The following is a 230686-nucleotide window of genomic DNA, read 5'->3' on the forward strand; positions in this document are numbered from 1 at the left end:
CCTGAATCGGTCTCTGGTCCATCTTCCGAAAAAATTAAGGAAATGCTGGAGAAACATCAATTTCTATATTACAAACCTACGGCAGGCAGCCTTGGAGTAGGAATCTACCGACTGACCTATCACCCCAAGCGCGGGTATTTCGCCCGCTATCGCAAGGGCAGCCAAAATGTGCTGCTTCGATTCACGCAATTCAGCAGCTTAATGCGGATGCTTCAGGCGAAACATGGCAGCAGCTTGAATCATTATGTCGTTCAGCAAGGCATTCGCTTAGTTGAGATTGACAGCTGCCCGCTCGATTTCCGCTTCCACATGCATAAGAACGGCAGCAACGAGTGGGTTCCTGCTGGAATTGGTGCCAAAAAAGCAGGCCGAGGAAGTGTAACGACACATGTGAAAAATGGCGGCTCGCTCATGACGCCTGAGCAAGCGCTTGGCAAAACATTCGGCACGCAAGCAGATGCCGTTCTTGAGAAGGCAAAGCTGGCTGCCATTAAACTATCAGAAGCGATCGAACGCAACTACCCTCATAGACTTGGTGAGCTGGGACTGGATCTCGGCATTGATAAGGATGGAGAAGTATGGATGTTCGAAGCGAACGCCAAGCCTGGACGATCAATCTTCAAGCATCCAGCGCTTCGCTCTGAGGGCCGCGCTTCGCTATCTTACATCTTAGAGCATTGCTTATATCTCAGTCGCTTCAAAGATGAGGGAGGTACCAGCTGATGGATAGCTTACTTCCCGATGATGCAGACGTTAGAGAGCAGCGTGCCGGCCGAACCGTATTGGCGATTTTGACGATCGATGATGATGTTCAGCTCTTTCGCGGCAATCGAAGCAATTTTGTCGATTTGATTAGAACGGGTCAATCGATGGGTTTCATCGTTTATGTCCTCACCGTAAAAAACCTGCTTCTGACCAGAAGCAGCTTAAAGGGATATGTCTTCAATGAAGCTGAGGACAGCTGGCAGCAAAGATTGCTGCCCTTTCCCGACGTAATTTACAACCGAATTCCGCTGCGCGAAGATGAGATCCAACCGTCTGTAAGGCAAAAGATCAACGCCTGTCGCAAGCATCCGCGAGTCACGTTGTTTAATCCGGCTTTTTTCAACAAATGGGATTTATTCGAATGGCTTCGTTTATCAAAATTGACTAAACCTTATATCCCATTAACACGAAAACTCGTTTCGGTTACGAGTCTGGAACGCATGATGCGAAAACATTCCTATCTTTATTTAAAGCCAGAAAGCGGAAAAGCAGGAAAAGGCATAATGACGATCAAGGTTCACGCTGAGAAGCAGCTCCCATATCGGCTAAGAATACAAGAAAACAAAAAGAGCACGACTTACAACTGCTCCACCCTTCATAAACTTTGGAGTCGTATTCAGAAACAAAGCGGCAATGAGGCCTATATCGCTCAACAAGGCATCAAGCTCGCCTCCTTCCAGGACCGAAGATTTGACCTTCGCGCGCTTGTTCAAAAAAACCAACGAGGGCAATGGGATATTACTGGAATAGGTGCCCGAATTGCAGGCGCATCCAGCATTACGACCCATGTTCCTCGCGGCGGTATGATTGAAGACCCTGAGAAGCTGCTCATTAATTCATTTAATGAAGAGCAGGCGCGTAAACTGCTTATAAAAGCAAAAAATGCAGCCGTTCTTATCGCTAAGCAGATTGAACGCGCCTCAGGCCAGCAGCTCGGCGAAATGTCGTTGGATTTAGGCGTGGACAGCGTAGGGAATATGTGGTTTTTCGAAGCTAATTCTAAGCCTATGAAATTCGACGAGCCTCATATTCGTCAAAAATCGTTAGAGCGCGTATTTCATTATGGAGCTTATTTAGCTAGAACGAAATTAGAAAAAGCAGGAGGCGCATAACGTGGATCTAGAGCTGCTTACACCGGAAGCATGGTTAGCGGAACAAAAAAGACTCATTGGCTTTGCCATTCGCTTCGGAGATAAGCGGCTTGCAGTTTCGACTATTCATGCGCTCCGAAAGCTTGATCCTTCATTGCTACAAGATGGAGTGAGCCGTCCATGCGGCGCGGTTGCTGCTGTTGCTAAGCAGGGCAACCGCGTCGTCGGCTTCGGTTTTGCAGAGGACGGCGGCGAGTCTGCGTGCATGGTCGTCGTTCATCCCGAAGCTCGAAGCCTTGGGATTGGCAGTTCACTCGTTCAAGCCATGATTCAACGTTTAGGGAAACTCACTTGCAATGTGGCAACGGACAATACGGCAAGCATGGCTTTATGTTTTCGTTTAGGCATGACAGCCGTTTCCATGCATAGAGGTCCAACAGGCAAACCGACGCTTCGCTTTGAAAGGGGAACCACGAATGAAACAGCCCGTCCTAGGCATCCTGACTCTATATCTCAATGAAGCCGGACATCTGGAGGAACGTTCCATCTATCAGAAAATGACTTCCGCAGGACGAAAGCTGGGACTAAGCGTCTTCGTGTTTACGCCAAAGGACGTCAATTACATTAACAACAAAATTCACGCGCAGTTCTACAATCTTGACACACAAACATGGTCACGAAGGTGGACCTCGTTTCCAAATATGATTTATGATCGATGCCGAATCCAACGTACCTACCGCTTTGATCAGCTCAAAAAGTTTCGTGAACGCTATGGACATCTTACATTCCTTAATCGCCCGCTTCGCAACAAATGGACCATCCATCGTATTCTCTCGAAAGATTCTCGATATAAAAGCTATCTGCCTGCCACGAAGTATGTCACCGATAATCAAGATATTACCGATATGATCCGAAAACATCAGCTTGTGTATCTCAAACCGATTAACGGAACCGGCGGCAGAGGAATTTTGCGAATCGAACGGCGCAAGGATGGTCAGCTTCACATCCAAGGCCGGGATCAATCAAGGAAAATTATACGACCGCAATATATTTCCACTGCAGGTTTAAACAGCTATTTGACTCCTTGGAATTTAAAAGGCAATCGCTACATCGCCCAGCAGGGCATTCAAATAAAGCTTGCTAGCGGACGTGTGCACGATTATCGGATGCTTGTTCAAAAAAACGGAGAAGGCAATTGGGAAGTTACCGGATGCGCTGGAAGAATCGGGGCATCTGGCAGCATTACCTCTAATTTACACGGCGGCGGCAATGCCGCTACGATGAGCAGCTTGCTCAAGGAATGGCTTCGCGATGATGCGAAGGTCGCGCAGGTTAAGGAAGAGACAGAGAAGCTTGGGGTCGGCATTGCCGCTTACTTAGAGCAAAATTACGGCAGACTTTGTGAGCTTGCTCTCGATTTGGCAATTGATCGAAAAGGCGGGATATGGCTGCTGGAGGTAAATCCGAAGCCAGCTAGGGAAGTATTTGCACAGGCAGGAGAGAAAGAGGTTTATCGCAATGCGATTATTAGACCTCTGGAATATGCCATCTGGCTTTATAATCAGAAGAAGCGAAGGAAAGGTAAAGAGAAGCAGGCTGCTGTATCAGATACTACCCGTGTGGATGAGAGCTTCATTTCTGATAAGGAGCTGTGATGTCTCTGAACACTTAAAATCCATAGCTAAAAAATACACCTGCAAGGAGCGGCCTCATCATAAGGCCTCCCTAACAGGTGTTTTTTGCGCTTCGCACTATATTCAAGCTGCTTATTATTGTTCCAATAAAGGCAGGAGCTCGCGGAAATCGTTAATCAGCACATCCGCTCCCTCAATTTCTGAAGCACGGCCATATGTAGCATACGCACAGCCGATCGTTTGAAGACCGTTGCCATTGCCCGCTTCCACATCCGAAGAGCGGTCTCCTACCATCCAAGCCGATTGGATATTGTGATCCTTAAGCAGGCGAGCAACTAAGTCGACTTTGGTTGAAGTCTCATATTCTCCTGCACTGTATAAGCCGTCAAAGAGAGGCGCAATGCCTTTGAATTCAGCAACGCCCTTCACATATTCCTCAAGCCCATTGCTGGCTACAAACAGCTTAATCCCGCGTGAATGCAGCTCACGCAGCGTTTCCTCGACAAATGGGTACAGCTCGCCTTCGCCTCTTTCCAAGCCTTCGCGCTCGTACTGAAGCAGCAAGACATCAGCCCGCTTCCGAGCAGCCTCAGTACTATCTGGCATAACCTGCCGCCAAATATCCTCCAGCAGCATGCCTAAGCAGCTTAGCAGCCGTTCAACAGGCGGCGTTTCACGCTCGTAAAGCCCCTCTTCCCGAAGCGTCTCAAAAACGCGGTGGTGAACAGGCACCAGCAATTTATCCGTTTCAAACAACGTTCCATCCATATCAAATATAACAGCCTCAGGCTTTCGCAGCTTATGTACGCTCATAGTTGAAACCTCCTTCAAAGTCTGCTCTTATCATAACGGAATATAGGAAATGATCGCAAGGCTTGATGAAGGTTAATCGTTAATCATATGCTTCGTGAACGACAGAGATTCTTTAGTCAATTTCGCCTATGCATAGCGGAAGACTGCATCGCTATTCTTGCCAATGCATAAGGGCCAAGATAAGCGCCGCTTATTAAAAAAACGATATTTTTGAGTACACGATGCACTTCCGTCATAAACACCGTATCATTCATGAGAGTCTGTGCTATGGCATCCGCTGCAGCTACAAAAAATAAAAAGATCGCCGTAACCGCAAGCCCATCCAAAACTCGACTGACTGTGGCGCTCATCCGACTCAACCAGCCCATGAGAACTGCGCCAACGGCTAATGCCGCACCAATTAATATCATCATTTGCCATCACCTCTTGTGATAGGTTCGGTCATTTGCTGTACACTTAAACCTCACATTTTTGGATGGAATGAGTATATAGCGAATAAAAGCGACCAAGCTTGTTTACATATGATAAAGAAGTCCAATAAAAGTAACATTTTGGAGGGATGTTTTATGAAAACTCTTATTCGCTGGTTAAATGCTGCCGGTCTCGCTGCCGTGCTTGCAGTTAATGGACTTGCACAGTGGCTTCCTATCAACGGGAAAACGACTGGAGAAATATCCGCCAAGTACCCTGTGCTTATCACTCCTGCGCCATATGCCTTCTCCATTTGGTCTATTATTTATTTGCTGCTGATTGGTTTCGTCATTTATCAGTTCAAACCACGTGCTGGCAAGAGCAAAACCGTACAGAACATCGGCCCATGGTTCATCATAAGCTGCCTGTTCAACGTCGCTTGGATTCTCCTGTGGCACTATGAGAAACTAACCAGCAGCGTATTCATTATGTTCGCTCTGCTGATCTCGCTAATCGTTATTTATACTGCCATTCGAAAGAATAATCAGCCTCCTGCTCCTATGGAACAATGGCTTGTACGGCTGCCTTTCAGCATTTACTTAGGTTGGATTTGCGTAGCTTCTATTGTAAATGCAGCTGTCGTTTTGTACGCCGCCGAGTGGAATGGCTTTGGTTTGTCTGATGCTGCTTGGACCATTATTTTACTCATTGCAGCCAGTTTACTTGCTGTTGTCATCGGTTTTAGGTTTGGGGACCCGGCCTTTGTTCTTGTGTTTGTTTGGTCGTTTATAGCTATTGCCGTAAAGCAGGACCAGCAGCCCGAGGTTAGTCTCTCCGCCAGCATCGCTGCTGCTATCTTAATGATTGCGGCCATTGTTATTTGGGTTCAGGCAAGGAAAGGAAAGCAGTTGCATATTGAAAAATAGAACCGGATATGTCACACTGTTTGATGTGTGTGAGGACGAATGCCTCCTTGCAGGAAAGGACGTGACGGTTCACGTATGATAAAATGGCTGCTTCGTTCCATGACAGAATTAAGCTCGCGCAAATGGATATCTCGCATAACCGGAAAATTCGCTCAATCGGCTGCCAGCCGTCGATTTATTTCCCGTTTTGCTGCGACATATGGCATTAAAACTGAGGAAGCTGAGAAACCTCTAGCCCAATATAAAACGTTAAACGAGTTTTTTACACGGCGATTAAAACCCGGGCTGCGTGATGTGCATGCAGATGAGGACTCGCTTGTCAGTCCAGTTGATGCTCTCATAACCGGAGCTGGTCCAATAAGCAGCGGAACGATTGTTAACGTAAAGGGGCAGGACTACACGATTGAGGAGCTTCTTAATCGGTCTCCGCGAACTTCCAATTATATGAACGGCTATTATTTCGTTCTTTATTTGAGCCCAACCGATTACCATCGTATACATACGCCAGTCAGCGGTCGTGTTGTAGAGCGTGAGCATATTGAAGGCAAAGTTTATCCGGTTAATGACTTTGGTCTTCGCCATATGCGCAGAGTGCTTAGCCGCAACGAGCGGCTGATTACCTATATGCAGCATCATGCAGGAGAAACGGCCGTTGTCAAAGTTGGCGCAATGAACGTAAGCAGTATTCAGTACGTACAGCCCCTAAAGGAAGAAATGTTCAAGGGTGAAGAGCTCGCCTACTTTGAATTCGGTTCTACTGTAGTGCTGCTGCTTGAAGATGGAACCTTTACTCCGCGTGACAACGACATGCTTGGATCGAAGGTGCGTATGGGTGAGAAGCTCGGATCGCTTCACGAAAACTAACTGAAGCAGACTTAGCTCAAAACGAAAAACCCCGAATTTCTCAGCGATGAGTGAATTCGGGGTTTTTCGTTTGTTAGCCTATCTGATCTCCGAGGGGCTTCGCCCCGTATACTGCTTAAATTGCCTGCTGAAAAAAAAGATATCCCGATAGCCCAGCGCATCCGCTACCTCGGTCACATTCATCCCGGCGTGCATGAGCAAATGCTGCGCCCGTTCAATTCTTGTGCGAATCATGTAGGTTTGCACCGACATGCCGATCAGCTCTTTGAATTTCATTGAAAAATATCGGGGCGACAGCTGCGCCCGCATCGCTAGATCCTCTACACGGTGCGCAATGCTTGGATTTTGCCGAACAAAGTTTGCCACCTCATGAATGGCCTCCGTCAATTGATTGCTTGCCTTCTTCTCAACTGGCAGCTGCTTGTCCTCTCTAAGCAAATGAATCATCAGCTGTTTAAGAACAAGCTGCGCCTCCTCTTCCGCTGCATACGTTTTTACAAGAAACAGCCTTACATAGCGTGAGAGCATATATTCAAAGTCGACCGTGTCATTCAATTGCCTATACCGACTCGGCACAGCATCTATCGTTTCATTAATGGCAAAGTGAATATAGGATAATACGAGCGGACGCTGCGGGTTATGAGTGGAGCTTGTGTAGTCGCCTGGACGAAACAAGAAGCAGCTTCCCGGACCAACCTCATAGTGAGTACCGTTGACTTCGACTTCCCCTTCTCCGCTCCAAACATAAAATAAATCAAAATTGGCCATCGGCTTCTCGCGTCTAGCCCATCTCCAACCCGGCTCGCATACGATTTTGGCAAACGCAGGTAACAGGATGAACGAATTAGGCGAAATGTGCAGCATAAGGAAACCTCCTGTACAAATCTATGCCGTCATCATACAACAGGGAGAAACTATTGCGCAAGCCACATGAAGTTACGAAAAAATTTGCTTTGTGAATGGTTTCCATCTCAAAAAAAATGTTATAATAGCACCCGACAAGAATAAACGGCTAACGCCTAATTATACTAAATTCAAATGAATGATTTCGGAAGGATGGAATAAAGTCCATGAACCCACTTGCTCAGCAATTAAACGAGACGTTACAAGCAGAAAGCCCTAACGTTTATGCGATGTTGTCAGACTTAGGCAAAGCGATTTATTTCCCGAAGGAGGGCATTCTCAGTCAGTCCGCCGAAGCGAAAACGAAAGCAACTAAATTTAATGCTACTATTGGAATTGCAACAGAAGGCGGACAACCGATGCACCTTAAGGTCATCCAAGATACCCTCTCTGCTTACAATCCGAAAGATATATATGAATATGCGCCTCCTGCAGGAAAGCCTGAGCTTCGTGCTGCTTGGCGTACAAAAATGATCAAAGACAACCCTTCCCTTGAATCAAAGGGCTTTGGTACGCCAGTCGTTACAAATGCATTGACCCACGGTCTTAGCATCGTAGCTGACCTATTCGCTAATGCGGGTGACGCTGTAATCATCCCTAATAAAAACTGGGAAAACTACGAATTGACATTCGGTATCCGCCGCGGTGCTGAAATTGTAGAATACCCGCTGTATAACGACCAAACTCGCTTCAACAGCGCTGGCCTTCGCGAAGCCTTGCTGGCTCAGAAGGACAAAGGGAAAGCCATCGTTGTGCTGAACTTTCCGAACAACCCTACTGGCTACACGCCTGGTCCACAGGAAGGCGATGAAATCATCGCTGCCATTCACGACGCAGCGGAAGCTGGCATTAATGTCGTTGTTGTAACAGACGATGCTTATTTTGGTTTATTTTTCGAAGATTCCATGCAAGAATCACTGTTCTCCAAGCTTGCTGATCTGCATCCGCGCGTGCTTGCCGTTAAAGTTGACGGTGCGACCAAAGAAGAGTACGTATGGGGCTTCCGCGTAGGCTTCATTACGTATGGTTCAACTTCTGCGGCTACTCTGAATGCGTTGGAGCAAAAAACAATAGGTATCATTCGTGCCACGATTTCCAGCGGCCCGCATCCATCACAAACATTCGTATTGCGCGCTTTGACTTCACCTGAGTTCGAAGCTCAAAAAGCGGAAAAATACGATATTATGAAACGCCGCGCCAATCGCGTGAAATCGTTGCTCGACAGCGGCCGTTATGGCGATGTATGGGGCTATTACCCATTCAACTCCGGCTACTTTATGTGTCTAACACTAAGCGGCGTTACAGCTGAGTCCGTACGTGCACATCTGTTGAACCAATACGGAATCGGAACGATTGCTCTAGGTGAAACAGATCTTCGCGTTGCTTTCTCTTGCATCGAGGAAGAAAATCTTGAAGAGCTGTTCGATACGATTTTCAAAGCGGTTAACGATTTGATTGCTCAAAAAGTATAATAAACACTCGCACTTCATTCGCGAATAATTGCAAAGAACCCCTGAGTCAGCATTTCTTTACGAATGCTTCTCTCAGGGGTTCTTTTTTGTATTCCGTCTGCCCTTCTTAGTCTTCATCTTCATCTTTCGCAAGCTTCTTGCGCAGACGCGCTGGACGAATGCCGATATACATGACGGCAAGAACAATAGCTATGAGCGAAGGGACGTACACGCCGCCCGCCAAAGCCAGCGGCAAAGCAACAAACAGCCAAAGCAGCAGCGTGCACAGCACCATCGCCAAACGATCGATTTTCAAATATTGCTCGATTCGCTGCTTTTCCGGCAACGGGTACACATGCTTCCAAACCGAATATCGATGGATATGACGCAAGCCGCCTAATTGAACAGCAATGAGTCCCATAAAAATAAAAAATACGAGAACACTGCCATAGCCAGATAGCGATACGGCTTCAGCAAACCAATAGGTGATGAGGCAGCCGAGAACAAGCAGCCTTAGTATAATTCCGCCCATCTCGGTTCTAAGCATAGATGCCGTATAGAGATAAACGAATGTATTGCGATTCGAATACGGTATCGTACGCAGAATCCAGCTTAAATAAGATCTTCTTGCAATACTCGATGGGAGTGTAGGTACATCGATAAACAATCCAAAAAAAACATAATACCGTTTACGTGTCCTTGCTTCCTCATCAATCAGCCTCTCCCAAGGAAAAGGATGTTTTGTTGGAAGACGATAAAGCAGCATAGACAGTATACCGATGAGCAGCGTAAACCCCGCTGCTTGCCAAGCGGTACAAGTAAGCCAAGCAACCAGCGTCAATGCTGTCATTGCCCAGCGCAGCACACGCATGAGACGTCGCATGCCCGCCCAAGTCATTCGGCGCTCTTTCCATGCTCCCCATACATTGCCCGCCTTCAGAGCGGCAGCCACGACTGCAAGAAGCAATGCGCCGTTAATGGCTGGGCCTTGGTTATAGATCGGCAAATAAAGAAGAAACACAATAGCAGCTAGTATCGAACAAGCAATTGAAGTATGACGGAACGATAAGCGCAAATAACCGGCCATCTCTGCCTCACGCGGCATCATAAAGACGACGTCTCCGGCTGCAAGCCACGTACGAAGCGGACTCCAACACAACACCAACGTTAATGCAATCACACCAACAGTCGCAAAGGGAAAGCTCGCTGGCATATGTCGAATTAAATTTATGTATCCAATCGTGGAGGAGATCAAGATTAAAGACATAAAAGCTGGGAAGCCGCTTTGCCCCATATACCGAAAATAAGGCAAGGTTTCCCCGCGGAATGCCTTTGCTCTTTGCTGCCACATCAGCTCCAGCTTACTTATATTGCTCATCAAACATTGCCCCCAGTAACGAGCTTATAGAAGGCATCCTCCAGAGAACCGCTGCGCATGTCCATGCCTGCTGCTTGTCTAATATCATCGAGCGTGCCGATCGCAACGATTTTACCGTGGTGCATGACGATAAAACGATCGCAATACGCTTCCACAGTTGAGAGGATATGCGAGCTCATAAGGATGGCTGCTCCCTTTTGTTTTACTTCAACCAGCCGCTCCAGCAAGGAACGAATGCCAAGCGGGTCAAGCCCTAGAAAAGGCTCATCGATGATGTACAGCGGCGGCTCAGCGAGCAGCGCGTTCATAATCATGACCTTTTGTTTCATGCCTTTGGATAAGTGGGCTGCAAAGGCTTTACGCTTTGGCGTCATTTGGAACTGCTTCAGCAGCTCGTCCTCACGATCACTATACTGCTTGTCCTTTACGCTATAGGCCATCCCCGTTAAGCGCAAATGCTCTTCAACGGTCAGCTCATCAAATAGAACCGGCGTCTCCGGCACATAAGCAAATGCGCTTCTGTACCGCTCGGTTTCTTCCTCCAGCGTAACGCCATCAACCTTTACTTCCCCCGCCTGCGGCTTCATTAAACCTAAAATATGCTTAATGGTCGTGCTTTTTCCAGCGCCATTCAGACCGATTAATCCTACCATCTCGCCCGCTTTTACCTCAAAGGAGATATCATGCAGTACTGGTCTTCGTGGGCTGTAACCGCCGATTAGACCACTCACCTGTAAAATAGAATCCATCCTATCACCTTCAACTATGTAAATTAGTTTATCTAGTAAACAGCATACCGAATTATCGGACTAATATCAAAGAAAGCAATGATTTGTGTACAAAAGCAAGAAGCATGCACAAAAACGAAAAAATGGGCAGCCATTGGCCACCCATTTTTTAAACACTAGCGTTCTTATCGTATTACTTTGAAAGCAGATTATAAAGCACTTGTGCCACTTGAGCTCTCGTAGAAACATCTTTAGGGCTCAGCTTTGAATTGTTCCCCGTAATGATGCCGCCCTCAACTAGCACCTTGAAAGCGTCGCTTGCATAGCTCGCAATTTGAGCGGAATCACTGAAGCTGGACACCGCAACATTTGTCTCTGCTTTAGGCAATTCACCAAACACTTCAAGTGCACGATACAAAAGCGTAAATAGATCTTGACGTGTAATTTTGCTATTAGGGTCAAACGTATTGCCTTCTACACCTTTCGTAATACCCAGGCGCTTAGCAGCTCCCAAGTAATTCGTATAGTAGGTATTCCCTGCATCATCAAAATTAGCTGTCTCTTTCTCATTAGGCTCGATGCCGTATGCTTTCAATAACAAGACGATGAATTGACCTCTCGTCACTGTCGCATTCGGGCTGTAATGGTCCTCGTCTGTACCTGTTGTAATGCTTCTTGCCGCAAGGAATAAAACGGCATCCTTATACCAAGCTGCATCCGATACATCTTTAAAGCTTACTTTATTGTATCCTACAATGTACTGGGAGAAATGTGTCGTAACAAAGTTTACCGTTCCTGTACCCGCGTTGTATTTCCCGCGGATCGTTTCCAAGCTGCCGGCATCCGTTACATAGTAGACCACTACAGCATTTGGATCTTCTCCGGCTTTTAAAGAATAAGGCACACTAACTTGCACATTGCTGCCGCCAAAGCTTGTAAGCTGGGTAGTTCCTGCGAATACGGAGAAATCATAAACCGGTCTGTCACCCAAAGCTTCCTTGCCCTCGTCAGTCAGCTCTACTTTCGTAATAATAATGCTGATGTCACCCGCTTCAGCCGAATTGCTGATGCTTTCAATTGCTTTTGCGTCAAAAACGACAGTGCCAACGCCAAGATTGGCCTTCACACCCGCATTTGTGCTTGAAGCTACTTCATTAAACGACTTTCTAGGAATACTCAGCTCTACAGATTTAGTTTGAGCTGTAGCTTCAACCTTAAGCTCAACGACAGAGGTTTTGCCTGCTGCTTCCGCTTTCTTAGCAAGCTCAACTAGGCTTGTAATAGAAGCTGCGGTTGCTTTCGCTACGGTTGCTCCTGTCGCAGCATCAGTTGTTGCTGTTATCGTTGCTGTTGGTGCTGTACCATCATCGTCTCCACCTGCTGGAGGTGTAGGTGTAGGCGTTGGATTTGGGCCATTGTTTCCACCAGCTGGAGGGGATACATAATTAGGTACAATGACATCTAGCACTGCTCCGGCATTATAGCCTTCCTTAGCCGCAAACCTCACGTTGTAAGTTCCAGATGATAAACCAGTAATAGATGGCGCTGTTGCCGCTTGATAGGACTCAGCTCCTGACAGCTTGTATTCAAGTGCTGTCGTTGTTCCTGTAATTTGTCCATCATCATTAGCTGAAGAGGTTGGAGCTACACCCGACAAGCCTGATGGTTCCGGCTGCTCTTGTAGCGCAAACGCTTTGATAACGATATCAATTGCTGGGCTTGCACTGAATCCAGGTTTAGCTGCAAATCTGATATTATAAGTGCCTGCTGCGAGACCAGTGATCGCTGGTTCTGTTGCCGCTTGGTAAGCATCCGTTCCATCTAATCTGTATTCTAGAGCTGCAGTCGTTCCTGTAATTTGTCCATCGTTATTAGCAATCGTTGTCGGTGATACGCCTGTTAAGCCAGTCGGCGCTTCTTGCGCTTCCTCGCCGTAAGCCGGAATTACAACCTCTACTTTAGGGCTTGGGCGATATCCTTCTTTGGCCGCGTAACGAACATCATAAGTACCGTAAACAAGATCTGTAACAGACGGTTCTGTTGCACGAATATAATCGGATAACGAATTAGACAGCTTGTATTCAAGCGCTGTTGTCGTTCCTGTAATTTTACCGTCATTGTTAGCTGATGTCGTTGGTGCAACGCCTGCCAGCCCTGTTGGTGCAGCTTGATCTTGAATAAAGGATGGCACCACTACGTTTACAGCATCGCCCGCTTTGTACGAAACAGCTGCAGGAATTCCTGCTGTATGAGGACCATTGTATCCAAGCTTGGATGCATATCTAACATTGTAAGTACCTGGCACTAAGTTAGTTATTGCATCACCAGTTACAGCCTTGTAATCCGTTTCACTTTCAAGCTTGTATTCAAGCGCTTTACCTTTCGTTCCTGTTATTTGACCATCATTTTCATCGGATGAGGTTGGTTTAACCGCTGTCAGCCCTGTTGGTGTAGCCTCAACTCTTGCAAATAAGCTTTTCAAAGCATTCGTATAGTTATTGTAATTCACACCAGTAAGCCCGCTGCTTACATAATCAGGTTGAATATTGGTCCAAGAATACATTAATTCAATATGCCCAAGAATTGGAGCTCTGTTGCCATCAGCATCCTTGTTGTCTTTGTTATATTGAAAGAGGTAAGGAACCTGAGCTTTGCTTGCGATTACTTCTACACCGTTCTCATTCGTATACTTTACATTGTTGCTTGCTTTTACATATTGTGTTTTGATATCAGGCAAATATTTGTTAATCAAATCTACATACAGATTGGCATTTGGATGATTCGTATCTCTCGTTTGAAAGAATATGCCGTTATGCGGGTCAGCGTTCGGGTCTTTATTAAGATCCAGGATCGAAATTCCCGAATCCAGCTTGGTGTCCCAGAAATAAACTTTATCAATGTTATTTTTTTTCGCATATTCGTTAATAAACTTAATGGCTGCTTGTGTATTCGGGCACCAAGAGCCGCCAAACAAGATCGTATAATTCCCTTCGCTCTCGAGAATCTTCGTCAATTGGTGATAGGTTACATGCTCAAATACGAGCTCGCCGTCCGATTCGTCAAAAATAACCGTTTCTTTTTTGTTAATGATTGATCCATTTCTATTGAAAGCTGCTTTGATAGAATTCGAACGATTAATCGTATCAAATGAAGTGGTTCCTTCAAATACTTGACTCACTTTTGCTTTGTAAGCATCTACTTTGCTCGCGTCCAAAACGCCATTAGTTATGTAATCACTCCACACATTTGTTGAAGCCAAAGAGGAAACAATTTTCTTTTTGTTATACACAAACAGGAATGGCGCTTCAATTTTTTTCGCTGAGCCTTCTGAAATTACTGCGCCCTTGCTGTCTTTTTTCGTATAGCTAACGATATCTCCTGCAGGAAGTACTTCATCGAGGTTCGTTAAATATTTTTTGACCAGCTCGACATACGCTTCTGCAAAATCAAAAGTGTTGTTGCCGACTTTGATTTCTTTCGTTTGCGTTTCCGCAATTTCTAGTGATTTGCCATCTAACCTTGTATCAAAGTTATAGATGGTTTTTACACCATATTGCTTTGCCACCTGATTAATAAAGCCAATATTCGCTTGTGTTTTATCGCTCCAAGCTCCGCCAAACAACACAACATATGTGCCTTCGCTGTCAAAGAGATTAATAATATCTTCATACGTTACCGTTTGAAGAATATGGTTCTCATCATCCAAATGATCATACACATTATTAAAATAGTTATAATGGCTGGCGCCGCTATTTACTAGAGTTTCCGAAGCTGGATTGGCATTAACGATATTGGCAGCTGGCAAAATTAATAATGCAGCCAATATAAGAGCTAACCATCTTTTGGATGTATTAAATTGTAATTTCATGTTCATTCCTCGTTTTCATCAAATTTTGTCGATGTGCCAAGTGTGAAATATGTATTCTCCACTAGTCGCTTCAAGATTTCGTGCAGGGAGCCGGCCATAAGAGGCTGATCTGCCTCTTATGACCCCCCCATTTCATAACTCATGAATACGTATTTCTTGTTTCTAGCAGATTTCTTCTTCCGTCGTCGATGGTGCTGGCTGTTGACCTTCGGAAGACGAAGAAGATGATGAGGATGAGGATGAAGCAGGAGCCTCTGAGGATGATGGTGCTTTCGGCTGTACCGTATCTTTTTTCACGAATGAGACCGATTTAGATGGTTTCTTTTCTTCTTTCGCTGCTGGCTCCGCTGGTTTTTGTGTTTCTTCTTTCGCAGCAGGTGCCGCTGCTTTGGGCTCTTCTTTTACAACGGATGCAGCTTTAGGCTGGCTTTCTTCTTTCACTGTCGTTGCTGCTTTAGGCTGGACAGCTTCTTTCGGCTGTGTCGCTGTTTTTTCAACCGATGTATTTGCTTTAGCCGCAGGCTCTTCCTTTGCTGCTGCCGCTTTAGCTGCAGGCGCCTCTTCCTTCTTATCAACAGCAAGAGTAACTTTGGATTTATCTTCTTGTTTCGCATCTGCTTTTTCTGCTTCAGGTTTATTTGCCTCTATCGTGTCCGCCGTTTTTGGTTGCGGTTGTTTTTCGCCTTCTGCTGCAGCTGTGTTTACTTCTGATTTTTTCTCTGTGTCAGAAACGGTAATGATTTTGGATTGATTCTCTTCTTTTGCTTCGGTAACAATTGCAGCGTTGTCCTTCACTGCAGGCGCACCTTGTGCCTGTTTGGCAGATACGACAACATAGGTTAGGGCTGAGAAGGCTACTGTTGCAGAAATTAATGTTAGTGTTAGTTTTTTCATGATTGTAAACATCCCTTTCGCTTCGCTCTTTGAGCTTTTTTGTTTTTTTTTGGATAAAAAAAGGAGACCCAACAAGGCGCAGAACTGCGCTCCTATTGAATCTCTGGTGGTCCAGTAGATTATCTTCTTTTGTCATCCTACAAAATGGTTTTTCAACTCACTTTGAATATATTCCTATATTATTCCTCAAAAACGACCCTGTCAACGATTATTTAAATTTTTCCCATCGTTTTTGTCGGAATTAATTACAGTGACACTAAAACGTCTGATTTTTATTTATTATTTTAAATTCCACCTTATGATCATCGGTATGAATAAACTTCACAAGCAATGAAATTTTATGATCTGCGTTTATGCTGCTCCAGTAAAATTGAGCCGTTTCATCCATTGAATCAAATAAAGGAACCTCCAGCGGTTCACCTTCAAAAGATTTCAAAATACCATTTTCTTCACCTTTATAAGTGTGAATGCAATGACCTATCCCATTTGTAAAAGAGTCGTAATGAAAGAAATGACGGATGCAAAATGACGGATCGTTTTGCCTTGTTTTCAAAATGGACAAGCTGTACGCAGCTGATTCAGTATCAATAATACCGGAAATACGAGGTGTATAATGGGGAGCATCCGGTTCAAACTTTCTGCTTTTTAATGCAGCTTCAAACGTTTCTTTTTTGCCATAAGCTTCATAGATGGTTTCCGTCTGATCTCCATTGGAAATGATATGCATCCCATTTATACTCTTTATCGGATCATAAATAATCAATGAAGGGTCCTCCATTTTTGCCGCATCATATGCTACGTTTCTTACAAACTGCTCATTACGCTCAAAGATTCGGTTGCGACTGTTCGCGCTTCTGCCCATTATCCAATACACTTGAACAAATTGTTTTCCTGACGGGCTCATCCCCAAGATTATTGTTCTGCCAGGATACGGATTATTAAATAACTGATCTTCATAGGATTGCAACATGCTCACCTCAACCTTTTTATTTTATCTGAAAATAAAAAAAGCATTTGATCATCGATCAAATACTTTGCCCAGGCGTACGACATATGAAATAGGTGCTCCCTCGTGGTCATCCACGTTTACGCCAGTTGCACCTACCTAAAATTTACATTTATTATAGTTCGATATCGCAAATGAAATCAAGCTCTTTTACAGACTAGCTATGAAAGTTAAACGTATATTTTCTAACGAACTGTATCGTGCTTATTATGCAGAAAACTAAGCGCTGCTGTATTCGCAAGCTATTATTTTAATTGTTGAACAATGAAAAAAGGGCTGTTCCAAAAGTAGAAAAATCTACTTTCAGGACAGCCCTTCTCTTATTTAAACCTTATTTCACTTCAATTGATTTAACTGTGCCATTGTCGCCTTTTACTTGTACATATTGACCAACCTTCAGCTGCGAGGAGTCACCTGTGATGACTACACTTGGGTCAATGCTGAATGTAGTGACAACTGCCTGTGAGTTTTCATATCGAGTAATGAGAGAAACCGTCGTCAATTTCGCCTGATTGTTGAACGTTAATGTATTAATAATTCCGTTCTCCGAGAAAGCTGTACTAACAGGAGCCGACTTCGTTACTTCAATAAATACGATACGATTGAGATAAGTACGAACGAGTACCTCATCACCTGCTCGGAGTGAGCTCACTGGCGATTTTTTATCTTCTCGGAAAATAAACACATTCGAGTCTAATGCTAGTGAAACCTCCGTGTTATCTCCTTTAACAACCGTCAGCTTGCCATCAGCAGGAGCTGCTTTTAGCTTGCCGGTAATGGCTTGTGCGTCATGATTAGGCATTTCCGTATCTGTACGATCGAGAAGCGCTGCCAGCTCTGCACGGGTTACTGGTTGATTAGGACGGAACGTTTTTCCATTCTTATCATTGTAGCCGGTAATAATGCCTTTCTTCAAAGCAAGAGCAACATAACCTACAGATCCAGCAGGGATCTCTTTTGCATCCTTAAAGTCAAGCTTCGTATTGTTGAGCGCCTTCGCTTCGTCTTCCAGTTTAAGCGCTTTTACGAGAAGAATCGTAGACCATAGTCTTGTCGCGTTTGCTTCCGGTTTCACTTCCGATTCAGTCTCAGAGAATAGATCATTCTCCAGCGCTACTGCAACGTAACCAACAGCCCATGGGTATTTTTTTGCGATTTTATCCCCGTCATTAAATTGCAAATCCGTTTTCATTTTATCTGCTGATTCCGCTTGTGAGCGAAGACCCATCAATCTGACAGCAGCAGTCAAGGTTTCAATACGGTTGATTTTCTGATTAGGCTTAAATGTACCATCCTCGTAGCCAGTAAATACGCCCTTCGACGCTAGCCGCATAATGTATTCCATAGCCCACTTCAGATCGTCCTCATCTTGGAATTGCCATGTTACTTTATGTTTATCGTCCTTGTCATACTTGTCATCCTTGTCCTCATGGCGGCCTTTATCATCATTACGATCCCCACCATGCCCTTTGCCTTTACCGCCATCTGCAAAAGCTGACGTCGCACCGCCTGCAAGCATTAGCAGCGCAAGCGAAGAAATTGCTGTCTTTTTCCACATTGTTTGTTTCATCAAGAAAGCCACACTCCTTTTTCGATTGCGGGTTTTGCCGCATTTTTTACCTTCGCCCATACGTTTCGGGAGAGGCAGATCGATTTAAGAGGGTGGCTTTCAAAATAAATTTTTATGATTGTTCCTTATCGGCCTCGCGTTTCGCTTTCAACCACTTAGGAGCACCTTTGTTTTTACCTTCGCGCTTTCGCTCCACTTTCTTAGGAGCAGGCTTCGCTGCCGGCTTTGGTTTCGGCGGAGCAGTTACTGCTTTCGTCTCTACAAGCTTCGTTTGTTTCGGAGCAGCAATTGCACTTTTATTCTCTACAGCTCGCTTCGTTTGCAACGCTTCTGAGCGATCTGCAAGCTTGGCTTCATGACGAGCAGCAAACGGTTTTGTTGCTTCTCGCAGCTCTTCCTCGCTAAGAAGCTTTCCTCTAAACATCGTCCGTTCTGTCAATTCGATGCCCAGCTGCTTACGGAATTTCTCCATAATAAACAGCTCCTGCGGCGTGACAATGGAAACGACTGTACCGGGACGCCCCATACGGCCCGTGCGTCCTGCACGATGCACATAATGATCCGCATCCGATGCAGGATCAAGCTGAATGACGAGCGGCAGACCTTCAATATCAAGGCCTCTAGCCGCAACATCCGTAGCTAGCAGCAGCTGGCAGCGACCCTCGCGAAAACGTGTCAATGTTGCTGCACGGCGCTGTTTATCCGCATCCCCATACAAAGCCTCAACAGTAAAGCCTTCATAACTTAGCTTCGATTCCCAGTTGGAAATGTTGTCGGTATCATTTAGGAAAAGCAGCGCAGAGGCTGGGTTCAGCAATCGAACAAGTCTTCTTGCCGTATCGGTTTTATCACGCTTATCGCTAACGATAAAATAATTATCGATCGTTTGTGATACGGTATGCTCCGGCGTAACCTGAATACGTTCCGGATTTTTCATCCAGCGTCCTTCAAAACGAGCCATTTGATCCGGATATGTCGCGGAGAAAAAAGCAATTTGGTGCTCTTTACCGACACTATGCAAAATGATCTCTACCTCTTTTGTCGAGCCGAGCTGAAATACTTGATCTGCTTCATCAACTACAACATTTTTCACATCATTCAGCTTGAGCTTGCGCAGCTTAAGCAATTCGTGAATTCGCCCTGGTGTTCCAATAACCAGCTGCGGGCGCAGCTTCAATTTCTCTACCTGCCGCTTTAATGCAGCTCCGCCAATCAATTGCTGAACGCGAATGTTCAGCGGCTCCGCGTACACTTCTGCTACACGAACAATTTGCATCGCAAGCTCCTGTGTTGGAGCCAAAATAATCGCTTGAATCGCGCTTGAATGCGAATTCAGCTTCTGAAGAAGCGGCAACAAATACGCAAGCGTTTTACCTGTGCCCGTCTGCGACCTCGCTGAAACGTCGCTTCCTCCAAGCAATATCGGAATCGTATTTGCCTGTACATCCGTTGGTTCAATAATTCCATTTGCTGTGAGCTTATCCGACAGCAGTTCATTAATTCCAATTTCATACCATGTGTGCTTACTCATTTTTAATCCTCTCTCATTTAAACCTTTATTTTCGATTTAACATACCGCCGAATAGCCGATCAATGGTTCGCGGCAGCAATTGATATAGTTTAATACCAAAAGCTGCGGTTTTCGGCAGGTCAAGCTCGGCTTTTCTCCGCTCGATTAAACGAATGATTTTTTTGACTACATATTCTGGCTTCATCATAAACCAATTAACATTTTTCACGTAAGAGCCGGAAGGATCAGCCAGCGAGAAAAAAGGCGTATCAATTGGACCTGGATTAACCGCAGATACCTGAATTCCCTGCTCCCGAAGCTCCATGCGAAGCGCATTAGTAAAGCCAAGCACAGCATGCTTTGTGGCTGTGTAGCTGGTTGATTTGGCAGTGCCTATTTTGCCTGCTAAAGATGCTATGTTTACAATATGTCCGCTTCCTTGCTTCACCATATGAGGAACAACTGCCTTCGTGCAGCGTACGATGCCTAGGTAGTTCGTGTCCATCATTTGCTCAAAGCTTTCCACATTCATGCTCATAAAATTCTCGAATTTGCCGTAGCCAGCGTTGTTCAGCAATACATCTATTTTACCATATTCCGCAATGACAGCTTCTACTGTTCGCTTCACCTGTTCATTATCGGTCACGTCCATCTGATAGAACGAGCTTTTCCCCTTTATGGCAGCGGAAATCTCCTTTAGCTTTGAGATGTTGCGTCCAGTCAAAACGGGGATCGCCCCCCGCTCAGCCAGCATTTTAGCCATTAACGCTCCGATTCCGCTTGATGCACCGGAGATGAAAATCACTTTGCCTCTTAACATCCATCATCACCCATTTACAATTTTACTTGATTGGTATTGCAGACGCAAAAAAAGCTCCCTAAGGAGCCATTTCTATGCTAAGATGCGATTAAAACTTGGATGTCGAGTTCTCCTATGCCTTCCATTATCAGTGGAATCGTCAACGCTTTTTGTGCGGTGAAGCCAGCTGATTGAGCAGACTGGATAACCTTCGGCGGTGTAATATCTACTCTCACCCCTTGATTAAACAGCATCGTACTCGCATTTCCGCTAATCATATTGCCAAGCTCAGAAATAGCACTCTTCACGATTTCGTCGATTTCAGAAATTACGTATCCGCCCATCATCGCAGAAACCATTTTCATAGCTACCTCTTCGCTAAGCCCGAATACAATGTCACCGTTCATCTGTCCGTTGAGCCCAATTTGAATCCAAATATAGTTCTCTACAAACTTGATATCCTTGAGACCTAGTTCTCCAGTCGCTGGACGTATTTGAACGACTTGCTCAATCACGATTTTTGCAGATTCAAGAAACGGGTTAATGTACTCTGCCTTCATAATGAAGATACGCTCCTTTTCGACAAAATTCGCGCTTTGTCTTGTTTAATTTATATTATACTTAATTCACTAGGACAAGTATACTATAAATAAAATATATGTATCTTTAGAACTATATTTTAAAACGAAATCTGTAGAATATTGATAGGAATGGAGGTCCTCTTCTATGCCAAACGTATGGGCTCACTTCATTTTTGGACAACTTGTATTCGAGCGGCTTGGCGAATGCGCATTAATTGAATCAGACGAGAAAAAAAATATATTTAATATGGGATGCCAAGGACCTGACTTTTTGTTCTATCATCGTTTTTTCCCTTGGCAGCGCAGCCTAGCCTTAAATCGTTTAGGAACGGAAATGCATAATCGCAATTGCGGACCGGTACTTGTCGAAATGCTGGATAGTGTCGTCGGCAGACCCGCCTGCCCTAAACGTCCTGATTCTTCTATCCTATACACACTAGGATTCGTATTGCATCACATACTTGATCGTAATCTTCATCCTTATGTATTTAGCAAATCAGGCTTTCGCAAATGGGATCATCAACGTTTTGAAATTATGATGGATACGATAATAGCGCGTGAGCTTTGGGGTATTGAAACGTGGAAAACTCCAGTCTGGAAGCATATCGATACAAAGGGAGCATTTCCAGCAACCGTAGTGGACGCTTTCGAGTCGATTGCTGCCCTTTATTATGGAGAGCTGGCCCCGCTCATTAAACGTGAGGATTGGAACCAAGCGAATCGTGATTTCACTGCCGCGCAGCGTTTATTTCATGATCCGACTGGCATGCGAAAAATATTAACATTTGGGCAAATCGAGCCTTTTACTTATAAAAGAGGGGTTATGCCCTTTGACGTATTAAATGTAGAGGAGCAGCCTTGGCTTGATCCAGTGGACGGCGCCACCTATCACAATGAGAGCGTTTGGCAGCTATGGAATCAAGCTTTAGATGATGCGGCCGAGGTTGTAAGCGCTATCCTCATTTGGCTAAGAGCCTATGAGCAGCCGCTGTTTACAAAAGAGGAGCGTTATCATGTACGTCTACTGCGAGAAGACGCCATCGCCCTTATAGACAATCGTTCCTATGAAACAGGACTTCATTGCGACTTTAATAGTACGATCCGTTTTGCAGACACGGTTTGGACTGACCAAATCGGAATTATGAAGGCTCCTTGAGTAATGAAGGAGCCTTCTCCTGTCTCTCTTTTTCCAAAAAAAACTATACAGCCTTGCTTGTCAGGCTTCTTCTAAAACGCAGCCTTATGAGCCTCAAGCGCTCATAAAGGACATCAACAGGCTTATTCAATTGCGAAGCTTCCAAAGTGCCATATACTTGCTGCAATACCGGCTTCAAATATTTATCGCCGACCAGCGAGAGAGCATCCCATACGAGCTGCTGCTCATCATCTGGCATCTCTACGAGCTCCCGCGTAATCAGTGATTCCATATCGTAACCCTCTTGTTCTAATTGCTCGATTCGATCCATTAATTCGCGCCTTGACAGCTCTAGCTCCACGCCAAGCTGTTCAAGTGATCCACCCTGCTGTACCGCCGTCAAAATATGTTTTTTTGCCTGCTGGCGATCCATCTGAGATTTATATTTTGTTTCCTTTTGTTTATAAAGCCACTGCGTATAGGCGATTGAATCTAATTTGTCACTTACCCATTGCAGCGGAAACTCGGTATCACGGTTAGCCTCACTTGTAATCTCCAGCACTTCTAATCCATAGGATGCATGCTTGGCGCTTCCCCAACCGGGAATTTGTGCTAATTCATCTGCCGTCTTCGGAACGAAGGCGCTGATCATCCACAACATGCGATTAGTAGCGACAAGATAAGCCGAACGCTTCTCAGCAATCGCTTTCGTACGCCGCCACTCACGAAGCTTCTGAAAAAGTTCTTGATTGGCATGAAGCTCACCGTAGCATTGAAGCATAGTTACAAAGCTGCCAGTTGTAGAACGGCGATCGTCCAGCATGCCATCGATAATAGGCGCGTACCCTTCCCCCATGACCCTTGCAATGCCATGACGGAATGCTACAATCATTTCCTCCCATGATGTTCCTTCAAACCAAGTGATCGGATCTTCGCTCTCCTCATTCAGCTCCACCCACAGCACTGCCCAAATGCCTTGATTCTCACAGATAGATAGCTGCGCGCTTTCAATGCGCTGGCCTTCTCCAAGCTTCTCGAACGTGTTCAAAAATACGATTTGCATGTTTCTCATTCCTCCAATAAATAGATGTGGTCGCGAATCGGTTGAAGGCAAGGAAAGCGTCCGAACAATTAGGGAGAATGTCGGAAAACAACAAAAAGCACCTCCTCTGCCTGCGGCAAAGGAGGTGCTTCCTCACGTTTAATGATTCGATTGCTTTCATGCTATCATATTGATTTCTTTATTACAAGCATTTTGTTGCTGCAAAATCATGCTCTCAAACTTCCTAAATAAGACCAAACCTTTAATAATTACAGTACTCTATAAACTTTATAGGGTAGGAACTCTGAACGATAAGAGGTAAAGTTTTGGTGAAGTCAATTTCTCAGTCATTTCCATGCTGTAAAATTTAATATAAAGGGAGTAATACACGATGTCGACGAAGCTGGGAACGGGTGCTTTTTTCACAGGGAACTACCGAAATTTGTTTAAGCTGTACGGTTACAGCCAAGAAGAAATTGAGAGACGCGTCGAGGATACTTGGGACAACCTGTTCGGCGGTAATGAAGATACACGAATCTATTACGAGGCTGGCAGTGATATGGGCTATCTATTAGATACCGGAAATATCGACGTGCGCACCGAAGGCATGTCCTATGGCATGATGATGGCTGTGCAGATGAACCGCAAAGATATCTTTGACCGCATATGGAAATGGACGATGACTTACATGTATATGAGCGAAGGTGAAAATGCCGGATATTTCGCTTGGTCATGCAATACCGATGGGACCAAAAGATCATACGGTCCAGCGCCAGACGGCGAGGAATATTTTGCGCTTGCTCTCTTCTTCGCATCACACCGATGGGGCGATGGCTCTGTACCCTTTAATTACGGAGCGCAAGCTCGGAACCTGCTTCACAGCTGTGTGCATAAGGGTGAAAATAACGACGGTTACCCAATGTGGGAGCCCGCTAATAAATTAATCAAATTTATTCCTAATTGCGACTATTCCGATCCATCCTACCATTTGCCGCACTTTTATGAGCTGTTTGCGCTGTGGGCTAATCCAGAAGACCGCAAGTTCTGGAAAGAAGCTGCAACTGCGAGCAGAGATTATTTGAAGCTGTCATGCCATCCTGTTACTGGACTAGCACCCGAGTACGCCTATTACGACGGAACACCAAACAACGAGCGCGGATATGGCCATTTTTACAGCGACTCGTACCGTGTGGCCGCCAATATCGGTCTTGATACGGAATGGTTCGGCGTCGATCCATGGCAGTATGATGAGGCGAACCGGATTCAAACGTTTTTCTCAGGCATTGATCCATCTGATTATAGACGTTATACGATAGCTGGCGAACCATTTGAGGAAAAATCACTCCATCCCGTCGGGCTGCTTGCCACAAACGCGATGGCTTCGCTTGCCAGTTTCGAAGGACCGCACGCCAAAGCTTGCGTTGATTTATTTTGGAACACGCCGCTTCGCACAGGCGACCGCCGCTATTACGACAACTGCCTCTATCTGTTTGCCATGTTAGCGCTTAGCGGCAGCTTTAAAATTTATATGCCTGCTGTATAGCGTTTTGTCTCATCGTAATTGAAAAAAGAACGGCCACCACTCCTTGATGGAGGGTGGACGTTCTTTTTTCTCCTTACGGATTCTCAGCTTTAAACGTTGCTCGCTTCTCTTCCATTACTTCCTTGCCGCCAATTTTCATATAATCCGCTACTTCCTTATCGTAAACCTTGTCAAAATCCGCTGGCTTCGCAGTTAACACTTTAACAAATATTTCGTCGTCCTTTTCCTTCAGCGTTGTAGCGTACTTGATCTCCGATTGAATCGGCGTCACCACACGAGGTTTAATGATTCCATCCTTCGTTCCAGTCGCGATGCTTTCCACCGTAAAATCCTTGAAATTCGGATCGGACGCATTTGCCGTAATGTTCAGCAGCTCATCGGTTGTACTGACATATTTCCCGTTAAGAATGATACAGTAATCAAAATAGTTATATAACGTCTGCTTTGCTTGATCGTTATCAAGCGTGATCGGCACGCCATCCTTCATCTCATAAGTTACGCCTTCCGTACCGTTCTGAAGGGCAATAATATTGTCCGTTTCAGCCATCCAATTCAAATATTTAATGGCCGCTTCAGCATTTTTACTTGCTTTTGGTACCATGATGTATATGCCGTTAGGCGAATAAATAGGCTTTGGTGTCTTGCCGTCCGCGCTTGTGAACGGATCGATTAACGCCAGCTTTGCATTCGGATCATTCTTTTGCAGCTCAGCATAATAGCCCATATAGACCGGCTCGTTGGTATTTGTTGTTGCCGAACCAATATACCCGTTCAGCAGGTTCTTCTGAAACTGCTGCGTATCCTTGCCCATATGGAGCGGAAAATCCGGATCCATAAGTCCCTCGTTGTACATCTTATTCAAGAAGCGATACGCTTCCTTATTGCCCGGAATGAGCCACTCCGCTGATGCATAAAGATCCTCATCTGCGATTTTGTCCCATTCCCAGAACGAATATTGAATCGGATGCATATGGAAATAGTCGATCTGCCCATACGGAATCGCTTTATCACCGGATTTGCCAGGCTTTTTCTCTTTAAAAGCCTTCATCGTCTCATAGAACTGCTCCGTTGTTTGCGGCAGCGGCAATCCGAGCTCATCCAACCAATCCTGCCGGATAAATGTCGAGCTCTGAGGCTGCAGAACGCGCTTAGCTGGAATTGTATACTGCTTGCCATCGAATACTCCGTAGCTGAGCAGCTCCTCACCCAATACTTCCTTCAACTTTTGGCCATGCGCATCCAGCAGCGGACCAAGATCTGTCAGACCGCCGTTTTTTACGTATTGCTGTACCGTCGGCTGGTCATATGTAAATACGATGTCAGGAGCCTGATTCGCAGCCATAAGCACGTTCAGCTTGTCTACCTCCTCTGAGCGAGGAACCGTAACGAATTCGACAGTAATATTATTCGGTTCACCAAAATTTTTCTGAATGTATTTTGTCATGTCGTTGTCGGTAATTTTCGGAGCGCCTGCCGGTGTATTGTTTCGGTCAAACAGCTCGATTCGGAGCTTAATTGGATCTCCCTTCGGCTTCTCGGTTGCTTCAGAGCCTGAATTGCTCGGTTTATTGCTTGCAGCTTCCTTTTCTTTGACAGGCTCCTTATTTCCGTTTCCGCTGCTGCACGCAGACAACATGGATGTGATCAACAGCACTGCCATAAAGATAATCGTGAATTTACGCCTCGTTCTACTCAATGCATTCAACTCCCTTTTATCATTTTTTTAATCTATAGCAACTCCATGAAACGGGAGCTTTCGGCTCCAGCCTGTCCGGGAGTGACTATCAACCTTTGACGGCACCGATCATCATACCCGAAATAAAGTAACGCTGAAGCGCTGGATATACGAGCAAAATGGGGATGGTTGCGAACATGATCGAAGCAGCTTTAAGACTTTCCGGTATCGGTACCGAGGCATTAAGTCCCTCTGCTATCGCCATATCGTTAACCTGGCTGTTGATAACCATTTCGTACAGCTTTAATTGAAGAGGATAAAGCTCCGATTTGGTAATGTACAACAGGGCATCCATAAATCCGTTCCACCTGCCCACTGCGTAAAACAAGCTAAGTGTGGCCATGACCGGAAGCGATAGCGGCAGGACGACATGCCACAATATTTTAAAATGGTTGGCTCCGTCCATCCGCGCCGACTCTTCCAGCTCTACTGGAATGGAGGAGAAAAAGGTCTTGATGATGAGCAAATAAAAGGCATTAACCATCCCCGGCAAAATGAGCGCCCAGATCGAATCAAGCAAATGCAAATTTTTCACGAGCAAATATTCCGGTATCATGCCTCCGCTGAAAAACATCGTCAGGACGATAAGGAGAAGAAAAAAGTTTCTTCCCTTTAGGTTAGGCTTCGTCAAGGGATAGGCTGCCATAATCGTCATCAGCATCGATATAGCCGTGAACAAAACAACTAGTCCAATAGTAAAAAGCAAGGAATGGATCATCGCTGCATTGCCGAAAACAGCCTTGTAAGCGGAAAAATCGATTTCTACGGGGAGTATCGTAACTTTTCCTGATAGAATCGGCCCGTTGGCGCTTAACGATAAGGCAAAAATATGAAGCAGCGGCAGCAGGCAGAAGAGCCCCGCCGTTATGATTACGACCATGATCATTGCATCTACGATTTTGTCATTTCCATACGCTCTCATATCTGCCCTCCTACCAAATGCCTTGATCGTTAACTTTTCTCGAAATATAATCGGCCGACAGCAGGAAAATAAGACCTACAACCGCTTGGAAAAGACCGATAGCCGTTGCTATTGTATACCGTGCGGACTGAATTCCGATTTTGTATACATACGTGCTGATAACCTCAGACACATCGGTGACGAGAGGATTGCTGAGTACAAACGGTCTATCAAATCCAATGCTGGCCATATGTCCAATATTAATAATGAGTAGAATGATAATTGTCGGCTTGATGCCCGGCAGCGTGATGTGCCAGATTTTACGCATTCGGCTTGCACCATCTACATCTGCAGCTTCGTAAAGATCCTTGTTAATTCCCGTTAAAGCAGCGAGATAAATGATCGTTCCCCACCCAGCACTCTGCCAAATACCTATTCCTAAATATGTCAGCACCCAGTAAACAGGCTCCGTAAGGAAAGGAATGACCTTCATCCCTAACGACTTCAGCAGATTGTTGACAATCCCGTTATTGGTCGCCAGCAGCTGAATAGCCATCCCGCCGATGATGACCCATGATATAAAATGAGGCAAATAAAGAATCGTCTGCGCGCCTTTTTTGAACCATTTTATACGAAGCTCATTTAACAGTATCGCTAGTGCGATTGGAATCGGAAAACTTACGACAAGATCCAAGAAATTGAGTAGAAAGGTGTTGCGGAGCGCATTGTAAAAACCATCCATCTGAAATACTTCCCGGAACGTTTCGAAACCGACCCAGGGGCTTGCTAAAATGCCTTGAAACATGTTGTAGTCCTTAAATGCAATGACGACGCCCAGCATTGGTGTGTACTTAAAAATAATAAAATACGCCAAGGGCAGAAGCAGCAGCAGGTATAACTGCCAATCCTTGTACAGCGCTTTCATACGAACGCGCGGCACGGTTTTGACCTTCCTCTGGCGTTCCGTTGCAATCTGCATGGATGACCTCCTGACTCTTATTGGAAGCAAATATTTCGGCTTGGTTCCAAATGTAACACGCGATTAAGAAATCGGATATTAACAAGAATCAGAGGCTTAACATAATCGGAAATCCCGCTATTCACGCGGACTTTACCATTTTCCGACGATTAACCTTTACGGAAGTAAAAAGAAAATCTGCCGATTAATTCGGCAGATTTGTTGCCATTCATTCGTTTAACCGATAAATGGTTCGATATTCACCTGGCGGTAGATTGAACAATTTTTTGAAAGCGCGGTGGAAGGAAATGACGTGTGTGTAGCCCACCTGTTCTGCAATCCATTGGATAGGCTCATCTGTTTCAAGCAGCATGTTCTTCGCATGTGCGAATCTTACCTTTAGCAAATAATCGATAAAGTTTTCGCCATGCTCCTCTTTAAACAAATGACTAACGCTTCTCGCGCTTAAACCAAACTTCTCGCTGACTTGAACGAGAGACAAGCTCGGATCAGTGTAATGCTGGTCGATGTATTCCTTTGTTTGGATGGCGATCGTATGATTTTTGCCATTCAGCCTTTTCTTATCCCTATCGCCCGCAAGTTCAGTCAAAACAGCCGCAAGCTGAATCTCAAGCTCGTCGATCGTTTCAGCATGCTGGGCGATTTGCCTGAACCTGCTTCGGTATTCGCTGCTCCATATCGTCTCGATATCACTTGGCATGGCTTCCATATCTTTCTCTAGCTGGCGGATTAGATTATGAATGAACGCTTCAATATCCGCGCGCGAGATTAACATGCCTTTTAACTTAAGAAAAATTCGGCTCAGCTTAACCTCCCATTGCCCGTCGTCCATCCGGCAAGAGCGTGACAGCTCCAATATGGATTGAAAACAAAGAAGTGTCTCTCCCGTTTGTTTTGTACATCTTAACCGGTTATCAATTACGCTGTTTGTCCCAAAAACAGCTTTGTAGGATACATTCTCAGCAGCGCTGCGGTAAGCGGCAGCAATATCATGAATCGAATGGACGAAGTCTCCAATTCCGCAAGATACGGTTAACTCCAAATGCTCGTTCATCCACTTGCGGAATTCCTCGCATACTTGTACCAGCCTATCTTGAATAGACTCTGAGCTTTGCTGTAGAAGGACAACAAAAGCCATTCGCTGAGGCTCTGTCCATACATGTTGGATCTGCAATTCCTTCTGCTGCATAAGCTCACGAAAAGCGGATTCAATAAGAAATTTCAGCAGGTTTTGATCACTGGCTTTATATTTGTCAGTAAATGCGGCAAAATGGTCAATTTCAAGAGCAATGACGCCAAGCCATTCATATAAATGCGGCAAGCCAAGTGCCGATGCCTGCTTTTTCCATTCCTGATCGGTCAGCATGGATCGTCCAACAAGCTGCTCCTGAAGGAGATTCCGTTGACGGAGCAGCAAATCCTCTTTATGCAGATGCTCATAATCAATCGATTTCTTTAATAAATGATCAATGGCGGTTTCGATGAATTTGAACTCGTTTCGGGGCATCTTAATGCCAAGCTCTTGGCTTTTGCGAGCCGCATATCCGTCGATTTTACCCATAATGGTCTGGATCGGCTTGTAAGAGACATGCGTAATAAAGGTAAACCATACTAAGGCGAGTATGATGATGATAAATACGATAATAAACCACATGTTGGAAAACAAAGAGAGGGCGGAAAATTCGTTGGCATGCACGCTGTCTGCATAGAATTGCCAACCGGTGTATGGGGAGCTGGCATAAATACCGCCTTCCTTGGCAGAAGGCAGAGTGGACTCAAACGGCTTCTTCTCCCAATCTAGAAGTTGAATCGTGCCGCCGTATCCATTGAATTGATTCATAAAATCGATGATGGAGCTTACGTTAAGATTGACGACCACCGCTCCCTGCTTATCAGACGCGAAAGGGTAAGTCTTTACCAGTGAAACAACCTTGCGAGTGGAATCGTCAAGAATAGATTGACTATACTCTCTTGGGCTCGTCCAGCCCATTGCTGCCGATCTTGATTGATGCGAATCGAAAAAAGGTTTGTCCTTAAACGCCTCGAGCTTGACCATCCCTGCTTCGGATAATACTTTTCCAGTATGATCACTGTAAATATAAATGGAATTAACGAACGGCAAAGATGAGGATATTTCAACTAATTTTTTTTGAATTACGAAGTAATCGTACAGTGACTTGGGCTTTTCATTAAAAAAGGCTTACAACGTTTTGTCCGTCTGCATTTCCCTTACCACATTGCGCTCAATCAGTTGCAAGCTCGCGTCCACATTTTGCATCGTCTGCTCCACGATCGCTTGATTCGTTTCCAAATACTTCTTCTCAGACGAATTATTTAACGTTGAAAAAAATAAAAAGATAACTGATGAAATAACAAAGAAAAATATCGGTGTATACGACAGCATCATCCGGTAATACCAGTTCATCTTCAAATGAACTAACCTCCCGTCCATTTATGAAGCGCTTACAATTAGAAAGATGTTTCTAGTTTCTGCTTCTAGCCAACCTCTTCCTGCAAAGGAAAGAAACCGCGAATACGCGGCCTCCTCCATGCAGTTGTTGATTATGCCTTAGACCATGAAGCTAGCTGCCAGTCATGTTCGGCGTATTCACTGTATCTGTCCTTTACTCCGCCTTTTTCTGTGTTCCCCTCATGAATGTAAATACGGTGCTTCATCGTTATTGCATCTCCACCTGGCAAAAGCTTTCCGCCGCAGAAATGGAAATTCGCAGGTGTGAAAGGGCCATAATCACGGACAAACCATTGCGAAGCAAAAGTTTCATTTTCCGGATGGGAGAAAACCGCAATGCCTGCCTCGGTGTACTGCTTGACCACTTCATCTCCGTCTCGCTGCATGCTGAGAAACAGTTCACCGCTGTAGTCGACCCATTCCGTCACAGAACCAAAAATGTCCGCCTCACCTTTTTTCCCTTCGGCAGACGTGAGGCCACCTCGATGATGTCCGCTAATTTGCTCGTTAACGCGAATAAATGGAAATCCGCCTTCTTTCGTATCTCCGAACCGGACATCGCCGTTCACGGCATACAACTGTGTCGTAAGATCCATATACCTCGATTCTGGAGGCAGATTATAAATGCGGACACTTCGAGCTTCCGTTAGAAGAAGGCGTCCATTCTCGTCCAACCAGTCGATCAATGCCGTCATTTGCCCAAAAACAGGACCGCTTGCAAGCACAACAAATGTCCGGTGCACCTGCCTGCCTTCACCGCGAAACTCGTGATACAGCTTATGACTGTTCACATCATCGTGTCCCCACCATAACCCGTGATGATGAAGATGATCGTCCGGCCCATCATGGATCAGTGTCTTTCCATGCGGCCCAATTATGGGGTAAAAGTAAGGTTTTGCACTCGTAACCGCATAGAGGTACCGAGTAAAAAGTTTACCCTCAATGCTTACAACAACTCTTGCATTATCTTCCTGATGATCGAGATACACTCCAGGCAGCTCGCTCCAAGGATTATGCTTCCGATCTGCTGGAGCAGCAGTTGAAGCAGCTTTTAAATCAAAAAACAAATGGGTCTCCAGCGGCAATGAAACGTCCTGTACCAGTATATAAAGCGCACATTCAGCAATTGCACCTTGCGGTCCTGCTGACATGGCGTACGGGCTTAACTGACATGCAAACGAAAGACCTGCCGAATGATTAACTGCGAATAGGTTACAATTTCCTGACCATTCCAAAAGCCGCTTAAACGTCTTTTCTTCCATTTCTATTCGGACAACGGCTGGGAGCGGAGTGCCTGCATGAATGGAAAGCTGCAGCGATTCGTCGAACGTCATATCGGATCCCCTCCTATTTGCTTTCTCCGCTTACCGTAATTTGATTGCTGCTAAACGCTGCAACGGAGTTTTTCTTCTCATAGAAGTGGGTCGCTGACGCCATAATCCCTTCCCGTGTATAAAAAGGGCTGTCTGGTCGAATTGGCAGCTCAACAGTTGTCCCTGTGCTGGAAGCTTGATAAATAGCAGTAATAAGCTCAAGCGTTTTTCTTCCTTCCACTCCCGTTACGAGTACTTCACCGCTGCCGTTTTCAATCGCGGATATAACATTATCCAGCTGACCTTTGTGCCCTACATAGGTTAAGGAAGCTGTACCATCTGCAACAGCTGCAATTTGCCGCTCCAATTCCGGGTTTTCTATAGGAAAACCGTTTTCCTGTGCAGATGAAGCGGTCACCTGCCATGGCATCGATACACGCGCTTTCTCACCTTGGAAAATAAGCTTTTGCTCTTGTCCGTGATGAACGACGGAGCTTGTAATTTGAGCAATCGCTCGCGGATAGGACAAAATCGCTACCGACAAATCCTCAACTTCCGCATTATCATGGGAAGTATTAGCCATAATGGCCGTCACTTTATCCGGCATTCCCATCATCCATTGGAACATATCGATGTGATGAACGGCATGGTTCAGCGTACAGCCTCCGCCTTCCTTCTCCCAAGTTCCGCGCCACCACAAATCGTAATATGTATACCCTCGCCACCAAAAGGAATCAACCTGCGCATGCACGATTCGTCCTGCAAGCCCAGAATCAAGCACGCTCTTAAGCTTCATGACCGCATCGCCAAATCGATTCTGGCTTATGACGGAAAGAATTTTTCCTGATGCGGCAGCGGCTTCGTTCATTCTATCGCATTCAGCCAGCGAAGAAGCCATTGGCTTCTCGACAATGACATGTTTTCCTGCTTGCAGGAAGTCTACGGAAAGATCAGCGTGTGTATAGGGCGGTGTGCAAATCGAAACCAAATCGATATCATCACGCGACAGCAAATTTTTGTAATCGTTTACAATTTCACAATTCAATTGAAACTTCTTTTTTTTGTCCTGCGCGCTTGCATCATTAATATCGTATAAAGCAACAATACTGCAGCGGTTCCCAAGTGCCAGATAAGCTTCGATATGAGCAGACGATATAGAGCCGGTTCCAATAATCGCAACGCGAATCATATAATTCCATCTCCTTAGTCATTTTTCTTAACTGATAATACTAGTATACAATTAATTCAGACAAGTGCATATGCCTTTTTTATATGAGTATATATTGCAAAATCAAAAAAACAGCCGACATCTCCTATGAGGCTGCCTGCCGTTTCATTGTACATGATTACTTAAAATACGCGGGGTGTTTCTCTTTCAGCTCATCCTTCTCCAGTTGAAAACGATTCAAATGCTCATGCATCACTTTTTCCGCCGCATCTGCGTCCTTGTCCTTAATTGCCGCTACGATTGCACGGTGCTGGCTCAAAATAATATGCCAATCATCGTTTGCAGCAAGGCGCAGCATCCTCACCCTCTGGTAATGGGCGCTAAGCTCTTGAAGCAGCTTCCAAGTGCGGAGCTTCCCACATCCGATGATAATCGTTTTGTGAAACTCATCGTCGAGCTCAAACAATCGCTTATAGTTTTTTTCTTCGATACAGAGCTCTTGCAGGGCAATCAAATTTAGCAGCTGCAGCACTTGTTCAGCCTTAAGCTGCTCGCATGCCAGCCTGACGATCGTACTTTCCAGCGTTTCCCGCACGAAACGCGACTCTTCCACCATATCCAGATCAATAAGAGAAATAAATGAACCTCGCTGTGGTATCGTTTCAATAAGTCCCTCTTGCGAAAGCTTAACGAATGCCTCTCTGATGGGTGTTCTGCTCACCTTCAGCATTTCGATTATATCTTTTTCTGAAATAAAACGGCCCGGCTCCAGTTTCAAATCCAATATATCTGATTTCAGCTTATCGTATACATAGTCACGAATAGATCCTTTTGTATCACGCGACGATTCGGAATTGTAGTTCATATCATTGCATCCCTCCTGATGGCACTGCTATTACTAATGTACCATAGCTTGTATAAACTGCAATAAGCCAAAGCAGAACATAATATTGTATAATGAGTGTATTAATGAATTGGAGGCTATACTTTATGCTGTTGCCTGATTTTGATTTTATGTCCGATTCCACGGAAGAAACGTCTACAAGATACGTCACTTTTATTGGACCTAGCTTGAAGCGATTTGACCTTGCTATTACTTCAACTAGCCGTTTTTACGGCAAAAAACTAATTACTGACCTTCAATTTGGCAAAACAGCGATTATCGGTCCTGATGACCTTGAAGAGGAAGGGTATCTTGAACATACGTTTAAGCTGACAGAAGAAGAAGCGGCTGAGCTCGCTCAATTCTTATACTTTGTTGTTGGAACGGTGCATTTTACCGATTAATCAGGGTACACTGAAATGGTAAACTAATACCATTTGAGAGGAGTCTGCTGATGGATCGATTTGTTCCTGAAAATCGCCAGCCCTATACAGATGTATCAACAGTAGAATCGCAGCGCAACGATCTCATTCCGGAGGAGTTTCCGGATGGACCGTATGGCTCTGATCTGCTGATGGAATCGCTAGGAAAAAGTACGCCTTGGAGAGTGGATCAGCGACCATCCAATCGCTTCGCTTATGAGAATCGAGCGCTTCATGCAGGATTGCCTCGTGACTATCCGGGTGAAGATGAATACGACCATGATTTTCCTGAAGTACATGATGAACCTTAAACCAAGCAAAAACGCCTTCGGCGTCCTTAGACGCTGAAGTAGCTTTGACGGTGAAATATAAGATAAGTATGAGAAAATTATATACTTTCTTATATTTAAACAAAGCCCTTGGATAACACGTCATATCACGTGTTTCCAAGGGCTTTTTTCCAAGCTTATTTATACTTTGGTTTATGCAGGATTAAGCTCTAGGTCATCTTCGTCACCGCGGTTGAATGCTTCACGATCGAATTCGCCTTCGGAATCTGCTACAAGCAATGCAGTAACCGTAGTACCCGTAGCATTAACAGCCGTACGACCCATATCAATTAGAGATTCAACAGCAACAACAAGTGCAATACCTTCTAGCGGTAAGCCAACTGCTGTCAATACAACTGTTGTCGAAATGGAAGCTGGACCTGGTACGCCTGCTACACCGATTGATGAGATTACGCTAACAAGTACGATAAGTACATAATCTGTTGCAGTAAGCGATACACCGTAAACTTGTGAGATGAATACCGCTACAACAGCCGGCCAAACCCCGCCGCAGCCGTTAAAGTTCATTGTAGCGCCAAGCGGTGCTACAAAGCTCGCGATTTTTGGTGAAATGCGAAGGCGCTTCGTAATAACTTCAAGATTGACCGGAAGCGTTGCAAAGCTGCTGCGTGTTGTGAACGCTACCGCAACCGTAGGATATGCTTTTTTGAAAAATTTCAAAGGATTAACCTTAGCGACAAAAGATACAAGGCCGCCAAAGACGAATACAAAATGCAAGAGCAATGCGATATAAGTTACAAGAATTAACATGGCAAGCGGTTCGAGTGTTTCCCAACCATATCTAGCAGCCATAACTGCAATCAAGGCATACACACCATACGGTGTAAAGCGAAGAACGAACTTAACAACCTGGTGCATAATTACGGTTGCCGATTGAATGAACGCTTTGAACGGTTGAACGGAATCTGGATTTTTTGCTCCTACCTTAACGATTGCGATAGCAATGAATAGTGCGAAAATAAGAATTGGCACTACTTTACCCTCTGCAGCATCGTTAATCGGATTCGAAGGCACTTGATCCAATATCACTTTGAAAAAGCTTGGAACTTCACGCGCTTCAAAATTTTCAGGTGTTTTAAGCTCAAAGCCTGCACCCGGATTAATAGCAGATGCTACTAGAAGTCCGATAATTGCCGCTACACCTGTCGTTGCAAGAAACCAACTAATTGTCTTAACGCTAAGCTTGCGTAGAAACTCAAGATTCGTAATCGAGATAATACTGTTAATAACGAGAACAAATACGAGTGGAATAACGATCATCTTAATTAAATTAATGTAGATGGAGCCAATCGTACCTACGCCTTCAGTATCTAGTTTAAAGTTGTTAAAAATGATACCTGCCACAAGGCCAAGGCCAAGTGCGACCAATACCCTCGTTCCGAAGCTTACTCGTTTTTTGGCCATAAAATAAAGACCGCCAAGTATTATTGCTGATACAACTAAACTGATCCAGTTTGTTTCAATTGCTGTCAATAAATTATTTTCCATAATACAACAATCATCCTTTCTGTCTACACATTATGATTAATAGCAAAAATTAACTCTTAAAATCAATTTCGTTTTAATTCCGATAAGAATACTCTACTTTGCAGAAACAAATATATCATCGTTCTCAAACTTATGTCAATATGATTTTTCCACAGCTTCCAGAGAAATATTCGTTTAGCTTTTTGGAGTTTCGATACTATAAATATGTAGAGCTCTTTCAAGTATTACTTCGCACAAAAAAGAGACGTATAACAACCTTTTGCATCCGGTTGTATACGTCTCTTTGTGGCGTAACTTCAGTATAATTAGTTACTCCGTAATTTCAAATTTTGGTTTAACATTGTTGAAATCAAGATTTTCTCCGCTAACCATAAGGCCCATGCCCCAATCAAAATGAGTATTTACAGAAGGCTTGTCGGCTGCATCACGATATTGGAACAAAACGTTTCTTCTCGTTCTGTCACTGCGGTTAACATCCGATCCATGAATCGTCAAATAGTTGAAGAACAGCACATCCCCTGCTTTCGCCGGGCAAAGCGTTCCAGATGAAATTGGATATTCCTTATGGTTGAGATAATGTCTTCCCACATGATTCAGCGGACCTTCCAAATGAGAACCAGGGATAACCGCTAAGCAGCCATTTTCTGAATCGGCATCATCAAGATGAACGCTTGCAGCAAGCATCGAATGGTCGTTATGAGGGAAATATGGATAATCTTGATGCATAGGAAATGCTGCTCCGTTTGCAGGCGGCTTCACAAGCATTTTGGAGTGATGAAGCTGTACATTGGGACCGATGATTCCGTTCAGTACGGATACCATATTCGGATGAATGACTGCCTTAGTAAAGGAAGCATCATGATAATGCACATCATGGAAGCCTTTCAGAACAAGCTTCTTAAGCTGCTCTGGCGGGAGGAAATCTCCTTGCCATGCGTGGTTATGATCTGCCTGAGCGAGCGCCGCTCGTTGAATAACCCGCTCAACAGCTGCTCTCATCTCAACTACCTCATCATTGTTAAACACGCCTCTAACTAGCAAGTAACCATTTTCTTTATAAAATTGCACATCTTCATTAGTGATCATGTTCATTCCCCTTATCGTATAATTAATGTGAATATGGTTTAATTATAGATAGGATATAGTGCAATCGTATTTACCTGTTAACGACATAATTTTGCATTATTACGCCATAGGAGCTGATCGTTCATATGTACGTTTGGTCAAAAAGCGAAGAACGCTTAAATCGATATGCAAGATTGCTGCAAGGTGAGAGCGTGACCATCCATGTTTATTATTGGGGAGCGGTACCAAAGCTAGTTGCAAATGCTGTTCATAAGCATTCTTTTTTTGAGGTTTGTTACGTGGCTGGAGGTACGGGAATTTATGAGGAGGGTGGAACGGCTTATCCTCTGCATGAAGGCGTGCTTTTTTGCTCGCGGCCAAATATCCGTCATCAAATAAGAGATGTAGATCAATTGGATTTATTATATGTTGCCTACGAGCTCGATGAGAAGCTTTCTAAGCCGGATGAATTCGAATATTACAATCAGTCTTTAAACAGCGGCACGATTTGGATTGAAAACCAGCAGCATTCTCCCACAGCTCAAATTTGGAAATCGCTGCTCATTCCAAGCGAAGAAATGTTCGCTGTGCCAATCGCCTTGCTGAATCAGCTGGCACATGCCTTGATCCTAACGTTTCCTACAATTGTAGGCGGGAGGAACAAAAGTACAGAAATCATTTTGCCCGCTTCAAATGCAGCTATCCTCATTAGCCGCGCAAAGCTGTACATACGCGATAATTTAGGCGCTAATTTGAGCTTATCGGAGGTTGCCCGCTACATTAATGTGTCGGAGCGCCATCTATCTAGACTTTTTTCGCAAAGCGTTCATGAATCGTTCTCCATGCTTGTTAGACATGAGCGAGTCCGCGTGGCGGAGCAGCTGCTATCACAAACAGCAACGCCGATTAAAACCATCGCTGAGCGCTGCGGCTTCTCATCCGTACATTATTTCTCCCGAACGTTTGCCGAAGCAAAGGGCATTCCTCCAGCTGCCTTTCGTGAGGCCAGCCGCAGAAATACCGATGATGACTAGTTGCATCTCTGATTCATTGATTATAGGTCATGAATCGTAATCTCGCTTCTGACCATAAACCTTGCGTTAACGCCTGCTTGACCGATGCCTTTGGAAATGTAAAAGGAGCCGTCCTTATTGTGATGAAGGCCTTTGTAGATCCCTTTCACGGACAACGGACCCTTTGGCTTTAATGCAAAAAAGAACGGCACGTTCAGCTGCTTCCCATGCAGATGACCGGCCATTAAATATTGAAAAGGGCGATTAATTTTTAGAACGACATTAGGATCATGCGTCATAATGACGACAGGCTTGCTGTCATCAATACCTCTAAATGAAGGTAAGATTCGGCTATGATGAGAGCTGTCATCGTCAATTCCGACAAGCTGAAAATCATCAAGCATGACATTCTCGTTACGCAACACCTTAATCCCATAAACGCCAAATAGATCGAGCAATTTCTTTAAACGCGGAAGCTCATAATCATGGTTTCCGAGCACTGCATAGACAGGTATTCCGCTGTCTGCTATAGCTTTAAGATAATAGCCTACCCGCGTCAAATAGTGTTCTTTATACGTATAATCGCCGGTCAGAAAAATGTAGTCAGGCTGCACAGAGGCAATGACATGCTGAATTCGCTTTGCGCTTATGCGCAGCCTGTCTACATGCAGATCGCTTATTTGCAATATGCGTTTGTTAATGCCAATGGGATGTGTAATTTTTTCGATTTTCAACCACTGGGTTGGGAGGATAAAGAGCAGGTACAAGAGAAGCACGGTTATTCCGAGCGTTAGTATAATAGCCAAATGTGTCCTCCTAATCATTGAAACTAATTCTGAGTTAATCTATCCCAAGGAGTAAATGCCTGTCCTTGTCATGAACTTCACTACTCTAATTAGTATAGTAAAGTTACGCCTATAAAGCTACTTGCAGCTGGTTGCCTAATAAACGGCTGAACAGTCCTTTTTTATCCTCAGCGAGCATGATGAAATGGCCGGTTTGCACGATTTTCCCATTTTCCAACACGATAACCTGATCTGCATTCCGAATGGTCGATAGGCGATGAGCAACGACGATAACGGTCATTTTTCCCTTAAGCCGCTCTATAGCTTCTTGAATTTTTGTCTCGTTCAAGCTGTCTAGTGCACTTGTAGCCTCATCCAAAATAAGGATAGATGGCTTTCTTAATATGGCTCTAGCCAAAACGAGTCTCTGACGCTCCCCGCCTGATAAACGTATTCCACGATCCCCAATAATCGTATCGATGCCATCCGGAAGCTTGCGAACAAATTCAGCTGCAGAAGAGAACTCCATCGCTTCCCATATTTGATCTTCCGTCGCATTCGGATCGATTAATATCAAGTTATCTCTAATCGTCCCATGGAACAGAAACGGCTCCTGCGGGACATAACTGATTGATCTTCTTAACGACAACAGATCCTCATCTGTAAGCGTCTTGCCGTCAATAAGCACATGACCAAGTTCTGGCTTCATGAGTCCCATCATTAGATCGATTAAAGTGCTTTTCCCCGCACCTGACTGTCCAACAATGGCAGTCATGCCATTAGCAGGGATGCTCAGATTAATAGCTTCCAGCGTGTACTCCGGCTGCTCCTCGTCATAACGAAAATAGACATGGCGGCATTCGAGCTGGTGTTTGAGTCTAAGCGGGCGAATATGTTCTCCACCTAAAAGTTCCTTATCATTAAATTCTCTATTTTTAATACTTTCCTCCTGCAGCTCCATTAAAGCTTTAAAAGCCGGCAACGATGATGCAATTTGTTCCATATTGGCTTGAATACTTGTAAACCGAGGCCACAAACGTGAAAAGATGACCATGATGAGCAATAAATAGCCACCTTGGCTCTGAAAGAGCATAATGGATCCAAAAACAAAAACAGCAATCATTATAGCTGAAAACAGCTTGTAAAAGAGTTGCGAATTGCTCCGCACCTTCGAGTTTTCATATCTTTCTCGAGCAATGTCACTCGACCAATTCAACAACCAGCGATATCGGGATGATTCAAGCAGGTTGCTTTTAATATCTTTCATTCCATTAAAATGATCCGTAATACCAGCTAAGTAGTTTTGCGACAGTTCCATTGTTACACTGCCAATTACTCTTGATTGCTTAATAAATCTTCTAGAGAGAAAAGCAATAACAAGTCCGCAGCATAAAACAAATAAGGTCATCTTTACTGACAAAAACAAGGCTATTCCAATCTGAATAAACGTAAAGGTCATTGAAGCAATTAATTGTAAAGATAAGAAAGCACCATTTGTCACACGAGAAAGTTCACTCGTAAAAGAATTTATGAGATCAGTTTTCCTTTTTCTCATGAAAAAGCCCCAATTTGCTTGCAACAATGCGAGATAAAGCTCTAAACGAATTTGATTAACAAAGCCCGTATGTATTCTTATTTCTCTTAAGCTTAAATTACGTCCAATAATACCCTGTACGGCAACAATTAAAATATAAAACGATAAAATAATAAATAGTGCTCTTTCTTTTGGAAGCTCTTGCAGCGATTCTAGTAAAGATAGACCAGGGAACGATGCCAGTGGGATGTCAACAATCCCGATCACGCTAAGCAGTGGAGCTAACAATAGAATGCTTGCGCCATCAAGCAGTCCCACGAGCATCATACCAAATAGATTCAAATATAGAATCTTACCCCCATATGCATGCAGCTTTTTGGAAAAATATATTAGATGATTCATCGCTTCATCACTTTCCATCTTTAGGAATAGGTTACATTAGCAAACATACCGGTGACCGTAAATCGATGCATTTCCTCTGATCCCGTAATAAAGATGGATCCACTTCGCAGCCAGGCATGAGCAATCAGCTTGCCAGCTTCATCCTTTGTTGTACCCAAATAAAGTGTACTGCTTATATTACGTCTCTCCAGCATTTGCATGCCGGCTATTGCTCGAGCTAAACATTTACTATCCCAAGGCGTATTCCTGCTTGCAACTTGAAGAATATAACGTATTTGAACTAACATTTTTCTGTGTTCATCTGTAGCATGAATTTCAGTCTCTTTCATGTATTCGCCTAGAGTAGGCGCTATCTTGGAAAATGGTTGATTAAAGATTCGAATCCGGGCAGTACCTAGAAACCAGGTTGCTTCTACTAATAGAAAAAGAGTTTTAAAATCTAATGAAAACAATGTTCTCAATTTCATTAACTTTCCCATATCATCACCATATATTTATTCCTTTATATAAATAAGACGTTCTTCTAGTAGATGCGACAAAAAAGAGAGTACTTGCTCCTCACAAACTTCTCTAGCAACTTCAAATTCTTGCAGCAACGCATCAATTACATTTGTGATGGTTACAGGCTCTTTAATCAGAACCCATATTTGGCTGCCCATTAATCCTAAATTGTAATATTTCCCATTGTTAATGCTTAATATAACCTTTTCTCCACCCATATCGCTTACGATGTTGTTAGTATCTTGCACTATCAGTTGTTCTAGCATTAATGCTTGAATGGCAGTCGTTTGACTTTTAATCATCTTCTATTCCCCCATAGATATCGTTTGTAAAATAAGTTCGACAAGCTCAGGAGCTGTAAACCCATTTATTGGTCTTTGAAGCGTATAAATAGGCAACGCCTCACCTATGGAAGCAGATAAGGTAAAATGCCAACGCGTCAAACCTAACTTTTCCACTAAAAATTGTCGGTAAGTATGCTGAAATAAAACATCTAGGCGAGCAAGCTTTTGGACAGGAAGCACTGCCACCTGTTCGGACTCTGTTGTTATAAGCTCGAACACACCTCCGAGCGGCAAAGCCGTTGAACAAAAACTCGATTCGACTGGAAGACAAAATTTGTTCTCTCTACCAAAAATGGAACGAAGCTCTTCGTTGTTTACACCAAATGCGTCCAAACTTTGTTGCCATAGCTTTTGCTGTGGATAGGCTGGTATAACGAGTGTCGCTTGTTCTGGTGATGCTTGTGAAACAGCAATGATATCATCACTCAACAGCGAATAACCTCTTTGGATAAATGCTGACGCTAATGTCGACTTCCCAGCGCCTGAGCGACCAACAAATGCATATGCTTTGCCATCGATAGCTATTGCACTGCCATGCAATGGGTATATGCTGCGTTGCAGCAATAATGCACCTATACAGGTCCCAAGGACGTAGAGCCGAACGAGATCCTCATCAGCTCCAGCATGAGGAGATACGATGATCTTATTCCCATTTTCAATCCGAAAAATCCCTGAATCAGGCATATTTACGGTTACGACTTGTCGATCAACAACAAAATCATATGGCTCCTGTTTAAAGAAATCTGCTAAGGAGTAATCAATTGTGATCTCCATGTCGATTTGCTCGCTGCTTTCTAAAATAGGAGTGAGCTCAGGTAATGAAATCTCACTTTCAATCGTTAGTCCAAATGCTCTATACACCTTTTTAGTTTCCGTTAGCAACAATGTTCTCACTCCGTCAGTTCATTGATAATAATTAGAAAGTCCTTATACACCAACTGTATAAGGACTTTCCTCTCCATAAAATGCATAATTTCTTAGCTTGTAAAGCGTGGTTTTTCATCATGTTTTCCTGGTACATACGCCTCGTCCGTTAGAGGACCGTTGTGAGTAGAAGCCGCTGTCATATGTACTTGAAGAATTTCTAGCTCAGGTCTATTCCATTGTTTCTTCGCTTGCATAATTTGTCACCTCCCTTCAATTCAATTTTTTAAGAAAACGATACACGATTAAGCTCCGCATCAATAATCTATAATTCGGATCGATCGCAAGTTTGGATTGAGCCCCTTCCTCAAATCCTGCTAGCGCTGATCGGACTACCTTACCGTCAACAAATTGCATAAACGCTCGATCCTGACTCATTTGTCTCAGTTCTTCCTTAAATTCTTGCCACTTTGGTCTCATACGATGGACCCAATCCGCTCCTTGAACGCCTCTAGTCCGCTGATTTAACCTCACCTTGTCGGGAAGCAGCGTATCGGTAGCACGCCTGATCAGTGCACGATCCATTCCATTCTGAACGTACTGATCCTCTGGCAGAGACAAACAAAATCGAATGACTCGGACATCGTTGGTTGGGTCTCTCTTCCATAAAGAGTATCTTAACGAAAGTTTCGTCGAAACCGTATTTCCAGCATTCCAATGATAAACTTCGTCAAAATGGCTTTTTCTTTCATCGTACACATTTTTCGCTGCAAACCAGCCTGATTCATCAATTCCATATTTGCCCAGCCGGTTAAATACATCTGTCCTCTTGGCGAATTCAGGAGATATGATCATAGGATAATGATAAGATTCTCCTACTGATCGTAAATGTTCAATAAACGGAAAAGCAGCACGGCTGACATTTGAAAATACATGAGCACGACCAGAGCCAATGTTCAAACTATACTGCCGCATTTCGCGAAGCAGTTTGATCCATCTCATTTTTTTCAACAACGTAGCGTAATATGGAATGGCAGCTCCCCACGAAATTGACAAATTGCCTCTGCCTCCATTAAGCAGCACACCTACACCTTGCTCCTCTGCTTTCTCGAACATCCCTTTTATCCAAAAAGAGTTCTCAAAAAACTTATATGGCATTTCGTTTATATCTAGAAAGCCATCGATTTCAGAGTAAGAGTCACGCCCACGGAAATCCAAGTAGTGCTCCTCAATACCTCCAACATGCTCCACGGTGGATTCAATAAGAGGTCTCTCATTAGTAATCATTGATTTGTGTGTATAATCAACAAAGTCGCTTGTCGGTACGTAGCTGAACGTGTGCAGACTTTTATTTTGCGGTCGCAGTGTCTTTGAAGCAAAGCCAACAATAGAGCCTGAATCCAAACCGCCGCTAAGCTGTGCTCCAACATTACGATGTGTCCGCAGCCTTGAAGTAACTGCTTGTTGAAACACATCCTGAAACGCCTCAACGTATTCATCATTTGATTTAAATCGTACGACTTCATCTGATCTGAGTTGATGATATCTTGCAAGAGTAACTCGCCCTGCAGTTATCGTTATCGTATGAGATGGAGGGATCTGCTCAATATTCCGATAGGCCGTCTTGGATGCATCCGCAACGTCAACCATGCCAGAAATAGCTAGAAACTCAGCAAGCCATTGTTCATTTAACAACCTCTCCTTGCCCAATAACGTAAGTAAGGGTTCAATTGTTGTACAAAAGGCAACACGCTCATTATTTCGATGATAATAGAGCGTACGACCTCCGGAGAAGTCTCTTGCACCAAACAGCTTCTGTCTTCTACAATCCCAGATTAGGAAGGCGTAATCACCAGCTAAATAAATAGGTGTTCTATCCCCCCATTTATCATAAGCTAATAAAATTAGCTCGCTATCGGTCATATTTCTTCTTAATTGCTGCTCTACTTCGAGTCGGTTGAATAATTCTATGCGGTTATCAATAATTGCATCCGCAGTTATAACAAGCCCTCGTTCATCATCCAAAAAAGGATTACGTTCATTGATCGACTCTGGTGTAATCCATTGATTATGACAACCTAAAAATATATTATCGGCATGCCAAGCTTGAGCTGTATTGCATGGAAACTGAGATAATGCCTCCATTAAAGCATCGCCCTGCTGCCATGCCAAACTTTGCTTGCCGGTATGAAACACTCCTGCGATGGCGCTCATCGTGGCCTCCGGGTGGATATAGAATTTGTTTTATTTACGTACTTATTTCAAAAACAAAACCTTTACTTTGCAGTTCTTTATAAAGAACATATTTGAATATTACACCTGAAATAAACCTTTGTCAATGACTTTTCTACGATAAATTGCAAAAAATTCATAGTTTTTGTTCTTTATTAAAAACAAATTGTCGATTACTTTCTTACATTAGTAACTTACATTAAAAACATTTTCTGAAAGTCAATATCGTGGTTTAATAAATAAAAAAATAACCACTCATTATTAAAATAAGTGGTTTTAATGTTTAAATAAAAAAATAAGTGCGTTATAGCTAACAACCTTTCGTAATTAAGAATAATTCGTTATAATAGAAATAGTCTACAACGATGTGATAACGGAGGAATTTGTTATGATTGGAGAACGCATTCAACTGCTGCGCAAGAGAAAGGGCCTATCCCTTACAGAGTTATCCCAACGGGCGGGCGTCGCTAAATCTTATTTAAGCTCCATTGAACGAGGGCTCCAGCAAAATCCTTCGATTCAATTCCTCGAAAAGGTAGGCGCCGTATTGAATGTGACGGTTGAAGATTTTTTGAATACCGATGAAAAAAATGATCGCAAACCCGACAATTTAGACAACGAGTGGGCTGATTTAGTAAGAGAAGCTATGGCTTCTGGTGTGAGCAAAGATCAATTTAAAGAGTTTCTAGAATTTAATAAATGGAAAATTAAGCGCGAATAGCGCTTTTTCCACTTTTATACAGCTGTTACTTGTACATCATTATCCTTACTTTCTTCAAGACAAAGCAATACTTTCCTTACTTCATCCTTGCTGAATCCCAAAGAACGTGCTTTCATGATTAATGTTACCCATTCCATATCCAATTCCTGAATATCTTCTGCTTTAGCTAGTACCATTTTCCCATGTCCCCCATTCATTTCAGGACGGTTGCACCACTGACTCCATGCGTTTAAGGTGCCCAGATACTAAACGCATTTCAACGTCTCCCATGCTTGTCATTCGTTTATAGATGTATTATAAATCACCACAAGTGCGCATACTGTCGCTTCATGTCTCACAAAAATGATAGATAATTACATTTTTTGTCGAATTTATTTAAGTAATGTTAAATGGAGCGATAAATAGGAAAGAGCTACCAACCGATATAGAAAACAGACCTAATTGTGTTTAATTATTTCACAGCTTTAAATTAAGATGTCAATTCTTTAATGGAATCTCTAGTGGTCTCTTCCTCATAACCATTTGGATTTAAATATTGCCAGCGCCATGAGTCTGCACACATCTCCTCTATCCCAAGTGTCGCAACCCAATTCAACTCCGCGTTTGCAAGCATCGTATTAGCATAACAAATGGCAATATCTCCTGGTCTACGATCTGTAAATGAATATGGAATACTTCGTCCCGATACCTTCTCGAATGCAGTAATCATCTCTAATACACTATACCCACGCCCAGTTCCGAGATTAAATATATCCACACCTGATTTGTTCATGATTTTTTCTAGTGCACATAAATGTCCTCTCGCAAGATCCACGACATGAATATAATCCCTTACGCCTGTGCCGTCTATGGTTGGATAATCATCTCCAAAAATATTAACTTTTTTAAGCCTGCCTACAGCTACCTGAGATATGTATGGCATAAGGTTATTTGGAATACCATTAGGATTCTCGCCAATTCTTCCACTTTTATGTGCACCAATTGGGTTAAAGTATCGTAAAATTGAAATCCCCCATTGCTCGTTAGACTCCGCTAAATCCTGCAAAATTTGTTCTAGCATGAGCTTTGTTCTTCCGTAAGGATTCGTTGCTCCAAGCGAAGAACTTTCTTCAATCGGCACATGTTCCGGTCGACCATATACCGTTGCAGAGGAGCTGAATACAAGCTTATGAACACCATACTTCTTCATAACCTCACACAGGATTAAGGTGCTAGTAATATTAGTGTGATAATAAGACAGTGGCAATTGCACAGATTCACCTACCGCCTTCAATCCTGCAAAGTGAATAACTGCATCAATAGTATGTCTGGTGAAAACACCTTCAAGACCGATTTGATCCATTAGATCCATTTGGTAAAATGTAAAGGCTTTGTTTGTAATTTCTGCAACTCTGTTTAATGAGATGTAGCTGCTATTAGACAAATTATCAACAATAACTACCTCATACCCTGCTTCAAGAAGTTCCACACATGTATGACTTCCAATATAACCTGCTCCACCCGTAATTAAGATAGCCATTTCATTGACCCCTCTCAGCCTTCATTATAAAAAACATATTTATTCTTTATTAAGAACATTATATGAAATAAAATCCCTGTATCTTGAAAAACTACAGGGATATATTTTCTTCTTTCACTTACGTTACACAGTACTTCCCAAATCCGAGATATCATCTAGCGAGATATATGGCGCAGTACCTGTCACGGTTACTCCTCTAAATACAGATTTCGTAATAATTGCAGATTTATTTTGTCTCAACCAATTAAAGTTGATTTTGCTATTATCAAAAAACGAATGAGAAATGACTGCTTTTTTGTTATTATCTGCTTTTCCAACTACAGCATTAATAAAAGTAGTTCCTGTTACAAGCGAATTTCCATCCATGACGAGTCCAAGATTTTGAAATAATCCATTTCTTAGTGTATTCTGTCTCATATATTTAGTATCACTTGAACCTAGCTGAATATCAGTACTACCTAAAAGAGGAGTTTTTGCACGAATAAATTCACTATTGCTGATATGGCAACCCTCAAACCTTGCAGAGCCTTCAATAAGAGTTAAGCCCTCTACAACTATTGGACGTCCTGCATAATCTTGTGGAACTAAAATAGATACATCGTAATTTTTCACTGTTACATCCTTGATAACAGCTCCAGCTGCTAGCAAATTAAAGTTCGGAGTTAACGAATTATCAGAACGCCAATCTCGTTCAACGGTTATATTGGATAGATAACATCTGCCATAATTGTATCTCCCCAAGTTAAAACCCGTAACACCGGCATCCTTAATAATTACTGGCACACCACCTAGCGATTCAGATACCTGAAACCCTAGTGATGTAACGTTAACGGTATAATACAGCTTATCAGTACTTATGCCTGTCGGAACCTTACCGGACCATTGCTCAAACGATACTTGTGCTCCGTTACCCATAAGATGCGGTGATTTAAACGTGAATGTGCCTGTAGCAACATCAACAGCAGGTGATCCAAAATAACCATACACGCTTGAACCATAAACTAAGCCGTTTTTTACCTGACAATTTTGAGCGACTGCTCCCCTTACATCCAGCAGTCTTAAATTTCCGTTTCGAATAACAGCTCCGTTAACAAAATTATCTCCCTGTACCCATAATTCACACCCATCAAATGAATTATTAATGTATTTGACATTTGCGAAATTCGGATTTGAGCTAACACCTCCAATATTAACGCCTTCAAAGGTATTTCCCTCTATCAAGAGATTTGTACCATCGGCATTAACTAGATGTCCACGTGCATTATTATAAATATAATTATCTTGTATAAATATGCGATAATTAAGCTCAAACCCATTAGGACGATCTGCTGTTTTATACGGAATATTGGTTTCACTATACATTGATTCGATATCGATTCCGAACATAGGCGGTGTACCGTTTCTAAAATTAGTTGTTACACCATCGTCATCAAAGCCAATATGATGAATCTTATTTCTGTAAATATGAGTATCATTTGAAGCACAGATAGAAATTCCTTGTCTTCTGCAATGATGGATATGACAGTCATGAATAAGAACATTTTGACCCATCTGTTCCTGGGTATATAAGGTAGGATCAAGCTGATATTTCTCATAACCCGTTAAAATTCCATCGCCTGTACAATTTGAAATCTCCATATTGCTTATTTCTATATTATTAGATCCAAACGACCCGATTCCGTACCCGCTTTCATGCGTATAAAATGAATTATCAACCTTAGCCCGAATATCCGCAATTTGACTATCGGTTAGAGGAGCTGTAATGGGGATCGCAAAAATCATTTTATTATTTTTACTTAAATCCTTATCCTCATTAAGAAACCAGCCTCTTCCTCCTGAGCTGGCCGGTGCAAAAACACCATTCGTTCGTGAGCCAGTAAGTGTTATTTTAGATACGGTATCTTTATATTGATAGAATTGATAGCCTGTAGCATTTACACCCGCAATGCTCCATAGTCTAAAGCTTGCAAGAAGTCCGGGGTTTGCATAACGGTCAATCACCTCGCTGCGAATCCAGTTGGGGTCATTGTTTAGCGTTCCGTCAGCGTTTATACCTCCCCTAACAAACTTTACAAAAATCTCATATACGTGGTTTTTCTTATCGCCTACTAGTTTACCACCTGAAATCTTTGCATTATTAATTCCTCTCATTTCGACAATCGTATAACTTGGAGAAGAATTTCCCTCGAGCATTATTACACAGCCTTGCTCAAGCTCTAAATGAATACCGCTCAACATGTTAATAGCTACGAGAGTACTTGGATCCATTCTTACAATATAATTTCCACTTGGTAGAATAACATGTACAAATCCTTGAGATTTAGCCCAACTAATAGCATCATTTATTCCTTTTGTAGTCTCAACTGCATTTATGCCTAAGTTGCTAATAGCAAAACGGTCTAGTTCTATTCGATAAGAGCCTTGTTGACTCATAGAACTCACCTTCCTTTTACACTATCTTATGTAGCTTATTCGTAAAAGGTTACTTATTTCCACCAGCCTCTATACCATGACGTCGCTTTTCTGCCCTTCTGAATATTGCACTTATGTTTGGTAGTTTGATTAATAGATTTTTAAAAATACCGAGTAAATATTTGAATTGCTCTGTTCTATGGAATACGATAATATAAATCCCGTTTACTAGAATGAGGCAGATTATGCCTTTAAGCAGTAACCATAGTACGTTGGATGTCGGAAGAAAATAATTGATTCCACCAACAATGATACATGCAACAATTCCAATAGCAGTGTAGAGCATGTAACTCATAAAATAGTGCGCTACAGGCTGACGAAATACCTTACGATAAACAAGCAATGGTGTATACCAAAAAGGAACCGCTAATCCGCTAACCAATGTCCCAATGAATATACCGGCAATACCCAAATATTGTACAAGAATCAGTGATAAACCAAGATTGACCGCAGCCTGAAATAACGGAGCAAATCGGTCCTCATGAAAAATACCGGCTGTCGTTTTCACTGCGCTTAAAGAGTTCCGCATGCCTCTTTCATAAAATGATAGGACCAATATCAGCAGTACTACATTCGTCATTTTATACTCTTCGCCTATCCAAATGTCGATCAGCGGCTCAATTAATAAATATAAACCAATTGATAAGAGTGAATATAACCAAAAGTTAAGAAGATATGTAACCTTGAATATTCGAAAAACAGCATCGGGACTTTCTTTCGCAACCAAATTACCTAAACTATGATACATATTAGCAAATATCTGATTAAGGAATGTTCGACAAATATCAATAAGCATTTTGTAATTTGAATACAGACCTACCGCTGCGATACTGACAAAAGAAGAGATAAGAATGCTGTCTACTCCAAAAATAAAGTAGTTCCCGACATTTTGGAGAATGATCGCTTTCATATTTTTAATGAAATTGGCTTTCGTTTCGGGATCCAGCTTGCTCTTTACCTTTTCCTTTAAGTATGGATATAATTTATCTACAATTAAGACCAGAATAATGGATGTTATAATGGAAAGAGCGCTCTCTACAGCAAGATATAAAATATAATTCTCCGTGTAGTATAAAATTGCTATTTTCATGCAGGTAGAGATAATCGCCGAAATTGAAAATACAGCTGTTACGATGTAGTTTTTCTGATTTACATTAAGAAAAGAGTGTTTATAAACAAACAAATAGGGAGCAGCTGTATTGATAAGAAAAAGTATATATATCAAATTGAGGTTTTCAACACTCGTTTCTTTGATGAAGAGATCCAAGAAAGGCATAACCCCTAAACCGAGAACTAGTACTACACCTGCTATGACCAGATATGCTTTTTTGTATAACTCCATTAAGGCTAATATTTTGGGCCTATCATTATCGGCAACAGGTTTATAGAGATTATATATAATACTTGAGCCGATTCCAGCCTCTGCCAATGTAAGCATGGCAAGAATGCTGGTAAATAACCCATTAATTCCTAGGTATTCCATACCTAAGCTGTTAATGAAAACCGTCCTGGATATAAAACTCAATACCGTTATAATGAGCTGGTTGCCTAGCCCGACTGAAATATTCAATAATGAACTTTTTACCCTCATGCGAAGCTCCTATCTGACAAATCCCATTGTTACTGTTCTCATTGCTCTTCAGTCTATATTACTCTCTTGTTATAATTTACAATTCGAATACAGAAACCTTGAGTAAAAGGCAAAATATTAAATAACATAGAGTACACGCCAATATCCTTTGTGTCCCCTTGTGAGAAATCAACTGCACCGTTTCTTCTTGTTACCTTCATTAAGTATTGGATTGCTCTCTCTGCTCCTGCTGAGCATTCTTCAGAAAGTTCTTCAATCTGAGATGCCTGAAGCAAAAACCAGCCTAATGTTGCTGTAGTAGATGAATCTGCTCTTGTTTCATTCCGTGTTACCGTCCAGTTCCAATTTCCTTCCGGCCTTTGAAAAACAAGAATGGCCCGCGCGAATTTTTTTACAAACCGTTCTAGCTTCGCCTTTGAATCATGTGCTTCCGGTAATTCACTCCAAGCATCACAAAGACCAATTGCTAGCCACCCTAGCCCGCGTCCCCAGCCAAATAAACCGAGTGGTAATGCATTTCCCATGTGGTATGCATGACTTGGAATAAAATGATCGTCAAGCATACCGTACCTTTCATATTGCTCCAACTGCTTGACTGCTAACTGTACACATTCCTGTTTGTTGTACCTTATTCCATAGGTAACAAGAAACGGACAGATAAAACCTATCGTATCGACATATCGATAATTTTTCATAAATTTCCGATATTGAACCGTTCCATCTTCTCCGATATGTGATTGTATAAGTTCCCAAGTACTGTCAAAAGCCGGCTTGAATTTTTGGGTGTCTATACCTTCTAGCTTCATAACTCCGTAAGCAAGAATGGCAGAGTCGATGTAGGAAGGAGGTTCCCTCCATTGACCATTCTCGTCGAATTTTGTCTTTAGAAATTGTTTGATATTTGTTTCAAGCTCTTTATCTGTACCATTCTTCAAGCACTCGGATAATCCTAATAACAAAGATGCTTCCTGCCAATGCTGAATAACACTCTTAGAATAATTACCTTTCAACATGTCGATTGCTACCAATCTAACATTATCAGTTACTTTAATTTTTGGTGTATGATTAAGCCAATTAACGCCAATATGCGTAATGGATTGATTCCATTCTTGTTTATTTCTATATCTTCCGATATGTATTCTGCTCAACCAATCCCTGCTAATTGGCATAATATCAATAAATATTATAATACCGATTAGCCCCAATAAAATAACAGCTAGAATCTCTAGCATCTTATTCGCTCCTTCACAAACAATTATATCAACGCATATAGCTTTTCAATTTCCAGCTCTGTTCCGAAATTTTCCTTTGAAAGCTGGTTTGAGAAGAATTGTCTTAGACTTTCATTTTCTATCAGCTGCTGAATCCCTTCAGATAGCGCTTCTGAATTCATGTCAACAATTAATCCATTTTGGTTATGTACAATTTGATCTTTTGCTGTACTGAAATTAGTAAGAATAATCGGTTTATGCAAAATCTTTGCTTCGTCAATAGCTATCGATTTCCCCTCAAACCGTGATGGTTGAACATAAATATCTGCCTCTTTGATATAAGGATATGGATTTTCTTTAATCCCTACTAAATGGAAGTGGTCAGTGAGCTGATGCATATTTATCAGTTGCTCCAACTTACCCCGTTCTTCCCCTTCCCCTATTACATACCAGTTTACGTTATACCCTTTAGCCACTAAGATCCTACATGCATCTATTGCCATTTCAAAACCCTTCTGGTAATTCAATCGTCCGATTGAAACTATAGAAATTCCTTTGTTTAGATTTAATTCGGTCATTTCCTCTGACATTTCATGAATCAGTGTAGGCGATACGATGTTATGAACGACTCTAATTTTTTCTATAAACTGTGGAAAGCGTTGTATCAATACTTCTCCACATCCTTCCGAGACCGTGATTAGATGATCTAATTGCTCAAAGTATGGGGCATCTAAAGACGGATCCATCCGCAGCTTGTCGTAATCATTATGAATAAATCCAATTTTTTTTGTTGCGTTTGCTTTCTCAATACTGAAATAAATAGGATCCTTCTCAAGAAAACCTATTGCAGCATCATACCTTTTATGGAGCACCGGCAGCGCTTTAGATAAATATTTCCAAACTCTTTGCTCAAGTTTTGCTGGATTCTTTTCTGTATAAAAAATGTATCCTGCTTTCAATCTTGCTATCGCTAACCCGATTTTTCCGTTCTTCAAACAATCAATGACTGCCAGTTTCATAGACATATCAAAATATCGGTACTGAACAGGCTCTTCTAACAATTTCACAGAGCTTGGAATCTTATTTAAAAATATTCCTTCGTGCTTGAACAAATAGAGATCCACATCAAATCTCGAATAATCGATTGTTTGTAATAACGAGAGAAGCGACTTCTCGGCACCGCCGCAATTTAAATTATTCATTACAAATAGAATTTTAATTTTCAAGGCATATCCACCTATTCGAGAATTTTATACAATTTATGAATTTCATCTTCCGTCCCTAAATGAAGACTCGATAAATATTTTGTCATCCTAGTACGAGTCTCTTGATCCTCTATCAACTTAGAAATCCCAACTGCTATGGCATCGACATCCAAATCAACGATTAATCCCTCAACGCCATCTTTAATTTGGTCCTTAGCTGTACTGAAATTAGTTATGACGATAGGTTTATTCAATATTTTCGCCTCATCGATTGCAATTGCTTTTCCTTCAAACCATGAGGTTTGTACATATATATCCGCCTGTTTAATATAAGGGTATGGGTTTACCTTCAGACCAAGCAGTTTAATATTATTATCCAATCCTTCACTTGTAATAAGGGCGGATAATTTTTCCCTTTCTTCACCTTCGCCGATTATATTCCACTGGAATTTGTAACCCTTGTCCAATAGAATCCTGCAGGCTTTAATCGACAACTCAAATCCTTTCTGAGCATGCAATCGACCAATAGATAAAATAACTAGCTCATCACTCTTACGATCATAAACATCCTTCTCAACCAAATCAGCGAGCTGATTAATGATCTTCGGAGAGACAATATTATGAATAACTTCAATTTTTGAATGTTGATCGGGAAATCTTTGTTTTAAAATATGGCCGCATTCTTCAGAAACGGTTACAATATGATCCATCTTTGCGAAATACCCCTGATCAAAATAAGGATTCATCCCCAGCTTGTCGTAATCATTATGAACCCATCCTATCTTTTTGGCGGCATTAACCTTCTCCGCACAAAAATAAATAGAGGTTTTTTCTAAAAACCCAATAGCTACATCATATTTCTTCTCTACTAAATCAATGGAACGAGCAATATACTTCCATCCTTCTTGCTCGTTAATACTAACGCTTTTAGACATCCTACTTTTGTAACTGAACATGAATCGACTATAGGCCAGCTTTGCATTTCTTCTAACCAAAAACTGGGATACCGAAGGTAAAAGAGGCTTAATAAAACGATAATAACTTTCAGACAAAGGCAGAACCTGAACATTCTCGGGCACTAAATCCATAAATATGCCTTTATGACTAAACAAAAATAAATCGACGTTATATTGATTGAAGTCAATTTGAGTAATTAAATTAATTAAGCTTCGTTCCGCACCACCAGCTGAAAGACTTGGAATGACAAACAATATATTTTTTTTCATACCCACCTCATGTTAGACCACATAAATAATCTACCGCTTTATAAGACATTTTCTGAATGTTTGGAATTACCTGTTTGAGCTTCTGTATCAGCTCTGCCTCTTCTTGGACCATTTCATCGAATTTCTCAATTAATAGAACACTATTTGATAATTCTTCGATACCAAGCACCAGCTTTTCTTCGCCAAAAATATCTCTTGCTATTCCTTTGGACTTCACGCTGTATCCAAGTACCATCGTCGGAACGTAGTTGGAGTAGGCAGCAATGGTAGCGTGTGTACGTGCACCAACAAAAAATCTCATTCTAGCGATATAACCTTTATATTGAATTGCTGTTAAATGATCTGGCAAAAGAATAATTCTACCTGTATGCTTGTAAGTTTCATAATAGCCTTTTAACACCTCATAATCATTGTTCCCATTTATAATAACGTGCGGAGTTAAGGCAATCGTCATATCGGTTTTACTCAATATATGCCGTATCAGCTCGTCGATCGCAGCCTGCGATTGTTTATTCCGTTTCCATACCAACGGACTAAAATTAATTCCAACTGTGTTTCCTTCCTGCCACCCTTTTGGCAAATCCAACTCTTCTTTTTCCATAGTGAATGCAGGATCTGCACACAGCTTTACGTTCTTAAGGCCTTTACCGATTAGCATATTGTAGGTCAATGACTCACGAGATAAAATTAGATCAAAGAGCTTTAAATCCTCCAACTTTCTTTCCGTCATATCTTCTTCTCCGATCGAACATCCCCACAATACAAGTTTTTTCCCTTGTTGTTTTACTCTCCTGTCAATTTCATACCATCCTGGCTGCTCACCATAGCAATAATTGTCTCCACCTATAGACATGCAAACATCCATATTTTCAATATTTTTTATAATATTGTTATGGATTTTCCCGAGCGCATAAGATTCATCCTGATAAAGTTTTACCTTTAGTGAAGATAGGAACCAATCATACGAGTATTTTTTTATTTCAAGTTTAGAACCATCATAAATACCATCCAACTTGGCTATAATTTGATCGGTTTCCGGATTATTAGATGCTAGATACACCTTAGCGTCCTTTATCCTCTCCTTTAAAATAGCTGTTGAAGATCGAACGATCGCTTCACATCCTCGATTAAGACTGCCATCATGAGCAAACATCATTATTTTCATATTGTTATCCCCCTTACTTTTCTATTTCGGTATCTGCTGTACGCCGTTATTAAATAAATGCCTAGCAATGACTTTTGATCAATAAGATACAATAATGCTTTTTGATATTTCCCTAATTCTTCGTTCATTTCTTTGGAATAGATCGGCAAAGCTTCCCTGACATCATGGTGCAATATCATCCTTTTAACATAATGTGTCTTGTCTTTAAATGGCATATTTGCCGAGGGTTCAAGATAAATATGTATGTAAGCCAATACGCTATGGATTAGTTTAATGGCTTTAAATTGTTGAATATTTACTTCACTAATTAAATTCGAATAACATAAAGGAAGCTCAGATTTATATACCTCAATAGCACGTTGAAAATAATCCTTTTTGGATACATTTCTGGTTGCACTCTCTTTTGTCTCACGATAATGGTATCCGGTGTAATCAATATATTTCAGTTTCTTTGCATGACTAAAGAAAAAAATATTAAACATTCCGTCCTCTCCAAGAGCAACGTTGGCAGGGAAAACAATTTCATGCTCCTGAATGAGCAATTTTCGATAAATTTTGTTGCATGCTGTATTTAATTGATCACTCTTCAAGAAGAAGGGTAATATTTGTTTTTGAATCTCGCCCTCGGTTAGGACAACTTCACTAGGGAAAGGATAGCTCGTAATAATATAATGACCATCAAGCTCACTTTCATAGTTTGAAATTACAACATCACAATCCCCTGATACTGCTGCTGCATAAAGAATCTGATACATTTCCGGCTCAACATCATCGTCTGCATCAACAAAACCAACATATTCCCCTACTGCAGCAGCTAGCCCTTCATTTCTAGCAATGCTGACACCCTTATTATCCTGATTAATAAGAATAATCTGTCGATTATGTTTCTGATACTCTTCAATGATTTCCTTGCTATTATCCGTAGAGCCATCATTTACAAAAATAAGCTCATAATCTTGTATAGTCTGGTTTAAAAGAGACTCCATGCAGCGTTTAATATAAGGCTCAGCATTATAGACTGGAATGATCACACTTAGCTTTATACTCACCTCGCGATACTCCTCTCTTTCGGTTGAAACAAGCTATAAAGCTTATCAAGCTCATGACGATTTCCATAGTCGACTTCTGCACATTTCTTTGACAAGCGCTCCCTAAGCTCTTGATCTCGATAAAGTTTTAGTATTCCATTCGCAATCCCATCGACGGATAATTCGGAAATAACTCCATCAACCTCATGGCTTACTTGGCTGTTTGCGGTAGCGTAATTCGTTATGATGATTGGTTTTCCCAATATCTTTGCTTCCGTAACAGTGACTGCTTTCCCTTCGTATCTGGAAGGCTGAACATATATGTCGCAAGCTTCGATAAAAGGGTATGGATTTATTTGCTTACCTAGCAAAATAAACCGATCTTCCAGTTTATATTCCGCTATCAAGTTTTGAATAATCACTTCATCTCCGCCGTAGCCAACAATATACCAGACAATATCATCATATCCTTGGTCGGTAAGAAGCTTGAAGGCTTTAACTGCATTATCAATTCCTTTGGCGTGAGACAATCTGCCTACTGTGAGAAGCTTAAATCGTTTATCCGAAATCATTGGATTACTTGGCAGTTTCTCTAATGCCATGCTTCTGATGAATTCAGGCGACATAATATTCTCGATTACTATCGTTTTATTTTTTAAAGTAGGATACTTCTCTAAAAATGAATCTCTGCAGGCATCGGAAACTGCGATAATGTGGTCAAATTTATTCCACATTTTCAAATCCATATTGCTTATGGTATGGACAGTAGAAAAGTCAGTATGTATCCATGCAAATTTTCTGTTGGCTTTAACTTTTTCTGCTACAAAATAGTGCGGCCATAAATAGCTAATCGCTATATCATATTCAGGTGTCAGCTTAGGAAGAAACGGCAGGGCATACTTCCACATTAGCTGTTGCTGAATATATCCCGATTCGGGTATTCTCTTTATAATTCCAATTATGCGCGCATGAATTTTTGATAGGAGGCGAGCAATTCCTAAATGCAGCTGCTTCGATTTCAATAGGCTCCCAATACCTTTTCGGAAAGAAGCATATTGCGGAATCTCTTCAAGAAGATTTGCTCTATCATTTAGAAGCGACATAAAATCTCCCTTATGCCGATACAGCATCAATTCGACATTAAAATAGTCATATTGAAACTCATCCAGCATACCGGCAAGGCTTCGTTCTACCCCCCCAACCTCCATATCATAGGAAGCAATTAGCACGTTTTTCATCGTTATCCCCTAACTTAAAAAATCACATTTTATACGTTGTAGATTTTTTTTTGGTTTTCCTCCATACCCACAAAAATGGACGAAGAGGAAAGTACAAGAAATGAAGTTTCTTAGGAAGAGGTAACGTTTCGACGTCTTCCGGATAAGGAAATAGAAAACTTGCAATAAACTGTATTTTTTGTGGAATTGTCAGTATGGCAAAAAGATATCGTTCATGATAGCTTCTAATTTCTTCTGGAATCGGCGGGGAATGTAGATTAACCAGCCGATTAATATAAAACATAGCATCCTCCGCGAGCCAATATGCCTTCCTTCCTGCAAGAAGAGGCTTCATTTCATCGCGAAGAGGCGAAGATAATAAACGTGCTGCGAGTAATATTGCCTGCCCACCAATATGGGAATAGTTATGCTTGGAAAGCAGCCGGTTCAACTTTGGCCAATCAAGCTTCTGATTAACTAGCTGTTTAATATCTAGCAGCCAGCGAAGTCTAGACCAACCATGACGAGCACCATGAGAAACAAGAAACATAAAGAGGTCTTCTCTTCCTAAATAATAAATCGGACGGCTAATTAAAGCGCTTTTTCGCTTACGGCTCCATAGATCATTAAAACTTGGCTCCTTAGAAGGAGCTGGGTTCAATCTCCAGTGCAATTCTACCTTTATACCTTTTTCGGGATGCACGAAAGTAGTATGATGATGTCTCCATTTCCAATCATTTAACACCGAAACAATATATTCATCCTTCTCATACCCAAGGAACACCAGAAGTGCTTCTGCCTGATCAAGTTCTTTGAGTGGTATAAGGAGATCGAGGTCACAAGAGGTACGCAGCGATACGTCTCCATATAAATCCGCAGCAATAACCGGCCCCTTTAAAAACAGCGAACGTAGGCCACGTTCAGAAAATTCCTTTGCAAGTTGTTCCATCTCTCCACTGAGCGTAAGCATCTGCAAGGTATTCCGATAATAGTCACGCTGAAACATTTGGGTAACAAACACCGGGATTTCTGCTGATTTCAGATGCTGAAGCTTGCGATTGATAGTTGGAAACACCCGATGATGCCTAACAAGCTCGATAAACCGGTCCCAATCCGCATTTCGCAGCAGCTCCTGATAATCGAAGGACTGATCCGCTTCATCGTCTGACGAAAGAAAAGCGAGCATTAATCGTAATTCGTCAGACAGTTCTTCATTATGGAGAGTAACGTTGTTATTCATGAATATCTCCTTCTAACTGATTAGCCAATAACGAACAATAATTTAAATATTGTTCTATAAAACGAACATAGATACAGATTATCACCTAGCCTAATATCTGTCAATAAACATTCCATACATTCACTAATCTTTTAGAAAATAACGACTTAATCTGCTAGAATGGAAGAGTTAAATGTTTAGACTTAACAAATAGGGAGGTTGAAAGCTAGTGCAAAATATTATCGTGTATGGTGCTGGCGGTCATGCAAAAGCCGTAATCGATACAATTGAGAGAGAAGGTCTGTATCAAATTGTTGGCTTATTGGATGGATTCAAGCCAGTTGGTTCAATTGTTTACGGTTATGAAGTTTTAGGAGATGAAAACTGGCTAGCAGCAAACCTTGATATCATAAGCTATGGTTTCGTTGCTATTGGAGATAGTTGGCGGCGTTCTACTATTGCAAAGAACATCTCACATATTCATCCTCAATTTAAATTTATTAAAGCTATTCACCCGACTGCCTCTATTGCAAGAGGCGTTAAGATCGGAGATGGAACAATCGTTATGGCTGGCTGCGTTGTTAATAGCGATACAACAATAGGCGAACATTGCGTATTATATTCTCAATCGACGGTAGACCATGATTCCACTCTCGGGAACTGCGTGACCTTAGCCCCTAAAGCAGGTACTGGTGGAAATGTAACCATTGGCGATTACTCCGTCATTTCTTTAGGTGCAAATATTGTGCATAGTATTACGATCGGTGAGCATACCGTTATTGGAGCCGGGTCGACCGTATTAACCGATATCCCTTCCTATAAGGTCGCATACGGAACACCTGCCAAATCGATCCGATCAAGAGAAACTGGTGAACGTTATCTTTAATCATTTGTTTAAGCCGATTGAATGCTCTTTTCCTCTGCTCTATCGAAAACATCATTCATACAATCAATTACTCTTACTTGATCAATTAGTGTCATGCTTGAACCGGAGGGCAAACAAATACCACGCATAAATAACTGCTCACAAATAGATTCATCGCCTGCGTGAGCATAAAATCGGCAGTTTTCAAACAGCGGTTGCAAATGCAGAGGTTTCCATAGCGGACGCGCTTCTATATTAGCTGCTGTAAGTGCATACAGAAGCTCAGAAATTGTCGTGTTTGTCTCCATTTCATCCAGTACTAAAGTAGTAAGCCAGCGATTGGATTTGGTATTCATTAATTCAGGCATAAAGCTAATGCCGCTACGGTCCGAGAATGCACCCACGTAGTTCTCGAATACCGTTCTTCTCGCTGCTACTCGATCATCCAGTACCTCTAATTGAGCTCTGCCTACACCTGCTAATAAATTACTCATTCGATAGTTAAAACCCATGCTGCTATGTTGATAATGTGCGGCAGTATCCCTTGCTTGCGTAGCTAAAAAACGAGCCTTTTTTAAAAGCTCCACATCGTCTGATACGAGCATGCCGCCTCCCGATGTCGTTATAATTTTATTTCCATTAAATGAATAGATGCCAAACTTTCCAAAGGAACCGCTTTGCTTGCCTTTATATGTGGAGCCTAGCGATTCCGCAGCGTCCTCAACTAGAGGAACTTCATACTGTTCACATAATGAAATAATCTCATCCATCTTTGATACTTGACCGTATAAGTGAACAACAATAACTGCTTTCGGCAGCTTGCCTTTATGATTCGCATCTTCAAGTGCCTGCTGCAACGCTATTGGTGACATGTTCCATGTATCTGGCTCAGAATCAATGAATACGGGCTCAGCTCCGCAATAGCGAATCGGATTAGCACTTGCGACAAACGTGAAGCTTGAACAAAATACAATGTCTCCTGCACCTACACCAAGCAGTTGTAATGATAGATGTATTGCCGCCGTGCCCGAACTCACTGCTACCGCGTCTGCAGTACCTGCGTAAGCTGCTAACTGCTTCTCAAAAGCATCAATATTGGGGCCAAGCGGAGCAATCCAATTCGACTCAAATGCATCATCGATATAACTTTTCTCCTTCCCGCTCATATGAGGAGGGGATAAATAAATCTTTTTCAATTCATTCGCTGACACGTTGCCACACATCCTTTTTTAGTATTTCAAAATAAAAAACCACCTCTCGAGCGTATAAAGCTTGAGAAATGGTTTTATCCTTCACTATTTGTTGTCGTTCCTTGAAAAACAGGCATGGTTACATAATTACCATTTGATACACCTTCGGATTTAATGACCTTCTTAACTGTAAGCAGCAATATCTTTAAGTCTAATTTAAAACTTTGATTTTCCACATACCACACATCATACTCAAATCTTTCTTCCCACGAGACTGCATTTCTACCATGAATTTGAGCCCAGCCTGTAATTCCAGGCCTAACAAGATGGCGCTTAGCTTGTTTTTCGTTATAAAGAGGCAAGTACTCCATAAGAAGCGGACGCGGACCAATCAAGCTTAAATCTCCTTTGATTACATTGATAAGCTGCAGAAGCTCGTCAAGACTAAATTTGCGCATAAATACCCCAAAAGCCGTCAGCCTTAAATGATCAGGCAACAGCTGGCCTAAACTGTCTTTCTCCGATGTCATTGTTCGAAATTTATATACTAAAAAAGGAACGCCATGCAAACCTGGACGCTGCTGCTTGAATAAAATTGGTGAACCAAGCTTAAATCGTACCAACACCGCAGTAATAGCGATTATAGGTGATAAAGCAATTAATAAAAGACAAGAAATAATAAAATCAAACAATCGTTTTGGCATATGTATGGACTCCTGTATTTCATTCTAAATACTCGTTACCGCGAAGATAGCAGCTGTCTCATTTTTGAAATCATTTTTGGGCCAACAAATCGGCTCACAATTCTTTTAACTTCTCCTCTCATACGAACATGAGCAGGAAGCCATGATTGTGCAAAGTGATGAATGGTATGACTGTCATTTGTTATGTAGTTCCCACCGTTAATATAATCATAAGGGCTAAAGTATGTACGGGGATAAAAGGTAACGCCGTTGCTCAACACCTGATACTCACCATTTAACTTCAAATCATGTTTCCTGCAAATTTCAGAAATGACTGCTGTATTGGTAGTCAAATCTAACGAACCATCTGGAAGCAAAAAGCTTCGACTATCGTAATTTTTCAGCAGCTCACGAATCCAAATATGTCCTTTCTCAGCACCCATCGTACCGGATTGTAGAAATTTCTCATCTTCGAATCCAGAGAAGGCCTCGTGATATAGAAAAGTATTTAAGGGTTTTATAACTTCCACATCCGTATCCAAGTAAATACCGCCGTACTTATGAAGAGCATACAGGCGAACATAGTCACTTACAAAAGCATATTTTTTAGCCTCGTATGCTTCTTTTACATATCGATTAGTAGAAATATCAAAATTGTCTTCATTCCATTCCATTACTTGATAATCACCTAAATGTTTCTGCCAGCTTCTCATGCACTTGACAATCTTCTTTGGCTTCTCTCCTCGCCCGAACCAGCAATAATGGACAATTCGTGGTATCTTAATTATTTCGTTCATTTAATTCCCTCCTAAAGCGGCCATTTCAAATAGTCACTTTTGTAAACCAAATCCAGCGCAATAACGCATTCATAAAAATAAAATAAAAAATAAAAAACTAAAATGACAATATATATAAGCTTTTGATCCTTCTCACGGAAAACTTTAATTAACCAAGGAATTAGAATGAGCTGATATAAATTAAAATAAATCGCCAATCTTGCAAAAAGCCAGTTTTGGGTCGAAATAATCATTAATACAACGCCAACCAGTGAGATATTAACCAAAATATCTGATTTAGGAAATAAGTATTTTAATTTTTCTCTTCCAAAAAAAGCGATAACAAGTGGAATAATCCATACGATTGCTCTAAGTACATTAGCTCCACCTTCTTTGAAACTATCATAATGACCATACTGGGTATCTTTAATCGCCGAAAATAATAGCTCAGAGAAAGCATTAAAGCCTACAACGATAAGAACAGCTACAGATAAAAGCAAGAAGGTTGTTTTTGTCCATGCTTTTCTACGCACAATAAAATACATCGGGATCATTATTAGAGCACTTTGATGAAAGAAAGAGGCGAATATTACAATCGAAATATAAGGTTTCCATTTGCCTTCTAGTAAATATTTAGTTGCAGCAAAAACGATAGCAGCTGCAAAGAACTGCCTTATTCCGTTCATAGAAATTGTAAACGTACCTGTCGTTATATATAGATATACGCTTAACTCAAATAATCTCGTATATTTATACAAGACGATTACTATCAGTACGTTTGTTAGCACTCCGGTCGTTAAAACAAGAATTTGCGGATCATCCGATATTTGCTTTAGCAGCATTTGGAATATATTAAAACCTTTGTCTTGGCTTCGGAGAACAGTGGTCCAACTAAAATCACCTATTGAATAGCTATGCATATAAAGAAATGTATCCCCAATGTTTATCCGCAAACCCGATACCGTAGCAAGTGCAAGTGCTGCTATTATAGCTAAAAATTTATTTGGTTTAATTAAAGCAGGGGCTAGCCCTGCTGGAACCGAAAAATATCTAGCAGTAAGAGCAACTGTGAATACAATAACCAGGGTGAACCACAGTATCGTCATATTATATAATCCCTCCTTTACAATCATTTTCGCACTTGCTAACCGTGACTTTTCTTAATAGTAACCGTTGTTTTACTCGTATTTTGAATATAAATGTAAAGCAGTACCCCTAAAGGAATTGCTAACATTGTGATACCTTTACGAGGCGACTCTTTAAGAAAGTTTTTATTTCGAATAATGATACTGCTGGAAACATAATGAATTGCCTCGCGAATTCTCTCTTTCAAGGATGGAGCATATAACATCGCAACCTTTCGAAAGAATGAGAACCCATGTGGATTTTTCTTATACTGATTAATGATATTTAAGCTAGATCCGTCTTGCATATATTCAACGACACACAGTACCTCATTCATGATTAGTAATTGATAATCCTGATCGATCAAAATGTATTTGTATGATAAGGGACAATATTTCTCACCTACGAATAAAGGGTATGGCGGATATTTTTTCATAATATCAGTACGATATACCAGCTTTTTATCACCTTTTACTGAATGCAAAGCATATAAATCGCTAAGGGTTGATTGTTTCACATGTTCAGGAAGCCTAGTACCAATTATCTCGTTATCCTGAGAGACGTCTAAGCCTACTATACCCGCGTATTGCTTGCTGCCAGATGTCTTCCAAAATTCAGTTATTTTCTCCACAGCATCATCTGCTAAATAATCATCCGAATCTATACAAACATTAAGCTCTGTTTCAATACGTTCATAAGCAGCATTATGAGCGCCGTGCATTCCTTGGTTGTTTTGATAATGATATTGAATCGGTATTTGATTTTCCTGAACCCAACTCTCGATTAGCTCCTTTGTATTATCCGTAGATCCATCATCAACAATGAGCCATATAAAATCTTTGCAGCTTTGACGTTTCAGACTCTCATAGCAAAGATGCAGTGTATATGCCCGGTTATAGGTCGGTGTAAAAACAGTCAATATCGGTTTCAAAATACTTTCCCCCCCTCTTACCTTAAAACAGCCGTGGGCATCTGATTCATATAATAGTCAGATAACCATTTTGCCATTGTAGAAGTATCGTATCCTTTTTCTCTCAAAGAGTCCGATGTGTCCACATGCCCAGGGGAAGTATTAATAATTTGCTCAGCCCAATAATCAGCCGTTTGCTTTAAGCTAATAAATTGAAGCCTACCTGTTACATCTGTCTCCGCAGTAATCGTATCTGAGATAATACTTTGTATTCCTGAAGCTTGTGCTTCTACTAGAACAACGGGCAATCCTTCAAATAAAGAAGGGAACAAAAAGATATCCATTCCCTGCAAGAGATTGGAGACATCCTTTCGTACACCGAGTATCTTCACACAATTTGTTAAACCTAATTTCTCTATTTTTTTCTCAATCGCATTTCTCAAATGACCCTCACCAACTAATACCAACATTGAATTAGGTTTTTTGTCATGAACGGCTTTAAAGACGTCTATCAAAAAATCATGGTTTTTTTGTTCAGTGAACCTTCCAATATGACCAATAACTAATCGATCTCCTGCCGAGAGCTCCGCTCTTATTTCATCACGAATAGTTTGATTAAATGAAAACTGGCTAACATCAACAGCGTTATTTAATACAACTACTTTACCGGAATCAGCTATTTTTTTGCCGAAAAGCCATTTACCTGCTTTTTGTGAGCATGCAAAGTAGCTGCTAGGATTATCCTTCATCGTTAGTCTTGCATACAGACGGAATGGCAGCTTAATATCAATTCCCAGGTCACTTAAGTGACTATGAGTGATTCGGCAAGGAACACCTGCCTTTTTTGCTGCTTTTAGAATAAAACTACTATTCTCATTAATATGAGCATGAACGACCTTATAATAAGGATGATCTATAAAAAATTGATCAAGACTTTTAAAATATTGAGAATAATTCCCAGGCCTAATCTGCGGCATTCGATAAATTTTACCACCTAATGCTAAAATCTCTTGATCGTAATGCCCTTCAGCTTGTCGATGAACGATAAAGTCAAACTGAATTTTGCTTCGATCCATCTGACGGTAATAATTTATTAGCATCGTTTCTAAACCGCCACGATTCATGATCATTACCACTTGTAAGATTCTTACTGGTTGCAACTTTAGCCCTCCCCACATTTTTTATACGCATCCAATTTACAGCCGTCAGCATCAAATAAATACCTAAAGAGAATTTATTTTTTGCACATAAAAAAAACACCCTCCACACTAGAGGGCAATAAACTTCATCAAATTGCATGAAAGAGTTTCTTATCCGATTCCCATTCAACATCATTTGCAAAGCTTTAACCTTTGTGAGCATTGAGGATGATTTTTTATTACTCATGATGTTAAGACCAAGTCCTATTACATTCATACAAATTCGATTGTTAAAAGCTATTTTATATTCATTCTGAAGCTGCTTTTCTTCCATAAAAGACTCAATTGAACAGTAGAGCTTTTCGAACTTCTCTGCGAGCATCGGGTTATAAGTGGATGTAATTGAATTAGTATTTGCCCGCCAATAATGATAAAAAGGACGATTCAGAAACAAAAAAGATTCAGCATTATAAAAGACATGAATGTTGAAGAGTGTATCCTCATTACTGCCTATGATGCTGAGATCTTTAAATTTCACCTTATTGTCTTTCAGCAATGACGTACGATAAAGTTTTGACCATACCGTCCCCCAAGCATCCAGATATTCGGGATTTGCTACCTCTTCCTTTAATGGACCAACAAGTCGCCTTAGCATGGTCGTTTGTACCTCATCCATAAGATACAATTGCTTGTCAGGCGTGTTGAAGCGCTTTTCCTTCGAATGTGTCCCAAACTCCCGAATGTACGTACACATCACAATATCAACGTTTTGTTCCACAGCGCACTCGTACATTTCTTCATACATTTTCAAATTTACCCAATCATCTGGATCAACGAATCCGATGTACTCCCCATTTGCTGCCAGCACACCATCGTTTCGTGCAGCGGACACACCTTCATTTTCTTTATTAATAACAATGATTCGTGAATCCCGTTCCGTATATTCCTGAAGAATGCTTAAGCTGGAATCCGTAGATCCATCGTTTACTGCAATAATTTCTATGTCTGATAAGCTTTGCTCTAGCAAGCTATTCAAGCATCTATCCAAATACAGCTCCATATTAAATATAGGCACGATGATACTGACTTTGGGATTCATTTTGTTCCCCCAACATAAAGGACTTGTATATTTCATTAAGCTCTAGCTTCACCTGAAGCAAACCATATTTCTGTACCATTTGAAGGCTAAACGCCCCCATCCGCTGCCTCATTTCCAGCGATTCACTCAGCTTCCTAAGCCGGTCAGCAAATAATGCCATATCGGTCGGCTCCAGTACGAATCCATTCTCGCCATCTATAACGAGCTCAGAATGCCCTCTATTCCGCGTAGCAACAATGGGCAGCCCGCAGGCCATAGCTTCCATTAAATTGACGGGCAAACCCTCACGCAGACTGGATGCTACTGCGACATCGCACATGGGCAGCAGCCGGTCGATATCTGTCCGATAACCAAGAAAATGGACCATCGATCCAACACCTAAACGCTCTGCCAGAGCCTGACTTTCCTCTAGCAAAGGCCCTTTACCAGCCAGCAGCAGCCGCCCATGCGGTACCGCCTCTTTAATAGCGGCCAACGCGTGAATGAGCAGCTGATGGTTTTTGTTTCGGTTAAATTCAGCAGCATAAAACATAAGGAAGTCGTCTGTGCGATAATCGAGCTCCTGACGCAATCGCCATTTATCAAGCTTTTGCAAAGGCTTAAAATGTGTTGTATTTACGCCAACACCATGAACATGAGCGATCCGCTTTGCTTTAAATTTTTTGGTGACAGCGAGCTGATAATCCTCTGTATTGATTGTGATTAAACAGTCCGTCATGCTGGACAGCCTCTTCTCAATTGGATAATAAAGCATCCAGTTCAGGAGCGAGCCACCTTTGCAGAAATGAAAACCATGCGCGGTATAAATAACTTTTGTTCCTTGTTTTCTTGCCGGCTGTGCCGCGAGTCTTGCAAGCACGCCGCCCATTGGCGTATGGCAATGAATGATATTATAATCCTGCTGCTGAATAATTGCCTTCAGCTCTCGGTATGCTTTGATATTGTTAGAATGGAACGGTGAGCGCTCAATCGAAATATTAAATTTCCGGTCAACAAAAGGGAGCTCCAGCTCGCCCTTTGCGGCGATATGGACCTCCCACCCTTGCTGCTTAAACCATTCGAGAACAGGCATATGAAATGCCTTGAAATGATAATCAACCGTTGCGCAAAATAAAATTTTATTTGGCATGCTTCTACCATCCTATACTAGAATTATTTTCTAGCAGATTCTCTTTCAACCATTTGCGATAAATAGTTTAATAGCTCATAACGCAAATCCTCACGCTGAAGAGCAAATTCAATCGTCGTCTGGATAAAGCCCATTTTCTCACCAACATCATGACGCTTGCCTTCGAATTCATAAGCGTATACGGCTTCCATTAGGTTTAAAGCAGCGATCGCATCGGTCAGTTGTATTTCTCCGCCCGCTCCAGGCGATTGATTGCCGAGAATGTCGAAGATCGCCGGGTTCAAAATATACCTGCCCATAATCGCCATATTCGATGGCGCGAGCTCCTTGGACGGCTTCTCGACCAAATGTCTAACCCGGTGGAAGGATTCTTCCATAAGAGTGCCATCTACAATTCCGTAGCGAGATACAGCTTCGTCCGCCACACGCTGCACGCCGATAATCGATGTATGATACTCATCATATTTTTCGATCATCTGCTTTATACAAGGCTTCTCCGCTGAGATAATATCATCCCCAAGCAGTACGGCAAACGGCTCATCGCCAATAAATTTGCGAGCGCACCATATGGCGTGCCCAAGCCCCTTCGGCTCCTTTTGACGAATATAATGAATGTCCACCATATCCGCTGATTTGCGCACTTCACTTAATAAATCGTATTTATGTTTGGCAGTCAAAATTTGCTCCAGCTCAAGTGAGTTATCAAAATGATCCTCGATTGCCCGTTTTCCTTTACCCGTTACAATAATAATGTCCTCGATGCCTGATTCAATCGCTTCTTCCACAATATATTGAATAGTTGGCTTATCGACGATTGGCAGCATTTCTTTTGGCATCGCTTTTGTTGCTGGGAGAAACCTTGTACCCAGACCAGCAGCTGGTATTATCGCTTTTCTAACCTTCATAACTTTTATGCAACTCCTTCGTTTTTTAACCTGTTACAGATGCAAATCCAGGAAGCTCTACGACATTATTCGCTAGATCCAGCAGCCTTGTACGCAATTCTGCTTTGCTCATTCCCCCGTGCAGGGCAATAATTTCTTCAATATGTTCAAAATAAATCTCGGATGATTTGCCTATGTAGATTTTTGGATAAACCTGCTTTTCATTGATTTCATCATCCTTAAGCATTTCTTCGAATAGCTTCTCGCCTGGTCGAATTCCTGTGTACTCAATGCCGATTTCCTCGACCGAGTAGCCTGACATCCGAATGACATTTTGTGCAAGATCGGTAATATTAACGGGATCACCCATATCGAGGACAAAGATTTCACCGCCTCTGGCAAGTGCACCAGCTTGAATGACTAACCTTGAAGCTTCAGGAATGGTCATAAAATAGCGAACCATGTCCGGATGAGTAACCGTTACGGGTCCCCCCTTCGCTATTTGCTTCTTGAACAGCGGAATAACGCTGCCGCGGCTGCCCAAAACATTGCCGAATCTTACCGCTACAAATTTGGTATTGCTGAACCGGTCCATATGCTGAATGACCATCTCTGCAATCCTTTTTGTCGCGCCCATAACGCTGGTTGGATTAACCGCCTTATCGGTCGATACCATGACAAACGTATCCACGCGAGCTTGGCTGGCTGCTCTTGCCGCATTCAAGGTTCCCATTACGTTATTTTTGAACGCTTCCTCTGGATTTCTCTCCATCAGTGGAACATGCTTATGTGCTGCTGCATGATAAACGACCTGCGGACGATGAGCTTGCATAACGGCCAGCATTTTATTTGCGTCTTGCATATCGGCGATTTCTGTCACAAATTCTATTTTCGTATGTCCGTAAAGCTCTTTCAGCTCCATCTCAATGGAGTAGATGCTGTTCTCTCCATGTCCAAGCAAAATAAGCTTCTCCGGTAAAAACCTCGAAACCTGCCTGCACACCTCAGATCCAATCGAGCCCCCAGCGCCTGTTACCATAACGACTTTTTGGGTAACGTAACCTGAAATACTCTCAATATCGAGCTCTACAGGCTCACGCCCTAATAAATCCTCAACCTGAACATCACGAAATTGACTAACCGACACTCTGCCCGTAGCCAAATCCTCAAGCATAGGAATGATTTGTGTTTTTGCTTTCGTTTTAGCGCATTCGCTAAAAATCGTGTTGAGCTGTTTTTTGCTCAGTGAGGGTATCGCAATAACGATATTGTTAATCTCATAATCAAGCGCCACCTTCGCAATGCTTTCAACTCCGCCCAACACCGGAATGCCCATAATATCTAGATTATGTTTGTTTACATCGTCATCTATGAACGCCGTTGGCAATAGCTCCATATCATTGTTGCTAAGGAGCTGACGGGCAAGCATCGTACCCGCAGAGCCAGCACCAACAATTAACGTGCTTTTACGCAATCCAGCATTTTTCTGGTAGCTGCCACGGAAAATTCTCCAGCATAACCTCGACCCTCCGATTAACAGCATATGAATCATCCACGTCACGGCAAGCAGCCTGAAAAACACATCCTGCATCACAATTTGCTGAATAATCGCTGCTGCAAAGATCGAGAAGGAAACGGCCTTTGTAATAATCAATAGCTCCCCTACACTCGCATATTCCCATGCCTTCTTATACAAATTGTAGTAGAAGGAAAAGAAATGATGGCTTAACAGCAAAGTAATCGAGCTGATTACAATGGGTGCAGTCACCACATCAAGTGAAGCACTTAGCAATAACCTGCTAAAAAAAATGGCGGTAAAAACGATAATGGAGTCGATTAAAATCAATAAAGACAATCTTTGTCGATACGTCAAAGAACATTCACCCTTTCTTCAGATATAGAAAAAACAAACGAAATTATTGGCTTAAGAGAATCAAGCTTCATATCTCTGCTACACTCTTAGAGTGTTTAACTAAAAGGCTTTATTCAAAACCATTTAGTTAAAGACTCTAACATAGAGTCCAGGGGCATCGAACCCCGCCTCACACCACACTCTTGACGACTCGCGTCTAAGGTTTTTTTGCAACCCACAGTATGGCCGAGTGCCTCCATTGATAACGGTGAGGAGACATTACCGAATGAAATTGCCTTTACAAACACTTAATGTGCTTTATAAAGAACAATAGTCCGTAAAAAAAGCGCTATCCGATTGATATCATCAAACGCTCTACTTATTTAGTATGACACCCAATATATTAGCTTTTGCAAACAACAATGCACGTTTCGCTTCCAGTGCATGCTCCTGCTGTGTTTTCCCATGTTTTAAAAGCAAGAGTACGCCGTCACATTTACTTACCAGCGCATTCGTATCCGGAACGCCAAGAACCGGCGGGCAATCCAGCAGGACCATGTCATAATGCTCATCTGCAAATGCCATTACATCTATCATGAGCTGTGAATCGAGCAGTTCTGTCGAATTATAGAGGCGCTGCCCGCTTGGCAAAATATCGAGTCCTTCGACCTCCGTATTATAGATCGCTTCACGAATTTCGAGCTGCTGCCCTAAAACATTCGACAAACCTGGCGAGGTTTGTACATTAAAGATTTTGTTTATGATTGGATTGCGAAAATTTGCGTCGATGATCAGCACTCTATCGCCACGTTGTGCCATACAGACAGCTAAGTTGACTGCCGCTGTCGATTTCCCTTCGCCCTCTGAGGGCGAAGTGACCAGTAAAGAACGCACCTTGCTGCCGCTCGCTGCATAATGAATATTGTTGCGAATGGTTCGATATTGCTCCGAAACGATGCCATGCGGATTAATATAAGCGAGTAAGCTTTTGTTTACATAAGACTTTGATACCTTTTGCCGTTCACGAACCAATCGTCTCACCTCTTACAGAAATGCTTTTTTGTTTTTTCAAACGACTGCTAGCATAATCTTTTCGTTTAATTTTATTAACTTGACCAAGCATCGTTAGGCCGAGCAGCTCTTCCACTTCTCGTTCTGATTTGATAGAATCATCGAGTGAATCTAGCAGGAATACTAATCCTACGCTCAAAATCATGCCAAGCAAAAAGGCAATGTACACGATACGATTGCTTTTTTCATTAATCGGGAAAGGATTTTCTTCTGCCTTCGTCAACAATCTGATGCTCGTAATTCCAAGCACTTCCGATGCTACTTGCCTGTAGGTTTCCACTGCTGTATTCGCGATCTCAGCTGCAAGCCTTGGATCGGTATCCATAACAGAAACTACGGTAACAAGCGAGGCATCTACACTGTCTACTCTAATTTGGCTTCGCAGCGCTGCTGCCGAAAGATTAAGACCGAGCTTTTCAATTACCTGATCCAAAACGATTGGCTCTCTGAACAATACCCTCACTGTGCCCATCATATCCGAGGAAGCAGCCACGATCATCCGCGTGTTTGATACATACATTGGCGTTTCAGGCTTTGAGTTAAAGAAGCCCGCAGCGACTGTAAAGAGAATAGTAATGACCACGACTATCCACAGTCGTTTTTTTACCGTGAGAAATAACGCTTTAAGATTTATTTCTTTAATCTTCACTCTGTCTTGATCATGATGCGATGCTTGTGAATCCTCCAGCCGTTTACCTTCCATTTGCACACCTGCTTACTATGTTTGTTATAAAGAACAATAACACAATATTAGTTCTTTATATAGAACATGTCAATACACTTTCCCGACTTTTTATTCAACGTCAGTTATCGATATGAAGAATAATAATATTTGATGATTTCTTTTTGTCAGCAGAGTAGACGTTCGTCTCCGTTCTGCTTTCCTTCCACATATTTGAACGGATCAAGTCTTTTAGTGCTTGGAAATCACCCTTGCTCATACCTTCATCAACCGCATTTTTAATAATGACTCGCCATTCCTCATCCAACGTTTCATCCATATGAATCTTTGGTAAATGCTCTTCTCCGAGTAAATATTCAATGTTTGAGTCTAATGGAGCTGCTATTTTTGCCATTACCTGAAGAGATGGGTTATTCTGCATATTGCGTTCAATGTAGCTCAAGTAGGACTTGGATACGCCCGCTAGGTCAGCAAGCTTCGTGATCGAGTAGCCCTTTTTTTCCCGTAGACTTTTAATCCGTTCCCCTATCATAATATTCTCCTTCGGCCAGTTTAGATCTAAACGTAAAGCTCAACAAAAACAACACAAACTAACACTTTATAACAGACAATATGTATATTTTAGTTCTTTAATGAGAACAGGTCAATAGCATTCCATTTTTTTATATGCAAAGAAGCAGCAAAGATGTACAATTTTTGCTAACAAAGTGACTCTAATAATTTGCTGAAAGGACAATTATTTATGAAAAATGCGATTAAATCAATGGATATAGAATAAAACGTTTAATTTCGAGCAATTCGTATTTGAAAGAGCTGGGATTGAATGATTACTCCATATAGAAACTCAAATAGAGGTTGAACACAGCTAAGCCATGTCCAACCTTTTTTGTTGTCCATCTTGATTCGCACATAATTCCAACAGCATGTCCATAATGGAATGCCGGCCTATAGGCGTCCAGCTCATTACAAACCAATTTTGAATCAGCCTAGTATTGCCGGTTTTCACAGCAGGAATTTGATCCCATACATTTGTCTCGAGCATCCGCTGAAACATCTTTCCGCTTCCAGCAAGCACATGATGCTTATGTATAAATAAATGCTCCGTTTCGAGGAGCGGCATCGACTCAGGCAGCATCTCTTGTCTCCAAATGTCTCCACATCCCGGAGCACCGGGCTTCAAGGCGAGTTCGCCATAAATCAGTTCATTTAATGGATGACCCGTAGTACCTTGAATGCCTATCGTCCGATGATTGACTTGCATAATTGTAATACGACTCTCACCCAAGGCTTGCTGCAGCGTCTGCTTCACTTCCAGCGTCCGCATTTCCAAACGGGTTAATGTTTGAGCAGCTTCGCTTTCCCGGCCGAGAAGCTCCGCAATTTTCAAAAAGTTCCGTTTCCAGTCCCATACCGACAAATCGTGAAAAACGGGAAATGCAATTTCCTTCAATGACTCACGAAATTCGCTCTGATAATGGTCAGCAATAATAAGATCGGGAGCAGACCGCTTCAATTCCTCCAATTGGCTGTGGAACCGCGCTGCATACTCTTTCTCGCTTAATCCCGGGTAATGAAATAAATCGAGCACACATACTGGCTCAATCCCTAAAGATTGCAAATAGTGCTGATACCCAAGCGAAGAGGCTACCGCTACTCTTACGGTATCCCGCTTCATAAATATCGTTGGGGAAACGCCGACCATACGCTGAAACATTCGACTGAAATAAAATTCGCTGCGAAATCCGACAGCAGCAGCAACCTCCTTGACCCGATTATTTTTTTTGCTCAGAAGCTGCTTTGCTTTATTCATTCGAATTGTACCCAAATACTCAATAGGGGAGAGCTCCGTTATTTTTACAAATAGACGTGAATAAGCGACTGGTGACATCCCTGCCATTTCGGCGAGCTTCCCCATGCTTATTTTATCCGTATAATGCTCCTCCATATAAGAAATGCTTCGATTGATGCGATCATCGTTTTGTTCAGTCGGCTCTGGAACGCTCTTGATTAAAAATTGAATAAATTGTTCCAGCTGCAGCCGAAGCGACAAGCTATCTTTTGCCCGCTCGTCCTTGCTGCTCTTATCCATTTCAACAATTCGTTGCAGGATATGCTGAGGCTGAGAGACTGGTATCCGGCCGGGCAACAGCGAGCCAGACAGCGATATTGAGCTGGATAGTATCATGCCGCCTTTCGTCTTAACTAATGTTTGCGGCTGAAAAAACACGCCATAATATTCAAAGCCCCCGGACTGCTCAGATATTTCTACAACCATGCCCGGCACAAGCAAAAACAGCTCAAACGGACGAATTCTACATAGTGTACCATCCAATAGAATAACGCCTTCGCCTTCTGTAATAAAGCATAATAAATATACTGGAATCCGATAGGTGCGTATTCCTCTCTTGCCTGTGAAGCGTCTCTTGCGCACCGATGAGAATAGATAGAGCGAATGAGTCACTGTGGAATGAGGCATCATTTAGCAACAACCGCCTGCCTTTCGTAAAACATTGGCTAATTCCATTTCTTATAAGCTTCTGCGACGAATCAGCAAATTGATCATATAGGGCGCCCCGATCAGCGCAGTAATTAATCCTACAGGTATTTCAAATGGCGAAAAAAGGACTCTCCCTAGTAAATCCGCCAACATAACGATTAACCCTCCAAGAAGTGCAGCAACCGGCAGTCTTTTTACACTCTGTGTACCTACGAGATTTGAAGCAATATGCGGAGCCATCAGTCCCACAAATGCTATCGTTCCAGCCATCGAGACAGCTGAGCCCGCTAAACCAACGCTAAATAAGAGAAGTAAAAATCTGACGCGTTCCAGTCGTATGCCCATCCCAATTGCTGAACTATCGCTGAGCTGAAGCAAATCAAGGGAGCGTGTATACAGCATTAGCAGCACAAATAAAATGATAATCCACGGGAGCAGCGGCCAGAAATGTTCCCACGTTCGGCCATATAAACTGCCTGCCATCCATACAAATGCTTGAGAAACGCGGAATATTTTGCCTACTGTCAGTAAATACGTTATTAATGCGCCAGCCATTGCAGATATGCCAACTCCAACTAGAAGCATACGCTCGGTAGAGCTGCCTTTTTTCCAAGAGAGCTTATAGATCGTTAATGCGACCAACAGCGCTCCCCCAAATGCAACCAATGGAAGACGGCTCATTGGAAAGGAAGGGACAAGCACCAGAAAAGCAACTACAGCAGCTGCCGCTCCTGCATTTAGTCCAATGACGCCCGGTGAAGCCAGCGGGTTGCGGGTAATCATTTGCAGGATCGTCCCCGATAATGCCAAGCCGCATCCAGCCAAAAATCCAGTCAGTACCCTTGGCAGCCGCACTTGACGAATCGTAAACGCATATTCGTCACTGCCTATTCCAAGCGCCGTCTGGATTGCAGCCATCACAGGTATATTTCTCTCGCCAATAATAATGTTCAGCAGCAATACAAGTACATTCATCAATAACAACAAAATAATAATTCGGTGCCAACGTCCTTTTATAAAAGAAGTTATGTCGCTCCACCCCTTCGCTGAGCCAAATAAATTAAAAATGGCGCCCCGAAGAAGGCCGTTACAACACCTACGGGAATTTCCTGATCAGGCAGTACAAATCGTGCGCCAATGTCCGCAATCAGCAGCAGCAGGGCACCGATTAATGCGGAATAAGGAATGATCCATCGGTAATTAAGTCCTACAATAGATCGAGCAATATGCGGAATTGCAAGTCCGATGAACCCAATGGGACCAGCGATAGCAACCGCACTGCCTGCAAGCAGCACAATAGCGATGATACAGAGTGTCTTGATAAAGAACACATGTTGGCCTAGTCCTTGTGCCGCATCCTCTCCTAGACCGATAACATTCATATGATTGCTTAGACCAAACGCACAAATTAATCCAACTAGCATATAAGGGGACACCTGTATAAACAATTGCAGATCCCTTCCTGTAAGCGAACCAGCTAGCCAAAATCGCATCGTATCCAAAGACTGCTCATTCAAAATAAGTATCCCTTGCGTAAGGGAGGTAAGCAGAAGGTTGATCGTAGCTCCTGCGAGTACAAGCCTGACTGAGGTCAATGTGCCTCTGCCTAATGAACCAAGCAGAAATACAGCTGTTCCTGCAGCTGCTGCACCGAGTAAAGCCGACCAAGAGAACACAGTAAGCGAGGTGGAATTTAATGCTATTGAAGCGATAACTACAGCGAGTGCAGCCCCGTAATTCACCCCAAATAACTCAGGACCTGCTAACGCATTTCGGCTGAGCGCCTGCATCAAGCAGCCCGCTACAGCGAGCGAGCCTCCCACAGCTGCTGCGATCAGTGCTCTTGGTAGCCTGACGGAACGGATAATGATGTGAGCTTCCTGTGAAGCATCATATGACCAAAATGCATTGAGGGCGGCATGGAATGGAATTTGTACAATCCCAAACATAATGCTCGATAATAAAGCAGCGCAAACAAAAATAACAAGTACAGCCAATCCCATTAATCTGGGCTTCACTTCGCCTACCTCCAGCTCGTCATTGTCAAATAAACGAAGAAAGATTGGGGCGCCGCTTGGCGACCCAATCTTTAATTATTTTACAAGAAATGATTGCAGATCATCGACAACCTTGTTTACGGCTTGAATGCCAAGTCCGCTCATCCAATATTCCCAATCAACGGAATGAACACTATTGCTTTTGACTCCGTTTAAGGAAGCCCATAACGCACTTTTCTCAACCTTGGCAAAGGCATCTGGCTCCCGGTTGAACCAAAGGATTATATCTCCATCCAGGCTGCTCATTTGCTCCTCGGTCACATCCTTGGAAAATCCTTCAATGTTCTGTGATTCGGGACGATTGATCCCAGCGTCTGTCATAATGGTTCCAGCGAACGTATCCTTCAAATAAATTTGTATTTTATCGGCACGCGGACGAAATAGTGAGACACTTTTTCCTTTGTCCGCTAATTTAGATTTTAGATCCGTTATTTTCCCATTGTAGGCGTCCAGCAGTTTTTGACCTTCTGCTTGTTTGTTCACTGCTTCAGCATGCAGCTGCAAATTCGCTTTCCATGTAACGCCTAATGTTTCTACGAATACAGTCGGTGCGATTTTCGTAAGCTGGTCATGGATCGCATCATGTGTATCTTTGTTGCCGATAATCAGATCCGGCTTTAAAGCATCTATCGCTTCCAAGTTGGGCTCATTTACAGATCCAATATTCGAAATCCCTTCTGTTCCTTTCAGATAAGCCGGATATGGATCTCCCGCAGCAAGAATTGAAGGTGCTCCAATTGGCGTAATGCCAAGCTCCAACAAATTATCAAGCGCTCCGATATCCAGCACGACAATTTTTGCCGGGTTAGCTGGCACCAACACGTCTCCATATGCATCTTTGACCGTCCGGTCAACCGCTGGCTCTGACGTTGTTTCCGATGGTTTTTCGGTGCTTTTCACTCCATTGTTTTCTGTACTCGATTCAGCACTGCTGCATGCGGAAAGCACCAAAATCATTAACCCAATAAGGGAGAGCAATACCCCTAATTTAAGATGACGAACTTGATTGCGTGAAAACATTCCTTTATTCCTCCTGCGTCTAATTAAGAATGATAACCATTATTAATAAAATAGCGTACATCCTATGACACTGTCCATGCACAAACCTTTTTATTTCATGTACTATTTTTAAATCTGGTAATAATCACCCAAAATTACCCATTTTTAAGCTATGTTACTGCAATATTAGAATTGGCAATCTGTCATCAATACGCTGCCTGACCATTCCATATTTAAATCTAATCGAAAAAAAAAAAAGATCTCCTCACTACGGGATATAACCGTAAGAGGAGATCCTTTTCATTTATCCAATAAGCGATATCAAGCTTTTAAATTCCAGCTCTTCAAATTTGAGCAATACGGTTTCGCGTTCATAGGCCCAGCAGCAACCATTGAGCTCTGCCGATACTGGCACATCACAGCGAATTGTCGCTAAATCACGGGATAGATGAAGCATATCAAGATCCGCTTCAATTTTCACTCGGATTGTTTTGGATACTGCCTCCAAATTAGCGAGCAAGCCCTCGATAGAACCATGTTCTTGAATAAGCTTATGCGCTGTTTTTTCTCCGATACCTTTCACGCCTGGGTAATTGTCCGCTGTATCTCCCATTAACCCTTTGATGTCGATAATTTGAATAGGCGTAAGTTGGCGTTCTTCCATTAGCGTTTCTGGCGTATACACCATGTAGTTCCCGATGCCCTTCTTCATGATCGCAACCGATACCCGGTCGTCCACCAGCTGAAGCATATCATGGTCACCCGTCACAACAAAAATTTGCGCTTGATCCTTAAGTGCAGCAGCAAGTGTTCCAATGCAATCATCCGCCTCATATCCTGCAATCCCAATATTCGGTACACCGAAGCTGGCAACGACTTCTTTCACCAGATCAAACTGAGGAATTAGATCCTCTGGCGCAGACGGACGATTGGATTTGTAACCATCATATTGCTCCGTACGAAATGTCGTACTTCCCATATCCCAGCAGCATACGACATGTGTTGGATTAAACGTATTGATTGCATCCATGAAATACCGAACAAAACCATGTACTGCATTAACAGGTACGCCTGCACTTGTTTTACGAACGCTTCCTCCGAATGAAGTAGCGAAATAAGCCCGAAATAAGATTGCCATCCCATCAACCAAAAGTAAACGTTGTTCACTCATCGTTATAAAACCCCTCTCAAACATATCAAACTATTATTTATATTTATTGCCCACGAATAAATTTTCCAATCCGCCCGGCAGCTTCCTTCAACCGTTCTTCGCTTTCAACCAGTGCTATTCTTACATAACTTTCACCCTCGGAGCCAAAAGCTTCCCCAGGCACTACGACGACGCCCGTTTGACGAAGCATTTCCTGGGAAATTCGCCTGGACGTCCACGGCTCGCTAAGCGACCACTGCATAGGAGGAAGCTGCGCCCAAACGAACATTGTTGCCCGAGGTGCGGCAACATCCCATCCTTCTGCACGAAGCGCTTCAAGGAACGTATTGCGCCGCTGCTCATAAAGCTTTCCTGCCTTTGGCTTCTCTACATTTGCTATCGCTTCCTGAAGTGCAACAATTCCTGCCTCTTGAATAGGATCAAACACGCCGTAGTCAATATTCGCTTTCAGCTCGCGGAGAGCGGCGACTGCTGCCCTATTTCCAGCCAAAAAACCAATTCTGCAGCCAGCCATGTTGAAGCTTTTGGACAATGAATGGAATTCAACCGCATGATCGATTGCACCCGGTACCTCAAGAATGCTTGGCGGCTCACAGCCTTCAAATCCCATCTCGGAGTATGCAAGATCATGAACGACCAACACGTTATGACGCTTTGCTTTATCAATCAATCGCTCAAAAAAGGAAATGTCCGCTATAGCAGAAATCGGGTTGTTCGGGTAATTGAGCAAAATAAACGTTGCCTGGTCCCACTCCGAATCCGGTATTGCCTCCAGATCGGGCATAAAGCCATTCTCCTCGCGCAGCGGCATCAATACAGATTCGACTCCTGCGAGCGCTAATGATGCAGCATAGATTGGATACCCAGGATTAGGCAGCAAAACGATATCGCCAGGATCACAAAGCGCCATGGCAAGATGGGCAAGACCGTCTTGTGAGCCAAGCAGTGTTACGATCTCATCTCCAGCATCCAGCTCCACGTGAAATCGATGCTTCATCCATTTCGCTGCATACTCTCGAAACGGCAAGCCGCTTTTGATTGCTGGATACGAGTACATATCGCTGCGCAATGCCGCTTCGCTAAGCGCCTGTCTAACGGCGGGCGAAGGCGGCTGATCCGGATTTCCGATTCCCAGATCAATAATATCAAGACCGCTTTCCACAGCTGAGCGCTTCCACGCTGCAACTTCTGCAAATATGGATGATCCTAGCTGCGACAGCCTCTTGGAACGCCATTTGGTTTGTGACATACGTCCATTCACCCTTTTCCATTGTTCCAAACTTGTTCGTATTGTTCTTCCTTATATCCAACAGTAACCGTCTTGCCATCCGTCACGATAGGCCGTTTAATCAGCATGCCGTTTGAAGCTAGCAAGTCATATTTCTCATCTTCAGACATGTCAGCCAGCTTGTCCTTCAAACCAAGCTCCCTGTAAACATCTCCAGATGTGTTAAAAAACTTTTTCAGCTCTAGACCGCTGTTTTTTACAATCTCCTTCAGCTCCGCAGCTGTAGGTGTTTGCTCTACAATATTTCTGGATACAACATCGTTGCCCTTATTTTGCAGCGATTTAAGCGCTGAGCGGCATGTACCGCATTTTGGATATTGAATGATAGTTAGTTCCTTTTGTTTCGTCATCCTCTTGTTTCCTCCAGCATTGGGCTGACTAGTCCCATTTTATTTTGATAGACTCCGTTCTAATCGTTCAAGCTCAGGCGGCAAATCCGCACGCCATTCCATCCATTTTTTTGTAATGGGATGGGTAAATCCCAGTATCTCGGCATGGAGTGCTTGACGACCGACTGCATCTTCCCACTCCTCCTCCACACCTTGCTGAGTACCATACATTTTATCTCCGATAAGCGGGCAGCCGATATGCTTCATATGAACGCGAATTTGATGCGTCCGTCCCGTTTCGAGCTTTAAGCGCACAGCCGCTGCGGCAGGCTTGTCCGAACTAGATTCATAATGTGCAATCGTCTCATAATGCGTAATAGACGGATAACCCTCCGGCGTGACGATGCGAACATGCGGCTGGTCTGGGTCACGGTCAATCGGCGCATCCACCGTTCCCGCAGCTGGCTCAGGGCAGCCATAAACATATGCGCGGTACAGCTTTAAAATACCGTTTGCCTGCATTTGCTCCGAAAGCTGTTGATGTACATAGGAGGTTTTGGCGATCGCGACAAGTCCGGATGTTTCTTCATCAAGGCGGTGGACGGGACGGAAACGTACCCTCTCTCCCGTTTCTTGCCAATGGTAGACGATACCATTAGCAAGCGTCCCCGTGTAATGTCCATGGGTCGGATGAACGATCATCCCGGCTGGTTTATTTACGATAAGCAGATCCTCATCCTCGAATACGATTTGTACCGGAATTGGCTGCGGCAAAATATCTTCGGAAATTTCCCGCTCCATGCGTACGCGAATGATATCGCCCGCTGCAACAGGAGCTGTCGTATAGGCACGAATCTCGTTAACAGTCAGTCCATGCTCCGTTTGCTTTACTTGAGAGAGCAGCTTGCGCGATACGCCCAGTTGACGCTCCAGCACCCGCCGGACGGTCATTCCATGCTCTGCCTCGCTAACCGCAGCCACTAGCGGGCGATAATATAATAATTCAAGTCTATCCATCATTTTTTCGGCTTCCGAAATACTTCTGCGCTGCGTACATATTCCGTATCTGATATGCCAAGCTTCGCATTTGCAACTCTAGCAGCGGCGAAGAAAAAATCGGACAGTCGATTCAAATACGTTTGTACATCGGCATTAATCGAATGCTCCGCTGCAAGCGTTACAACGCGGCGCTCTGCCCGGCGGCATACCGTTCGGCATACATGCAGAACTGCAGAAACAGGGCTTCCTCCCGGCAAAATAAACCTCGTGATTTCCGGTGCCTCTGCTGTATATTGGTCAATCCATTCTTCCAGACGTTTAGACGGCTCTGCCGATAATTTTAGAGGCGCGCCTTCAACGGCGTAAGCAAGATCTGAGCCGCAGTCAAACAACTCCTGCTGAATATCAACGAGCCAAGCTGCCATCTCTGCCAGCTCTTCATGTTTGGCAGCTTCCGCCGCTGCCTGCCCTACAAAACAATTCAATTCGTCTATAGTGCCATATGCCTCAACACGAACATCATCCTTGCGCACGCGGCCGCCAATTAAAGATGTCTGACCGCTATCGCCCGTTCTTGTGTATAGTTTCATCGCCTTGCCTCCTTTTTTTCACCCATTACTCTCTATTCATGCAAACAGCAGGCCGGATAAGCTCCTGACCTGCTGTTTATTAAAGGCGTTAGATTAGCCTTCTTGCTTCAAGCGATGTACAAAGCCGCCTATTCGATCAAGCGCTTCGGTCAGATTCGTGACAGAAGTTGCATAGGAGCAGCGAAGATGGCCTTCGCCTCCGAGACCGAACACATCTCCCGGAACAGCTGCAACATTCGCTTCATCGAGCAGACGCTGCGCAAACTCCTCACTTGATAAGCCCGTCGATACGATCGATGGAAATGCATAAAATGCACCCTGCGGCTCATGGCAATCGAGTCCGATTTCCCTGAATCCTTTTACGACAAGACGCCGGCGCTGATTATAAGCCTCCACCATGCGGTCCTTCTCTTCTAAGCCATGTTGAAGTGCTTCAAGCGCTGCATACTGTGCCATAATCGGCGCGCACATAACGGTATACTGGTGAATTTTCAGCATAGCTGCAATAAGATCGGGATGGCCGCAGGCATAACCCATCCGCCAGCCTGTCATCGCGAAAGCTTTCGAGAAGCCGCTCACAAGAATGGTACGATCCTTCATCCCCGGCATTGCAGCAAAGCTTACATGCTTCGAGCCGTAAGTAAGCTCCGCATAAATCTCATCGGAAATAACAATAAGATCATTTTCTTCCACTAGCTTTGCAATAGGCAGCCAGTCCTCATAGGTCATAGTGCCGCCAGTAGGGTTGCTTGGATAACATAAAATAAGTACTTTTGATTTCGGCGTTATAACGGCTTGAAGCGACTCAGCCTTCAGCTTAAATTCATCCTTGGCAAACGTTTCAATACCGACAGGTTTTCCTCCGGTAAGCGCGGTTATTGGTGAATAGGAAATATAACATGGCTCAGGAATCAAAATTTCATCGCCAGGCGCAATAAACGCACGAAGTGCAAGATCGATGGCTTCACTGCCGCCAACGGTTACTAATATTTCGTCCGCAGGGTTGTAAGGCACGGCAAATTGATCGTTTAAGTACTGCCCGATTGCTTCCCGCAGCTCTGGCATTCCCGCATTTGACGTGTATTGCGTTTTCCCCATTTCAAGCGCATATACAGCAGCTTCCCGAACATGCCATGGCGTCACAAAGTCGGGTTCCCCTACTCCTAATGTAATAACATCCTTGCGCGTACTGACCAAATCAAAAAACCGACGGATTCCCGACGGTTTGATGCCCCGAACGAGCGGTGACAAATAATCAGCCATCGATTGACGCTGCAAAGGTGTGGAGGGTTGTTTCTCTTCATCTTTAATCATTGCCATCACCCTTTTTTCACGGCGAAACCATCAACCGATGATCACCTTCATGCTCCTCGAAGATAATGCCGTCTTGTTTGTATTTTTTCAAAATAAAAAATGTTTTTGTCGATAATACCGCGTCAATAGGCGATAGTTTATTCGATACAAAAGAGGCGACCTCTTTCAACGTTTTTCCTTCAACCTCAACGAGCAAATCGTATGCTCCCGACATCAGGTAGACGGATTTTACTTCTGGATATAAATAAATGCGCTCAGCGATTCCTTCGAAACCGCGACCGCGTTCTGGTGTAATTTGTACCTCAATAAGTGCAGTTACCTTCTGGTCGTCAATCTTGCTCCAGTTTACGACTGTCGCATACTTCACGATAATATGGTCTTTCTCTAGCTCGGCGATGGCTTGCTTTACTTCCTCTGTTGTTACGGCTAACATGGTTGCGATCAAATCTGCATCCCTGCGCGCATCCTCCTGGAGCAGTTCAAGCACTTTCAACTGTAATTCGGTCATTGTATAACTCCTTCCAGTACAACTGCAATTATAAAGAATATTTTACAACGTTTTTGTTTCTCGCGCAATCAAAGCATAAAAGGCTGAAGCCTTTATTTTGGCGGCTTCAGCACTTCTCGCGGAGAAATATTAGCATCCTATGTAAAAGCTGCTTCTGCTTCCTAATCCTTATAAAAAGGAAAGACCCCAAAGGGGTCTTTACATGTAATGCGTTTGTGAGCCTTGTTGATATTGGCCGGACTGATGCATTTGCGGCGTATACATCGTTTGGTTCTGCTGTTGCCCTAGGTTTTGCTGTAAAAACTGGCTCGTTTTTTGTTTGGTTTGCTGATATTGCTTTGCTTGCTTGTCCAGCTCCTGACGCAACGCAGGCGAGGATGTATTATACATATTCGCTTGCTGCATCGCCGTGAACAGCTGGCCTTGCAGTGCCAACGTGCTGTCTGTCAATTTCGTAAACAGCTGGCGAATATCAGGACAAGTAGATTCTGTTGCTGCTGTTGCATATTCACGAACAACTCTTTTCAAATCGCTAAGGATCGTGCCTGCCAAATCTTCCTCAGTCAAAATCGATTGCTTTTGTTGTTGCTGCATTATGATTGACCTCCTAATCTTCTTTTAAAATCCTTCTTATTGTTGAGGCTGTGTTGGAGCGATTTGCTGATGGTGCGAGATCGCAGACAGCAAAGAATCATAGTGCTGCTGATGGGTTTGAATCATTTGTGAGCATAAATTTCTAAGCGCTGGTGTAGTACCCGTAGCAACAAGCGTTGCACATTGCTTAATTAATAAATCCTCGTTAGACATAGAGTCTGCAATGTACTCCAGCTCTTTTGCCGTCATTTGCTGCAACATTTGGTTTTCCTCCTCTAGACTTGGTTCAAAATTACGATTTGATCCATTTATTTCGTGCCAAACGTATTATGAGCTAAATTTCCTTTATTTATGTGTCAATATTTAAATCGAAATTACCGGTGTGAATTAATTGGAAATCCACCTCTATGATTAACTGATCGGGCTTTGGCAGCCACTCCTTGCCTTTGCATGCTTGCTGCCAATATGCTTGATGGTAACGGTACAGATGATGCTCCAGTTGAAAGAAGCTAACTTTCTTCTCCAGCCCCTTGCGGAACGTATCCTCCATCTCCTGCTTAATCCGCGCTTTAACTGACGAAACAATTTCATGTTCCTGTATAACGCCATCCATTTCTGCGACATTCCCGTCTACTCGCATCTTTAATGTGAAAATGGGCTTGTCACCTTTAAAACTCACATCCACACTCCCTTTGGATGACACAACAGCGATTGCCGCTTTCCCTTTTTCCCCTTGCGCTTTGAGCAGAAAATGCTTGAATTCAGGATCTGCCCACCTTAGCCCAGTGACTTCTGGCTCCGTAAGATACCCGAGATATTTAAGATCCTTGAATATAAATATCCCTTCTATTAACTGGATTTGAAGCGGCTGTTTCTTTCTTCTCCAGTATTCTTCATTTGCATTCAATGCGGGAAGAGTGGTTACCATCGAGGGTTCATTCAGCGTCTGTACCGCTAGCTGCAAGGAATAAGGACGAATGAAGCTCCTCTGACTGTCGAGAGGGCCTGGCATATACATAATGCTGTTAAGCGGTGATTGATCAAAAAAAGTATCGCTAGTAAAAATCTTATCAATCGGTGCTTTAGTTCCAAATAGCAGCGAGGTGTACCGCGATGCCCGCTGTCGATTCACCCCGTCCATGATGTCAGCGATTTTGCTCATCGCTCTCTCCTGTACGATAACGGTTTTTAAATGCTCCAAGCTCAAAATCGTTTGGCCAGAGCGAGCCAGGTCATTTAGAGCAAGCAGTACGGTATCTCCCGATCCTTTTCCGATCCAAACCGGGTTTGGATCAGGCTGAAGCGATTCTGTTTTTGCAATTAATCCAAATTTAATCGTTTGGGCATAAATATCAAATTGTCCGTCCTTATAATCGATGCCAAATGCGGATATATAGCTCACATCCGCCAAATTAACCTCATCCCAGCAGCCTTGCAGCAGCAACGACATAAACACAATGCCTGCCAGTGCAGCACACTTTCTAAGGTGTGTTGCCTGCTTTTTAATCCATGCAAAGAGCATCATTTATTCCTCCTAGTACTCTTAAGCTTCCATGGCATTTGTATAAGCGCTGGTAGCAGCTCCTTTAAGCGCATGGGTGCAACCGGGTATAAGTAAGAGCGTCCAAATGATTCTAATGTGCACATGTAGATAAGAACGGCAAAGGAGCCGATAAAAAAACCGAAAATACCCAGCACAGAGGAGCAGATAAGGACAAGGTAACGGATGATGCTTACCGAGCCGCTTAATGACTGATTCACGAGAGTAAAGGTTGATACCGCCGTTACCGCGGCCATTACGAGCATCGTTGGCGATGTCATGCCCGCACGGATGGCTGCATCTCCAACAATCAATCCGCCGACAACAGAAACGGTTTGACCTACTGCCCTTGGAAGTCTTACACCAGCTTCCCTGAACAGCTCGAACATGGTCAGCATCAGAAACATCTCCATCGTAGCCGATAGCGGCAATCCGATTCGCGACATCGTAATGGTTGCAAGCAGCGTAAAGGGAATCTGATCCGTGTTGAATGCAGACAGCGCTATCCAGAAACCAGGCAAACAAATAGATAATACGAGTCCAACAAGCCTTAACAAACGTTCTAATGAAACATAATAAAAGGGTAAATGTGCATCCTCTGGCGATTTGATAAGCAGCAATAAGTTTCCAGGTGCTATAAGTGCTGATGGCGACCCATGAAGCAATATCGCTACCTTGCCTTGCAGCAACGATTGAACGACATAATCAGGCCGTCCTACAAATTCAACGAGTGGAAATAAAGAAAAGCGGCGGTCGGATAAAAGCTCCTCCAGTTGACTTCCACCTACTAGAGCCGGAATATCAATATTGTCCAGTCTCCTTCTTGCTTCTATAACAAGCTTAGGATCAGCCTTTCCCTCCATATAAAGCAAAGCGACCTCCGTCAATGACTCGGTGCCGATTTTTCGATACTCTACATGCATATCTGGTGTTTTCAGCCTCATGCGCACTAAAGCAACATTCGTTGAAAGCTGTTCGACGAACCCGTCGCGCGGTCCTCGAATCGATACTTCAAGCACCGACTCCTCTGGCGTCCTTCCTGGCTGATTAGCGATGTCAAATTCAAACAAACCTTCAAATTTAGCAAAGGACAATATGACGCTGCCTGCAAATAGGCGCGCAAATATGTTGCTGCCAAGATCCCCAGATTGAATTTGACTAAATAACATGCTGGGCTTATGTTTTTCACCCGTATCCACGGCTGGAACCGTTCTTAATTGCTCCGCCCATTTCTCTAGTAGCGGAAGTAAGCCGAGCTGCAATTGTTGATTGTCGATTAATCCATCGCAATACAACAAAGTCACTTCCATTGGACCGTCTACGTCGAGTGTCAGCTTATATTCAATAACATCATGACAATCCTTCAATATGTGTTTTAACTGATCCAACGAAATATCGTTGTGATCGATCTCACTATTATGCTCGTCATGAATCATGACTGCTCTGCCTCCTCCGAACCGATAATGGCTGTTCTTTTTTTATCACCTTGTTTTTTTCTAAACACAGACACGATCCAAATCACGATCGTTAAGAACATCACGATAATGCCGGTATATTGAAATGCAGCATGTAATGCGCTCCTTACCTGAACCATATTTTTGATGCCAACGCCCGAAATGACTAAAATGATCACGCCAAGCGCAGTAGGGGAAATCCATTTCTGTTTTAAACGCCGCAACGGCCAAAACTCTGACAAAATGTGAATGGATATCGCTAACCGAATAAGTGCTCCTGACATCCACTGAAAAATCGCAAAAAAATCAACATGCTCAAAATATTTACCGATGGAAACCAGTCTCCATTGCGAAAAAGCAGGGTACCGCATTTTATCAGCTTCAACAGGCCCGAATTCTACAATCGCGCCTATGACCGGACCAAGCGTCAGGAGCGATAAAAATAGAACAAGCACGATAAAATGCCACCTTTTAAATTTCCCATGAATATGATGCTGGATAAACATGAACCCAAAAAACTCGCAAGATGAAGTCAACACATAATAAATGCCTTTCATGACCGGGCTCATCCCATTCTCTAGCATAGGGAGCAAATAGTGATAATCTTTGTGAGGCATGTTCGCAGACATGACAAAATCGCCTAACAATACAACGATTGGCAATAATATGCAGCTAACATAAGCGATGGTCCGCAGCCCTGAGACTGATGCAAACATACAAAGGCCTAAAAAAACAGTACAAACTACCATGGAGGGCGTATTGGGCAAATAGGTTGTCGCAGTCCACGAAGCGGTTATAATTAGCGTTTCAAAAGCAATGCTCAGCTGTACCAGCAGAAATATACTAATAATTATCCACGCCAAAAACCGCGGCATAAGCTGTTTCAGCCATTGATCAAGCGGGGTTCCATCCATCCGCTTTAATATTCCATAAACAGGAAATAAAACCCATGGAAGGACGATAACAAGTCCAAAAATAACAGAAATCCATGCATCGCGCTTAGCGGCATCAAGCAGCAGCGGTACAACCAGAACATGATTTACAAGTCCAACTGATAAAACCATCATTAACATAGAGGGCAAAATCCCAAATGGTTTCACTTTCATAATCTTGTCACTTCCTTCCAAAGATAATGTTTCCAGATCCGCGTATCTAAATGCATCCTGTTAATCTTTTATTAAAAGGGACCAAAAAAAACTATGCTTAAGCCGTTTACTGGCTAAAAGCATAGTCTTCTTTCCTACGGAATATGAACCGTCTTCACATGATCAAAATGTAAAAAAACGGGGTTTCCACTTACAGTCGCAAGTTCAATCATACTTTGATCGACATTTTTCAGAACGCCGATTTTATTTGAATTCTCGCCGAGATCAAGCACGACGAATTCGCCGATTAATTTACGAAGCTGTTGATCAAAAGTTCTTGCAAGGGTTAGCGGGGATGGCTTTAGAGGGAATTGTTCCGGTGTTAACGTGTATGGTGTTACGTTAGGACTATACGGAATTAAATACTTCATATGGTGAAGAGAGATGATCACCGTATGATAAACAGGAGAATAGAAGACGAAAAAATCATTCATAACGGTGGTCAAATAACCATGAATAGACTGATTACCTGTAATATAAATTTCAGAGAACATACCTTTCGCGTTCATCAATATTTTTCGGTACGAGACGGGTTCATTATAAGGCTCGAAAGGCATTTCCGGTACTTCATATATTTCTTCTGCTTCTTCTTTATGAGTTGAAAGACGAAGCTGCTGCAGATGAATAAGCGGGATATACAAAAATTGTGTTCCATTATGCAGCACTAATATATCCTGACCAAACTCGATCAATTTACCTCGTATAGGCGCTACTTTCCCTGAAATCTCCAATTCGACCTGCTTATCCAACAGCGGATGACGGTTTTTCATGCAATTAACCTCCTTTCATCCGGATAGATCGCGTAATCGGGCAAAAGCTCTACCTTTTGCCCGACAGGCCATTATGATTTTTTTATTGAACTGCGAGTTGTTTTTACGGCAGCCGCATTTGCATTACTTTTTCCACCGCTGCGATTGCCTTGTGTTTTGTTTTTATTGTTGTTTTTGCTGTCGCTTTTGTTGTTGTTTTTGCTGTCGCTTTTGTTGTTGTTTTTGCTGTCGCTTTTGTTTTCATTTTTGTTGTTATTGTTGTTTTTGTTATTGTTGTTTCCGCCAGATTTGTTGCTTCCCGCTGCTTTAATTGATTTGATGTGGAAGTTCTGGATTTGCATAGCTTCTTTACCGGAAACGAGCAGGATTGAGTTGCTGCCTGCTTGAGCAATGAAACCTTCAACTTTCTCAGGTCCGCCGGAATTAAGCTGTACAAAGGTTTGATTCATTGCACGAATAACACCATTGAAATTGTTTGCACGAATAACTTCTGTGCTGCGACTTCCGCTTCTGTTGCCAGATCCACTTTTGTTGCCTCCGCTTGAATTGCTGGCACCTCCCTCAGTAACACTCTTAACATGGCTGTCTGCGATATAAACGACACCTTCATTTGTGTTTAAAACAAGATAGTCGCTTTTTACAGAGTGGAGCTTGCCTTGAAGTGAGTCCGGTCCGCCGCGATTAACTTTTACGTTTTTTCCTACCAAGCTTTGAAGAAAGTTATGATCCTTGTTTCCACTCTTGTTGCTTTTGTGGCTATTGTTATTACTAGCAACCGATTGACCAGCTGAATAACCATTGTTATACCATAGACTCATAAAAAAATCCCTCCGATAATTTCATTGTTTGTTGTTCAAAGCCTGTCTTCAAATACGCCCTTACGACCTATTCACTTCCCATTCATTACTCTGCTGCTTTGCATCCTCCTTCTCTCATTCACACCATCTAACATGAGATACGAAATGTAATATATTAATATGTATACCGTATGGAAGTGGTACTAGATTGCTATCTATTTATGAGAGATTGAGCAATTCCCCTATAAATAATAGAGTAGTATAATTATAGATTTTGAACTCTACTGGTTCAGATAGGGAAGCTTTCCACTCTGATCATTAGGATTGAAAACATTGATGACCAAATAATCGTGACCATCTGGGCATTAGCTGAATAGAGTATTAAGATCAAAACGCCTATCGTGCAACGGTAGGCTTTATCTTTTGCTTTTAGGAGATGGTTAGATGGTTGCTGAAGTCTTGCCGACACGTTCCATACGCATGAATTCATCTGATTTCCAAGAGATACAAAGCGATGCTTGGGGGCGTTCCTTCAAACCGGCACAGCTCGAGATGGAGGGACAAACCTATACTGCGGAGTTTGGCCTGCGGGGTGGACATACGCGAAATTATTCCAAAAAATCTTATGAGGTTCGGCTTGAAAATGGCAAAACATTTCATTGGAATGCGGAATATGACGATCCATCCATGATGCGGAACGCACTTTCCTTTTACTTTTTCAATAAAATTGGCGTGCCATCCCCTCAAACCAACCACTTCTGGCTCATAATAAATGACGTGCCTCAAGGCGTTTATTTGGAAATCGAAGCGGTAGATCAACTTTTTTTCAAAAAAAGGGGCATTGGCTGCCGTTCTCTTCTCTATGCCGTCAATGACAGTGCCGACTTCAGCTTAACGGACCCTGTCTCTAAAGGTACGAAAGCTTCGTTATTTGATGGTTATGAATTGAAGCTGGGAAAGACGGGGACAAAAAAGAGGCTCGTATCGTTCGTTCAAAATATCAATCGTTTGTCTGGCAGTAAACTGAATGAACATCATGCCAAACGCCTTGATGTATCACAATATTTATTATGGCTTGCCGGAGCTGTATTGACTGGAAATTACGATGGATTTGATCAAAACTATGCGCTTTATGAGCATAGCAAAAGTGGGAAATATCGAATCATTCCATGGGATTACGAGGGAACCTGGGGGAGAAACTGTTACGGTAAGCCTTGCGGCAGCGATCTCGTCCGTCTTCAGGGCTACAATACGCTGACAGAGAAGCTATTTACATTCCCATCGTGCAGACGAAAATATAGAGCGATCATAAAGAAACTGCTGTTATCCGCATTTACTGCCGAGAAGCTGGAACCCGTCATTTCGCAGATGCATGCACAGTTATCTCCGGCTATTCGCAGCGATTATACGCGAAAGGCGAGCTATGACACCTTTTTAGCAGAACCAGCGTTTATTTATAACTACATTGATGAAAGACGCAATATATTGCAGCAATCATTACGGGAATGGTTATAAACCACTCCCGTATGCTGATCAAAAAATATCCATACTCATATATCGCTCTCCAGTATCTGGAGCAATGCACAGCACTCGCTTCCCAGCACCAAGACGTTTTGCAATTTGCATCGCTGCCCATACCGAAGCACCTGAGGAAGGGCCTAGCAGCAAACCCTCTTGCGTCGCTAACGCTCTCATTGTCGTTAGAGCATGCTCATCTGATACTTGAATGATTTCATCATAAATCGATGTATTAAGAATAGCGGGCACGAAACCAGGACTAGTACCGACAAGCTTATGCGGACCTGGCTTTCCTCCTGACAACACCGGTGATCCTTGCGGCTCTACTACTGCTACATACAAATGAGGGAGTACTTCCTTTAGCGCTTCGCCTGTTCCTGTGATCGTGCCGCCTGTACCTGCGGTAGCTACGAAAGCATCTAGGTTGCCGCCAGTTTGCTCGATAATTTCTATCGCAGTCGTTGTTCGGTGAATCTGCGGATTCGCATGATTCTCGAATTGATTCGGTATGTAGCTGCCCGGGCGCTCAGCCCGAAGCTCCTCCGCTTTTCGAATGGCTCCCGGCATGCGTTCAGCAGCAGGTGTAAGCACAACCTCCGCTCCGTATGCTTGCAGCAGTTTAATCCGCTCAGCAGTCATGTTGTCCGGCATAACTAATATTATGTTGTAACCTCTAGCTGCTGCGTTCATGGCTAGGCCTATGCCTGTATTGCCGCTAGTTGGTTCAATAATGGTATCACCAGGCTTAATCAAACCGCGCTTCTCGGCATCATTAATAAGAGAGAAGGCTGCGCGATCCTTTACACTGCCGCTTGGGTTGAAGCGTTCCAGCTTAACGCATACTTCGGCGCTGCCTTCCTCTGGAAGACGGTTTAACCTTACGACAGGCGTATTGCCAATTAATTGCGTAATGTCTGTAACTACTTTCGGCATTCCTTCACTTCCTTTCTATTTAGGTTTGTGCTTGCTGCTCTGTAAGAAACGGCTTCATGAACCACCAACCAGCAATCGGCACGATGCCTACCGCAAACAAGAGCCAAGTAATGGCGATAGCAGAATGATTCAGCGGCAAAACGATTAAATATGACGATAAGCCGATAATCCTGCCTAAAACCAAACCTGCTTCACGAAGGACGATAAACTCCTCTCGTTCCCGCGCACTTTCCTCGGACTGGCCAATGAGGTCAAATACTCTTGAGGTCATAGGAATAATATAAAGCGGCATAAATAGTGATGTTCCGATTCCGAACATAAGCAGTGTAGCATAAGAGACCTTCCAGAACAGCGGCAATATAACGATTCCAATCATGATAACGCCTATGAGCATCGCCCATTTGCGATTGTTTTTTTTGAGCATTTTGCCAACAATCCAGAAGCTGATTAAAGCAACTAAGGATGTAATGAGTGAATACGTTCCTAGCTTGCTTTCGTTTTGCGTAGCTACGTATACCGTAAGGCCAACAAGAAACATAAATACGCCTTCTCGCACGCCCTGCGCTGCAATAGCTGGAAACATGCGACGCCACGGGTTTCCTTTTTGCATTAGCTGCTGGAAACCATGCTTCCAATTATAGCGGCCTTGACCATGGCGTTTCTTAAGCCAAAAGCTGAGCACTACACTTATAGAAAATATGATTAATGAAAGGGTAAAAATAAGCCTATATCCCTTTTCTCCTTGCATCGACGTGATTAGCAAGCCTGATACCCACGGCGCCACGATACCTGCCGCAGAACCAAGCAGCCCCGACCAGCCATTGAATCGATCCCGATTATCTGGATCTGTCACTTCGAAATAAACTACATTAAATGCGACCCAAAAAAAACCGAGCGCCATCCCATTTAAAACGCCAAGCGGCAAATAATATACCTTCGCTTGTGTGCCCAGCAGCAGTACTGAACAATAAAACACGCCTGACAAAATAATGCCTATGCGCAAACTATTCATTTTGTTATGCTCTTTTACCCATTTCCCAACAACCCAAAAGGTTAATCCACTCATTACATATTGACCCATAGTGAACCAACCGATCAACATATAAGATTGGCTTGCTTTCCATAAGTATACGGGAACAAACGTCCCGGACAGCGCGTTCGCAATCCCGTAAAGCGCCTGCACAATAAGTAAAAGGGCTGCTTGTCCATTTAAGGTTTTTGCCAAAACGATTCCTCCTGCCGCAGGCTAGTTCATGCATTCATATGTCTAGCCCTTTACGTTTCAGAATTACGTTTTGTAAGATTCCCTTATTGGATGCAGCCCATGCCCGTCCATTATTGCCAGTTGTCTGTTACTCTTCCGGTGTTAGACGATTGATCATTTGCTCGCGATCGCCGGAACTCAGCAAGGACGAGGTTTGATAGCAAACGGGACAAACGTACAAGGTCAATTGAAAAGGAGTTTCAAGCACCGCTTTTCCTAAAGATGGAGCGATTCTCGACTCGAATTGCTGCCCGTCAATTGTCTGTACGCCTGCTTCGATCATATACGCCCGACATGCCGGGCATTCAGGTACTTCATCCTGATCATCAAGCACACGCTGAACCGTTTCTTCCACAGCAAATCGTGCACTGTCAGCATTGCGGAAACCATCACCCTGAGCTAGCCAACGTTTATGGTTTGGATCATCGGAATCGTCTTCTTCCGCTTCTTCCTCCAGTTCATCGTCTGACCAATCGTCTTCAGGTTCCTCGCCATTTTGCTTTGCTGCTCTGCGAGCATCATTGATTTTTAGCGCCTGAACTGCTTTTTCATGTTCATCAGCTTCCACTTCATCCTCATCATAACCAAGCTCTATCGTACGATATGCGCTTAATTCATTGTCGCAATGCGGACAATGCGATTCCGGACCAATTTCTTCATCCCATACAATTTCCGTTAAACACCAAGGACATATCAAATGCTCATCCATGCTCATAACTTCCCCTCTAATGATTCATTAAATATACGATACCGAAAACAAAAAACAAAACAGCGACAACCGCTAGTATTCTCCATAAATATTTCATATGGTTCACCCCGTTTATATAATGACAGTTGCACCAATCACGTAAGATAAAGATACAGAAATGATCATTGCAATAAGCCCTACCGCACGGTTATCACGAGCGATTTCGTCATCGATTCGAAAAACAGGCGTTAGAAATTCGAATAAAAAATATGCTGCCATAAGTATGACGAAACCGAACGCACCCCAAATAAGGCTTTGATACACCGAATCGTTGGACTCGATGGAAAACCTGAAAATATTACAAATACCGAATATTTTACCGCTTGTCGCCATAGCAACAGCAACGTTTCCCTTTTTTATCTCCGTCCAGCATTTATATTTGGTTACGAGCTCAAAGCAAGATAAAAAAACGATGAGAGACAGCACCGCAACCGATACATAAACAAGTGAAGCAGCATACGGATTGCTCAGCAACTGATCGACTTCATTACTCATTTACAAGACCCCTCCATCATCTGCCGTATTCGATTGCGCGGCTAGGAGCTATTTAAGCTCCACAACCGTCACGCCAACGCCGCCCTCGCCATAATTACCGAGTCGAAAGCTCTTCGCATGGCTGTGTCTACGCAAATATTGCTGTATTCCTGTACGAAGCACACCAGTGCCTTTACCATGAATAATAGCAACCTGAGCTAAGCCTGATAAAAAGGCCTCATCAAGAAAGCGGTCAACCTCAAGGATTGCTTCTTCCAGATTTTCTCCACGAAGATCGAGCTCCATCTTAATATTTTCTTCTCTGGTGCGCTGCAAGCTGGCTGCTTGCTTTGGCTGTTGTGTCTTACTTGCGGCAGCTCCAGAGCTTCGCAGCTCCAAATCATCCAGCGCAACCTTCATCTTCATAATGCCAAGCTGCACCGTGGCGTCAGAACCGTGAACTTCCACGACCGTGCCCTTCTGATTTAAGCTGTATACAGTTACTTCGTCGCCAGCTTCAATCTTAACCTGCTTCGTTGCTGTCTTGGAAGCTCCCCGCTTCGATTTCTGAAGCTCGGGAGCCGCTTCATCCAGCTTGCGGCGTGCCTCAATGAGCTTATGCTCCTTGACAGAGGCACCTTCTTCCATTGCAAGCTTCCGCAAATCTGCAATAATTTGTTCTGCCTCGCGTTTGGCTTTGAGGACAGTCTCGCGAGCCTCATCTTGCGCCTTCTGCATCAGCTTTTCTTTCTGCTCTTCTAAGCGCAGACTCTCTGCCTCATGGCGCGCGCGCAGCGTCTCCATCTCACGGCGGAGCGACTCTGCCGTTTGACGTTCCGTTTCAGCGCCTAACCGGTTTTCTTCAAGGGAGGCGATCATATTTTCAACCCGTTGATCCTCTTCGCTTACTTCTCCTCTTGCATGCTCAATAATCGAACGAGCAAGTCCTAAACGCTCAGCGATAGCAAATGCATTGCTTCGTCCAGGAACACCAACAAGCAGACGGTATGTAGGACTTAAGGTAGCAACATCAAACTCCATGCTGGCGTTAATGACTCCCTTGCGATTGTAAGCATAAGCTTTCAGCTCGCTGTAGTGCGTAGTTGCTACAATACGGCTTTCCATAGCATGAACATGCTCCAATATGGCAATCGCAAGCGCCGAGCCTTCAGCTGGATCTGTTCCTGCACCAAGCTCATCAAGCAGCACTAAGCTCTTTGATGTCATGGAGCCTAAAATGCGAATGATGTTTTTGAGATGGCTGGAAAACGTACTGAGGCTTTGCTCAATGCTTTGCTCATCCCCGATATCAGCATAGATAGCATCAAATACACATAGCTGGCTGCCATCCTCAGCAGGTACAAACAATCCTGACATGGCCATAAGGCTAAGCAGTCCGATGGTTTTTAAGGAAACGGTTTTACCGCCTGTATTCGGTCCCGTTACAATGATGGAAGTGTATTGATTGCCAAGCTCCACATCGAGTGGAACAACTTGCTCAGGAGCAATAAGCGGATGGCGTCCACGTTTTATTTTCAGAAAACCTCGGTCATTCATCCGCGGCTGTGTAGCCTTCATGAGATGAGCAAGCCGAGCCTTTGCAAAAGCAAAATCGATTTGGCCAAGCAAATCCAAGTTATAAATAAGATCTTCTACATAATCGGATGCCAAAGCAGTTAGCTTTTGCAAAATTTTCTCAATTTCCCGCAGCTCGCCTGCCTTTAGCTCTCGAAGCTTATTGTTCATCGCAACAATGGCTTCCGGTTCGATAAACAATGTTGCGCCAGAACCAGACTGATCGTGCACGATTCCGCCAAAGTGAGAACGGTATTCCTGTTTCACTGGAATGACATATCTATCGTTGCGAAGTGTTACGATGGCGTCCTGCAGCATTTTTTGAACGGACGAGGAACGAACCATTTGATCCATTTTCTCACGAATCCGTGATTCGCCATTTCTAAGCTCGCGCCGGATAGATGCCAGTTCAGCACTAGCGCTGTCCATCACTTCCGCTTGGTCATCGATGCAATCAAAAATCGCATCCTCAAGCGACTTATGCTCACTTATTTGATCTGCAATATGGTGCAGCATTGGAATCGAATTATCTTCATGCAAGACGCTGATATGCCGTTTTACACGTCTACCGCCCCGTGCGGTATTCGCAATATCCAGAAGCTCAGCCGGATTTAGGGTACCGCCTATACGGGCACGGTGAAGCGGCGCCGAGATGTCCACAATTCCCCCAAATGGCGCACTGCCTTTAAGACGATCAGCTGTATAGGCCTCGTCGGTAATTTGCAATATCTGCTTTACCGATTCCAGATCCGAAACCGGCTGCAGCGACTCAGCAATGGTTTTCCCAAGCGATGTTGCTGCATGCTGAGACAATCTATGTATGATTTTAGGATATTCAAGTGTCTTCAAAATTTTAGTGTCCAACAATTAACACTCCTCTCGCCTTCCTATTATAGCCGAATCACGACTTTGATGCACGAACTGAACCGTTGTTTCATACATAAATGATGCTCAATTGGTCACAATATAAACGAACGAGCCGTCTAACGACGCAACTTTAGCAATACTGTACGGAAGGAAATAACAAAGAACTGCGAACGTGGGCGACTATAAGCTACACAAGTACCAAAACAGCTCCAGTTATGTTTTCCATTTGTAAAACTTAAGGAGGGTTATAAAATGTCTTTTTTGGGACATGTCGTCCGGTTTATCGTAGCCGCGCTGGTATTAATGCTTGTTGGGTTTATCGTTCCACAATTTAGCGTAGGCGGATTTTGGAGCGCCTTTTTCTTAGCGCTTGTCATTGCTGCACTAGGCTGGGTAATTGAAGGCATATTCGGCAAGCGGGTTACACCCTTTGGCCGAGGAATCGTCGGCTTCATCGCAAGCGCAGCCGTTATCTGGATTGCTCAGTTTATCGTAGGCGGCGTAACTGTAACCTTGCTTGGCGCCATCTTAGCTGCTCTTGTTATCGGGATCATCGACTTGTTTATACCGGTCAGCACTCCCTATGAAGCAGGCAGACGCGATCGCGATTAATGCAGGCTATATTTGAGACCAGCCCTTGATTGCCTTAATGGCGGTCAAGGGCTGATTGCTGCGTCCAACCCCATTTTCGCGTTTCCCCTAATCATTTCACAAGAAATTCATGAGTTTGTCATCACGCCGTCACTGCAATTGAAAGCTGGTTAAGGTACAATAGATACAATCCAAAACTTACCTATTACATTGGATAATCGAAAGGGGACGCTTTACGAATGAAAAAATGGTTATTATTTGCAAGCGCAATGTGTTTAGTCGTTGTCATTGCTGCATGCGGCACAAACACAGCCAAACCCGAAAATAAAGAAACGAATACAACAGTAGCAGATAGCGGAGCATCTTCATCTGACCTTGTCGTGACAGCAGCTAACTGGAAATTTGACAAAAAGGAATATAAAATCAAAGCCGGCGAGACGGTTAATCTCAAGCTTGATTCCGTTGACGGCATTCATGGCGTTCAGATCCAAAAAACCGACTACAAACTTTCAAATGGCGACACGATCGCTGTAAACATTAGTGAGCCGGGAAGTTATCAAATGATTTGTTCCGTTCCATGCGGAGCAGGGCATAGAGAAATGAAAGCTGTTTTGGTCGTAGAATAAACGATTCTGAAAATAAACAAAACTTAAAAACAGCCGAGCTGGATGGAATGAATCTGCTCTGCTTTTTTTTTGTTGTATCCTGTTCTATTTTACTCGGAGATGAGAGGTTAAAGCAGGAGAAACTTCCGCTATATTCATTTTTTACCTAAGCAGTGAGCATTTTGGGGATCATATCACTTTTTTGATCTATTCACGCAGCCAAACTACATATATTTTTCTTTTATCGCATATATCATTTTTATTTAACAATCGAGTAAGAAAGTTTGATGACCTTCCTCTTTCCCCTCCTTGTCCCCTCTGATAAAATATTAACAATATGCAAAGCGAAAGGAGAAATGGTGATGGGAATTTTACAAAATCGAGTCGCCATTGTTAGTGGAGCTGGTACGGGGCTTGGACGTGCAGCTTCAATCTCGTTTGCAGCAGAAGGCGCAGATGTTGTGCTGCTTGGGAGAAGACTTGCGAAGCTTGAGGAAACAGCTTCGATCGTAAAAGCAAAGACGGGAAAAGATGCAGTAGTGCTGCAGACGGATGTATCCGATGAGCAGCAAGTCCAAGACACCATTTCAGCGGTCGTCCAGCAATTTGGGCATATCGATATTATTTTGAACAATGCTGCTGTTCTTGAATCAGGCAGCGTGCTCGAACTAACCTCAGAAGAATGGCAAAACCAAATTGCGATCAACCTGACAGGACCATTTCTGCTGACTAAGGCTGTTTTACCAACTATGCGCAGAGCAAGATATGGACGAATTATTAATATTACCTCCGGCCTGTCATGGAACGGCGCAGGCGGCTATGCAGCATATAGCGCAGCCAAGGCAGGATTAGAGTCGTTAACACGCACCTTAGCCGATGAGGAGTACGAGCATGGCATTCTTGCAAACCTCTATAATCCCGGCATGCTTCGTACAGAAATGCACGCGACTGGCAAAGATCCTGCAATCGTTACACCGGACTTGATTCGTCTAGCAAGCTTGTCCGCCGGCGGTCCAACTGGCACAATCGTATCTTATGGTTAATCTCTAAAAAGAAACCGCAGAAACAAACGTCGGCAATAGCCTTTGTTTGTTTCTGCGGTTTCTTGGTTCTAGGCGCTGGATCAGCTGTGCTCGATGAGCTCGATCCATTCGTTGTATTCGGTTTGCAGCTTCGAATATTCATTTTTCAGCTTATGATGCTGCTCCTGCAGATCAGCGTGATCCTCAGCTAGCCTCTCTGCAGAACGAGCTGCTTCATCGCGTTCATAGACAAGAGACTCAAGTGCGCTTGCCGCCTCATCACGCTCACTGGCTAATCGCGCAGCCTGACGAGCTGCTTCATCTCTTTCTGCTGCAAGCTTAGACGTATGCTCGCTCAGCTCTTCCTTCAAATCGGATGCGGCAGCTGCTTCCTGCATTGCTCGCTCCAGCCGCTCTCTCAGCTCCTCTTCCGCTGATTCGCGCGACTTCTTCTCAAGCTCATACTGCTTCACCTCAGCAGCCACCTGTTCCGCATATTGCTGCTGTGCCTGCAATCGCTCACTGAGCTCACGTTCACGTGCAGAAGCCGCTTCTAGCTGCTGAGCTGCAATGCGCTCTCGAGCTGCTGTCCATTCCAACTGCTCCGTTAGCTCTTGTTCTCTAATTTGCAGTTGCTCCAAATCAGCCTTATAAACCTGCTCACCGTTTGCCGCAGAAGCCGCAATTTGCTCAATTTTGTCCAGCTGCGCTTGCAGCTTCTGGGTGGCAGTCTCGTAATCGTGCTGCTGAAGCAGCAGCAGCTCCTCTTGATCCGCAGATAACTGCTTCAATTGCTCGTCATGTTCTGCAGCCAATTGCTGCAAGCGAGCTTCCCGTTCATTCTCTAGCTGCTTGCGAACCTCATCCTGCTTGGCAGCAAGCTCATTATATCTCTCTTCATACTGGTCAACGAGCTGCTCCGCAATAGCGGCTTGCTCAACAGCCGCTGCTTTAGACTTGGCTTCAAAATCATTTGTCAGCTGCTTCTGAGCATCTTCAAATTGAATCGCTTGTTCAAGCAGCTTCTCTTCGTATTTCTGAACGAGTTCATTCTGCCTAGCTTCATACTCGGCTGCCTTTTGCTTTGCCTGCTCATTATAATCGTGAGCCAGCTGCTTATTTTGCTCCTCGTACTGCACAGCCTGCTCTAGCAGCTGTTCTTCATGAAGCGAAGCCATTGTTCTATTATTTGCTTCATGCTCAGCTGCTTTTTGCTTGCTCCGCTCCTCGTATTCAAGGACAAGCTGTTTACTTTGCTCCTCATATAGCAGAGCCTGCTCTAGAAGCTGCTCTTCATGTTGATCTGCTTGCTGCTGCAGCTGCTCTTCATATTGTCTAGCAAGCTTCCTATTCAGTTCATCATGGCTTGCTGCGAGCTCCTTGTACCTAGCATCCTTCTCTTCTGCCAACTGCTCGTAGCGCTCATTGCTTTCTGCGGTCATTTGCTTAAACAGCTCGTCATTGTCGGCTTCGACTATTCGCAGCTGCCCTTCATGCTCCTCGCGCAGCGTCCTAGCAAGCTCACGCTTCTCATCCTCAAGCTTTTGCAGTTTCAGCTCATGCTCTTCTTCCAGCAATTCCTTCTGATTTTCAAGCTCAATCCGAAGCAAGTTGTTATGCTCTTCTGTCTGCTTCTGACTCATCAATTCTTGCTCTTCCAGCTCAAGCTGCAGCTTTAATAACTCCTCTTCAAGCTCAAGCTGCTTCTGTTCCTGCTGCTGCTCACGATCTGCTGCTTCTTTCAATCGCGTTTGCAAATCTGTTGCCCGCTTATCCGCAGCGGATACATGACTGCGTTCATGAACAAGCTTCTGTTCCAGCTCTTGAATTTGCGCTAAGGACTGGCTGCTCTGTTCCTGCAGCTCCTCGATCTTGCTGCGTGTTTCATTCAGCTCGCTTTGCAGCAGCTCCCATTCATTTTCTTTTTCACGGAGCTCCTGTTCCAGCTGAGCATATGATGTGCGGAAGGATTCCTCCTGCTCCATTGCCTGAACGAGCTGCTCATCTGCTGAATTTATACGATGTTCAAATAATTCCTTTTCCTTCTTCCAGCCTTCTTGAAGCTCAGCAATCTGGGTTTGCAGCTTGCCTCGCTCCTCCAGCCAGCCGTTTCTACGCCGCTCAAGATCAGCACGAAAAGCTTGTTCCGCTTTAACGGCTTCTGCCTTCCAAGCCTGCTCACGCTCTTCACTCTGGCGGGCAATTTCTAGCTGCGAGGATTCTGCATGAGCTAACCAGCTGAGTTCTCGCTCATCCCATTTACTCTGCCAGCTTCCTTCAAGCTCAGTCAGCTGCGCCTCTTTCTCTGCCTTTAATGCTGTAAGCAGTGCTTCTTGCTCCGAGGCTAAAGCATTTAATTGGGCTTCTTTTTCTTGTCTAAGTGAAGCCAGTTCATCTGCCTTCACTTGTTCAAGCTCCAATCGCAGTTCTTCCTTCTCCAGCTCCATTTCAAGCTGCTGATTGTCCTTGGACAATCGCAATTCAGCCAGTTCTGCTTCCTTTTGTTTTCTCAGCATGGCAAACTCTGCTTGCTCTGCTTCCTTCTGACTTGCAAGCGCTGCAAGTTCTGTTTCCTTCAGACTTGCAAGTTCTGCAAGTTCTGTTTCCTTCAAACTTGCGAGCTCTGCAAGTTCTGTTTCCTTCTGACACGCAAGCTCTGCAAGTTCTGTTTCCTTCTGGCCTGCGAGCTCTGCTAGTTCAGCAGTCTTCTTGCTGCTAAGCTCTTCTATTTTTGTTTCCATCACACGCTTTAACTCATTCAGCTCCGAATCCTTCCGAGCTTGGAGCTGTGCAAATTGCTCATCCTTTTTCGTTCTGAGCGCTGTAATCCGTTCCACATTTTCTTGTGTAAGACGGATAATCGTCTCCTCTTGCACCTTCATTGCCTCGGCTGCTGCTGCTTGCTGAGCCGAAGCTTGCTCTGCGGCAAGCGCCAGCATTTCGTTCAGCTCTGCTTCTGCCGCCGCTTTAGCCTTTTGCAATTGCTCGCTTGCCATACGCTTTGTCTCAGCAAGCTCAGCTTTAAGCGAGACCGCTTGCTCACTCATTTGCTCCAGCTCTCTGATCAGGAGATTAAGCTTCGCTTCTTCCTCCAGAAGTCTTGTATTGTCGCGGCGCAATCGAAATACTTCCTCTGTTATTTGCACAGCAGAGAGGACTGCCAGCTTCGGCATATCAAGACGCGGATACCCTTTCGCCAGCTTCTTCATGCTCTCGTCAATCGCCGCAGCAACCCTTTTCATATATTCAACGTTGGTATGACCCTTTAACTTATATTGAATTCCATATATATCAACCGTAACTACCGTTTGTTCAGCATCCATTAAGGCGAATCCTCCTAATATACAAGTAGAGCTAGCTTAAACGGCTGACATCATCCTTCAGGGGCATACGTTGTTTACGTTCTCAACCGTTGCCGTCCAGAGAGGAACTGCTTTCGTTTCTCTAGCAAATATAAATTCATGATCGTTATGAAAAAGCAATCATTCCTTATATTTACAAGGAAAAAAGCCGCATCAATAGCTCACTAGGAACTATTTCGATGCGGCTTTGAAGGTTTCCTGCCTACTTGCGTAATTCTGCTGCAAAAGATTGTTCTAATTGTAAAACAACCTTGCCATGCAGCTCTGTTACCTCTTCATCCGTCAATGTACGCTCGCCATGACGGTAAACAAGCGATATGGCCACGCTCTTCTTGCCAGCTCCCAGCTTCTCTCCTGTATATACATCAAAAACGCGTACAGATTCAAGCAGCTCGCTAGCAATGTCCCATGCCACGCCAGTTAGCTTGGCAGCAGCAACCTCTTGATCCACAACTACTGCAATATCACGCTGCATAGCCGGGTAGCGAGGCAATACTTTATATTCGATTGCCGCATCTGCTTGCTCATAGATGAGGTCAAGTCCAATTTCCAGCACGTACGTATCAGCTAGATCCTCCTCAAGTTGAAGAGCAGGGTGCAGTTGGCCTACATAACCAATTACTTCATTGCCTTTAGGCGTGTGAAGAAGAACGGCAGCCGTTCTGCCTAGATGGAAATGCTCAGGCTGAGCCGCTTCAAATGATACGCTGGCTGTTAAGCCAAGTACAGCAAATACCGTTTCCAAAATGCCCTTCGCATCATAGAAATCAACTTGAGCCGCTTTTGTATTCCACTCAGCTTCTGAACGATTGCCAGTCAGAAGAGCTGCAAAACGATGCTTCTCATGAGGCAGGCGAGTCAATTGCTCTTCATCGGTATGGAATACGCTGCCGATCTCAAAGATCGCTGCGGATTCATTTTTGCGATTGCGGTTATAAGCCGCAGTCTCCAGAAGCTGTGCGATAAGCGTCGTACGAAGTACACTGCGATCCTCGCTCATAGGCATGGCTAGGCGAATTGGATTCGTATGCTCCGCTAGTGCAGGGAATAACTTCGTCCGCTCAGGTCCTGTGAAGGAATAGCTGACAACCTCATGCAAACCTGCATCTGACAGGCGCTTGCGCAGCTCGCGGCGAATAGCTTGCGGCTTCGTTAGCGAACCTGGCACAACATCGCCGTGAATGAGCGTAGTAGGAATTTCATCATAGCCGTGCAAACGAGCTACTTCTTCGATTAAGTCTACTGCACGCGTAATGTCACCGCGGCGTGTAGGAACAATTACAGTAAATACATTGTCGCCTGACAGCTCATATTCAAAGTGCAAACGACCAAATATCGTCTGAACTTCAAGTCTGGACAGCTCTGTACCCAGATAGCCATTAATTTTATCCAATGAAACGGACACTTTGGCTGGTTTCACTTCACCTGCATGCACTTCTACTATACCCTCAGCAACTAAACCTTCAGCAAGCTCTGCGATAAGGGAAGCTGCACGATCTAGCGCAGGAATAACTCTCGCCGGATCTACTTCTTTCTCAAAGCGAATGCTTGATTCCGAGCGAAGTCCAAGTTGACGTGAAGTTTTACGCACGGTGCCGCCATCGAATTTTGCTGACTCGAGCAAAATGTTGACCGTCTCGCCTGTAACTTCTGTGCTTGCTCCACCCATTACGCCGGCAAGGGCAATTGGCTGCTCGCCATCAGTAATAACGAGCATATGCGGCTCTAGCTTGCGCTCTTGATCATCCAAGGTAACAAGCGTTTCGCCAGCTTTTGCAAGGCGGACATCAATGCGGCCGCCAGGCAAGCGATCTGCATCAAAAGCATGAAGCGGTTGGCCGTATTCAAGCATAACAAAGTTTGTAACGTCAACAACGTTGTTGATTGGACGAACGCCGGCAGCGATCAAACGGTTTTGCAGCCACAATGGGGACTCACCGATTTTTACGCCTTTAATATAACGAGCCGAATAATGCGAGCAATGCTCAGGCGCACTAATGCTGACCGTTGCAAGGCTATCCGCACGTACGTTTGTATGATTTATAACAGCCTTTGGCAGACGAACTTCACGGCCAGTTAAAGCTCCAATCTCATAAGCAACGCCAATCATGCTGAGGCAGTCTGAACGGTTGGGCGTCAAATCAAGCTCGAGCACCTCATCGTTAATGCCAAGCACATCGCCAATTGGCGCACCGATCTTCGTTGTAGCTGGAAGAACAAGAATGCCTTCTTGCTGTTCTTTTGGCAGAAGCTTTTCATTCAAGCCGAGCTCCTTCGCCGAGCAAATCATCCCTTGGGATTCAACGCCGCGAAGCTTCGCACGCTTAATTTTGAAATCGCCAGGCAGTACAGCACCGATTACTGCAACTGGAACAAGCTGGCCTGCATCAACATTTTTGGCTCCGCAAACGATTTGCAGCTCTTCGCCAGTGCCAACGTCAACCTTGCACACGTTCAGCTTATCCGCATCCGGGTGCTTTTCCTTCGATTTCACATAACCAACTACGACGCCGGTCACGCCTTTATTGCGGGATTCCACAACGTCGATTTCAATGCCGCCGAGTGTCATTTTCTCCGCAAGCTCCTGTCCTGTGAAGCCGGACAAATCGATATATTCATTTAACCATTTATAGGATACATTCATCTCTTTTCTTCCCTTCTCTCATTGCTACATTCTTGCGAATTGGCTTAAGAACCTCAGATCGTTCGTATAGAAATGACGAATATCGTCAATGCCGTATTTCAACAACGCGATACGCTCAACGCCCATGCCGAATGCAAAGCCGCTGACCTCTTCCGGATCGTAACCGCCCATTTCAAGAACGCGTGGATGCACCATGCCGCAGCCAAGAATTTCAAGCCAGCCCGTATGCTTGCACATGCGGCAGCCTTTGCCGCCACACTGAACGCAAGTAACGTCAACCTCAGCACTTGGCTCCGTGAATGGGAAGAAGCTTGGACGAAGTCTAATTTGCGCTTGTGAGCCGAACATTTGCTGAACGAATTGCAGCAATGCTCCTTTCAAATCGCTCATCCGAATATTTTTGCCGATGACAAGACCTTCGATTTGATTGAACTGGAATGAATGTGTCGCATCGTCATCATCGCGGCGGTAAACTTTACCCGGACAAATGACCTTAACAGGCGTTTGGCCCTTCATTGCTTTCATTGTACGAACCTGAACCGGGGAAGTCTGCGTACGCATCAAGATATCATCCGTAATATAGAACGAATCCTGCATGTCGCGGGCTGGATGGTTCTTAGGCAAGTTCAATGCCTCGAAGTTGTAATAATCCTCTTCAACCTCTGGACCCTCGGCAATTGTATAACCAAGACCGATAAAAATATCTTCAATTTCTTGGGCTACCTTGTTTAAAGGATGCACTGCGCCGGTAGGCAATTGCTTGCCTGGCAGCGTAACATCCAGCGTCTCTGCAAGGAGTCTATTGTTCGTCTCAGCTTGCTGGAATGCATCCTGCTTCTCATCGATAACCGTTTCAATAGCTGCTCGAACATCATTCGCTACTTGACCAATTACTGGACGTTCTTCAGCGCTTAGTCCACCCATGCCACGCAAAATTTCAGTCAAAGCGCCTTTTTTACCTAAATATTTAACGCGCAAATCATTTAGCTGCTGTGGCGTATCCACATGCTGAAGCTCCTGCAATGCTTCAACGCGCAGTCCTTCCAATCTTTCCTTCATTTTTCTTCGCCTCCATATCATCATCCCTAAATCATGCAAGCGTAACGGCTAAAGCCATCCTTAGAAGGCTTAGCTAACGTTTCGCGGTAAAATATAAGCTCTTTATAAGCTAACAAACTTATAAATGGTTATATTTACACAAAAAAAGGCCCTCTCTCCCTAAAGGGACGAAAGAACCGTGGTACCACCCTAATTCGGATTGAGCATCAGCCTGTACGCATAACCAAGTGTGGCTAACGTCGCCTAGAGGCGCTGAATGACAATCCCTTAGCCCCATAACGGCGGGAACCGGACCTTCCCTACACGCGCCGTATATCATGGCGTTTCAGGTGTCTGCTCAGGAGTGAACTTGGGCAGCCTATTTCACAAAAACGCTCTCAGTCTACGGCGTCTTCTTCCTGTGCGAAAGTACTGCTTACTCTTCTCCATCATCGCTTTACTTCGAATATGAAATAATAATCTATATTATATGCAATCTGAAGTACCGTTGCAACCGCTAAGCTTGCTTTATTGCTACGAATCAATTCGCATCATCATTTCTTCCAGCAATCGGATGCGTGCGAACGATGCTCGGAGCAGCCCGATTCCTATTTCCGGGTACAGACGAATGAGCCTTGACACATTATCGCCGAGCAGCTTCAGCACTCTCACATCGCCAAGCAAGGATTGCGCCGTTACTGTAGATGAGGTGCTGTCGAGCGCTGAAGTTACGCCGCACACATCCCCTGCACCGAGTACGCCGATCGTTCCTTCCCAGCCTGCCGCGGAAATGCTAGTGAGCTCGATATTGCCGTCAACGATGACATACATCGCGGGGTTAGGCTCTCCTCTTTGCAGAAGATTCTCTCCATCCGGGCATACATACTCCTCGGCTATATTAGCGATTAAGCCTAGCTCCTCAAGCGATAAATCAGCGAAATAGGGAACCTGTCTTAAAAAGACTACTTTGTTTAAACGGCTCATCATCTGCTGGTCTTTGGACATTTGTTCCCCCTCCTCCACTAACGCCGCTGCAGCGATCTCCCGCCACCAATCATCATTTCCGTTTAGCGCTGCCTCCAATAGGACAGTCGCTTCCTCATCGGAAGTTACTTCTCTTCCAGCTTCGCCGCGTTCTAGAACGGTCAGCAAAAACTGCGATAATCTGCGCTCACCCATGCCCTCCGCGAGCACTTCCCAAGCATTGCTGCGAATTTCTTCGTCTTCATCAGCAGCTGCCCTTCTGATCGCATCAACTACCTGCTCATCCGCAAGTTTGGTCAGCACCGCCCATACACCTGTAAAAATAAAGTCGCGAACCTCTCGCCAGCGCAGCAAAGCAAGTTCTGCAAGCTCCGTCTTCCCTAGCTGTTTAAGCGACAAGGAATAACCTGACGCTGCCTCAAGCTCACTTAAACGGCTTAACGCTTCATCCGTTAGCTTAGAACGTACTTGCTCATCTGGCAAAAGTGCCGAGAGCGCAATCATCACAGCTGTCCATCGCTTCGGCGGCGCGCCATTCAAGCTATCAATCAGCAGATCGACCGCTCCATCGCCCATCTGAATAAAGCTTTCTGTCGTCGTGCGGAACATTTCTTGGTCCATAAGCGGGAGACGCTCCAACAGAATGGGAATAATGGATGTAACCTTAAGCCTTCCCAAACAAGCGATTGCTGCCACTCTTGCAGCTGGATGCACATCATCAACAAGCTTCTCAACCTTCGGCACAAAAGAATACAGCTCAAGCTCCGCGATAACTCGGCAAATATAAACCGAGGATTCGCCTCCTGCATCAAGAATACGATCAATCACTTCCGCACATGCCTCGAGACTTGCTGCATTGTTAAAGGAGTACATCGCTTTGACTGCCTCTGCAATGACGCTCGGATGCCGATCAAGCAGCTTTTGCCGCAGGAAATAAAACGCCTGATGCTCCATATGCTTCATTCTGCCAATCTGTCTTACTCCTTCGGCACGCATCTCATCGTCTTGATCCTCAAGAAATGCTGCTACCTTCACCATCGCATGCAGGTCTGCACGCTCGAGATTCATCGCTCTAACGGCAGCAACGCGAATGCGTGGATTCGGATCATCAATCAACGCCAGCAAATCGGCAACATCATTCGGATTTTGTTGCCTGCCGATAATTTGCAAGGCAATTTCTTTTGCAGAATCTATCGGCTGTTTCAACATAGCCCTGAGCTCTGCCATCGCAGCTTCGTTGCGACTGAATTCATCGAACTGCTCCGCTAAATCCTGCTCGCCAATGGTCTGTATGCTGCCTACAAGCTCGCGCATATAGAACCTTCTGCCGAACCAAGCAAGCACAAACAGCAGCACGGCGCCTGCAAATCCTACAAACGACAAGGCTGTCCAGGATACCCCAAAGCCTGAATGCAAAAACTGCAAGCCAGCACCGATCAAAATGCCCGCCGTAGCCGCAATTCCTTGCGCTGCATATCTGTAGCTGTCGCGCTGCGCAAGCGGAAGCGTCTTGAAGAACAGCTGATAAGAAGGCTCGGCTGAATAATAAAGCAGCAAATATAACAGCATGTAGCCGATAGATATCATTGGAAGCGCCGCTGGACCGCCAACAAAAAATAAAGCGCCGGCAAATGCGAGAACATACACGCCCGATATGGCCGTAAGCATTTGGCTTGCACCAAGGCGTGCCATCAGCTTGCCTGAGACGGTTTGCAGCAAAAAGGCGAGAACAAACAGCACCATCGTAATCATTCCAAAAAACCGGCTGAAAGCCTGTTCGCTTGGGAATGACATTTTTGTTACATTCAGAAATTCATATTCCATTAGAAAATAAAGAGCTGGCATCAGTGTCATAAGCAAAATAACGGTTAGCAAAAAAGGAGATCGAAGCGCGTGCTTAAACACCGCTCCCGTTGACACCGGCTCCTCCTCCAGAGCATTTGCTTCAATTTTGATCGACAATGGCACCAAATAACGGGTAATCACTTTACGGTAATTCGGCAATGCAGCCAGAAGCAGCAAACCGGAAGCGGCATAAATAACCTCGGGTCCAAAAAATAGGCTTAAAAGCTGTGCAAGCAAACCTGCCGCTACTCCGCCAAGCGTTGCAGAGCCAACGAACACGGGCATGAGACGCTTCGCTTGCTGCGTCGAGCACAAATCAACGGCCAAGCTCCAAAGCAATAGAGTCTGCTGCCTTACGACAAAGCTGGACGCTATGAACAAGACGGGATAATACCCTCTCAGATCTAGATCGAAGCTCTGCAATACTAGCAGCACCAATGCATTTACGGCAACGATGCCTAGCATTATTCCATATAAGACGCGCATCAGCTTCGGCTTTGGCAGCCTAGCAGCAAGCCAGGACAAGAGCCACGCCTCCAGCGGCAAAATGATAGCCTCCGCCGCATATACATAGGGAAGGTATTCACTTCCGAACCGCTGATTGAACAACGTCATAAAGCCATTGTAATTAAGCATTTCAGATATGCCGCAAATAAAAAAAACAGGTGCCATCATAAGCAGCTTTCGCTGATCCTCTGGACGGGCACCGATTGCGCGCAATATGGTATCTTTAGTCATATCTTTTTAAACCAGCTTTCGATGATAGATTAAGCGGTCTTCCCCTTCGTAGTAATAATCTGGGCATCTACCAACCAGTGTAAAGCCGCTGCTCTCAAACAATTGACGAATGCGGTTGTACTCTGGCAGATCGCAAGTATAGGTTACTAGATATCTGGCGTTTACTTCTCCTAAAAAGTCATACATCTGCTCCATCAGCAGCGCCGCCACGCCTACTTTGCGATAATCATGATGAACAACCATGTAGTCCCAATTGAAACCTCCGGTTTTTTGCTCATTTTCGGCGATGCAATTTATGCCTATGACATTTCCATCCTCATCCTCGGCATACCAGAAATAAATTTCATTATTTACCGCGCGAAATGGAAGCTCTCGGAAATGCGTCAGCTCGCCTGGCGTGTAACGAGTATCATCAAATGAAAAGCCTGATAATAAAAATGCGACGACTTTTTCCGCCTCATCTATTGTGGAGATGCGACTAATCCGAAACTGTCCAACAAGCATTCGACCTTCCTCCTAACTTCAATTTTTAAACCGCGAGTGTGCCATTCCAGCCCTCAGTTGATCCCTTCTGGTAATACTCATCACAAAGGTAAAAATATAACTTTGCAGCTTTGTCGAAACGATTTATTTTGATCACTTCTATAAAGGTTTCTCTCGCATCGAAGAAACGCCCCTCTTGGCAAAGCATAATCCCCTTCTCAAACAGCGGCTTTGTACGATCCTTTAAAGCGCGCTCTGTATCTGAATCTCCCTCATATACGTCAATAAGCTCAATCGGATCATCCTTGCCGTCAATTCGCACACGACCAAGCAGACGGAAGCGGAAGCGTTCAGGTGAACGCAGCTGCTCATAGAACGTACGAGTGACAAGTATTGATGCGCCCATCGTATCGGACATCCGCTCTAATGTTGCTGTAATATTCACGTCATCGGAGATCACATTGCCTTCCATCCGCTGCTCTTCACCCACGATCCCAAGCATAAGCGGCCCTTTATGAATGGCCATCCCTAGATCAACCGGAGCAAAGCCGGAAGCCTTCAAGCTTTCATTATAGGAAACGAGCTCTCTGCGTATCGCAACAGCCGCGCGCAGCGCATCTTCATTTCGTGAAGGGAACAGAGCCATAAAACCTGCGCCCAAATATTTGCTTATTAGTCCTTCCTCTGTCCGAACAAATGGACTAAACCGTTTTAGAAAGGTGTTCATAAAATCAAAATTTTGCTTTGGAGTCAACTGCTTCGATAAATGATGGAATGAGCGAATATTCGCGACCATAACCGTCATATTTTGCTGAACCTGATCTCCAAGGTGAATATCGGTAATTCCCTTTTTGCCTAAATATTTAAAAATCTGCTGCGGTACAAAACGATGCGAAGCTTCGCTGAACGAAGTAATGTCCTTTATGTACGTTCGAATATGAAGCGCCATGCGATTGAACTGCTCTCCCAAATCGCCGACCTCATCCTGTGATCGTATGTTGACCTTCACATCCCAGTTGCCATTTGCCATCTCCATTACGCTTTTGCGAAGCTTGCGCAGCGATGAGAGCAAATAATACGTTACAGCGAGTACGAGAACGATTAATACTAAGCTTATAAGCCCAATGTTTCGCATAATGCTTTTGTAAATGGTTTGGTTGGATTGATACAATACATTCAAATCCCGGCCTGTTTCATAAACGCCTACAATTTTGTTAGTAGAATCATAGATAGGTCCAATTGCATATAGCCATTTGCCTGTAGCATCTTCCCATCGGTCCGTTACAACCTCGCCCTTCTCAACCACAAGCCGGTTCAGCTCGTTCTTAGGAAAAGGCTTGTACATATTAACGCCGTCATCATCATCCATAATGATGAAGATTTCACCATTTTCATATCTGTATAATGTGCTGTACAGACCTTTGCGATTTGCAGGATCCTCGCTTTCGAACAAGAAGTTCATTTTGCTCCGAATCGATTCATAATCCTTGCTCATATAATCGTTTGGCGAAGTCAATCGATTCAGCTGGTCGCCGTTAATCATATTTTGACCATTGCGCGCAAGCAAAGACAGCTGCTTCTGCATCTCATCTTCCATTTTGCTGGAGAAACTATCATAAATAAAATTGGATAACATAATCATCGCTATTATCAATATCGGTACAATTGCAAAAACTTGTTTGAAAAACAATGAGATTCTGCGATTAAGCACATGTACATAAAACAGTCTGATTATGATTACTAAAATCACGAGCATTAAGGCAGCGGCCAGCCACGTCATCCAACCCTGTACCGCCGAACCGCGATCATAAGTTAGCTTCGCAAGGACACTCGTGTTGCTGCCAGCCTCATCCATACTGACGATGCTGTCACCTAAAGCAAGCTCCATCTGCCCTGCTGCGTTCATTGTCAAATCCATAATATCAAGGCTTTCCGCATGCGGAGCTATTGTCTTTAACGATGCCTCATCTATGACCGTTCTTAAATTACTGGAATCCTTCGCATTCATACTCGTAACTGCATTTACTAGGCGATCAATAAAATATAACTTTCCATTCTCGTGCAGTAGCAGTCCCTCTGGGAAGTTTTTGCGAGTGCGGTCCATGCCTTCCAGCGGATAGGACAGCTCGCTTTCGCCGCCTGCATTCACTCTGAAAATAGCGCCACGCTTCGTAGAGTAATAGATTTGATCCGGCGCATAACCTACGATTTCTGATAGGTAACGATCTGCAGGCAATTTGAATGTTAGCAGCTCCTCTGCCTTGCCGCCCGCAGCAGATAATCGATTTAATTGTACGTTCGTCTCTTCGTTTATGTAGAAATAAATATCTTCCTTTACAACTTGAAGACCCTTGATCAGCCCTACCCGTTTGTTGGTACCGCTTCCCTCGAACGTAAACAGGACCGTTCCTTTTGTATCGCCGATCGCGTAGCGAACAATCCTTTCTTCGCGTACATAAAGCCCATATCCGTCCAAAATTGTATCAAGAACATAGATTGTGCCGTCAGCCGCCACCGCTATATCTGTAAAATCATGTCTAATGGTAGCATCATCCTGCCGGATGACCTCTTCAATAGATCCTTTGCTGCCGATTCGTATAATCTCTTGACGTGAATCTCCGATAACGATCATGCTTCCATCCGGCCCTGCCGAAGCCTTGGATAAATAAGTGAGGGGTTTCTCTGTTTTATACGGAGGGGTTTGAAAGTGATTTAAGTTTGGATAAAGCCAGAAGCCGAGGCAAATTGCTATTATACTCAGAAGAGTCATACCCATAGTGGACCTTCGCATGTGCACCATCGCTTTCATTTTTCAAAATATTTCTATTTCCATATTACTACATGTTTAGTCATTTAGCATCAGCATTGTTGTAAGTATTCATCGAATGTTAGCTATTTTAGTAGGTTTATGTTGATGGCTTTTAGGGCTTATAGTACTATTAAAATAGTAGAATATAGCAAAAAAACAGGAGAGGCATTAAGTAAGGCCTACTCTCAGGAAGGAATTATATGGGACAACTTATATGCGGAGGGGCTACCATGCAATGCTCTTTTGGAGCAGCTCCCGGCACGTTTAATGTGTTGCCTGCCAATCGCGTTTTGACGGCTATGCCGATCGCGAACATTATGGATAATAAACCGATGGTTAATATATTGCCCTTTGGGGTTTGTAATTCGCTGGCCAATCCGATGGTCGCAGCCGCAACTGCTGCTGCCTTAGGCGTACTTACCCCTCAGCCCTGTATTCCCGTTACAGCCGCTCCATGGGTGCCCGGCTCGCCAACCGTGTTAGTTGCGAACATGCCCGCTTTAAATAATTCGTCCAAATGCATGTGCAACTGGGGAGGCGTCATTCAGTTCGTGAATCCGGGACAAATGACGATACAGGTGCCATGATATGATAGCGCAAATTCTAAATCCCATAATCAAGCCCATTAAGCGAAAAATTATTGCGCCTCTTAAACGGGCGAAAACGCTGCCAAAGCGTATGATTGCCGTGCTCCGCAAATGGCTGGTCACTGCTATTTTTGGCCCGCTTCGATCGCTCAACAATTATTTGCGCATTGGCAGCTACTACATAGCAAAGAAGCTTATCGCTCTTGTTCTCGTCATTACTCTAATCATCGTTTATTTTGGATTTATAAGCCCGCCAGCCTTCATTAACAAATGGTTCGGACGAACGCCTCAGCTGGAAGCTGCTGCTGCTGCGAATGGCAGCTTCACAGGCGCTGCATCCGTCCTTGACGCAGAAGGTAATCTGCTATTTAAAGGGGAACTTGTCGATGGTCAATACAGTGGTCCAGGGAAGCTATATTATCCAAACGGCAAGCTTCGTTACCAAGGAGATTTCGCTAAAGGAATGATGGCGGGCTCAGGCGAGTTGTTTAATGAAGAGGGAGAGCTTCTCTACCGCGGACAGTTTGCTGACGATCAATATGCGGGTGCTGGAACTTTATTTTATCCAGGCGGAAAACCTCAATATGTGGGCGAGTTTGCAGCCGGAGCGTACGATGGAGCTGGTACAGCATATGATGCTGGCGGCGGAATCATCTATGCAGGCGCCTTTCTGAAGGGTTCATACAGCGGCGATGGCAAACTTTACAATGAATCAGGCAAGCTGATCTATGAAGGCCAATTTAATACTGGTGTTTATGAGGGTACAGGCAAGCAGTTTGACAATAATGGCGTTTTATTATTCGAAGGCAGCTTCCTTGCTGGCAAGCTGTCTGGCCCGGGGAAACAATATTACCCATCAGGTTTCGTAAAATATGACGGCGCCTTTCTGCTCGGCAGCTATCACGGGGTTGGCAGCTTATTTAATGAGACAGGCTCTGTTGTTTATACAGGGTCGTTCGCTAGCGGACAGCAGAATGGCAGTGGACAAATGTTTAATGCCTCGGGCGGTATTGTCTATGACGGCAAATTCGTCAATAACAAATATGAAGGCATAGGAGCACTGTACGATATGGACGGCGCGCCTCTCTATAAAGGTTTTTTCAGAGACGGCAGCTTGTACGCTGAAGGCTTCATGAATCTGTCGCTCGTAAAGCTGCAAGAAACGTTGGGTGTTCCTGATGCTCCTGTAACTGTTCCTGAGGAAGAGCTTACTGAAGAAATTATTGTAGACGAACCTACTGAACCTATAACGGCCGACGAAGCTGATGCTTCAGCAGATTCTTCATCACCTGAACCGAAAGCGACAGACCAAGCAGCGATAGCACCTTCGGCGACGCCGGAGGGCAGCAGTAATTCAGCCGCAATGCCAACAGCAACACCGCAAAGCATTCAGACGAAGACAATGGCTGCTGGCAGCTCCACTGCTCTACCTGCTGCACTAGGCAGCACCAAGGAATCGGCGGCGAACACAGAGAAGGATACAACGAAAAGCGAAGACTCTGTATTTGTTGATCCCGACCTAGCACTCGATCCAATACTGCCGCAAACGCTGACGTTCAGCGCAATGCAAATGTCCTTTGTACTGGAAGTCGATGAAGACAATCCAGAAGCTTTTTTTGTAAGTCAACTGACGACATGGAATCCAGTTGTCATGGAACAAACGTACAGCAGATTATTAGCTGCCAAAACGGTATCCACCAAGGAAAAGCTCGACAATGGCCGAGTACGGGTTCTGTTCAAGTCAGGCAGTACGCTTCTCAGTTTTTTATTAAATAAAGATAAGCCTGTACGACTTGAAATGTCCTATATCATTCCTGAGGAATAACAATAACAGTGAACTGCCCCCCGTCAAGTAGAAAAAAACGTTAAACGGCCTTAGTCCTAAACTCCATTGGACTGAGGCCGTTTAGTTTTGCCTGTTACCGTTAGTAATTGTAAAAGTGAATGTAGGCTTCAATGTCCTGCTCAAGCTCATCAAAAGTTCGGTATGCTTGCAAATTATATTTTTCACACTTCAGGGTTCCCCAGAAGAATACTATGGGACTGTTGTAGACAGCGGCCATAGGGTCAGTTTACCACTTTCGATCTCTTTGATAATGGTAAGTTTCTTTAATGAATTTAGACATGAAAATGCTCCACTCATAGCAAAGGTTTTTTTATTACTTCACCTGTCTACTATTTGGGGAGCATATTATAACGGACATACATTCCGCTATTTACTGATTTAAAGCCCATTTCGAATTCTAACGGACATCAGATGCATTATTGATCCAAATTGAAGGATAATCATTGCTCTTGAAGCCAAATAAGAGACTGCATGTCCGCTAGCTCCTTAAAAATGGAGATTCCGAGCAAATAACGGATCTGATGTCCGTTTGCTCCTTAAAAATGGAGATTCCGAAGCAAATAACGGATCTGATGTCCGTTTGCTCTTTATAAATGGAGATTCCAAGCAATAACGGCTCCAATGTCCGTTAGCCCCTTAAAAATGGAGATTCCGAGCAAATAACGGATCTGATGTCCGTTAGACTATAAAAATCGAGTCACCACGCTAATATCGGCTCCGATGTCCGTTAGCTCCACACACCAAAGTTGAAGACTATCATTTTCGTGCATTTCCCATCGCCCGTTCTTTATGGTTATCATTCTCTCACTAGCAATACTGCTGAATAAAAGATAAAATCGGCTCTGGCTGCTCCAAGCTATGCGGGTGATGACCGACTCCCGGCTTCACAATGACTTTAATGGTTCCGCCAAGCTCCCGGTAACGTTTCTCGAATGGCAGCGTGTTCTCTTCAATAGGCAGCGGAATATCAGCATCTCCTGCAACGATCAAAACGGGAATACCACCTGCTGCCAGCTCTTCTACTCTGTCCAGAGGAGAGCAGCCCTTTAGTGACGATTCCGTTTCTTCTAGCTCGCCGTAAACAGCCTGACACTCCTCCCACTCAGCCGCACCACCTGAAGCTGCGCCTTTCCCGCCTGGCCAGCTGCGCATATCGAGTACAGGGGCATCTAAGTACAGCAGCTTCACTTGGTCTGGATACTTAGCTGCATAGTTAAACGCATATAACCCGCCGCGGCTGAAGCCAAAAAGCACCGTTTTCGGAGCGAGCTCATAAGCTCCTGTCACGTAGGTTTGGAACGTTCGCATCCGCTCTACCGCGCCCGGGCATCCATACATGTCGCTTAGTCGATAATAAGCAATTGCCCAGCCCTGCTCGAGCAAAGCCATATCGGCATAGGAGAACGCGTCAAAAAACTCAGCGCGCCATATCCATGGCCTGCCTTCGGCAAATGCTTTAGGAAAAACGATTAGTCCTTCTCTTCCCTCCAGCATAAAATCGATACGCTCATAGCCCTTCCAGCTCGAAGCGCGGCTATTATTTTTGTTCTCTGGCCGATCAGCCAAGGAGAGAATGAGATTTTTAAGTGATTCGCCCTCCTTCAATGCCAGCTCCAGCGGCAGCGCTTCCGCTTTATTCGGGTTCGTATGTCCAACATGCTCCTTCCATGCCGAGCTAAGCAAACGATGGCGCTGCTGTACAGCTGAGAATAGCGATGAAGAGTCTGGTTGGAGCACATATTCGGGCATTTGCTCCAGTGATATATTAAACAACACACGAAGAAGAGCCGCGGCGATCAGCCAGTGCCCCTCAGCATTCGGATGAATACCGTCCCCCGTTATATAATTGTGAGTCTCCTTACGCTTATGCTCCCACATGCGAAGCATTGGATCATGGATAGAAACGAGCGCATCTGCGACATCGTCCAAAGTCAGCACCCAGTCTGCGTATCGCTTCAATACATCCTCATAGTCAGCAAATGGTTGAGAATAGCTGTATGCTGGTTGCCCCGAAGGAAGCAGGCTGCCGCCGGTAAACGATGCAGCATCAAATGGAGGCGGCGTCATAAGAATTACTTTGGCTCCCGCAGCCTTAATCTGAGTAACAGCCCGTAATAGACCCTGTTGATACGCTTGGAATCTATCAGAAGAATAAGGATAATAGATGCCGTCATTCATCCCATAACATACAACGACCCAGTCTGGTTTGCTTTCCGCTAGAGCCTTGCCAAGCCGATCATGCACGCAGGGACGAGGAAAAGGATGCTCCGGTTCGCTTAAGCCAGATGCTGTCTCGCTGCTTACGCCAAGGTTAATGAGTGTCATTTGATTGGCTTGCATATGCTGCAGGAAATAAGCATCCATGAAGGCAATAAACGTGCCCTCATCCGTGATGCTGTCTCCTAGAAAAACGATCTTTTTCTTATCTGGTATAGCAGAATCCTTCCCAAATAACGGCTTCATCAAATGGTCCTCCCTTTGTTATTTCGCACGGAATATTGATGCATCGCATTCGGCAGTCCTCTAAACGCCAAGCAGCCGTCGCTAATTAGCGTCCACAGCCGATATTCAGTGAAACGAAAGTCAATTAGCTGGAAATAGTGGTCCTGTAATTCTCCGATAACAGCTCCTGCCTTTACAAAACCATCCTCGCTTTCGATTGCAAGCTTATCAATAATAGCTATAAGCCTCCTATCAAGCTCCTCTTCAGCAGCAAGCTTAATCTTGCCATCTTCCCATATACGCAGTGTACACTCTTCCAGAGACAGCTCCATCCACTCTGCTTCATAGCGTCGTCTCTCACTATCTATTATTTTCTCTGCTTGCTCATATCCGATTACGATATTTAAGTAAACATCCCTCTCTAGCAGCCCTTGCGCATAGTGAGGCAGGTTAGTCTGCATGCTTGCCGCGTTAAGCCGAAAAAGCTCAGAAACATTCATCATATGTACGCTATTGGTACGATTCTTTAGCAAATGCATGATGAAGCGCAGTCCTACCTGATCGTGCGCGTTATCGGCACACCAGATGATGATAGAGTTATGCTCAGCTATGGCTGTTATTTTCTCGATCATTCTCTGAATCTGATGCTCACGATTCATGTGGTGATTAAACATAAAACCAGACAGCTTTTCCATTTGCCAAAATTCTCGTGACCGCTGTCCTTCTGCACGATCAATATCCTTAATTGGACCTACTGAAAAGCAATCATTAAACGACAATACCTCATTGTCTGCTCGGTTTCCTAAATTGCTTAGGGCTACTTTCAAAGATCCTGCATCCGACATGCTGCATACGAGATGAACCATGCTTTTCCTCTGCTCAGCTTCAACTCGCAAGGAATGTGAGTGCTGCACGCTTTTTTCATACATTTGTACAATGGAGTCAGCCAAAGCCTTCTGTTCCCCATTTCCTTGTTCAGTAAACGGTACAGTCAGATTTAGAAGGTCGTTTAGAAGGCTTCTAGCCTCATCCTCGCTCAGCTCCCTTAAACGCTCATAAAGGTCTTTCAAATCAAAGCCTCCTTCTTGTACACCTACACAATTTTACGCCATATATAAAAAAAGCTGCTCAGCAAGATCATCGTTCTTATCGACCTTCTGAACAGCTTATAATGGCTTACTCCTGCTGCGATGCAGCCGCTTCTGCAAACCCTTGATCTATCTCATCATTTACTTGATCAGCCGCTTTCACCGCGCCTAAACTTTTGAATGCCCACCAGCGAACGGCGATTACAGACGCAGCCGACTCGGTTTCACCTTGAAGCTTCATTCCGATGCGGAATGTGCCCTTCTCCGGATACACAATTGTTCCAAGCGATACATTCGGTATATCAGGCTCAAACTCTGTGCCTTTAAATACGTCGCTTTGTCCATAATATACTTTTTTCATCGTGCTTGTTTGGTCAGCCAAAATCGTCTTATCGATCTCTTCCAAGCCGACTACAACCGATACTTGACCCTCGCCAAGACCATGCTGAATTTCATCAGACACATAGTTTTTTTTGCCGCGCGAGAAGAAGAAGCCGCCTGTCTTTCCGATAGACTCCAGCGCTACTTCCATTGTACCCGTAGAAATCTCATCATACAAATGCTGAGGCCGCGGAATACCAAGCTTGAAATCAAATTCATTGCGTTCGGGATGATACTGTACATCAAGAGATGGCTTCTCATCATATTCCAGATCATGCGTCTCCGCGCTCGCATAAAACTTATGAAGCGATGAGGATTGCGACGTTTGCGTTAAACGCTGCAGCAGTGCGGTGCTCTCGATATATTCATCAAAAGGTACACGATCCACCTTCTCAATCATGTAGGTCGGTCCCATTTGGAGCAAGCTGATTTTGGCTAGGCAGATGCTTTGATCAGCAGAACCCTCTACTGCCTGCTCTAAGCTGCGTTCATGCCAATCCTTCAATATTCGATTCGCTACTGGCTCGTCCAGCACCTCAATGATGTGCTTCGCATTCGTATCCAGTGGAATAGCCGAGTCGCCAATGGTTAACTTCGCAGCATGATTAGGTACAGCAAGCTGTGCTTTGACGCCAGCAGTCTGCGGCGCTTTCAAATGAAAGCTAACGGAGTACTCTGTTTCCTGCGCATCGCCCGGCTCAACAAACATAACGGTATTCCCATCATGGCCAACAGAGGTGAAGCCCATCGCTTCATAATCATATTGGAATGCAATTCGCGGCGTTTGCAGTGTCTTCTCAACCACCAGCTTAACCTCAACAACCTCGCCGACATTCACATACTTTGGCATACGCTGCGTAATCCGTACATTCGCATCTTCATAAATCGTAGCTACATTTTCAAGCAATCTAACGAATTCAAATGAGGACGGTGCAGGCGCTTCTTCATTAATGAATAAACGATAGGATTCAAGCACACGGTTGTATTCGCTCACTTCATCGTTGCGAATTGCTGAATTGCCTACCGAGTGAACGGGCTCCTTGCCTTTCTCATCATAAGCGACGCACAAGTATACGTTTTTCTTATATTCATTGTTTGTAAAGCCCTCGATCATCGACAGCTTTAACGTTACAGGAGAAGGAATTACGAGTTCTCGTCCAATATAATCGATCGCTACGCCCATTTCGACCGAAATTGTTTTGTCATCTACCGCTACAACCTGCATGCCGGACAACACGCCGCTGCCATAGAGCAGACGGTTCAACAGCCTTCTTTTATCGTTAAAATATTTTTGCTCCGACTCGAAATCGCGTACCGTCAACAGCTTCCCGTAAAAATAACGATTTCTCTCAAATGGATACAGCCTCGATTTTTTCACTTGTACCGCTCCTTCGCGTAATTATACTATTCCAGCTCTGAATCCATTTCTAAACGGGTATGGATATCCATGCGCTTCTCCATGCCAACGTCAACGATCAGCGTATCATTTGGCATCGAACGATCAGGGTTCAACTTGAGCAGGGAAGGCTCAGTCAGCACCGTATTTATGCCTAAGTACGTATGTAAATCCAAATACATCCATGGCTGCAGCAGCACCAGCTTCGCTTCCGTATAGGCCGGCTTTTGCTCATCCAGCAGCTGTTCGATAACGACTCGCTGCTTCTCAGTTGGAGCCTGTTCCGGACGCAGCAGCACGGTAAACGTATACGGATCACCGCTATAAAGCTGATCTGTCAGATGCCGCAGCTCTCCGTTGTCGCGCATCGCCTTTGTTTGAAAATATTCCACGATCAGCGGTGCAACACCCGTATAAATCTCGATCGTTTTCATTAAGCCTTGACGCGTGCCGCGGTAACGATAAAGCTCTGGTGCGGCCTGAATGAACGCCTGCACCTGCTCATCCGTCCAATAATCATCCGTTTCTAGGCCAACCCAAGTCGCCAGCCAGCGTAAATGCTCGCCCGTTGCCCGTTCAGGATCGATGTATTCCGATAAATCCTCAATTTCTTCCTCAATCTCGGAAAACAACGTGCCGAATAATGATAAATAACGCTCAAGAAAATCACGGCTTGCCGGGTCCTCTTGATAGACAGCAGGCAAATAATTTAAGTACGTGTCTCTCGGAAAATAAATTCGCATGGACTCCAAGAGCGGCGTATACCGCTCCGAAGCGATCCACTCGATTTTTAGCCACAAGTAACGTCCTTTTGCTCCAAAAAACAATGCGTCACTCGGATTAATAACCGGCGGTGACCAAAATTCGGCTAGTGCATTCAGCTTTTCGCGGTAGGGGATCGTCGCATCTTCTAGCCAATCGTCTACTTTTCGATAGCTTCCGGCGATAATGCAGCTGTCGTCATTTTGACTGAAATAGGATATATGAATCTGTGTGCCATCTGGAATAAAGGAGTTAAGCGCCATCTTGTGCCAGACGGTTTCGGCTTCTGCGCTATCGAACGCCCGTGAAAGCCAGACCCCTTCAGGAACACCCGTTTCCTCCATCAACAGCGTCTGCGGCTGTAAGTTCAAGATCGTAATCGTTCCGTCTTCGCTGTTCAAAATGTACATGCGGTCCTTCTCATCAATCAACAGCTGATCCGCTTTGCCTCGAAAACCTGTAATGCGTCCAGCTGTCTCGCCAGCAGCATTCAACTGGACGATAAAGCGGTCATCCTCGCTCACTTGATCCATTTGCCTCGTGTCGCCAATATAAATCATGCCGCTGCTGTCAGCACATAATCCTGCATAAGGAAGAGCAGGGAGTTCACGTTTCGCACTCAATGTTCCAGTAGGCCCAAATGAAAATAGCTTTGCGTATAACGTATCAAATATATAAAGCTCACCCGATGCCGCGACGGTCATGAAGTACGTTCGGTTCAAATGCCTTAGCTTCGCTCGTACATGCTGTGTAAACTTTGGATCACTCCATACACTGACGAGTGCGCCGCCTAACGTAAACTGGATAATACCCAGCTTAGCGCCTTCTGCTATTGACGGCTCATCGCCTCCCGTATCCAGTTCAAGCGGTGTCAGCACGTATACATACCGGTTATCCGCTGCTATCGCAAGCGGATGCAGCAGAACTCCATCTGCTTCATTGCCTCCGCGCGACCAGAGCGTTTGTCCATTGCCGGTATGGTAAGCAGCGACTGTCCTCTCACCCATGCGATCTGCGGCAATTAAAAGCTCGCCGGAGGCAGCAAGTCTTGCATGGGAGCTAAACAGACCATGCCCTTGTGTAAACAAGCGCTTATGATCAGCATTACGGCGGTCGTAAATCCACAGATCCGCGCGCTCATCCAGCAAAAACATATGCTCATGCTGGGAAACAGCCAGCTCTTGAATGGCAGCTGTACCTGCGAGGTCACCCAGTTGAATCGTTCCCGCTATTCCATATTTGTTATCGCGGCGAACGCCGAAGCCTGCTAAATGAAAATCAAGATTATACCCGGTGCCGCGCAGCCAATCCTGCTCGCGGTTAATCGAGAAAAACTGGTCTTTTCCGTTCATGCTGTACCTCCTTTGCAGCCGATTGCCACGATGCTATAGATGGGTGCGACTAATGAGCTCAATTTCATGCTGCCCTGAGTAAACAAGACCCTGCGGCGGAAGAATGATGTCCCCTCCTGCACTTTTCCTAACATGCGCACCTTCCGCATCAATCCACAAATCCTGCACGTATACTACGCCGCTCGCCTTGCTTAGCGCATTATAAATGTCACCCTTATAGACAGACCGGCCAAATTTCCAGCCTTTGGTTCCATGCTCACCATCAAGCGGTCTTAGCAGCTTTTTCAATTGCTCTACTAAACGTTGTCCTTCATCTACGAATTGAGGCTCGACAACAACAACGGCATTGACGGTTACTTTAATATAAATGGGGGGAATGACATGTACTTCTGTCGTTATTAATCTTCTTGTATCCAATTGACGTTTTACAGTTTGAAGGAAACCAGCGCTTGGCGTTGGTGTATCGCTTAAACCGTATGGTACGACTACAACCGAAACTTGACCATTTGCCTTCTCTCTTGGATAATCATCAAGTCCTGGCTTATAGAGAGGAATTGCATGCACTCTAGCTACGGCAGCGCCTGGTGTTGCTAAAGCCAACGTTTCGTAATCCTCATTGGTGACGGCACGGAATGTATGCTTCAGCTCTGACTGCGCCCGCTGCAGCGTTACCTGCAGCGTTTCCGCTTCCGAGCCTCCAGCTGCAAAACTTGGATTATTCACTTCGATTTGCAATGCTTTATGTGCTTCGTTCACCCACTCAGATATGAGATAAGGCTTAACGTTTCCACGATCACCACCGCCTAATTCGCAACCGGTTAGAACAATATTGGTATCCATACTGACTGGCGGAATAGCACCTTTTTCGCCATTGCCGAAGTAGATGAGTCTTTTGACGGGATCATAAATATAATGACGATCGCCTGGCTTAGAGCGGTCAAACTCATCTACACGCTTCCAATCCTGCCATTTGAAATGGCCATCCGGTTCTTGTTCACCTACCTGCAGCTTTAGTGCCTCGCGTTTCTTGCAGGATAGATTGTACAGCTCAAAGCTTTGGCTCGGCAGCCCATTGCTTCGTCCAATGAATCGGTAAAGATCAAATTTAGGTTCACTAGCAATGATACGAACCGTTTGTCCAGGCGGCGGAACAGCTCCGGTAGAGCCATCGCTAAACTGTACTGTGACATGTTCCATCGAAGCATGTCTTAAAACGCTATAAAACGCAGGCGGGCGATCAGAGTGAGGCAGCTCCTCAAAGGAAGCAATCTCCTGCCAGTAACGCCATGCGCCATCAGCATCTTGCACTTGAACACGTATTTGTCCAAAAACAGCTAAGTAGGTAGCAATATGTATTTCTTCATGGGGCTCCCCTGATACCGTAAAATCAATCACTTCGCTTAATGTATCCTTCTGCTCAGCTTTGACCGTATGCAGCATTAGCTGACGAATGCGAGGCGGCATTTCATAACCAGACTCCTCAACTGTTGCACATATCCAATATCGCGGCTGCTCGCTTGCAGGATGCACAGTTACCGTACGCATCGGCGCCCTTAGGCAAAATGATATTTTGCCGCTAAGCGTCAAATGTAGCGTCTCATCCTCTACCACTTCAACGGGCATCCACCCTGCTGTCCCTGCTGCTTCATCCCAGCAATAAGATTTCCACGAGAGCCTTGCAGATGGAGAAATGGCTTCGCGATTGATTACCAGATGCTGCACCTCGTCATTGCCAACGCCTTTATCCGCTTCCAAAAGATTGATGTTTATCGTGACCTGTTCCTGCGCACTCAGCTCACGATCGAAGGAAAGATAAAGCTTCGAGGCTGTCCTTGCATCCTTCCCAAACGCATAAAAGGCAACATTGGCATGATCATTTGTAGCTGTGACGTCATTGGCTTCCCGTTCCGTTCGCGTAACGATTCTATCCAGCGCAAGCGGCACAAGGGAAATGGAGGCTTCCGTCTCAAACATCTGATCCTCAGCCATCAGCTTTGTTCCGCGAGGTAGCGTCACCGGAGCTTTAATATTTGAGAACTGTACGGTAGCTCTCGCCGAACTTGCGTCTGCAGGCTGAATACCAAGCAGATCAAGAAACCTACGCCTATTCTTGTCCGGGACACGGCCAATGAAATAACGCTGCATCTCTGTCAGCCAAGCGAATAGCTCAATAAACGTAATGCCCGGGTCATGCGCATTCTCATCCGTCCATTCCGGAACCCGCTTTGGGATGAGCCTTCTTGCTTGTTGAACGATTTCCGCATACGTGCGGTCGTCTAGCGGCAGCCTCGGCAGCATTTGATCTCTCCTTCCTTTTCTTTTTTTGATCGTACTACCCTCATTCGGAACTCTTATTTCGGACCAGGGAAAGCCGTTATGCTATGACTGCCATTAACGACGATGCCATGAATAACCTCATTCATCCGGCCAGGATCCCATTCGGTACGATTTCCATTTTCTATTTTGACAATATGTAAATAAAGACGTTCGATATATAAAAGCGAGTGGACAGCATGCAAAAGGGAGTGAAGCACTGACACATGCAGCGTTTCTCCAATATTCCAGCCGTTGCCGTCAACATTTCCAGTTACCGAATGTAAGAACGCATTCAGCTTGGCTGTACAAGCCATCTCTAGTGGAAGCAGATCATCCACGGACTGGGATGCCACCGTTGCATGCACGGACACTTCCAAATAGGCCGGCTCGATAACCCGTATGGCACCGCCCAAGGAAACCAGATTCGATGCTGTCAGCATGAGCTCACGCTCCACCGCTTTGCGCAGCTCTGGAAACTGAGCAGCGCTTTCCAAGCCGCCCGCTGGGAAAGCAACCACAACCATGGAGCCAGGAGAGCGCTCCAGCCTTGCATTTCGATTGCTTAAGCATTTCACCTTAGCGATCTGCGGATATGCCTCTCTAGCAATCCATTCTACGTCGCTTGCGGTAACGGCCCGTCCGCGGTGCTTAAGCCGCTGCGGTCCTCTTACGAGCACTTGCTCAACCCGTTCCGCATCACCGCCGCCAATTGAAGGAGCCGGATTGCTGATGCTGCTGACGAATGCAAATGGAAGCACCATCCCCGTTATTTGCCCGGCATCGACATGCCCGTTTGCGCCCGCGGTAGTTTTAAAGCGAACGCGCACCGTTTCCGCCGTGTCAGAGGAAGGAAGCTTACCGCGTATGCCATCTCCGAATTGCAGCATTCCGCCTGCATGATCCGGTGAATAATGACGGTCAATTGGGCCAGACTCTGCAAGCGAAACGACCGGCTGCCATCTCACCCAGAAGCGTTGGTCATTACCGTCACCGTCTCTTTGCAGCATATAATATTCAGGCGCGGAGTCAGACCATTTCACACGATCCATTGGCGTGAAATGTGCGAGCTCATCTACCCACACCTCTTCTTCAATAAAAGCCGTAGGCGCTAGCTGTACAAAGCCGTCCGCAGGAATCGTAAGCTCCTTCTCCTGACTAACCTGCTGCCTGACCGAAACAGCATTCAGATGCATGCTTGAGGCTACTGGATTGCTTGGAAAGGAATCTCCTAACGAGCCATCACGATTGACTGCGCGTATCCAATAACGCTCATGCCCGAACAAGCGAGCCGGCGCCATCGTAGATGGCCCTACAAATTGCAGCTCTCCGCTTATCGTAAACGCCTCAGTGTTGTCCGCCACCTTCAGCGGCTGCCAAATGTAGCGGCTTGCTTCCAAGCAAAGCGCTTCCCACTCCACCCACGGCGGTTGATTGCTGGCTGTAAACCTGCGTTCCAGTTCAATATGCAGGCGAATGGGACCTTTTAACGGCGCAGCATTAAAGGAAGCATACATCGCTGGATGACTTGCTGGAATTTGCTCAAACAGCTTAAAGGACTGACCGCCATGTTGTGCAGAAGGCGTTCGATCACGATTGTCAATATTGCTTCTTGTATAGACATGCTCCGGCATAAATAAGCTTTGCGAGGCATGAGCATAGGACAGAACAGGTTGTGCGAGCCAAGGGGACATATATTCCACGACAGGCGCGATAATGGGATCAGTCTGCAGCACACGTGCCCGAATCCAATAATCAGACGTACCATTTACGAACGTTTCCGCCATATCGTCTGGACAGTTGAACGTCAAAGTAAAGCTTCGTTCACTCTGCTCCGGCAGCTCGGCAAACAATGCTCCGAATTGCTCGCTGCCGGGCAGCCTGCCCCAATTGCTGCCATCCCAATACTCCCATTGAACACTTCTGATGCATACGCGCGGCGGATCCTTCTCGTCAAAATCAGAGGTCCGCATGACCATTTTCCACTTTACTTCGGGATCCTGCGCCATTCTGAGCCTACTCGGAATCGCTCTCGCAGAGAAGGTCAGCTTGATTTTGCTTTGACGCTTGCTAAACGCCTCTTCACACGATAAATAAAAAACGGAATAAGGAACAAAATGTTCTCCAAACGGGTAAAACCCATCCTTCAAGAGCTCCGTATCATTAAAATATAATGCGCCTGGCTCAATGCCAACATTGTCGCCGGCCGCATCATGCGCCGCACGAAGCCTTATTTTATCCATCTCCAAATGCTTGTTAAGCAGAGGGGAGGCAGCGCCTTGCAGCTGTTTCACGGTACACCTGATCCAGCGGCCAGTTATTCCTTCATGCTCAGTGAGCTCCAGCTTTCCAGCTCGCTGTTTATATAAAACGACCATGCTGCCTGCAGCCGTTGCGGAATCGAATTTCACCCATTCCCCGTTGCATGGATACGTCCATTCCACCCACTCTGATGCGAGCGAGGAAGCAAGCTCCGGCTCAGAGTAACGTTTTTCGGTGTGGTGAACATTTATGTAAAATCGGCTTGGCCGATCTACTAGAAAGATATCGTCATGCCGAATATAAAGCGTATGCTCCTGCTCATTTGGCATAGAGCTGGTATCGAACAAGCTGATTGGCTCAGCTAGGCCGCTCTTCAATCGATCTCCATAGTCCAGTGCTGCAGTAGCGATATGATCCTTTTGTGGATTTACACTAATCCACTCCATCAGCTTCGCCGGTGTAGCGAGCAGCACCTTCTCCGTCTCAAATACGAGCGGCTCGCCGCCGTCAGGATGAGGGGCTGTCAATGCAATGCCTGCCGGCAAATAAACGGGGTCGACCGTTCCTTCACTCAGCTGAAACACAACGGTCGCCCGGGCTGGACGAGGCGGCTGCAGCTTGACCTCGATAAGATCGAGGAAAGCAAGGAAATGATTGAGCGGCGCTTGATTAAGCCGATTAACCGTGTCCTCCAGCATCTCAGCGGTCAAATAGGCGAGTCCCGTCCCCGCATCAGGCTCCTCCTGCGAGAAGCGCCACTCCGGCGTATAATGAGGTGCCATCTCCTTTAACTGAGCCATAAAAGAGGATAAGTTATTATGATTGATTTTTGGCGGACGGTTGTCACCGCCATTTCTTCCCCCGTGCTTCATCACGTTGCTCGCTCCCGTTATTTGCTTCCTTCCTCTAAATAGAAAGGAAACACCTGATTAAAAAGATTGTTTGTGGATCTTACCGCATAGGAGACGCTCATAAGCACACGGCCGTTATTTTGCCGATCAGGCTTTACCTCTACCTCTACGTCCTTTACTCTCGGCTCCCAAATTCGAATGGCTTCCTGCACATCACTGGCAATGAGTCTAAGCGATGTCTCATCCGTTGTGCCAAATACAAAATCCCGCAAGCCGCAGCCAAAATCAGGACGCATTAATCGCTCGCCCTTCGACGTTCGAATAATAATTCGGATAGACTCTTCGATGTCATCCTCGCCTTCCGCCATGCGAATACGGCCGGTTGTTGCGTCTACCTGAACGGGAAATTTCCATCCTTTCCCCAAAAACGATGCCGACATCTGCTGCAGCCTCCCTCAGCCATCAATTGATCTTAACCATCGCGCCCTTCAGCGACAAAATGCCGTTAGCCTTTACCTCAAGCATGCCATTGGATTGAAGCGTGAGCGCTGCATCCGCCTCCACCTTCACCTGAGCGCCTTTTACGGTAACCGATTTTGAGCCCGTCACTTTTACATCGCCTTGCGCGCTCATCTCAATCGTAGACGCTGAACCGCATTGGATGGTGACCTTCTTTCCCATCTCATCCAGCTTGATCGATTGCTGCTTGTCTTGCGTTTCAACCGTAACCGTCTTATCCTTATCGGCAAACGTAATATGATGGCCTTTTGACGTTTTTATCGTAACCGTGCCTGCGCTGCTCGTATCATCAAACGTAATCTCATGCCCGGTTTTCGTCTTGATTTTGCGAATATCGTTTTTGTCGTTCGGCGCAGGCGGCTTCTGTTTCTTGCTCCACAAAGAGCCAATGACGATCGGCTGATCCAGCCGCCCCATTAAGAAGGCGACAAGCACCTCATCATTCACCTCCGGCAAAAAGAGAGAGCCCATGTCGTTCCCGCCCATTAAAGTGGCAACACGCACCCAATCGGTCTGGAGCTCGCCTTCGCGCAGTGGAAACTTTACCTTTACGCGGCCAAGCTTATCCGGGTCCTTGTTGTCGGTAACGATTGCATTCCACACTCCGGACAGCTGCTCGGATTGCATGGAGCGCTGATGCTGGTCAAAAAAACCGGGATACATCGTGCTCATATCGCATTCCCCTCCGTCTCAAAATAAATCATGTAGCCATCCGTTGCGTCGAGTCGATGCGTAACCTTCGTCAATCGCAGCAGTTGATTTAGCTTGTCGCTGCCGAGACCCTCAATCTTGATTAATTCACCTGGCTTCAGCTCTGGAAAACCAATCGAAGTGCCATGTCCGCTCACGAGCTCGCGGGAAATACGATCCAGCATCGCCTTCGCAAGCGATTGCGCCTCGTCCTGCGATGCTGCCTGCGTGTATACGACCTCCATCTTTTGATTAGAGAGCATGCTCGCTACACTTGGGCCGCTTTTGGTGTTCGTACCAATAATCGTAACCGAGCTGGCAACGGATTCTATCGCTTGCATCTTATCGACGTCATAGCCGCGAACTTTGACTTGTGAAGTCTGGCTGGAAGCATCCACCGTCAGTGTGAACTGAACGAGGTTTTTCCCATATTTCAGCGTAATAAGCGGCGCTCCCGATGTTTTCGGTTTTTTGAAAATAAGCTTGGATGCTTCTACATAGAAATGCCTGTCGTTATCCATCGCAAGCGAGCGGACAAAATGATAATCGCTCACCCCGATTTGCTCAATCGTTTTTTTGGTGACGCCCGTATCGTCCAAATCGACAGACAAACCATAATTTCCGGCAATTTGCCGAACAACGTCGCTGTCCTTCATTTGGTTCCACACCTTGGAGTGTGACGTCTTCATCATGAGAAAAGAGCGATCCATCGCCGTTACGACAATGCTTGGGCTGCCGTTTGAAGGATAATCAATGGTATAACCTGTCATGATTCCATCAAATACAAGCGATTTTTTATCTGCGTAACCAAGCTTGATTTGCACCTTCTTGCCTACCGCAATCGTTGTGCCTACCCATTGCATACGGGATTCGCTCCAAATATAGCCATTAGAAATTGAAAACCTGGCGATATCCGCCTGTGCATCCGTCGTTTGCTCGACATCAACCCATTCTACAGCCATGTTTGAAAGCTTGATCAATTGACCCTCTATTAAAATATCAACCTCAGGTGCGCTAAAATCACCATATTTGGATTCCAAATCCTCAAAGGAGTTTGCAGCCACGTTTTCACTCCAATCTCGGAATCGTCAAGCTTCTTCCGGATAACAGCATACGGGGGTTATCAATCCCATTCGCTTCGGCGATATGGCGCCATGCTCCCGGGTCCTCGTATTCCTCAGCCGCTATTGACCACAGCTGATCCCCTTGCTTGACCGTCTTTTGCTTCGTACGATCGGCAGATTGACGCGGTATTTCTTGGTATTGTTCCTTCATCGTTTGCGAGCTCAGCATATCGACCGTTAAGGATGCCCTAACAGGGACGCCGGTTTCCAGAAACATCGTGTATTTCTGCGTAATGCTCGTAATAACTCCTTTAAAATCAAGCGAGCCCCAAATGAATTTACAGGTCGGCGGCGTATGCAAATCCGAGTCAACATCGAGAATGCCCACGATTTTGGAAGTATAGGTACGAACGTCAATGCCCGCTTCATACGTATCAAAAAACAAATTCAGCTTCAATGTTGTCCGCTCACCGCTCGTAAATTGGGAGAGCGGGGTTTGCAGCCCCGCAATCTCCTTCTCCGCATATTGATTTCCGGATTCCATCTCATAATCAGTCGGGTTAAAAAGCACGTCTACCTTCTCGGTTTCTTTCGCTCGAAAGATCCAAAACTGCGCTTTGCTTAATGCCATTCGATGTCCCCTCCAAATCTGTTCATTCTAGAAGCCTCTTCTTCGCTGCTCCAGCTTCATCTTTCGCTCCAACGCCTTATATACTTGATCAGCAATCGCTTCTGGATGCAGCTGCGGCATTTTCATAATCATCTTCTGCAGCTGCACAGGGTCCAGCTCGCGAGGCGCTTCCACCTTCACCTGACGCGGCGGCTCCTGTGCAGCGGGCCCACTTGGTTTATGATGCGAAAGTGTGGGCATCTCGCCTCGTTCACCAAATGAAGCAGCGTTCGTCTCTGCTCCGCTAGGTGCAGCTTGGCCAGCTGTATTTCGATGACGGGCAGCTGCTGTATAACTAAGCCTTACTTGATCGCCTATTGCGCTGCTAGATTGAACGGAACTAGGCTCGAAGCCTGCTTGGACAACCGATGTTAGTCCGCTAAGCATCGGCTTGTTTTCTTTGGATGCTTTTGCAGCAAGATTGGCGAAGCCAGAATGTCTTTGAATCGTTCGGAATGGAGTCACTCCTGCTCTGGATCCGCTATTCAAGAAAGATGACATTACCGTTTGAAGATGCACAGGATTGGTTTGTGCGCTGCGGTTATTTCTCTCGCCAATAGGGAGAGCAGGAGCTGCCAGCTTCATGTCTCCTGATTCTGTCTGCTTGTGCACGCTTAGTGTTGGATACGCGCGCATGGATGCGAAAGCTTTCGCTGATTCCGATGCTTCGGCTGACATTTCAAAGCGGTTAGACAATGGTTGCGATGCTTTACTCGCCACATCATTTAATGATTCAGCGCCATATGTTTTTTCTATTTTATTTACCGAGGTGCTGCTATTTTTACGGACTTGCCGCTGAACTAGTCTTGATTCGACCGGCTTTTGTTTCGCTTCCGCGCTAGTGCTTGGCTTTGTGTTTGGAGAAGTCTGCTGCTCCGCTAGCCTTCGCACTAATGAAGTGGATGCTTGCCTAATATTATTGTTTTCAACCCCATATGCTGAGGTTTTAATCGCTTCAGATGGGAGCCATTCAGCAGCAAAACGATGAACCGTTCTTCCAACTAAAGGAGAAGCTGAATCAACTTTTGCTCCAGTATTAGCAGGAGAAAAAGGACTAATCATTGTTGTCCCTTTTCTTTTCCCTTGTATTGCATTCTGAAGTATAGCGCTGATGCTCGCTTCATGATTTGCCGCTATCATTCGCCGCTTATGCGACAGTGATGCTCCGTTTTTCAATAACGTCTTCTTATTATTCGCAGCTCTCGCAATTAATTGTCCGCGAACGGTAACAGGTGCCAAGCCCGTATTTAAACCAGCCTCTTTGCTTGGCTTCAATTCTGCCATTTTAGACAAATTCTCGGCTCTCGCACTCGCGTCTGTTCGACTGGCAGTAGCAGAAGCGCCTTGAATGAAATTCGCATCATGAGATAAGGTTTGCGATTCTGGTACGATTGTTCGTTTATGTAAAATAGCACGGCGGCTTTGAGCACGTATAATCCCTTCCGGATTATGATCCGTTGCAGCTTTATGCTTATAGTTGAGCTGAGTTGACGGCTTCTTCAGGGCGGTAGCTTCGGATGCCTTGCTTGCATCCTGCCTTAGCACTGATTCTGCGCTCTGCGCAGGCTGTCGCTGTTCAAAACGTCGCAAAACCATCGGGGCAGGCCTCGAAGCCATATTCCGATTCCTTATTCTTGCTGCTTCAGCTAGAGCATTTGAGAATGTCCTTGACGGTATAAATCGTTGAGACCCAACAGCTGATATCCCTGCTTTTGCTGCATGTGTTGCTTGTGCTGCATGTGCTACATGTATGGAAGTAGCAGCATTGCTAGGTTTTGTTTCATTTCGCTTCCGGCTGCTTACATTCGATGAAATACCATCTGCAGTAGCTTTAATCTCTTTTTTATGGGAAGGCACGACTGGAATAATCATGCTGCTATTATTCAGATTTACAGTTGAATCATTATCGGCCTCTCGTGGCTGATCCGACTGTGAACGATCCGCTCGATGAATGAGACGTTTGGCAGCAATCGCTGATTGGCTGCTCCGTTCAGTTAGTTCGTTCAAAAGCTGTGGCTTACGCTGCAATACTAGAAGCTGAAGCCTATTTCGATTAACATCTGTTATCTTGCTAGCGGTTACCTTGATACTTGAATGGATAGCTGCAGCTTCTGTTTCTGATTCTGCGTTTGGCATTGCCAAACGATTCGGTTGATTCTTTTTTTTCGCGGAGACATTTGATTGTACATCCGCTTCCTTGCCATTTGGTGCTGCTTCTTGCGACATCTCCGTTTGCTCGGAAATATGTTTTGGATGATTACGATGCTTTAGCTCTAGCTGTTTTTTTCCTTTTGCACGATCTTCTTGCGGTAACACATCATCGTCCTGTCTACTCGAGAGGGTACGGAACGTGTGTGTTGCTGTCTCTAGCTGCTCCAGCTTCACCGCTTCGGCTCTCTTACCTGCCTCGCTCATAACCTTACCCGCAGCGGCGCTCTGCTTTTCCGCTTCCCGCTGCTCCAGCTTCTCCGCTTCGGCTCTCTTCCCTGCCTCGCTCATAACCTTACTCGCAGCGGCGCTCTGCTTTTCCGCCTCCCGCTGCTCCAGCTTCTCCGCTTCGGCTCTCTTCCCAGCCTCGCTTAGAACCTTGCCCGCAGCAGCGCTCTGCTTTTCCGCTTCCCGCTGCTCCAGCTTCTCCGCTTCGGCTCTCTTCCCTGCCTCGCTCATAACCTTACCCGCAGCGCCGCTCTGCTTTTCCGCTTCCCGCTGCTCCAGCTTCACCGCTTCGGCTCTCATCCCTGCCTCGCTCATAACCTTGCCCGCAGCGGCGCTCCGCTTATCCGCCTCCCGCTGCTCCAACTTCAACGCTTCGGCTCTCTTCCCTGCCTCGCTTAAAACCTTGCCCGCAGCGGCGCTCCGCTTTTCCGCCTCCCGCTGCTCAAGCTTCACCGCTTCGGCTCTCTTCCCTGCCTCGCTTAAAACCTTGCCCGCAGCGGCGCTCTGCTTTTCCGCCTCCCGCTGCTCCTGTGAAACGACTGCTCTGCGCGCATTCGTAAGCTGCAAAGGCGCCTTGCTCAATGATGCGCCAGAATCGTTAGCCTGCTTGAGATTAGACTTAAGCTGAGCTCGATCCTTCGCAAGCGGCTTATTAAGGTTATCCAGCTTGCGAAGCGATTGAATGACAATACCGGGTTGAAGCTTGGCTTGCAGCCATTTATAGTAATCCGCCCGCTGCTCTGCCTTCAATGGTTGAGTAGGCATCTGCGAAACATGCGGTATTATTCGTTTGGAATGGTCATGCTTGACTCTGTTCGTTATTATACTGCTGTTAACAATCTCATCTAACTGCTTCGAAATGCCTGTTTTGTGGAGTGCTCCATCATTCGTTTCTTTCCCTTGAACAGGCTGTGCTATTGCTATTTCTCTTATCGTTCTTAGTTCTTTGATAATATGTGTCACATCTCTGAATACGATCGTTTCACGCTCTACCGTTACTCGCTCGCGCGTCATGATGCGCTCAGGCTTGCGCTCTGGACTTGGAAGGGCCTTTTTATTGTTGCCGACATTCGGTGCTGCTGCTTTAGGTGCTACGACTTGCACATGCAGCGTTTGCTGAGTAATGGTCGGCTCATTTTTGATCACATGCGACAAAGCCAACCGCTCAAATGTTTTGCGTCCTGTGCCTGTCTTATATTTATTTAAGATGCCTCCGGCAAACGGCTGAACCGACGTTGATTGCTTTGTCGCAGCTTTGCCCATACGGTCCAATATTCGTTTCATACCGGTGCATCCTCCTTTTCCCGTTCAACTTGCAATTTATGATTCATTAACGTTTAACTACTTGCACAACCCTACTTCTGAAAATCACCATATAAACCGCTATGAATAATTTCTATCGTTTCAACCGCAATGTCACTCGTGCTCGCATTCAGATGCGGCCCGGTCCACCTCACCGGATAAGCATCAAAGAAGCTCCAGCGCCCAAATTCTGTTCCGTCAGCAGATTGCAGCACAATCGCACCTGTTTTGCGGTCAATCGTTCCATCTATTGTGCTTTCGTACCAGCTCCAAAGAGCAGGCGATTTGGTCATACCCTTGCGCAGCACGAGATTTGGGAACCGAACACCCATTGGCAGCTTATGAACATAACCATTCACTCCGCCTTCACGGTATTCCTCAATTTCTGTTTCTGCCTCAAGTCCCGAAACCTCAGAGAAGCCTGCAACAAAAATGTCATCGAGCTCCACCCAAAACTTGAATGTTGTAGCTACATCGTGAAAGCGACCTTTCTCTTGCCCCTTCATGACTGCCATAGCGCCGCGTCACCTCTTTCCAAAAACGTCGAAAATGTTTTTCTTACCGCTATCTGATTCATCGTTCATCTTGCGATTAATTTTGGAAATTTCATCGCACCAGCGCCTGCGTTCTGCATGCTCCATGCTCATAATTTCGTCATGCGACCAATGAAAATAATACGCGACGAAGCCTACCTCCTCGTACAGCCGGTCAACCGGATAACCTAAGAGAGAGCTTCCGTTAAGGACAAAAAATCGACAGCCACCTCGAACTCGTGGTCACATTTCGGACAAGCCGTAAGCACCTTAGGCGCTTCTAAGTCATTAATCTGACGATATAAATTTTGCAAATAAGCAAGATCTGCCGTAAACAGCTTCTCGATCAGCTTCGTATCAATATGCCTAACATCCCCCAGCTTTGTTACCACTCTAGCCATCAAAATAACGGTCAAATAACTAGGGTTGGATTGTACGCGCGGGTCCTTCATCGGTAAAATTTCATCAGCTGCTGTAGCAAGCCGCATAACACCCCGCCGGTGGAGATTGCCTTGATCATCCACGTAGCCGCGAGGCAATTCAAATTCATATTCCGTTTGAAACGCCATCCGGTTATCACTCCAATATGTAAAATAGAATCGATTTCTAAAAAAGCGGAAAACAAGAGAGGAGCAAACGATTTCTCGCCTGCTGACCTCCCTTGTTCGCCATAAACCAGCTTTAATTACTCATTTCTATGCGGTGCGCGTTAAACCCTCATGAGCGAATTCAATCAGCTCTAGCGCAATATCATTGCCGGTACCATTGAAGGTAGGCGCAGTATATTTAACAGGCCAAGCTTCGATAACCTGCCAAGTAGCCACGTCTTCGCCTTCTTCGTCAAGCGCGATGATCGTAATCGTTTTGCGCTCAATCGTTCCTTCGGCGCATTCTTGAAGCCAATCATACAGCTCCATCGATTCAGTCGTGCCCCATTTCAGTGAAATGTTGCCGTACTTGATTAAGCCTGGAAGCTTGCGAGGTGTAATAACCTCGTTGCCCTCGCGGTATTCGACCACATCAAAGGTTGCCTCAAAACCGGAAACCTCGCTAAATCCTGCTTGCTCAAGACCTTCTACTTCTACACGAAATCTAAAATTGCGATATGGATCAATACGATCTCCTGGCATGTGGATCCCCTTCCGTTATTCGATATGGAAGCTAATGACTATTCCGAACCTGTTTTTTGCGTGATACGGAATACGACGAATTCAGCTGGTTTCACCGGCGCTACGCCGATTACACAAATCAATCGTCCATTGTCGATGTCATCCTGTGTCATCGTTGAACGTCCAATTTCAATATAAAATGCTTCAGACGGGCTTGTACCGGACAATGCTCCGTCACGCCATACACGAGTTAAGAATGCATCAATCGTGCGCTGAACCCGGGCCCATAGCTGCTCGGTATTGGGTTCAAATACAACCCAGCTTGATCCATTCATGATTGAACCTTCAATGAAAATGAATAAGCGGCGTACGTTGATATATTTCCAAAGTGTATTGGATGAGCATGTACGAGCGCCCCATACGCGAATGCCTTGACCTGTAAAAGCACGAATCAAGTTGACGCCTGCTGGGTTAAGAATATCCTGCTCCCCATTGTTATACTGAACATCTAGGCCTACTACGCCGCGAAGCGTTTCGTTGGCAGGTGCCTTTTGAACGCCGCGTGTTGTATCAGAACGAGCATATACCCCAGCGATTGTACCAGACGGCGGGATGAAAATATTGCGTTTGTCAAGCGGATCAAACACTTGCAGCCATGGATTATACAGTGCACAATAGCTTGAATCGAACAAATCACGATGAGCAAGCACATCCTGTACCTTCGTTACTTCGCGAGGAAGATCAAGAATCGCAAAGCGGCTTCCCAAGCTTTCACAATGAGCAACCAGCGACAGCTGTACATTAGGATCGGTTACACCTGGAATCGCCATGATGCTGACAACATCGTTGTCGATAAACGACTGGATGCCAGTTCTTCTGCCTGGACCAAAGTCTTCGCCGATAAAATCAGCAGCCGACAAGCTTGCAGCAGAACCATCACTGCCGCCCGCAAGCAAAATTTCAAATACGGCAAGCTCAGAACCAGCAATTTGCTCCAGCGGAGCAACGCTCTCTTCCGATGTCTTCAGTACTTGTACGCTTACGATATTCGAGCGGGATACCAGCTTCTCCACATAGTTTGGAGCCTCTGGATTGAGCGATGCTTTCTCGTAGGTTTCCGACTCTGTTCCATAAAGCACATTAATCGTAAACTCCGAGGAGCTCAGTACTTTAGTAGGAACTAGAGCCGTATCCACGACATCGCCGCTAAGTGCTTCTGCAAGCTCAATCACTTGATCATGAACAGAGATGATGCGGTTGTATTGCTTGTCTGTACCATTTGTAAAAACGACCACATCCCCAGCATAAAAGCCAGCAGCGTTTTTCACGCGGTAACGATTGCCTTCGCTTGCTTCAAAGATCGGTGTTTTTGCTTTGCTTGCAGGTACAACAACAGCACGAATTTGATTGCCCCAAGCGCCTGGATTTTTGGCGGTAATGGAGAGAACCGCATCCTTCTGAGCTTCGTTAGAGGCTGTTTTGGCATCTGACGGCGCTACCCGAGTAATGAAGCAGCGGGAGCCTCCGTTTGTGAAAAACTGATTGACCGCATGCGCAAGAAAACGGTATGAGCCAAAAGCATTTTCAGATAAATAGGAACCATATACACGTCCAAAATCAGCTGGACTTGTAATAAGCTGCGGTAAACCCTCGACTGGTCCGCGAGCAGCAAGCCCAATAAAGCCTGCTGTGCTCGTACTAACACCTTCCAGTGGTTTGGCGCCGCTCTCAAATTCCTCCACATAGACGCCTGGCGATAAATACTCAGCCATGTGTGATCTCCTCTCTGAATCTATTTATGTATTAGGTAATGGCAGGCATATTTCTCCCGCGTCAACCCCAAGACCAATTGGAATGCGTCAGAATATCTTCATCCTACTGAAGGATTAAGGTCTGCGCTGATACTACTTCACCCGCTTGCGCCGTCAATTCGGCCGCAGCGCTGCCATGCTCGTTATTTGCAAACACTTTAATAGGAAAGCTGTTCGGCAGTATGCCGCGGAATGGCAGGATAACAATACCATTGTTTGCACTGCTCGTTTGAACAGCAGGCAATAATAACGCGCCTCTTCGATAGTTTTCCTTCAATGGCTGCTCGAATCGCAGACCATTACCGGGCAAAATCTCGGCTACACGCACAAGCTCCTCATTGCCTTGGCCGCGAAGCAGCAAGCTCTCGCCTGCAACCGTCTGGCCCTGCAGCTGACCCACTGCTGCTGTATCTGCACCAGCAAGCAGCGAATCTTGCATAATTCTACCTCGTGCTGCGGCATCCTCGCATATGTAAGCCCAAACCTCAGCATCAGCACAAGGTCTGCTAGCAGCATCACATAACTCAAAGGTGACAGCTGTCGCATTTGCAGGATAAGCATATTTGGGACCAGGCAAAAGCGGTACTGTAATCATTGGGTATAATTTTGAAATAGAAGCGGTTTCAATCTTTTTCCTGTAGGGTATAAATACAGATGAGGTAACGGAGAGCACATAGCTGCCAGAGGGAAGGTCAAGAAACAGAAAGGTCCCGTCAGGCTTCCGAATGGGTTTCTTATGAATGCCCTCAAGTGAAACGGATAACGCTGAAGGTGCAAGCAGCCTTCTTGTCCATACGTCAACTGGCGATACAACAAGCGAGCAGCGAGTTACCCTCGTTGAACGATGGTGTGACATATTAGCCACCGTCCTTTTCCTCAAGCACAATATGACGCTCGACAACTCGCGAAACCGGCTTCACACGATTCGAATCGAGCATGACTGGGCCTACGCGATAGACGACAGAAAGCTTGTACGGCGTATCGCCGAACTGCCAAAGCTTCAGTAAATCTTCGCCTTCCATGCTGACTAGATTTATCCTTATCGCACCGTTTCCTTCAGCAAGCGTGCCTTCAAGATATGTACCGCTGAGTACGGCGTTATCATAAAAGACCTGCATAGCACGACCTAATATCCGATGCTCGTCCAATGCACGCGTTAATCGATTCGCACTCGAATGCGCTGTCATCAAAAAATAAAAATCAAGCGCCTGCGGCGGGTACTGAAGCACGCCTCCACGATCCACCATGCCCGTCCGACGAGATTCGCCATTTTCCTTAACGTTGAACAAAAACAAGGAAAGAGCTAGATCGCCTGCATCCCGGGGCGAAGCCATTCCGATCAACTCGGGACGCGGCACTGGGTCAGGCGTAAGATGATCACGTAGCAAGCGCAGCATGCTGGCTTCCAAATCCGCAATAACCGTATATCCACCCATCAGCCTATCACTCCCAAAAAAATCAAAATGGTATTCGATTTCTATTATAGCTTCTCTACTACCAATTGACTACGCAAAATTACTCAATTTATGTCAATTTTCCTGACTCCGCGAACCAAATTCAGTAAAATTACTACATTTTACAACAAATTATTGAGAAAAACTTGCTAGTTATACGGTTCGAACGATTCTTTCACGACAATTTTCCCCATCTTATGGAGCTCTTGGCGTGTCGCACGGACCATATGTCTCATGCCTATTGTAGCTTGCTCCGAGGCAGCCATAAATGCGGCAGACAGGACAATATTTTTAATATGACCACCTGATGCATCGATGCGCGCTGCTAGAAATGACAGATCAAGGTCAGGATCAAGCGGCGCATCCTTAGGCAGCAGCGAGCGGAAAATTTGCTCCCGATGGGCTGCATCCGGGAATGGAAAGTTAACGATCACCTGCATTCTTCGCAAAAAGGCTTCGTCCATATTTTGCAGCAAATTGGTTGCTAGAATCGAGATACCCTCGAAACTTTCAATACGCTGCAGAAGATAGGATGCCTCCATATTAGCGAATCTATCATTTGAATCTTTTACTTCCGTTCGTTTGCCGAACAAGGAGTCTCCTTCGTCAAAAAACAGGACAGCGCCGCTGCTTTCCGCTTCAGCGAACAGCTCTCTCAAGTTTTTTTCCGTTTCCCCGATATATTTGCTCACAACGCGCGACAGATCAATACGGTAAAGCTCTAGACCCATCTCTCCCGCAACGACCTCGGCTGCCATCGTTTTGCCCGTGCCAGGAGGCCCAGCAAACAACATGCTTAAGCCTCGCCCATAAGGCAGCTTATGACCAAAGCCCCATCGATTAAACACCGTTTCGCTATGCTTATGCCTGCTGCACGCATCCTTAAGAAGCTCCAGCGGCTCCTCTGGCAATATCAGATCATCCCATCGCCGAACTAGCCGTTGCTTCTCCGCAAGCTCGGACAAACGATGCTGAACCTGTGTTCGCGAGGCATGGGCGTAATCATCAAGTGTAGGGAACTCGTGCTTGTTATGGTAAGCTAGGCGATCTGCTTGTTTGCTCATTCCCTCGATCTGCCCAGCTGTAAAAGCATACTTATCGGCTAAATGACTAAGCAGACTACGATCAGCTCTTTCATCGCTGCAGCGCTGCCAAAGCTGCAATCGCACTTCTGCGTTAGGAACATGCACAGTATGGCTCGTTAATGCAGAAAACGCTGGAAGCGGCAGCTGTGAGGCGCGTCTTTCTACACGCGTCAGCCATAACACGACAGGGAGCCTTGCTAATTCTATATAGTTAGCAAGCGCCTTGCGAACCCGTTCCTGCTGATGAGGCCAGCCCTCCGATGCGCTTCTTTCTCCCTCCCCCTCATCGAAGCATAAGACAGCTACAGATAAGAGCGATTCACGTACAATATTGATCAACTGTTCCGCCATCGCATCTTCATCCTTAGCAAGCTTGTCTAGCTTGACAAGCAGCAGCGGCTGCTCCAAAGACTGAGCCAGATGTCTGGCATGCAGCTTTTTGCCGGCGCCCGAAGGTCCGCTCAACTGAATAAACGGTATTTCATACTGCTCATTCTCATCATCTTGAGTGAATGATTTGTCTCCCTTGAAGGATCGTTCCCTTTGCACAATTTGCAGCAGCATGTCTTGAAGCTCGCAATTGAACGCCAGCTCTGGAGCTGACCTCGCCCCATCGTATAAGGTACAAACGTCTTCAATTCTGGAATCCAGCTTTTCAGTATCCAGCAGAAACGAGATAATACGAGCGTCCATGCGCAGCGGCTGCTTCAGCATGCTTCTCTCAGCGGGTACTGCCGCTCTGCCTGATCTCAGCACAAATCTGCCAAGGGTCGAATAACCTGCAAGCAGCGAACGAGCATGATAAAACTCTTCTTTCGAATCCCCTAACAATCGCAGCGCAAGCTCCGCAGTAGGCACCCGCAGCGTAACGTCGTCATTCAAATAGCCAAACCAGCTTTCATAACGTGAATCGAGCTCAGCTGCAAGGCATAACATAACGCAGCGTTTTTCCCATGTCGAAAGACGAAGAGTCCATGACAAATAAGCGAACGGGAGCCTTGCTCCCTCGCTTACGCTGTCATGGATCTGATGTGAAAATTGTCGTTCCGCTTCTAAGCGAAATTGTCTAAACGAAGCGAGTGCATCTTCTTCCTGTAAAGACTCGTTTCCTAGAAACGAACGTTCTATATCGATAGCGTTAACGACGAGGCCGCGCATTGACATTGGCGTTTGACCATCGATTTCCTTACTCTCAAAGTCTGCAAGAAGAACTCGCAGCCCTTGTTCGAGCAAAGCGAGCTCGTCACGTAAATAATCGAATCCTGTTTCATAAAATCGCATGATGGTTCACCCTTATATGAATGCATTACGCTTATCGGCGCATGAGGCAAAGTACCGCAATATCGTCGGATTGTGGAGCTCCGTCCGCGAACATGAACACGTCCATCAGCAGCGCATCGATGATTTCAGCGCTAGAATAACCGGACGTTTGAGATAAGAAATTTTGTAAACGACTAGTGGAATACTGCTCTTGCCGTTCGTTCTCGGCCTCGGTAATACCATCGGTGTAGAGGACAAAACGATCACCATGCTCAAGTTCGATGGTCTGATTCCGATAAGTGAATTCCGGGAAAGAACCAAGCGGGATGCCTTTGGGGAGCTTAATCGGCAGAACGGAACCGTCCGCTTTGACAATGTAAGGAGTACAATGTCCGCCATCGCTAAGCACAACCTCGCCAGTCGAAATGTTCAGCACGCCGCATATGATCGTTGCGAATAGCTGAGCATTGTCCGTACAAAGCTCATCGTTGACCATTTCCAGCAGCTCACCTGGCGACAGCTTCGCATTCATTTTCCCTTTAATTAACGAAAGCGTCATCGCCATGAACAGCGCAGCCGGTATTCCTTTATCCGACACATCACCCAATGTGAAAAACAGATGCTCCTCGTCTATTTTGAAAAAGTTGTAGAAGTCGCCTCCTACCTCTTTCGCTGACTTCAACAGTGCACAAACGTCAAAAGGTTCATTTGCGGAAGGCATTGTCGTAGGAAGAAAGCTGAGCTGAATGCTGCCGGCAATTTGCAGTTCATTCTCAAGGCGATCCTTGAGTGCTGTTGCCATTTGCAGCTCCCCCACCGACTCCTCAAGCGCTTCATAAAGTCTAGCATTATCCAGTGCCAATGCCAGCGGCCTTGCGAACTGAGTAAGCGTCTCATGATCTGCCCTACTAAATCGAGCTCCGCCAATCTTAGCGGTTGCTTCCAGAACACCCACCTTGCGGCCTCTCGCCAGCATCGGCACGCTTACCTTGTCACCGACGCTATGAGCCATAGTTTTTGTAAGCTCATTATCTTGCGAATCCCAGTCATCGACCAGACCAACAGCTGCCTCTTCTGCGAATATAAGCTGCTTCGCTGCTGCATTTACCGAATTTATTAGCTCCGGCTTATGCAGCGAGGAATGAACCTGCGTGCTTAAATCAAACAGCATTTCCGCACGCCTCAGCTTTGCGGTAAGACGACGATTGCAAACGAATAAATATGCCGCAGCGCCAAGGCCCGCAGCTCCGAATATTAAATAGAGTACTGACAAGACCGTTACCGCCTCTCTAGCTTCAGCTGAACCATCATTAAGCCCCTGCTCCCAGTTTGACTAGCGCTTCTTCCCGTGTCTTCGCCATATCCAATATCGTTGTAAAACCCGACATTTCAAATACATCATAGACTTGCTCTCCGAGACATGCGCAAACCATCTGTCCTTTAGAGGCTCTAAGCTTCTTAGCCGCCACCAGTATAACGCGCAGTCCCGCACTGCTTATGTATTGCAGATTCGTAAAATCAAAAATAAATTGCTGCTTGCCTTCTGCAAATAGCTTCAAGAAAGCTTGCTCTGCTATCGTCGCATTATTTCCATCCAATCTTCCCTCTAGTGGAATAATCGTAATGCCATTTAACTCCGTTGCTTGAATGTTCATATGTCTGCTTCCTCCCGCTTATCGCCATTGCTATTAAGTACGAATTGCTTGCGCATGCGGAAGCGATTCAAACCGCCCGCATATTCATAATGAATGTCATCCATTAACCTTTTCACAAAAAAAATACCCAAGCCGCCAATCGGACGATCCTCCAGCTCGAGCTCTAATAGTGCTCTAGGATCAGCCTCCTGCAGCGGATTAAAGGGAACGCCCCCGTCTTCTATTTTTACTTCAACGCTGGTTGGAGAAGCTTGAATAATGACGTCAATATGATGCTCTCCCCCAGATGGGAAGCCGTAGTTTACAATGTTGATGACAAGCTCCTCGCATGCTAGAGACAAGTCGAGAACTGCGCGTTCAGACCAACCCGCCTCGGCACCAATTTGCTCAAGCCCTTCATTCAGACGCTGGAGCTCCTCCAGCCGATTGTACAGCTTAATTTCACGATCGATGGGAAATTGCCAATCGTTCGACATTTACTACCCCCCAAATTGAATCTGACCTATCCGAGCAGAAACTAAGCAAGATATGAATCTAGTAGTTCTACGAATATTGTTGGAATCCTGCTATTTTTGTCGAATAGTTTGAAGTACATCTTCAGCAAAAGTTTTAACGTTCAACAAGCCCCTGCTCAAAGGCGTAAATCGTCAACTGTACGCGATTAGCGAGATGAAGCTTTTGCAAAATATTTTTCAGATGGTTTTTTACTGTATGCTCCGACAAGCACAGCTCGCCTGCAATCTCACGATTGGAAGCGCCTGTAGCCACCCGCTCAAGCACTTCTTTCTCCCGATCGGTAAGCGGAGTCGTAATAATAGACGCATTTTTATCCAGCGTTTGAGGTTTATTCACAAGATGCTTGGTCTCCTGCGGCTTCATTTTTGAAAATTCCTGCAGCATGCGAAAGGCAAGCTCCTTCGACATCGGTGCTTCATCTAAAGATATCGCTCGCAAATATTCCATCCATGAGGACGGGGCAAGATTTTTGAGCAAATAACCTTGCGCTCCTCGCTTTATCGCCTCGAATAAATTAGTAATGTCATCGGAGACCGTAACCATGACAATTTTTAAAGAGGGCATGAGCAGCTTCAGCCGCTGCGTCGCTTCGAGTCCGCCAATGCCAGGCATATTAATGTCCATAAGCACCAAATCGGGCTGTAATTCTTCGATTGCAGCGATTGCCTCCTCGCCGCTTGCCGCTTCCCCTATTACTTCAAATGAGTTATCGCTTAATACTATATCGCGTATGCCTTCCCGGCCGTGGGGATGGTCATCTACTAAAAAAACGCGTACCTTAGCCGTTTTATCTGTCATTTGGCATCACTCCTTCCGATGATTTCGACTTCTGTGCCCTGCGGTTTCGTCTGCTGTACCGTCATCGTCCAGCCCATCGCAGCTGCTCGCTCCTGCATCATTTTGACCCCATACTTGCCTTTGCCGTGAAGCTTCTCCTTCTCAGCCCCTATACCATCATCGAGAATGGAGCAGCGGAAAGTATTTGGCGTCTTATCGGAGCTTCCGATTCCTTCACCTTGAATGACAATTTGTTTTGCTTTCGCATGCTTCTGTACGTTCATAAGAGCCTCACGCATAATGGCCAGTAATTCGACCTTCTGCTTATAGGACAACAAGCCGTCCTGTACATGCCATTCCACTGTTGTTTGAATGCCGGAGGTCTGTTCCATTTCAACGGTTAGATGGTGGATGCTTTGCATCCATGACATATCGGCTGGTAAAGGCGCATCGTGCAAATTGGCAATAGATTGCCTGACGTCATCATATACATGCCTCACGGTTTTTCTAATCTGATCCGTCGTTTGCTGCGCATCTGAAGCGGACTCCGCCCGCTCCAGCTTGTCCAGCTTAACCGATAGCATAAACAACGATTGTGAAATGCCATCATGAAGCTCGCGAGCGAGCTGCTCACGTTCCTCAAGAGCCGCCTTAACAATACGCTCGCGCTGCAGCGTCTCTTGCGTTTGCTCCAGCTTAGCGAATAACGCACGGAGCAGCGTCAGCGTAATAATAAAAACAAAAACAGGCGCGAGCAAATTGCCGAGATCCATCGAAATGAACGGGAGCAGCAGTGCGTGGCGCAAATATTCCCATAGCCCGATAGCGACCGTCGGAATCCATAAAATTAGCCATTTCAGCCATTTGTACGACATCTGCTCAGCTCCCTTTCTCCCCATTAGTCATTCCGAAACGGAATCAACTGCTTCGTTACTGCGCCGGTCTGATCCGTAATGATCAGTTCTGCTTCCCATGCCCCGCGTGTAGGCAGCTCGAACTTATCGGATTCATAATCCGTTTCTAAAAATCCAGGGAAAGCTAAATAATTTTCCCCGCTGGCACCGCGCACTGGAACATTGATATCCGCTTTCTTCGGATTATCCGGCGTACGAAGCAGAAATTGTACAGATGCCGGCGAGCCAAGCGTCTTAGGCAGCCAAATTTTTAGTTTCACGTCATTTGGACCAGGCCCATTTGGGGTTATGATTACCGTGTAATGGAGCGTTTCACCCATTTTATGATAGGATAACGGCTCTGTATCGGGAACCGGACTTACGTAAGTGAAGATGCTTGCAAGGATCAGCACCAAAGCCATCAAAAGTCCATCCAGCTTCAGCAGCTTGCCGCTCGGCAGCTTCTGCTGTTTGGCGCGCCGATGCAGCAGAAATCCAACGCAAGCAACAATCAGTACCAATCCTGATTTGGCAAGCAGCATGAACCCCCAGCTTGTATAAAACAAATAGCGCCAGCTTGGCAGAAGAAGTGCCGTCATGCCAATTCCACTAATCGTTAGCAGCACGATTGTCAGCCATGCGACCTTCGTAAATCGCTCAGCGAATCTCCCTGCCTCCTTGCGATCTGTCCGCCACAATAACAATAGCAGCATTAATCCGCCAGCCCACAAAGCAGAGCAGACGATATGTATGAAGTCGAACACAATAGCAAACGTATTGCTTGGAAGTGCATTAACATGCCCGTTAAAGCTTTCAACCGCAATAAGCAGCAGAGCCCAAATCATTTTGAATGAATCATGCAATCGCAGAACCGTAAATCCAAGCAGCGAAAGTACGATCAGTGCAAGCCATGATTGGCCGGTGGACGTCTCCGTCAGCAAGCGGACCCATTCATTCGAATTACCTCCGTCATATCCCTTCATTAATTGACTCGCATGAACAAAAACGAACAGTAAAACCGCAAGCAGCAATCCTCTAAGCGAATAGATGCTCCATTTTTGCACGAGCTTGCTCAGACCGGATTCCGCATCCTTTGGCAGCGTTATGGACCAAAGCATTAATCCAGCAGCGAACATAAATGCAGCATAATAAATCGCTCTAACCGTATAAAATAAAGCTTGCGAAACGGTAATTCCAGCTTCTGATTGTGTCCCGTCCGAATGATCATGGCCAACCTGCTTGTGAGGATCAAAATTTGTTTCTTCCATTCCCGAATACAGCTGTGCAAAAGCCTGCGGCGGCGATACCCACAAAGAAGCAGCAGCGGCGATCAGAAGAAACAATAGTACCATTGCCATATATTTCGCCCACCTGCCGGACGCCATTTGTTTTAGTTGGAGCAAATATTTTCCCATAGATGTCACATCCCTTTATGTCATACTGTTTCAGTGTACTCGACCGCTCTAAAAAGAACAATTGCAGTTCGGTCAAGCAAATACGTATAGCAACCTACTTTTAAGCCCATTCTACTATTAAAACCATGAATCTAAGGACGTGAACCCTAATGATGGAGAAAGACTATCATCTCGCTGAATTAAACAATCAAAGCGATGCGCTCGATGCCATTCGCAAGCTGGAGCAGCAATTGACTAAAACTTATGGCTCAGAAGTCGCATTAATTGCTTATGCCGCAGACGCAGATAATGAAAAAGATAAAGCCTAAACAGCATATTAAGGCGTAATCAATGGCATGGCTCCTGTGCAATTCACAGAGGCTATGTCTTTTTTTTATAAAATGCCCCTCATTTTACGAGCGAAGAATAGCGGCCAGTATTCATCCGCGATTGCCGGGCAGCCTCTATCGGATTCCCAAACGTACACCCAGCCTGAAACAAGCTTATCCTTTGCGTCGGCAACCCATACCCTTTCATAATCATTTTGCTCCTCGTGACCATAAAATTGCTCGAGCGCATCCATGGATGCAAGTCCTTCTCTATCGACGACTATCCATTGACCGCTTATAATACTATTGCACTCTTTAGCAATAGCATCTCGAACGGCGGCTGGATAATCTCCGCAATCCACCAGTCTCCCTGCGATCTTGCCAGGTCGAATCGATTGCACATAGGATGAAACAAAATGATGATTGCTCTGACCAGGCAATAACGAACCGTAAATAAAAACAGGTATTTGCAGCATCTCTTCTCGAGCACCTTCCATCATGAAATAATAGATTGAAAATCCGTCTTCCTTCGAGGTGATTGTTCCAAGTGATGATGAATCAACCCTATGGTGTATATGGATATCGGTTTCAAGATCCGCCGCAGCTTCCCATCTATCAGTTATTTGCAACCGGCTATCAAGAGGTAACAGAGACTGACTACTACTGGGACGGGATGAAACGAATCGACGGCCCGCTCTACTTATTTCAATATACCGTCTCCGGCTTCGGTCAATTCAGACTCGGAGATGAAACACATGATCTCTATGCAGGCAATGCTTTCCTTGTAGAAATACCCGGAGATCATCACTATTGCTTGCCGCAGTCGAGCGACCACTGGACTTTTTATTTTGTACTATTTCGCCAGCAGCATATGCAAGCGCTGTGGTCTGAGCTGCTGCATGCCGTCGGCGCCACACCAACATTTGGACCTGTAAGCGCTGTCGTTCGCAGCCTTCAACATTTATATGCAGAGGCTCGCAGCAATCGTATTCAGAACAGCTACCAAGCATCATCTCTTATTTATCGTCTTATGATGGAACTGCTCCAATCAAGCACGCTGCAGCAGCAGGAGAAAATGAATTGGCCGCAGCAAATTAAGCAGGCAACTACTTATATGGAAGCTGAATTTCATCGTTTGCAAAGCTTAGATGATGTCGCAGCTGCAGCTGGATTGTCTAAATATTATTTTACGCGAATGTTCACGAAGACGACAGGCATGTCACCAATGGACTTTGTAACGAAGCTCCGAATCGAGAAGGCTGTTCAGCTGCTTAGGAGCAGCAGCCTCACAGTCGAAGAAATCGCTCATACGGTTGGTTATTCGAGCGGCAGCTACTTTAGTAAAGTATTTCGAAGCCGCGTCGGCTTTCCTCCTGCTGATTTCCGATTAGCCAAGGAGCTTCCTTCAATCGATCGTTTACAGTTCAATTGAAGAGCAATATTTTACATATCAACGCAATAAATTACGCTAGTCATCGACTAACGTTTCGTTTTACGATTATCGTATAGAGCAATATTACGATAAGAGAGGACGAAATCAAATGTATACAACTTCCAAACATCATCAATATGCCGCAACTCCGCCTATGGGCTGGAACAGCTGGGACTGCTATGGCGCAAGTGTGAGAGAAGACGAGGTTCGCGGAAATGCAGCATATATGGCCGAACATCTGCGAGATTATGGCTGGGAATATGTCATTGTTGATATTCAGTGGTATGAGCCAGGAGCAAATTCATCCCAATATCGTCCTTTCGTTCCGCTTGAGATGGATGAGTATTCCCGCTTGCAGCCCGCAGTTAACCGATTTCCATCCGCTGCGAACGGTCAAGGCTTCAAACCTCTAGCAGATTATGTTCATTCACTCGGGCTAAAATTCGGTATCCATATGATGAGGGGCATTCCTCGTCAAGCCGTTCATGCAGACACCAGCCTGCTTGGAACAAACATAACCGCTCGCCAGATTGCACATCCGAATTCGATCTGCCCGTGGAACACAGACATGTATGGCGTTGATGCTTCCAAAGACGGCGCACAGCAATATTACAATTCGTTATTTGATTTATACGCATCATGGGGAGTCGATTTCGTTAAAGTGGATGATATTGCCGCTTCCAGAATTTACGGCATTCATTTGGATGAAATCAAGCTTATTCATCACGCAATAGAACAATGCGGCAGGCCGATGGTGCTTAGCCTATCGCCTGGTCCTGCTCCGCTCGAGGATGCGGGTCCGCTTGCAGAGCATGCGAATATGTGGCGAATGACAGATGATTACTGGGATTTGTGGCACCTGCTTTATGAGATGTTTGAGCGCTGCGAGAAGTGGGCGCCGCATGCTCGGGATGGAGCATGGCCGGATTGTGATATGCTGCCGCTGGGGCATTTGGGCATTCGTTCTGTGGATGGCGGAGGCAGCGATCGCTGGACAAGATTTACACGGGACGAGCAGGTAACGATGATGTCGCTATGGGCTATTTTCCGATCGCCGCTTATGTTTGGCGGTGAAATGCGGGACAACGACGAATGGACGCTATCATTGCTCACAAATGAGGAAGTATTATCCCTTCATCGGAATGGACGCGGCGCACGCCAGCTTTATCGCGAACAGGACCGTATTGCATGGACAGCACAGGGCGATGATGCATTGTACGTTGCTTTGTTTAATGCGAGTGATCAAGAGGATACGGTTGCCGTGACGCTTGCGCAGCTTGGTTTAGCCAATGCTCCGCTCGTACGCAATCTTTGGACACGCGAGAATCTCGGCAGCTTGAACGAGCTGTCATTCTCTCTGCCTCCACACGGATCGTTATTGCTCAAATTAACATAGCTTTTTGGACCATGCACGGCCGCCAATTGTTTTTTCTAACAGGAATATCTCCTGTTAAACTCACTCAAACGATACTTCTACCATGTTTGAAATGGAAAAACTCCTGTTAATTTCTGCAAAAGACCACTGATAAGTCATTTGCATCGAAATAAGCTGGAGTTTTTCCTGTTATTTGTGTTGTAAAGCGTTTAATCGCTAATATAACGGGAAGTTTTCCTGTTACCCAGCTTAATAAGAGTGGATTCGAAGCTGAATCCCTATCATTTGGTAACCATTCGCACATCAAGCTTTCCCTAGTTTTGGCTTATAACGTTCCAATATGTTACAGTTAGAGTTCAAGTGCTAGCGTATCTGCCTCATATCCTTTGGCAATTATACGCTGCAGCTTGAAAAAATCTCATTCCTGAATACATAGGAGGTCGTTTAGTTATGGCAAGCCAAACAGGAGCCATCGTACAGCAATCCTTAAACGCACTAATGGGAGACCCTGCTTTTTTACCAAATTTACAAGCTCAAGCACGTGAGCAAGCTTTCTTATCACTTGCTGCTATTCTTTCCACGCCAAATAAAGTTCATAAAGCTTTTTTGCGCATTACGGTAGATAACGGCAATGTCGTTCGAATTCCGGCCTATCGCATACAGCATAACGATACACTCGGGCCTTATAAAGGCGGAATTCGGTTTCACGAATCCGTAAGCGAAGATGAAGTAACAAATCTAGCTGCGCTAATGACGCTCAAAAACGCGCTTCACGAGGTGCCTTTCGGCGGAGGTAAAGGTGGAGTCGTTATTAATCCACGCTCCTATTCCGCTAGAGAGCTTTATCTCATTTGCAAAAAATACGTGCAATATTTCAGTGACGTGCTCGGGCCTGACAAAGATATTCCGGCACCTGATATGGGAACCGGCGAGCGTGAAATGGACTGGATGATGGCCGAGTACAAAAGCATTCATCCCGGTCATCCTTACCTCGGCAGCTTCACCGGCAAAAGCGTCATTAACGGCGGATCTTTAGGCCGCAGAGAAGCAACCGGAAAAGGCGTTTATTTCACTTTCCGTTACATGCTTTATGATTTTCTTAAAGAGCAAAGCAGCTGGCTAGCCGGCAGCACAAACCCGTTTGTGCAAACCGCGTTAGCGCATGCGGACAAGCCGCTGTCGATCGCCGTTCAAGGCTTCGGCAACGTTGGTTCAGTCGCTGCAATGGAAGCATATAAATGCTCTTATTTAAACAATAAAGTAGTAGCTGTAAGCGATCGCAACGTCACGTTGTACAATCCGGACGGTCTCTCTATCCCTTCATTGCTTGAATACGCATCGCTTCACCAAGGTGATTTGCCTTCGGACGAAGCTGCACTGTCTGAGCTTGATATGAAAGCCCAAATTCTTGGCCGCGAAGAGGTCCTTTATTTAGATGTAGATGTGCTTATTCTTGCCGCACTTGAGGAACAAGTTCGCAAAGACAACGTCGATCAAGTAAAAGCTCGCATCATTGTAGAAGGTGCGAATGCCCCTGTCACAGGTGAGGCTGATGAGGTGCTGACTGCAAAGGGCACCATCATTATTCCCGACATTCTTGCAAACGCCGGCGGTGTTATCGTCTCCTATTTCGAATGGCTGCAAGGAAGAGAAACACAATTTTTCACCGAGGAACAGGTGTATAAGATGTTGTATGAGAAAATGCAAACAACGTTAAACGGCATCCTGCCCGCTTTCTTCGGCGATCCGTTCCCGCTCCGTCAAAATTGTTATAATCATGCGGTTATGAAGCTGTCAACCGTGCTGTATCGTCAAGGCAAGCTTTATTAACATGCCTTCCTGACTAGGTATCTGCATGCTCCTTTAATGGCTTCACAGATAAAGGGCAATTCCTCAACCAGCTTTGGCTGCTAAGGAATTGCCCTTTTTATAATGAAGAAAACTACTGCTGAACATAACGATTAATGACTTCAACAAGCAAATCATTGAGCAGCTTAACCTCATATTCGCCTACTGCCGGCTCTAGGTGATCACTGCCGATACCGCTGTCATCGGTTAAAAACAAATAGGTGCCGCCCGTCGCTGTTGCCATGAAACGCATCAAATATTCCGTCTCTGCACTCACTCCGCTAGAAGCTACAGGTATAATTCTAACCCCTTGCTCAGCCGCATCCTCTGTAAGCTGCTTTATCTCGTCGATAACCTGTGGTTCATCATGAGGCGGTGCGTCTAGAACGAGAAACAGCAGACGCGCTCTAGCATCCTTGCTCCACTCATGCTCATGAAGCGCATCGCGCAGCGCCTGATCAACAGCCTCGGGATAATCTCCGCCCCCATCCGCCTTTTGCTTGCTAAATTGATCTATCACTTTATTTATGTCCGTAGTGAATGGATACGGCTTGACGATATAATCATCATGCTTATCTTTGTAAAAGTTTGCGCTGATACGAATGCCAAGCTGATTTGCATGCTCATCGGACACTCGCTTCACAACATCCTTAAGCTCCGCTTCCAAATAATTCAGCTCATCCTCCATGGAGCCTGTCGTATCCACAACAAACATAATGTCTACCTGATCTGACAGCGCTGTACCTTTACTTAAATCAACTTTAATGCTGCCTTGCTGTGGGATGTCCATCTCCTGCGTCGTCTTGCTTTCTTGACCCGATTGCACTTTAACGGTATAACGGCCTAAGTTCGTCGTATCACTTTCAAATAGACCTGCGTACACATAGGCTCTGCCCTCCGTGTTTGTACGCGCCTTCCATATCGCCTTCTTGCCTGCGTACAGTTCTACCCGTGCATCAGACACTGCTTTGCCTCCAGCTGTGACGATAACCTCAAGGCGGTTAAAATTCCAGAACTGCCATACCCGCTTGCTGCTATCCCCTTCTTGCGAGTTGAGTAAATTGCCAAAGCGATCCCAAGCAGCTATATCATCCCATTCACCAGCAGTTAGTTGCCCGGCCTGCTCTATTTTGTCTGGATTTGAATACCCGCGTTTGCCCCCCTCTTTTTGTCTTAGAGGCTCCACACTAATGGATTTTCGATCCCCACCACTTGTAGTTTCTTCTCCTTTGCTCGGAGCTCCGCTCTCCGAATTGCTTCTGTATTCCATGTCTCGGTTACCACTGTTCGAGGCATCATTCTTAGAGGAAGAGCATGCGCTTAATACAAGAAACAGGGAAAGCAACACAACGGTAATCGAGAAGATCCAACTTTTTCTTTGTCTAATTGCCTTGTTGAGAGAATGACCCGCTTTCATTCTTTCAGCCCCTTTTTTAATTATATTTACGTTTCCTAATCTGACGATTATTGGAAGTGTAATGTTGCATTAATAAGCCAGTAACATTACAATCGTTAACAGACATGCTGCGAGTCCCATGATCGACTGCATGAAGCAATTATTCAGGAGGACTTCACCTTGGAAACATTCGAATTAATCGCATTTGAAATGACTTATCAGCAAAAGACGATTCAGCTTTCCTTTACTTCCGCTGAGCTCGTTCGAGTTACGGAGTATGGGGATCGATTATGGTACGTAGATATAAATGGCGTTGACGATCGTGAGCTATTAGCATGGTTTGGCAGAAATGAGGATATCGGAATTGAGCTTACTGCTGTCGCCAGCAGTGGGCAAACCTTCCGAGGCAAAGGCTATTTTCATCCGAATGAGCCTCATCAAGCTGCTGCTGTTCGGGGCGATGGCGAGCTGCTTGAAACATAATTCACACAAAAAAAGAAGCTAAGATAAGTCATGTTCATGACTTGCCTTAGCTTCTTTTGATTTATTATTATTTGCCGTGAGCAATTTCAGGCGTTGTAAGGCGATCATAAAACTCTACGCCTTTATCTTTGTCCGCAGAATCACGAAGCGCCATAGCGGAACGTGGATGCTCATCCAAAATACCTGTAATCATGTAAGGAATGATGTAACCCCATTCTTCCTTCTCGCGAAGCGGAACCATGTACTTCTCGATCATATCAAGGACAGGACGGATGTTGTATTTCGTGTTTTGAAGCTCAGATACCAATAGCTCCGTGTTGCAGTTGCCCGCTGCGCGGCCCATGCCATAAACAGATGCATCAAGCAGCTCAACGCCATGTTCTGCTGCTAGCAGCGTGTTGGCAAATGCAAGCTGCAAATTGTTATGTGCGTGAACGCCTAGACGTTTGTTAGGCAAATGCTGACGGAACTTGTCAACGAGGTAGCTCATATCGCTTGGCTTCAAGCTGCCATAGGAGTCAACGACGTAAACAACGTCAACAACGCTCTCATTGATAAGCTGGAAAGCTTCAATAAGCTGATTCTCCATTACGTTAGAGAGAGCCATAATGTTAATTGTCGTTTCATATCCGCGATCATGGAATACTTTAACCAGCTCAAGCGCTTTATCTACATCTTGGATGTAGCAAGCAACGCGAATCAGATCAAGCAAGCTCTCGCTGCGCGGCAAAATGTCGTTCTCGTCAACTCGACCGATATCAACAAGTGCGGAAAGCTTCGTATTTCCTTTGTTAGGGATAACTTTTTTCAAGAAATCATCATTTAGAAAACGCCAAGGTCCTGCACTTTCAGCACCCTTAAGCAGTTTCGGAGAGTTTTTGTAGCCGATTTCCATATAATCGACGCCGGCTTCGTTCAAGCTTTGGTACAAATGCTGAACGAACTCGACACTAAAATCCCAATTATTTACGAGTCCGCCATCACGGATCGTGCAGTCAACAATTTTACAGTGGCTTGTTTTTGAATGCATGCTTTGTTACTCCTTTGATGTGAACATGAGTTCATTTTATCTCATCATACTTGAAAAGAATGAGGAACGCAAAATAATTTTGTCGTTTTATGGTTAATTTAGAAGCAGTTTTGTCTAGTCTGCAAACACCTTCGAGGTCAGCGATAGGACATCTACTTTGACTATTATGACCAATGTTCAGACAAAAAAGCCGTCTCAACGATTTAACGTAGAAACCGGCTTCTTTGGCTGCTTTTACAAAAAATTATTTAACAAGCGTATGAGGCTCTTGTCCATAATGGCCCGATCGCTTCATTTTCGTTTGGATATATTTTTCATTATAAGTAGAGGAATTGCCCCATAATGGCACTCTACCCGCCACGTTCATGCCCGATTTGCGCAGTGCATCCACTTTCCGCGGATTGTTGGTAATAATCGATACCGGGTGCTTCCTCAGCAGCTTCAGTACAGCAATGGCATCACTATAATCGCGTGAATCATCTGCGAAACCAAGCTCTGTATTTGCATCAACCGTATCGAGCCCATCCTCTTGAAGCAAGTAGGCAATCGCTTTACTGAACAAACCGATTCCACGGCCCTCGTGATTGGCTAAATAAAAGAGCGCCCCCGTGCCATGCTCTATTATGATCCGCATCGATTGCTTTAACTGAAAGCCGCAATCACATCTTGCGCTTCCGAAGATATCGCCTGTGTGACAGATGCTGTGCATCCGAATGAGCGCGTCTTCATTATTTTCAAAATCGCCATATACGAGAACACTCGATTGCTGCAGATCCGCATAAGAGAATCGATTTAAATCATCAACGAGCTGCTCGGGAGACAGCTCCTTGCCTGCTTCCTTGCGGAGCCAGCTATACCAATGAAAAATCTTAGTTTCTCCGTCAAGGTCGACGGGAAGCTTCACAGGACCGATCACATAAATGTCATCATTGCCGCTTTGCGTACGTTTTAGTTTATTTTTAATAAGTGCTGCTATATTAGGTTTAATCATGCTAGTTCACCTTCTCTAAAAGAATACGCAATTAAAATTGCATGCATAAGTAGCTGAGCGTACCAAATTCATAACTTCGATATATGACCTTTGGAGCTGACTCTGGACTGCCGCTGCCTAAAGCTATATATAATGGAACAAAATGTTCTGCACGGGGTACTGCCATTTTAGCATGCGGAGCAAGCTGTTCATACTGAAATAGCGAATTTGTATCGTGCTTATTCATTTTTTCTATTAGCCAATCATCAAACTGGACAGCCCAGCTCTCCGGCTCCTTCTGTCCCCAGTTTACAGCACGAAGATTATGAACGGTCACGCCGCTGCCAATGAGCAAAATATTTTGTGAGCTCAAGCTGCGCAGCGCCTCGCCAATTAGGAACTGCTCCTGTGGAGCACGATATGGATTTACAGAAATCTGCACGACAGGAATATCTGCCTTCGGGAACATATGCTTCAGCATCGTCCATGAGCCATGATCCAGTCCTCTTTCATTATCATATGCTACCTGAATATTATTTTCGCTCAGCAAATGGCCAACATGCTCAGCGACTCTTACTGAGCCTTTAGCAGCATATTTGATCTGGTAGAGCTCATCAGGAAAACCATAAAAGTCATAAATCGTTTCATATTCATCATCCTTGGATGAAATCGTAACGATGTCCGTCTCCCAATGCGCCGTGAAAATAACGATCGCATCCGGCTTTAGACTCGCACCTGTTTGTTTCAGAAATTCGCTATATTCATTTTGCTCGACAGCGAGCATCGGTGATCCATGCGCTAGAAATAAAGGATTCATTGCGGTACCTCCTCAAATTCACTTACTAATTGTAACTAATTATAATTTTATAACTAAAGATAGTCAAGTAATTAACAATATCCAAGTGTGCTTGTATAAATAAGATATTGGAGTTATACTTATTAGAAGTAAAAAGAGGTGATGCGCATGGATCAATCTAACCTTTGTCCCCGTTTTCAGAAGGGAATGGAACTTATAAGCAAGCGTTGGACCGGCCTTATCATATTCCAGCTTTTGTCCGGCCCGCAGCGCTTCTGCGCCGTTCAGTCCGCCCTTCCGATCAGCGGCAGATTGCTGTCAGAACGTTTCAAAGAGCTTGAGAATGAAGGTATTGTCGATAGACATGTTTACCCTGAAATACCTGTACGCATAGAATATTCATTAACGGAAAAAGGCCTTGCTCTTGAGCCGATTATCCGTGAAATACAAGTGTGGTCTCAAGATTGGATTGAACCGATAACCAAAGTCTAATCCATCCTACACAGCATAAAAGGGAATATCTGCTCAGCGGGGTTTAAGCGCTGAGCAGATATTCCCTTTTTTTAACATTTATCCGTAATCCGGTTCGCCACAATGAGCATATCCATATGACGGCCGGCTTGCAGCAATTCACGGACGATATTGCCGCGAAAGCTTGCATACCACGCCTTTTTGCTAGGCTGCCCGACGATAAGCTGCGTTGCTTTGATGCGATTGGCTGCCGTTAGAAGCGTACCCGCAATATGCTCCCTGCTCTCCGCTTTGGACATTTCAAATACTCCGCCAAGCCTCTCGGTCAGCTTCATCAACAGATCACGCTTATTGATCGCCTCGTCTGTCCAAGGTGCGCCATCCTGCACATGATGCACATGCCACTGCGCCTTCAGCCGATACGCAATGCGGAAGCCCCGCCGAATAAGACGCTCTGCGTCCGCGAGAATATCAATGCCGACAAAGATGACCTCTCTTCGGCGCAGCGTTCCACGCAGCGTCTGATTGCGATCCCATGCTTCAAGCCGTTCATCTACATCATCAGCAAGCTCGCGAAGGGCAAGCTCTCGCAGCGCAATTAAATTGCCCGTCGTGAAAAAAGCACCAAGCGCTTGTTCCACTTTGGCTTTGGCATATATTTTCCCATCTCTCATACGCTGCTGCAGCATTTGCGGTGTCACATCGATCAGCTCTACTTGATCTGCCAGCCTTATAATCGCATCGGGTACCGTTTCTCTAACACGAACGCCAGTAACCTGTTCAATGGCATCATTCAAGCTTTCAATATGCTGCACATTCATCGTCGAAACAACCGATATTCCCTTCTGCAGCAAATAAATGACATCCTCATAACGCTTCTTCCTCAAGCTGCCCGGCACATTCGTATGAGCTAGCTCATCCACCAGCACAACATCGGGATTTCTGCTAACTATCGCTTCAACATCCATTTCTTCGAGCTGAGTACCTCGATATTGAATCGTTTGCCTAGCGATAATCGGCAGCTCTCCAATCTGCTTCAATGTATCCTCGCGCCCATGTGTTTCCACGATGCCAATAACGACATCTATACCTTTCTGATACATCATGTTCGCTTCAGCAAGCATCCGATACGTTTTCCCGACGCCTGGCGCCGCCCCGATATACAGATTGAAGCTGCCTCTTCTCATGGATTCCATTTGCTGCTCGCGCTCATCTGGGCTGAACCTTCGAAACAACGCTTTTCGCGAATCACTTCTTTGCTTAACAGGCAAAATCCGCTCGCCTTCTTGCTCTGAGCGGTCTGCCATAAGAAATAAATCGATCTGCTTCAGCCTGCGCAGCACGCTGTCAACAATTGAGCCCTGTTTCAGCTGCTGCCATCTGCTCTGCTTGGAATGGCCCATAACGATACGAGTAACCTGATGCTCCTCCGCGTACCTTACTAGAGCGGACGGCAAACGACGGCGGCTTTGCAACGGCAGCTCCTCAAATGTGCCCCCTACTTTAACGGTAAGCTTCTTTATTGAAGCTTTAAAAGCCTGCTCTTCCTTGGACAGTTTTTTTTGCGGCTCTTTAAAGGAAACGACTATGACATCTCCATTAAGCCTGCGGGCAATTTGCTGTCCTCTTCTTACATATAAAGAGCCGTTCCAATGATATTGTGCGGTTACCAGAATACGCTCGGAAGCACCCGACGGACCCGTGAGCCCCATCTCCTCCCGATGCTTCTCCAGCGACTCATTGACTCCCTCTGCGACTAGCCGCAGCGACAGCTCTCGCAGCACCGCAAGATTTCCCCGCAGGGAAATTGCAGGATCGGGCTTTACGCCGAGCGTTCCATCCTCAAACCGCTTAAGCATCGTTTCAGGCGATACATCAATCAGCCTAACCTCATCAGCAAGCTCAAGCGTATGAGCAGGAACGGTGCAGCTCGGACGAATCCCCGTCCATTTGAGAACAGCCTGATCTACACCCTCGAGCTCATACACATTGATTGTTGTAATAACGCTTATGCCCTTGCCAAGCAAAAAAATAATATCTTCTAGCCGCGTTTGAAACTTTGCATCAGTTCGATTGCGATGGGCTAGCCCATCTATGAGCAGCACCTCAGCGTCCCTCTCTACCAAAGCATCCAGATCAAGATCCTTTTGCTCTGCACCATCCTTCTGCCAATGGATGCTTGGCACACGCTCGAAAGGTTCAATCAATTCGAGCGTCTCCGGACTCTGCGGCCTAAGAACCGCGCAAAGGACAACATCAATGCCATCTCGCTTCAGCTCTGTTCCTTCTCGCAGCATATGATACGTTTTGCCTGAACCGCTCACCGCTCCAATGAGTATTTTTAGACGTCCTTGATGCAGCTTTGCGATGGAGAGCAGCAGCTCCTCTGGCGTTTTCTTTTTCAGCGGAGCCATATGGCTATTCCCCCAACATTTTTGACAATGCGATATTCAGCTTCAACACATTAACCCGTTCGTCACCGAAAACGCCTAAATCGCGGCCTTCCGTATTTGCTTTAACCAATTGCTCTAGCTCTGCTGGTGATACGCCGGTCAGCTTGCTGATTCTTGCGATCTGTACATCAGCCGACTGTGGCGTGATATGCGGATCAAGACCAGAGCCTGAGTTCGTAATTAAAGCGATCGGCAGCTGGGAAACCGGTACATCTGGATTTTGTGCCTTCCAAGCTTCAATCGAAGCTTTGGTTCTTTCGATTAAAGCTGGATTGGATGGTCCAAAATTGTTTGATCCAGAACCGGCAGCATTATAGTCAATGCTTGATACACGACCTTGAAACCATTTCGGATCAACAAAGCTTTGGCCGATCAGCTCTGATCCAACAACTTGGCCGGAGCTATCCTTTATAAGGCTTCCATTCGCTTGCTTAGGGAACAGCAGCTGAGCTGCTCCCGTGCTTGCAAGCGGGTAAATAATGCCGCAAATGATCATAAATATGATGCTGATTCGCAAAGGTATCATTAACGATGACAACTGGAATCGTGATGCGTTTTTCGCTTGTTCGTTCATATAGATAAGCCTTCTTTCGTGTATGGTTATATTAAATCCATAAATGCACTGCAAAGTCGATGAGTTTAATGCCAACGAACGGAACGATGACACCGCCCAGACCATAAATAAATACGTTGCGGCTAAGCAATTTGGCTCCGCTCATCGGTTTGTATGCTACGCCTTTAATGGCAAGCGGGATGAGCAGCGGAATAATAATGGCGTTAAAAATAAGCGCCGACAGTATAGCAGACAATGGAGAGCCTAAATTCATAATATTTAGAACGCCCATCTCGGGAATGGCAAGCATGAACATCGCTGGAATGATTGCAAAATATTTGGCGATATCATTAGCGATACTAAAAGTCGTCAGTGCCCCTCTTGTCATAAGCAGCTGCTTGCCGATAGCAATGACTTCGATAATTTTGGAAGGGTCCGAATCCAAATCAACCATATTGGCAGCTTCTTTAGCAGCAATCGTCCCGCTGTTCATAGCAAGACCCACATCCGCTTGGGCAAGTGCAGGAGCATCGTTCGTACCGTCACCAGTCATCGCAACCATTTTTCCTTCGGCTTGTTCACGGCGGATAACAGCTATTTTATCTTCAGGCCTGCTCTCCGCAATAAAATCGTCGACTCCCGCTTCATGTGCGATGGTTGCTGCTGTAAGCGGATTGTCTCCCGTACACATAATCGTTTTGATGCCCATCTCACGCAGCTGATCGAATCTTTCCTTCATTCCTGGCTTAACGGTATCCTTCAAATAAATAACACCAAAGATTTGGTTATCAACAGCTACTGCGAGCGGCGTACCGCCTAATGTAGCAATCGTATTCGAAATATTATCCAAATCGGATGGGATGGTTCCCCCCTGAGAAGCTACCCACTTCCGAACCGCATCAACAGAGCCCTTCCGAACTCGGCGGCCGTTTGCCAGATCAATGCCGCTCATTCGCGTCTCTGCTTTGAATTCAATAAATTCGCCGCCTTCCGCAAGTGAGGCATCATAGCTTAAGCCCTGCTTCTTCATCCATTCAAGCACAGAACGGCCTTCAGGCGTTTCATCCTTAAGCGAGCTAATCGCCGCCCAACCCGATAAAGTTTGAAGATTGCTGCCTCCGACAGGCACAAGCTCGCTTGCCATCCGGTTGCCGAACGTGATCGTTCCTGTTTTATCCAAAATCATCGTATTAATGTCGCCTGCTGCTTCAACAGCCTTACCTGACATAGCCAGCACATTAAACTGAGTTACTCTATCCATCCCAGCAATACCGATTGCTGACAATAGTCCGCCGATGGTCGTCGGAATCAAACATACGAGCAGCGCGATTAATACCGGAATTTCTAAGTGGATACCCAAATAATCAGCGATTGGTGCCAACGTAACAACTACAATTAAGAAAATAATCGTTAAGCTAGTCAAAAGTGTATTGAGCGCAATTTCATTAGGCGTCTTCTGACGTTTCGCTCCTTCAACAAGGGCAATCATCCGATCGATGAATGACTCCCCGGGGTCACTCGTCATGCGCACTTTAATTTTGTCACTCACAACCCTTGTACCGCCTGTAACCGAGCTGAAATCTCCTCCAGCTTCTTTAATGACTGGCGCTGATTCACCTGTAATCGCTGATTCATCTACGGAAGCCAGCCCTTCAATGACCTCGCCATCACCAGGAATCATCTCGCCTTGGGAGACGATGAAAATATCGCCTTTGCGAAGCTCCATTGATGATACGACTACAATAGAGCTGCCGACGAGCTTATTGGCGCTCATTTCCTGCTTAGATTTTTTTAGCGAATTGGCCTGTGCCTTGCCTCGTCCCTCTGCAATGGCTTCAGCAAAGTTTGCGAACAGCAGCGTGAAAAGCAGGATGAAAAACACGGTAATATTAAAGCCTATGCGTTCTTGAGAATTAAAGTAATTTGGAAAAATAGTCATCAGCAGAACGATAACCGTCCCTACCTCGACAACAAACATAACTGGATTTTTCATCATCGTAACTGGATTTAGTTTCACAAAGCTATCGACAACGGCATGTTTAACCGCGTCTCTCGACAGCAAATTATTCTTCTTATTTTTATTCATTATCGTTCACCTCATCCGTTAGCGGAGTGTCAAATATTCTGCAACCGGCCCAAGCACGATGACCGGCAAGAAGGTTAAAGCACCAATTAAAAGAACAGTACCAATCAGTAATACAGTGAAAAGTCCATTATCTGTACGGAACGTACCGATTGTTTCTGGAACAGGCTGCTTGCGAACAAGAGATCCAGCAACCGCCAGCATCGCAATCATCGAAATATAACGGCCGGTCAGCATGACAAGTCCAGTGCTAATATTCCAGAAAGGCGTATTATCGCCTAGACCCTCAAAGCCTGAGCCATTATTCGCTGCCGATGACGTATATTCGTAAAGCACCTGGCTAATGCCGTGGAACCCGGGATTCGTTATCGCCCCGTGACCCAAATCCGTCATAAAAGCGATGGCGGTGGGCACCAATATAATGAAGGGATGAACTAGAATCGCTATCGCTATCAGTTTCATTTCTCGCGGCTCTACTTTTCGACCCAGAAACTCCGGCGTTCGCCCAACCATCAGCCCGCATATAAACACAGCTAGTATGGCGTACATGAGCATATTGATAAGCCCTACTCCCTTGCCTCCAAAGACGACATTAAGCATCATTTCAGCAAGTGGAACCAAGCCGCCAAGCGGTGTAAGCGTGTCATGCATATTGTTGACGGTACCCGTTGTCGCAGCGGCTGTTACCGTTGTGAACAGTGCCGATTGCGCGATACCGAACCTTACTTCCTTGCCTTCCATGCTTCCTTGAGTAGCATCGATACCTAGTGCGCTCATTGCAGGATTGCCTGTTTTCTCCGATGTGTAAGCAAGGCTTAGAAACACTAGAAACAGACACATCATGGCGGAGAATACAACCCAGCCCTGCTTTTTGTTTTTTGCAAAAAGCCCAAATGCATAAGGAAGCGAAGCAGGCAGCGCCCACATCGACAAGATTTGAATCACATTCGTTAATGGATTTGGGTTTTCAAATGGATGAGCCGAGTTCACTCCAAAAAAACCGCCGCCGTTTGTGCCCAAATGTTTGATGGATTCAAGCGAAGCTACAGGACCAATTGCAATTTGCTGCATGGCTCCCTCTAGCGTTTTAATTGTAAATGTCGGATCAAGCGTTTGCGGCACCTGTAGAGCGACAAGCACAAGCGTGATAATAAAGGAAATCGGAAGAAAAATTCTTGTGTGTGCTTTTACAAAATCCTCGAAAAAGTTGCCGATCGTCGTTCCTTTACTCGTAATCCCACGAACAAACGCGATGGCAACCGAGAAGCCCGTCGCCGCTGACGTGAACATCATCATCATGATGACCGCCATTTGAGAGAAATAAGATAAGGCGCTTTCCCCGCTGTAATGCTGAAGATTCGTATTGGTAATAAAGCTGATGACTGTATTGAAAGTCAGTGTAGGCTCCATGGCTGCCATGCCATTTGGATTAAACGGCAGCGCATTTTGGAACCGCAATATCAGATAGCTGAAAGCAACTAAAATTAAATTGGTTGCAACAAAGCTGAGTGCGTATATCTTCCAGCTCATGCCCTCTCTTTTTTTGAGACCAATAAGCTTAAATATAAATCGCTCCGTCCCTCCGAATACTTTGTCTAACCGATTGTGTTCATTGGAGAACACATGATAGACGTAAGTACCAAGCGGCTTAACTAACAATACAAGAACAGCAATGACGATAAGCAATTGTAAAATATCCATCTTGTAAATCCCCCTCTATTAAAACTTCTCCGGATGAATTAACGCATAAATCAGATAAACGAAAACAAATACAGCCGCTATCGCTATGACAGTCATTGGCCTTCGCCCCCTGTTTTCTCAATAACACCGGAGCACCAAGTTAAAAATCCATAAAATAAACCGAAGCTAGCCAACAAAGCCCCGAACATATAAAAATCCTGCATGTAAACCCCTCCTGCATTATTTGTTGCTTAATAGAAAACCGACTTCACCGGTATGAGAGAATACGATATGATCCGCTCCTAGCCCCTTGTAAATAGCCCTTGGATTCCACTGCTGTGTGATGACGTAAATGGACTTTGAGGTCCAAGCTCTGCAGCACTGTACAAAGCGGCAGCTAAGCGCCAAGCTGCTCTCGAATATAAATACCTCGCTAATGGTCATCGAAGGAACATTCCAGCTTTGACGATCATTCGTATTGATGTACAAAACATTGCTGATACCCTGCTTGCGAAGCTGTTTTTCTTCCTGTTTGCTATTGGTCAAAACGATAAATTTTAATTGATGAAACTGCAAAGTTCGTATGAATGATTGGCCAGCCTCGTTTAGACCAGCAACAATAATATGCTCTTCCTGCAACCGAATTCTCCTCCATATGGTAAAAAAGGCAACAAAAAAGAAGCCTTGGGATAAGAGGAACTTTTCCCGCGGCTTCTTTGCCCGCAGCAGAATAAGCCGCGGGAAGCACGATGGCTGTTGCCTCTCTCGAGTACACTTACGAGGTTAGCTGTCGGATTCGGGCCTTGAGAGTTGCCCTACGCTTGATCATTTTCAAGCGATTCACCCCATGAAGCGAAGTCGTGATGACACACGAATCGTTCGTTGGTTCCCCCGTTCCTGCTGCTGCAGGACTCAGCGTTTTCTTACATTTTGTAGCAAATAAAGCTTTTTTGGGCACAAAAAACCACAGAGGTCTATGACACTCTGCGGTCGAAGTTAATCGATCACAAGCTTCATCATTCCTCTCTCGGTCCACGCTTACGAGGTTAGCTGTCGGATTCGGGCGGTGAGAGTCGCCCTACTTTGACCGGTATCCATGGCACCTGTCAAAGATTCACCCCTGCTCTGCGTTTGTTCGACTCTCACATCGAACAGGCGCATCGCGTCATTATTGGTTCCCCCGCTTCCGCTTTCACGGAAACTCAGCGATCAGTAAATCGAAACTTATTTATAAATCCTGTATCGAATATTACTCCTCGCTATAAATACTGTAAAGGCAGCCTGCTGCCTAATTTAGCCAGTTTCAGCCTTGCAGAGCGATTCGCAACGCTTACATTCATTTCGATCTCTCGATATCTCACTATTTCTCAGTTTTACTCTTGTTTTCAAAAATAGTGTTCAATCCCTTTCTAACGATTTTATGCGTGAATAATCAGATTTCTCTATAATCGAGAATGGAAGAGAATAAACGAGTATTTCGAAGAATAAATATCTTTTTACTGCCATAACGAATGGATTTCTTTTAAAATGGCATATGGCTGCCTTTTCACGATATACCACAGTTTTACAATATTGCATTTCGGGTTTACCATAGACGGCAAGCCAATATGGCTGAGTATTATCGGTGAATTATTCAAATCGAGGAGAGATCTCATTGATGTCTACACCAGTTGAAGTACCCTTGCCAAGCTTGGAAAATCATCCTGCTGCCATGTTTGAAATTAAACGAATTCAAATGTTTGTGCTGCCGGCTTCCATGCTTGAATCGAATGGTTACCGTGTTTGTCTAAGGCTCTCCACTGCTAATGGTCACGGCTGGAGCGAGCTGTTTATTAAAAAATCCGAGAAGCCTCGCGACTGGATCAGATGGAGCAGTATGCTGCTAAGGTTCATCGGCACACTTCCTCTTGCGTCTCCTTTTGTTTTTCAAACAGATCCAATGATGAAGGACGAGCGTATATATCATTTATTTGCAGCCGCTGCTTTGCATATAGAATCCAATCCTTACTCTTTTCCAAACTGTGAATATGACCGTGAAGAGCATACTTTATTTAAACAAGCTATCTCCTATGTATCGTTATTTTAGGCACTTCTGATTTACAGATGCGCTAATGAAGGGTATAATTAAGAGTAAACTATTTACGCTGAATTTTTCGAATGAAAAAGCGGGGGAACCATCGCGATCGATCGAAATCGATTCGCAAGGGGTGAATCCAGGGATTTGTAACCCTGGTAGGGCTTTCTCTCTAGCCCGAATCCGACAGCTAACCTCGTAAGCGAATAAAGGAGAGATGTATATGTTGACAAATTGTGCACGAAATCTGCATCTTTTTACGGAACAGACCCCTTATTTATCTGTCACACGAATCGAGCTATTCGTCATTCCTGCTCTTGCCGTCGATTCTGCAGGCCATCGCGTATGTCTTCGTTTAACAAGCAATCAAGGCTTCGGCTGGAGTGAACTATTTGCCAGCGACACAGAAGAGCTCATTGACTTAGAACGATGGAGCGACCTGCTTCAGTCTTTTATCGGCAGCATTCCTCTACCACCTCTTAACCAGTATCACTATGACAAAACGGATCAGGATGGGCGCGTTCTCGACTTATTCGTCTCCGCCGTCAAGCATGTCCTAGCACAATCCGCCGATGCAGCCCCGTACAGCAACGACCATGAAGAGTCTGTTTTGCGTCAACGTTCCGTCTCCTACATCTCTTTGGATTAATTTCGTTCATAAGAAAAAAAAAGGCAGTCCAGAACAGATAACCTAGTTCTGGACTGTCTTATTGTATTTAGAATTTAAACCTTCGCTAATGCAGCACGCTGCTCCCTGACTTGGTAAGTAGCCAGCATCATGTTGCGCAGTGAAGCAACCGTTTCTTCCATTCCGCGTGTTTTCAAGCCGCAGTCCGGATTAATCCAGAAGAGCGTAGGATCGAGCACTTTAATGGCGCGCTCGATCATACTGACCATTTCTTCCACGGACGGTACACGCGGGCTGTGAATATCGTAAACGCCCAAGCCGATGCCTTGGTCATAGGTGTTCTCCTCAAAGCTATGAATCAGCTCGCCATGGCTGCGCGAGGTTTCAATGGAGATGACATCCGCATCCAGCGCAAGAATGGAATCGATAATATCATGGAACTCACAATAACACATATGTGTATGAATTTGTGTGGTGTCACGCACATCTGAAGTCGATAGACGGAAGGCATGCACGCCCCATTTTAAATAAGCATCCCAATCACTGCGTTTAAGCGGCAAGCCTTCTCGCAAAGCTGGCTCATCAACCTGAATCATTTCGATGCCTGCGGTCTCAAGCGCCTTTACTTCCTCTGAGAGTGCGAGCGCAATTTGGTATGCAACCTGCTCGCGTGTGATATCGTTGCGGACAAATGACCAGTTCAAAATCGTAATCGGACCCGTCAACATCCCTTTTACCGGACGACTTGTCAGCGACTGCGCGTACACGCTTTCGGTTACTGTCATTGGCTCAGTAAATACAACATCGCCATAAATGACCGGCGGCTTTACGCAACGGGAACCATACGATTGAACCCAGCCGCCTTTTGTAAATGCGAACCCATCCAGCTTCTCTCCGAAAAATTCGACCATGTCCGTACGCTCAAATTCACCGTGAACGAGGACGTCAATATTAAGCTCTTCTTGGATTTCAATCCAGTTTTTAATTTTATCGTTGATAAAGGAAGCGTAGTCCTGTGAGCTGAGCTCGTTTTTTCTCCATTTTTGCCTTGCTTGACGTACATCCAGCGTTTGCGGGAAGCTGCCGATTGTCGTTGTTGGAAGGAACGGCAAATTCCACTTTTGCTGCTGCAGCTTTTGTCTCTCCGCAAATGGCTTCTGCCTCGTTGAAGGATGCGCCGCTACCGCTGCTGCATCAGCAGCTTGACGATTGCGGGCAGGAGAAATGGATAAATGATGGATCCGCTCGCCGTTAAGCTTAAGCTCAAGCTTGCGAAGTTCTGAGATGTCCGCCTCATTTACAGTCGCTGTTTCACTTAGCCACACGATTTCATCCAGTTTTTCTTCCGCGAATGCAAGCGCCTCACGCAGCTCTACTGGCAGATTGGTTTCGTTTTTTGCTGTTACCGGCACATGCAGCAGGCTGCATGACGATTGAATGATCGTGCGCTCAGCTGGAATGTATGCCGAAATATTTTGCAGCAATTCAAGCTTTTGCTTATAGTCTGAGCGCCAAATGTTGCGTCCGTCTACAAGTCCAATACCAGCGAGCTTATCCTTCGGATAACCAAATTGCTCCAGCGACTTCAAGTTTTGCTCCAAACCATGAACGAAATCCAAACCGATCGCTTGTACCGGGAGAGCAACTACAGCTTCATAATGCTCAACTGCCTCAAAATACGTTTGAAGCATGATGTTAAGCGCTGGCGCTGCTTGGTTCAGCCTTGCATAAATCGATTCAACCCATTGCATCTCTTCCTCAGATATAGAGGTAACAAGGATTGGCTCATCGATTTGCACCCATTGTACGCCTTCTTCCTCAAGCTCCTTAAGCAGCTGAGCATAAAGCGGTATAAACTGCTCAATGAGCTGCGGAAGCTGCTTCGCATCGTAGCCCTTCGACAGCTTGAGGAAGGTATATAGGCCAATAATGACAGGTTTACCTTCAATGCCAAGCTTTTCTTTGGCTTCCCGGTACGCAATCAGCGGACGGTTTTCCGTCAGTACCGGAGCAGCACCCGCAAGTTCTGGCACGATATAGTGATAGTTGGTATTAAACCATTTGGTCATCTCGCAGGCTTGTGCTTCCTGTGTCCCTCTCGCCATTGCGTAGTAGGTCTGTACGGGAACAGGACCTCCATCGTAGGAAAAACGCTCTGGCACAAGGCCAAACATCGCTGCAGTATCCAGCATTTGATCATACAACGTAAAATCATTAACAGGGATTAAAGAAATTCCTTTATCCTTTTGCAGCTTCAGGTTGTTTAGACGAATGCTTTCAAGCGTTTGAAGGAATATCGTTTCGTCCAAATCACCTTTCCAAAAAGCTTCAAGCGCTTTTTTCCATTCCCGATTTTCGCCGATACGCGGATATCCAAGTACACTGTTTTGCAGTTTGCTCACGTTCATATTTCCTCCTAATAAATGTAATTATTATGAAATAAAAGCACAAAAAAGAGCGTCGTTACCTTAAAGAAGCAAAGGTAAAGACGCCCGTCGTTTTAATAAACAGCGGTTCTGTCTTAACACCTCCCTATCTCCCGTAGGTAAAATCAGTGTCGTTCAAATAGGCAGGTCTCCTGGCTCCAGAATCATCATCGTAAGCTTGCCTTCCCAACCTTTAAAGATCAGTGGCGTTAGCGCTTAGACTCCTCTGTTACAGTGGCGGGACCGCGTCGGTTTTACACCGGACTTCCCTTTTAAGCTCAAGCTATACCGCAAGAGCACCTATTTCCACTTATTTCAGTTGTTGATCGCATTTTTTAGGATCACGAATAACTATACACGCAAAATAATAACCATACAATGGAAATCATTATAATATCAAAAAAAGACTCTCCTCTAAACAGCCTGCGCTGCAAAAGGAAAGCCTTATTGGTTTTTTATACAATTACCTAACCAGCCAACCGCCATCAACAGCCAAGATATGGCCGTTCATATAATCAGAAGCTGAAGAGGCTAGGAACACCGCTGGTCCAATCAAATCCTGCGATGTACCCCAGCGTCCCGCTGGTATGCGCTGCAAAATTTGAGCACTGCGAACAGGATCCTCGCGAAGCGCTTCGGTGTTGTCTGTACTCATGTAGCCTGGGGCTATCGCATTTACTTGCAAGCCTTTAGCTGCCCATTCGCTGGCAAGCGCTTTGGTAAGTCCGGCAACGGCATGTTTGCTGGACGTATAACCCGGAACATTAATGCCGCCTTGGAAGGTTAACATCGACGCAATGTTTATAATTTTCCCTGAGCCCTGTTCGATCATATGTTTCCCAGCCAGCTGGGAAAGGAGAAATACAGAATTCAAGTTAACGTCCAGTACATCCTGCCAGTCCTCGTAGCTATGCTCTGCAGCTGGCGTGCGGCGAATGATACCCGCGTTGTTGACCAAAATATCGATGCGTCCCAGTTCTTCAACTGTACGATCAACAATGCCAGCAAGCTTCGTTCGGTCAGCAATATCAGTCTGAATTGTAATCGCTTTGCGACCAAGCTCTCTTATCGCCGCTGCCGTTTTGTCAGCAGGCGTTTGGTTCGTGACAAGCGCAATATCCGCACCCGCTTGTGCTAATCCAAGCGCAATCGCTTCTCCAAGCCCGCGCCCTGCACCTGTGACGACAGCTGTTTTACCCGTCAAATCAAACAAACTCATCGGCTCAGCTCCTACCTTTAGTACGCTTCCCGTTTTCCGAAAGCGCTGCTTTCATCATTTTTATATTTTGCGACTCATACCTCGCCGCAACGTCCGCATCTATACCTTCGTCTGTGATGATATAGTCAATTTCATGCAAACCGGCAAACGTTATTAGTGCACCCTTATCGAATTTGTTATGATCGGCAAGGCAGTAGACGACCTTGGCATTTTCCATATACAGCTTCTTCAGCTTCGTCAATTCTTCTGTGAATATGGTAAGCCCATATTCCATATGAATGCCGGTTGTAGAAAGAAACAGCTTGTGTACATTCAGTCGTTTAATCCATTCCTGCGATTCTGCGCCGATAAGCAAATTGTTATGCCGGTAGCCCCCGGGAATAACAAGCCTTACTTGGTCCTTCGCAGTCAGCTCCCGAATGATAAGCAGATCGTTCGTAAGCACCGTAACCGGGATATTGGGCAGACGCTTTGCCATTTCGAGCGTAGTACTGCCAGCATCCAGCGCAATAATATCATTAGGCTCGATGCAGGAAAGAGCTAGCTCCGCAATCGCCGCCTTCTCCTGCTGATGCTTGCTGTTTGGGAACTGCAGCGGATAAAGGCTGTCTTCGCCTCTATGCTGGGGCACAGCTCCGCCATGAGTCCGTTTCAGCAATCCCTTCTCTTCCAGCTTCTCTAAATCTTCACGAACCGTTTTCTCCGTGACTTGAAACAGCTCGCTTAGCTCGGAAACTTTAACCGCGCCAAGCTGCTCCAATTTATCTATAATCTTACGATGCCGTTCGGCAGCAAGCATAGTGCACCCCCTGTAGCGAATGTTTCTATTTTAGCTCGCTTGCAGGTACGGCGTCCATATCTGTAAATGTGTAGTTCTCTCCAGCCATCGACCAGCAGAATGTATAATTGCTTGTGCCCACTCCTGAGTGGATCGACCATGGCGGTGAAAGAATCGCTTGGTCGTTGGCAACAACAAGATGTCTCGTCTGCGAAGGCTCGCCCATCATATGGAATACGCGAGCATCATCATTCATGTCGAAGTACAAGTATGCTTCCATGCGGCGGTCATGGACATGCGAAGGCATCGTATTCCAGACGCTTCCCGTTTTCAAGCTCGTTACACCAAGCATAAGCTGGCAGCTTTGGATGCCGTCTGCGTGAATATATTTATAAAGAATACGTTCATTGGAAGTCTCTTGCGAACCAAGATGAGTCGGATTCGCTTCCTCCATCGTCATCTTGCGTGTTGCAATTTCAGCATGCGCAAGCGCGGAACAGAAATAAAGCTTCGCAGGGTTCGCTTTATCGACACTTGAAAGCAGCACTTGACGTTTGCCCTTGCCAACATAAAGCACGTCGAGCTTATTCAGCTCGTATACTTCCCCATCAACGGAAATCGAAGCAGGTCCACCAATATTCAAGAAACCAACCTCGCGGCGCTCCAAGAAATATTCGGTTTTTAGCGTTGCAGCATCCTCCAGCTCAAGCGTCTCGTTCACAGGCAATGCTCCGCCTACAACCATTCTGTCATAATGCGTATATGTCATTTTTAATTGATCTTGCTCAAACAAGCTTTCGATCAAAAACTCGCTGCGCAGACGTTCCGTATCATATTGCTTCACATCGGTAGGATTCGTAGTATGGCGTACTTCCATTGGATAAAAGCCTCCTAAAAGTTATTTGCGTTAGACTCGCATCGCAAGCCACGCTAATGTTTGTTATTGTTCGTTTTTATAATAACACACATTTACGAACATAAAAAGAACATTTTAAACATTCAAGATTAGCAGGAGCATTTTATTTCCGAGAAGATTGTACAACAAAAAAACGGCCTCCGCGCGCATCATTTGCGAAGAGGCCGTTTGTTGTTTTAGAGGAAATCTACTGAAGCTTCCACTTTCGATAAACATAAAGAGATACCGCCATAAACATGCCGTATACTAAAACGGTAACGAATACGTTTCTTGGGTCCGTCATAAGCGTATCACCGATCGTGGCGAACAACAGCATCGCTGGGATTTTGCCAATCGATGAGGCGACGGCATAAACGGTAAAGGAAACACGGCTTAGCGCCGAGTACACATTAACTGCAATGGATGGAATGAACGGAATGAGCCGAGCAAACATAATCGTCAGAAAAGCATACTGCTCAAACATCACTGTAAGTTTTCCGATGCTTGGATAACGGTAGAGAAAATTCTTCCCCCACTCTTGATAACCATAGCGGATAAACAGAAACATCACAATGGATGCTGCCGCTGAGCCCGTCCAAGTTACTGCCGCGCCTAACACTGGGCCAAGAGCAGCACCAATGAGCCCGCCGATTACGGGATACGGGATGACAGGAAATAGTGCGACGAGCGTTGCCATAATAACGACGAGCGGAACATTATCCGCTTGCTGAAACCACGTCAAAATCACATCGCCATAAAGATAAATAAGAAAAGCAATACTGGCATACAAAGCAGCTAAACCTGTTTTTTTGAGCATCGTTGTACCCCTGAATAGTAGATATCTCCAGCTTATCATTATTGAAGATAAATACGAGCAATGCATTGTGTCAAATTTAAGATAGCCGGTGATCAGTCGTTCAGTTCTTGTGTAAAGGATCGCCGTTGTCGCTGCTTATTTACCTTCATCTCACTGTAAAAAAGGTAAACAGCCGCTACTCCTGTTGTAGCTACTCCAACACCGAGGAATACACTGCCGACACTCCACCACGAAGCCATCATCGCCCCAATTACCGGCGCAATGAGCATAGAGCTCGTCTGGAAAGCATTCGCTAACGCAAACACAGGACCAACCGTTTCATCCGTCGTCTCTATTTGCAGCACGTAGCCAAACGGCACCGCGCTTTGTGCGCTGCAAAAGCCAAGCGCCGCACATAACGGCAGCCACAAATCAAGCTCCGCTTGGAATATGCCCATGCCGCTAATTCCGACCGCAATAACGAGAATTCCCGTTGCGATACCCGCTTTCGTCATATGAGTAAGCGGCCGCCGCTTCCACCCGCTCCATTGTCCTGCCAGTAAAGCGCCGGCAACACTGCCTGCACCAACCGCGCCAATGAGCAGTCCGAATAAATTCTCAGCCATTCCCGATTCCTTCGCCAGTAAAACGAACAAACCATCATACAAAAAGATAAGGAAAAACAAAGAAGCAGCATACATAATGACCGCCTTCAGGAGCGGCCTGCGCATCATATGCTCCCAGGCAACCCTTAATCCGCCGGATGGCTTTGCCGCTTGCTCCTTCTGTCCTCTCCAAGACGGGATAAAACCGAGCATGAGAGCAGACAGTGCATACAGTAGGGCGCTTATAAAAAATGGAACCGCTGCTCCGAGCCATGCCGTTATTGCTCCGCCGATCATAGGTCCCAACACCTTCGTCATATTAACCGACATTTGGCTGAGTGAAGAGGCCTGCGCCAGCAAATGTCGGTCAACGATTCTTTTCACAGCGCTTTGCCTAACCGGGTCAAATATAGCGCTCATGCTGTGCTTAAGCAATACCAATAACAGGAGAATAGGAAGCGACGGCGACCAAGCCATGGCCAGCACGAATACAAATCGCAATAGATCGCATCCGATTAACAAGCTTTTTCCAGAAAAACAACGTAGACGCACACTCATCAACGGTCCCACAATGACATAAGGCAAACCGACACAGATCGATAATGCGGCAACTGCCATAGAGCCGTGATTCCATGCATAAACAATTAATGCGCTAAGCGCTATAAAATCAAGCCAATTCGCAAGGTCGGACAACAGCTGGCCAATAAACAGCTGGCGGAAGCTTTTCGCCCGAAGCGGGCGCCAAATCGGATCATTCGTTTTTGCATTTTCCATCTTGATAACCTCCGGTATGAGTTGATAGATCCAACAATACCGGACAATTATCAGAGCATTATCAGAGCATGAATAAAGATTTAATAGAAATTTAACAGAAAATTATTGGTAGGATTTCAGCTCTGCTTGAAGCTGCTCCTTTACCTGTTTTGCAATGTCATCCAGCCCAATCTGTGCCGTTAACCGGCTCCATTCCTTCACAAAGTAATCCCGGTCTGCTCCCCAGCCATGCACCTTGGTTATGATCAGAAGGGTGTGATAGCTGTTTAACAGATTGGCTAAAAAATGCGACTGCTTCAGCAGCGAGAATCCTTGTTCAATAAAGGACAAGCCGGATTTTCTGTTTGAACGATAAAGCGCTATCCCCTTCAAAACAAGGTAATGCCCCTCCTCGCGTTGATAAGGAAACTGTTTGAGCTTCGCCTCAACAACCTCTGCAGCCGAATCGACTTCTGACCACAGCTCAGCGCGCAGCACAAATTCCAGCTCTAGATTAGCTGTGTAGGGGATGAGCCCTTCCCAATTATTTCGCTTCACTTCTGCTTTAAGCAAATCCAGCTTTTCCTTGGCAGCCTCGAACTCTCCCCAATCCATCAGCATGCTGATGATCGACATCGTTTCGAGCTCGTTTTGCCATATCTGCGCAAGCACCTGTTGCCTACGAACGATCGCCACATACTCACGGTTGTCCTGCGGGTCAATAAACTGATATAAGTACAGCAAAAGGAAGGCACGATCTGCAAATGAGCCCGCCTCCTCCCGCACAATAAAACGTACATCGCCTTCCATTACGCGAAATAAAAGCTTTAAGGTCAGGTCCACCTTAAAGCCTAATACCTGCTCATTCCGTGTCAGCATGAGGAGCGCATCCCCTCTTCCATAGCGCAAATATGTGCTGACAATTCCGCTTAGCTCCTCCGTGAACGAAGGCAGTTCGATTAGAGGGTTATCATTCAGACCTTCCTGCTTCAGCAGCAGTCGATAACCGTGTCCACGTACCGTATCGATCTGAATAGTCGGCGACCATTGTGCAAGCTTGCGCCGCAGCCGGTAAATGTGATCATCTACCGTACGATCTACCGGCGCCTCCATTGCCCAGACGTTGTCCAGCAGCTGTTCGCGCGACAGCGTTTGCCCTGCATGGCTGTGCATGAAATGCAGCAGCGCATATTCCTTCGGAAGCAGTACAATCTTTTGTGCTTTCCATGCAATGGTGTAAGCACCAGCATCCCATTCCATAAATCTCTCGACCTCTATCCCTGCGCGCTGAAATTATGCTCTTTCGTTAAATCCACAATGAACGGTGTAGGATCAAAGCATCCACCGAAACCAACGGCCATGACCATCTGTTTCCGCTAACGTTTCCTTTTGCTCCTTGCCCTCCAAATAATAATCAAGATGAAGATATGGGTCCCACATATTATTGTAGAGGTGAAATATATCTCTTTGTTGCCCTATTCTCCTAATGCTGTCTGTTAATTCAACTTTGTCATCATGAGTCATTTGGTTGGCTACATGGGTGTGAAACACACCAATAACACAATCCTCCGTTATTTTAGCAGCCATTTCAGCAAGTCGTTTCGCACCATTCCCTTGAAACAACTCCATCTGCTGCCCTTTTAATAAAGAAGCCGCTTTGTCAAAATTCACAATCCGCTCGTTATGCTCAGGCCATATCAACGACTTTAACCAAAGATAATCGTCTGCCTCTTCCAGATTATTAATGTGCAAATCTATTCCTATCCTTGCTATCACTGGCGGACTTTGTTTTAGGAGATGCGGAATAACATCTCCACGAACTTCCGAGCGCAGTACCAGTTCAGCATCTGTATTTCCATAAGTTTCACTATCGTTATATTGATAACTATACTTATCCCAAAAAAGCTGCAGCCCCGCACTTGTTCCAATTTCAATGATTGCTAATGGTTTTTTCGTTTTTTGGTACATGTAACAAAATGCAGGATACAAGTAAGCACAGCGTCTAACCTCATTCGTTTGTACAAGCTTGTTTTGGAGCAGTTGAACAATTTCGTTTTTATGCTGAAGGCAAAAGTGTTTAAAGAAAGGGAATGCCTCCGCCGCATCTCTCGGATGATTAACTATGCTGCCGTAAAACTTTTGCAGTTCGTGGCTGGTCTCTTTGCGCAGCAAGTACTGAACCGCAGCAAAAAAAAGATTGGGAACTGGCTGGCCTTCTCTGCAATAAGAAGCCATCTGAAGCATTTCTTCATCATCTGCAATGGCTAATGATAACTGTTCATATAAACGGCTTGAGCCATTGCATTCCCTCGTCGCGAACACCATAAATTGCTCAGTCAAAATAGGTTTGTTCAACAATGCCATCCCTCCATTTTCCCGCTTAACGGCATTGTATCATGGCTATCGATAAATTATATTTCAATGATTTTATAAACTATATAGATTTCTTTTATCACGTGTGTGTAGGATAATAAAGGACAAAATCAGCTATTTACCCAAAAAACCGCCTTCAGATTTTATGACTTGCCCGGTTATCCACTGTGAATCGTCACTCGCCAAGAAGTTGATTGCTTTAGCTGCATCCTCCGGCAAACCGATGCGTCCCATAGGAAACATTGGCAAAAAGCCTGCTTTCATCTGCTCATCCATCCAGCCAGAATCGGTGGGACCTGGATCAAACCCATTCACTGTAATTTGAAGCGGAGCCAACCCTACAGATAGCGGCTCGATTAACCCAATCAATGCGCCTTTTGTTGCAATGTAAGCCAAATTATTAGGATCGGGCCCTTTTGAAACCATAAAGATAATTCTGCCCGATGTCCCTTTAATTTGGTTTTTCTCAAATCTGCTCGCAAACTCTGTGCTTAACAATATCGGCCCGCGGTTATTCACAGCATAATGTTGGTCCAATATATTGATATTCAAGCTTTTGTAATTGGAAGGTACGCAATAGGTGGCGTTGTTAATTAAAATCGTCGCGTGGCCTAACGACCTTTCTACTTGTTCCATTATAAGGGCAGGAGTTTCCACATCGGCAAAATCCGCTTCCATATGACTTGCCCTCACGCCTAAGTCTTCTAGTTCCTTACGCAGCTGCTCAGGCCAATCCTTCTCTCCCCCATTGCCTTCCGCTTCATCAAAGGCATACCAATGCGTAAAGAAAATGTCTGCACCTAAGCGTGCAAGCGAACGGCAAATCGCTGTTCCAATTCCCGTTGCTCTGCTCGCTCCTGTAACGATCGCTATCTTATTTTTTAATGAGATCATTTGCAATTCCTCCATATTCGTTTGTCCTAAGCTTATAAACTATCTATAAAATTTAACACATGTTGTTTAATCTGTTTTTTCTCGTCGTCTGATAGAGCACTGGATCGAAAATTTTGTAAATTGTCATCAGGTATGATAATGGTTGATGGCTCCTGAAGCTCTTTTTTTCGATTATCTCCATCTTCAACCATCGTGATATGAGACTTGCTGAATTTGGTATGTACGATTTCTGATTTAACGTATTTTCCATCCAGATCATAATAATCCACGACCATTTTGATGTCAGAGCTTAAATAATTTTTATTTTCTGCAAAAGCAGTAATAGAGTTCACCTTCTTAAAGCCTGTTTGTTCATAAAAGCCATCTTTATTTTCCTCTGAAAAAATTTCTATGCTAAATGCCTCGATATGCTCGACTTTAATTGTATTGCTGCAAGCGCTTAACAAAACAACAAAAGCAGATATTACGCTTAACTTCATTGCAGCAGCTAACCAATCTGATCCTCTCATGACATTCATAGCTTCACTCCTCATCGCAATTTCCAATAAAATACCATTACTTAATGATTGCAAAGCTTTCCTCATTTGTAAAGGTTTTATCTATAGACAAAAACAGCCCTCTACCAACGCGGTAAAGGACTGCTTTGTGGAGCATATAGGAGCATATGCGTTCTTATAGCCAGCAAACCAAGCCTGACACGTCACTTTAAGAACCTATATGCTCTTAAACGCTCCCATCGATGAGTTACTCCCCCACTTTTGGAGCATATAAGAACATATGCGTTCTTACAGGTTGCCTTCCAAGGCTGCCACGCCGCTTTAAGAACCTATAAGCTCTTAAACGCTCCTATCGATGAGTTACTCCTCCACCATTGGGCCGCCCCTCTACTCTCTATTCCACCGTCAAACAAAAAACGAGGTGGACAAATCTCCACCTCGCATCCAAACCCATTAAAATATTTTCCGACCAGCCGCATCGGCAATGCCCGATTTACGATAGAAATACGTATTGATCACGTCGCGCCAATGCTTCGCATGATCAGCTTGAAAGGCCAATCGCTCAGCGACATGCGCAAACCTTGCTTCATCGATTTTGCCGGCCAAACCAGCCCAATCCCGCAACATCTGATCAGCTTCCTCCGCACCCGCAAAATGGGTATCGTAGATATGCTGAATGACCGTCTTGCCAGAATGGAGTAAATGGGTATAAGGCACATGATGGAAAAATAACAGCAGCTCGTCTGGACAAGTGTCCAAACTATCATACTGCGAACGGTTTGGTTCATTATACTGTGCCGTATATCCTGTTCCACTCGCCTGCGTCCGGTCAACTCCGATACCGTCACGATCTGCAAAATGGTAGGTTCCCCATCTTGAATACTCGTAGCCATCGACATCCGGACCAAAATGATGGTTAGGCGTGATCATCCAGCCTACGCCAAGCGGCGCCGTATAGCTTTCATATAACAGCCACGACTTCATCAGCATGTCACCGATTGCTAAAGCTATCTCAGGATCATTGCCAAACGTTGCGGCTATCCACTCGTGCGAAATCTCCTCGGCTGTTAAAGCCGGGTTCCACACTAGCCGGCCATATCCGTAAAGATTGGCTTGTGCGAGAATATGCCCTGTCCAGCTCTCTTCATTCCCAATATTGCTTACTGCTGCAATTCCGCTATATTTCATGCCGTATAATGTACCATCCACCACTCGCTTAACTTCAGTCGATGCACCTTCCGCATAAGTATCGAAATCCATTACCTGCTTCCACTGCGGGACGAGATAGCAAAGATGCTTCTGTTGACCGGTATATTCTTGCGTGATCTGGAACTCCATCATCTGGTTCGTTTTCTTCATCGCGCCAAACAACGGGGATACGGGCTCGCGAACCTGAAAGTCCATCGGTCCATTCTTAATTTGTAGAATGACATTACTCCGAAAACGACCATCGAGCGGTTTAAAATGGTCAAATGCCGCACGCGCTCGATCGATCTTCCGATCACGCCAATCCTGCATGCAGTCATAAACAAAGCAGCGCCATATGACGATGCCATCGTGAGCTTCCAGCGCTTCAGCCAGCATATTCGCTCCATCTGCATGGTCGCGTCCATAAGCAAATGGCCCCGGCCGATGCTCAGAATCTGCCTTCACCACGAAACCACCGAAGTCAGGAATAAACGCGTAAATCCGTTCAGCCATTTCCTTCCACCACTGCTTCACACCAGCATCCAGCGGATCCGCAGTGGCCAGACCTCCGATTTGCAGAGGCGCAGCAAAGTTAACGCTTAGAAACAGCGTAATTCCGTACCTGCGGAAAATGTCTGCAATAACCGCAACAGCAGGAAGCTTTTCCTCTGTGATGAACATCGTTTCAATCGCATGAACATTCACATTATTGATAGAAATCGCATTGAGGCCAACGGATGCGAGCATTCTTGCATAATCGTTTATTCGATTAAATTCACTCGTTATTTCTCCATTTTGATAAAAAATAGACTGTCCTGCATACCCTCGCTCTACCGAACCATCAGCATTATCCCACTGATTAATCATTCGAAGCGACATGGCTGGAGACTCCTCGGCATTCAGTTCTTTCACTGGCTTACCGGCGCCTAATAGACGCAGTAAATGAAATACACCATATAATACGGCTGTATCTGATCCGCCGACAAGAGATAAATTGCCATGGCCTTGCTGAGAGCTGTACCGCAGCATATATCCCGCTTTGGACGGCTCCCATCTATCAGAATCCATCAATACGGAGTCCACCATAATATGAAGAAAGCCAGCCGTCGCAGGCTCAGCCCGCTCCTTTACTGCCGGGATTATGCCGATTAAGGCATGAATACCATGCTGCAGCTCTTTGATTGCCGTTTCCAAAACGCCAGTCGCCACGCCACTAAAGACGATCTGACCAAAAAGAGCCAAATACTCTTTTTTCAAATACAAATCCTCTATTCGCTGAGGATTTAGCCAAGCCTTATACGTGTGACTGTCCATTAATTTGCGTGCCTCCTTGTAAGCTGGCTCAGAGAGATGAGTGCTGCTTCATGACGCGCCAGAACGAACCTTTTGGCTCATGGTTCTCATCAAATAGCATTGGCCAATTTTTCCGTCCACGTACAGGAAAATCACTGAGCCACGTATAATCATCCGCCGCTCCCCAGAACGTAACCGCATCAATATGATTGCGATATTCCGTCAGCAATTGAAAGACAACCTCATATCGTTTCTCCTGCAGCTCCAGCATTTCTTCAGTAGGCTTTGCTAAGTCGGTTCGTACATCATCATGGCGGAACATCGATATATCAAGCTCTGTTAATTGCAGTCTTAGGCCAAGTGAAGCGTACTTCTCGATAGCAGCCCGTATTTCATCTAAATGAGGATGATATAAGCTCCAATGCGCTTGAAGGCCTACGCCATGAATCGGGACATCCTGCTCGAGCAGCGATTTAACCAATTGATAGATTTTATCGCGTTTCAGAGGGTTCGACTCATTATAATCATTGTAGAAAAGCTGAGCTTTAGGATCTGCTTCATGTGTGAATTCAAACGCTTTGGCAATATAGTCCACTCCGGCGATATCCAGCCATTTGGTTGGACGCAGCATAGCTGCGCCTTCGTCAGAGATGACTTCATTTACGACGTCCCATGCATAAATATCATCTTTATAACGGCCAACAACAGTATGAATATGCGATTTCAATCGATCCAAAAGCTTCTCGCGGCTAACCGAGCTGCCATTCGTTTCTTCAAACAGCCAATCGGATGTCTGATTATGCCAAACCAGTGTATGCCCTCTCATTTTTTTCCCATGCTCTCTTGCAAATGCGACGATTTTGTCTGCCTCTTCGAACGTATAGGTATCTTCGGAAGGGTGCAAGCTAACAAATTTCATTTCATTCTCAGCAGTCAAGCTGTTAAAATGGGTGGCTATGAGATCGCGAGCCTGAACAATCGTACGCGGATTAACTGCTGCGCCTATATCAAATGAATCTTTAAATGCTTCGTATAACTTAGGAATAGAACTGGCTGCATGGCTGCTCATCTTATTTCCCCCTGTCTATTAACCTTTCACGCCGCCTACGGTCATACCTTTTACAAAGTATTTCTGTAGAAACGGATATACCATAATGATCGGCAAGGAAGCCACAATCGTCATCGTTGCCCGGATGGCGAACGGCGTTACTGTATTGGCTCCTGAATTGCCGGCATTGGCGAACGCATCGCCCGCCGTCTTCGTCGTCAAGGAAGCATTGGAGTTTTGCAGAATTTTTTGCAGCTCATACTGCAGCGTACTGAGATCGATATTCGAGGAATTGTACAAGAACACGTCAAACCACTGGTTCCACTGATACACTGCCGAGAAAAGCGCAACAGTCGCGAGCACAGGAACGCAAAGCGGCAGGACGATGCTGTAAAACATTTTAAAATCGCCAGCTCCGTCTATTCTCGCAGACTCCAAAATGCTCTCAGGCAGCCCTTCAATAAAGGAACGAATAATGATTAAGTTGAATACACCGATCAAACCTGGGAAGATGTATACCCAGAAGTTGTTAAGCAAACCCAAATCACGGATCAATAGAAAGTTTGGAATGAGCCCGCCGTTAAAATACATCGTCAAAATGAACGCAATCGTCACGAATTTCCTAAGCACATACTCTTGTCGAGTAATCGTGTAAGCCACCATCGCTGAACAAAAGACAGTAGCTATCGTTCCAATCACCGTTCGAAGGATGGAAATTAGCGTCGCATGAAAAATCGTTGCTTCCCTAAGTACGTAGCTATAATTGTCCAGTGTCCATATCCTCGGCAGCAAATAAATACCGCCCTTAATCGAATCCGTCGCATTGTTGAGCGATACGGCGGCTGTATTCAAGAAAGGATATAAGGTCACAACCATCAGTAAAGTAAGAAATATATAATTGCAAATATCAAATATGAGATCGCCGCGTGATGAGCGGATGCGGCTTGGTTTGTTTGATACAGCTTCCGATGCCGAATGACTCATGTTGTACCCCTCCCTCTAAAACAGTCTGGACTCGCCCATACGTTTTGCAAGATTGTTCGCTGCGAACAATAAAATAAAGCTGATAATGGTTTTAAACATGCCCGCTGCAATTGATAGCGAGTAGTTGCCTTGCGCAATCCCGTATTTAAGAACAAATATGTCAAGGTTTTCGGAAAAATCGACGTTCATGCCGTTCCCCAGCAAATACTGCGGCTCGAAGCCCGATTCCAGCAAATACCCGATATTCATAATGAGCAATACGATAATAACCGGTTTGATACCCGGAAGCGTTACATACCACATCCGTTTAATTCGGCCTGCTCCATCCATCTCTGCTGCTTCATATTGCGCAGGGTCAATCATCGTCATTGCCGCTAGGTAGACGATTGTATTCCAGCCTACATCTTTCCATACAGAGCTTGCTCCAAAAATGGTCCAAAATTGCTCGGGTATACCGAGAAATAATATTTCCTCGCCTTTTTCCACAAAGCCGGTCCAAAGCAGCATTTGATTGATGATGCCATCTGGAGATAACGTTGTTTGAATAATGCTTGCCGCAACTACCCAAGAAATGAAATGGGGCAAATAACTGACCGTTTGAACAATGCGTTTAAAAGCAACCTTCCTGACCTCATTTAACAACAAAGCGAGTGTGATTGCCGTAACGAAGCCGAGAACCAGATTGATTCCGCTCATCGCCACCGTATTTCTCAAGACACGAATAAACCGTTCGTCTTCGAACAAAAATTTAAAATGATCAAACCCGATCCATTTCTGCTCACTGAAGCTTTTCGCTGGCTTATAGGCTTGAAAGGCGATCGTCCACCCCCATAGAGGCATATATTTAAAAATAAACAACCACGCTAGAAACGGTACAGACATAAGAACAAGCACTCGTTGCTCAATGAGCTTTTTTGCAAAATTCTTCAGTCCCGACGGCTTCTTAGGCAGCACCAGGTTTGACGATGACATATCGGGCTTATGTTCCATCTTGAATCTCTCCTTCCGGACTGAATGATGCTGGATAGCAAGCAAAACGTTTTCGGCGACCTCTGGACGCTGAAGCAGCTTTGACGGAGAAATATAAGCCTTTTATAAGCTAACAAACTTATAAATTCTTATATTTAAAGAAAGGCCGGCATTTTGCATCCGCAAACCGGCCTTTCACCGTTCCTTCTATATTATTGCTTGGATGCTTCGATCAATTTTTTTACTTCATCTGTTGTCCATTTCTCGTAAGCAGCCGTATCGAGCTTGCCGAATGCATTTGTGTACTCTGTCCATACTTTTTCAAAGTCTGCTGACTTTGCAAGGACAAGCTTAGGGAAATATTTTTTCGTAAGCTCATCTTTTTTCGTTTCCCAAATTTGCTGCGGAGAACCTTGCTCTTTCGCGATGCCCCAAGCCGGGTACCATGGACGATCATCTGGAGCAGCGAACAACTCGGCATATGTTTTAACGCCGTATTTATCAAGAATGAGTTTATCGCCTTCCGTCAAGCCCATTTGGAATACTTCAGGCTGTGTACCAGGAGCAACCGAATTTCCGTCTGGAAGCGAGGAACCATTTCCATACAAAGGCCAGTTCCATGAATAATATTTAAAGCCGAATGATACGTTGAAATCTTCGTTAATTTTCGCGATTTGTTCAGCTGTACGATACATACGGCCCTTATCGTCTACTTCATACGTTTCGCCTTTAATGCCCCATCTTTGAAGAATTTGGTTCTCGTCTGTCAACAAATTATCCAAGTATTGAATAATGCGAACCGAATCTTTCGCGCTTACAGTAATACCCAAACCACGGTTTTTAACAAAACCTGGAGGATCTAAATATTGATCCTTCTGTCCGTCGAATGTAACTGGAAGTGGGAAATAAACAAAATCGTCCTGTGCTGGATCTACCTTAGCAGCGTCCCTAAGTGCAGCTTGCGCATTGTTAAACTGCCATCCATAGTCGAAGAAACCTACTACCTTATGCGAAGTCAATTTCGCCAAATATTGATCGTAATTGTCTACGAAAGATGCTTTATCGAAATAACCGCCAGCATTCATATCATTCAGCTTCTGCAACCAACGTTTTGTGTTGTCATCTGCTGCATAGGTTTTTGCTTCAAACGTGTTCATATCCACGATGACGTTTCCGTCATTCGGGTAACCTGCCAAATGGTTTGGAGGGTTGGAAGTTGCGAAAAATCTCCAGTCATGTGTTAAAGAAACGATACCTGTCAAATCTTCATCTTTATGCTTGTCTACGAAGTTTTTAATTAAATCCATGTAAGCATCAAGAGTTGTAACTTTTGGATACCCTGCTTCTTTCAAAACACGTCTTTGAACCCAGAAAGCACCTTGGTTAATATTCGGATCTGGAATATATTCACCTACTGTGTTGGAAAACGGCAGGAAGTAGATTTTTCCATCTGCAGCTCTCATTTGGTTGAAATATTTACCGTATACACGTTTGATGTTCGGACCATGTTCTTCAATCAGGTCGTCCAATGGAATAAACGCACCCGCTTCAAGAATTTTGTCTATTGCTGCATCCGGAATCATAACATCTGGATAAGCGTTGGATGCGATCATCGTTCCGACCTTCGTGTTCAGATCGCCAACCAAATGCTCGATTTTAAAGTTAACACCCGTTTGATCCTCCAAAATTTTACCAATCGTCGTCTCGTTGCTGTTAATGTCCTTAGCTGCTGCAACACCATTGAAATAAGAAAAAGTAACTTTTTCAACCGGCTTATCTGTTTCTTTCCCTTCACTTGCAGTATTTGCAGGAGTGTTCGTGCTGTTAGTTGGCTTTGCTTCTCCGCCATTGCCGCTGTTCGAGCATGCAGCAGTAAAGATCATAAAGGCAGTCATACAAGTCAATAATATTTTCTTTTTCACTTTCCCCAGCCCCTTTCGAGTGCAACTTATTTTGTAAGCACTTTCATTATAAGTAATTCAAAATACTTTGTTTACCCAATAAACTATAGTTCAAACTTTAAAAAACATATACGATATTCGTTTTATGGGCATCTCATATTTCAACAGGAACTGCAACCCGAATAAATGTACCTTGTCCAGGCTCACTCTCAATTAATAGTTGAAAACGATCACCATAAATCAGTTTCAAGCGATAAATAACGTTTTGAACGCCAATTCTTTCGCCCAGCTCTTCGTCGCTTTCCAAATAGCCATAAAACTGTTTTACTTTTTGTTCATCCATGCCAATCCCATTATCTCTGATCGAGAAAATTAACGTGTCCGCCTCGCGTTCAACTTGGACCTGAATGCTGCCTCCATGTCTTAGCGGCTCAATACCATGGATGCTGGCATTTTCTACGAAAGGCAAAAACATCATTTTGGGCACCATGCACTCTTTAGCAGCAGGATCTATGTGGATGTCGTAATTCATCCGATCTTCAAATCGATATTTCTGAATTTCGAGGAAACACAAAATAAATTCAATTTCCTCACTAACCATAACGCGGTCTTTGCCCCAAGTGAGCGAGGTTCTAAATATTTTCGCCATATTATGAATGATCTTGGCCGTCTCCATCTCGTCCTTAATCAAGCTTCGCATTCGAATCGTTTCCAGCGCATTAAATAGAAAATGAGGATTGATTTGGCTTTGCAGCGCATTCAGCTGCGCTTTCCTCCGTTCGAGCTCTAATGTTTTGGTCTGAATGTCCGCGATATACACATCATCAATCAAGCTTTTCACTTGTATCGTCATCCGATTGAATTCGCTCGTTAATTGTCCGATTTCATCCAGGGATTCACCCTGCTTAATCGTATCGAAGTTCTGGTTTTTCACTTTTTTCATATGCTGCAAAATGCGAACCAACCGCTCGTGCAGTGAACGTGAAATCCATAATATAATCAGCGTTGGGATGAAAAAATTTAAACAGGCCAGCACAAAAACAAATTCTCTAGACTGCCTTACGTCCTTCAGCACCTCTTCCTCCGAAATCGTCCCTACAATGCGCCAATTTTCCAAATAACTCACATAGGAATTCGTTGAAGGAAATTGGATGGAATCCTTTGGAAAAACCAATTCATCAAACGATACTGGTTTTCCGCTCCAGTCCACCTCAGGGTCTGTCGTATACTCCACATGACCTTTATCATCAATTAAATAAATGTTGCCTTGCAGGTTCTGATTTCGAAATATTTGGTCAATCGTGCTCGTTTTCAAGTCGATTTTCAAATACTTTTGCCATTTATTTTTAGATTCAAAATAATTCATTTCACGGATAATGCTGAATGTATTCCGCTTGTCCGCGCCATCGCTTTTTAGATATAAATCCTCCTGCTGCGTTCGGATGAAGATTGGGTAAGAATTGTTTCTTTCCTTCAACAATTGATACCAGTCAGACTGCTTAATTTCGTTTGATAAATAACCAACGCCGCCTGAATGCAGCATTGTTGGATTTTCCACGAAAATTTTTATGCTTTGAATGGAGGCATAAACAGGAGTATAGCTATTCAAAATTCTCCGGAAATACGTATCATAAGCTTCAACATAAGCAGCCGGCTCTTGATAGTCCGTCTCTAAAATTTCGTTTAAATTGTAATCCGTATAAAACACAGCGGAAATGGTCACGGCATCCTCGACTTCGGCGCGGAATTCGTTGTTGATCTGTTCTACTGCTCGTGTAATATCTTTCATCCGTTGATTTCTCACATTATCCGTCGTCACATTATAAAAAATAACGTTGGTTAACACGATTGGAAGAAACACCGAAAAGATATAAAGGATGAGCAGCTTATTCCGCAGACGAACATTGTTGAGACTTAGGCTCAGCTTCACGGATATTCTCCTTTTCTTGTGATAACGGATGGTTTAAGAAACTACGCCTACAAGAGCTTATTTCGGTATTCTGTAGGAGTCATATGCTCGATCTTCTCGAATTGCGTAACAAAATAATCTGCATTGCTGAAGCCAATTTTCTCCGCAATCTCATATATGCGCATCGTGCGCGATTGTCTCAGCAGCTTTTTGGCCTCATTTACCCTAAGCTGAAGTAAAAATTCATTAAAATAGACGCGGTATGTCTTTTTAAATAATTGGCCTAAATAGACCGGATTGACATAAAATAACGCAGCAATGCTCTTCAAGCTAATGTTTTGCGAATAATTGGCTTCAATGTAGCTTTTAATTTTTTGAATATCGCTTTTCAGCTGTTCCTTCCTAAGCTCAGCAATACTTTGCTGACTCTCTTCGATAAATGCATGAAACAGTTTTTTTAGTTCACCGAGCGATAAATTAGAATCATGCCAGTTAAGCAGCGGTCCCAATGTATGCAAGGAGTTTTCATCCCCCTCCATATTGCGGATCGTTTTCAAAATCCCCATCAAGCATAGCTGGATATTCATCTTAACCGCTTCTGGAGCATATCGTTTCTCGCGAAAATCTATAAACCATTTATCAACAATTGTTTTCACTGCCTCCAGCTGCAGCTCTTCCATTTGCTCCATAAATAAATTAAATTCAGCAGGATCAAACCCGATATAATTGAGCCTCTCCAGCTTTTTTTGATCGAAGCTAACGATGCGATTGTCCTCGTTTATATATTTGTATAAGCTGGCTTCCTTGGCGGTCTTGTACGATTCTCGGATCTCCGACAAATGTTGAACAGCAGAACCTGCGTAAAGAAATACGCCTTTTCCCAAATGTGCATCCAGCGCATCTCGAAAGGCCGTTAACAATCGCTCGAGATCTCCGCCCCATCTTGCCAGCAAATAACTAGGCAGCAAAATCCCGATACGATTGCGATGCTCATTTAAGCAAATGGGCTGATCTGCAGAAGTTATACGCGTAAGCTCTTGTTGAACGAGCTCCTTGAAGCGCGCGTAGGGAACTTTCTCCTCATATGGATGCCAGTTGTAGTTGTCGTTCAGCTCAGCAAGCAAATAATATAAACGATCAGCTTCTCTCAGGTTCAAACGCTGCTCCCAGCCTGCAATGGACGCCTCGCTCGCTTCACCGAGAATGAGTGATTTAATCATTTCACCGCCCAGCAGCCGTTCATTTCTAGCCTGTTCCTCTTGCTGCAGTATTAATTTATCTTTTAATTTGGTCAACGTAGCGGTGAATTCAACGTCATCGACCGGTTTAACAACAAAGTCATGAACGCCATAACGCATCGCTTGCTGGGCATAATTGAAGTCATTGTAACCGCTAATGATAATAAAATAAGGTACTGCTATATTTTCCAGCATGACGCATCGAATCAGCTCAAGCCCATCTATGACCGGCATGCGAATGTCCGTTATGACCAGCTCAGGCTGCACACGCTTGATCAGTTCAAGCGCATCCTCGCCATTATCAGCTTCCCCTACGATTTGAAAGCCGCAGGTTTCCCAATCGATTAGCTTCATTAAGCCTTTGCGGGTAAATGGTTCATCGTCAACCAGAATTGCACGATGTAAATGCATCAAATTCCTCCTCTTATTAGGGGTTAGACCACTTTAAAAACGGGATCTACAGGCAAGTAATGAACAGGAATAGTAGAATATTTATGGCGAAGCCGATCAGCCAGCAGTTTCATACCCGGCTGCTCGCTTTCGGAATGACCTAGAACAACTAGCGCTTGGTGCCTGCCCAGGTGGACGGCATCCCTTACATACTCTGGCGTCTCCCACTCCGGGCCTTCGCCGTATATGATCAAGTCCAGCTTATAGTTTGCAAATAAAGGAATTGCGTTGTCCCCCCCGCCTCTGTAGCCGGCCAACAATCCAATCCGGCTGCAACTCGTGGATAAATCCCCTACTGTACGCACATAACGGATTCCCAGCTTTTTTTTGATATGCTCGATTACTTGCTCGAGCTTCATCGGTTGAACAGCTACGATTGATGCGGCGGGCAAATGCTCCGTCACATGATCATTCCAATCCAAGGCGTGAATAAGCCCCTCCATAATGCCGTCTGGCTCGTACCGATGCCAATAATCGTGGAAGCGATAAATCGCTAAACCTGATTCTTCAATAAATCGGCTTTTAGCCTTATAAATAGGATCATTCACATAAGTAGATTCCTTGGCATCATGGTGGCTGAAGAAGGTTCCTTCATGCGTAATGATGAGGTTCGCCCCCATTGCGACAGACCATTCGAGCACCTGCTGCGAGGCCATAAACGCAACGACAATGCCCTTGACTTCCGTTTGTGGATTTCCGAACTTTAACGTATCCACGCTGCCTGCAATTGGAGTAACAGGGGCCAATAAATCATCCACAACATTTTGTATTTTTATCATTTTATAGGTGCACCCCTTCAGATTTATTATGACATGTAATTGAATAAAAAGATGAAATAAAGCGTATTCATGTTTAATTAAATTGTAATTTCAAAAAATAAACTGCACAATGTAAAAAGTATAGTGTCAACCCTATAAACTATATATTTTGCAATACAAAAAAGGCGATTACTTCCGAATTATTTTCGGTAAGCAATCGCCAAATTATGTTGATCGTTTCAGTTCAAAAATGATGGAATGCTAACGGCCTATAGTCTTTCCTTCACCCATACCGCCATCTCGCCTTTGCCGCGATTCGCCCATGCGTAATAGGGAATAAACGTAACATCCGTCGGCTCAAGAGCTGCGTCTGCGTTGGTGCGGTAAAGCTGAGTGCCCCAATCCTCGAATTGAAGCTTCAGCGCCTGCGCCTTAATCACTTGGATGCCGCCAATCAGATGTTGTTCAAACGTTTCCTCCAGCTTGGCATCCTGCGGCAGAAGCAGCTGCTGAAGCTGCTTGCCGTTGTCCGCCTCCTCTAGGCAATAGACGAGCGGCCCGCGCTGCAGTGCTACTTTACCAGCATTTTGCTTCACTAGCGGATGGCTTCTTACTCGTAATATAGGCATATCGAGTGCAAGCTCCACAATATCGCCGGACGTCCACTCCCGGTAAATTCGCGCATAGCCGTCCACGATTTGATTCGCAAGGGAATACACTTCTCCGTTTATGAGTATCGCTGCATTGGAAGACCAGTCCGGTATACGCAGCGCCAAAGTGAATACTGCCGGCTCGCCGAGTGTCACCTCAAAACGTGCTGACCCTGCCCAAGGCATATTGGATTGCTGATGAAGCTTGATTTTTGTATCTCCTAATGAAAGCTCTATTTCTCCGCCGATATACAGATGCGCATAAATGGTATTTCCTTTTGTGGAATATAAATACTCGCCCAGCGAAGCAAGCAACCGAGCAATATTCGGCGGACAGCAGGCGCAGCCGAACCATTCTTGGCGAACAGGCTTCACATGGTTAAAGTTTTTGTTTCTTCCTTCACATACATCCGGCGTTACCTCCAGCGGATTCACATAGAAGAAATGTCTGCCGTCACGCGACATGCCTGCAATAACGGTATTGTACAAAGCACGCTCCATTACATCTGCATAGCGGCTGTTAGGCTCGAGCTGAAGCATGCGATGAGCGAAGAATATAAGGCCAATCGATGCGCAGGTTTCTGAATATACCGTATCATTTGGCAGATCGTAATCGAATGAAAAAGCTTCGCCCTGCGCCATTGATCCAATTCCGCCAGTAATGTACATCTGCTTTGAGGCTATGTTGTCCCACAATCTGCGGCATGCTGCAAGCAATGACTCGTCGCCCGTTTCGCGTGCAACATCCGCCATACCCGCAAGCATATAAACGACACGCACTGCATGGCCAACCGCTGCTTCTTGCTCACGAACAGGCAAATGCGCCTGAAAATAATCCGCTTCGATATGAATCTTATTATTGCTCCAATGCGAAGTTCTGCCCCTGCGGTCAGCCTCTGCTTCGAAGAAGCTGGGCTGCTGGCCGCGTTTATCAATAAAGTAGCTGCTCAGCTCCAAATATTTGCGTTCACCCGTTGTCTCATATAGTTTCACAAGTGCCAGCTCAATCTCTTGATGACCGTCATATCCTGCAATTTGACCTGGTCCATCACCAAACACGACAGCAATATCATCTGCGATCCGGCATACAATTTCAAGCAGCTTCTTCTTGCCTGTTGCTTTATAGTAAGCTACGCCAGCCTCGATCATATGGCCTGCGGTATAAAGCTCATGGCACTCCGTCAAGTTTGTCCACTTCTTGCCCGGCTCTTTAATCGTATAGAAGGTATTCAAATAACCGTCAGGCTGCTGCGCCTTTTCAATAATGTCGATCATTTCGTCAGCAATTTGCTCTAGACCAGCATCTGGCTTTGTCTCAAGCAAATAAGCGACCGCCTCCAGCCATTTGGCTACATCGGTATCTTGAAATACGAAGCCGTAAAAATCCCCTTTTTCTAAACCTGCCGCAATTTTAAAATTACGAACCGCTCCGCTTCGTTCGGCTCCCTCTACTTGATCATTTATAGCATCCCATTGATAGGGTACAACAACATCCCTAACTAAATTAATATAATAATTCCAAAATGAATCTTGAATATTGATCTGCTTAAGTGATACGGGTTTGGCATGGTCCTTGCTTGCGATTTGCTCCATTTATTAAAACCCCTCTTCCGATATGAATAACTTTCATACTGCTGATCTCTATTTTATGGGTTAAAATAAAACTTAAATACAAATGAAAATAACTAAATACTTATAAAATTTCACACAAGCAGGGAGTGTAATTAATTATGATAGCAGCATCGGAGCATATTTATTTTGCAGCCCCTCCACTTCCTTATTACTTAGAGAGCGGCGTTACGAATCACGAACGGGGCGATCAGCATCCGAGCCGGAAGCAGCTAGGCGTATTTGATCTTCTTATCGTAGAACATGGCTGCTTATTTATAGGCGAGGATGAGCGGAAATGGCAATTAACAGACGGGCAAACCTTGCTTCTGCTGCCTGACCGCTATCACTATTCCGTAAAGCCTTCTGAGGAAAAAACACGCTTTTACTGGGTTCATTTTCAAGCGGTGGGGGAATGGCAGCAAACGGAGCTCGATCACTCAGGCATTAACCAAGAAGAGCATTACAATCGTTTTCTAACTTCTCCTTACTCCCTTCACCTGCAGAAAGCATGGACGCTCCCCTATCCAGAGCAAGCGTTTCGCTTAATGCGAACGCTGAACAAAGCTGGAGGAGAGCGTCAGTCGAGTGCATTCTGGACGCAGCAGCAGACATTCGAGGAGCTGCTGCGCATGATGGACCTGCGGCAAAATGACAGCTATACAAGCCCCATTGTCACTTTAGCTGAGAAAGCGGAGGCTTATATAAAAAATAATTATCGATTTGAAATTTCAAGCAAAACGATGGCTGAAGCTCTCAATTTTCACTATAACTACATTACCCGCTGCATGAAGCAGGTGTATGGCATGACGCCTATCGACTATTTATCCAAATATCGGCTTGAGCAAGCCAAGCTGCTACTGCTCAAAACAGAATGGCCGATCGCAGAAATCGCACAATATGTTGGATTTGAAAATGTTCCCTACTTCTCCAATTGCTTTACGCAGCAAATCGGGCTGCCGCCTACGAAATTTCGCAAGCAATATACGACGTAATTTAAGACGATAACGTTTGCTTCAACCAATCGTAAGCCAGTCGGCCGCTTATTTCATGCTTACCCGGAAATACGTCCGTTAAAAGCTTGTCACCAGCTCCATCCGCCTCATAAATGGCCTGAATCTCTGCTTCCGCCTTCCGAAAACCTGCCACCGGAAAAATCGGATCATTTTCTCCAGATTCAAGAAATAACGGACGCGGAGCAATTAATCCGATCAATTCCGGCAGCTCCGCGTGAACGAGTAAACTTGGCGTGTAATTATCAATGCAATGATGAACGGCAAAGATGCTGTCTTTGACTGTGTTCGCGAAGCCAGTCAATACCGTTGCCTTTATGCGCGCTTCCAGCACGGCCGTCACAAACCCAATTAAACCTCCGCCAGAAAAACCCATGAGGCCAATCCGATCAGCATCAACCTCTTTACGCGCAGACAAATAATGAAATGCTTTTAACGCTTCTGATACGCGCAGGCCGGTCAATGTCTTGCCAAGCATCATCAGCTGCGTTGACAGCCGGTAGCACGAGCTTGGCGTATCTGGATTAAGCGCAAGATCGGCATGGAGCCTGCGCTCGCCGAAGCCGATGACGTCTGGTGCGATCACGACCATGCCCCGTTTCACAAGCTGAATAGCAAAATGCTGATGGCTGCCCGGATCTTCATCATCTTGTGATCCATCCTGCCGCAAACCAACAATTTGTCTGCTTCCATAACCATGACCATGCAGTGCCAGCACACTCGGCTGCGGCCCCTGCACATCACTCGGAATAAGCACATACGCGGCAAACGTCAGCTCTGGCGTAGCCGACAGCTCCACCCGTTCGCGAACATATCCATCGCATTGAACGCGTTCCAGCACCTTCGGTATATGTGCGGGATTAGGCTCGAACTGGCCTACCAACTCTCGCAGCGCTGATTTCAGCTTCGGCCTGCGTTCATTTCGGAGCTGCAGAGTCCGAAGCTGTTGATGCCGAGCAATGGCTTCGTCATATAGCTTCGTTAAATAAGAATCACCATTCCACATCGTGATCTCTCCTCTTTGTCTGCGTTTTTGTTGTCCTCTTCCCTACATTCTGTTGTCTTTAAGAAAATTCAAGCAAAGCAGTTGAATCTTTATTCTTAATGTTGTATATTTATGCAATACAATGAATAACCGGGAGGCTCGTAAATGATTCAGATGGAAAAGTCAGCAACAAAGGCATTATTAGAAACGGCGGAGAAATCGGTTCTTTTTACGGCGCACCGTCCCAGCGTCGTGATGGAAAAAGGCAAGGGTATGTTTTTGTGGGATACGGATGGAAATCGTTACTTGGACTTTGTCGGCGGCTGGGCGGTTGCAAGCTTGGGGCATTCCCCTGCTGTATTGCAGGAGGCATTGTCACGTCAGGCTTCAACGCTTGTTCATGCAAGCCCCGGTTACTATAATAAACCAATGATTGAATTCGCCGAGATGCTGACCAGCGTCAGCGGTATGGATAAAGCTTTTTTTGTAAGCAGCGGTGCTGAGGCGAATGAAAGTGCAATTAAGCTCGCAAGAAAACATGGCTCTGTTAATTTGAATGGAGCATATGAGATTATTACGTTAACGAACAGCTTCCACGGACGCTCGCTAGCTATGATGTCTGCAACTGGGAAAGCAAAGTGGAAGGATCTATACGCTCCTAAGGTCGAGGGCTTTAAGCATGTACCTATTAATGACCTTGATGCTTGCTTTGCTGCGGTTACGAACAACACCTGTGCAATTATGGTCGAGCTCGTGCAAGGGGAAGGCGGCGTTCATTCCGTAGATGAAGCGTATTTGTTCGGATTGCGTAAAATATGCGATATGTACGGCATGTTGTTAATATTTGATGAAATACAGACGGGGATGGGCAGAACAGGCAAGCTGTTCGCTTATGAGCATTACGGTATTATGCCTGATGTCATCACCATAGGCAAAGGCATTGGTGCTGGCTTTCCGTTAGCGGCGATGCTGACAAAAAGCAAATATGATTTATTTGAGCCGGGAGATCAAGGCGGAACCTATACAGGAGCCCCGCTTGCCATGGCTGCAGGTTATGCCGTGCTTCAGGAACTGCTGGAGCAAAACTTGGCAAACAACGCTAAGGTGCAAGGCCAATTTCTAGAAGGCAGCCTTCGCGATCTTTCTCACGAATTTCCGATTGCGAATATTCGCGGCAAAGGGCTTCTGCTCGCATTTGACGTACCCGAGAACACCGCTGATGAGCTTGCTGCGATTTGTATGCGTGAGGGACTGCTTATCAATGCACTGAATTCATCTACCATTCGCCTCGTTCCTCCATTAATTGTAACGCAGAAGGATATCGATCTCATGATATTCATCCTGCGCCGCTCTTTCCGTCAGCTGCTTGCTGCCAAATAATGACTCATTCGTAACGAGCCAGCTGATCCAGCGAATGCTGAATCAGCTGGTTTATTGAAGTGAGCTCTTGCGCTAGCCTCAGCTGCACAATCGAATCCGCGTCTCAACCTTCTACCAATTCAGCGCATTGCCTGCATAATCCACGTATTCACAATCTGCTGCCGCAGCATCCAAGCTTATGCGAGCTTCAACTAGCTTTAGAATAGAGGAAGCCGATTGCTCAGGCGTAAGCGTTGCTGCAGCATCTAACTGGCCCTGCATATACGTCTGCACCCAGCCTGGGTGCACAACCAGTACACGGCCACCTAGCTGCTTGATGCCATTATGGATCAGCTTGGATTGCATGTTCAGCGCTGCCTTTGACATACAATACGCATACCAGCTGTCCCGGTAGCAATCACTTATGCTGCCCGCCTCCGACGATATATTGAGCAGAAACTTTGATTCTCCCTTGAGCAGGAGCGGCATAAAGGTCTGGCTCATCCGCAAGCTCCCAAGTGTATTCACATTAAAAACATCAAGCATTTCCGCATAATGAAGCGGATCTAGCACCGTTGCTGTAATGTCTCCCAATATCGCTCCGTTATTGATTAATAGATCCAGCTGATCCGTCCTTGCAGCTGTTGCTTCGAACGCCCTTGCCACACTCTCATCACTTGATATGTCCAGCTGCAGCACCTGCAGCCGATCTGCATGTGCTTCTTTTAACTCATTAAGCTGCGGTACATGGTCCGCATATCGTCCAGCAAAAACGTCATATTCTAGCTCAAGCAAGCATTTCACGAGGGCCAAGCCTACTCCTCGATCTGCTCCGGTGACGAAGGCTGTTTTTTTCAATACAATCACTCCTATTATACTTATTGAAATCATTGCGAATGATGGATAAGCTGCTCCGCATAATCTAGTTACGGTTGTAATGCGCCTAATTAGCAGGAGGGCTCCCATTTTGCGTACACGAGTTGCCAAAAAAGAAGAATTTGAAATATACATTGTTCCCGCCTGGAAATGGAAGGAGTTCATTGCCTTTGAGCTCATCGGCGGCGCGGCATTTTATTTGTTATGCCGAAAAGCAGTGCATTCCGAGCTATTCGGCATAGCCGCGAATATAGCTGGACCGCAGATGCTCAAATTTTTGATGGCTGCTTATCGCTTGGATACAAAAAAACGTCCCACAGCCCCCGCTGAGCTAGCGGAATTGTAGAACGTTTCAAGCATGCTAGAAGCCGAAGTAAGCTTTCGCGTTGCGATAAGAAATATTTTGAACCATTTGACCCAGCAGCTCCATATCTTCCGGCGCCTCTCCATTCTCGACCCATTCACCTAGCAGATTGCAGAGCAAACGCCGGAAATATTCATGTCTGGTGTACGAGAGGAAGCTGCGAGAATCGGTCAGCATGCCAACAAAGCGGCTAAGCAGTCCTTGATTGGCAAGCGTATTCATTTGATCAAGCATACCATTTTTTGTATCGTTGAACCACCATGCAGAGCCAAGTTGAATTTTCCCAGGCACCCCGCCCCCTTGGAAGCTTCCAATAATGGATCCCAGTACATCATTGTCCTTGGCATTCAGTGAATACACGATTGTTTTTGGAAGCGCGTCGTCCATATCCAGCGCATCAAGCAGCCTTGTGAGCGGGTAAGCTACGTCGCTATCATTGATCGAATCAAATCCTGTATCCGGTCCGAGCTTGCCAAACATGCGCGAGCTGTTGTTTCTAGCCGCATTGATATGGAACTGCATCGCCCAGCCGCGCTCGGCATACAAACGTCCCAAGAAGAGCAGCGTGAACGTCTTGTACTGTTTCTCTTCTTCTAGGGAGACCGTTTCCTTGTTCAAGGCTTTGGCAAAAATAGCAGCAGCATCAGCCTTCGTTGTCTCTGCATACGCAACATAGTCCAGCGCATGGTCAGATACTTTGCAGCCCGCCTCAGCGAAAAACTTTACTCTTGCCTCAAGCGCATCAAGCAGCGCATCATAGCTGTCGATCGTCGTTGCAGCCGCCTCTTCAAGCTTGCCAACCCATTCTAGAAAAGTAGGACGATTGATTTCCAGCGCTTTGTCAGGCCTGAAGGAAGGCAGCACCTGTACGTTAAAATCATCTAAAGCTTTGATCGCGATATGATACTCCAGCGAATCAACAGGATCATCTGTCGTGCAGATGACCTCAACCTTGGACATATTGACCAAATCACGCGCTTTAAATTGGCCTGTCGCGAGCTTTGCGTTAACCTGCTCCCATATGGACGGCGCATTTTTCTCATTAATAAGCTCATAAACGTCAAAATAACGACGAAGCTCCAAATGCGACCATTGGTATAGCGGATTGCCGATCGTTTGCGGAACGGTTTTGGCCCATGCTTCAAAACGCTCGTAATCGGTTACTCCCTCGCCGCCTGTTACAAAACGCTCTTCTACTCCATTCGCACGCATTGCCCGCCACTTGTAGTGATCACCGTACAGCCATGCCTCCGTAATGTTCTCAAAGCTTTTATTCTCAAAAATTTGCTGCGGACTCAAATGGCAATGGTAATCAATGATCGGCATGTCCTTTGCAAAATCATGATACAGCTTAATCGCCGTTTCGTTTGACAACAAAAAATGATCGTCCATAAATGGCTTCATTTAAGCTTCCTCCTCCGCAACCTAGTTATGAAATTTCACAAGCTCATCAATTTGTACTGCGAGTCCCGTCTGGATAGAACGGTTCGCTGCAATGCCCGTTAGAATCGATCTTGCTCCATCAATATGATTCGCCGCCCTATGGAATGGGTCCTCTACAGGCGTTCCAAACAGATCGTTCAGCAATACCGGATCACCGCCGCCATGACCGCCAACGCCTTCCTCTACCTCAACCTCGTAAGGAGCTGCAAACATTGGAAATACTTTAATCGACTGCTCTTTCAGCGCGCCCTCATCGGATTTCTCGCCGCCGGAATTCACATACGATTGTTCCACGATATTCATCTCGATGCGTCCCTTTGTTCCATTAAATGCAATGCGGTAGCCTTCCCATGGCAAATATGCGTTTAAGGAGTAGGTTAAGATCGCATTGTTTTTGTAGCGGACAAGCACGCCCATCGTATCTTCAATATTAATGCCGTCACCGAACACGCTTTGATCGCGGCGGTAGCCGTCCTCATGCTCCGCGTCCAAATACATCGCTTTCAAATGATCATTTTTGTCCAAATGCAGCGCAAATGGATCATTCTCAGCTAGCGGATTTCCCGTCGCGCGCTCATAAAATTGCGTCTCCCCGCGCTGCTCTGCATTTTCGCGACCATAGAACAAGAGATCACCAAAGGCAAATACCGACTCCGGCTGCGAGCCGATCCAGAAGTTCACGAGATCAAAGTGATGCGTCGATTTGTGCACCAGCAAACCGCCGCTGTTCTGCTTGTTGCGATGCCATCTGCGGAAATAATCTGCGCCATGCTGCGTATTCAGCAGCCATTCAAAGTGAACAGAGGTTACTTTGCCGATTGTACCATTAGCAATCAGTTCTCTTGCTTTCGTATGATGCGGCGCATACCGATAGTTGAACGTCACACGCACATTGCGGCCCGTCCGTTCAACCGCATCCAAAATTTGCTGGCATTTTTTCTCATCCACCGTCATGGGCTTCTCGGTTACAACATCACAGCCAAGCTCCAGCGCACGAATAATGTACGTATGATGCGTCCGATCCATGCTCGTAACGATGACCGCATCCGGCTTCTCCTGCTCAATCATTTGTTCAAATTCATTTGACTTGTACGTTTTTACAGCCTCATGGTTATATTTATCAACTAATATGCGATTCGCATAGTCCATCCGAGTTTGGTTAATATCACAAAAAGCGAGCAGCTGCGACGTTTCTTTGAAATCGGTTGCAAGAGCACCGTAGAAAAATTCTGCCCTGCCGCCGCTGCCTACCAATACATACCGTTTTTTTGTCATACTCATTATTCCTCCTCGATTCCAATTACCTTCATATTACTGCATGATAGTGATATAATTCTCTGCATATCCTGCTCTATTTCGATCAAACACCGCTTATTTTGCGATAAAATCAAAAGGAGTACATCCCTAATGAGCATCCAGCCCGACATCTACAGCTTTGGCTCTATATCCGACCTATATATTGAGTATACGAAGCGAACAGCACCCTACACGATGGAATACAATCACTACCACGACTATTATGAAATCTACTATATGCTGTCAGGGCAGCGGATTTATTTTATACGTGACCGTTCCTATTCCGTTGAGCAAGGCGACCTCGTCTTTATTTCGAAGCATGAGCTGCACAAAACGATGCAATCCGGCGATGCCGCTCATGAACGAATCATCATACACTTTGATGATGCCATGTTGAGCAAATTGGCAGGAGTCCATGCCAACTTCTTATTGACGCCATTTGAACAGCAATCCCATATTATTCGTATGCCTATGCAAGAGCAGCTGGCGACAGCACAATTAATGAGCAGAACGCTCTCAGAGATCAGACAGCAGCCTGCTGGCTTCGAGCTGTTTCCTGCATTTGCTGTAACGGAGCTTCTGCTGTCTGCAGCTAGACATATTCAGCAGCATGAGCCAGTGCCTCTGCACCACGCAACTCCCATGCATGCCAAAATTTCAGAGGTTATCCGCTACATTAACGCTCACTTTGGGGAGATGCTGCGGCTTGACGAGGTCGCAAAACATTTTTTCATCAGTCCTTATTATTTAAGCCGCATGTTCAAGGAGCTGACAGGTTTTACCTTCTCCGATTACATCATTCTGACCCGCATGAAAGAAGCCCAGCGTCTGCTTCGCGAGTCCGATAGTAGCATTACCGATATTGCCGCTGCGGTTGGCTTTGATAACTTCTCCCACTTCGGTAAAACCTTTAAAAAGATAACTCGCCTATCTCCGCGTCAATATCGGAAGCAATATAGGTAAGAGAATTTAAGTGAAACAAATTTTTGTCGTAATTTCATACAAATATGGTCATTAAATTACACTAAAAATAAGCATAAAACTGTGTTAAATTATAGCTGTTGTCATAAATTTATATATGCAATGCAAATTCGCTAATAGATGCCCAGGGAGAGATGAACCTATGATTCGAATCGGTAAAATTAGTTATTGGCATGTACACGCATGGGATTATACGAAGCAAGCTCAGGAGCACCCTGGTACGGAAATCGTTGCTGTATGGGACGAAATCGCGGAACGCGGTCAAGCAGCTGCCGAGAAGCTTGGCGTTACTTTTCATTCCGATCTTAATGAAATGTTGAGTCGCGATGATATTGACGCAGTTATTGTTGACGCTCCAACTTTCAGACACCAAGAGGTTATCGTAGCAGCGGCTAAAGCCGGCAAGCATATTTTCACAGAGAAAGTTATTGCCCCAACTCTTAAAGAAGTAAATGTTATACTAGATGAAGTAGCTAAAAATAATGTAAAATTAACTGTATCGCTGCCTCGTCTAAATGACGGCTATACACTGGCGATTCGCGATATTTTGTCACAAGGCGTACTTGGAAAAATCACACTGGTTCGTGCTCGTCTCTCACATAACGGAGCAACAGCGAACTGGCTGCCTGAACACTTCTACAACCTAGAGCAATGCGGCGGCGGTGCTTTAATCGATTTGGGCTGTCACCCTATGTATTTGACTAGACTTTTCTTGAATGAGATGCCAAAAGAGGTTTCTGCTCACTTTGGTTATGTGACTGGCAAAGAAGTAGAAGATAACGCAGTTGCGGTATTGAACGCGCCATCTGGAGCAATCGGAATCGTAGAAGCCGGCTTCGTTAACAATCATTCACCATTTACGCTTGAGGTGCATGGAACTGAAGGAACGCTATTGTATGGCAATCCTGAGAGCCAGCTGCTACTTCGCACTTCTACACCAGGAGCACAATCGTCTGAGCAATGGACGGCACAAGTGATTCCGCCGAACAGAGAAAGTGCATTTGACCAATGGGTGCAGCACATCGAGAACAACACGTCCGCTGACGAAAATGTAAGCCTTGCCATTGACTTAACAAAGCTGATGGAAGCTTCAAACCGTTCTGCTAATGAGCACCGTGCAATCCGCATCGATGAGCTGAGCGAGTAATACGACACACATAATTTGAACGACTCCAAGGAGTGATCGGCATGCCTAACTTCCCGTATGAGGTCATGCATGAACGCCAGGATGCGCTTGAACGCCTGGAGCTGTGCATCAGATGGGGACCCTACGACATCCATGTACTGCGCTTCCATCTGACGCAATTTCCTCCCGGCAGAATGATTGGATTTCATAAGCATGCGGAATATGAATTTCACTTCATACCGCAGGGCAAAGGAAAGGTCATTATTAGCGACCAGGAGTATGCGTTAAAACCTGGCATGCTTTATTTAACCGGACCTGAGATCATGCATTATCAAGAAGCAGACCCGCTTGAAGCGATGGATGAGCTTTGTCTGCATGTCGATATCATTGATCGCACCGAGCAGAATAACGGCGAGGATGTTCATTCCTATGACGACTGGGAAGCTGCTGAAGCGCGCAATTGTATCGAGAAGCTCAAGGCGCTTCCATTGTATCCAACAATGGATCTTCATCAAGCGATGCCTCGCTTTCTTGAAGCGTATCAAGCTTGCAACGATAATTTTGTCGGCAGCTATACTACCATTAAGCAGACAGTTATCCAGATTTTAATGCGAGCGGTCCGTGCTTATGAAACAGCAAGTGAACAGAAGCATTTTCCAACGCGGGATATGAAGGCTTATCGTTATCGACTCGCCTTGGAGTATATTTACGCTAACTATGACGGCTTCATCACGCTTGAGGACGTTGCGGACAAGCTTAATTTAAGCTCTCGGCAAATTCAGCGATTATTCAAAGAGCTTCATCACGGACATACATTCAGCCGTATTCTTGAAGACATTCGGCTAGCTGTCGTATGCCGTGAGCTGCTGGAGAGTTCGCATTCGGTGGAGAAAATAGCTAAGTTATCCGGTTTTGCCGGCGGCAACTATTTACACGCTGTATTTCGCAAGAAATTCGGCGTCACTCCTTCCGAATACCGCAGAAATGCTCGTCAAACCGTTTCTCAATAAAAAAATTCATTATACTACTAGGAGGCTTTATAACATGTCTAAAGTATACAAACTTGCTATTATTGGCTGTGGCGGAATTGCAAACGGTAAACATCTACCAAGCTTGAAGAAACTTAAAAACGTTGAAATCGTTGCATTTTGCGATATCGTTGAACAACGTGCGATTGACGCAGCTGCTCAATACGGTGCAGAAGGCGCGAAAGTATACACGGATTACACGGAGCTGTTGAACGATTCTTCCATTGAAGTCGTTCACGTATGTACGCCAAACGATTCACATGCGAACATTGCCATTGCTGCGCTTGAAGCTGGCAAACATGTTATGACTGAAAAACCTATGGCCAAAACAGCTCACGATGCACAACGTATGGTTGACGCTGCTCGCCGTACTGGCAAGAAACTTACTGTTGGCTACAACAACCGTTTCCGTCCAGACAGCCAACACTTGAAAAAATTGTGTGAAGCTGGTGAGCTTGGTGACATCTACTACGCGAAAGCGCATGCTGTTCGTCGCCGTGCAGTTCCAACTTGGGGCGTTTTCCTTGACGAAGAAAAACAAGGCGGCGGACCGCTTATCGATATCGGTACTCACGCACTTGATTTGACGCTTTGGATGCTTGACAACTACAAGCCAAAAGTAGTGCTTGGTACTTCTTACCACAAGCTTTCGCAACGTGAGAATGCTGCTAATGCATGGGGCCCTTGGGATCCTGCGAAGTTCACGGTTGAGGATTCCGCATTTGGTATGATCGTTATGGAAAACGGCGCTACAATCGTGCTTGAATCCAGCTGGGCACTTAATACACTTGAAGTTGACGAAGCAAAATGTACGTTGTCTGGTACTGAAGGCGGCGCGGACATGAAGGATGGCCTTCGCATTAATGGCGAGAAGCATAGCCGTCTATTTGCAACTAAGGTTGATCTGAATGCAGGCGGAGTTGCTTTCTACGATGGCAAAACAGAAAGCGATGCTGATCTCGAAATGAGAATGTGGCTGAAAGCTATTGAAGAGGACACTGAGCCTGTTGTTACACCAGAGCAAGCTTTTGTCGTTTCTCAAATTCTTGAAGCGATTTATGAATCATCCAAAACTGGCAAAGCCGTATATCTATAAGCTATACAAAAGGAACTGCCTCGCTTGGTCTATACAGACCTTGCAGGGCAGTTCCTTTTTTGTTCCCCTACTTAATTACTCATTAGCGAAAAAAGAGGCCAATAAAATGACAGGAGCATTATAATCAATCGCATATTCATTGCTCGAATAAGAGCCTCTTACATCCAAATAAGCCATGGCAGGAGCAAGACTATCCTTGACCGCATCCAAATCAGGATCTCCGCCGTAACGATTCGGACCTCCAACGACTAAACCTGGAATCAATACTCCAGTAGCTGCATTAATGCGGTGATGAGGCTCCAGCGGGTATTGACTGCCTATTCCCGTCACATAACTAAACCCCGTTGCGCTGCGGCCGAATACATGATGCAGCTGCTCAAGCGCTGTAGCTCTGAAGCTAGCTTCTTCAGGCTCCATTAGATTTGCAATTAGAAGGATACAGCCATAAGCAGCACCCGATTTCACCGATGCCCACGTGTATTCCTCTGCATTCAATAGGTTGAAATAGCCGTCTGCTTCTGATCTTGCAACAAGCTCCTTCGCTCGATCCGTCACCGCTTTACGAATAAGCTCCTTCCACCGCTCATCCGCTTTCTCCGCACGATAGTATGCCCATTGACCAAGCAGCTGGGCGTTCGCCCAGTTGACTGCCTGCGGGGAGCTCTTCAACAAATAATCAAACCGACTGGTCAGCACGTCGCTATAGCTGCTGTTTCCCGTAGTGCGAAACAGCTCAGCAAGTGCCCACATCCTCTCTTCTGCATCGGTTTGCTTGCCATATCCGCCAGAGCCATTATCCTGCATCGGATCCTGCCGAAAAGCAGCGGCTTCGTTTGCGCTCAAGTAGCTCTGTGCTTTCTCAGCTGCAGCTAACAAACGATTAGAAAATTTCTCGTCGAAGGTTTTATATATTCGAGACGCCAGCGCTGTTGCACCTGCCAATTGAGCGGTGCCATACGTCGATAAACCATATACATAACGAGTTTGTGTATCCGTATCTGGCGTAACAAATCCAGTCCAAGCGGAGCCGCTCACTTTATGATAAACAGCACCGTCTGCACGCTGCATGCGCAGCATCCATTCCAGCTCATAACGCACCTCTTCCAAAATATCAGGAAGCGAGGAATTCGCAGTCTTTAACCCTTCAGGGAACTTAAGCTGTCCCGCAGGAAATGCTTCTGGATTGAGGTCATAGGCGAGCAGCAGCTGAGCAACTGTAACAGCTGCTGGAGGTATGTATTTCCCATAATCACCAGCATCGTACCAGCCGCCGGATACATCTATGAGATCACCTTTATGTGAGACTCCATCATCAAAGAAGATCTCCGCTTGCGCATCTTGTAAATGTCCTGCTGCCTGCTTCAGCTTCGTAATCGGATCGTCGATCGTTACGCCCGAACGCTGCAATGTATAAGATCTGAGCAGCGTAGCGAGCGCATCATCATACGGAGCATCTCCAATGACAAAAGGATAAGAACTGCCCGCCCCAGCGACCAGCAGCTTATATTCTCCAACCGTTTGGAAGCTGGAGAAATCCGCTCTTCTTATTGTCTTTTGTGATGCTGCATCCGCAAGCGGCTCAGATAAGCTGCCCGTAAACATCGTGTTGCCAATGCTGTCTACTAACGAAAATTCCGTTCCGCTTGGCAATTCACCCTCCACGATGGCAAACTTCGCATGCGCTGTTCCATAGCCAACCTGATCCACCTTCACTTGCGTTCCTTGCTTAATTTCTGGCTGCGAGTCAGGTACCGTTGCAATTGGCAATTCAGCATTGTTTATTGGAGCATTTCCTTGTTCCTGCTGCTTATTCAATGTATTCCCGCCTTCTGACCCTGATAACAGTCGAAATGATATCGTCACGACTAACAAAAGAGTTATGATTCCGCCTATGACATACAAAGTACGTCTGCGTATGCGCATCAGCCACCGCCAATTTTATTTTGTTCTGGTTTACAGATTCATAGGAGCGCCATTATGATCAATAAAAAGTGCATCTGCTTCCGTTTTCCGCTCGACGATGTTCAAGATGCCAGCTGCAGATACTGTCGCATCTCCTGGCGCTTGCTCGCCTCCCATATCTGTTCTGATCCAGCCGGGATGAAGCGCATGAACAACAAATCCTTGCGGTGCAAGCTCGTTCCGCAGCTGAGCTGAGAACATGTTCAGAGCAGACTTAGACAGCGCATACGAATAGTCACCGCCATAAGCGCCTGTGAAGCTTCCTGCTTCCGAGCTAATATTAATGATGCTTTGCCGCTCTCCTTGACGAAGCATAGGCAAAAAATGCTTGAGCACGACGATCGGACCAAAAAGATTAGTCTGGAACGATTGCTCTACTTGCTCCAAGTCGAGCTGCTCCAGCTTCTGATCCCGTCCCAGCAATATCGCTGCACTGTTTATAACCGCATCCAGACTGCGAACTCGGTTTTGCGCTTGCTCGGAAGCGTAGCGAACCGAATTCTCATCCGTAACATCAAGCGGCAGGATCGTTACTTGATCCGGAAATTTTGTGAGCAGCTCTTGCAAGCCCTCTGCGGGTGATCCCGGGCTGCGAACCCCAGCTAACACATAATGCCCTCGTTCGCACGCTTCACTGGCAATCGCTAAGCCAAGACCTCGATTGGCGCCTGTAATTAATATGTTCATACTGCTCATTCCTCCTGTTCATTCATCACCTATATTGGGAAGCTCGTTATCGGATCATTTACTTTTTATCGTTTTCCAGCAGCTCCAGCATGATCTTCAAATTTTTAAAAGTATCCATATAAGCGTATCGTCCGCCGGTATACTCTCCCTTTTGAACCAATGCCATTCCGTTTTTCTCCATGGATGCTACAATTTCTTTCATGCCGTCAACGACGAACGCGATGTGATGCGGGCCTTCACCATGCTTATCGAGATGCTCTCTCCACGTACTTGGATGTTCATCTGGCTCGATAAGCTCAAGCTGCAAGGAACCCATATCAAAAAAAGCAAGCTTGGCGCGAGCCACTGACGATTCACCATTGTATTCCGTTTGTGCTTTATCTACCGTGTCAGTCCAAAACCAATTCGGCTTTTCAATTCCAAAAAAATCAGCATACGCCTGCGACGTTGTTTCAATATCATGAACTAATAGTCCAATTTGAGTTACTGTACGTGTTCCAATCAAGTTTTTATCCATGCCCGTTTCCCCCTGTAGGTTGATTTTATCGTTATAAGTGCTGTAAAAGCCGTGTAATCACTATTCAATATCCCGATACTCCAATTCATTGAAATTTCTTCACCTACATCCGCATTCCCCCTCTCACAAAGCTACAACGCGTGAACGCGTGTTCATTTGAAAGTAAAAAATAATGTGCAGTTCAAGCCTGACATTAGAAGCCATTATGCAAATCATAACGACCTCTAACTACGTAGGGCTAGGGCTTAACTATGAATCTTCCCTTGCCCTTTGACAGGAATCACGGACAACAAGCTCCGTGCTTGCCGCAACCGGCTGATAGTCGCCCGAACCATTCTCAATGCTGGAGATCAAGGTTTTCGTTAATTTGTCCATCATGTCTGCAAAATCAACCCGAATCGTTGTTAATGCCGGACTGGAATGTGCACTCAATATATGGTCATCAAAACCTACGATCGATACATCCTGCGGCACGCGAATACCGGATTCCTTCAATGCTCGAATAGCTCCGAATGCAACGCTGTCGTTTGCCGCGAATATCGCTGTCGGCAGCTCCATCTTGGATTTCATAAATTCCTTAATGGCCATGTAGCCGCTTGATTCGTTAAAATCTCCCGGCAGCATCCACTGCTGCACAAGCGGTAATTGATGCCTTGCCATTGCTGCTTGAAAGCCGCGCCACTTGGATGGTCCGGAGTATCTATTCATATCTCCGTTAATCATGCCGATTCGCTCATGGCCCAAGCTAACTAAATAATCAATCGCTTGCCCTACGCCCGTTTCGTTGTCAAAGTTGAACACAATACGATTAGATTCGGTCCGTCCTGGCAAGTGCTGATCCACGATTGCCACCATAAATCCTTCGGCTATAAGTTCTTCAATAAGCGGTTCATGATTAGCTGCTCCAATGAACACGCCTCCATCGATTCTGCGCTGATAGAAGCTCTCCTTAATCGTACGAGCCTCATTCTGATCTTTCATATCGTGAACGATATGAGTCAGCACATAATATCCATGCGAAGAAGCGTTTTCAATAACCCGGGCAAGCAGCAAGCTTGAAATGCTGTCGCCGGATACTCGGCCGGAATCGGCCATAAACAAACCAATCGTTCGCGTGCGTTTGCCTGCCAGCACCTGTGCAGAGAGATTTGGGTAATAATTGTATTGCTGAATGACCTTTAAAACCTTTTGCTTCGTCTTCTCAGGAACATTTGCATAATTGTTAATCACACGGCTGACCGTGCTTCTGGAAACACCCGCCAGCTTAGCTATTTCCGTACTGTTAATTTCCTTGCTCAATCCTAGTCCCTCTTTCTGTAAACGCGCGTTTATGAAAATATGGTACCAATGTTCCGGAGCGCTGTCAATTCATAATTGCAAGCTGCTTTAAAGATATTTAAATAGAAGCAGCCTCAAAGGTTTCCCTGAGGCTGCTTCTTATATAAAAACAACACTGACAGCCGAAATATCAGTACATCTGATCATTCATCGCATTCGGAAATTCATCAATAAACACATTCCAGTCAAGCGGCAGCTCCTCATCTCTCAGCAAGCAGTCATCGAGCGAATCGGTCAGCTGCTTACGATTCATCGCGATGCCGATAAGCACAAACTTATTAACACGATCACCATATTCCTCGTGCCATGCGTTTGCCAGCTCTGGGTCTTCGAGCAGTAATTCTTCTCGTTCCGCATCCGGCAATGCAGCAGCCCATAAACCAGCCGGTCCAAACTGTATGGAAGGCCCTGCTTGGCTCAAGCTTTGGGCATACGCGCTACGAGTCGCAAGCCATATGATACCTTTGGCTCGAACGACTTCCTCTGGCCAGCGCTCCATCCAAGCTTTAAGACGCTGCGGATGAAATGGCTTCGCACGTTCGTATACGAAAGAGGATATACCGTACTCTTCCGTTTCAGGTGTATGTGATGGTGCTTCCAATTCCTTTATCCACCCTGCTGAACGACTAGCTTCGTCAAAATTAAACAACGACGTATTCAAAATTTCTTTCGGATTAACTTCGCCTTTGGAAGTACGAATAAACTTGGCGCGCGGCTGCATGGTCCGGAGCACCCCTTCTAATTCCGCCAATTCCTCATCATCAACAAGATCACATTTGTTCAAAATAAGCACATCGCAAAACTCGATCTGATCAATCAACAAATCAACGACCTCGCGTGTATCGTCTTCGCCAACGGCTTGACTGCGATCAAGCAATGTCTCACCTGATGCGTAATCATGCCAGAAGCGATAAGCATCAACAACCGTCACCATACAATCAAGCCTGCAATATTGTGTTAAATCAATTCCTTGCTCTTCATCGATATAGGAGAAGGTCTGAGCTACGGGAACAGGCTCACCAACACCCGTTGATTCAATCAAAATATAATCAAATCGATTTTCTTTCGCCAAGCTCTCTACTTCCTTAAGCAAATCTTCCCTAAGCGTGCAGCAAATACAGCCATTGGACATTTCAACAAGCTTTTCTTCTGTCCGTGACAAGCCTCCCTCATCTTTAATAAGACTAGCGTCTATATTCAATTCACTTAAATCATTTACGATAACAGCGACTTTCAAGCCCTCGCGATTATGTAGGATATGATTCATAATCGTCGTCTTGCCAGCGCCCAAATATCCGCTCAATACAGTTACAGGCAGTTTTTTAACAGTCATCATTGGCACCTCCAATTAATTTAAGCTTTGAATTAAACGTAATAATTACGATTATACAACAAATAAAAAGCATATCGATTAATAGTAATCATTACGCTTAATGAGTATAACGATATCTCGCTCACTCGTCAAGATCGTATTCATTACAATTAAACAATCATGCTTTTTGTCCCTTTTATCGTTTTTCCATAAAAACCAAACTAAATTGAGCATTTATTTCCATCGCTGCCATTATTTTTTTAATAGAAAAGCTTTGTTTGTAATTCCCTTTTTCAAATCCAAGCTTCTGTACAACAAATTTTTTTTGCACGAATGCACACAAGCCAGAACCTCCACCTTATTCAAGTTTATTCTCTCTAATCTTCAGTCATATCCCCCTTCTGCTTCTGGCAGTTTCTGATAGGCTTCCTTCCCTGCAACGATTTGATGAATGAACTGCCGAAGTTCCAGCAATTGCTTTGCATCCTTTGTTAACTCGCAATATTTCTCGGACCAAGTAAATGTCTTGGATTCCCCATTTATACTAACTTCCCAGCTGTCTTCACCGTAAGGAACCTGTTCACATCCTATAGCAGCAGGCTTTAAGTTTTTTGTTCCCATTATATTTATTTCTCTCATTTTCTCATAAATGCTGCGCATCTCTTCTGTCGTAAACGCAATTTTTGCAGATGCAGTCCCATTCATCACTAAATCCTTTGTAGCCGTATCTAGGAAAGTATTAATTTCGTTTTTATTCACTTCGCTGTATCCGTAACGCACCATGAAATCAAAATCATTTGGCATTTCTTTCGGCATATTGTTTGATTCTATAACGATATCATTTGTTGGTTGATGCTGATCAACAGTGTCTATCTCTGCACCCGTTTCCTTGCTGCAACCACTTGCGATAACTGCAAATAGGAGTAAAACTGAGCATAAACGTTTCATTTTAATGCCCCCCAATTGAATTTATGCAATGTTAAAGACGTAATTGGGAGATATTAGTTGCATCTATCCCTCTCGTTCCTTTGTGAAATTATTCATATCCTCGCACCTCGCTACGTGTATGATTACTATACAAAAAAAGCCGATGACCCCTTTGCTTTGGATTCATCGACCTATTATCATTCGTCTATTTAAACAGCCGTTTGCCAATCTCCCAATGATAGCCAAACGGATCCGCTACACGACCAATACGCCAGCCATGTTCTTCATTTATAGGTGCAATTTCTGTTGCTCCCGCAGCGATAGCCAATTCGAATAAGGCATCGGGGTCGTTGACCGTGATAACCATCCGGAAGAAGCCACGACCTGCCATTGCGGGTATAGCGGCAGCCTCTTCTTGAATCCAAAAATTCGCTCCTCTAACGGAAAGCTCAGCAATAGCTATATTCCCGTCACCGTCCTCTAACCGATAAAGCTCGACTGCACTAAATGCCGCTTTATAAAACGTTATTGCCTCGGCCGCATTGTTGACCGACAGCCACGGTGCAATACTAGCCTCAGAAGAATCTAATCTACGCGCACTACACATTAACATTATAGGAGAGCTGCAGTTCATCCCCTGGCAGGCCGCGAATGCCCCAGTTATATTTTGGAGTTTCAAAAATTGTTATTTCGATATCTTCAGGAGAAATATGCAATTGTGCTTGAATGTGATCAAAGAGCGAACGAATAAGCTGTTTTTTGGAATCGATGGAACGACCTTCAAATACGCTTATTTCGATAATCGTATACGCTGCGGTCCGTCCAGGAGCGTAATAAAAATCTTCTTTCTCCATTGCGAAAAAACGATGAAATTTCTTATCGAGCGGCATTTTAAATACATCCACTACACAGGAATGAATAACTTCTGATAATTGTTGTTTTATCGGATTTAATTCATCCTTAAGTCCAAAAACCTTCACCTGAGCCATTCTACTAATCACACCTTTCTTATTTCAATGATTGTTAGTGTAATCTTGTATTTTTAGTAAAATTATAGCACATGCAATTAGAATAAATCTCCTATGGTGAGCCAAACCAAGCATGGCTTAGCAGACGAATGCCTTCTTCAATATCATCCTCACTCATTCCGCCAAAGCCAAGCCATACAAATGATGCCGGACAGCGCTCACTATCCATCCAATGTACATTCGGAGAATACACCTTAACCCCATTTTCTGCTGCCCGTTCGATCAGTTGGACGCTTTCTCTGTCCTTAACATCAAGCAGCAAATGCAGTCCTGATTTGCTTCCAATGATACTTACACGATCACCCATATACAGTGAAATCGCAGCAACTAAAGCTTTATGCTTCGCCTGATACAGTCTTCTCATTTTGCGTATATGTCCAGCAAAATGTCCGCGATTCATAAACAAAAACACGGCCTGCTGAATGATTGGTGATGCAGGCTGACTGTAAACGGAAAATATCTCATCCTGCTTTTCTAGCATGTTTGTTGGCAAGACGATATAGCTTAACCGGGCAGCAGGCAAAAACGATTTTGAAAATGTCCCCAAATAAACGACACGTTCTCCTGAGTCCAATGCTTTAAGAGAGGGAATCGGCTGGCCAACATATCGAAACTCACTATCGTAATCATCCTCGATAATGACAGCGTCGTTTTGGTTTGCCCACTGGAGCAGCTTCATTCGTTTCTGTACTGACATCACCATGCCTAATGGAAATTGATGTGACGGTGTCACATACACTGCGTTGACGCTGCTTGATTGCAACTCTTCTATGTTCAAGCCATCAGAATCGACCGAAATGGGCGTAATTTCGCAGCCATGATTTTTAAAAATCGTTCGAACGCCATTATAGCCGGGTTCTTCCATTGCTATGTTTTTCCCCCCTAGAGACAAAAACTGTAATAACATGCTAATGGCAGGTTGTGTTCCTGAACAAATGATAATTTGATTGGGGCTGCACGATACTCCGCGAGATTGAAATACGTATTTTGCAATTTCTTCCCTAAGCTCCTCTTCTCCTTGTGGATGTCCATAACCCAATATTCGATAAGGGTCTCCATTTAAACCATCCGACAAACATTTTTTCCATATCTTCATCGGGAAACGATGCCATTCAATATCACCATAGTTAAAATCATACCGATACCTTTTCCAATTAACATCTTTAGTGGAACTTACTTGAACTGAATCTCGATTTGTATTCACATCCTCTAACGGCAGCACTCTTATCCCATTACGACTTTTACTATCCACATACCCTTCTGCAAGCAGCTGCTGATAAGCAGCTTCTACAGTGTTTTTGCTAATTTTCAAATAGTGCGCCAACTCACGAATCGATGGAAGCTTAGTCCCTTCAGCTATTAATCCAGATTCAATTTGATCCTTAATATACGTATACAGCTGCGAGTATAAAGGATTTTTTCCCTGCTTATCGAGTAAAGGAGTAATCTCTATCATATGCAGCACCTGACCCCATGAAATATTCAGAATCTGCCCCTTTTCACAGGGACAAATGTTCATTATTATTACATTATCATAAAGACAAAGGGTGTGCCTAAATATGTTTCCTGTAAGATTACAGAAAAGAGAGTGTACTGATCAGGGCAAGATTCAATCCTTTTTGTTAAACGCAAAAACAGGATTCCTTGGCCTATCTGCCGATGGAATCCCTTACGTTGTTCCGTTAAACTTCACTTGGCTGAACGACACGGTTTATTTTCATGGTGCTGCTGAAGGGCGGAAAATCTCCTATATCGAGCAAAACCCAGAAGCATGTTTTACCATAAGCGAAGAATATGGAACATTAACTGACCCCGTGCCTGCTCATACAGATACCTCATATATGAGCGTTATGGTTTCTGGGAAAATACAGTTTGTTAATGAAATAGACGAGGCTGCAAAAGCTATGCAAAGCATGCTGGACAAATATGTGCCTGGCTACTATAAACAACCGTTGTCCAAATCGCATTTGGAAAAATATGAATCATCCTTGGGAAGTAAAACCAAAGTATTTAAATTAATAGCAGCTTCCATCTCTGCGAAAGAAAACGAGAAAGTAGAGAGCGCTATGTTTTATCCTGGTAAAACGGTACACAACGATTTGTAATAACGGTTAGTCAACTAAAGAAATCATCATTACCGATGAGCAATCGTCAATTGGAATTTTTGCCTTGAACCGCCTTCGGGACCGTTTGGAATCGATTCCTCCAAGGGAATGAAACCAAATCTCTCATAAAGGCGCCTTGCAGGCATCCCATCTGGAATATCATCGCCAAATGTTGTGACTGCTATTTCTGAAGGAATATCAACAAGCGTTAGAACATGATTCAGCAAGGCCGATGCTACGCCTTTATTTCTTGCTTCAGCGGAGACAGACAACCAGCCGATTTTGTAGCTTGGGGCATTTGATGTAGAAAGTAATAGTCCCCCTAACAGGCTGCACCCTGGCGAACCATCATATTCCCGCACGCAGAACGCGCGATTTTGATGTATATTTCTCTCTAGTGCCAGAACAAAGTTTGGATCATCCACCATTGGGCCAAAGAGGTACTCCACCTCAGCAGCCAGCTTTAACCATCCATTTAGATCTTCTAATGTTGCATTTACGACATTCATTTATTTTGGCTCCCTTTACCAGCTTCAAGAACAAAAAACCGAAAGATAGACACTTTATAAAATAGCGTCTTGTCTCTCGGATTTTTGCTTATCTATCTATTTCATTTTAAAGCATTCTGCTTATTAACGATATAAGTAGCGATCTTCCTTTTCACGAATCCATACCTGCATGAAGCCCGCATCTCTATTATCCCAAGCATAATAAGGAATAAATAAACAAGCGCTGCCTTCAGCCACTTTTCCTTTCAGAACAGTCACGCCGCCAAGCCATTCTGCTCGGTGCTCAATGAGTAGCGGTTCATGTGCTGCAATAGAAAATTCATCGTAGGATAACTCCATATTATCAGTCTGCTCCATGCAATACACAATAGGTCCGCGCTGCAGAGCAATTCTTCCAATGTTAGCCTCCACCTCCGGCCGTGACCGAATAACTTCAACTGGCATATCCAGCTCTAATACAATGGAGTCTCCCGGTGTCCAGCAGCGATTCAGTACGAGATAACCATTTTCGATTTTTCCTTCCGATGGCTGCGGCTGCTCCCCTAGAAGCGACAGCTTATATCCTCTGCACCAGCCAGGAACACGAAGCCGGATCTCGAACGTTTCCGCTTGCTCCAAGCTTACCGCAACTTCGATTTTTCCATCCCAAGGATACGCGGTTGTCTGCTTAAGCTTGACGGTTGTCCCACTCTTAATTTCCAAAGCAGTTTCCCCGTTCATGTATTGATTGACGACTATTCCAGCATCCGTAGCAGCATAAGCATATTGTCCAATGGATGGTAAAAATCTAACTAGGTTAGTCGGGCAGCAAGAAGTGCCAAACCAATCCACGCGGTGATGCTCGCCCTTTGATGCAAGCGGATTGACGTAGAAAAATTTGTCGCCAGACAACGAGATTCCGGCTAAAGCGCCATTGTACATTTCCCGCTCTACAACATCGGCATATTTTGCATCGCCAAACAACAAGTTCATCCGGTGATTCCAAAAAACCATAGCGATTGCCGCACAAGTCTCGCAATAAGCCGATTCATTCGGCAAATCGTAATCATGTGTAAAGCCTTCATTATGCTGAGACGGACCGATGCCGCCTGTCACATACATATTCCTTTCAACCGTATGCGACCAAACGCGGTGCAGCGCATCAATATACGTCGGATCACCGGAAGCATGCACGACATCAGCCATCGCGGTGTACAAATACATCGCTCGTACAGCATGTCCTGTTACCTTCTCGATATCTCGAACAGGCACATCATCCTGACAGTACGCAGGGCCCCATTCCTCTTTGTCCCAAATGGCACCTTTACCATGACCATGACCACGTTCTTCAAGCAGCCAAAGCGCCAGCTTCCAATAACGATCCTCGCTGGTCGTGCGGTAAAGCTTCACAAGCGCAAGCTCAATTTCCTCATGCCCCTCCACCCAGTGCCGCTTGCCAGGACCAAATACGCGATCATAATGATCAGCCATTTTGCATGCAACATCCAGCAGCTTCCGCTTGCCTGTCGCTTCAAAATATGCAACCGCTGCTTCAATCAGATGGCCGCCATTATACATCTCGTGTTTCTCCATATCCGACCATTTGAGATCAGGCGCTTCAAGCGTGTAATAAGTACTTAAATATCCATCCGCTTCCTGCGCCGCAGCTATGAGATCGATAATCCGATCAATCTCTGCTTCCAGCACTGGATCACGATCCGTCATAAGGGCATAAGCGGCACCTTCAAGCACCTTATACACATCGGAGTCGTTATAATACATCCCCTCAAATTTGCCTTCCAGCAGTCCGCCTGCTATTGCAAAATTGTCAATTCGGCCTGTTTCCTCGCATTTGACTAAACATGCCTTCATCGTAATATTTTTGAGAACTTCCAGCCGCGGCCTCCAGAAAGCATCATTGATCTCAACTTTCGTAAAGGGCACGTTTTGCCAGCCTTTTATCGCCTTCGTTTCTGTTAATGTCACGTCTAACCATCCTTTCATCGCTAATTCTTATCCTTTCAATCCCGTTAACGTAATGCCTTCCAGAAAATAACGCTGGCCAATTAAAAATACGAGCACGCAGGGCATAACGACAGTTGCTGAAGCCGCCATGAGCAAATCCCATTGCGCCGTATAGCTGCCTTGAAACATTTGCAAGCCAAGTGCTAACGTAAAGCGGCTGTCACTCTTTAAATAGATAAGCGGCCCCATGAAGTCATTCCATGATCCTAAAAAAGTAAATAGCGCAACGACGATAACAGCCGAACGGCTAAGCGGCATAAGAATACGCCAATAAATTTGAAAATAATTAGCCCCATCCACAAAAGCAGCCTCGTCAAAATCACGCGGAATCGTCATGTAGAATTGGCGAAGCAGGAAGATATTAAAGATACCTCCGCCAAAGAACGCCGGCACGATAAGCGGATAGAACGTATCATAGAAGCCCAGCGTTTTCCATCCGAGAAAGCTCGGAATTAACGTAACTGCAGCAGGCAGCATCATGCTGGTCATAAGGATTGCAAAAATGGTGTCTCTGCCTTTCCACTGAATACGAGAGAAACCAAAGGCTGCAATCGTACTCGTCAGCACAGTTCCGATAATAACGCTGAACACAATAATAAGTGTATTTTTGAAAAATTGTCCGAAAGGCAGCACGGTCAGTGCTCTCTCGTAGTTATCCCATTTAAAAGGATTTGGAATCCATTCCGGCGGCATAACGAAAATTTGCGATAGATCCATCACTGAGCTTCGAATCAGCCAAACGAACGGAATGATAAACATAACTGAAATAATAATAAGGGCCGCATAACCTGCTGTCAGCTTGAGTTTGGACTCTCTCATGATTTTTCCCCCTCGTAGTAAACCCAAGATTTCGAGGTTTTGAACACAATAAACGTAAAGAACAAAATAATGATAAATAGAATCCATGCCAGGGCAGATGCATAACCCATCTCTGTATCACGGAATGCTGTACTCCACAAATAAAACACGAAAAATAAACTTTTATTATTCGGCCCGCCCTGTGTCAAAATGTAGGCTTCGCTAAACACCTGGAAAGAACCGATAATCGTCATGATGGTATTAAAGAAGATTGTTGGCGTTACCATCGGGATCGTAATATGGCGCAGCTTATGCATCCATCCTCCGCCATCGACATCAATGGCTTCATAGTACTGCTTCGGAATACCCGAAAGCCCCGCTAGAAAAATAATGACTGTGCCGCCTATTCCCCAAAGCGTCGTTAAGACAACAGATGGAATAACACTGCTCTCGCCAAACAGCCAGTTGCTTGTCGGCAAATGAAGCCATGCGAGCACCGTATTAACTAAACCAAGGTCTGGATTAAGCAGCCACAGCCATATCATGGACGATGCAACCGCTGGAACGATACTTGGCAAATAAATAATGGTGCGGAACAACGATCTACCCTTTACATTCATATTAAGGAGCAGCGCCAGCAGAAAAGAGATGATGATGACAGCAGGTACCCGCAAAATAACAAAATAGAAGGTAACGCCTAGTGATTTATAAAATAAATCATCTTCACCTGAGAACAGCTTGGCGTAATTATCGAAACCAATAAATGAGGTTGTATCTTTGAACACGCTATAATCAGTTAAACTGAGCACCAAACTAGCAATCATAGGACCAAGCGTAAATATGATGAAGCCTAGTATGGCAGGAGCTGTAAATAGTAACCCGTAGAATAACGCCTTACGCTCTCTTATGCGACTTTTTTTACTGACTGCTGGAATGGTTTGCGCAGGAATATCCATGCCCATACTTGCCTCCTATCCTAAGAAGACGGCGGTCTTCAGGAAGAACGCCGTCAATCTGACTATAGTTCTTTCTTTAATTGGTTATTGTACGTCACGACGCCCTTGAACCTGTGCTTGTGCTTTCGCAGCGATAGAATCCATTGCCTCTTGAGCGGTTTGCTGGCCTAACCAAACTTTATCGAGTGCTGGATTAACGATATCCATAATTTTATTAAAGTTTTTCACATAAGCGGTTGGTGTTGCATGGCTGTTGCTCAATACCATCTCAACGACCGCATCCTTGTAGCCCGATGGGCGAGAAGGCAGGTTTTCAGTCCATCTGGTTAGGTAAGACTCATCCGTGTACCACTCTTTATGAGATGGCATCCAAGTGCCGGCAGTTAGCAGCTCGATTGAAGCTTCTGGATCAATCAGTGCCTTCAAGAGCTCCCATGCTTCCTCCGGATGTTTCGTTGATTTAAACATCGAGAACATGCCAGAAACGACAGTCGTCATCGGCTGTTTCATAACGGGGAGCACGCCAACATTAAAATTAAATTTGGATTGTGCCAAGCTTGTGCTTGCCCATTGACCATCAAATGCCATCGCTACTTTTTTGGTTTGCAGCGCAACGTTGGTGCCTGGTATATTTTTCGCTTGAACAGGTGACGGTGCTACATGATGAACATTAATAAGATCGGAAATCTTCTGAATAGCTTCAACAGCTTCAGGCTGGTTCAGAGCAAAGGTTTTGCCGTCCTCAGACAAGAAGTCTCCGCCATTCGAATAGATGAAGTTGCTGTATGCGCCCCACCAAGTTGGCACGTTGACTCCGAATTGTTTAATGTTTTTAGGATCAAAACCTTCTTCTGTCGCATTCTTGCCTTTGTTGTCAATTGTAAGTTTCTTAGAAACCTCTACGAACTGATCCCATGTCCACGCTTCAGAAGCTTTGGCTGGCGGAGGTGTTAAGCCTGCATCCTTAAATACATCTTCATTATAAAATAAAGCAAAAGATTCTGGGCCAGGCGCAATACCAACTACATTGCCAGGCTCCGAGGAATACATAATGTTAGGAACGAGCCTATCCACAGTCAACTCCGTATCCTTATCAAGGAAATCCTGAAGGTTAACGAACTTGCCTTCTTCCGCTAAAGGAAAAGCGATCGTGCTGGACTCCATCATGGCAATATCCGGCTCATCGTTGCCAGCTACCATGGTCGTTAATTTCGTATCGTAATCCGCTGAAATGGCTTGGAAATCAACCTTAATATTTGTATGCTTAGCCTCAAAACTAGCGACTGCTTTCTTAAATGCTGCGATCTCATCAGGTGCGCCCCAAGCTGTAAGACGCAGTTTGATCGGATCTTTGGATACATTTTCACCGCTACCTGTATTTTCGGTGTTGCTTGAGCCATTCGTCGCCCCAGCCTGAGAATTTTTGTTACCTGAATCAGACTTCGTACAAGCCGATAGTACGCTGATTGCCATAAGCAGCACAACTAAGAGAACGGAAACCGATTTCCATTGTCTTCTCATATTCGTAACGAGCCCCTTTCATTTATCCATCTCATTGGCTCATAGCTGCAGTCTATGATGGTTTTATTGTAATCGATAGATAACGCTTTCAAAACCCGAGTATTATTGGAATGGTGGACTATTATTAGGTATCGAGCGGAAGTTTTATCAGAATGCTGGTACCTGATCCTGGCACGGACCGAATCTCGATGCCGTATTCATCCCCATATGCCATCTGTAAACGGGAGATCGTATTTTTAATGCCGACCGAAGAAGATTGTTTGTACAAAATCACCTTGATCATCTCTTCGCTTATTCCTCGTCCATTATCTTTAATCTCAAAAAAACGTTTTCCCTCTTCTGCCCAGCCGCGAATGAGGATAACGCCTCCCTCTTCCATCTGATTAAACCCGTGCAAAATAGCATTCTCAACAAACGGCTGAAACAGCAGCCTAGGCAGCTTATGATCATAAAGGATCGGATCAATTTCATAGTTAACGGTAAACTTGCCTTCGAAACGCGCTGACATAATATAAAAGTAGTTTTTCATCCATTCGATTTCCTCTGACAGATGAACGGCGCCCCATTCCTTACGAGAAGTATAATGCAGCATATTGGACAAACAGACGAGCATCTTGCTTAGCTCCTTCTGATTATTTTCAATCGCTGTCCAATTCATAATATTGAGCGTGTTATACAGAAAATGAGGATTCATCTGCATATTGAGCGCGTGAATTTCTGCTTCCTTTTCCTTTAGCTTAATCTCATAATTTTCTTTGACGAGCAGGTGAATCCGATCATTCATCCGGTTAAATCGCTGCATTAAGATACCGAATTCGTCATTCGTGCTGACTTCCACACGGGTTTGAAAATCGCCTTCGCCAACGGATCTCATCGCTCCAAGCAGCTTCTTAATCGGACCTGTGATGCGGCTTAATATGAAATAGGCAAATAAAAATGCAATTCCGCTCAATATAGCAGCTAACACAATCGTTGAGGTTCGAATAACAGGCACGAGGTTGCTTACCAATGCAGACTCCGGCGTTATGACGATCGACAACCATCCGGTTACGGTTGAGCGGTCAAAGCATATGATCATATTCTCGCCGTTCAGCTTCATTCGCTGAGTCCCGCTTCCCGTCATGCGGAATGAATCCACCCAATTCTCGTTGAAGCTTTTTGTCACTTGTGATACATCACTGCCGGCAACTACCATGTCGTTCAAATCTAATACCATATAGCGGGAGCCGACTGGTATGCTCTTCTCAAACAGGGCATCCAGTACGGTCGATTTGAAGCTTATCGTAAGCACTGGACGCTCCACATTCGGATTCAGCTTAATTAATGTACTGTCTTCCATATGTGAGAAATTGAGCAAACGCGTGGCTGAATATAAATAGCGATAATCGATCAAGCTCTTGGAAAGATAAGACTGATCAAACATCTCCGTAAAATCATAGGTAGGATACCAAATCATTTTTCCACCCGCATGCACAGCTTGCTTGTAAATAGTTGAAAGTGTAGGATCTCCTTGCGGCATGTTTTGCGAATTGCCGAAGGTGAAGTAAGAAGTCCAAAGCTGGTAGGCGTAAACATCGTCGTTTTGTGAAAAGTATTTGCTTAGAATAGTAGATACGCGTCGATCAGCTGCCAGCAGCTCCTCAGCCTTTGCTGGATTCAGCTGACTGAAAATTTGAAATAGATCCTTGTCTACGAACAAGGCCAAACTGTTCTGATCAATAACTTTGAGTTTCGTATCGATGACTTCATTATTTTTTTTGACGATCTCATAAACATTTTTTTGCGCTTGCTCCGTCACAACCTTAAGGCTTGTACGATAAAATAAAGTGCTTAACACAAGGAACGGCAAAGCAATTAGGATGATATAGCTGATGAACAACCGTGATCGAAATGTCATATTCATATCTCGTCTCTATTCGTTGTAAGGGATTTGTGCTTATAAGCTTCCGGTGATAGACCATTCTGTTTCTTGAACACTCGGCAAAAATACTTCGTATCGCGGTAGCCGCATTGCGCAGCTATATCATAAATTTTCAAATGGCCATCTCTAAGCAATTGTTTTGCCCGCCGCATCCGAGCCTCGGTAATATGGTCAGAAAAAGACTTTCCGGTACGGCTTTTAATCAATGTGCTGAAATAAGACGGATTAAAGGCAAACTGTTCAGCTGCCATCTCTAGTGTCAAATCCTCCATATAATTCTCTTGTATCCAGCTCAAGCACTGTTCCATAATAATCTCGTTTTTTCCTTGCTTCATGTTCCGTAACGCTTGGTGCAGATCACGAATTTGAGACTCCAAGAGCGCCAGCAGCTCACTATAGCTATCGCATGCAGGTATTTCCGTTACGACCGTATTCGTGAGGACGCTTCCAAAATTTCTTTCGACAACATCTCTTGTTCGGCTTTTAAGCTTCATAAGTGTGAGTGAAGCACACTCTTTAATAAGCTGCGGTTCTGTGTGGCCCTCGCCTGCCAGTTCTTGAAAAGCAGATCGGCACAGTATGATGGCAGCCATTGGATCATTATCCTGCAACGCTTCAAAAAGCCGCTCCCCATCTAAATGAAAGGACTTGCTGGAGTGGTTCAGCTCATCATGAAATAGGACTCCATGCCAGCAATCATGGAAATTATACTCACATGCAGTTTGAGCTGTTCGGTAAGAATGCGGCAGCTGCTCTACTAAAGATAAACAGCTTGTCCCCATACCATGAACAAGCCGGCCATACGGCAGCCACTCCTTGTTTAGTTCGCTAAATGCCAATCGAATCTCATCGTGTCTAAGGGATGGGTTCGGCGTACGCAAAATGGTAATCGCTTGGAATACGTCTTCTCGAAGCGAATTAATTGAGAAGGTACTGGCTTGACCGTAGCAGGACCATAAATGCTCCAGCTGCTGCAGCAATGCAGGTGTGTAGAGGCTCTTATCCTCCTCAAGACGGATGGTGAGTTCAGAAAAGATAACTGTACCGCTTCCTTGCACAATATCGAGTGCTTCAAGCTCCACTTGCTCCGCTGCTGATAGATTGCCGCTTAACCATGACAAAAGCAGATTGTTCTGGTAGGCAGAGGAGGTGAGCTTAAGCCGATGCTGCAGTTTTTCGGAAGCTTCACTCTGCATGGACTCCGCCGCTAGTTGTGCATCAAGCCGTCCCAAAATATGCTCCACTTTATCTATATCAATCGGCTTCAACAAGTAGTCATAAGCGCCATGACGCAGAGCGGTTTGCGCATATTCAAATAGATTATACGCCGATACCATAACTACCTTCGGTCGATGTTCCTTATCCTCAAGCCATTTCAATAATGTCAATCCATCCATATTAGGCATCTGGATATCCGTCAGTACAATTTGCGGTTGATCCTGTTGAATGATAGCGATAGCAGCTGCCCCATCCTTCGCTACTAATATTTCAGCTTTTGGCCGCATCGCACTAACTAATTTAGCCATTCCTCTGAGATGCCTTGGCTCATCGTCTACAATTAGTATTTTCAATCCGCTCACGCTCCATCTTCATGCGGTCGCTTTCACTCATTTACTGATGAATTTCCGCATTAGTTGTTAATTTAATAGCGAGTATAACACTAAATATCTGGTCTGTTGCAAAAAAATAATACATGATCCTATATAGGTAATGAACGATTTCGTTGGAATGATAGCATACAAAAAGGCCATCCTTTGCAGGATGACCACTGGTTTCAATGGATTCTCGTCGCCTTACTTAAGTCCATATCCTTTCCACATGCTCAAGCTTATTCAGATTAAATGTTAATTTATAAATGTCTGGCTTCGAGGTCGTATTCCAAAAATCAAATCCAAACTTATCATCATAATGATTCATAATGATCGTCATAATATTGCCATGGGTACCCAAAACAATGTTTTTACCTCGGTGCTCCTCCAGTATTCTCTCTATGACGGGTATCGCTCTTTGTTGTGCGCTTCGAGTCGTTTCGCCGCCCTCCAAAGCAAAATCGATATCGATAAAAGACTTCCTTATCGCTTCATACAGAACGTCCCAAGTAGTCTTATAATCCAAACCCTTTATCGCTCTTTCCACCAGTTCTTCATACTCTACAATCGTCATCGCTTTCCGCTTTGCTAAATGCTCAATCGTCTGCACCGCTCTCGTGTAAGAGCTGGATGCCATAAAATGAATATCGACATCGCCCAGCACCTCTGCAACACGTTTTGCTTCTGAGAAACCCTCCTCCGAAAGCCCGCGCGTTCGTTCTTGTCCAAATTCAAAAGGCGATTCTGCGTGTCTAACCATATAAATGACCGTATTCATAGGTTTATCCTCCGTTAATGTTCAGATCATAAGCAGCTTTTATTTAATCGCTTGGCTAAGAAACAAGTCATGAATATCCGGATACGATTTGCTCGATGGTGTGGGTGTCGCTTGTATGACGGATACAAATTGATGCTCAGGAATGACATTCACCTCTTGCCCGCCAAATCCGCGACATCCATATCCAGCTGGAGACAGCCACCACAAAAAACCATAGGACGGATAGGATGGGGTTATCGCTTGCTTCACAAACGCTGGAGAAACAATCGGATTGCCATTAATACTGCCATCTCCTAAAAACAGGAAACCTACCTTAGCCATATCTCTAGCAGACAAATCCGATTGTTCTTCACCCTTCATTACCGTATAGGAGAAACCGCAAGGACTGCTCGGCCAAATTCCACTGGCGATATCGAGCGGTTTATACATTTCATGATAAATGAGATCGTAGGCTGTGCTTCCATAGGCTTTGCCTATGACCGCTGATAACAACATGACATCCCATTCCTTATACTGAAAATTCATGCCAGGAACACTGTGCATGTCAATATCAGCGATATGCGATAGCCAGTCATTCGTACGCATCATTTGCTGCATCATCGGACAATGGTAATGAACACCGCCATTCCAGTAAATTCCTGATGACATCGTTAGCAAATGCCGAATCGTAATCAGCTTATGATAATGATGGTTATGACCAGCAAAGGCGGGCAAATAATTGCCTATTGGTTCATCCAGATTATTAATCAAGCCTTTGTCCAAACAAATGCCTACAGCGATGGCTAAAATACTCTTCCATACTGATTTAATAGAATGCCTCGTATTTTCATTACACTTATTGAAGTAACGTTCATAAACCAGTTTTCCATTTTTCACAATGATCACGCTGTTTATGAGTCTATATCGCTTTTGCTTCACATAATCATCTATCTGCTCTAGAAGTTTAGCATCCATTCCCTCCGCCTCGGGAGTGGACAACTGCCATTCAAAGCTCATTTCAACACCTGCTTTATATATTTCCCGATGATGGAATGACTGTTCGACATTAGTTCAAGCGGCATGCCCTCCGCGATAATAGCTCCCCCGTCACTTCCGCCACCAGGTCCCATTTCGATAATATAATCACAATTGGCAAGCACAGCTGGATCATGCTCGGTAATGATAATCGTATTGCCAGCATCTGCGAGCTGCTGCAGCAATGTCATCAGCCGCTCCGTATCTGAGAAAGAAAGGCCTGTCGTCGGTTCATCCAAAATATATACATTATCTTTCCCGCTTTGCCTGCACAGCTCCTTGGCAAGCTTAATCCGCTGCGCTTCACCGCCTGAAATAGATGGCGTCTTTTGGCCGAGCGTAATATAACTCATCCCTACACTTTCGAGCGTACTGAGCGAGGCCGATATCATTTTGTCATAAGCCATAGATTGTTCATTTCCAAAAAAAATGCTGGCCTCCGCGACGCTCATCATCATAATTTCCTTAATGTTCTTTCCCTCAAGCCTTACACTTAGAGCCTCTTCAACAAATCCCGTTGCCCCGCACATATCGCACTCTACCTCTATGAAGTTGCCGAAGCCAACATAATGGTTTTTAAAACCTTCTCCCTTGCAGCCTCTACAGCCTCCTTCAGAATTAACGGTAAACAGACCGGCTGTATATCCTTTTTCCACCGCATCAGGTGTTTTGCTGAACAAAGTCCGGATTCGATCAAATATACCCGTATAGGTTGCTGGACAAGAGGTTTTGCTCCTTCCAATGGGCTTCTGGTCCACCACTATACATTTTTTAATCTGCTCGATTCCAAGTAACGTCACCTCGTCTTGCAGTAAAAGCTCTGTATCATCGTTATCATATATGAACTTGCTTTGGAGTGACTGCTTAAGCTTTGGTACAAGTGTGTGCTGGATTAGGCTGGATTTGCCGCTGCCCGATACTCCCGCTATTCCTACCATCAGTCCAAGAGGTAACGTCACGGAGACATCCTGAAGATTATGTAGGCTCGCATGCTCCAGCCTAAGTAGTTTGCTTGGATCGGCTAACTTATATTGTGTTTTGACATGCAAGGTTCTGGTGCCATTCAAATAAGGGGCTGTTCGCGATCGTTCACAAGCCATAAAATCAAGGTAGCTGCCTTGGAAAATAAGCTCTCCGCCTTGAACTCCCGCTTCGGGTCCAAGATCGACAATGTAATCGGCAGCTTGCATAAATTTATGATCATGCTCTACGGCAACGACTGTGTTACCTCGCTCCACTAAGCCTTGAATGATGCTTATCAGCATCTCCTTCTCTACTTCATGCAATCCGATTGTAGGCTCGTCGAATATAAAAATAATAGAATCCATATCCGCAATAATAAAAGACGCCAGAAACAAACGCTGAATTTCACCGCCTGAGAGAGTAGGAACTGCTCGCGATAGCGAAAGATGATGCAGCCCTACATCGACCATACACTGAAGCTTCATGACCATTTCATCCAGCAGATTTTTGCTAAATACATTGGCGTGCTGCTTTTGCAAAAACGCAAGCAGTTCATTGATGTACATATCCTCGAGCTCTTTAATCGTTTTCTCACCTATTGTGGTATGAATTGCCTGAAGACCAAGACCTGTGCCTTTACATTTGGGGCATGGGATGGAATCCGCATGAATCCCCCATAAATTCACTTCTTTGTCTTTGCTCCCATGCCTCTTCACTTTGCTAGCCATATGTTTCATCATATCTGTAAAAACAACAACTGCACCTACAAATCCACTCTTGCGGCAGCCATACTTGAAGGAATGAAAAACATCATCCGGCAAAAAAGCGATTTTATCATTTATATCAATCTTGTTTATTTCACAAAACTTTTTGAAGTTTCCTCTGTGAAAACGATGCTTGATCAAAAAACCATCAAACACGTTTTTGATTTGTGTTTCCGGATTAAGAATCGCTTCTTCTTGAATCATTTGATGGCTTCCCGTACCAAGACACTTCACACACATTCCCTTAGGCGAGTTCCTCTGAAACAACTCCATGGAGAGCGGCAGCCCGTCATTGTATGCAGGATCACGTTTGCCATACGTCGCAAACATAATGGCAAGTAAATTTCCGATTTTTGTCCGCGTGCCTACTGTACTTCTAGGATTGGATTGCCGGACGATACGCTGCTCAATGGCTACCGCAGGGGACAATCCCGTTATTTTATCAAAAGAAGACACCGCATCAACCATATATTGCGTACCCGAGAACAATAGATAGCGCCGCTTTCCTTCTTCATATAACGTATCGAAAGCAAGACTCGATTTGCCGCTTCCCGATACGCCTGTTATGACTGTCAGCTTATTTTTTGGAATACGAACATCGATATCCTTGAGGTTATGCAGCCTTGCTCCTTCTATCTCTATGAACGCTTTCATGCATGCACTCCATTCTGGCATTGATCTCATACCCATAATTTACCGCACATACGTTCTTGTGTAAATAGTTTACTAAAAAGGCTGCCTAATGGCAGCCTTCTCGTTTTAAAGTAATAATTATCAGCTCGCCGATTCCACCTGAATAGTAATACTGCTAAATAACTTATCTTGAATATATACGTTTAGCCGCCACATGCCGGCTTCGGGCAGTACCATCGATGATGGAATAACAGCGTCTGCCCCATTCAGCGGAGACCCTACACTGCGCGCAGAGAAAACTTCAATCTCCTGCGTGGTGCCTTCTTTTACGCCCATAACGTTAAAGCTGCCCGTGAGCTCCTGCTTGCTCCCCCAAAAATACCACATGTACTTATTTCCTTTCCCCGCTACAATCGGCTGCTCATCGAGGATCAATCCTTGCTCATTTTGATAGGGACCCACAAGAAATCCCACCTTGTCTTTCTCGCCGGCAAGCACATAGTTATGAGGCATTCCATCGTTGCCTGTATACGGCAAATTGAACGTAGATGTGCTTATCCATGGCGAAGGCTCCTGTACTGCCAAAATAAAGTCACCGTAAAATTGTTCATTCAGCTTGACCTCGAATGTCCATGTTCCGCCCAATGGCAGGCTAAAGCCGGTTGTAAAACGTTCCAACGTTTCATATCCTGAGCTCGGCTCTGTAATAGTCACAGGGGACATAACGGTCAACCGTTTTCCCGATTGCGCATGATAGCCTTCAATAGAAATGTTTTTGCCAAGAAAAACATCAATGGGCTGCGTGAAATGGAGAACATAGCCTTGCATGACACCTGCAACCACATTCTCCTCAGGAAATACTTGAAATATCATTTGGCCGTTCTTCCTGTATTCCGTTCGAGTTTCCTCTACTCTGCCGCTTCCATTTGTTCCAACTATTTGTGAAGGGCTCGTAAACAGCTTGCTCAAATCTGTAACAAACAGCATATAGACAAGGACGGCTGCAATTGCACTCAGTGCTCCCAGACGAGCAATATAAGACTTTTTCTTCGGTTTATCATTGGCCCTATAAACAATTTTCTCCCGCAATTGCTCAGTGAAGCGAGGATTCACAAATGGGGAGCGGCTAAGCGCTTCTTCCCACTGTTTTGGCTCCTTCATATGATGTTTCCTCCTTTTGAATCACTTTGCAGTAAACTTGTCATTTTTTTGCGTGCGCGGTGCAGCCTCGATTTAACCGTCCCTTCCGCTATTTGCAGCATACTTGCCATTTCTTGCATCGATAATTGATAATGAATTTCCAGTATGAGCACTTCTCGGTAGCGCAGCGGAAGCTTCATAACGGTGTTCCAAATATATTTGGTTTCCATAAGGTCAAAAACTTCTGCTTCCGCTGATCTGGATGTTTCCCTTCTTGTTACGAAATCCATCACAATGACCTTAGAAAAATAAGCGCTTCTTTTGTACTTATACGTTTTGTTTCGTGTAATGGTAAGCAGCCAGCTCTTCATGCTGGCTTCGCCTCGAAATGTATGCAGCTTCTCATATACTGTCAAAAAAACATCCTGACAAATGTCATCTGCCGCATCGGCATTCCGAATTAAAAAAAATGCAAAATTC

General features: G+C 44.9%; 200 protein-coding genes and 6 riboswitches (2 of these 206 only partly in view). Of the genes, 36 read left to right on the forward strand and 164 right to left on the reverse strand.

What is annotated here, in order from left to right; all coding sequences use genetic code 11:
• The 4 genes in view from BK120_RS12335 to BK120_RS12350 are tightly spaced (at most 1 nt apart) and all read left to right on the forward strand, a layout consistent with a single transcriptional unit that may run on beyond the window.
• A protein-coding gene (locus BK120_RS12335) for a YheC/YheD family endospore coat-associated protein (RefSeq protein WP_076267812.1) crosses the window boundary here: on the forward strand, positions 1-723 show its 3' portion. Its footprint begins 657 nt before the window's first position; 723 of the gene's 1380 nt are visible here — the last part of the coding sequence; the start codon falls outside the window, past its left edge; it ends in the stop codon at positions 721-723.
• Complete coding sequence (locus BK120_RS12340) at positions 723-1877, forward strand: YheC/YheD family endospore coat-associated protein (RefSeq protein ID WP_076267813.1); 1155 nt, start codon at positions 723-725, stop codon at positions 1875-1877. The genes BK120_RS12335 and BK120_RS12340 overlap by 1 nt, the downstream gene beginning before the upstream one ends.
• Position 1878: 1 nt before the next feature.
• Positions 1879-2376: a GNAT family N-acetyltransferase gene (locus BK120_RS12345; protein ID WP_076267814.1), complete on the forward strand. Its 498-nt coding sequence runs from the start codon at positions 1879-1881 to the stop codon at positions 2374-2376.
• On the forward strand, positions 2333-3511 hold the full coding sequence (locus tag BK120_RS12350; protein ID WP_076267815.1) for a YheC/YheD family endospore coat-associated protein: 1179 nt from the start codon (positions 2333-2335) through the stop codon (positions 3509-3511). The genes BK120_RS12345 and BK120_RS12350 overlap by 44 nt, the downstream gene beginning before the upstream one ends.
• Before the next feature lie 114 nt (positions 3512-3625).
• Here the strand turns inward: BK120_RS12350 and BK120_RS12355 are convergent, their stop codons facing one another.
• Both BK120_RS12355 and BK120_RS12360 read right to left on the reverse strand, forming a co-directional pair.
• Positions 3626-4303: an HAD family hydrolase gene (locus BK120_RS12355; RefSeq protein WP_076267816.1), complete on the reverse strand. Its 678-nt coding sequence runs from the start codon at positions 4301-4303 to the stop codon at positions 3626-3628.
• A 116-nt stretch (positions 4304-4419) separates the two neighbouring features.
• On the reverse strand, positions 4420-4716 hold the full coding sequence (locus BK120_RS12360; RefSeq protein WP_083681909.1) for a hypothetical protein: 297 nt from the start codon (positions 4714-4716) through the stop codon (positions 4420-4422).
• Positions 4717-4869: 153 nt separating this feature from the next.
• On the opposite strand from BK120_RS12360, the gene BK120_RS12365 reads away from it, so the two are divergent.
• The gene (locus tag BK120_RS12365) at positions 4870-5640 is read left to right on the forward strand and encodes a TspO/MBR family protein (protein ID WP_076267817.1); all 771 of its coding nucleotides are present in this window, start codon (positions 4870-4872) and stop codon (positions 5638-5640) included.
• A gap of 75 nt (positions 5641-5715) precedes the next feature.
• Positions 5716-6504 carry an archaetidylserine decarboxylase gene (gene asd, locus BK120_RS12370; RefSeq protein WP_076267818.1) on the forward strand — a complete coding sequence of 263 codons (789 nt, stop codon included), beginning with the start codon at positions 5716-5718 and terminating at the stop codon, positions 6502-6504.
• A 78-nt stretch (positions 6505-6582) separates the two neighbouring features.
• Here the strand turns inward: asd and BK120_RS12375 are convergent, their stop codons facing one another.
• On the reverse strand, positions 6583-7368 hold the full coding sequence (locus BK120_RS12375) for a helix-turn-helix domain-containing protein (RefSeq protein ID WP_076267819.1): 786 nt from the start codon (positions 7366-7368) through the stop codon (positions 6583-6585).
• Between the two features lie 206 nt (positions 7369-7574).
• On the opposite strand from BK120_RS12375, the gene BK120_RS12380 reads away from it, so the two are divergent.
• Positions 7575-8879 (forward strand): aminotransferase class I/II-fold pyridoxal phosphate-dependent enzyme, encoded by a 1305-nt coding sequence (locus BK120_RS12380; RefSeq protein ID WP_076267820.1) that lies wholly within the window; start codon positions 7575-7577, stop codon positions 8877-8879.
• 106 nt (positions 8880-8985) lie between these two features.
• Here BK120_RS12380 and BK120_RS12385 read toward each other — a convergent pair whose 3' ends face one another.
• The 9 genes from BK120_RS12385 to BK120_RS12425 form a co-directional block, all read right to left on the reverse strand.
• Positions 8986-10236: an ABC transporter permease gene (locus BK120_RS12385; RefSeq protein ID WP_076267821.1), complete on the reverse strand. Its 1251-nt coding sequence runs from the start codon at positions 10234-10236 to the stop codon at positions 8986-8988.
• Positions 10236-10985: an ABC transporter ATP-binding protein gene (locus BK120_RS12390; RefSeq protein ID WP_076267822.1), complete on the reverse strand. Its 750-nt coding sequence runs from the start codon at positions 10983-10985 to the stop codon at positions 10236-10238. The genes BK120_RS12385 and BK120_RS12390 overlap by 1 nt, the downstream gene beginning before the upstream one ends.
• A gap of 172 nt (positions 10986-11157) precedes the next feature.
• On the reverse strand, positions 11158-14832 hold the full coding sequence (locus tag BK120_RS12395; RefSeq protein ID WP_076267823.1) for an S-layer homology domain-containing protein: 3675 nt from the start codon (positions 14830-14832) through the stop codon (positions 11158-11160).
• Positions 14833-14994: 162 nt separating this feature from the next.
• Positions 14995-15726 (reverse strand): hypothetical protein, encoded by a 732-nt coding sequence (locus tag BK120_RS12400; RefSeq protein ID WP_144376744.1) that lies wholly within the window; start codon positions 15724-15726, stop codon positions 14995-14997.
• Between the two features lie 256 nt (positions 15727-15982).
• Positions 15983-16696 (reverse strand): IMP cyclohydrolase, encoded by a 714-nt coding sequence (locus BK120_RS12405; protein ID WP_076267825.1) that lies wholly within the window; start codon positions 16694-16696, stop codon positions 15983-15985.
• A gap of 59 nt (positions 16697-16755) precedes the next feature.
• A riboswitch (ZMP/ZTP riboswitch) is annotated at positions 16756-16835 on the reverse strand.
• Positions 16836-17063: 228 nt separating this feature from the next.
• Positions 17064-18302 carry an S-layer homology domain-containing protein gene (locus BK120_RS12410; RefSeq protein WP_076267826.1) on the reverse strand — a complete coding sequence of 413 codons (1239 nt, stop codon included), beginning with the start codon at positions 18300-18302 and terminating at the stop codon, positions 17064-17066.
• 112 nt (positions 18303-18414) lie between these two features.
• The gene (locus BK120_RS12415) at positions 18415-19833 is read right to left on the reverse strand and encodes a DEAD/DEAH box helicase (protein WP_076267827.1); all 1419 of its coding nucleotides are present in this window, start codon (positions 19831-19833) and stop codon (positions 18415-18417) included.
• 25 nt (positions 19834-19858) lie between these two features.
• A complete protein-coding gene (locus BK120_RS12420; RefSeq protein WP_076267828.1) occupies positions 19859-20632 on the reverse strand; it encodes an SDR family NAD(P)-dependent oxidoreductase in 774 nt (257 codons plus the stop codon).
• A 77-nt stretch (positions 20633-20709) separates the two neighbouring features.
• Positions 20710-21171 (reverse strand): chemotaxis protein CheX, encoded by a 462-nt coding sequence (locus tag BK120_RS12425; protein WP_054028542.1) that lies wholly within the window; start codon positions 21169-21171, stop codon positions 20710-20712.
• 166 nt (positions 21172-21337) lie between these two features.
• On the opposite strand from BK120_RS12425, the gene BK120_RS12430 reads away from it, so the two are divergent.
• Positions 21338-22348 carry a zinc dependent phospholipase C family protein gene (locus BK120_RS12430; RefSeq protein ID WP_076267829.1) on the forward strand — a complete coding sequence of 337 codons (1011 nt, stop codon included), beginning with the start codon at positions 21338-21340 and terminating at the stop codon, positions 22346-22348.
• A gap of 43 nt (positions 22349-22391) precedes the next feature.
• Here the strand turns inward: BK120_RS12430 and BK120_RS12435 are convergent, their stop codons facing one another.
• On the reverse strand, positions 22392-23390 hold the full coding sequence (locus BK120_RS12435; RefSeq protein ID WP_076267830.1) for an HRDC domain-containing protein: 999 nt from the start codon (positions 23388-23390) through the stop codon (positions 22392-22394).
• Between the two features lie 370 nt (positions 23391-23760).
• Between BK120_RS12435 and BK120_RS12440 the strand changes: the two genes are divergently transcribed.
• Complete coding sequence (locus tag BK120_RS12440; RefSeq protein ID WP_076267831.1) at positions 23761-24912, forward strand: family 8 glycosyl hydrolase; 1152 nt, start codon at positions 23761-23763, stop codon at positions 24910-24912.
• Positions 24913-24985: 73 nt separating this feature from the next.
• On the opposite strand, the gene BK120_RS12445 is transcribed toward BK120_RS12440, so the two are convergent.
• The 8 genes from BK120_RS12445 to BK120_RS12475 form a co-directional block, all read right to left on the reverse strand.
• On the reverse strand, positions 24986-26572 hold the full coding sequence (locus BK120_RS12445; protein WP_076268059.1) for an extracellular solute-binding protein: 1587 nt from the start codon (positions 26570-26572) through the stop codon (positions 24986-24988).
• Positions 26573-26696: 124 nt separating this feature from the next.
• Positions 26697-27569: a carbohydrate ABC transporter permease gene (locus BK120_RS12450; RefSeq protein WP_076267832.1), complete on the reverse strand. Its 873-nt coding sequence runs from the start codon at positions 27567-27569 to the stop codon at positions 26697-26699.
• A 10-nt stretch (positions 27570-27579) separates the two neighbouring features.
• Positions 27580-28473, reverse strand: a complete 894-nt coding sequence (locus tag BK120_RS12455) for an ABC transporter permease (protein ID WP_144376754.1) — start codon at positions 28471-28473, stop codon at positions 27580-27582.
• 262 nt (positions 28474-28735) lie between these two features.
• Positions 28736-30583 (reverse strand): helix-turn-helix domain-containing protein, encoded by a 1848-nt coding sequence (locus tag BK120_RS12460; RefSeq protein WP_256710875.1) that lies wholly within the window; start codon positions 30581-30583, stop codon positions 28736-28738.
• Between the two features lie 144 nt (positions 30584-30727).
• On the reverse strand, positions 30728-30958 hold the full coding sequence (locus BK120_RS35935; protein WP_256710876.1) for a hypothetical protein: 231 nt from the start codon (positions 30956-30958) through the stop codon (positions 30728-30730).
• 131 nt (positions 30959-31089) lie between these two features.
• On the reverse strand, positions 31090-32331 hold the full coding sequence (locus BK120_RS12465) for a DUF6807 domain-containing protein (RefSeq protein WP_076267834.1): 1242 nt from the start codon (positions 32329-32331) through the stop codon (positions 31090-31092).
• 13 nt (positions 32332-32344) lie between these two features.
• Positions 32345-33499 carry a Gfo/Idh/MocA family protein gene (locus tag BK120_RS12470; RefSeq protein ID WP_076267835.1) on the reverse strand — a complete coding sequence of 385 codons (1155 nt, stop codon included), beginning with the start codon at positions 33497-33499 and terminating at the stop codon, positions 32345-32347.
• A gap of 157 nt (positions 33500-33656) precedes the next feature.
• Positions 33657-34343, reverse strand: a complete 687-nt coding sequence (locus tag BK120_RS12475; protein ID WP_076267836.1) for a GntR family transcriptional regulator — start codon at positions 34341-34343, stop codon at positions 33657-33659.
• Positions 34344-34468: 125 nt separating this feature from the next.
• Between BK120_RS12475 and BK120_RS12480 the strand changes: the two genes are divergently transcribed.
• Both BK120_RS12480 and BK120_RS12485 read left to right on the forward strand, forming a co-directional pair.
• The gene (locus tag BK120_RS12480) at positions 34469-34765 is read left to right on the forward strand and encodes a DUF3055 domain-containing protein (protein WP_179089790.1); all 297 of its coding nucleotides are present in this window, start codon (positions 34469-34471) and stop codon (positions 34763-34765) included.
• A 50-nt stretch (positions 34766-34815) separates the two neighbouring features.
• Complete coding sequence (locus BK120_RS12485) at positions 34816-35094, forward strand: hypothetical protein (protein WP_076267837.1); 279 nt, start codon at positions 34816-34818, stop codon at positions 35092-35094.
• Between the two features lie 171 nt (positions 35095-35265).
• Here the strand turns inward: BK120_RS12485 and BK120_RS12490 are convergent, their stop codons facing one another.
• Together BK120_RS12490 and BK120_RS12495 are read right to left on the reverse strand one after the other, a co-directional pair.
• Positions 35266-36621, reverse strand: coding sequence for a dicarboxylate/amino acid:cation symporter (locus tag BK120_RS12490; protein WP_076267838.1), 1356 nt, complete (start codon positions 36619-36621; stop codon positions 35266-35268).
• A gap of 309 nt (positions 36622-36930) precedes the next feature.
• A complete protein-coding gene (locus BK120_RS12495) occupies positions 36931-37707 on the reverse strand; it encodes a phytanoyl-CoA dioxygenase family protein (RefSeq protein ID WP_076267839.1) in 777 nt (258 codons plus the stop codon).
• A 125-nt stretch (positions 37708-37832) separates the two neighbouring features.
• Between BK120_RS12495 and BK120_RS12500 the strand changes: the two genes are divergently transcribed.
• Positions 37833-38720, forward strand: coding sequence for an AraC family transcriptional regulator (locus tag BK120_RS12500; RefSeq protein WP_076267840.1), 888 nt, complete (start codon positions 37833-37835; stop codon positions 38718-38720).
• A gap of 20 nt (positions 38721-38740) precedes the next feature.
• On the opposite strand, the gene BK120_RS12505 is transcribed toward BK120_RS12500, so the two are convergent.
• The 7 genes from BK120_RS12505 to BK120_RS12530 all read right to left on the reverse strand — a co-directional run bounded on the left by BK120_RS12505 (position 38741) and on the right by BK120_RS12530 (position 45343).
• Positions 38741-39505 carry a metallophosphoesterase gene (locus tag BK120_RS12505; RefSeq protein ID WP_256710877.1) on the reverse strand — a complete coding sequence of 255 codons (765 nt, stop codon included), beginning with the start codon at positions 39503-39505 and terminating at the stop codon, positions 38741-38743.
• A 109-nt stretch (positions 39506-39614) separates the two neighbouring features.
• Positions 39615-41420 (reverse strand): ABC transporter ATP-binding protein, encoded by a 1806-nt coding sequence (locus tag BK120_RS12510; RefSeq protein WP_076267842.1) that lies wholly within the window; start codon positions 41418-41420, stop codon positions 39615-39617.
• Between the two features lie 20 nt (positions 41421-41440).
• Positions 41441-41899, reverse strand: coding sequence for a lasso peptide biosynthesis B2 protein (locus BK120_RS12515; protein WP_076267843.1), 459 nt, complete (start codon positions 41897-41899; stop codon positions 41441-41443).
• 15 nt (positions 41900-41914) lie between these two features.
• Positions 41915-42223, reverse strand: coding sequence for a lasso peptide biosynthesis PqqD family chaperone (locus BK120_RS12520; protein ID WP_076267844.1), 309 nt, complete (start codon positions 42221-42223; stop codon positions 41915-41917).
• A gap of 3 nt (positions 42224-42226) precedes the next feature.
• On the reverse strand, positions 42227-43150 hold the full coding sequence (locus BK120_RS12525) for an aldolase (RefSeq protein ID WP_076267845.1): 924 nt from the start codon (positions 43148-43150) through the stop codon (positions 42227-42229).
• Between the two features lie 92 nt (positions 43151-43242).
• The gene (locus tag BK120_RS34895) at positions 43243-43386 is read right to left on the reverse strand and encodes a paeninodin family lasso peptide (protein ID WP_144376745.1); all 144 of its coding nucleotides are present in this window, start codon (positions 43384-43386) and stop codon (positions 43243-43245) included.
• 16 nt (positions 43387-43402) lie between these two features.
• Positions 43403-45343 carry a lasso peptide isopeptide bond-forming cyclase gene (locus tag BK120_RS12530; RefSeq protein ID WP_076267846.1) on the reverse strand — a complete coding sequence of 647 codons (1941 nt, stop codon included), beginning with the start codon at positions 45341-45343 and terminating at the stop codon, positions 43403-43405.
• 406 nt (positions 45344-45749) lie between these two features.
• Between BK120_RS12530 and BK120_RS12535 the strand changes: the two genes are divergently transcribed.
• Positions 45750-46082, forward strand: coding sequence for a helix-turn-helix domain-containing protein (locus BK120_RS12535; RefSeq protein WP_076267847.1), 333 nt, complete (start codon positions 45750-45752; stop codon positions 46080-46082).
• 14 nt (positions 46083-46096) lie between these two features.
• Here the strand turns inward: BK120_RS12535 and BK120_RS34900 are convergent, their stop codons facing one another.
• The 11 genes from BK120_RS34900 to BK120_RS12590 all read right to left on the reverse strand — a co-directional run bounded on the left by BK120_RS34900 (position 46097) and on the right by BK120_RS12590 (position 59956).
• Positions 46097-46258, reverse strand: coding sequence for an anti-repressor SinI family protein (locus BK120_RS34900; protein WP_144376746.1), 162 nt, complete (start codon positions 46256-46258; stop codon positions 46097-46099).
• Between the two features lie 16 nt (positions 46259-46274).
• A riboswitch (cyclic di-GMP riboswitch) is annotated at positions 46275-46358 on the reverse strand.
• A gap of 193 nt (positions 46359-46551) precedes the next feature.
• The gene (gene galE, locus BK120_RS12545) at positions 46552-47601 is read right to left on the reverse strand and encodes a UDP-glucose 4-epimerase GalE (RefSeq protein ID WP_076267848.1); all 1050 of its coding nucleotides are present in this window, start codon (positions 47599-47601) and stop codon (positions 46552-46554) included.
• A gap of 123 nt (positions 47602-47724) precedes the next feature.
• Positions 47725-50034, reverse strand: coding sequence for a right-handed parallel beta-helix repeat-containing protein (locus BK120_RS12550; protein WP_076267849.1), 2310 nt, complete (start codon positions 50032-50034; stop codon positions 47725-47727).
• Between the two features lie 49 nt (positions 50035-50083).
• On the reverse strand, positions 50084-51664 hold the full coding sequence (locus BK120_RS12555; RefSeq protein WP_076267850.1) for a lipopolysaccharide biosynthesis protein: 1581 nt from the start codon (positions 51662-51664) through the stop codon (positions 50084-50086).
• A 53-nt stretch (positions 51665-51717) separates the two neighbouring features.
• Entirely contained in the window at positions 51718-52896 is a 1179-nt protein-coding gene (locus BK120_RS12560; protein ID WP_076267851.1) for a glycoside hydrolase family 88 protein, read from the reverse strand.
• A 23-nt stretch (positions 52897-52919) separates the two neighbouring features.
• On the reverse strand, positions 52920-54101 hold the full coding sequence (locus tag BK120_RS12565) for a glycosyltransferase (RefSeq protein WP_076267852.1): 1182 nt from the start codon (positions 54099-54101) through the stop codon (positions 52920-52922).
• 11 nt (positions 54102-54112) lie between these two features.
• Positions 54113-55306: a glycosyltransferase gene (locus BK120_RS12570; RefSeq protein WP_076267853.1), complete on the reverse strand. Its 1194-nt coding sequence runs from the start codon at positions 55304-55306 to the stop codon at positions 54113-54115.
• A 7-nt stretch (positions 55307-55313) separates the two neighbouring features.
• On the reverse strand, positions 55314-56471 hold the full coding sequence (locus BK120_RS12575; RefSeq protein ID WP_076267854.1) for a polysaccharide pyruvyl transferase family protein: 1158 nt from the start codon (positions 56469-56471) through the stop codon (positions 55314-55316).
• Complete coding sequence (locus tag BK120_RS12580) at positions 56468-57520, reverse strand: glycosyltransferase (RefSeq protein ID WP_076267855.1); 1053 nt, start codon at positions 57518-57520, stop codon at positions 56468-56470. Before BK120_RS12580 ends, BK120_RS12575 begins: the two co-directional genes overlap by 4 nt.
• Positions 57517-58737: a glycosyltransferase gene (locus tag BK120_RS12585; protein WP_076267856.1), complete on the reverse strand. Its 1221-nt coding sequence runs from the start codon at positions 58735-58737 to the stop codon at positions 57517-57519. The genes BK120_RS12580 and BK120_RS12585 overlap by 4 nt, the downstream gene beginning before the upstream one ends.
• A 22-nt stretch (positions 58738-58759) precedes the next feature.
• On the reverse strand, positions 58760-59956 hold the full coding sequence (locus BK120_RS12590; RefSeq protein WP_076267857.1) for a nucleotidyltransferase domain-containing protein: 1197 nt from the start codon (positions 59954-59956) through the stop codon (positions 58760-58762).
• Between the two features lie 208 nt (positions 59957-60164).
• On the opposite strand from BK120_RS12590, the gene BK120_RS12595 reads away from it, so the two are divergent.
• On the forward strand, positions 60165-60821 hold the full coding sequence (locus tag BK120_RS12595) for an acetyltransferase (RefSeq protein ID WP_076267858.1): 657 nt from the start codon (positions 60165-60167) through the stop codon (positions 60819-60821).
• A gap of 8 nt (positions 60822-60829) precedes the next feature.
• Here BK120_RS12595 and BK120_RS12600 read toward each other — a convergent pair whose 3' ends face one another.
• The 31 genes from BK120_RS12600 to BK120_RS12750 form a co-directional block, all read right to left on the reverse strand.
• Positions 60830-61966: an aminotransferase class I/II-fold pyridoxal phosphate-dependent enzyme gene (locus BK120_RS12600; RefSeq protein ID WP_305953882.1), complete on the reverse strand. Its 1137-nt coding sequence runs from the start codon at positions 61964-61966 to the stop codon at positions 60830-60832.
• 119 nt (positions 61967-62085) lie between these two features.
• Positions 62086-62694, reverse strand: coding sequence for a sugar transferase (locus BK120_RS12605; protein WP_076267860.1), 609 nt, complete (start codon positions 62692-62694; stop codon positions 62086-62088).
• Between the two features lie 35 nt (positions 62695-62729).
• Positions 62730-63470: a glycosyltransferase family 32 protein gene (locus BK120_RS12610; RefSeq protein ID WP_076267861.1), complete on the reverse strand. Its 741-nt coding sequence runs from the start codon at positions 63468-63470 to the stop codon at positions 62730-62732.
• Positions 63471-63481: 11 nt separating this feature from the next.
• Entirely contained in the window at positions 63482-64555 is a 1074-nt protein-coding gene (locus BK120_RS12615; protein ID WP_076267862.1) for an EpsG family protein, read from the reverse strand.
• A gap of 38 nt (positions 64556-64593) precedes the next feature.
• Positions 64594-65505, reverse strand: coding sequence for a glycosyltransferase family 2 protein (locus BK120_RS12620; protein ID WP_076267863.1), 912 nt, complete (start codon positions 65503-65505; stop codon positions 64594-64596).
• A gap of 17 nt (positions 65506-65522) precedes the next feature.
• The gene (locus BK120_RS12625) at positions 65523-66608 is read right to left on the reverse strand and encodes a glycosyltransferase family 1 protein (RefSeq protein WP_076267864.1); all 1086 of its coding nucleotides are present in this window, start codon (positions 66606-66608) and stop codon (positions 65523-65525) included.
• Positions 66535-67722, reverse strand: coding sequence for a glycosyltransferase (locus BK120_RS12630; protein WP_076267865.1), 1188 nt, complete (start codon positions 67720-67722; stop codon positions 66535-66537). Before BK120_RS12630 ends, BK120_RS12625 begins: the two co-directional genes overlap by 74 nt.
• Positions 67685-68851, reverse strand: a complete 1167-nt coding sequence (locus BK120_RS12635; protein WP_076267866.1) for a glycosyltransferase family 4 protein — start codon at positions 68849-68851, stop codon at positions 67685-67687. The genes BK120_RS12630 and BK120_RS12635 overlap by 38 nt, the downstream gene beginning before the upstream one ends.
• Positions 68852-68874: 23 nt before the next feature.
• Positions 68875-69756: a UTP--glucose-1-phosphate uridylyltransferase GalU gene (gene galU / locus BK120_RS12640; protein WP_076267867.1), complete on the reverse strand. Its 882-nt coding sequence runs from the start codon at positions 69754-69756 to the stop codon at positions 68875-68877.
• A gap of 25 nt (positions 69757-69781) precedes the next feature.
• Positions 69782-71608, reverse strand: a complete 1827-nt coding sequence (locus BK120_RS12645) for a polysaccharide biosynthesis protein (protein ID WP_076267868.1) — start codon at positions 71606-71608, stop codon at positions 69782-69784.
• A 354-nt stretch (positions 71609-71962) separates the two neighbouring features.
• A complete protein-coding gene (locus BK120_RS12650) occupies positions 71963-72619 on the reverse strand; it encodes a CpsD/CapB family tyrosine-protein kinase (RefSeq protein ID WP_076267869.1) in 657 nt (218 codons plus the stop codon).
• A complete protein-coding gene (locus BK120_RS12655; RefSeq protein WP_083681921.1) occupies positions 72609-73361 on the reverse strand; it encodes a YveK family protein in 753 nt (250 codons plus the stop codon). The genes BK120_RS12650 and BK120_RS12655 overlap by 11 nt, the downstream gene beginning before the upstream one ends.
• Positions 73362-73461: 100 nt before the next feature.
• Positions 73462-73872 (reverse strand): helix-turn-helix domain-containing protein, encoded by a 411-nt coding sequence (locus BK120_RS12660; protein WP_076267870.1) that lies wholly within the window; start codon positions 73870-73872, stop codon positions 73462-73464.
• A gap of 333 nt (positions 73873-74205) precedes the next feature.
• A complete protein-coding gene (locus BK120_RS12665) occupies positions 74206-75819 on the reverse strand; it encodes a helix-turn-helix domain-containing protein (RefSeq protein ID WP_076267871.1) in 1614 nt (537 codons plus the stop codon).
• 48 nt (positions 75820-75867) lie between these two features.
• Entirely contained in the window at positions 75868-76812 is a 945-nt protein-coding gene (locus BK120_RS12670) for a FecCD family ABC transporter permease (RefSeq protein WP_083681923.1), read from the reverse strand.
• Positions 76813-76862: 50 nt separating this feature from the next.
• Positions 76863-77840, reverse strand: a complete 978-nt coding sequence (locus BK120_RS12675; RefSeq protein ID WP_076268061.1) for a FecCD family ABC transporter permease — start codon at positions 77838-77840, stop codon at positions 76863-76865.
• Positions 77841-77930: 90 nt separating this feature from the next.
• Positions 77931-78914: an ABC transporter substrate-binding protein gene (locus BK120_RS12680; RefSeq protein WP_076267873.1), complete on the reverse strand. Its 984-nt coding sequence runs from the start codon at positions 78912-78914 to the stop codon at positions 77931-77933.
• Between the two features lie 283 nt (positions 78915-79197).
• Positions 79198-80064, reverse strand: a complete 867-nt coding sequence (locus BK120_RS12685; protein ID WP_076267874.1) for a 5'-3' exonuclease — start codon at positions 80062-80064, stop codon at positions 79198-79200.
• Positions 80065-80107: 43 nt separating this feature from the next.
• Entirely contained in the window at positions 80108-81313 is a 1206-nt protein-coding gene (locus BK120_RS12690) for an aminotransferase class I/II-fold pyridoxal phosphate-dependent enzyme (protein ID WP_076267875.1), read from the reverse strand.
• 8 nt (positions 81314-81321) lie between these two features.
• The gene (locus BK120_RS12695; protein ID WP_076267876.1) at positions 81322-81702 is read right to left on the reverse strand and encodes an arsenate reductase family protein; all 381 of its coding nucleotides are present in this window, start codon (positions 81700-81702) and stop codon (positions 81322-81324) included.
• 39 nt (positions 81703-81741) lie between these two features.
• Positions 81742-82701, reverse strand: a complete 960-nt coding sequence (locus BK120_RS12700; protein ID WP_256710879.1) for an RluA family pseudouridine synthase — start codon at positions 82699-82701, stop codon at positions 81742-81744.
• Positions 82698-83270, reverse strand: a complete 573-nt coding sequence (locus BK120_RS12705) for a cob(I)yrinic acid a,c-diamide adenosyltransferase (RefSeq protein ID WP_076267877.1) — start codon at positions 83268-83270, stop codon at positions 82698-82700. The genes BK120_RS12700 and BK120_RS12705 overlap by 4 nt, the downstream gene beginning before the upstream one ends.
• A 93-nt stretch (positions 83271-83363) precedes the next feature.
• Positions 83364-84584, reverse strand: a complete 1221-nt coding sequence (locus BK120_RS12710) for an aminotransferase class I/II-fold pyridoxal phosphate-dependent enzyme (RefSeq protein WP_076267878.1) — start codon at positions 84582-84584, stop codon at positions 83364-83366.
• Between the two features lie 16 nt (positions 84585-84600).
• Positions 84601-85092, reverse strand: coding sequence for an Lrp/AsnC family transcriptional regulator (locus BK120_RS12715; RefSeq protein WP_076267879.1), 492 nt, complete (start codon positions 85090-85092; stop codon positions 84601-84603).
• A 198-nt stretch (positions 85093-85290) separates the two neighbouring features.
• Positions 85291-85686 carry a spore coat protein gene (locus BK120_RS12720; protein WP_076267880.1) on the reverse strand — a complete coding sequence of 132 codons (396 nt, stop codon included), beginning with the start codon at positions 85684-85686 and terminating at the stop codon, positions 85291-85293.
• A gap of 36 nt (positions 85687-85722) precedes the next feature.
• Positions 85723-85947, reverse strand: a complete 225-nt coding sequence (locus tag BK120_RS12725) for a hypothetical protein (RefSeq protein ID WP_179089791.1) — start codon at positions 85945-85947, stop codon at positions 85723-85725.
• A gap of 88 nt (positions 85948-86035) precedes the next feature.
• Positions 86036-87211 carry a Ger(x)C family spore germination protein gene (locus tag BK120_RS12730; protein ID WP_083681927.1) on the reverse strand — a complete coding sequence of 392 codons (1176 nt, stop codon included), beginning with the start codon at positions 87209-87211 and terminating at the stop codon, positions 86036-86038.
• Positions 87208-88662 carry a spore germination protein gene (locus BK120_RS12735; RefSeq protein ID WP_076267882.1) on the reverse strand — a complete coding sequence of 485 codons (1455 nt, stop codon included), beginning with the start codon at positions 88660-88662 and terminating at the stop codon, positions 87208-87210. The genes BK120_RS12730 and BK120_RS12735 overlap by 4 nt, the downstream gene beginning before the upstream one ends.
• Positions 88659-89786, reverse strand: a complete 1128-nt coding sequence (locus tag BK120_RS12740) for a GerAB/ArcD/ProY family transporter (RefSeq protein WP_076267883.1) — start codon at positions 89784-89786, stop codon at positions 88659-88661. The genes BK120_RS12735 and BK120_RS12740 overlap by 4 nt, the downstream gene beginning before the upstream one ends.
• A gap of 134 nt (positions 89787-89920) precedes the next feature.
• On the reverse strand, positions 89921-90595 hold the full coding sequence (locus tag BK120_RS12745) for a DUF2642 domain-containing protein (RefSeq protein WP_076267884.1): 675 nt from the start codon (positions 90593-90595) through the stop codon (positions 89921-89923).
• Positions 90596-90666: 71 nt separating this feature from the next.
• Positions 90667-91413, reverse strand: a complete 747-nt coding sequence (locus BK120_RS12750; protein ID WP_076267885.1) for a DUF6897 domain-containing protein — start codon at positions 91411-91413, stop codon at positions 90667-90669.
• Positions 91414-91836: 423 nt separating this feature from the next.
• On the opposite strand from BK120_RS12750, the gene BK120_RS12755 reads away from it, so the two are divergent.
• Positions 91837-92907, forward strand: a complete 1071-nt coding sequence (locus BK120_RS12755; protein WP_076267886.1) for a CotH kinase family protein — start codon at positions 91837-91839, stop codon at positions 92905-92907.
• 18 nt (positions 92908-92925) lie between these two features.
• Here BK120_RS12755 and cysK read toward each other — a convergent pair whose 3' ends face one another.
• The 5 genes from cysK to BK120_RS12780 form a co-directional block, all read right to left on the reverse strand.
• Entirely contained in the window at positions 92926-93843 is a 918-nt protein-coding gene (cysK, locus tag BK120_RS12760; RefSeq protein ID WP_076267887.1) for a cysteine synthase A, read from the reverse strand.
• A 19-nt stretch (positions 93844-93862) separates the two neighbouring features.
• Positions 93863-95068, reverse strand: a complete 1206-nt coding sequence (locus BK120_RS12765) for an MFS transporter (protein WP_076267888.1) — start codon at positions 95066-95068, stop codon at positions 93863-93865.
• Between the two features lie 127 nt (positions 95069-95195).
• The gene (locus BK120_RS12770; RefSeq protein ID WP_144376747.1) at positions 95196-95816 is read right to left on the reverse strand and encodes a hypothetical protein; all 621 of its coding nucleotides are present in this window, start codon (positions 95814-95816) and stop codon (positions 95196-95198) included.
• Between the two features lie 111 nt (positions 95817-95927).
• Entirely contained in the window at positions 95928-96350 is a 423-nt protein-coding gene (locus BK120_RS12775) for a DUF350 domain-containing protein (RefSeq protein WP_076267890.1), read from the reverse strand.
• Positions 96351-96398: 48 nt separating this feature from the next.
• Entirely contained in the window at positions 96399-98768 is a 2370-nt protein-coding gene (locus tag BK120_RS12780) for an endonuclease MutS2 (protein ID WP_076267891.1), read from the reverse strand.
• A 255-nt stretch (positions 98769-99023) separates the two neighbouring features.
• On the opposite strand from BK120_RS12780, the gene BK120_RS12785 reads away from it, so the two are divergent.
• The 3 genes from BK120_RS12785 to BK120_RS12795 all read left to right on the forward strand — a co-directional run bounded on the left by BK120_RS12785 (position 99024) and on the right by BK120_RS12795 (position 101010).
• Positions 99024-99383 (forward strand): phage holin family protein, encoded by a 360-nt coding sequence (locus tag BK120_RS12785; RefSeq protein WP_076267892.1) that lies wholly within the window; start codon positions 99024-99026, stop codon positions 99381-99383.
• Positions 99384-99601: 218 nt separating this feature from the next.
• Positions 99602-99988, forward strand: coding sequence for a cupredoxin domain-containing protein (locus BK120_RS12790; protein WP_076267893.1), 387 nt, complete (start codon positions 99602-99604; stop codon positions 99986-99988).
• Between the two features lie 341 nt (positions 99989-100329).
• Positions 100330-101010 carry an SDR family NAD(P)-dependent oxidoreductase gene (locus tag BK120_RS12795; RefSeq protein ID WP_076267894.1) on the forward strand — a complete coding sequence of 227 codons (681 nt, stop codon included), beginning with the start codon at positions 100330-100332 and terminating at the stop codon, positions 101008-101010.
• Positions 101011-101090: 80 nt separating this feature from the next.
• Here the strand turns inward: BK120_RS12795 and BK120_RS12800 are convergent, their stop codons facing one another.
• The 6 genes from BK120_RS12800 to BK120_RS12825 all read right to left on the reverse strand — a co-directional run bounded on the left by BK120_RS12800 (position 101091) and on the right by BK120_RS12825 (position 114715).
• Positions 101091-104312: a cell division protein ZapA gene (locus BK120_RS12800; protein ID WP_076267895.1), complete on the reverse strand. Its 3222-nt coding sequence runs from the start codon at positions 104310-104312 to the stop codon at positions 101091-101093.
• Positions 104313-104553: 241 nt separating this feature from the next.
• Positions 104554-106995 (reverse strand): phenylalanine--tRNA ligase subunit beta, encoded by a 2442-nt coding sequence (pheT, locus tag BK120_RS12805; protein ID WP_076267896.1) that lies wholly within the window; start codon positions 106993-106995, stop codon positions 104554-104556.
• Between the two features lie 24 nt (positions 106996-107019).
• On the reverse strand, positions 107020-108054 hold the full coding sequence (gene pheS, locus BK120_RS12810) for a phenylalanine--tRNA ligase subunit alpha (RefSeq protein WP_076267897.1): 1035 nt from the start codon (positions 108052-108054) through the stop codon (positions 107020-107022).
• Between the two features lie 513 nt (positions 108055-108567).
• The gene (locus BK120_RS12815; RefSeq protein WP_076267898.1) at positions 108568-111600 is read right to left on the reverse strand and encodes a cyclic nucleotide-binding domain-containing protein; all 3033 of its coding nucleotides are present in this window, start codon (positions 111598-111600) and stop codon (positions 108568-108570) included.
• A 6-nt stretch (positions 111601-111606) separates the two neighbouring features.
• Positions 111607-112104 (reverse strand): GNAT family N-acetyltransferase, encoded by a 498-nt coding sequence (locus tag BK120_RS12820; protein ID WP_076267899.1) that lies wholly within the window; start codon positions 112102-112104, stop codon positions 111607-111609.
• A gap of 25 nt (positions 112105-112129) precedes the next feature.
• Entirely contained in the window at positions 112130-114715 is a 2586-nt protein-coding gene (locus BK120_RS12825; protein ID WP_179089792.1) for an adenylate/guanylate cyclase domain-containing protein, read from the reverse strand.
• A 377-nt stretch (positions 114716-115092) separates the two neighbouring features.
• On the opposite strand from BK120_RS12825, the gene BK120_RS12830 reads away from it, so the two are divergent.
• The gene (locus BK120_RS12830; protein WP_076267901.1) at positions 115093-115479 is read left to right on the forward strand and encodes a DUF4280 domain-containing protein; all 387 of its coding nucleotides are present in this window, start codon (positions 115093-115095) and stop codon (positions 115477-115479) included.
• Position 115480: 1 nt separating this feature from the next.
• Positions 115481-117304 (forward strand): MORN repeat-containing protein, encoded by a 1824-nt coding sequence (locus BK120_RS12835; protein ID WP_076267902.1) that lies wholly within the window; start codon positions 115481-115483, stop codon positions 117302-117304.
• Positions 117305-117404: 100 nt separating this feature from the next.
• On the opposite strand, the gene BK120_RS36385 is transcribed toward BK120_RS12835, so the two are convergent.
• The 26 genes from BK120_RS36385 to BK120_RS12970 form a co-directional block, all read right to left on the reverse strand.
• Positions 117405-117542, reverse strand: coding sequence for an IS3 family transposase (locus tag BK120_RS36385; protein WP_083681930.1), 138 nt, complete (start codon positions 117540-117542; stop codon positions 117405-117407).
• A 590-nt stretch (positions 117543-118132) separates the two neighbouring features.
• Positions 118133-119788 (reverse strand): SGNH/GDSL hydrolase family protein, encoded by a 1656-nt coding sequence (locus BK120_RS34560; protein WP_083681932.1) that lies wholly within the window; start codon positions 119786-119788, stop codon positions 118133-118135.
• A complete protein-coding gene (locus tag BK120_RS12855; RefSeq protein WP_076267903.1) occupies positions 119788-120837 on the reverse strand; it encodes a DUF1835 domain-containing protein in 1050 nt (349 codons plus the stop codon). The genes BK120_RS34560 and BK120_RS12855 overlap by 1 nt, the downstream gene beginning before the upstream one ends.
• Before the next feature lie 106 nt (positions 120838-120943).
• Complete coding sequence (locus BK120_RS12860; protein ID WP_076267904.1) at positions 120944-122614, reverse strand: hypothetical protein; 1671 nt, start codon at positions 122612-122614, stop codon at positions 120944-120946.
• A gap of 26 nt (positions 122615-122640) precedes the next feature.
• Positions 122641-124746 carry a phage tail protein gene (locus BK120_RS12865; RefSeq protein WP_076267905.1) on the reverse strand — a complete coding sequence of 702 codons (2106 nt, stop codon included), beginning with the start codon at positions 124744-124746 and terminating at the stop codon, positions 122641-122643.
• 33 nt (positions 124747-124779) lie between these two features.
• A complete protein-coding gene (locus BK120_RS12870) occupies positions 124780-127044 on the reverse strand; it encodes a putative baseplate assembly protein (RefSeq protein WP_076267906.1) in 2265 nt (754 codons plus the stop codon).
• 53 nt (positions 127045-127097) lie between these two features.
• Positions 127098-130196 (reverse strand): baseplate J/gp47 family protein, encoded by a 3099-nt coding sequence (locus BK120_RS12875; protein ID WP_144376748.1) that lies wholly within the window; start codon positions 130194-130196, stop codon positions 127098-127100.
• Positions 130197-130210: 14 nt separating this feature from the next.
• A complete protein-coding gene (locus tag BK120_RS12880) occupies positions 130211-130612 on the reverse strand; it encodes a GPW/gp25 family protein (RefSeq protein ID WP_076267908.1) in 402 nt (133 codons plus the stop codon).
• Between the two features lie 22 nt (positions 130613-130634).
• The gene (locus BK120_RS12885; protein ID WP_218639588.1) at positions 130635-131363 is read right to left on the reverse strand and encodes a phage baseplate assembly protein V; all 729 of its coding nucleotides are present in this window, start codon (positions 131361-131363) and stop codon (positions 130635-130637) included.
• Complete coding sequence (locus BK120_RS12890; RefSeq protein ID WP_076267909.1) at positions 131360-132445, reverse strand: phage late control D family protein; 1086 nt, start codon at positions 132443-132445, stop codon at positions 131360-131362. The genes BK120_RS12885 and BK120_RS12890 overlap by 4 nt, the downstream gene beginning before the upstream one ends.
• A gap of 4 nt (positions 132446-132449) precedes the next feature.
• The gene (locus BK120_RS12895) at positions 132450-133076 is read right to left on the reverse strand and encodes a CIS tube protein (RefSeq protein ID WP_076267910.1); all 627 of its coding nucleotides are present in this window, start codon (positions 133074-133076) and stop codon (positions 132450-132452) included.
• Between the two features lie 27 nt (positions 133077-133103).
• Positions 133104-136835, reverse strand: a complete 3732-nt coding sequence (locus BK120_RS12900) for a hypothetical protein (RefSeq protein ID WP_076267911.1) — start codon at positions 136833-136835, stop codon at positions 133104-133106.
• Positions 136836-136906: 71 nt separating this feature from the next.
• Entirely contained in the window at positions 136907-137368 is a 462-nt protein-coding gene (locus BK120_RS12905) for a phage tail protein (protein WP_256710880.1), read from the reverse strand.
• Positions 137369-137377: 9 nt separating this feature from the next.
• The gene (locus BK120_RS36390; RefSeq protein ID WP_076267912.1) at positions 137378-137557 is read right to left on the reverse strand and encodes a DUF6760 family protein; all 180 of its coding nucleotides are present in this window, start codon (positions 137555-137557) and stop codon (positions 137378-137380) included.
• Positions 137558-137574: 17 nt separating this feature from the next.
• Complete coding sequence (locus BK120_RS12915) at positions 137575-137955, reverse strand: hypothetical protein (RefSeq protein WP_028611985.1); 381 nt, start codon at positions 137953-137955, stop codon at positions 137575-137577.
• Positions 137956-138081: 126 nt separating this feature from the next.
• Positions 138082-138516, reverse strand: coding sequence for a phage tail protein (locus BK120_RS12920; RefSeq protein ID WP_076267913.1), 435 nt, complete (start codon positions 138514-138516; stop codon positions 138082-138084).
• A gap of 38 nt (positions 138517-138554) precedes the next feature.
• Entirely contained in the window at positions 138555-140267 is a 1713-nt protein-coding gene (locus tag BK120_RS12925) for a phage tail sheath family protein (RefSeq protein ID WP_076267914.1), read from the reverse strand.
• 103 nt (positions 140268-140370) lie between these two features.
• Positions 140371-141171, reverse strand: coding sequence for a peptidase associated/transthyretin-like domain-containing protein (locus BK120_RS12930; protein ID WP_144376749.1), 801 nt, complete (start codon positions 141169-141171; stop codon positions 140371-140373).
• Complete coding sequence (locus tag BK120_RS12935; protein WP_076267916.1) at positions 141164-141742, reverse strand: Pvc16 family protein; 579 nt, start codon at positions 141740-141742, stop codon at positions 141164-141166. The genes BK120_RS12930 and BK120_RS12935 overlap by 8 nt, the downstream gene beginning before the upstream one ends.
• 167 nt (positions 141743-141909) lie before the next feature.
• Complete coding sequence (locus tag BK120_RS12940; protein ID WP_076267917.1) at positions 141910-144126, reverse strand: AAA family ATPase; 2217 nt, start codon at positions 144124-144126, stop codon at positions 141910-141912.
• Between the two features lie 31 nt (positions 144127-144157).
• Positions 144158-145378 carry a PP2C family protein-serine/threonine phosphatase gene (locus BK120_RS12945; RefSeq protein WP_076267918.1) on the reverse strand — a complete coding sequence of 407 codons (1221 nt, stop codon included), beginning with the start codon at positions 145376-145378 and terminating at the stop codon, positions 144158-144160.
• A 37-nt stretch (positions 145379-145415) separates the two neighbouring features.
• Positions 145416-145760, reverse strand: coding sequence for an STAS domain-containing protein (locus BK120_RS12950; RefSeq protein ID WP_076267919.1), 345 nt, complete (start codon positions 145758-145760; stop codon positions 145416-145418).
• A complete protein-coding gene (locus tag BK120_RS12955) occupies positions 145757-146236 on the reverse strand; it encodes an ATP-binding protein (protein ID WP_076267920.1) in 480 nt (159 codons plus the stop codon). The genes BK120_RS12950 and BK120_RS12955 overlap by 4 nt, the downstream gene beginning before the upstream one ends.
• A 133-nt stretch (positions 146237-146369) precedes the next feature.
• Entirely contained in the window at positions 146370-147074 is a 705-nt protein-coding gene (locus tag BK120_RS12960; RefSeq protein ID WP_076267921.1) for a response regulator, read from the reverse strand.
• Positions 147071-147928 carry a sensor histidine kinase gene (locus BK120_RS12965; protein WP_076267922.1) on the reverse strand — a complete coding sequence of 286 codons (858 nt, stop codon included), beginning with the start codon at positions 147926-147928 and terminating at the stop codon, positions 147071-147073. Before BK120_RS12965 ends, BK120_RS12960 begins: the two co-directional genes overlap by 4 nt.
• A gap of 23 nt (positions 147929-147951) precedes the next feature.
• Positions 147952-149304 (reverse strand): copper resistance D family protein, encoded by a 1353-nt coding sequence (locus BK120_RS12970; RefSeq protein ID WP_076267923.1) that lies wholly within the window; start codon positions 149302-149304, stop codon positions 147952-147954.
• 206 nt (positions 149305-149510) lie between these two features.
• On the opposite strand from BK120_RS12970, the gene BK120_RS35255 reads away from it, so the two are divergent.
• Positions 149511-149669, forward strand: coding sequence for a hypothetical protein (locus tag BK120_RS35255; RefSeq protein WP_179089793.1), 159 nt, complete (start codon positions 149511-149513; stop codon positions 149667-149669).
• Positions 149670-149734: 65 nt separating this feature from the next.
• Here the strand turns inward: BK120_RS35255 and BK120_RS12975 are convergent, their stop codons facing one another.
• Positions 149735-150145 carry a gamma-glutamylcyclotransferase family protein gene (locus BK120_RS12975; protein ID WP_076268067.1) on the reverse strand — a complete coding sequence of 137 codons (411 nt, stop codon included), beginning with the start codon at positions 150143-150145 and terminating at the stop codon, positions 149735-149737.
• Between the two features lie 74 nt (positions 150146-150219).
• Here BK120_RS12975 and BK120_RS12980 point away from each other — a divergent pair, with 74 nt between their 5' ends.
• From BK120_RS12980 to BK120_RS12990, 3 genes are all read left to right on the forward strand, one after another.
• Positions 150220-151101 (forward strand): AraC family transcriptional regulator, encoded by an 882-nt coding sequence (locus BK120_RS12980; protein WP_083681935.1) that lies wholly within the window; start codon positions 150220-150222, stop codon positions 151099-151101.
• A gap of 109 nt (positions 151102-151210) precedes the next feature.
• Positions 151211-152497 carry a glycoside hydrolase family 27 protein gene (locus BK120_RS12985; protein ID WP_076267924.1) on the forward strand — a complete coding sequence of 429 codons (1287 nt, stop codon included), beginning with the start codon at positions 151211-151213 and terminating at the stop codon, positions 152495-152497.
• 429 nt (positions 152498-152926) lie between these two features.
• Positions 152927-154306: a Glu/Leu/Phe/Val family dehydrogenase gene (locus BK120_RS12990; protein ID WP_076267925.1), complete on the forward strand. Its 1380-nt coding sequence runs from the start codon at positions 152927-152929 to the stop codon at positions 154304-154306.
• Between the two features lie 112 nt (positions 154307-154418).
• Here the strand turns inward: BK120_RS12990 and BK120_RS12995 are convergent, their stop codons facing one another.
• Positions 154419-155741: a vWA domain-containing protein gene (locus BK120_RS12995; protein ID WP_083681937.1), complete on the reverse strand. Its 1323-nt coding sequence runs from the start codon at positions 155739-155741 to the stop codon at positions 154419-154421.
• A gap of 159 nt (positions 155742-155900) precedes the next feature.
• Between BK120_RS12995 and BK120_RS13000 the strand changes: the two genes are divergently transcribed.
• Positions 155901-156203, forward strand: coding sequence for a hypothetical protein (locus BK120_RS13000; RefSeq protein ID WP_076267926.1), 303 nt, complete (start codon positions 155901-155903; stop codon positions 156201-156203).
• Between the two features lie 67 nt (positions 156204-156270).
• On the opposite strand, the gene BK120_RS13005 is transcribed toward BK120_RS13000, so the two are convergent.
• From BK120_RS13005 to BK120_RS13015, 3 genes are all read right to left on the reverse strand, one after another.
• Positions 156271-157233: an aldolase catalytic domain-containing protein gene (locus BK120_RS13005; RefSeq protein ID WP_076267927.1), complete on the reverse strand. Its 963-nt coding sequence runs from the start codon at positions 157231-157233 to the stop codon at positions 156271-156273.
• A gap of 244 nt (positions 157234-157477) precedes the next feature.
• Positions 157478-158224, reverse strand: coding sequence for a GTP cyclohydrolase II (locus tag BK120_RS13010; protein ID WP_076267928.1), 747 nt, complete (start codon positions 158222-158224; stop codon positions 157478-157480).
• Between the two features lie 31 nt (positions 158225-158255).
• Complete coding sequence (locus tag BK120_RS13015) at positions 158256-159020, reverse strand: DODA-type extradiol aromatic ring-opening family dioxygenase (RefSeq protein ID WP_076267929.1); 765 nt, start codon at positions 159018-159020, stop codon at positions 158256-158258.
• 147 nt (positions 159021-159167) lie between these two features.
• Between BK120_RS13015 and BK120_RS13020 the strand changes: the two genes are divergently transcribed.
• The gene (locus BK120_RS13020) at positions 159168-159491 is read left to right on the forward strand and encodes a winged helix-turn-helix transcriptional regulator (protein ID WP_076267930.1); all 324 of its coding nucleotides are present in this window, start codon (positions 159168-159170) and stop codon (positions 159489-159491) included.
• 71 nt (positions 159492-159562) lie between these two features.
• Here BK120_RS13020 and BK120_RS13025 read toward each other — a convergent pair whose 3' ends face one another.
• The 6 genes from BK120_RS13025 to BK120_RS13050 form a co-directional block, all read right to left on the reverse strand.
• Entirely contained in the window at positions 159563-161884 is a 2322-nt protein-coding gene (locus BK120_RS13025) for a histidine kinase (protein ID WP_076267931.1), read from the reverse strand.
• Positions 161885-161888: 4 nt separating this feature from the next.
• Positions 161889-162497, reverse strand: coding sequence for a potassium-transporting ATPase subunit KdpC (gene kdpC / locus BK120_RS13030; RefSeq protein WP_076267932.1), 609 nt, complete (start codon positions 162495-162497; stop codon positions 161889-161891).
• 31 nt (positions 162498-162528) lie between these two features.
• Positions 162529-164562: a potassium-transporting ATPase subunit KdpB gene (gene kdpB, locus BK120_RS13035; protein ID WP_076267933.1), complete on the reverse strand. Its 2034-nt coding sequence runs from the start codon at positions 164560-164562 to the stop codon at positions 162529-162531.
• 18 nt (positions 164563-164580) lie between these two features.
• Positions 164581-166260: a potassium-transporting ATPase subunit KdpA gene (gene kdpA, locus BK120_RS13040; protein WP_076267934.1), complete on the reverse strand. Its 1680-nt coding sequence runs from the start codon at positions 166258-166260 to the stop codon at positions 164581-164583.
• An 18-nt stretch (positions 166261-166278) separates the two neighbouring features.
• Positions 166279-166356, reverse strand: coding sequence for a K(+)-transporting ATPase subunit F (gene kdpF, locus BK120_RS36395; RefSeq protein WP_076268070.1), 78 nt, complete (start codon positions 166354-166356; stop codon positions 166279-166281).
• 123 nt (positions 166357-166479) lie between these two features.
• Positions 166480-166878 (reverse strand): NAD-binding protein, encoded by a 399-nt coding sequence (locus tag BK120_RS13050; protein WP_076267935.1) that lies wholly within the window; start codon positions 166876-166878, stop codon positions 166480-166482.
• 118 nt (positions 166879-166996) lie between these two features.
• Positions 166997-167167: riboswitch (cyclic di-AMP (ydaO/yuaA leader) on the reverse strand.
• A gap of 91 nt (positions 167168-167258) precedes the next feature.
• A riboswitch (cyclic di-AMP (ydaO/yuaA leader) is annotated at positions 167259-167457 on the reverse strand.
• Between the two features lie 439 nt (positions 167458-167896).
• Between BK120_RS13050 and BK120_RS13055 the strand changes: the two genes are divergently transcribed.
• Positions 167897-168325: a hypothetical protein gene (locus BK120_RS13055; protein ID WP_076267936.1), complete on the forward strand. Its 429-nt coding sequence runs from the start codon at positions 167897-167899 to the stop codon at positions 168323-168325.
• Between the two features lie 46 nt (positions 168326-168371).
• Positions 168372-168533, forward strand: a riboswitch (cyclic di-AMP (ydaO/yuaA leader).
• 3 nt (positions 168534-168536) lie between these two features.
• Complete coding sequence (locus tag BK120_RS13060) at positions 168537-168962, forward strand: hypothetical protein (protein ID WP_076267937.1); 426 nt, start codon at positions 168537-168539, stop codon at positions 168960-168962.
• 74 nt (positions 168963-169036) lie between these two features.
• On the opposite strand, the gene metE is transcribed toward BK120_RS13060, so the two are convergent.
• From metE to BK120_RS13155, 19 genes are all read right to left on the reverse strand, one after another.
• Positions 169037-171343, reverse strand: a complete 2307-nt coding sequence (metE, locus tag BK120_RS13065; protein WP_076268071.1) for a 5-methyltetrahydropteroyltriglutamate--homocysteine S-methyltransferase — start codon at positions 171341-171343, stop codon at positions 169037-169039.
• Positions 171344-171492: 149 nt separating this feature from the next.
• Positions 171493-171686, reverse strand: a riboswitch (cobalamin riboswitch).
• A gap of 144 nt (positions 171687-171830) precedes the next feature.
• On the reverse strand, positions 171831-172586 hold the full coding sequence (gene kduD / locus BK120_RS13070) for a 2-dehydro-3-deoxy-D-gluconate 5-dehydrogenase KduD (protein WP_076267938.1): 756 nt from the start codon (positions 172584-172586) through the stop codon (positions 171831-171833).
• Positions 172587-172590: 4 nt separating this feature from the next.
• Positions 172591-173385: a DeoR/GlpR family DNA-binding transcription regulator gene (locus BK120_RS13075; RefSeq protein WP_076267939.1), complete on the reverse strand. Its 795-nt coding sequence runs from the start codon at positions 173383-173385 to the stop codon at positions 172591-172593.
• Between the two features lie 25 nt (positions 173386-173410).
• A complete protein-coding gene (gene kduI, locus BK120_RS13080) occupies positions 173411-174241 on the reverse strand; it encodes a 5-dehydro-4-deoxy-D-glucuronate isomerase (protein WP_076267940.1) in 831 nt (276 codons plus the stop codon).
• A gap of 226 nt (positions 174242-174467) precedes the next feature.
• Positions 174468-175076, reverse strand: a complete 609-nt coding sequence (locus BK120_RS13085; RefSeq protein ID WP_076267941.1) for a TVP38/TMEM64 family protein — start codon at positions 175074-175076, stop codon at positions 174468-174470.
• A 92-nt stretch (positions 175077-175168) separates the two neighbouring features.
• Complete coding sequence (locus tag BK120_RS13090) at positions 175169-176434, reverse strand: MFS transporter (protein WP_076267942.1); 1266 nt, start codon at positions 176432-176434, stop codon at positions 175169-175171.
• 102 nt (positions 176435-176536) lie between these two features.
• Complete coding sequence (locus tag BK120_RS13095) at positions 176537-177673, reverse strand: winged helix-turn-helix domain-containing protein (RefSeq protein ID WP_076267943.1); 1137 nt, start codon at positions 177671-177673, stop codon at positions 176537-176539.
• Between the two features lie 72 nt (positions 177674-177745).
• Positions 177746-178771, reverse strand: coding sequence for a DUF2332 domain-containing protein (locus tag BK120_RS13100; protein ID WP_372238984.1), 1026 nt, complete (start codon positions 178769-178771; stop codon positions 177746-177748).
• Between the two features lie 129 nt (positions 178772-178900).
• The gene (locus tag BK120_RS13105) at positions 178901-179680 is read right to left on the reverse strand and encodes an SDR family oxidoreductase (protein ID WP_076267945.1); all 780 of its coding nucleotides are present in this window, start codon (positions 179678-179680) and stop codon (positions 178901-178903) included.
• 32 nt (positions 179681-179712) lie between these two features.
• A complete protein-coding gene (locus tag BK120_RS13110; RefSeq protein WP_256710881.1) occupies positions 179713-180252 on the reverse strand; it encodes a hypothetical protein in 540 nt (179 codons plus the stop codon).
• Between the two features lie 378 nt (positions 180253-180630).
• Positions 180631-182679, reverse strand: a complete 2049-nt coding sequence (locus BK120_RS13115; RefSeq protein ID WP_076267946.1) for an alpha-glucuronidase family glycosyl hydrolase — start codon at positions 182677-182679, stop codon at positions 180631-180633.
• A gap of 28 nt (positions 182680-182707) precedes the next feature.
• Positions 182708-183727 carry an endo-1,4-beta-xylanase gene (locus BK120_RS13120; RefSeq protein ID WP_076267947.1) on the reverse strand — a complete coding sequence of 340 codons (1020 nt, stop codon included), beginning with the start codon at positions 183725-183727 and terminating at the stop codon, positions 182708-182710.
• Positions 183728-183745: 18 nt separating this feature from the next.
• A complete protein-coding gene (locus BK120_RS13125; RefSeq protein ID WP_076267948.1) occupies positions 183746-184690 on the reverse strand; it encodes a carbohydrate ABC transporter permease in 945 nt (314 codons plus the stop codon).
• 15 nt (positions 184691-184705) lie between these two features.
• On the reverse strand, positions 184706-185680 hold the full coding sequence (locus BK120_RS13130) for an ABC transporter permease (protein WP_076267949.1): 975 nt from the start codon (positions 185678-185680) through the stop codon (positions 184706-184708).
• Positions 185681-185871: 191 nt separating this feature from the next.
• Positions 185872-187581, reverse strand: a complete 1710-nt coding sequence (locus BK120_RS13135; RefSeq protein WP_076267950.1) for a type 2 periplasmic-binding domain-containing protein — start codon at positions 187579-187581, stop codon at positions 185872-185874.
• A 133-nt stretch (positions 187582-187714) separates the two neighbouring features.
• Complete coding sequence (locus BK120_RS13140) at positions 187715-189490, reverse strand: sensor histidine kinase (protein ID WP_076267951.1); 1776 nt, start codon at positions 189488-189490, stop codon at positions 187715-187717.
• Positions 189491-189537: 47 nt separating this feature from the next.
• Positions 189538-191118 carry a response regulator gene (locus tag BK120_RS13145; protein ID WP_076267952.1) on the reverse strand — a complete coding sequence of 527 codons (1581 nt, stop codon included), beginning with the start codon at positions 191116-191118 and terminating at the stop codon, positions 189538-189540.
• 23 nt (positions 191119-191141) lie between these two features.
• On the reverse strand, positions 191142-191936 hold the full coding sequence (locus tag BK120_RS13150; RefSeq protein WP_076267953.1) for a Nif3-like dinuclear metal center hexameric protein: 795 nt from the start codon (positions 191934-191936) through the stop codon (positions 191142-191144).
• Between the two features lie 248 nt (positions 191937-192184).
• The gene (locus tag BK120_RS13155) at positions 192185-194158 is read right to left on the reverse strand and encodes a glycoside hydrolase family 127 protein (protein ID WP_076267954.1); all 1974 of its coding nucleotides are present in this window, start codon (positions 194156-194158) and stop codon (positions 192185-192187) included.
• A 137-nt stretch (positions 194159-194295) separates the two neighbouring features.
• Between BK120_RS13155 and BK120_RS13160 the strand changes: the two genes are divergently transcribed.
• Positions 194296-195168 (forward strand): helix-turn-helix domain-containing protein, encoded by an 873-nt coding sequence (locus BK120_RS13160; protein ID WP_076267955.1) that lies wholly within the window; start codon positions 194296-194298, stop codon positions 195166-195168.
• A gap of 1 nt (position 195169) precedes the next feature.
• Here BK120_RS13160 and BK120_RS13165 read toward each other — a convergent pair whose 3' ends face one another.
• Positions 195170-196192: a dienelactone hydrolase family protein gene (locus BK120_RS13165; protein WP_076267956.1), complete on the reverse strand. Its 1023-nt coding sequence runs from the start codon at positions 196190-196192 to the stop codon at positions 195170-195172.
• A 144-nt stretch (positions 196193-196336) separates the two neighbouring features.
• Here BK120_RS13165 and BK120_RS13170 point away from each other — a divergent pair, with 144 nt between their 5' ends.
• On the forward strand, positions 196337-197551 hold the full coding sequence (locus BK120_RS13170; RefSeq protein WP_076267957.1) for an aspartate aminotransferase family protein: 1215 nt from the start codon (positions 196337-196339) through the stop codon (positions 197549-197551).
• A 111-nt stretch (positions 197552-197662) separates the two neighbouring features.
• On the opposite strand, the gene BK120_RS13175 is transcribed toward BK120_RS13170, so the two are convergent.
• Positions 197663-198397, reverse strand: coding sequence for an SDR family NAD(P)-dependent oxidoreductase (locus tag BK120_RS13175; RefSeq protein ID WP_256710882.1), 735 nt, complete (start codon positions 198395-198397; stop codon positions 197663-197665).
• Positions 198398-198497: 100 nt separating this feature from the next.
• On the opposite strand from BK120_RS13175, the gene BK120_RS13180 reads away from it, so the two are divergent.
• Positions 198498-198752, forward strand: coding sequence for a hypothetical protein (locus tag BK120_RS13180; protein WP_076267959.1), 255 nt, complete (start codon positions 198498-198500; stop codon positions 198750-198752).
• Positions 198753-198767: 15 nt separating this feature from the next.
• Here the strand turns inward: BK120_RS13180 and uxaC are convergent, their stop codons facing one another.
• Positions 198768-200174, reverse strand: coding sequence for a glucuronate isomerase (uxaC, locus tag BK120_RS13185; protein WP_076267960.1), 1407 nt, complete (start codon positions 200172-200174; stop codon positions 198768-198770).
• A 21-nt stretch (positions 200175-200195) separates the two neighbouring features.
• Positions 200196-201488 carry a Gfo/Idh/MocA family protein gene (locus tag BK120_RS13190; protein WP_076267961.1) on the reverse strand — a complete coding sequence of 431 codons (1293 nt, stop codon included), beginning with the start codon at positions 201486-201488 and terminating at the stop codon, positions 200196-200198.
• 132 nt (positions 201489-201620) lie between these two features.
• Here BK120_RS13190 and BK120_RS13195 point away from each other — a divergent pair, with 132 nt between their 5' ends.
• From BK120_RS13195 to BK120_RS13210, 4 genes are all read left to right on the forward strand, one after another.
• Entirely contained in the window at positions 201621-202472 is an 852-nt protein-coding gene (locus BK120_RS13195; protein WP_076267962.1) for an AraC family transcriptional regulator, read from the forward strand.
• A 160-nt stretch (positions 202473-202632) separates the two neighbouring features.
• Positions 202633-203637 carry a Gfo/Idh/MocA family protein gene (locus BK120_RS13200; RefSeq protein ID WP_076267963.1) on the forward strand — a complete coding sequence of 335 codons (1005 nt, stop codon included), beginning with the start codon at positions 202633-202635 and terminating at the stop codon, positions 203635-203637.
• A gap of 41 nt (positions 203638-203678) precedes the next feature.
• Positions 203679-204626 carry an AraC family transcriptional regulator gene (locus BK120_RS13205; protein WP_076267964.1) on the forward strand — a complete coding sequence of 316 codons (948 nt, stop codon included), beginning with the start codon at positions 203679-203681 and terminating at the stop codon, positions 204624-204626.
• 34 nt (positions 204627-204660) lie between these two features.
• On the forward strand, positions 204661-205740 hold the full coding sequence (locus BK120_RS13210; protein ID WP_076267965.1) for a Gfo/Idh/MocA family protein: 1080 nt from the start codon (positions 204661-204663) through the stop codon (positions 205738-205740).
• 75 nt (positions 205741-205815) lie between these two features.
• On the opposite strand, the gene BK120_RS13215 is transcribed toward BK120_RS13210, so the two are convergent.
• The 9 genes from BK120_RS13215 to pdxR form a co-directional block, all read right to left on the reverse strand.
• Positions 205816-207663, reverse strand: coding sequence for a glycoside hydrolase family 9 protein (locus tag BK120_RS13215; RefSeq protein WP_076267966.1), 1848 nt, complete (start codon positions 207661-207663; stop codon positions 205816-205818).
• Positions 207664-207693: 30 nt separating this feature from the next.
• Entirely contained in the window at positions 207694-208389 is a 696-nt protein-coding gene (locus tag BK120_RS13220) for an SDR family oxidoreductase (RefSeq protein ID WP_076267967.1), read from the reverse strand.
• Positions 208390-208447: 58 nt separating this feature from the next.
• Positions 208448-208906: a VOC family protein gene (locus BK120_RS13225; RefSeq protein WP_076267968.1), complete on the reverse strand. Its 459-nt coding sequence runs from the start codon at positions 208904-208906 to the stop codon at positions 208448-208450.
• Between the two features lie 249 nt (positions 208907-209155).
• On the reverse strand, positions 209156-210205 hold the full coding sequence (locus BK120_RS13230; RefSeq protein WP_076267969.1) for a LacI family DNA-binding transcriptional regulator: 1050 nt from the start codon (positions 210203-210205) through the stop codon (positions 209156-209158).
• A 169-nt stretch (positions 210206-210374) separates the two neighbouring features.
• On the reverse strand, positions 210375-211577 hold the full coding sequence (locus tag BK120_RS13235; protein ID WP_076267970.1) for a GTP-binding protein: 1203 nt from the start codon (positions 211575-211577) through the stop codon (positions 210375-210377).
• 363 nt (positions 211578-211940) lie between these two features.
• Entirely contained in the window at positions 211941-212504 is a 564-nt protein-coding gene (locus BK120_RS13240) for a hypothetical protein (RefSeq protein ID WP_076267971.1), read from the reverse strand.
• 184 nt (positions 212505-212688) lie between these two features.
• Positions 212689-213096, reverse strand: coding sequence for a VOC family protein (locus tag BK120_RS13245; protein WP_256710883.1), 408 nt, complete (start codon positions 213094-213096; stop codon positions 212689-212691).
• Positions 213083-213472 carry a tautomerase family protein gene (locus BK120_RS13250; RefSeq protein ID WP_076267973.1) on the reverse strand — a complete coding sequence of 130 codons (390 nt, stop codon included), beginning with the start codon at positions 213470-213472 and terminating at the stop codon, positions 213083-213085. The genes BK120_RS13245 and BK120_RS13250 overlap by 14 nt, the downstream gene beginning before the upstream one ends.
• A gap of 91 nt (positions 213473-213563) precedes the next feature.
• Positions 213564-214967, reverse strand: coding sequence for a MocR-like pyridoxine biosynthesis transcription factor PdxR (gene pdxR, locus BK120_RS13255; protein WP_083681939.1), 1404 nt, complete (start codon positions 214965-214967; stop codon positions 213564-213566).
• Positions 214968-215070: 103 nt separating this feature from the next.
• Here pdxR and BK120_RS13260 point away from each other — a divergent pair, with 103 nt between their 5' ends.
• A complete protein-coding gene (locus BK120_RS13260) occupies positions 215071-215616 on the forward strand; it encodes a pyridoxamine 5'-phosphate oxidase family protein (protein WP_076267974.1) in 546 nt (181 codons plus the stop codon).
• Positions 215617-215645: 29 nt separating this feature from the next.
• On the opposite strand, the gene BK120_RS13265 is transcribed toward BK120_RS13260, so the two are convergent.
• From BK120_RS13265 to BK120_RS13320, 12 genes are all read right to left on the reverse strand, one after another.
• Entirely contained in the window at positions 215646-216125 is a 480-nt protein-coding gene (locus BK120_RS13265) for a GNAT family N-acetyltransferase (protein ID WP_076267975.1), read from the reverse strand.
• 123 nt (positions 216126-216248) lie between these two features.
• On the reverse strand, positions 216249-218108 hold the full coding sequence (locus BK120_RS13270; RefSeq protein WP_076267976.1) for a glycoside hydrolase family 127 protein: 1860 nt from the start codon (positions 218106-218108) through the stop codon (positions 216249-216251).
• A gap of 9 nt (positions 218109-218117) precedes the next feature.
• Entirely contained in the window at positions 218118-218948 is an 831-nt protein-coding gene (locus BK120_RS13275) for a carbohydrate ABC transporter permease (RefSeq protein WP_076267977.1), read from the reverse strand.
• Positions 218945-219883 (reverse strand): carbohydrate ABC transporter permease, encoded by a 939-nt coding sequence (locus tag BK120_RS13280; protein ID WP_076268074.1) that lies wholly within the window; start codon positions 219881-219883, stop codon positions 218945-218947. The genes BK120_RS13275 and BK120_RS13280 overlap by 4 nt, the downstream gene beginning before the upstream one ends.
• 84 nt (positions 219884-219967) lie before the next feature.
• On the reverse strand, positions 219968-221404 hold the full coding sequence (locus BK120_RS13285; RefSeq protein WP_076267978.1) for an ABC transporter substrate-binding protein: 1437 nt from the start codon (positions 221402-221404) through the stop codon (positions 219968-219970).
• Between the two features lie 124 nt (positions 221405-221528).
• Entirely contained in the window at positions 221529-223301 is a 1773-nt protein-coding gene (locus BK120_RS13290) for a sensor histidine kinase (RefSeq protein ID WP_076268075.1), read from the reverse strand.
• A gap of 2 nt (positions 223302-223303) precedes the next feature.
• Positions 223304-224896 carry a response regulator transcription factor gene (locus BK120_RS13295; RefSeq protein ID WP_076267979.1) on the reverse strand — a complete coding sequence of 531 codons (1593 nt, stop codon included), beginning with the start codon at positions 224894-224896 and terminating at the stop codon, positions 223304-223306.
• Between the two features lie 226 nt (positions 224897-225122).
• The gene (locus BK120_RS13300) at positions 225123-225692 is read right to left on the reverse strand and encodes a histidine phosphatase family protein (RefSeq protein WP_076267980.1); all 570 of its coding nucleotides are present in this window, start codon (positions 225690-225692) and stop codon (positions 225123-225125) included.
• 39 nt (positions 225693-225731) lie between these two features.
• Complete coding sequence (locus tag BK120_RS13305) at positions 225732-226688, reverse strand: serine hydrolase domain-containing protein (protein ID WP_076267981.1); 957 nt, start codon at positions 226686-226688, stop codon at positions 225732-225734.
• The gene (locus BK120_RS13310) at positions 226685-229087 is read right to left on the reverse strand and encodes an ATP-binding cassette domain-containing protein (RefSeq protein ID WP_076267982.1); all 2403 of its coding nucleotides are present in this window, start codon (positions 229085-229087) and stop codon (positions 226685-226687) included. The genes BK120_RS13305 and BK120_RS13310 overlap by 4 nt, the downstream gene beginning before the upstream one ends.
• Positions 229088-229207: 120 nt before the next feature.
• Complete coding sequence (locus tag BK120_RS13315; RefSeq protein WP_076267983.1) at positions 229208-230227, reverse strand: DUF4871 domain-containing protein; 1020 nt, start codon at positions 230225-230227, stop codon at positions 229208-229210.
• Positions 230224-230686, reverse strand: the 3' portion of a protein-coding gene (locus tag BK120_RS13320; protein WP_076267984.1) for an RNA polymerase sigma factor. Its footprint extends 92 nt past the window's final position; 463 of the gene's 555 nt are visible here — the last part of the coding sequence; its start codon lies beyond the right edge, outside the window; its stop codon occupies positions 230224-230226. The genes BK120_RS13315 and BK120_RS13320 overlap by 4 nt, the downstream gene beginning before the upstream one ends.

Source organism: Paenibacillus sp. FSL A5-0031 (assembly GCF_001956295.1).
Taxonomy (GTDB): domain Bacteria; phylum Bacillota; class Bacilli; order Paenibacillales; family Paenibacillaceae; genus Pristimantibacillus.

What these genes read in the sequence shown, in the direction of transcription:
- BK120_RS12485 (WP_076267837.1), top strand. Translation starts at nt 34,816, where the DNA reads ATGGATCGATTTGTTCCTGAAAATCGCCAGCCCTATACAGATGTATCA.
- asd (WP_076267818.1), top strand. Translation starts at nt 5,716, where the DNA reads ATGATAAAATGGCTGCTTCGTTCCATGACAGAATTAAGCTCGCGCAAA.
- BK120_RS13305 (WP_076267981.1), bottom strand. Translation starts at nt 226,688, where the DNA reads ATGAGCTTTGAATGGCAGTTGTCCACTCCCGAGGCGGAGGGAATGGAT.
- BK120_RS35255 (WP_179089793.1), top strand. Translation starts at nt 149,511, where the DNA reads ATGATGGAGAAAGACTATCATCTCGCTGAATTAAACAATCAAAGCGAT.
- BK120_RS12490 (WP_076267838.1), bottom strand. Translation starts at nt 36,621, where the DNA reads ATGGAAAATAATTTATTGACAGCAATTGAAACAAACTGGATCAGTTTA.
- BK120_RS12695 (WP_076267876.1), bottom strand. Translation starts at nt 81,702, where the DNA reads ATGACGAAACAAAAGGAACTAACTATCATTCAATATCCAAAATGCGGT.
- BK120_RS12480 (WP_179089790.1), top strand. Translation starts at nt 34,469, where the DNA reads ATGCTGTTGCCTGATTTTGATTTTATGTCCGATTCCACGGAAGAAACG.
- BK120_RS13270 (WP_076267976.1), bottom strand. Translation starts at nt 218,108, where the DNA reads ATGAAAGGATGGTTAGACGTGACATTAACAGAAACGAAGGCGATAAAA.
- BK120_RS12675 (WP_076268061.1), bottom strand. Translation starts at nt 77,840, where the DNA reads ATGGGATTGGCTGTACTTGTTATTTTTGTTTGCGCTGCTTTATTATCG.
- BK120_RS12905 (WP_256710880.1), bottom strand. Translation starts at nt 137,368, where the DNA reads ATGGCAGTCATGAAGGGGCAAGAGAAAGGTCGCTTTCACGATGTAGCT.
- BK120_RS12660 (WP_076267870.1), bottom strand. Translation starts at nt 73,872, where the DNA reads ATGATAGGGGAACGGATTAAAAGTCTACGGGAAAAAAAGGGCTACTCG.
- BK120_RS12405 (WP_076267825.1), bottom strand. Translation starts at nt 16,696, where the DNA reads ATGTTGCAATCCTATGAAGATCAGTTATTTAATAATCCGTATCCTGGC.
- BK120_RS12830 (WP_076267901.1), top strand. Translation starts at nt 115,093, where the DNA reads ATGGGACAACTTATATGCGGAGGGGCTACCATGCAATGCTCTTTTGGA.
- BK120_RS12425 (WP_054028542.1), bottom strand. Translation starts at nt 21,171, where the DNA reads ATGAAGGCAGAGTACATTAACCCGTTTCTTGAATCTGCAAAAATCGTG.
- BK120_RS13165 (WP_076267956.1), bottom strand. Translation starts at nt 196,192, where the DNA reads ATGTGGAATGGTGATTCTTATTTAACGAAGCTATATGACGAAGCCATT.
- BK120_RS12755 (WP_076267886.1), top strand. Translation starts at nt 91,837, where the DNA reads ATGGTTGCTGAAGTCTTGCCGACACGTTCCATACGCATGAATTCATCT.
- galE (WP_076267848.1), bottom strand. Translation starts at nt 47,601, where the DNA reads ATGGCTATCTTAATTACGGGTGGAGCAGGTTATATTGGAAGTCATACA.
- BK120_RS12970 (WP_076267923.1), bottom strand. Translation starts at nt 149,304, where the DNA reads ATGGCAATGGTACTATTGTTTCTTCTGATCGCCGCTGCTGCTTCTTTG.
- BK120_RS12705 (WP_076267877.1), bottom strand. Translation starts at nt 83,270, where the DNA reads ATGAAACTATACACAAGAACGGGCGATAGCGGTCAGACATCTTTAATT.
- BK120_RS12975 (WP_076268067.1), bottom strand. Translation starts at nt 150,145, where the DNA reads ATGCTGCAAATACCTGTTTTTATTTACGGTTCGTTATTGCCTGGTCAG.
- BK120_RS12655 (WP_083681921.1), bottom strand. Translation starts at nt 73,361, where the DNA reads ATGGAAGGTAAACGGCTGGAGGATTCACAAGCATCGCATCATGATCAA.
- pheS (WP_076267897.1), bottom strand. Translation starts at nt 108,054, where the DNA reads ATGAAGGAAAGATTGGAAGGACTGCGCGTTGAAGCATTGCAGGAGCTT.
- BK120_RS13265 (WP_076267975.1), bottom strand. Translation starts at nt 216,125, where the DNA reads ATGAATGTCGTAAATGCAACATTAGAAGATCTAAATGGATGGTTAAAG.
- BK120_RS12820 (WP_076267899.1), bottom strand. Translation starts at nt 112,104, where the DNA reads ATGCTTGTTGGACAGTTTCGGATTAGTCGCATCTCCACAATAGATGAG.
- BK120_RS12350 (WP_076267815.1), top strand. Translation starts at nt 2,333, where the DNA reads ATGAAACAGCCCGTCCTAGGCATCCTGACTCTATATCTCAATGAAGCC.
- galU (WP_076267867.1), bottom strand. Translation starts at nt 69,756, where the DNA reads ATGAAGGTTAGAAAAGCGATAATACCAGCTGCTGGTCTGGGTACAAGG.
- BK120_RS13155 (WP_076267954.1), bottom strand. Translation starts at nt 194,158, where the DNA reads ATGGAGCAAATCGCAAGCAAGGACCATGCCAAACCCGTATCACTTAAG.
- BK120_RS13240 (WP_076267971.1), bottom strand. Translation starts at nt 212,504, where the DNA reads ATGAAACGTTTATGCTCAGTTTTACTCCTATTTGCAGTTATCGCAAGT.
- BK120_RS13315 (WP_076267983.1), bottom strand. Translation starts at nt 230,227, where the DNA reads ATGAAGGAGCCAAAACAGTGGGAAGAAGCGCTTAGCCGCTCCCCATTT.
- BK120_RS12920 (WP_076267913.1), bottom strand. Translation starts at nt 138,516, where the DNA reads ATGCCAGGAGATCGTATTGATCCATATCGCAATTTTAGATTTCGTGTA.
- BK120_RS12835 (WP_076267902.1), top strand. Translation starts at nt 115,481, where the DNA reads ATGATAGCGCAAATTCTAAATCCCATAATCAAGCCCATTAAGCGAAAA.
- BK120_RS12520 (WP_076267844.1), bottom strand. Translation starts at nt 42,223, where the DNA reads ATGATTAAAAGTCAAACGACTGCCATTCAAGCATTAATGCTAGAACAA.
- BK120_RS12980 (WP_083681935.1), top strand. Translation starts at nt 150,220, where the DNA reads ATGATGAATCAACCCTATGGTGTATATGGATATCGGTTTCAAGATCCG.
- BK120_RS13310 (WP_076267982.1), bottom strand. Translation starts at nt 229,087, where the DNA reads ATGAAAGCGTTCATAGAGATAGAAGGAGCAAGGCTGCATAACCTCAAG.
- BK120_RS12915 (WP_028611985.1), bottom strand. Translation starts at nt 137,955, where the DNA reads ATGGCGTTTCAAACGGAATATGAATTTGAATTGCCTCGCGGCTACGTG.
- BK120_RS12585 (WP_076267856.1), bottom strand. Translation starts at nt 58,737, where the DNA reads ATGAAAAACGTGCTAATTGCTTCCTATGATATGGAGGTTGGGGGGGTA.
- BK120_RS12385 (WP_076267821.1), bottom strand. Translation starts at nt 10,236, where the DNA reads ATGAGCAATATAAGTAAGCTGGAGCTGATGTGGCAGCAAAGAGCAAAG.
- BK120_RS13235 (WP_076267970.1), bottom strand. Translation starts at nt 211,577, where the DNA reads ATGACTGTTAAAAAACTGCCTGTAACTGTATTGAGCGGATATTTGGGC.
- BK120_RS12900 (WP_076267911.1), bottom strand. Translation starts at nt 136,835, where the DNA reads ATGAAACGAATATTGGACCGTATGGGCAAAGCTGCGACAAAGCAATCA.
- BK120_RS12530 (WP_076267846.1), bottom strand. Translation starts at nt 45,343, where the DNA reads ATGAGCGCCATCGCAGGAGTGTTTCATACCGGCAAGCAAAGTTTGGCA.
- BK120_RS34900 (WP_144376746.1), bottom strand. Translation starts at nt 46,258, where the DNA reads ATGGTACTAGCTAAAGCAGAAGATATTCAGGAATTGGATATGGAATGG.
- BK120_RS12815 (WP_076267898.1), bottom strand. Translation starts at nt 111,600, where the DNA reads ATGACTAAAGATACCATATTGCGCGCAATCGGTGCCCGTCCAGAGGAT.
- BK120_RS13120 (WP_076267947.1), bottom strand. Translation starts at nt 183,727, where the DNA reads ATGAGCAGCCATGCAGCCAGTTCTATTCCTAAGTTATACGAAGCATTT.
- BK120_RS12935 (WP_076267916.1), bottom strand. Translation starts at nt 141,742, where the DNA reads ATGGGTGGATATACGGTTATTGCGGATTTGGAAGCCAGCATGCTGCGC.
- BK120_RS12380 (WP_076267820.1), top strand. Translation starts at nt 7,575, where the DNA reads ATGAACCCACTTGCTCAGCAATTAAACGAGACGTTACAAGCAGAAAGC.
- BK120_RS12615 (WP_076267862.1), bottom strand. Translation starts at nt 64,555, where the DNA reads ATGACGATACTGTGGTTCACCCTGGTTATTGTATTCACAGTTGCTCTT.
- BK120_RS12375 (WP_076267819.1), bottom strand. Translation starts at nt 7,368, where the DNA reads ATGCTGCACATTTCGCCTAATTCGTTCATCCTGTTACCTGCGTTTGCC.
- BK120_RS12750 (WP_076267885.1), bottom strand. Translation starts at nt 91,413, where the DNA reads ATGAGTCTATGGTATAACAATGGTTATTCAGCTGGTCAATCGGTTGCT.
- BK120_RS12990 (WP_076267925.1), top strand. Translation starts at nt 152,927, where the DNA reads ATGGCAAGCCAAACAGGAGCCATCGTACAGCAATCCTTAAACGCACTA.
- BK120_RS12390 (WP_076267822.1), bottom strand. Translation starts at nt 10,985, where the DNA reads ATGGATTCTATTTTACAGGTGAGTGGTCTAATCGGCGGTTACAGCCCA.
- kduD (WP_076267938.1), bottom strand. Translation starts at nt 172,586, where the DNA reads ATGAGTTTGTTTGATTTGACGGGTAAAACAGCTGTCGTCACAGGTGCA.
- pdxR (WP_083681939.1), bottom strand. Translation starts at nt 214,967, where the DNA reads ATGATAGAGATTACTCCTTTACTCGATAAGCAGGGAAAAAATCCTTTA.
- BK120_RS12745 (WP_076267884.1), bottom strand. Translation starts at nt 90,595, where the DNA reads ATGAAAAACCGTCATCCGCTGTTGGATAAGCAGGTCGAATTGGAGATT.
- BK120_RS13145 (WP_076267952.1), bottom strand. Translation starts at nt 191,118, where the DNA reads ATGCATTTACATCGTGCAATTCTGGTTGACGATGAACCATTTACCCGC.
- BK120_RS12430 (WP_076267829.1), top strand. Translation starts at nt 21,338, where the DNA reads ATGCCAAACGTATGGGCTCACTTCATTTTTGGACAACTTGTATTCGAG.
- BK120_RS34560 (WP_083681932.1), bottom strand. Translation starts at nt 119,788, where the DNA reads ATGAAGCCGTTATTTGGGAAGGATTCTGCTATACCAGATAAGAAAAAG.
- BK120_RS12740 (WP_076267883.1), bottom strand. Translation starts at nt 89,786, where the DNA reads ATGAAAGTGAAACCATTTGGGATTTTGCCCTCTATGTTAATGATGGTT.
- kdpA (WP_076267934.1), bottom strand. Translation starts at nt 166,260, where the DNA reads ATGGATATTTTACAATTGCTTATCGTCATTGCTGTTCTTGTATTGTTA.
- BK120_RS13060 (WP_076267937.1), top strand. Translation starts at nt 168,537, where the DNA reads ATGTTGACAAATTGTGCACGAAATCTGCATCTTTTTACGGAACAGACC.
- BK120_RS12725 (WP_179089791.1), bottom strand. Translation starts at nt 85,947, where the DNA reads ATGTTGCAGCAAATGACGGCAAAAGAGCTGGAGTACATTGCAGACTCT.
- BK120_RS12885 (WP_218639588.1), bottom strand. Translation starts at nt 131,363, where the DNA reads ATGAGCACGATGTATCCCGGTTTTTTTGACCAGCATCAGCGCTCCATG.
- BK120_RS12355 (WP_076267816.1), bottom strand. Translation starts at nt 4,303, where the DNA reads ATGAGCGTACATAAGCTGCGAAAGCCTGAGGCTGTTATATTTGATATG.
- kduI (WP_076267940.1), bottom strand. Translation starts at nt 174,241, where the DNA reads ATGGAAGTACGCCATACTACGAATCCTACCGATGTGAAGCAATATGAT.
- BK120_RS12950 (WP_076267919.1), bottom strand. Translation starts at nt 145,760, where the DNA reads ATGAACATTCAAGCAACGGAGTTAAATGGCATTACGATTATTCCACTA.
- BK120_RS12785 (WP_076267892.1), top strand. Translation starts at nt 99,024, where the DNA reads ATGTCTTTTTTGGGACATGTCGTCCGGTTTATCGTAGCCGCGCTGGTA.
- BK120_RS12670 (WP_083681923.1), bottom strand. Translation starts at nt 76,812, where the DNA reads ATGAATGTACTTGTATTGCTGCTGAACATTATTATTGGCGAGAGAAAT.
- kdpB (WP_076267933.1), bottom strand. Translation starts at nt 164,562, where the DNA reads ATGAATAAAAATAAGAAGAATAATTTGCTGTCGAGAGACGCGGTTAAA.
- BK120_RS12995 (WP_083681937.1), bottom strand. Translation starts at nt 155,741, where the DNA reads ATGAAAGCGGGTCATTCTCTCAACAAGGCAATTAGACAAAGAAAAAGT.
- BK120_RS12420 (WP_076267828.1), bottom strand. Translation starts at nt 20,632, where the DNA reads ATGTTAAGAGGCAAAGTGATTTTCATCTCCGGTGCATCAAGCGGAATC.
- BK120_RS13250 (WP_076267973.1), bottom strand. Translation starts at nt 213,472, where the DNA reads ATGGCTCAGGTGAAGGTTTTTGGACTTAAGGATGAATTAAATCCGATA.
- BK120_RS12450 (WP_076267832.1), bottom strand. Translation starts at nt 27,569, where the DNA reads ATGAGAGCGTATGGAAATGACAAAATCGTAGATGCAATGATCATGGTC.
- pheT (WP_076267896.1), bottom strand. Translation starts at nt 106,995, where the DNA reads ATGAATGTATCCTATAAATGGTTAAATGAATATATCGATTTGTCCGGC.
- BK120_RS12895 (WP_076267910.1), bottom strand. Translation starts at nt 133,076, where the DNA reads ATGGCATTAAGCAAAGCGCAGTTTTGGATCTTTCGAGCGAAAGAAACC.
- BK120_RS12460 (WP_256710875.1), bottom strand. Translation starts at nt 30,583, where the DNA reads ATGGTCAAGCTCGAGGCGTTTAAGGACAAACCTTTTTTCGATTCGCAT.
- BK120_RS12865 (WP_076267905.1), bottom strand. Translation starts at nt 124,746, where the DNA reads ATGAACGGAAAAGACCAGTTTTTCTCGATTAACCGCGAGCAGGATTGG.
- BK120_RS12475 (WP_076267836.1), bottom strand. Translation starts at nt 34,343, where the DNA reads ATGAACTACAATTCCGAATCGTCGCGTGATACAAAAGGATCTATTCGT.
- BK120_RS13095 (WP_076267943.1), bottom strand. Translation starts at nt 177,673, where the DNA reads ATGGAATGGGATGCTGGTGCTTACACCATTGCATGGAAAGCACAAAAG.
- BK120_RS13280 (WP_076268074.1), bottom strand. Translation starts at nt 219,883, where the DNA reads ATGGATATTCCTGCGCAAACCATTCCAGCAGTCAGTAAAAAAAGTCGC.
- BK120_RS13225 (WP_076267968.1), bottom strand. Translation starts at nt 208,906, where the DNA reads ATGGATAAAAACTTGATTGGAACACGTACAGTAACTCAAATTGGACTA.
- BK120_RS13300 (WP_076267980.1), bottom strand. Translation starts at nt 225,692, where the DNA reads ATGAATACGGTCATTTATATGGTTAGACACGCAGAATCGCCTTTTGAA.
- BK120_RS13075 (WP_076267939.1), bottom strand. Translation starts at nt 173,385, where the DNA reads ATGCTTGCTGCCGAACGGCATCGTAAGATTATAGATAAATTGGAGCAG.
- BK120_RS12360 (WP_083681909.1), bottom strand. Translation starts at nt 4,716, where the DNA reads ATGATGATATTAATTGGTGCGGCATTAGCCGTTGGCGCAGTTCTCATG.
- BK120_RS13195 (WP_076267962.1), top strand. Translation starts at nt 201,621, where the DNA reads ATGAGCATCCAGCCCGACATCTACAGCTTTGGCTCTATATCCGACCTA.
- BK120_RS12600 (WP_305953882.1), bottom strand. Translation starts at nt 61,966, where the DNA reads ATGAGCGGGAAGGAGAAAAGTTATATCGATGATGCATTTGAGTCGAAT.
- BK120_RS12575 (WP_076267854.1), bottom strand. Translation starts at nt 56,471, where the DNA reads ATGAAAATAATGATGTTTGCTCATGATGGCAGTCTTAATCGAGGATGT.
- BK120_RS12710 (WP_076267878.1), bottom strand. Translation starts at nt 84,584, where the DNA reads ATGATTAAAGATGAAGAGAAACAACCCTCCACACCTTTGCAGCGTCAA.
- BK120_RS34895 (WP_144376745.1), bottom strand. Translation starts at nt 43,386, where the DNA reads ATGCAAGCGAAGAAACAATGGAATAGACCTGAGCTAGAAATTCTTCAA.
- BK120_RS13130 (WP_076267949.1), bottom strand. Translation starts at nt 185,680, where the DNA reads ATGGAACATAAGCCCGATATGTCATCGTCAAACCTGGTGCTGCCTAAG.
- BK120_RS12590 (WP_076267857.1), bottom strand. Translation starts at nt 59,956, where the DNA reads ATGAATAACAACGTTACTCTCCATAATGAAGAACTGTCTGACGAATTA.
- BK120_RS12625 (WP_076267864.1), bottom strand. Translation starts at nt 66,608, where the DNA reads ATGAATCGTGGCGGTTTAGAAACGATGCTAATAAATTATTACCGTCAG.
- BK120_RS13160 (WP_076267955.1), top strand. Translation starts at nt 194,296, where the DNA reads ATGATAGCAGCATCGGAGCATATTTATTTTGCAGCCCCTCCACTTCCT.
- BK120_RS13290 (WP_076268075.1), bottom strand. Translation starts at nt 223,301, where the DNA reads ATGACATTTCGATCACGGTTGTTCATCAGCTATATCATCCTAATTGCT.
- BK120_RS12965 (WP_076267922.1), bottom strand. Translation starts at nt 147,928, where the DNA reads ATGTCGTACAAATGGCTGAAATGGCTAATTTTATGGATTCCGACGGTC.
- kdpF (WP_076268070.1), bottom strand. Translation starts at nt 166,356, where the DNA reads ATGACTGTCATAGCGATAGCGGCTGTATTTGTTTTCGTTTATCTGATT.
- kdpC (WP_076267932.1), bottom strand. Translation starts at nt 162,497, where the DNA reads ATGAACGAACAAGCGAAAAACGCATCACGATTCCAGTTGTCATCGTTA.
- BK120_RS12550 (WP_076267849.1), bottom strand. Translation starts at nt 50,034, where the DNA reads ATGAGTCAACAAGGCTCTTATCGAATAGAACTAGACCGTTTTGCTATT.
- BK120_RS12665 (WP_076267871.1), bottom strand. Translation starts at nt 75,819, where the DNA reads ATGATGCCTCATTCCACAGTGACTCATTCGCTCTATCTATTCTCATCG.
- BK120_RS13055 (WP_076267936.1), top strand. Translation starts at nt 167,897, where the DNA reads ATGTCTACACCAGTTGAAGTACCCTTGCCAAGCTTGGAAAATCATCCT.
- BK120_RS12610 (WP_076267861.1), bottom strand. Translation starts at nt 63,470, where the DNA reads ATGAACGAAATAATTAAGATACCACGAATTGTCCATTATTGCTGGTTC.
- BK120_RS12535 (WP_076267847.1), top strand. Translation starts at nt 45,750, where the DNA reads ATGATTGGAGAACGCATTCAACTGCTGCGCAAGAGAAAGGGCCTATCC.
- BK120_RS13125 (WP_076267948.1), bottom strand. Translation starts at nt 184,690, where the DNA reads ATGAGTCATTCGGCATCGGAAGCTGTATCAAACAAACCAAGCCGCATC.
- BK120_RS13115 (WP_076267946.1), bottom strand. Translation starts at nt 182,679, where the DNA reads ATGGACAGTCACACGTATAAGGCTTGGCTAAATCCTCAGCGAATAGAG.
- BK120_RS12465 (WP_076267834.1), bottom strand. Translation starts at nt 32,331, where the DNA reads ATGACGTTCGACGAATCGCTGCAGCTTTCCATTCATGCAGGCACTCCG.
- BK120_RS13210 (WP_076267965.1), top strand. Translation starts at nt 204,661, where the DNA reads ATGTCTAAAGTATACAAACTTGCTATTATTGGCTGTGGCGGAATTGCA.
- BK120_RS12455 (WP_144376754.1), bottom strand. Translation starts at nt 28,473, where the DNA reads ATGAAAGCGCTGTACAAGGATTGGCAGTTATACCTGCTGCTGCTTCTG.
- BK120_RS13015 (WP_076267929.1), bottom strand. Translation starts at nt 159,020, where the DNA reads ATGAATCCTTTATTTCTAGCGCATGGATCACCGATGCTCGCTGTCGAG.
- BK120_RS13275 (WP_076267977.1), bottom strand. Translation starts at nt 218,948, where the DNA reads ATGAGAGAGTCCAAACTCAAGCTGACAGCAGGTTATGCGGCCCTTATT.
- BK120_RS13020 (WP_076267930.1), top strand. Translation starts at nt 159,168, where the DNA reads ATGGATCAATCTAACCTTTGTCCCCGTTTTCAGAAGGGAATGGAACTT.
- BK120_RS12770 (WP_144376747.1), bottom strand. Translation starts at nt 95,816, where the DNA reads ATGGATGAGCATTTGATATGTCCTTGGTGTTTAACGGAAATTGTATGG.
- BK120_RS12635 (WP_076267866.1), bottom strand. Translation starts at nt 68,851, where the DNA reads ATGCCAAATAAAATTTTATTTTGCGCAACGGTTGATTATCATTTCAAG.
- BK120_RS13150 (WP_076267953.1), bottom strand. Translation starts at nt 191,936, where the DNA reads ATGATAAAAATACAAAATGTTGTGGATGATTTATTGGCCCCTGTTACT.
- BK120_RS12985 (WP_076267924.1), top strand. Translation starts at nt 151,211, where the DNA reads ATGTATACAACTTCCAAACATCATCAATATGCCGCAACTCCGCCTATG.
- BK120_RS12400 (WP_144376744.1), bottom strand. Translation starts at nt 15,726, where the DNA reads ATGAAAAAACTAACACTAACATTAATTTCTGCAACAGTAGCCTTCTCA.
- BK120_RS12435 (WP_076267830.1), bottom strand. Translation starts at nt 23,390, where the DNA reads ATGCAAATCGTATTTTTGAACACGTTCGAGAAGCTTGGAGAAGGCCAG.
- BK120_RS13190 (WP_076267961.1), bottom strand. Translation starts at nt 201,488, where the DNA reads ATGACAAAAAAACGGTATGTATTGGTAGGCAGCGGCGGCAGGGCAGAA.
- BK120_RS12955 (WP_076267920.1), bottom strand. Translation starts at nt 146,236, where the DNA reads ATGTCGAACGATTGGCAATTTCCCATCGATCGTGAAATTAAGCTGTAC.
- BK120_RS12870 (WP_076267906.1), bottom strand. Translation starts at nt 127,044, where the DNA reads ATGCTGCCGAGGCTGCCGCTAGACGACCGCACGTATGCGGAAATCGTT.
- BK120_RS12495 (WP_076267839.1), bottom strand. Translation starts at nt 37,707, where the DNA reads ATGATCACTAATGAAGATGTGCAATTTTATAAAGAAAATGGTTACTTG.
- BK120_RS12560 (WP_076267851.1), bottom strand. Translation starts at nt 52,896, where the DNA reads ATGCTAGAGATTCTAGCTGTTATTTTATTGGGGCTAATCGGTATTATA.
- BK120_RS13205 (WP_076267964.1), top strand. Translation starts at nt 203,679, where the DNA reads ATGCCTAACTTCCCGTATGAGGTCATGCATGAACGCCAGGATGCGCTT.
- BK120_RS12775 (WP_076267890.1), bottom strand. Translation starts at nt 96,350, where the DNA reads ATGAGTAATGAAGTCGATCAGTTGCTGAGCAATCCGTATGCTGCTTCA.
- BK120_RS13005 (WP_076267927.1), bottom strand. Translation starts at nt 157,233, where the DNA reads ATGCATTCAAAAACAAGCCACTGTAAAATTGTTGACTGCACGATCCGT.
- BK120_RS12470 (WP_076267835.1), bottom strand. Translation starts at nt 33,499, where the DNA reads ATGATTCGCGTTGCGATTATTGGAACCGGCTCTATATCGTCTGCTCAT.
- BK120_RS12500 (WP_076267840.1), top strand. Translation starts at nt 37,833, where the DNA reads ATGTACGTTTGGTCAAAAAGCGAAGAACGCTTAAATCGATATGCAAGA.
- BK120_RS12880 (WP_076267908.1), bottom strand. Translation starts at nt 130,612, where the DNA reads ATGTCGGCATCGTTTTTGGGGAAAGGATGGAAATTTCCCGTTCAGGTA.
- BK120_RS13170 (WP_076267957.1), top strand. Translation starts at nt 196,337, where the DNA reads ATGATTCAGATGGAAAAGTCAGCAACAAAGGCATTATTAGAAACGGCG.
- BK120_RS12395 (WP_076267823.1), bottom strand. Translation starts at nt 14,832, where the DNA reads ATGAAATTACAATTTAATACATCCAAAAGATGGTTAGCTCTTATATTG.
- BK120_RS12730 (WP_083681927.1), bottom strand. Translation starts at nt 87,211, where the DNA reads ATGATGCTCTTTGCATGGATTAAAAAGCAGGCAACACACCTTAGAAAG.
- BK120_RS12340 (WP_076267813.1), top strand. Translation starts at nt 723, where the DNA reads ATGGATAGCTTACTTCCCGATGATGCAGACGTTAGAGAGCAGCGTGCC.
- BK120_RS12410 (WP_076267826.1), bottom strand. Translation starts at nt 18,302, where the DNA reads ATGAAACAAACAATGTGGAAAAAGACAGCAATTTCTTCGCTTGCGCTG.
- uxaC (WP_076267960.1), bottom strand. Translation starts at nt 200,174, where the DNA reads ATGAAGCCATTTATGGACGATCATTTTTTGTTGTCAAACGAAACGGCG.
- BK120_RS12825 (WP_179089792.1), bottom strand. Translation starts at nt 114,715, where the DNA reads ATGATCGTTATCGGAGATTCACGTCAAGAGATTATACGAATCGGCAGC.
- BK120_RS12960 (WP_076267921.1), bottom strand. Translation starts at nt 147,074, where the DNA reads ATGACAGATAAAACGGCTAAGGTACGCGTTTTTTTAGTAGATGACCAT.
- cysK (WP_076267887.1), bottom strand. Translation starts at nt 93,843, where the DNA reads ATGCCGAAAGTAGTTACAGACATTACGCAATTAATTGGCAATACGCCT.
- BK120_RS13285 (WP_076267978.1), bottom strand. Translation starts at nt 221,404, where the DNA reads ATGAGAAGACAATGGAAATCGGTTTCCGTTCTCTTAGTTGTGCTGCTT.
- BK120_RS12510 (WP_076267842.1), bottom strand. Translation starts at nt 41,420, where the DNA reads ATGAATCATCTAATATATTTTTCCAAAAAGCTGCATGCATATGGGGGT.
- BK120_RS13025 (WP_076267931.1), bottom strand. Translation starts at nt 161,884, where the DNA reads ATGGCTCCGCTGAAAAAGAAAACGCCAGAGGAGCTGCTGCTCTCCATC.
- BK120_RS12365 (WP_076267817.1), top strand. Translation starts at nt 4,870, where the DNA reads ATGAAAACTCTTATTCGCTGGTTAAATGCTGCCGGTCTCGCTGCCGTG.
- BK120_RS12630 (WP_076267865.1), bottom strand. Translation starts at nt 67,722, where the DNA reads ATGAATCCCAAAGTCAGTATCATCGTGCCTATATTTAATATGGAGCTG.
- BK120_RS13010 (WP_076267928.1), bottom strand. Translation starts at nt 158,224, where the DNA reads ATGATTAAACCTAATATAGCAGCACTTATTAAAAATAAACTAAAACGT.
- BK120_RS12680 (WP_076267873.1), bottom strand. Translation starts at nt 78,914, where the DNA reads ATGTTTTCACGCAATCAAGTTCGTCATCTTAAATTAGGGGTATTGCTC.
- BK120_RS12800 (WP_076267895.1), bottom strand. Translation starts at nt 104,312, where the DNA reads ATGGATGCTGAACAAACGGTAGTTACGGTTGATATATATGGAATTCAA.
- BK120_RS36385 (WP_083681930.1), bottom strand. Translation starts at nt 117,542, where the DNA reads ATGGCCGCTGTCTACAACAGTCCCATAGTATTCTTCTGGGGAACCCTG.
- BK120_RS12720 (WP_076267880.1), bottom strand. Translation starts at nt 85,686, where the DNA reads ATGCAGCAACAACAAAAGCAATCGATTTTGACTGAGGAAGATTTGGCA.
- BK120_RS13090 (WP_076267942.1), bottom strand. Translation starts at nt 176,434, where the DNA reads ATGGAAAATGCAAAAACGAATGATCCGATTTGGCGCCCGCTTCGGGCG.
- BK120_RS13260 (WP_076267974.1), top strand. Translation starts at nt 215,071, where the DNA reads ATGTTTCCTGTAAGATTACAGAAAAGAGAGTGTACTGATCAGGGCAAG.
- BK120_RS12735 (WP_076267882.1), bottom strand. Translation starts at nt 88,662, where the DNA reads ATGATTCATGACGAGCATAATAGTGAGATCGATCACAACGATATTTCG.
- BK120_RS12685 (WP_076267874.1), bottom strand. Translation starts at nt 80,064, where the DNA reads ATGAGTGAACAACGTTTACTTTTGGTTGATGGGATGGCAATCTTATTT.
- BK120_RS12795 (WP_076267894.1), top strand. Translation starts at nt 100,330, where the DNA reads ATGGGAATTTTACAAAATCGAGTCGCCATTGTTAGTGGAGCTGGTACG.
- BK120_RS12925 (WP_076267914.1), bottom strand. Translation starts at nt 140,267, where the DNA reads ATGGCTGAGTATTTATCGCCAGGCGTCTATGTGGAGGAATTTGAGAGC.
- BK120_RS12415 (WP_076267827.1), bottom strand. Translation starts at nt 19,833, where the DNA reads ATGAGTAAGCACACATGGTATGAAATTGGAATTAATGAACTGCTGTCG.
- BK120_RS13085 (WP_076267941.1), bottom strand. Translation starts at nt 175,076, where the DNA reads ATGCTCAAAAAAACAGGTTTAGCTGCTTTGTATGCCAGTATTGCTTTT.
- BK120_RS12940 (WP_076267917.1), bottom strand. Translation starts at nt 144,126, where the DNA reads ATGCGATTTTATGAAACAGGATTCGATTATTTACGTGACGAGCTCGCT.
- BK120_RS13220 (WP_076267967.1), bottom strand. Translation starts at nt 208,389, where the DNA reads ATGAACATATTAATTACAGGCGCCAATCGAGGTCTTGGCTTAGCGATT.
- BK120_RS12715 (WP_076267879.1), bottom strand. Translation starts at nt 85,092, where the DNA reads ATGACCGAATTACAGTTGAAAGTGCTTGAACTGCTCCAGGAGGATGCG.
- BK120_RS12440 (WP_076267831.1), top strand. Translation starts at nt 23,761, where the DNA reads ATGTCGACGAAGCTGGGAACGGGTGCTTTTTTCACAGGGAACTACCGA.
- BK120_RS13245 (WP_256710883.1), bottom strand. Translation starts at nt 213,096, where the DNA reads ATGTTAATGTGTAGTGCGCGTAGATTAGATTCTTCTGAGGCTAGTATT.
- BK120_RS12445 (WP_076268059.1), bottom strand. Translation starts at nt 26,572, where the DNA reads ATGGCAGTGCTGTTGATCACATCCATGTTGTCTGCGTGCAGCAGCGGA.
- BK120_RS13200 (WP_076267963.1), top strand. Translation starts at nt 202,633, where the DNA reads ATGATTCGAATCGGTAAAATTAGTTATTGGCATGTACACGCATGGGAT.
- BK120_RS12790 (WP_076267893.1), top strand. Translation starts at nt 99,602, where the DNA reads ATGAAAAAATGGTTATTATTTGCAAGCGCAATGTGTTTAGTCGTTGTC.
- BK120_RS13105 (WP_076267945.1), bottom strand. Translation starts at nt 179,680, where the DNA reads ATGATCTCATTAAAAAATAAGATAGCGATCGTTACAGGAGCGAGCAGA.
- BK120_RS12555 (WP_076267850.1), bottom strand. Translation starts at nt 51,664, where the DNA reads ATGAGGGTAAAAAGTTCATTATTGAATATTTCAGTCGGGCTAGGCAAC.
- BK120_RS12700 (WP_256710879.1), bottom strand. Translation starts at nt 82,701, where the DNA reads ATGATGGATAGACTTGAATTATTATATTATCGCCCGCTAGTGGCTGCG.
- BK120_RS12515 (WP_076267843.1), bottom strand. Translation starts at nt 41,899, where the DNA reads ATGGGAAAGTTAATGAAATTGAGAACATTGTTTTCATTAGATTTTAAA.
- BK120_RS12570 (WP_076267853.1), bottom strand. Translation starts at nt 55,306, where the DNA reads ATGAAAAAAAATATATTGTTTGTCATTCCAAGTCTTTCAGCTGGTGGT.
- BK120_RS12605 (WP_076267860.1), bottom strand. Translation starts at nt 62,694, where the DNA reads ATGCCAAAACGATTGTTTGATTTTATTATTTCTTGTCTTTTATTAATT.
- BK120_RS12690 (WP_076267875.1), bottom strand. Translation starts at nt 81,313, where the DNA reads ATGTCACAAACCAAATGGCGTTCCAAGAGGCTGTCGCAGCTAGGATCA.
- BK120_RS13215 (WP_076267966.1), bottom strand. Translation starts at nt 207,663, where the DNA reads ATGCGCATACGCAGACGTACTTTGTATGTCATAGGCGGAATCATAACT.